General features: G+C 70.4%; 202 protein-coding genes, 3 pseudogenes and 1 riboswitch (2 of these 206 only partly in view). Of the genes and pseudogenes, 88 read left to right on the top strand and 117 right to left on the bottom strand.

Annotated features, from left to right (window positions below):
• Positions 1-741 carry the 3' portion of a serine hydrolase domain-containing protein gene (locus tag OHS57_RS33620; protein WP_328584357.1) on the top strand. 489 nt of this gene lie to the left of the window's left edge, so only the last 741 of its 1,230 coding nucleotides appear in the window; the start codon falls outside the window, past its left edge; the stop codon is at positions 739-741.
• A 66-nt stretch (positions 742-807) separates the two neighbouring features.
• On the opposite strand, the gene OHS57_RS33615 is transcribed toward OHS57_RS33620, so the two are convergent.
• Positions 808-1,719, bottom strand: a complete 912-nt coding sequence (locus OHS57_RS33615) for an AraC family transcriptional regulator (protein WP_328584356.1) — start codon at positions 1,717-1,719, stop codon at positions 808-810.
• Between the two features lie 208 nt (positions 1,720-1,927).
• Between OHS57_RS33615 and OHS57_RS33610 the strand changes: the two genes are divergently transcribed.
• Entirely contained in the window at positions 1,928-2,677 is a 750-nt protein-coding gene (locus OHS57_RS33610; protein WP_328584355.1) for an SDR family oxidoreductase, read from the top strand.
• Positions 2,678-2,881: 204 nt separating this feature from the next.
• Here the strand turns inward: OHS57_RS33610 and OHS57_RS33605 are convergent, their stop codons facing one another.
• Positions 2,882-3,856, bottom strand: a complete 975-nt coding sequence (locus OHS57_RS33605) for an aldo/keto reductase (RefSeq protein WP_328584354.1) — start codon at positions 3,854-3,856, stop codon at positions 2,882-2,884.
• A 28-nt stretch (positions 3,857-3,884) separates the two neighbouring features.
• Positions 3,885-4,358 carry a MarR family winged helix-turn-helix transcriptional regulator gene (locus tag OHS57_RS33600; RefSeq protein WP_041993949.1) on the bottom strand — a complete coding sequence of 158 codons (474 nt, stop codon included), beginning with the start codon at positions 4,356-4,358 and terminating at the stop codon, positions 3,885-3,887.
• Positions 4,359-4,443: 85 nt separating this feature from the next.
• On the opposite strand from OHS57_RS33600, the gene OHS57_RS33595 reads away from it, so the two are divergent.
• From OHS57_RS33595 to OHS57_RS33585, 3 genes are all read left to right on the top strand, one after another.
• The gene (locus tag OHS57_RS33595) at positions 4,444-5,343 is read left to right on the top strand and encodes an alpha/beta fold hydrolase (protein WP_328584353.1); all 900 of its coding nucleotides are present in this window, start codon (positions 4,444-4,446) and stop codon (positions 5,341-5,343) included.
• A gap of 283 nt (positions 5,344-5,626) precedes the next feature.
• Positions 5,627-5,944 (top strand): hypothetical protein, encoded by a 318-nt coding sequence (locus OHS57_RS33590; RefSeq protein ID WP_328584352.1) that lies wholly within the window; start codon positions 5,627-5,629, stop codon positions 5,942-5,944.
• Between the two features lie 248 nt (positions 5,945-6,192).
• On the top strand, positions 6,193-6,798 hold the full coding sequence (locus OHS57_RS33585; RefSeq protein WP_041993940.1) for a response regulator transcription factor: 606 nt from the start codon (positions 6,193-6,195) through the stop codon (positions 6,796-6,798).
• 40 nt (positions 6,799-6,838) lie between these two features.
• Here OHS57_RS33585 and OHS57_RS33580 read toward each other — a convergent pair whose 3' ends face one another.
• The 4 genes from OHS57_RS33580 to lanKC form a co-directional block, all read right to left on the bottom strand.
• The gene (locus OHS57_RS33580) at positions 6,839-8,725 is read right to left on the bottom strand and encodes an ATP-binding cassette domain-containing protein (RefSeq protein WP_328584351.1); all 1,887 of its coding nucleotides are present in this window, start codon (positions 8,723-8,725) and stop codon (positions 6,839-6,841) included.
• Entirely contained in the window at positions 8,722-10,521 is a 1,800-nt protein-coding gene (locus OHS57_RS33575) for an ABC transporter ATP-binding protein (protein ID WP_328584350.1), read from the bottom strand. Before OHS57_RS33575 ends, OHS57_RS33580 begins: the two co-directional genes overlap by 4 nt.
• 163 nt (positions 10,522-10,684) lie before the next feature.
• Positions 10,685-10,816, bottom strand: a complete 132-nt coding sequence (locus OHS57_RS33570; RefSeq protein ID WP_041993935.1) for a SapB/AmfS family lanthipeptide — start codon at positions 10,814-10,816, stop codon at positions 10,685-10,687.
• Between the two features lie 36 nt (positions 10,817-10,852).
• Entirely contained in the window at positions 10,853-13,543 is a 2,691-nt protein-coding gene (gene lanKC, locus OHS57_RS33565; RefSeq protein WP_328584349.1) for a class III lanthionine synthetase LanKC, read from the bottom strand.
• A gap of 778 nt (positions 13,544-14,321) precedes the next feature.
• Here lanKC and OHS57_RS33560 point away from each other — a divergent pair.
• Positions 14,322-14,864 (top strand): DUF4232 domain-containing protein, encoded by a 543-nt coding sequence (locus tag OHS57_RS33560; protein WP_328584348.1) that lies wholly within the window; start codon positions 14,322-14,324, stop codon positions 14,862-14,864.
• A gap of 146 nt (positions 14,865-15,010) precedes the next feature.
• Here the strand turns inward: OHS57_RS33560 and OHS57_RS33555 are convergent, their stop codons facing one another.
• The 5 genes from OHS57_RS33555 to OHS57_RS33535 all read right to left on the bottom strand — a co-directional run bounded on the left by OHS57_RS33555 (position 15,011) and on the right by OHS57_RS33535 (position 26,040).
• Complete coding sequence (locus OHS57_RS33555; protein ID WP_328584347.1) at positions 15,011-16,156, bottom strand: ricin-type beta-trefoil lectin domain protein; 1,146 nt, start codon at positions 16,154-16,156, stop codon at positions 15,011-15,013.
• Positions 16,157-16,222: 66 nt separating this feature from the next.
• The gene (locus tag OHS57_RS33550) at positions 16,223-17,695 is read right to left on the bottom strand and encodes a glycoside hydrolase family 76 protein (RefSeq protein WP_328584346.1); all 1,473 of its coding nucleotides are present in this window, start codon (positions 17,693-17,695) and stop codon (positions 16,223-16,225) included.
• Positions 17,692-21,600 (bottom strand): GH92 family glycosyl hydrolase, encoded by a 3,909-nt coding sequence (locus OHS57_RS33545; RefSeq protein ID WP_328584345.1) that lies wholly within the window; start codon positions 21,598-21,600, stop codon positions 17,692-17,694. The genes OHS57_RS33550 and OHS57_RS33545 overlap by 4 nt, the downstream gene beginning before the upstream one ends.
• 73 nt (positions 21,601-21,673) lie before the next feature.
• Entirely contained in the window at positions 21,674-23,656 is a 1,983-nt protein-coding gene (locus OHS57_RS33540; RefSeq protein ID WP_328584344.1) for a ricin-type beta-trefoil lectin domain protein, read from the bottom strand.
• A gap of 113 nt (positions 23,657-23,769) precedes the next feature.
• Positions 23,770-26,040: a ricin-type beta-trefoil lectin domain protein gene (locus OHS57_RS33535; RefSeq protein WP_328584343.1), complete on the bottom strand. Its 2,271-nt coding sequence runs from the start codon at positions 26,038-26,040 to the stop codon at positions 23,770-23,772.
• Positions 26,041-26,856: 816 nt separating this feature from the next.
• Between OHS57_RS33535 and OHS57_RS33530 the strand changes: the two genes are divergently transcribed.
• Positions 26,857-29,505 carry a lectin gene (locus OHS57_RS33530; protein ID WP_328584342.1) on the top strand — a complete coding sequence of 883 codons (2,649 nt, stop codon included), beginning with the start codon at positions 26,857-26,859 and terminating at the stop codon, positions 29,503-29,505.
• Between the two features lie 19 nt (positions 29,506-29,524).
• On the opposite strand, the gene OHS57_RS33525 is transcribed toward OHS57_RS33530, so the two are convergent.
• Both OHS57_RS33525 and OHS57_RS33520 read right to left on the bottom strand, forming a co-directional pair.
• Positions 29,525-30,667, bottom strand: coding sequence for a pentapeptide repeat-containing protein (locus OHS57_RS33525; RefSeq protein ID WP_328584341.1), 1,143 nt, complete (start codon positions 30,665-30,667; stop codon positions 29,525-29,527).
• 99 nt (positions 30,668-30,766) lie between these two features.
• On the bottom strand, positions 30,767-31,618 hold the full coding sequence (locus tag OHS57_RS33520; RefSeq protein WP_328584340.1) for a LysR family transcriptional regulator: 852 nt from the start codon (positions 31,616-31,618) through the stop codon (positions 30,767-30,769).
• A gap of 68 nt (positions 31,619-31,686) precedes the next feature.
• Here OHS57_RS33520 and OHS57_RS33515 point away from each other — a divergent pair, with 68 nt between their 5' ends.
• Both OHS57_RS33515 and OHS57_RS33510 read left to right on the top strand, forming a co-directional pair.
• Positions 31,687-32,580, top strand: coding sequence for an EamA family transporter (locus tag OHS57_RS33515; RefSeq protein ID WP_328584339.1), 894 nt, complete (start codon positions 31,687-31,689; stop codon positions 32,578-32,580).
• Between the two features lie 76 nt (positions 32,581-32,656).
• Positions 32,657-33,934 (top strand): alpha/beta fold hydrolase, encoded by a 1,278-nt coding sequence (locus OHS57_RS33510; RefSeq protein WP_328584338.1) that lies wholly within the window; start codon positions 32,657-32,659, stop codon positions 33,932-33,934.
• 115 nt (positions 33,935-34,049) lie between these two features.
• Here OHS57_RS33510 and OHS57_RS37820 read toward each other — a convergent pair whose 3' ends face one another.
• The 4 genes from OHS57_RS37820 to OHS57_RS33495 all read right to left on the bottom strand — a co-directional run bounded on the left by OHS57_RS37820 (position 34,050) and on the right by OHS57_RS33495 (position 36,358).
• Complete coding sequence (locus OHS57_RS37820) at positions 34,050-34,304, bottom strand: cation-transporting P-type ATPase (RefSeq protein WP_443043010.1); 255 nt, start codon at positions 34,302-34,304, stop codon at positions 34,050-34,052.
• Complete coding sequence (locus OHS57_RS33505) at positions 34,301-34,786, bottom strand: universal stress protein (protein ID WP_328584337.1); 486 nt, start codon at positions 34,784-34,786, stop codon at positions 34,301-34,303. The genes OHS57_RS37820 and OHS57_RS33505 overlap by 4 nt, the downstream gene beginning before the upstream one ends.
• Before the next feature lie 229 nt (positions 34,787-35,015).
• Entirely contained in the window at positions 35,016-35,867 is an 852-nt protein-coding gene (locus OHS57_RS33500) for a slipin family protein (protein ID WP_328584336.1), read from the bottom strand.
• An 11-nt stretch (positions 35,868-35,878) separates the two neighbouring features.
• Positions 35,879-36,358: a pyridoxamine 5'-phosphate oxidase family protein gene (locus OHS57_RS33495; RefSeq protein ID WP_328584335.1), complete on the bottom strand. Its 480-nt coding sequence runs from the start codon at positions 36,356-36,358 to the stop codon at positions 35,879-35,881.
• Between the two features lie 174 nt (positions 36,359-36,532).
• Here OHS57_RS33495 and OHS57_RS33490 point away from each other — a divergent pair, with 174 nt between their 5' ends.
• The gene (locus tag OHS57_RS33490; protein ID WP_328584334.1) at positions 36,533-37,066 is read left to right on the top strand and encodes a universal stress protein; all 534 of its coding nucleotides are present in this window, start codon (positions 36,533-36,535) and stop codon (positions 37,064-37,066) included.
• 59 nt (positions 37,067-37,125) lie between these two features.
• On the opposite strand, the gene OHS57_RS33485 is transcribed toward OHS57_RS33490, so the two are convergent.
• The 3 genes from OHS57_RS33485 to pflB form a co-directional block, all read right to left on the bottom strand.
• A complete protein-coding gene (locus tag OHS57_RS33485; protein WP_328584333.1) occupies positions 37,126-38,037 on the bottom strand; it encodes a universal stress protein in 912 nt (303 codons plus the stop codon).
• A gap of 115 nt (positions 38,038-38,152) precedes the next feature.
• Positions 38,153-38,917: a pyruvate formate-lyase-activating protein gene (gene pflA, locus OHS57_RS33480; RefSeq protein WP_328584332.1), complete on the bottom strand. Its 765-nt coding sequence runs from the start codon at positions 38,915-38,917 to the stop codon at positions 38,153-38,155.
• Entirely contained in the window at positions 38,914-41,166 is a 2,253-nt protein-coding gene (gene pflB, locus OHS57_RS33475) for a formate C-acetyltransferase (protein WP_328584331.1), read from the bottom strand. The genes pflA and pflB overlap by 4 nt, the downstream gene beginning before the upstream one ends.
• 244 nt (positions 41,167-41,410) lie before the next feature.
• Between pflB and OHS57_RS33470 the strand changes: the two genes are divergently transcribed.
• From OHS57_RS33470 to OHS57_RS33460, 3 genes are all read left to right on the top strand, one after another.
• Positions 41,411-42,106, top strand: coding sequence for a CBS domain-containing protein (locus OHS57_RS33470; protein WP_328585223.1), 696 nt, complete (start codon positions 41,411-41,413; stop codon positions 42,104-42,106).
• 66 nt (positions 42,107-42,172) lie between these two features.
• Positions 42,173-42,481, top strand: coding sequence for an STAS domain-containing protein (locus OHS57_RS33465; protein WP_328584330.1), 309 nt, complete (start codon positions 42,173-42,175; stop codon positions 42,479-42,481).
• 86 nt (positions 42,482-42,567) lie between these two features.
• Positions 42,568-44,301: a GAF domain-containing sensor histidine kinase gene (locus OHS57_RS33460; protein ID WP_328584329.1), complete on the top strand. Its 1,734-nt coding sequence runs from the start codon at positions 42,568-42,570 to the stop codon at positions 44,299-44,301.
• Positions 44,302-44,364: 63 nt separating this feature from the next.
• Here OHS57_RS33460 and OHS57_RS33455 read toward each other — a convergent pair.
• Positions 44,365-44,760: pseudogene (locus OHS57_RS33455) on the bottom strand (transposase family protein); the annotation flags it as partial.
• Entirely contained in the window at positions 44,718-45,287 is a 570-nt protein-coding gene (locus tag OHS57_RS33450; RefSeq protein WP_443043114.1) for an FAD-dependent oxidoreductase, read from the bottom strand. The gene OHS57_RS33450 and the pseudogene OHS57_RS33455, both read right to left, overlap by 43 nt.
• Positions 45,288-45,553: 266 nt before the next feature.
• Between OHS57_RS33450 and OHS57_RS33445 the strand changes: the two genes are divergently transcribed.
• Positions 45,554-46,402 carry a universal stress protein gene (locus OHS57_RS33445; protein WP_328584327.1) on the top strand — a complete coding sequence of 283 codons (849 nt, stop codon included), beginning with the start codon at positions 45,554-45,556 and terminating at the stop codon, positions 46,400-46,402.
• 162 nt (positions 46,403-46,564) lie between these two features.
• Here the strand turns inward: OHS57_RS33445 and OHS57_RS33440 are convergent, their stop codons facing one another.
• Entirely contained in the window at positions 46,565-47,530 is a 966-nt protein-coding gene (locus tag OHS57_RS33440; RefSeq protein ID WP_041993884.1) for a pirin family protein, read from the bottom strand.
• A gap of 116 nt (positions 47,531-47,646) precedes the next feature.
• On the opposite strand from OHS57_RS33440, the gene OHS57_RS33435 reads away from it, so the two are divergent.
• On the top strand, positions 47,647-47,997 hold the full coding sequence (locus OHS57_RS33435) for a tetratricopeptide repeat protein (protein WP_328584326.1): 351 nt from the start codon (positions 47,647-47,649) through the stop codon (positions 47,995-47,997).
• 72 nt (positions 47,998-48,069) lie between these two features.
• Here the strand turns inward: OHS57_RS33435 and ligD are convergent, their stop codons facing one another.
• From ligD to OHS57_RS33405, 6 genes are all read right to left on the bottom strand, one after another.
• The gene (gene ligD, locus OHS57_RS33430) at positions 48,070-48,975 is read right to left on the bottom strand and encodes a non-homologous end-joining DNA ligase (RefSeq protein WP_328584325.1); all 906 of its coding nucleotides are present in this window, start codon (positions 48,973-48,975) and stop codon (positions 48,070-48,072) included.
• A 16-nt stretch (positions 48,976-48,991) separates the two neighbouring features.
• Positions 48,992-51,379, bottom strand: a complete 2,388-nt coding sequence (locus OHS57_RS33425; protein WP_328584324.1) for a phosphoketolase family protein — start codon at positions 51,377-51,379, stop codon at positions 48,992-48,994.
• A 35-nt stretch (positions 51,380-51,414) separates the two neighbouring features.
• Entirely contained in the window at positions 51,415-52,821 is a 1,407-nt protein-coding gene (locus tag OHS57_RS33420) for an NADP-dependent succinic semialdehyde dehydrogenase (protein ID WP_328584323.1), read from the bottom strand.
• A 25-nt stretch (positions 52,822-52,846) separates the two neighbouring features.
• Positions 52,847-53,125, bottom strand: a complete 279-nt coding sequence (locus OHS57_RS33415; RefSeq protein WP_041997361.1) for a WhiB family transcriptional regulator — start codon at positions 53,123-53,125, stop codon at positions 52,847-52,849.
• Positions 53,126-53,395: 270 nt separating this feature from the next.
• Positions 53,396-55,273 carry a transketolase gene (locus OHS57_RS33410; protein ID WP_328584322.1) on the bottom strand — a complete coding sequence of 626 codons (1,878 nt, stop codon included), beginning with the start codon at positions 55,271-55,273 and terminating at the stop codon, positions 53,396-53,398.
• A gap of 3 nt (positions 55,274-55,276) precedes the next feature.
• Positions 55,277-56,599, bottom strand: a complete 1,323-nt coding sequence (locus tag OHS57_RS33405; protein WP_041993871.1) for an NAD(P)/FAD-dependent oxidoreductase — start codon at positions 56,597-56,599, stop codon at positions 55,277-55,279.
• A gap of 376 nt (positions 56,600-56,975) precedes the next feature.
• Here OHS57_RS33405 and OHS57_RS33400 point away from each other — a divergent pair, with 376 nt between their 5' ends.
• Complete coding sequence (locus OHS57_RS33400) at positions 56,976-57,431, top strand: DUF5709 domain-containing protein (protein WP_041997358.1); 456 nt, start codon at positions 56,976-56,978, stop codon at positions 57,429-57,431.
• A gap of 119 nt (positions 57,432-57,550) precedes the next feature.
• Here OHS57_RS33400 and OHS57_RS33395 read toward each other — a convergent pair whose 3' ends face one another.
• Positions 57,551-58,066, bottom strand: a complete 516-nt coding sequence (locus OHS57_RS33395; protein WP_328584321.1) for an ATP-binding protein — start codon at positions 58,064-58,066, stop codon at positions 57,551-57,553.
• Positions 58,067-58,237: 171 nt separating this feature from the next.
• Positions 58,238-58,609 carry a hypothetical protein gene (locus OHS57_RS33390; protein ID WP_328584320.1) on the bottom strand — a complete coding sequence of 124 codons (372 nt, stop codon included), beginning with the start codon at positions 58,607-58,609 and terminating at the stop codon, positions 58,238-58,240.
• Positions 58,610-58,822: 213 nt separating this feature from the next.
• Between OHS57_RS33390 and OHS57_RS33385 the strand changes: the two genes are divergently transcribed.
• Positions 58,823-59,203: a VOC family protein gene (locus tag OHS57_RS33385; RefSeq protein ID WP_041997356.1), complete on the top strand. Its 381-nt coding sequence runs from the start codon at positions 58,823-58,825 to the stop codon at positions 59,201-59,203.
• A gap of 76 nt (positions 59,204-59,279) precedes the next feature.
• On the opposite strand, the gene OHS57_RS33380 is transcribed toward OHS57_RS33385, so the two are convergent.
• The gene (locus OHS57_RS33380; protein ID WP_041993863.1) at positions 59,280-59,813 is read right to left on the bottom strand and encodes a type 1 glutamine amidotransferase domain-containing protein; all 534 of its coding nucleotides are present in this window, start codon (positions 59,811-59,813) and stop codon (positions 59,280-59,282) included.
• 251 nt (positions 59,814-60,064) lie between these two features.
• On the opposite strand from OHS57_RS33380, the gene OHS57_RS33375 reads away from it, so the two are divergent.
• From OHS57_RS33375 to OHS57_RS33360, 4 genes are all read left to right on the top strand, one after another.
• Positions 60,065-60,625: a hypothetical protein gene (locus OHS57_RS33375; protein ID WP_328584319.1), complete on the top strand. Its 561-nt coding sequence runs from the start codon at positions 60,065-60,067 to the stop codon at positions 60,623-60,625.
• Between the two features lie 112 nt (positions 60,626-60,737).
• A riboswitch (adenosylcobalamin (AdoCbl) riboswitch) is annotated at positions 60,738-60,833 on the top strand.
• A 44-nt stretch (positions 60,834-60,877) separates the two neighbouring features.
• Positions 60,878-61,093, top strand: a complete 216-nt coding sequence (locus OHS57_RS33370) for a CbtB domain-containing protein (RefSeq protein ID WP_041993857.1) — start codon at positions 60,878-60,880, stop codon at positions 61,091-61,093.
• A 20-nt stretch (positions 61,094-61,113) separates the two neighbouring features.
• Positions 61,114-61,881 (top strand): CbtA family protein, encoded by a 768-nt coding sequence (locus OHS57_RS33365; RefSeq protein ID WP_328584318.1) that lies wholly within the window; start codon positions 61,114-61,116, stop codon positions 61,879-61,881.
• Between the two features lie 64 nt (positions 61,882-61,945).
• Positions 61,946-62,926: an aldo/keto reductase gene (locus OHS57_RS33360; RefSeq protein WP_328584317.1), complete on the top strand. Its 981-nt coding sequence runs from the start codon at positions 61,946-61,948 to the stop codon at positions 62,924-62,926.
• Here OHS57_RS33360 and OHS57_RS33355 read toward each other — a convergent pair.
• Positions 62,896-63,384, bottom strand: a complete 489-nt coding sequence (locus OHS57_RS33355) for a hypothetical protein (RefSeq protein ID WP_328584316.1) — start codon at positions 63,382-63,384, stop codon at positions 62,896-62,898. The two genes, OHS57_RS33360 and OHS57_RS33355, sit on opposite strands and share 31 nt — an antisense overlap.
• Positions 63,385-63,488: 104 nt before the next feature.
• On the opposite strand from OHS57_RS33355, the gene OHS57_RS33350 reads away from it, so the two are divergent.
• Positions 63,489-63,839, top strand: a complete 351-nt coding sequence (locus OHS57_RS33350; protein WP_107070229.1) for a DUF6479 family protein — start codon at positions 63,489-63,491, stop codon at positions 63,837-63,839.
• Positions 63,840-63,879: 40 nt separating this feature from the next.
• Here the strand turns inward: OHS57_RS33350 and OHS57_RS33345 are convergent, their stop codons facing one another.
• Positions 63,880-64,710 carry a SigB/SigF/SigG family RNA polymerase sigma factor gene (locus OHS57_RS33345; protein ID WP_041993845.1) on the bottom strand — a complete coding sequence of 277 codons (831 nt, stop codon included), beginning with the start codon at positions 64,708-64,710 and terminating at the stop codon, positions 63,880-63,882.
• A gap of 114 nt (positions 64,711-64,824) precedes the next feature.
• Between OHS57_RS33345 and OHS57_RS33340 the strand changes: the two genes are divergently transcribed.
• The 5 genes from OHS57_RS33340 (at position 64,825) to OHS57_RS33320 (ending at position 68,687) form a co-directional block, all read left to right on the top strand.
• Positions 64,825-65,838, top strand: coding sequence for an iron-containing redox enzyme family protein (locus tag OHS57_RS33340; RefSeq protein ID WP_328584315.1), 1,014 nt, complete (start codon positions 64,825-64,827; stop codon positions 65,836-65,838).
• A 66-nt stretch (positions 65,839-65,904) separates the two neighbouring features.
• Entirely contained in the window at positions 65,905-66,099 is a 195-nt protein-coding gene (locus OHS57_RS33335) for a CDGSH iron-sulfur domain-containing protein (RefSeq protein ID WP_041993839.1), read from the top strand.
• A 76-nt stretch (positions 66,100-66,175) separates the two neighbouring features.
• Positions 66,176-66,961, top strand: a complete 786-nt coding sequence (locus OHS57_RS33330) for an SAM-dependent methyltransferase (protein WP_328584314.1) — start codon at positions 66,176-66,178, stop codon at positions 66,959-66,961.
• A gap of 54 nt (positions 66,962-67,015) precedes the next feature.
• Positions 67,016-67,795 (top strand): ABC transporter permease, encoded by a 780-nt coding sequence (locus OHS57_RS33325; RefSeq protein WP_328584313.1) that lies wholly within the window; start codon positions 67,016-67,018, stop codon positions 67,793-67,795.
• A gap of 64 nt (positions 67,796-67,859) precedes the next feature.
• On the top strand, positions 67,860-68,687 hold the full coding sequence (locus tag OHS57_RS33320) for an MOSC domain-containing protein (RefSeq protein WP_328584312.1): 828 nt from the start codon (positions 67,860-67,862) through the stop codon (positions 68,685-68,687).
• Positions 68,688-68,734: 47 nt separating this feature from the next.
• On the opposite strand, the gene OHS57_RS33315 is transcribed toward OHS57_RS33320, so the two are convergent.
• Complete coding sequence (locus OHS57_RS33315) at positions 68,735-69,388, bottom strand: TetR/AcrR family transcriptional regulator (protein WP_041993834.1); 654 nt, start codon at positions 69,386-69,388, stop codon at positions 68,735-68,737.
• Between the two features lie 85 nt (positions 69,389-69,473).
• Between OHS57_RS33315 and hpnH the strand changes: the two genes are divergently transcribed.
• Complete coding sequence (hpnH, locus tag OHS57_RS33310) at positions 69,474-70,478, top strand: adenosyl-hopene transferase HpnH (RefSeq protein WP_041993831.1); 1,005 nt, start codon at positions 69,474-69,476, stop codon at positions 70,476-70,478.
• A 10-nt stretch (positions 70,479-70,488) separates the two neighbouring features.
• Here hpnH and OHS57_RS33305 read toward each other — a convergent pair whose 3' ends face one another.
• The gene (locus OHS57_RS33305) at positions 70,489-71,370 is read right to left on the bottom strand and encodes an alpha/beta fold hydrolase (RefSeq protein ID WP_328584311.1); all 882 of its coding nucleotides are present in this window, start codon (positions 71,368-71,370) and stop codon (positions 70,489-70,491) included.
• A gap of 108 nt (positions 71,371-71,478) precedes the next feature.
• On the opposite strand from OHS57_RS33305, the gene OHS57_RS33300 reads away from it, so the two are divergent.
• A complete protein-coding gene (locus OHS57_RS33300; protein ID WP_328584310.1) occupies positions 71,479-72,402 on the top strand; it encodes a TolB family protein in 924 nt (307 codons plus the stop codon).
• Between the two features lie 5 nt (positions 72,403-72,407).
• Here the strand turns inward: OHS57_RS33300 and OHS57_RS33295 are convergent, their stop codons facing one another.
• Positions 72,408-73,073 (bottom strand): formylglycine-generating enzyme family protein, encoded by a 666-nt coding sequence (locus OHS57_RS33295; RefSeq protein WP_328584309.1) that lies wholly within the window; start codon positions 73,071-73,073, stop codon positions 72,408-72,410.
• Between the two features lie 184 nt (positions 73,074-73,257).
• On the bottom strand, positions 73,258-73,620 hold the full coding sequence (locus OHS57_RS33290) for a DoxX family protein (protein WP_041993822.1): 363 nt from the start codon (positions 73,618-73,620) through the stop codon (positions 73,258-73,260).
• 105 nt (positions 73,621-73,725) lie between these two features.
• Here OHS57_RS33290 and OHS57_RS33285 point away from each other — a divergent pair, with 105 nt between their 5' ends.
• Positions 73,726-74,103 (top strand): winged helix-turn-helix transcriptional regulator, encoded by a 378-nt coding sequence (locus OHS57_RS33285; RefSeq protein WP_041993819.1) that lies wholly within the window; start codon positions 73,726-73,728, stop codon positions 74,101-74,103.
• Positions 74,104-74,270: 167 nt separating this feature from the next.
• A complete protein-coding gene (locus OHS57_RS33280) occupies positions 74,271-74,744 on the top strand; it encodes a hypothetical protein (RefSeq protein WP_328584308.1) in 474 nt (157 codons plus the stop codon).
• Positions 74,745-74,759: 15 nt separating this feature from the next.
• Here the strand turns inward: OHS57_RS33280 and OHS57_RS33275 are convergent, their stop codons facing one another.
• The 8 genes from OHS57_RS33275 to OHS57_RS33240 all read right to left on the bottom strand — a co-directional run bounded on the left by OHS57_RS33275 (position 74,760) and on the right by OHS57_RS33240 (position 83,420).
• On the bottom strand, positions 74,760-75,602 hold the full coding sequence (locus OHS57_RS33275) for a class II fructose-bisphosphate aldolase (RefSeq protein ID WP_328584307.1): 843 nt from the start codon (positions 75,600-75,602) through the stop codon (positions 74,760-74,762).
• 151 nt (positions 75,603-75,753) lie between these two features.
• A complete protein-coding gene (locus OHS57_RS33270; RefSeq protein WP_328584306.1) occupies positions 75,754-76,638 on the bottom strand; it encodes an SIS domain-containing protein in 885 nt (294 codons plus the stop codon).
• A gap of 61 nt (positions 76,639-76,699) precedes the next feature.
• Entirely contained in the window at positions 76,700-77,902 is a 1,203-nt protein-coding gene (locus OHS57_RS33265) for a Gfo/Idh/MocA family protein (RefSeq protein WP_328584305.1), read from the bottom strand.
• A 36-nt stretch (positions 77,903-77,938) separates the two neighbouring features.
• Complete coding sequence (locus tag OHS57_RS33260; RefSeq protein WP_041993804.1) at positions 77,939-79,249, bottom strand: alpha-glucosidase/alpha-galactosidase; 1,311 nt, start codon at positions 79,247-79,249, stop codon at positions 77,939-77,941.
• Positions 79,249-80,202 (bottom strand): carbohydrate kinase family protein, encoded by a 954-nt coding sequence (locus OHS57_RS33255; RefSeq protein WP_328584304.1) that lies wholly within the window; start codon positions 80,200-80,202, stop codon positions 79,249-79,251. The genes OHS57_RS33260 and OHS57_RS33255 overlap by 1 nt, the downstream gene beginning before the upstream one ends.
• A 49-nt stretch (positions 80,203-80,251) precedes the next feature.
• Entirely contained in the window at positions 80,252-81,142 is an 891-nt protein-coding gene (locus tag OHS57_RS33250) for a carbohydrate ABC transporter permease (protein ID WP_328584303.1), read from the bottom strand.
• A complete protein-coding gene (locus OHS57_RS33245; protein WP_041993794.1) occupies positions 81,139-82,089 on the bottom strand; it encodes a carbohydrate ABC transporter permease in 951 nt (316 codons plus the stop codon). Before OHS57_RS33245 ends, OHS57_RS33250 begins: the two co-directional genes overlap by 4 nt.
• 11 nt (positions 82,090-82,100) lie before the next feature.
• Positions 82,101-83,420: an ABC transporter substrate-binding protein gene (locus OHS57_RS33240; RefSeq protein ID WP_041993791.1), complete on the bottom strand. Its 1,320-nt coding sequence runs from the start codon at positions 83,418-83,420 to the stop codon at positions 82,101-82,103.
• 430 nt (positions 83,421-83,850) lie between these two features.
• Here OHS57_RS33240 and OHS57_RS33235 point away from each other — a divergent pair, with 430 nt between their 5' ends.
• The gene (locus OHS57_RS33235) at positions 83,851-84,609 is read left to right on the top strand and encodes a DeoR/GlpR family DNA-binding transcription regulator (RefSeq protein WP_041993787.1); all 759 of its coding nucleotides are present in this window, start codon (positions 83,851-83,853) and stop codon (positions 84,607-84,609) included.
• Between the two features lie 51 nt (positions 84,610-84,660).
• The gene (locus OHS57_RS33230; protein ID WP_328584302.1) at positions 84,661-85,086 is read left to right on the top strand and encodes a DoxX family protein; all 426 of its coding nucleotides are present in this window, start codon (positions 84,661-84,663) and stop codon (positions 85,084-85,086) included.
• Here the strand turns inward: OHS57_RS33230 and OHS57_RS33225 are convergent.
• Positions 85,064-87,073: pseudogene (locus tag OHS57_RS33225) on the bottom strand (alpha-L-fucosidase). The gene OHS57_RS33230 and the pseudogene OHS57_RS33225 overlap by 23 nt on opposite strands.
• 510 nt (positions 87,074-87,583) lie before the next feature.
• On the opposite strand from OHS57_RS33225, the gene OHS57_RS33220 reads away from it, so the two are divergent.
• The 7 genes from OHS57_RS33220 (at position 87,584) to OHS57_RS33190 (ending at position 95,083) form a co-directional block, all read left to right on the top strand.
• Complete coding sequence (locus OHS57_RS33220; RefSeq protein ID WP_041993777.1) at positions 87,584-88,198, top strand: VOC family protein; 615 nt, start codon at positions 87,584-87,586, stop codon at positions 88,196-88,198.
• A 338-nt stretch (positions 88,199-88,536) separates the two neighbouring features.
• Positions 88,537-91,209, top strand: a complete 2,673-nt coding sequence (locus OHS57_RS33215; RefSeq protein WP_328584301.1) for a M14 family zinc carboxypeptidase — start codon at positions 88,537-88,539, stop codon at positions 91,207-91,209.
• An 81-nt stretch (positions 91,210-91,290) separates the two neighbouring features.
• Positions 91,291-92,016 (top strand): amino acid ABC transporter ATP-binding protein, encoded by a 726-nt coding sequence (locus OHS57_RS33210; protein ID WP_041997346.1) that lies wholly within the window; start codon positions 91,291-91,293, stop codon positions 92,014-92,016.
• Between the two features lie 61 nt (positions 92,017-92,077).
• Complete coding sequence (locus tag OHS57_RS33205) at positions 92,078-93,007, top strand: transporter substrate-binding domain-containing protein (protein ID WP_328584300.1); 930 nt, start codon at positions 92,078-92,080, stop codon at positions 93,005-93,007.
• A 2-nt stretch (positions 93,008-93,009) separates the two neighbouring features.
• Positions 93,010-93,690, top strand: coding sequence for an amino acid ABC transporter permease (locus OHS57_RS33200; RefSeq protein WP_328584299.1), 681 nt, complete (start codon positions 93,010-93,012; stop codon positions 93,688-93,690).
• Positions 93,690-94,346: an amino acid ABC transporter permease gene (locus OHS57_RS33195; RefSeq protein WP_328584298.1), complete on the top strand. Its 657-nt coding sequence runs from the start codon at positions 93,690-93,692 to the stop codon at positions 94,344-94,346. The genes OHS57_RS33200 and OHS57_RS33195 overlap by 1 nt, the downstream gene beginning before the upstream one ends.
• Before the next feature lie 65 nt (positions 94,347-94,411).
• Positions 94,412-95,083 (top strand): GntR family transcriptional regulator, encoded by a 672-nt coding sequence (locus OHS57_RS33190; protein ID WP_041997342.1) that lies wholly within the window; start codon positions 94,412-94,414, stop codon positions 95,081-95,083.
• A 12-nt stretch (positions 95,084-95,095) separates the two neighbouring features.
• Here the strand turns inward: OHS57_RS33190 and OHS57_RS33185 are convergent, their stop codons facing one another.
• The 6 genes from OHS57_RS33185 to OHS57_RS33160 form a co-directional block, all read right to left on the bottom strand.
• On the bottom strand, positions 95,096-97,768 hold the full coding sequence (locus OHS57_RS33185) for a hypothetical protein (RefSeq protein WP_328584297.1): 2,673 nt from the start codon (positions 97,766-97,768) through the stop codon (positions 95,096-95,098).
• Positions 97,769-97,980: 212 nt separating this feature from the next.
• Positions 97,981-100,593, bottom strand: coding sequence for a glycoside hydrolase family 2 protein (locus tag OHS57_RS33180; RefSeq protein WP_328584296.1), 2,613 nt, complete (start codon positions 100,591-100,593; stop codon positions 97,981-97,983).
• The gene (locus OHS57_RS33175; protein ID WP_328584295.1) at positions 100,590-101,462 is read right to left on the bottom strand and encodes a carbohydrate ABC transporter permease; all 873 of its coding nucleotides are present in this window, start codon (positions 101,460-101,462) and stop codon (positions 100,590-100,592) included. Before OHS57_RS33175 ends, OHS57_RS33180 begins: the two co-directional genes overlap by 4 nt.
• Positions 101,459-102,421 (bottom strand): carbohydrate ABC transporter permease, encoded by a 963-nt coding sequence (locus tag OHS57_RS33170; protein WP_328584294.1) that lies wholly within the window; start codon positions 102,419-102,421, stop codon positions 101,459-101,461. The genes OHS57_RS33175 and OHS57_RS33170 overlap by 4 nt, the downstream gene beginning before the upstream one ends.
• A 65-nt stretch (positions 102,422-102,486) precedes the next feature.
• Positions 102,487-103,809, bottom strand: a complete 1,323-nt coding sequence (locus tag OHS57_RS33165; RefSeq protein WP_328584293.1) for an ABC transporter substrate-binding protein — start codon at positions 103,807-103,809, stop codon at positions 102,487-102,489.
• Positions 103,810-103,961: 152 nt separating this feature from the next.
• Positions 103,962-104,822, bottom strand: a complete 861-nt coding sequence (locus OHS57_RS33160; protein WP_041993761.1) for a LacI family DNA-binding transcriptional regulator — start codon at positions 104,820-104,822, stop codon at positions 103,962-103,964.
• Positions 104,823-104,908: 86 nt separating this feature from the next.
• Here OHS57_RS33160 and OHS57_RS33155 point away from each other — a divergent pair, with 86 nt between their 5' ends.
• The 4 genes from OHS57_RS33155 (at position 104,909) to OHS57_RS33140 (ending at position 113,432) form a co-directional block, all read left to right on the top strand.
• Positions 104,909-106,162 (top strand): ROK family transcriptional regulator, encoded by a 1,254-nt coding sequence (locus tag OHS57_RS33155; RefSeq protein WP_328584292.1) that lies wholly within the window; start codon positions 104,909-104,911, stop codon positions 106,160-106,162.
• 237 nt (positions 106,163-106,399) lie between these two features.
• Positions 106,400-108,988 carry a galactose-binding domain-containing protein gene (locus tag OHS57_RS33150; RefSeq protein WP_328584291.1) on the top strand — a complete coding sequence of 863 codons (2,589 nt, stop codon included), beginning with the start codon at positions 106,400-106,402 and terminating at the stop codon, positions 108,986-108,988.
• Between the two features lie 28 nt (positions 108,989-109,016).
• Entirely contained in the window at positions 109,017-112,355 is a 3,339-nt protein-coding gene (locus tag OHS57_RS33145; protein ID WP_328584290.1) for a glycosyl hydrolase family 95 catalytic domain-containing protein, read from the top strand.
• A gap of 243 nt (positions 112,356-112,598) precedes the next feature.
• Positions 112,599-113,432 (top strand): PIG-L family deacetylase, encoded by an 834-nt coding sequence (locus OHS57_RS33140; RefSeq protein ID WP_328584289.1) that lies wholly within the window; start codon positions 112,599-112,601, stop codon positions 113,430-113,432.
• A gap of 93 nt (positions 113,433-113,525) precedes the next feature.
• On the opposite strand, the gene OHS57_RS33135 is transcribed toward OHS57_RS33140, so the two are convergent.
• Complete coding sequence (locus OHS57_RS33135; protein ID WP_328584288.1) at positions 113,526-114,896, bottom strand: hypothetical protein; 1,371 nt, start codon at positions 114,894-114,896, stop codon at positions 113,526-113,528.
• 461 nt (positions 114,897-115,357) lie between these two features.
• On the opposite strand from OHS57_RS33135, the gene OHS57_RS33130 reads away from it, so the two are divergent.
• On the top strand, positions 115,358-115,924 hold the full coding sequence (locus tag OHS57_RS33130; protein WP_328584287.1) for a YcxB family protein: 567 nt from the start codon (positions 115,358-115,360) through the stop codon (positions 115,922-115,924).
• A gap of 39 nt (positions 115,925-115,963) precedes the next feature.
• On the opposite strand, the gene OHS57_RS33125 is transcribed toward OHS57_RS33130, so the two are convergent.
• Positions 115,964-117,394 carry a dihydrolipoyl dehydrogenase family protein gene (locus OHS57_RS33125; protein ID WP_328584286.1) on the bottom strand — a complete coding sequence of 477 codons (1,431 nt, stop codon included), beginning with the start codon at positions 117,392-117,394 and terminating at the stop codon, positions 115,964-115,966.
• 141 nt (positions 117,395-117,535) lie between these two features.
• Here OHS57_RS33125 and trxA point away from each other — a divergent pair, with 141 nt between their 5' ends.
• Entirely contained in the window at positions 117,536-117,931 is a 396-nt protein-coding gene (gene trxA / locus OHS57_RS33120; RefSeq protein WP_041993750.1) for a thioredoxin, read from the top strand.
• 71 nt (positions 117,932-118,002) lie between these two features.
• Here the strand turns inward: trxA and OHS57_RS33115 are convergent, their stop codons facing one another.
• Positions 118,003-119,196 (bottom strand): thiolase family protein, encoded by a 1,194-nt coding sequence (locus OHS57_RS33115; RefSeq protein ID WP_328584285.1) that lies wholly within the window; start codon positions 119,194-119,196, stop codon positions 118,003-118,005.
• A 141-nt stretch (positions 119,197-119,337) separates the two neighbouring features.
• A complete protein-coding gene (locus OHS57_RS33110) occupies positions 119,338-119,616 on the bottom strand; it encodes a hypothetical protein (protein WP_041993747.1) in 279 nt (92 codons plus the stop codon).
• Positions 119,617-119,775: 159 nt separating this feature from the next.
• Here OHS57_RS33110 and OHS57_RS33105 point away from each other — a divergent pair, with 159 nt between their 5' ends.
• Complete coding sequence (locus tag OHS57_RS33105) at positions 119,776-120,240, top strand: type II toxin-antitoxin system PemK/MazF family toxin (RefSeq protein ID WP_041993744.1); 465 nt, start codon at positions 119,776-119,778, stop codon at positions 120,238-120,240.
• On the opposite strand, the gene OHS57_RS33100 is transcribed toward OHS57_RS33105, so the two are convergent.
• On the bottom strand, positions 120,225-121,097 hold the full coding sequence (locus tag OHS57_RS33100) for a TIGR02452 family protein (RefSeq protein WP_328584284.1): 873 nt from the start codon (positions 121,095-121,097) through the stop codon (positions 120,225-120,227). The genes OHS57_RS33105 and OHS57_RS33100 overlap by 16 nt on opposite strands.
• Positions 121,098-121,268: 171 nt before the next feature.
• Between OHS57_RS33100 and egtA the strand changes: the two genes are divergently transcribed.
• Genes egtA through egtD form a run of 4 tightly spaced genes read left to right on the top strand, consistent with a single transcriptional unit; the run spans position 121,269 to position 125,681 of the window.
• Positions 121,269-122,579 carry an ergothioneine biosynthesis glutamate--cysteine ligase EgtA gene (gene egtA, locus OHS57_RS33095; protein ID WP_328584283.1) on the top strand — a complete coding sequence of 437 codons (1,311 nt, stop codon included), beginning with the start codon at positions 121,269-121,271 and terminating at the stop codon, positions 122,577-122,579.
• A complete protein-coding gene (gene egtB / locus OHS57_RS33090; protein WP_328584282.1) occupies positions 122,576-123,967 on the top strand; it encodes an ergothioneine biosynthesis protein EgtB in 1,392 nt (463 codons plus the stop codon). Before egtA ends, egtB begins: the two co-directional genes overlap by 4 nt.
• Complete coding sequence (gene egtC, locus OHS57_RS33085) at positions 123,967-124,722, top strand: ergothioneine biosynthesis protein EgtC (RefSeq protein ID WP_328584281.1); 756 nt, start codon at positions 123,967-123,969, stop codon at positions 124,720-124,722. The genes egtB and egtC overlap by 1 nt, the downstream gene beginning before the upstream one ends.
• A complete protein-coding gene (egtD, locus tag OHS57_RS33080) occupies positions 124,719-125,681 on the top strand; it encodes an L-histidine N(alpha)-methyltransferase (protein WP_041993733.1) in 963 nt (320 codons plus the stop codon). The genes egtC and egtD overlap by 4 nt, the downstream gene beginning before the upstream one ends.
• Here the strand turns inward: egtD and OHS57_RS33075 are convergent.
• The 8 genes from OHS57_RS33075 to OHS57_RS33040 all read right to left on the bottom strand — a co-directional run bounded on the left by OHS57_RS33075 (position 125,576) and on the right by OHS57_RS33040 (position 134,876).
• Positions 125,576-126,463, bottom strand: a complete 888-nt coding sequence (locus OHS57_RS33075) for a lysophospholipid acyltransferase family protein (RefSeq protein ID WP_041993729.1) — start codon at positions 126,461-126,463, stop codon at positions 125,576-125,578. The genes egtD and OHS57_RS33075 overlap by 106 nt on opposite strands.
• Positions 126,460-127,296, bottom strand: coding sequence for a GNAT family N-acetyltransferase (locus OHS57_RS33070; RefSeq protein ID WP_328584280.1), 837 nt, complete (start codon positions 127,294-127,296; stop codon positions 126,460-126,462). Before OHS57_RS33070 ends, OHS57_RS33075 begins: the two co-directional genes overlap by 4 nt.
• Before the next feature lie 186 nt (positions 127,297-127,482).
• Positions 127,483-128,745 (bottom strand): extracellular solute-binding protein, encoded by a 1,263-nt coding sequence (locus OHS57_RS33065; protein WP_328584279.1) that lies wholly within the window; start codon positions 128,743-128,745, stop codon positions 127,483-127,485.
• Between the two features lie 199 nt (positions 128,746-128,944).
• The gene (locus OHS57_RS33060; protein WP_041993722.1) at positions 128,945-130,378 is read right to left on the bottom strand and encodes a cellulose binding domain-containing protein; all 1,434 of its coding nucleotides are present in this window, start codon (positions 130,376-130,378) and stop codon (positions 128,945-128,947) included.
• The gene (locus OHS57_RS33055; RefSeq protein ID WP_041993719.1) at positions 130,375-131,895 is read right to left on the bottom strand and encodes a beta-N-acetylhexosaminidase; all 1,521 of its coding nucleotides are present in this window, start codon (positions 131,893-131,895) and stop codon (positions 130,375-130,377) included. Before OHS57_RS33055 ends, OHS57_RS33060 begins: the two co-directional genes overlap by 4 nt.
• 13 nt (positions 131,896-131,908) lie before the next feature.
• Positions 131,909-132,742, bottom strand: a complete 834-nt coding sequence (locus OHS57_RS33050; RefSeq protein WP_041993716.1) for a carbohydrate ABC transporter permease — start codon at positions 132,740-132,742, stop codon at positions 131,909-131,911.
• A complete protein-coding gene (locus OHS57_RS33045; RefSeq protein ID WP_107070134.1) occupies positions 132,739-133,647 on the bottom strand; it encodes a carbohydrate ABC transporter permease in 909 nt (302 codons plus the stop codon). Before OHS57_RS33045 ends, OHS57_RS33050 begins: the two co-directional genes overlap by 4 nt.
• On the bottom strand, positions 133,644-134,876 hold the full coding sequence (locus OHS57_RS33040) for an extracellular solute-binding protein (protein ID WP_443043113.1): 1,233 nt from the start codon (positions 134,874-134,876) through the stop codon (positions 133,644-133,646). Before OHS57_RS33040 ends, OHS57_RS33045 begins: the two co-directional genes overlap by 4 nt.
• Between OHS57_RS33040 and OHS57_RS33035 the strand changes: the two genes are divergently transcribed.
• Together OHS57_RS33035 and OHS57_RS33030 are read left to right on the top strand one after the other, a co-directional pair.
• Positions 134,761-135,033: a hypothetical protein gene (locus tag OHS57_RS33035; protein ID WP_241778696.1), complete on the top strand. Its 273-nt coding sequence runs from the start codon at positions 134,761-134,763 to the stop codon at positions 135,031-135,033. The two genes, OHS57_RS33040 and OHS57_RS33035, sit on opposite strands and share 116 nt — an antisense overlap.
• 71 nt (positions 135,034-135,104) lie before the next feature.
• On the top strand, positions 135,105-135,935 hold the full coding sequence (locus OHS57_RS33030; RefSeq protein ID WP_328584278.1) for a GntR family transcriptional regulator: 831 nt from the start codon (positions 135,105-135,107) through the stop codon (positions 135,933-135,935).
• Positions 135,936-135,981: 46 nt separating this feature from the next.
• Here OHS57_RS33030 and OHS57_RS33025 read toward each other — a convergent pair whose 3' ends face one another.
• A complete protein-coding gene (locus OHS57_RS33025; RefSeq protein ID WP_041993707.1) occupies positions 135,982-137,820 on the bottom strand; it encodes an MFS transporter in 1,839 nt (612 codons plus the stop codon).
• Positions 137,821-138,102: 282 nt separating this feature from the next.
• On the opposite strand from OHS57_RS33025, the gene OHS57_RS33020 reads away from it, so the two are divergent.
• Positions 138,103-138,318, top strand: a complete 216-nt coding sequence (locus OHS57_RS33020) for a dodecin (RefSeq protein ID WP_041993704.1) — start codon at positions 138,103-138,105, stop codon at positions 138,316-138,318.
• 49 nt (positions 138,319-138,367) lie between these two features.
• Positions 138,368-139,378, top strand: a complete 1,011-nt coding sequence (locus OHS57_RS33015) for an LLM class flavin-dependent oxidoreductase (protein WP_443043112.1) — start codon at positions 138,368-138,370, stop codon at positions 139,376-139,378.
• Between the two features lie 27 nt (positions 139,379-139,405).
• Here the strand turns inward: OHS57_RS33015 and OHS57_RS33010 are convergent, their stop codons facing one another.
• The 3 genes from OHS57_RS33010 to OHS57_RS33000 are packed head-to-tail and all read right to left on the bottom strand — an operon-like array spanning position 139,406 to position 142,834.
• Positions 139,406-140,152: a succinate dehydrogenase/fumarate reductase iron-sulfur subunit gene (locus OHS57_RS33010; RefSeq protein WP_328584276.1), complete on the bottom strand. Its 747-nt coding sequence runs from the start codon at positions 140,150-140,152 to the stop codon at positions 139,406-139,408.
• Entirely contained in the window at positions 140,149-142,125 is a 1,977-nt protein-coding gene (locus OHS57_RS33005; protein ID WP_328584275.1) for a fumarate reductase/succinate dehydrogenase flavoprotein subunit, read from the bottom strand. Before OHS57_RS33005 ends, OHS57_RS33010 begins: the two co-directional genes overlap by 4 nt.
• Position 142,126: 1 nt before the next feature.
• The gene (locus OHS57_RS33000) at positions 142,127-142,834 is read right to left on the bottom strand and encodes a succinate dehydrogenase cytochrome b subunit (RefSeq protein WP_041997309.1); all 708 of its coding nucleotides are present in this window, start codon (positions 142,832-142,834) and stop codon (positions 142,127-142,129) included.
• Between the two features lie 82 nt (positions 142,835-142,916).
• Here OHS57_RS33000 and OHS57_RS32995 point away from each other — a divergent pair, with 82 nt between their 5' ends.
• The gene (locus tag OHS57_RS32995) at positions 142,917-143,825 is read left to right on the top strand and encodes a LysR family transcriptional regulator (protein WP_328584274.1); all 909 of its coding nucleotides are present in this window, start codon (positions 142,917-142,919) and stop codon (positions 143,823-143,825) included.
• A gap of 22 nt (positions 143,826-143,847) precedes the next feature.
• On the opposite strand, the gene OHS57_RS32990 is transcribed toward OHS57_RS32995, so the two are convergent.
• The 4 genes from OHS57_RS32990 to OHS57_RS32975 all read right to left on the bottom strand — a co-directional run bounded on the left by OHS57_RS32990 (position 143,848) and on the right by OHS57_RS32975 (position 148,610).
• Entirely contained in the window at positions 143,848-146,016 is a 2,169-nt protein-coding gene (locus tag OHS57_RS32990; RefSeq protein ID WP_198533353.1) for a putative bifunctional diguanylate cyclase/phosphodiesterase, read from the bottom strand.
• The gene (locus OHS57_RS32985) at positions 146,016-146,825 is read right to left on the bottom strand and encodes an SAM-dependent methyltransferase (RefSeq protein ID WP_328584273.1); all 810 of its coding nucleotides are present in this window, start codon (positions 146,823-146,825) and stop codon (positions 146,016-146,018) included. The genes OHS57_RS32990 and OHS57_RS32985 overlap by 1 nt, the downstream gene beginning before the upstream one ends.
• Positions 146,826-147,031: 206 nt before the next feature.
• Positions 147,032-147,955: an SCO0930 family lipoprotein gene (locus tag OHS57_RS32980; protein ID WP_328584272.1), complete on the bottom strand. Its 924-nt coding sequence runs from the start codon at positions 147,953-147,955 to the stop codon at positions 147,032-147,034.
• Between the two features lie 295 nt (positions 147,956-148,250).
• On the bottom strand, positions 148,251-148,610 hold the full coding sequence (locus OHS57_RS32975; protein WP_328584271.1) for a hypothetical protein: 360 nt from the start codon (positions 148,608-148,610) through the stop codon (positions 148,251-148,253).
• 16 nt (positions 148,611-148,626) lie between these two features.
• Between OHS57_RS32975 and OHS57_RS32970 the strand changes: the two genes are divergently transcribed.
• The 3 genes from OHS57_RS32970 to OHS57_RS32960 all read left to right on the top strand — a co-directional run bounded on the left by OHS57_RS32970 (position 148,627) and on the right by OHS57_RS32960 (position 150,266).
• A complete protein-coding gene (locus OHS57_RS32970) occupies positions 148,627-148,758 on the top strand; it encodes a hypothetical protein (RefSeq protein ID WP_041993681.1) in 132 nt (43 codons plus the stop codon).
• Positions 148,759-148,772: 14 nt separating this feature from the next.
• On the top strand, positions 148,773-149,537 hold the full coding sequence (locus OHS57_RS32965; RefSeq protein WP_328584270.1) for a bestrophin-like domain: 765 nt from the start codon (positions 148,773-148,775) through the stop codon (positions 149,535-149,537).
• 195 nt (positions 149,538-149,732) lie between these two features.
• Positions 149,733-150,266, top strand: a complete 534-nt coding sequence (locus tag OHS57_RS32960; protein ID WP_328584269.1) for a hypothetical protein — start codon at positions 149,733-149,735, stop codon at positions 150,264-150,266.
• A gap of 87 nt (positions 150,267-150,353) precedes the next feature.
• Here OHS57_RS32960 and OHS57_RS32955 read toward each other — a convergent pair whose 3' ends face one another.
• Positions 150,354-150,839, bottom strand: a complete 486-nt coding sequence (locus tag OHS57_RS32955) for a hypothetical protein (protein WP_041993672.1) — start codon at positions 150,837-150,839, stop codon at positions 150,354-150,356.
• A gap of 311 nt (positions 150,840-151,150) precedes the next feature.
• Between OHS57_RS32955 and OHS57_RS32950 the strand changes: the two genes are divergently transcribed.
• Positions 151,151-151,813, top strand: coding sequence for a class F sortase (locus OHS57_RS32950; RefSeq protein ID WP_041993669.1), 663 nt, complete (start codon positions 151,151-151,153; stop codon positions 151,811-151,813).
• Between the two features lie 25 nt (positions 151,814-151,838).
• Here OHS57_RS32950 and OHS57_RS32945 read toward each other — a convergent pair whose 3' ends face one another.
• Positions 151,839-152,675 carry a polysaccharide deacetylase family protein gene (locus tag OHS57_RS32945; RefSeq protein WP_041993665.1) on the bottom strand — a complete coding sequence of 279 codons (837 nt, stop codon included), beginning with the start codon at positions 152,673-152,675 and terminating at the stop codon, positions 151,839-151,841.
• Positions 152,676-152,818: 143 nt separating this feature from the next.
• Here OHS57_RS32945 and OHS57_RS32940 point away from each other — a divergent pair, with 143 nt between their 5' ends.
• Entirely contained in the window at positions 152,819-153,280 is a 462-nt protein-coding gene (locus OHS57_RS32940; protein ID WP_041993662.1) for a universal stress protein, read from the top strand.
• Between the two features lie 52 nt (positions 153,281-153,332).
• Here OHS57_RS32940 and OHS57_RS32935 read toward each other — a convergent pair whose 3' ends face one another.
• Positions 153,333-154,529 carry a CapA family protein gene (locus tag OHS57_RS32935; RefSeq protein ID WP_328584268.1) on the bottom strand — a complete coding sequence of 399 codons (1,197 nt, stop codon included), beginning with the start codon at positions 154,527-154,529 and terminating at the stop codon, positions 153,333-153,335.
• Positions 154,530-154,777: 248 nt separating this feature from the next.
• Between OHS57_RS32935 and OHS57_RS32930 the strand changes: the two genes are divergently transcribed.
• Entirely contained in the window at positions 154,778-155,362 is a 585-nt protein-coding gene (locus tag OHS57_RS32930; protein ID WP_041993652.1) for a sigma-70 family RNA polymerase sigma factor, read from the top strand.
• Here the strand turns inward: OHS57_RS32930 and OHS57_RS32925 are convergent.
• On the bottom strand, positions 155,299-155,463 hold the full coding sequence (locus OHS57_RS32925) for a zf-HC2 domain-containing protein (RefSeq protein ID WP_241778695.1): 165 nt from the start codon (positions 155,461-155,463) through the stop codon (positions 155,299-155,301). The genes OHS57_RS32930 and OHS57_RS32925 overlap by 64 nt on opposite strands.
• 142 nt (positions 155,464-155,605) lie before the next feature.
• Between OHS57_RS32925 and OHS57_RS32920 the strand changes: the two genes are divergently transcribed.
• Positions 155,606-156,124: a hypothetical protein gene (locus tag OHS57_RS32920; RefSeq protein WP_328584267.1), complete on the top strand. Its 519-nt coding sequence runs from the start codon at positions 155,606-155,608 to the stop codon at positions 156,122-156,124.
• Between the two features lie 43 nt (positions 156,125-156,167).
• Here OHS57_RS32920 and OHS57_RS32915 read toward each other — a convergent pair whose 3' ends face one another.
• From OHS57_RS32915 to OHS57_RS32900, 4 genes are all read right to left on the bottom strand, one after another.
• Positions 156,168-157,355 (bottom strand): sensor histidine kinase, encoded by a 1,188-nt coding sequence (locus tag OHS57_RS32915; RefSeq protein WP_328585222.1) that lies wholly within the window; start codon positions 157,353-157,355, stop codon positions 156,168-156,170.
• Positions 157,352-158,836: a sodium/solute symporter gene (locus OHS57_RS32910; RefSeq protein WP_041993637.1), complete on the bottom strand. Its 1,485-nt coding sequence runs from the start codon at positions 158,834-158,836 to the stop codon at positions 157,352-157,354. Before OHS57_RS32910 ends, OHS57_RS32915 begins: the two co-directional genes overlap by 4 nt.
• Positions 158,833-159,207 carry a hypothetical protein gene (locus OHS57_RS32905; RefSeq protein WP_078863808.1) on the bottom strand — a complete coding sequence of 125 codons (375 nt, stop codon included), beginning with the start codon at positions 159,205-159,207 and terminating at the stop codon, positions 158,833-158,835. Before OHS57_RS32905 ends, OHS57_RS32910 begins: the two co-directional genes overlap by 4 nt.
• Positions 159,208-159,301: 94 nt before the next feature.
• Entirely contained in the window at positions 159,302-160,051 is a 750-nt protein-coding gene (locus OHS57_RS32900) for a LytR/AlgR family response regulator transcription factor (protein WP_041997299.1), read from the bottom strand.
• A gap of 67 nt (positions 160,052-160,118) precedes the next feature.
• On the opposite strand from OHS57_RS32900, the gene OHS57_RS32895 reads away from it, so the two are divergent.
• Positions 160,119-160,805: an anti-sigma factor family protein gene (locus OHS57_RS32895; protein WP_328584266.1), complete on the top strand. Its 687-nt coding sequence runs from the start codon at positions 160,119-160,121 to the stop codon at positions 160,803-160,805.
• Positions 160,806-160,836: 31 nt separating this feature from the next.
• On the opposite strand, the gene OHS57_RS32890 is transcribed toward OHS57_RS32895, so the two are convergent.
• Positions 160,837-161,703, bottom strand: a complete 867-nt coding sequence (locus tag OHS57_RS32890; RefSeq protein ID WP_041993628.1) for an Fpg/Nei family DNA glycosylase — start codon at positions 161,701-161,703, stop codon at positions 160,837-160,839.
• A gap of 62 nt (positions 161,704-161,765) precedes the next feature.
• On the opposite strand from OHS57_RS32890, the gene OHS57_RS32885 reads away from it, so the two are divergent.
• The gene (locus OHS57_RS32885) at positions 161,766-162,473 is read left to right on the top strand and encodes an alpha/beta hydrolase (protein WP_328584265.1); all 708 of its coding nucleotides are present in this window, start codon (positions 161,766-161,768) and stop codon (positions 162,471-162,473) included.
• Positions 162,474-162,492: 19 nt separating this feature from the next.
• Here the strand turns inward: OHS57_RS32885 and OHS57_RS32880 are convergent, their stop codons facing one another.
• The 5 genes from OHS57_RS32880 to OHS57_RS32860 all read right to left on the bottom strand — a co-directional run bounded on the left by OHS57_RS32880 (position 162,493) and on the right by OHS57_RS32860 (position 169,123).
• Complete coding sequence (locus OHS57_RS32880) at positions 162,493-163,344, bottom strand: amidohydrolase family protein (RefSeq protein WP_328584264.1); 852 nt, start codon at positions 163,342-163,344, stop codon at positions 162,493-162,495.
• Positions 163,344-164,333: an aldo/keto reductase gene (locus OHS57_RS32875; protein WP_041993623.1), complete on the bottom strand. Its 990-nt coding sequence runs from the start codon at positions 164,331-164,333 to the stop codon at positions 163,344-163,346. The genes OHS57_RS32880 and OHS57_RS32875 overlap by 1 nt, the downstream gene beginning before the upstream one ends.
• A 173-nt stretch (positions 164,334-164,506) precedes the next feature.
• Positions 164,507-165,952 (bottom strand): wax ester/triacylglycerol synthase family O-acyltransferase, encoded by a 1,446-nt coding sequence (locus OHS57_RS32870; RefSeq protein WP_328584263.1) that lies wholly within the window; start codon positions 165,950-165,952, stop codon positions 164,507-164,509.
• Positions 165,937-168,024, bottom strand: coding sequence for a SpoIIE family protein phosphatase (locus tag OHS57_RS32865; RefSeq protein ID WP_041993621.1), 2,088 nt, complete (start codon positions 168,022-168,024; stop codon positions 165,937-165,939). The genes OHS57_RS32870 and OHS57_RS32865 overlap by 16 nt, the downstream gene beginning before the upstream one ends.
• Positions 168,025-168,079: 55 nt before the next feature.
• A complete protein-coding gene (locus tag OHS57_RS32860; protein ID WP_328584262.1) occupies positions 168,080-169,123 on the bottom strand; it encodes a DUF6777 domain-containing protein in 1,044 nt (347 codons plus the stop codon).
• A gap of 203 nt (positions 169,124-169,326) precedes the next feature.
• Between OHS57_RS32860 and OHS57_RS32855 the strand changes: the two genes are divergently transcribed.
• On the top strand, positions 169,327-170,172 hold the full coding sequence (locus tag OHS57_RS32855; RefSeq protein ID WP_328584261.1) for a YndJ family protein: 846 nt from the start codon (positions 169,327-169,329) through the stop codon (positions 170,170-170,172).
• Positions 170,169-170,699 (top strand): DUF1990 family protein, encoded by a 531-nt coding sequence (locus OHS57_RS32850; protein WP_041993614.1) that lies wholly within the window; start codon positions 170,169-170,171, stop codon positions 170,697-170,699. Before OHS57_RS32855 ends, OHS57_RS32850 begins: the two co-directional genes overlap by 4 nt.
• Positions 170,700-170,712: 13 nt before the next feature.
• Here the strand turns inward: OHS57_RS32850 and efeB are convergent, their stop codons facing one another.
• The 4 genes from efeB to OHS57_RS32830 all read right to left on the bottom strand — a co-directional run bounded on the left by efeB (position 170,713) and on the right by OHS57_RS32830 (position 175,298).
• On the bottom strand, positions 170,713-171,996 hold the full coding sequence (gene efeB / locus OHS57_RS32845) for an iron uptake transporter deferrochelatase/peroxidase subunit (protein WP_328584260.1): 1,284 nt from the start codon (positions 171,994-171,996) through the stop codon (positions 170,713-170,715).
• The gene (locus tag OHS57_RS32840; RefSeq protein WP_328584259.1) at positions 171,993-173,240 is read right to left on the bottom strand and encodes an EfeM/EfeO family lipoprotein; all 1,248 of its coding nucleotides are present in this window, start codon (positions 173,238-173,240) and stop codon (positions 171,993-171,995) included. Before OHS57_RS32840 ends, efeB begins: the two co-directional genes overlap by 4 nt.
• Positions 173,241-173,391: 151 nt before the next feature.
• The gene (locus OHS57_RS32835; RefSeq protein WP_198533350.1) at positions 173,392-173,562 is read right to left on the bottom strand and encodes a hypothetical protein; all 171 of its coding nucleotides are present in this window, start codon (positions 173,560-173,562) and stop codon (positions 173,392-173,394) included.
• 242 nt (positions 173,563-173,804) lie between these two features.
• On the bottom strand, positions 173,805-175,298 hold the full coding sequence (locus tag OHS57_RS32830) for an SDR family NAD(P)-dependent oxidoreductase (RefSeq protein ID WP_328584258.1): 1,494 nt from the start codon (positions 175,296-175,298) through the stop codon (positions 173,805-173,807).
• 247 nt (positions 175,299-175,545) lie between these two features.
• Between OHS57_RS32830 and OHS57_RS32825 the strand changes: the two genes are divergently transcribed.
• Complete coding sequence (locus tag OHS57_RS32825; RefSeq protein ID WP_328584257.1) at positions 175,546-176,571, top strand: LacI family DNA-binding transcriptional regulator; 1,026 nt, start codon at positions 175,546-175,548, stop codon at positions 176,569-176,571.
• Here the strand turns inward: OHS57_RS32825 and OHS57_RS32820 are convergent, their stop codons facing one another.
• From OHS57_RS32820 to OHS57_RS32805, 4 genes are all read right to left on the bottom strand, one after another.
• Positions 176,572-177,426 carry an alpha/beta fold hydrolase gene (locus OHS57_RS32820; RefSeq protein ID WP_328584256.1) on the bottom strand — a complete coding sequence of 285 codons (855 nt, stop codon included), beginning with the start codon at positions 177,424-177,426 and terminating at the stop codon, positions 176,572-176,574.
• Between the two features lie 340 nt (positions 177,427-177,766).
• Positions 177,767-178,984: a glucose-1-phosphate adenylyltransferase gene (gene glgC, locus OHS57_RS32815; protein ID WP_041993596.1), complete on the bottom strand. Its 1,218-nt coding sequence runs from the start codon at positions 178,982-178,984 to the stop codon at positions 177,767-177,769.
• 34 nt (positions 178,985-179,018) lie between these two features.
• A complete protein-coding gene (gene glgA, locus OHS57_RS32810; protein WP_328584255.1) occupies positions 179,019-180,200 on the bottom strand; it encodes a glycogen synthase in 1,182 nt (393 codons plus the stop codon).
• A 44-nt stretch (positions 180,201-180,244) separates the two neighbouring features.
• Positions 180,245-180,961, bottom strand: coding sequence for a (2Fe-2S)-binding protein (locus OHS57_RS32805; RefSeq protein ID WP_328585221.1), 717 nt, complete (start codon positions 180,959-180,961; stop codon positions 180,245-180,247).
• 157 nt (positions 180,962-181,118) lie between these two features.
• Between OHS57_RS32805 and OHS57_RS32800 the strand changes: the two genes are divergently transcribed.
• Positions 181,119-182,228 carry a DMT family transporter gene (locus tag OHS57_RS32800; RefSeq protein WP_328584254.1) on the top strand — a complete coding sequence of 370 codons (1,110 nt, stop codon included), beginning with the start codon at positions 181,119-181,121 and terminating at the stop codon, positions 182,226-182,228.
• Here the strand turns inward: OHS57_RS32800 and OHS57_RS32795 are convergent.
• A complete protein-coding gene (locus tag OHS57_RS32795) occupies positions 182,109-183,455 on the bottom strand; it encodes a transglycosylase family protein (protein ID WP_328584253.1) in 1,347 nt (448 codons plus the stop codon). The genes OHS57_RS32800 and OHS57_RS32795 overlap by 120 nt on opposite strands.
• Before the next feature lie 238 nt (positions 183,456-183,693).
• On the opposite strand from OHS57_RS32795, the gene OHS57_RS32790 reads away from it, so the two are divergent.
• Both OHS57_RS32790 and OHS57_RS32785 read left to right on the top strand, forming a co-directional pair.
• Positions 183,694-186,186: a glycoside hydrolase family 3 C-terminal domain-containing protein gene (locus OHS57_RS32790; protein WP_328584252.1), complete on the top strand. Its 2,493-nt coding sequence runs from the start codon at positions 183,694-183,696 to the stop codon at positions 186,184-186,186.
• Positions 186,187-186,202: 16 nt separating this feature from the next.
• Positions 186,203-187,333, top strand: a complete 1,131-nt coding sequence (locus OHS57_RS32785; RefSeq protein ID WP_041993584.1) for a LacI family DNA-binding transcriptional regulator — start codon at positions 186,203-186,205, stop codon at positions 187,331-187,333.
• Between the two features lie 25 nt (positions 187,334-187,358).
• On the opposite strand, the gene OHS57_RS32780 is transcribed toward OHS57_RS32785, so the two are convergent.
• The gene (locus OHS57_RS32780; RefSeq protein WP_328584251.1) at positions 187,359-188,711 is read right to left on the bottom strand and encodes an ROK family transcriptional regulator; all 1,353 of its coding nucleotides are present in this window, start codon (positions 188,709-188,711) and stop codon (positions 187,359-187,361) included.
• Between the two features lie 142 nt (positions 188,712-188,853).
• Between OHS57_RS32780 and OHS57_RS32775 the strand changes: the two genes are divergently transcribed.
• Genes OHS57_RS32775 through OHS57_RS32760 form a run of 4 tightly spaced genes read left to right on the top strand, consistent with a single transcriptional unit; the run spans position 188,854 to position 193,417 of the window.
• The gene (locus OHS57_RS32775; protein WP_041993579.1) at positions 188,854-190,170 is read left to right on the top strand and encodes an ABC transporter substrate-binding protein; all 1,317 of its coding nucleotides are present in this window, start codon (positions 188,854-188,856) and stop codon (positions 190,168-190,170) included.
• Between the two features lie 10 nt (positions 190,171-190,180).
• A complete protein-coding gene (locus OHS57_RS32770) occupies positions 190,181-191,185 on the top strand; it encodes a carbohydrate ABC transporter permease (RefSeq protein ID WP_041993576.1) in 1,005 nt (334 codons plus the stop codon).
• Complete coding sequence (locus OHS57_RS32765) at positions 191,178-192,041, top strand: carbohydrate ABC transporter permease (RefSeq protein WP_078863806.1); 864 nt, start codon at positions 191,178-191,180, stop codon at positions 192,039-192,041. The genes OHS57_RS32770 and OHS57_RS32765 overlap by 8 nt, the downstream gene beginning before the upstream one ends.
• A 20-nt stretch (positions 192,042-192,061) precedes the next feature.
• Positions 192,062-193,417 carry a GH1 family beta-glucosidase gene (locus OHS57_RS32760; RefSeq protein WP_041993572.1) on the top strand — a complete coding sequence of 452 codons (1,356 nt, stop codon included), beginning with the start codon at positions 192,062-192,064 and terminating at the stop codon, positions 193,415-193,417.
• Between the two features lie 102 nt (positions 193,418-193,519).
• Here OHS57_RS32760 and OHS57_RS32755 read toward each other — a convergent pair whose 3' ends face one another.
• From OHS57_RS32755 to OHS57_RS32730, 6 genes are all read right to left on the bottom strand, one after another.
• On the bottom strand, positions 193,520-194,443 hold the full coding sequence (locus OHS57_RS32755; RefSeq protein ID WP_328584250.1) for a PfkB family carbohydrate kinase: 924 nt from the start codon (positions 194,441-194,443) through the stop codon (positions 193,520-193,522).
• Complete coding sequence (locus OHS57_RS32750) at positions 194,440-195,429, bottom strand: zinc-dependent alcohol dehydrogenase family protein (protein WP_041993564.1); 990 nt, start codon at positions 195,427-195,429, stop codon at positions 194,440-194,442. The genes OHS57_RS32755 and OHS57_RS32750 overlap by 4 nt, the downstream gene beginning before the upstream one ends.
• Entirely contained in the window at positions 195,426-196,325 is a 900-nt protein-coding gene (locus OHS57_RS32745) for a carbohydrate ABC transporter permease (protein ID WP_041993562.1), read from the bottom strand. The genes OHS57_RS32750 and OHS57_RS32745 overlap by 4 nt, the downstream gene beginning before the upstream one ends.
• Positions 196,322-197,278: a carbohydrate ABC transporter permease gene (locus OHS57_RS32740; protein ID WP_443043111.1), complete on the bottom strand. Its 957-nt coding sequence runs from the start codon at positions 197,276-197,278 to the stop codon at positions 196,322-196,324. Before OHS57_RS32740 ends, OHS57_RS32745 begins: the two co-directional genes overlap by 4 nt.
• 23 nt (positions 197,279-197,301) lie before the next feature.
• Positions 197,302-198,666, bottom strand: a complete 1,365-nt coding sequence (locus OHS57_RS32735; RefSeq protein ID WP_041993557.1) for an ABC transporter substrate-binding protein — start codon at positions 198,664-198,666, stop codon at positions 197,302-197,304.
• 107 nt (positions 198,667-198,773) lie between these two features.
• Positions 198,774-199,535 (bottom strand): DeoR/GlpR family DNA-binding transcription regulator, encoded by a 762-nt coding sequence (locus OHS57_RS32730; protein WP_041993555.1) that lies wholly within the window; start codon positions 199,533-199,535, stop codon positions 198,774-198,776.
• Positions 199,536-199,920: 385 nt separating this feature from the next.
• Between OHS57_RS32730 and OHS57_RS32725 the strand changes: the two genes are divergently transcribed.
• Positions 199,921-201,927: a translation factor GTPase family protein gene (locus tag OHS57_RS32725; RefSeq protein ID WP_328584249.1), complete on the top strand. Its 2,007-nt coding sequence runs from the start codon at positions 199,921-199,923 to the stop codon at positions 201,925-201,927.
• A gap of 362 nt (positions 201,928-202,289) precedes the next feature.
• Positions 202,290-203,732 carry an NADP-dependent phosphogluconate dehydrogenase gene (gndA, locus tag OHS57_RS32720; protein WP_328584248.1) on the top strand — a complete coding sequence of 481 codons (1,443 nt, stop codon included), beginning with the start codon at positions 202,290-202,292 and terminating at the stop codon, positions 203,730-203,732.
• Positions 203,733-204,108: 376 nt separating this feature from the next.
• Here the strand turns inward: gndA and OHS57_RS32715 are convergent, their stop codons facing one another.
• Entirely contained in the window at positions 204,109-204,453 is a 345-nt protein-coding gene (locus tag OHS57_RS32715; protein WP_041993546.1) for a GNAT family N-acetyltransferase, read from the bottom strand.
• Positions 204,454-204,547: 94 nt separating this feature from the next.
• The gene (locus OHS57_RS32710) at positions 204,548-205,114 is read right to left on the bottom strand and encodes a DoxX family protein (protein ID WP_328584247.1); all 567 of its coding nucleotides are present in this window, start codon (positions 205,112-205,114) and stop codon (positions 204,548-204,550) included.
• Between the two features lie 142 nt (positions 205,115-205,256).
• Between OHS57_RS32710 and OHS57_RS32705 the strand changes: the two genes are divergently transcribed.
• Both OHS57_RS32705 and OHS57_RS32700 read left to right on the top strand, forming a co-directional pair.
• The gene (locus tag OHS57_RS32705; protein ID WP_041993533.1) at positions 205,257-205,553 is read left to right on the top strand and encodes a DUF4235 domain-containing protein; all 297 of its coding nucleotides are present in this window, start codon (positions 205,257-205,259) and stop codon (positions 205,551-205,553) included.
• Positions 205,554-205,648: 95 nt separating this feature from the next.
• Entirely contained in the window at positions 205,649-206,284 is a 636-nt protein-coding gene (locus OHS57_RS32700; protein WP_328584246.1) for an endonuclease, read from the top strand.
• 122 nt (positions 206,285-206,406) lie between these two features.
• Here OHS57_RS32700 and OHS57_RS32695 read toward each other — a convergent pair whose 3' ends face one another.
• Positions 206,407-206,601 carry an antitoxin gene (locus OHS57_RS32695; protein ID WP_041993530.1) on the bottom strand — a complete coding sequence of 65 codons (195 nt, stop codon included), beginning with the start codon at positions 206,599-206,601 and terminating at the stop codon, positions 206,407-206,409.
• Between the two features lie 122 nt (positions 206,602-206,723).
• Positions 206,724-207,104, bottom strand: a complete 381-nt coding sequence (locus OHS57_RS32690) for a luciferase domain-containing protein (RefSeq protein ID WP_328584245.1) — start codon at positions 207,102-207,104, stop codon at positions 206,724-206,726.
• 180 nt (positions 207,105-207,284) lie between these two features.
• Here OHS57_RS32690 and OHS57_RS32685 point away from each other — a divergent pair, with 180 nt between their 5' ends.
• The gene (locus OHS57_RS32685; protein ID WP_041993524.1) at positions 207,285-207,857 is read left to right on the top strand and encodes an HD domain-containing protein; all 573 of its coding nucleotides are present in this window, start codon (positions 207,285-207,287) and stop codon (positions 207,855-207,857) included.
• Between the two features lie 178 nt (positions 207,858-208,035).
• Complete coding sequence (locus tag OHS57_RS32680; protein WP_328584244.1) at positions 208,036-209,826, top strand: hypothetical protein; 1,791 nt, start codon at positions 208,036-208,038, stop codon at positions 209,824-209,826.
• A gap of 45 nt (positions 209,827-209,871) precedes the next feature.
• Here OHS57_RS32680 and eno read toward each other — a convergent pair whose 3' ends face one another.
• On the bottom strand, positions 209,872-211,170 hold the full coding sequence (gene eno / locus OHS57_RS32675) for a phosphopyruvate hydratase (RefSeq protein WP_328584243.1): 1,299 nt from the start codon (positions 211,168-211,170) through the stop codon (positions 209,872-209,874).
• A 90-nt stretch (positions 211,171-211,260) separates the two neighbouring features.
• Between eno and OHS57_RS32670 the strand changes: the two genes are divergently transcribed.
• Complete coding sequence (locus OHS57_RS32670) at positions 211,261-212,127, top strand: winged helix-turn-helix transcriptional regulator (protein WP_041993516.1); 867 nt, start codon at positions 211,261-211,263, stop codon at positions 212,125-212,127.
• Between the two features lie 23 nt (positions 212,128-212,150).
• On the opposite strand, the gene OHS57_RS32665 is transcribed toward OHS57_RS32670, so the two are convergent.
• The 3 genes from OHS57_RS32665 to OHS57_RS32655 all read right to left on the bottom strand — a co-directional run bounded on the left by OHS57_RS32665 (position 212,151) and on the right by OHS57_RS32655 (position 215,208).
• A complete protein-coding gene (locus OHS57_RS32665) occupies positions 212,151-212,825 on the bottom strand; it encodes a VOC family protein (protein ID WP_041993514.1) in 675 nt (224 codons plus the stop codon).
• Positions 212,826-212,876: 51 nt separating this feature from the next.
• Positions 212,877-213,896 (bottom strand): LLM class flavin-dependent oxidoreductase, encoded by a 1,020-nt coding sequence (locus OHS57_RS32660; RefSeq protein WP_041993511.1) that lies wholly within the window; start codon positions 213,894-213,896, stop codon positions 212,877-212,879.
• 157 nt (positions 213,897-214,053) lie between these two features.
• Positions 214,054-215,208 carry a S1 family peptidase gene (locus OHS57_RS32655; protein WP_328584242.1) on the bottom strand — a complete coding sequence of 385 codons (1,155 nt, stop codon included), beginning with the start codon at positions 215,206-215,208 and terminating at the stop codon, positions 214,054-214,056.
• A gap of 346 nt (positions 215,209-215,554) precedes the next feature.
• On the opposite strand from OHS57_RS32655, the gene OHS57_RS32650 reads away from it, so the two are divergent.
• Complete coding sequence (locus OHS57_RS32650) at positions 215,555-217,966, top strand: glycoside hydrolase family 95 protein (RefSeq protein ID WP_328584241.1); 2,412 nt, start codon at positions 215,555-215,557, stop codon at positions 217,964-217,966.
• A gap of 107 nt (positions 217,967-218,073) precedes the next feature.
• Here the strand turns inward: OHS57_RS32650 and OHS57_RS32645 are convergent, their stop codons facing one another.
• Together OHS57_RS32645 and OHS57_RS32640 are read right to left on the bottom strand one after the other, a co-directional pair.
• On the bottom strand, positions 218,074-218,265 hold the full coding sequence (locus tag OHS57_RS32645) for a ferredoxin (RefSeq protein WP_041993502.1): 192 nt from the start codon (positions 218,263-218,265) through the stop codon (positions 218,074-218,076).
• 20 nt (positions 218,266-218,285) lie between these two features.
• Positions 218,286-219,503, bottom strand: a complete 1,218-nt coding sequence (locus OHS57_RS32640) for a cytochrome P450 (RefSeq protein ID WP_328584240.1) — start codon at positions 219,501-219,503, stop codon at positions 218,286-218,288.
• Between the two features lie 107 nt (positions 219,504-219,610).
• Between OHS57_RS32640 and OHS57_RS32635 the strand changes: the two genes are divergently transcribed.
• A complete protein-coding gene (locus OHS57_RS32635) occupies positions 219,611-220,282 on the top strand; it encodes a TetR/AcrR family transcriptional regulator (protein WP_328584239.1) in 672 nt (223 codons plus the stop codon).
• 17 nt (positions 220,283-220,299) lie between these two features.
• On the opposite strand, the gene OHS57_RS32630 is transcribed toward OHS57_RS32635, so the two are convergent.
• Both OHS57_RS32630 and OHS57_RS32625 read right to left on the bottom strand, forming a co-directional pair.
• Positions 220,300-220,977, bottom strand: a complete 678-nt coding sequence (locus tag OHS57_RS32630; protein ID WP_328584238.1) for a response regulator transcription factor — start codon at positions 220,975-220,977, stop codon at positions 220,300-220,302.
• Positions 220,978-222,155, bottom strand: a pseudogene (locus tag OHS57_RS32625) (sensor histidine kinase).
• 223 nt (positions 222,156-222,378) lie between these two features.
• On the opposite strand from OHS57_RS32625, the gene OHS57_RS32620 reads away from it, so the two are divergent.
• The 4 genes from OHS57_RS32620 to OHS57_RS32605 all read left to right on the top strand — a co-directional run.
• Entirely contained in the window at positions 222,379-223,833 is a 1,455-nt protein-coding gene (locus OHS57_RS32620; RefSeq protein ID WP_328584237.1) for an alpha/beta hydrolase, read from the top strand.
• A 43-nt stretch (positions 223,834-223,876) separates the two neighbouring features.
• On the top strand, positions 223,877-224,530 hold the full coding sequence (locus tag OHS57_RS32615) for a hypothetical protein (protein WP_328584236.1): 654 nt from the start codon (positions 223,877-223,879) through the stop codon (positions 224,528-224,530).
• A 158-nt stretch (positions 224,531-224,688) separates the two neighbouring features.
• Entirely contained in the window at positions 224,689-226,020 is a 1,332-nt protein-coding gene (locus tag OHS57_RS32610; RefSeq protein WP_328584235.1) for an MFS transporter, read from the top strand.
• Between the two features lie 139 nt (positions 226,021-226,159).
• Positions 226,160-227,700, top strand: the 5' portion of a protein-coding gene (locus tag OHS57_RS32605; protein ID WP_328584234.1) for a glycoside hydrolase family 3 N-terminal domain-containing protein. Its footprint extends 748 nt past the window's final position; the window shows 1,541 of its 2,289 coding nt (coding positions 1-1,541); its start codon is at positions 226,160-226,162; the stop codon falls past the right edge of the window.

Below are 227,700 nucleotides of genomic sequence, written 5' to 3'. Positions count from 1 at the left end.
GCCGAGATGCGCAGCGGATTGTTCCCGTACACCTCCGACGAGGACTTCAACCAGGCCCTGTTGAGCGACCCGGAGCGCTACTTCACCCCTCATGAGGTGCTCGCGTACGGCTTCAAGCACCCGAACACCGCCGCGCCGGGGACGCAGTTCGAGTACTGCAACTCCAACCTGGTCCTGCTCGGTCTTGTGATCGAGAAGGTCACCGGTCACCCGCTCGCCGACGTCATCGACCATCGGGTGCTCCGCCCCGCGGGCCTGCACGACACACTGTTCCCGCACGGACCCGAGTTCCCCGAACCACATCCGCACGGCTACACCGACCAGACGCTGAGCGGAGCCGTCGGCGACGCCACCGACTGGAACCCCAGTTGGGCGTGGGCGGCGGGGGCGATGATCTCGAACCTGCACGACCTGCGCCGCTGGGCGGACGTCGTCGCCACCGGAAAGCTGCTCAGCCCGCAGACCCAGGCACAGCGCCTCACGACACTGCCGACCGGCTTCCCCGGCACCACGTACGGCCTCGGCATCTTCGAGACCAACGGATGGATCGGCCACAACGGCTCCATCCCGGGGTACGAGACGGTGACCGTCTATCTGCCCTCGCAGCGGGCCACCCTGGTGATCATGATCAACACGGACATCACCACCGGGGGCGCGGAGCCGTCCACCCTCCTCGCCCGCGCGATCACGGCGGTCGCGACCCCCGACAACGTCTACGACGGCTCGGTCGTCACACGCTAGGTCGTCACACGCGTGGTCGTTACACGCACGGTCGTCACACGCCAGGTCGCGCCGTTCGGGCCACGCTCAGGTCAGGACACCTGCGGGTGTCCGTACCGCCCGACGCAGCTGGGCGGCGTCCTGGCTCGGGGGCGCGCCGAACTGACGGCGGTACTCCCGGCTGAACTGGGAGGGGTTGTCGTACCCGACCCGATGGCCCACCCCGGTGACGTCGCCGGGGTGGGTGGCGAGCAGCAGCCGGGCCTCCTGCAGCCGGATCTGCTTCTGGAACTGGATGGGGCTCATCGCCGTCACCGACTGGAAGTTGCGGTAGAAGGCGGAGACGCCCATGCCGGCCTGGCGCGCCACGTCCTCGACCCGGAAGGGCTGCGCGTAGTGCTCCCGGATCCAGCGCACGGCCCGTGAGACATGGCTAAGGCTGCTGTCCGCAAGGCCGAGCTGGCGCACCGTCGCGCCGTGCTCGCCGTTGATCAGCCGCCACAGGATCTCGCGCTTGATCAGCGGGGCCAGGACGGCCCGGTCGCGTGGCTCGTCGAGCAGGCGCAGCATCCGCACCACCGCGTCCAGCAGCGCGTCCGGCGCGTCGCTGACGGCGATCCCCGACGGCGCGCCACCGCTGGTACGGGGGGTGTGCGCGGCCCCGGACCCGGTTCCGAGCAGCAGGTCGGCGATGGCGGACGGTTCCAGGACGAGGCCGAACCCCAGCGCGGGCTGCTCGGGGTCGGCCCGAGTGAACTGTCCCGTGACAGGCAGGTCGACGGAAGCGACCAGATACTGCCCGGGCCCGTACTCGAACACCCGCTCCCCCAGGGCGAGGCGCTTGGCGCCCTGGACGATGACGGCGAGGAGCGTACCGGACATCGAGGGCGCGGGCGGATCGGAGCGGTCGACCTTCGAGATGTGGACACCGTCGATGGCGGTGGTCCAGTCGGGCCGCGCGTGGCGGGCCAGCAGGGTGCGGTGCTCATCGAGGTTCATCCGTCCATTGCAACACCACCGCGCGCCATGACTCCCACGATCGGGAGGATTGTGCAAGGGTCGGCGAGCATCGGTCTAACATTTGCGCAGGTCACAGCGGTTCAATGGAATTACTGGTTCTCCGGTGGAGCAGGAAAATGTCTGCTCGTCCACACGGATCGCCTGGATTCCACCTCACACGCCGCTGCCACCTCGCAAGGAGCACAACGTGAAGACCGTTCTGATCACTGGCACCTCGTCCGGATACGGGCACGCGACCGCCCTCCACTTCCACGAGCAGGGGTGGAACGTCATCGCCACGATGCGGACGCCACGTCCGGGCATCCTGCCCGACGCGGACCGGCTCCGCGTCGTCGCCCTGGACGTGACGAGCCCGGAGAGCATCGCCGAGGTGTTCGCGACGGTGGGGCCCGTCGATGTCCTCGTCAACAACGCGGGCGTGCCCTCGATCAGTGTGTTCGAGGGCACGACCATGGCGAGGGTGCGGGAGGTCTTCGAGACCAACACCTTCGGTGTGATGGCGATGACGCAGGCGGTGCTGCCGCAGTTCCGTGAGCGTGGTTCCGGCGTGGTGGTGAACGTGACCTCCAGCGTGGTGCTGGGCCACATGCCGCTCTCGGCCGTCTACAAGGCCAGCAAGCTCGCCGTTGAGGGGTTCACCTCGTCCCTCTCCCTCGAACTCGCACCGTTCGGTGTGTACGCGAAGACGGTCGAGCCGGGCGCCTGCCTGACGACGAATTTCGCGGCCAGGGCAACCGGCGGCGGATCCCTGGACACACTCGTCCCAGAGCCCTACGCGCCGTTCGCGAAGAAGGCCATGGACGACTTCACGGGCCAGGACGTGTTCACCAAGGAGAGCGACGTCGCCGAGACGGTATGGCGGGCTGCCCACGACACGACCGGCCAGCTACGGTTCCCGGCAGGCCCCGACGCGATGGCACTCGCCCAGGCGAAGTAATCGCGGGCCGCCTTCCCGGCGAGAGGAGTGCGAACGTGACCGTGCCCGAGGACGAAGAGCAGATCCGGACCCTGATCGAGCAGTGGGCCGTGGCGGTGCACCGGGGCGATATGAACGGTGTCCTGGCGGACCACTCCGACGGGGCGAGTCCGTGACAGCCGGGTCCGGTCCCCGTCAAGGAGGACCGGACCCCGACGGGCCCTGTCAGCGTTCCATCATGCGCAGTCCGGCCTCGTCGTGAGTGGCGCCCGCGGCCGGCGGAAGGCCGGTGAGCGTGGCGAGTTGCGCCTCGCTGAGGTGCACCTCGTCGGCGGCGGTGTTCTCCTCGACCCGGGCCACGCGCTTGGTGCCGGGGATGGGTGCGATGTCCTCGCCCTGGGCCAGCAGCCAGGCCAGGGCAACCTGGGCCGGGGTGGCACCGATCTCGGCCGCGACGGCGGCGACTTCGTCGGCCAGACGCAGGTTGTGCCGGAAGTTCTCCTCGGTGAACCGGGGATTGCCGGCGCGGAAGTCGGTGGGGTCGAACTCGTCGGTGGAACGTACCTTGCCGGTCAGGAAGCCGCGTCCCAGTGGTGAGAACGGGACGAAGCCGATGTTCAACTCGCGCAGCACCGGCAGGACATGGGCCTCGGGGTCGCGGGTGAACAGCGAGTACTCGGACTGTACGGCGGTGACCGGGTGGACGGCATGGGCGCGGCGGATGGTGTCGGGTCCTGCCTCGGACAGACCGATGTGCCGGATCTTGCCCTCGTCGACCAGCTCGGCCAGGGCACCGACCGTGTCCTCGATCGGCGTGGTGGGGTCGACGCGGTGCTGGTAGTACAGGTCGATGTAGTCGGTGCCCAGGCGCGAGAGGGAGCCCTCCACCGCCGTACGGACGCCGGCCGGACTGCTGTCCGTGCCACCCTCGCGGCCGGTGTGGGAGATGAGACCGAACTTCGTCGCCAGGACGACCTGCTCGCGGCGGCCCTTCAGGGCGCGGCCGACCAACTCCTCGTTGGTGTAAGGGCCGTAGACCTCTGCGGTGTCGATGAACGTGACGCCCAGTTCGAGGGCCCGGTGGATGGTACGGACGGACTCGGCGTCGTCGCTTCCGGCGCCCGTGTAGCCGTGGGACATCCCCATCGCGCCCAGGCCGACGCGGGCAACGTCCAGGTCACGCAGTTTGATGTGTTTCATTGGCCTCGTCTCTCCTCGTTGGCTGTCGCTACGCCTCCGGGTCGCGCGCGATCCAGCCCGGTGAGTCGAGCCGGATCGCGGCGTCCCCGACGAGCGTGCGGAGTGTTTCTTCGAGCGCGGCGATCGAGGTGGCACCCACCTGCTCCTCCCACTGCTCACGCATCTCGTCGAAGATCGCTTCACCCTGTCGCACCATCGCGAGTCCGCGCTCGGTGACGCGCAGTCGCGTCCGGCGGCGGTCGGCCGAGTCGGCTTGGCGCACGACGTAGTCGCGTTCCTCCAGCGCGGCGATCGTCTTCGCGGCCGCCTGTCTCGTCACCGACATCCTGCGTGCGAGCTCGGTGGCGCTGTCGGCGCCGGACAGAATCGAGTGGAGGGCGAAGTCGTGCACCGGCCGTACGTCCTCGTACCCGCGCTCGGCGAGCTCGACGGTGGCCCGATCCGCCAGCGTGCGGAAGCCGGCGAGCAGCAGCAGCGCGAGATCGGCGCCTGATCTGGACATGCGGCCAGCATACGGCCCCCTTTGACAAGAGCAACCTGGTTGCCTATCGTGGTACGCAACCAGGTTGCCTATTTAGGAGCTTCCCATGACCCCGATCACGCCCCCGGGCGCCACCCTTCCCGGCGTCACCCACCACCTCGCCGACGTCAACGGAACACAACTGCACTACGTCTCCGCCGGTACCGGCGGCTCGCCGATCCTGCTGGTGCACGGCTGGCCGGAGACCTGGTGGGCCTTCCGCAAGCTGATCCCCCTGCTCGCGCCGACCCACCGGGTCTTCGCCCTCGACCTGCGCGGGTTCGGCGACTCCGGCAACGCCGACACCGAGTACGGCGAGGCGGTCTCGGCCGAGGACCTGCACCATCTCGTGGCACACATCGGCGCGGGCCCGGTTCACATCCTCTGCCAGGACATCAGCGGCGGCACAGGCTTCCGCTTCGCGGCCACACACCCCGAGGACGTCATCAGCCTCACCGGAATCGAGACGACCCTGGCCGGCTTCGGATTCGAGGCCCTTGCCGACGTCAACAACCACGGCTCGTGGCATGTCGGATTCCTCGGCGCCCCGGGCATCGCCGGCATGCTCCTCCCGGGTCATGAGCGGGAGCTGCTGGCCGACTGGGCCTTCCCACTGATGAACGGCACGCCGGGCTCCATCGACGCAGGCGACGTCGACGAGTTCGTACGAAGCTACGCGCGCCCGGACGCCTGGCGGGGCACGGAGGGTCTCTACCGGGGCATTTTCACCGACCACGGCGCGACGAAGGCGCTGGCCGAGTCACACCCGATCGCCGCGCCGGTGCTCACGGTTGAGGCAGCCGGGCATGGAGGCATCACCGAACGGACCTTCCGTCAGGTGACCGCCGGCGAGGTCACCGCTGTGCAGTTCGACAAAGTGGGCCACCTCATCGCGCAGGAAGCTCCCGAAGCACTGGCGGCCACACTGCTGGAGTTCACGGCAAGGGTCGACACCAAGCGGACCTGAGCACCAACCACCAGGACAGGCCAACCTTGATGCCCCATATGTCACAGAAATAGTTGCCACACGGCACGCTTCTCGGGGTGAACACTCTGGTGCACACCGTAGTCACATTGGCCGAAAAGAGCGCTCTTGGTCCCGCATTCGCTCGCCATACGGCAACCAAACAGTCAAGATCCGTCAAAGGACCACTCGTAGCGGTCCATATCCCCCCACCGCGTCACCGCCCGGTGCCACGCGTCCACAGCTGACGCGGCCCGCGTCGGCCAGCTCTCCAGGGGGAAGAGCGATGACCACCAGCGACCCACGCACCGCGCGCCAACCGTCCACCTCGGCCACCCGCCGCGCGGGTCAACTCCTCTGCTGGGCACACGCCTTCGCCATGACCCTCACCGCGGTCGAAGCCGTCACCCACCCCACCGCCGCCTGGTGGCCCCCTGTATGGCCCACAGCCTGGGCCCTCACCGCCGCGGCCTTGGCCTGCTGGCTCACCCTCCGCACGATCGAAAAACGCCGCGCCCATGCGGACGGGGTCACCGCCGCCGAGAGCAGCTCTGCCACGTCCGCGGCCCGGAGGGCATCATCGTCGGACCGGCCGAGCAACTGAGCTGAGACAGCAACGCGCCGGCCTGCCGGGCTCATGGCGCGCCGCACCGCAGGACGGGTGCGGCGCGCCATGAGGGCGCATTTCGTGCTTCAACGTTGGGGTCGCGCGCCCCCGTCGCCTCAACGCATCCCGGGAATAAGACAGTTTGCGTCGGGTAGGGCGTCTCACTGCGATGAACTGGTTACTGCCCGCACATGGCGGAGTACCTGTTTCGCATGTATTGACCCGACTGAGGAACGGACTGGCTCATGACAACGGTTCTGTTGGTACACGCAGTCCCTTTGTGGCGGGCCTCGTTGGCGAGCCTGCTCAGCAGCGATCACGTACTTCACGTACGGACGACGGACAAGGGCGGAGTCCAGGCCGCGTCCGAGGAGTCGCTCCCGGACATCTTCGTGGCCGACCTCGACTGTCCGTACTCGGTCGAGGTGCTGATGGAGGTGGAGTCGGTACGCAAGTCGATGGACAGCGAGGGGGCGTTGGTCGTCCTGGCCCGGCGCGACCGGCCCGGCGGGCTGCGAAGAGCCTTCGCCGCAGGCGCGCGCGGCTACATAGACAAGTACGGTCCGGTCAAGAGCCTGCCCGACGTGATGCGCAAGATCGCCGACGGCGGGCGGCACATCGACGAATCACTGGCCTTCGGGCTGCTGCAGGCCGCCGATCTGCCGCTGTCCGCGCGTGAGTTGAGCGTGCTCTCGCTGGCGGCCGAGGGCGAGTCCATCGGCGCTATAGCGGGCGCCCTCCATCTGAGCAGCGGAACGGTACGCAACTACATGGCCGCGGCCATCCGCAAGTGCGGCGCCCGCAACCGGCAGGACGCGATACGTCTGTCGAACCAGTTCGGCTGGCTGTGAAGCGATACGCCGGGTACGGCGCGCCGGGTACGGAGCCGTCCTACGGCGCCCGGCCCGGCTCCGGCGCCCACGTGCCGGTCAAGTCCCGGTAGAGGGCGGAGCTTTCGAGCAGTTCGGCCGAGGTGCCCTGCGCCGTCCGGGCTCCGTCCACCACCAGGATCCGGTCGGCGCGCGCCGCCGACGTCAGCCGGTGGGCGATGACCACGAGCGTCCCGGCGCGCGCGGCGAGCGCGGTCTCGGCCCGCGCCTCGGCCGCCGGGTCGAGGTGGCTGGTGGCCTCGTCGAGGATGAGCAGCGGGGCCGTGGCGAGATGGGCCCGGCCCAGGGCGATGAGCTGGCGTTCGCCCTGGGACAGCAGGGCGGGCTCGACCATGGCGTCCGGTCCGCCGAGCCGGTCCAGCAGACCGTGCAGGCCGAGAGCGTCCACCGTCTCGGCGATGTCCTGCTCGGACGCGTCGGTGCGGAGGTAGCGCAGGTTGTCCCGCAGGGACGCGGTGAACACGTAGGCCTGCTGCGGAAGGAGCGTACGCGCGCTCCTGGGGTCCAGGTCAGCCGTGGGACGCCCGTACCAGCGCACCTCTCCCCCGGTCGGCGGGACGACCCCGGCGAGCACCGCGGCGAGCGTCGACTTGCCGCTGCCGCTGGGCCCGACGACCGCGAGGTGTTCGCCGCGCCGGACGGTGAGGTCCAACCCGTCGAGCACGGGCCGGGCGGACGGGCCGTACGCGAAGGTGACCTTCCGCAGCTCGGCCACCACGGGACCGGAGGGCGCGGACCGGCCGCTGCCGGCAGTGGCGGCGGTGGCGTGCCGGATCTGCGCCGGGACCGGCGTCCCGGACGGGGCCGGTGCGGTGGCGGACGGCGGCTCGGCGGGCGGTGGTACGGGGTTGGTGAACCGGTCCAGTACGACCACCAGGCGCCCCCCGGCCGTGCCCAGCATGCTCATCAGGGCGTGTACGGCCGGGGCCAGCGCCTGGGTCAGATAGGTCAGCGCCCCCACCAACGCACCGCCGGTGAGGCCTCGGCGCATCAGCCAGGGCGCGGCGAAGAGCAGGAGCAGGGGCGGCACCCGGCCGCAGACCGCGAGCGCGACGACGCGCACGGCGGCCCACCGGGCGAGCGAACGCGCAGCGGCTGCCTGCCGGTCGGCCAGCTCCCTGCCCGCGCGCGCGACGGGTTCCGCGGCGCCGGCCGCCGCGATGTCGCGCAGCGCGGACGCGGTGTGTCCGGCGTGCGCGGCGAACGCCTCGTCTGCGCCGAGATAGGCGCGCTGTCCGGCCGCCATCGGGACCAGGGTGGCCAGGAACAGCGCCAGGCCGAGTACCAGCGGCGGCAGCACGACGAGCAGCAACTCGGGTGCCAGGGCGGCCATCCCGGCGAGGGCGCCCGCCGCGGTGAAGACGAAGGAGCGCAGGGTCAGCACGAGTCCTGCCCAGCTGTCGCGGGCGATCTCGCTCTGGTGGGTGACCTGCGAGACGGACCGGGTGGTGGCGGTGTCGGTCCGCCGGTCCAGTGCGGTCGTCAGGGCTCGGGCGACCGCGCGCCGTACGAGTCCGTCCCTGAACGGCTCGACCAGGTCGGCCAGCCGGGCGAAGATGCCGCGGGTGGCGAGCCAGGTCGGCAGGGTGGCGGCAGCGGCAACCGCCAGCCACAGCAGACCGGTTGACGAACTCCCGGCCAGAAAGCCCTGGTCGAGGGCGCGGGCCACCCCGTACCCGCTCAGGAAGGTCTGGACGAATTCGACCAACGACCAGGCCGCCAGGCGCAGAAGGACCGAGGTGCGGGCCCGCAGGAACGGCGCCGCTTCCCTCGCGACGCGGCGGAGCGCGCCGGCCGACGACGGTGCGTCGGAGCCGGATGCCCGCCCTGCCGGTGGGTCCTGCCGCCGTGCCCGGGGCTCCACCGTCACGGAGGATTCGCGCGTCATCGCGGGTCCTCCTCCGCGACGAGCGCCGGTTCGCCGGATCCGGCCCCTTCGGCGGACTTCTCCTTGTCCGCTGACTTCTCCTCGTCCTCGGCCGGCGGCACGACGAAGACGGCGCGGTAGGCGTGGTCCGCCCACAGGTCTTCGTGCCGGCCCACCGCGCGCACGGTGCCGTTGTCGAGCCACACCACCTGGTCCGCTTCGACGACCGAGGAGAGCCGGTGGGCGACGATCACTCTGGTGCTCGTACCGGCCCGGCGCGCGAGGTCTCGCTGGACCTGTCGTTCGGTGACGGTGTCGAGCCCGGAGGTGGCGTCGTCGAGGACCAGTAACCGCCCGGTGTGCGCGAACGCGCGTGCGAGGCCGAGGCGTTGGCGTTCGCCGCCGGACAGCGGTGCCTGCGCGAGCGGGGTCCGGTACCCGTACGGCAGCAGCTCGATGAAGCCGTCCGCCGAAGCGGCCCGTGCAGCGGAGCGCACCTCGGACGGCGACGGCTGGACGGCGCCGAAGGCGATGGTGTCCTCGACGGTCGTACCCAGCAGCGCCGGCCGGGCGAAGGCGTACGTCACGTCGTGGCGCAGCCGTACGGGTTCCACGGCGTCCAGGGGTACGCCGTCCAGTGTGACGGTTCCGGCGTCGGGGTCGGTGAGCCGGCCCGCCACGGCCGCCAGGACGGACTTGCCGGATCCTGACCGGCCGACGACGGCGGTCGATGTACCGCCGGGGACGGTGAAACTCACGTCCCGCAGCAGGTCGTTGCCGTCGCGCACCACCTTCACACCGCGCAGCTCCAGCGTTCCAGGGCCGCCGGGCGGCAGGGTGAGCGAGCGGTGGGGCATGGCGGGGAGGGCGAGCAGGGGGGCGAGGCGGCGGGCCGCGGCGTGGCTGCGTGACAGCGCGCCCAGGGTGCCGGTCAGCGAGCCGAGACCGACGGCGAGCATGGCGTAGCGGGAGACGGCGACGAGGTCGCCGACGCTGATCGCGCCGGCCGCGAGCCGCAGTCCGGCGACGGCGAGGACCAGAACGGTGAGCAGCGGCAGCAGGACGTCGCTGCGGCCGGTGGCGCGCCCGTACACCTCCCAGGTACGCCGTCCGTACCGGGCGAGTGCGGAGAGGGGTTCGAGGATACGGGCGTACTCCCGGGCCCCGGTGTGCGCCGCCCGGACGGTCGCCGCGCCGTCGAGGACTTCGGAGAGCCGGGTGGCGACGTCGGCCTGCGCGCGTTGGTAGTCGGCGGTGGTGTCGGCCGTGTGCCGGGCGAACGTCACCAGCAGGGCGACGAGGGCGGGGGCGCCGGTGAGCAGCGCGGCGGCCGTCCAGGGGTCGATCAGGAACAGTCCGACCAGTCCGCCCACGGGGAGGAGGACAGCGGCGACGGAGCCGGCCAGGGTGACGGGGGCGGACGCGGCGTCGGCAGCGTTGGCGGACAGCCGGGTGGCGAGGTCGCCGGGGGCGACGGTCTCGCCGTGGCGGGGCTCGGCGCGCACCACCCGGTCGAGGGTCTGCCCGCGCAGCCACGCGGTCAGCCATGCGGTGGCGCCGCCTCCCAGCAGGGCTGCGGCGGCGTCGAGCAGGACCTCGGCAGCGGTGAGTGCGGCGCACAGCAGAAGGGCCGGCCAGGGGACGGCCCTACCGGTCACGATGTGGTCAACGGTGGTGCCGAGCGCTGCGGGCAGTGCCACCGCGGCGAGCGCGGCGCCCGCGGAACACACCAGGACACCGGTGAGGGCTGCGGGCCGCCTGCGGGCGAGATCCAGTGCGGTACCGCCGGCGGACGGGACGTCGGGAGCGCTGGTCACGCCGGGATCCTTCCGTCGGTGTGTCGCGCGTGCACCGCGCGCTGAATCGGGTGATCGGGTGATCGGGTACAGCTGATCCCGGGCGGAGAAACCGCCCGGGATCAGACTGTGCCGCCGACAGCCGCCCGGTCGCCTCAGCCACCGGTCAGCGCGACGGCGCGCGTCACGGGGTGCAGAGGACGACGCTCAGCGAGCTGAACTCGCAGATGAGCAGGCTGACCTGGCTGCCCGTCGCGACGTCGCCGAACGCCTCTTCGGCCGGGGTCTCCATCGCCTGAAGGTCAAGAAGAGCCATGATGGTGTCCTTTCTGGGGACTGTTGTGTGCGGGATTTAGCAACGGCCCCGAATGGGACCGGTCTGTGGGCCGCCTTGTCCGGCGCGGTGCGCGCCGTTCGGCGGCAGGAACGGCAGCGACGCCGGGGTGTCCCCGAGCGCGCTGCCCAGAGCGAGCAGGCAGCCTGCGGTGCCGGTGCTCAGGTCCATCGACAGCCGCATCAACTGCTCTCCCGGGAAAGCCACTTCACCCTGGTACGGCATGACGTGGAGTCCCAGGAGCGCGGTGTGCCTGCGGATGACGCGCTGTCGGTCGGCCGGCTCTCCCGCCGAGGTGCGGGCCAGTTGGAGCACGAGTCCGGCCACCCCCCGGAAGAGGCCGGGCTGGACGTAGAAGGCGGACCGGGAGGCGGGGAGCAGCGCGTGCAGCGCGACTGCGAACGCCTCGTCGCCGGGCCGGTGCCGCAGGTAGTCGTCGATGACCGTCGCGAGGCCGGCGCTGCCGGCTCCGAGGTACGGCATCGTCCGTTTGCCCTCGACCACCAGGAGCGCCCCGTCGGCGCCTTCCTGGCAACGGGCCAGGTCGCGGCGGAGCGCGGTGCCGGCCAGGTCGAGCAGCGCGGGGTCCCCGGTCGCCTCGTACCGGCGTACGAAGAGCAGGGCGATGCCGGTGGCGCCGTGCAGCAGCCCGGTCCTGGAGGTGGGCGGGCCGTCCGTGAGCGACCGGGCGGCCAGCGCCGTACAGCGGTCGGCGGCGTCGGCGAGTACGGCGGCGTCCTGGGCGTCGGCCGCGCGGGCCAGATCGTGGAGGGCGAGGGCCACTCCGGCGTAGCCGCTGTGCAGGTCGGCGGTGAGCCCTTCGAGTGGCTGTTTCGCGACGAGGAGGGCGAGTTCGGTCGCCTGGTCCTGGTGTCCCAGCCGGTCGAGGGTCCAGGCGATGCCCGCCAGTCCGTCGTAGAAGCCGACGGGTGTGCCGGGCGCCGGGGACTTGACGCGGGCCAGCAGCCATTCCGCGGCCTCCGGACAGGAGGGTGCTCCGGTCTCCCGGAGGGCGTGGAGGACTCCTGCCGCGCCGTAGCCGAAGGACTGGCCGCCGGCGGGCGAGGCGAACTGGGCGATGTCGCCGGGGAAGCAGCGGTCGTCGCGCTCCGGTGTGCGGGAGTCGATGATCGCGCGGGCCATCGAGTCCCGGCTGCGCGGCCAGTCACCGAGCGCGGTAACCGATGGCCCCCATGCGTCGGGGTGGCCGTCCGCCACTACCGCGGCCGTGGTCCCGGTCCCGGTCCTGGTCTTGGTCTCGGCGATCGGCGCGGTGTCCGGTGCGGCGTCCCGCAGGATCTCCTCGACGGCCGGACGGAGGCGGGCTTCCGGTATCCCGTAGATGAGGGATATCTCTTCCGCGAGTCGGGCCGCCTTGCGCCGGTCGATCGCGAACAGCGTGGTGAGCGGCAGGAACAGCGCGAGCCGCAGACAGGCCAGTGCGTACCGGTCGATGTCCGCCCCCCGCCGGTCGGACGGCGCGACGAACGCCGGGTTGGCGACGATCTGGCGGCGCCGCTCGTCGGTTCTCGACGCGGCCTCGAAGTCCAGCAGTACGACCCGGGATTCGTCCTCGGAGACCATGATGTTGCTCATGTGCAGGTCGCTGATGACGACACCGCGTTCATGGACGTCGAGCACGGCACGCTCGACGAGTCCGTACAACCTCGTTGCCCACGCGGCGTGTTCGGCGATCAGCTCCGGTGTCGGCTCCGCCTGCGAGAGCGGGAACCTGCGGGCGAACACGGCGTTGAGGGTGGCGCCGGGCACGTGCTGCAGTACGAGGAAGCGGTGCTCACCGATGTCGAGGGTGTCCCGGACCTCGGGTACGCAGTCCAGCCCGGTCAGTTGCTCCAGCGCCACCCGCTCGCGCTCCAGCCGGGCCACCGCGTCGGCCCCGTCCGCGGCCAGTCCGGCGTACGGCCGTGCTTCCTTGAGCACCACACGCTCCCCGCTGCGGGTGTCCCGGCCGAGGTAGACGCCTCCCCCGTTGGAGAAGTGCAGGGCGCCCTCGACGGCGTAGGGCACATCGGCCAGCCCGACGGCCTTGCGCGCCTCAAGATGCGGCAGCAGGAACGGCGGGGGTGTCACCCACGCGGGGATGTTCAGCGAAGGACCGCGCGGATCGGGGACGAGCCGGCCCTGCGGATCGGCGACTGCGGGTACGAGGCGGCCGTCGGGCGCGGGACAGAACCGCGGTGCGAACGCCCCGTACCGCACATGCACGGGGCCACTGCCGCAGCGCAGATCGCTCAGGATGTAGGGACCGTGCTCACCTTCGAGAAGGGCCATCAGCCCCTCGCACACATCCTGGAACTGGTCCTCGGAGTGTGGATACACCGTGATGAATTTGCCACTGCCCGCCCGGTCCGCGTACTTCGCGTTACGCAGATGCAACAGGGCGGGCCCGGGTATGAACTTGACGGGCAGCCGGCGCGGGAGACAGTAGTCGAGCACCCGCCGCAGAACCGATTCCGCGTTGTCGAGTCCCGCCGAGACGTGGATCTTCCAGCCCTGCGACGGCACCCGCAGACCGAGCGGGCTGAGGGAGAGCCAGTCACCACGCCGCGACCGCTCCCACCCCTCGGGGGCGGCCTCACGGGCCGGACCGTAGAGCGCGCCTTCACCCTGACGACCGGCGGAGGAGCGGTGCGGCGCGTCGTAGAAGACACGGTCCGCCTCGCAGTATGCGGCGTACTCCGGATTCACACTCACTCCCCTGCAGTCGCGGTGTTGCCGACGTCGTGTCGTTGTCGGCGCGCTACAGAAGGTGCCACGCCGCGGGAGAGCCGCAACAGTCACCGCTGTCACGTCTCGCGTGTGCACCCGGACATGCACAATGCACCCTCCACCCGCACACCGACCACGGCCGAACGCACGGACTCACCGACTGCCCGGCATGCGCGGCGCAGACGTCATGGCGGGACGAGGTTGGTTCTGACCGAGATCCGGCTGGGCCAATATCCGCCCTGAACGTTGTCAACAACCCTCACTCGACAGTCAATGGCTGCCATGACATCTCTCGTCTGTAGAGACGATCGAGAAGGGTCAACAAACGGTAGGCGGTTTCAGCGGCTTGCGGTATGCGCGTTTTACTCATCTCTTGCCTGATGCTGCCGGTCCGCAGCCGGCCGGTGGGCGCCCTCCCTACGGCCGACGCCCTCCCGTTCCAGTCGGCCGTTCCAGGCAGTCGGCATCTGCCCTGGTCAGCGCACCTTTCAGCATTCCAGCTTCCCGGAATGACCGTTCCTTGTTGCGGATGGAACAGATCGCGGAACAAGCTGAGGTCGTCACAATAGATGTGCAGCCAGCCTTTCCGATAATCCGCCGGGCCCGCTCGCGGTGGGCTGGAAGCAGCGGACGCGACCTCCCGAGAAATCCCCGAAGAAACTTCTCCGCCGCACCGAACCCTTCCCGCACACTTCACGTCTTCAAGTCCGCAGAAGCGCTTACCAAACTCGCCAATTCCTATCCAGGAGCCGAATTCATGAAGAGCAAGCTGACCGTGATGACCGTTGCCGCCGTGGTCGCCGCCGGCACCGTCGCCGCCGCCGTCCCGGCCTCGGCCGCCACCGCCAAGGCCGCGCCGACCCGCTGCCACACCGCGGATCTGAAGGCCGGTTTCGCCCTGGGCGGTGACGCGGCGCCGGAGATGGGGCAGAGCGCGAAGCAGACGCAGGCCTTCATCTGGTTCACCAACACGAGCAAGCGCACCTGCACCCTGTCCGGCTTCGCGGGTGTCGACATGACCGGCGCTCAGACGACCGACGGCACCTGGTCGTTGGCGCGTTCCTCCGAGAAGCCCGTGAAGATCGCCCTGGCACCGGGGGACACGACGGACTTCAGCATCACCCTGCTCCCGGTGGCCACGTCCACGCCGAAGAAGGAGAAGTTCGTTCCGTCGAAGTTCCTGGTGACCCCGCCGAACGAGACGACCCACTTCACCCTGAAGTGGCCGTTCGGCGGCCAGATCCTCAAGCAGGACGGCGCCACACACCCGGCCACCTTCCTCAACCCGGTAGGAAAGTAGGCACCGGCCGGCTGCTGACCGGATCCGGCGGGGCGATGCGGCTCGCCCCGCCGGACTCCGAGACACCGGCTTCGGATATGGATCAGTTCAGCGCGAGGAACGACCGGTACAGCTTGCGCAGCCGCGGCACACGCCTCTTTCGGCCGTCAACTCGGCTGCAGAGACGTCCATTTCTGGTTGGCGGAGCCGTTGCAGTCCCACAGCACCAACTGTGTGCCGTCGGTGGTCGAGGCAGCCGGGTCGTCCAGGCAGCGGCCGGACACGGGGTTGCGGTAGCCTCCGTTGTAGACCTGCCACTGCTGGTTGGTACCGCCGTTGCAGTCCCAGATCTCGATCTTCGTGCCGTTGGCGGTGCCGGCGCCGGTGGCATCCAGGCACTTGCCCAGGGCGCGAAGCGTGCCGTCGGTGCGCGCCGACCAGATCTGGGCGTCGGTGCCGTTGCATCCCCAGATCTGCACGGCGGCGCCGTTCGCACTGCTGCCGGCGTTGACGTCCAGACACTTCCCCGCGACACCGGACTGCACCTGTTGGCCCACGCCCACCGGCGCCTTGAGCCAGCCCGCACTGTCGGCGGCCTGGATGCCGGCGTTGAAGGCATCAGCCATCTTGCTGAAGCCGTTGTCGTTGGGGTGCAGGGCGTCGGAGAGGTCCGCCGCCGTCAGGGCACTCATGTCGACGAAGCGCACGTGCTTGCCCGCCGCCTGCTTCGCCGACACCATCCCGGGGATCGTCGCGTTGAACGCCGGCCGGCTGGCCTCCTCGCCGGCACTGGTGGAAACGATCACCGATCCCACCAGCACGGTCGCGTCAGGAGCGGCGTTGGTGATCCGGTCGATCAGCGCGCTCAGCCGGGCGGGAGCGGTCGGTACCTCGTAGTTCCCGTTCAGATCGTTCGTGCCGATTTCCAACGTGACGACGTTGGGCCGGTACCGGGCCAGGACCGAATCGGCGATCGAGTCGATCTGGTCGATACGCCACCCGGAGTGGCCCTCGTTGTCGGGGTCCGACATCGGACCGTTGCGTCCCGAGCCCACGAAGTCCAGAGCGTGGCCCTCGGCCGCGAGCTCGTTCCACAGATAGCCTCGGTAGCTGTTGCCCGACGGACTTCCGACGCCCCAGGTGATGGAGTCGCCCAGGGGCAGGACCCGCAGACTGGCGGGCGCCGCGGCGGCGGCCCGCGTCCCCGGGCTCCCGGCCGTTACCGTTGCCGAGGAAGCCGGTCCGACACTCAGCGCCGTCATCAGCGCCGTTGTCAGTAATGCCGTGGTGACGCAGACGGTGGATCTCTTCATGGTCAGTCCTGTTCGGTGGGGAGGGATCGCGACGGGAGGCGCCCGCAGCGCGATTCGTACGGAGGTTCACGCGGCAGGCAGCGCCCAGCGCTGGTTGGCGCCGCCGTCGCAGGTCCAGATGTCCAGTTGGGTGCCGTTGGTGGTGTCGAAGCCGGGGTCGTCCAGGCACTTACCGGATGCGGGGTTCACCAGTGTGCCGTTGGACGGCTGCCACTGCTGGTTGGCGCCGCCGTTGCAGGTCCACAACTCCACCAGGGTGCCGTTGGCCGTTCCTGCGCCTGTGACGTCGAGGCACAGACCGCTCGCCCGCAGCGTCCCGCCGGTGACGGTCCAGGTCTGCGCGGAGGAGCCGTTGCAGTCCCAGAGATCGGCCTTGGCGCCGGCCGTGGTCGACGCACCGAAGTCGTCCAGGCACTTGCCGGCGTTCACGCCGGAGGTCACCGGGCCGGTCGGTGTCGGGGTGCCGCTGCCCGAGCCGGGCAGTGCGGCGACCAGCGCGTCCTCGCCGGCGGCCGTGGTGCTGTACGAGACGGATTGCACGGGGCCTGCCCAGACCAGGCCGAACTGGCCGGAGCCGTCGGTGTCGTGGGCGATGATCGAGTTGGCCTGGGCCGTCAGGAAGCCGTCGTAGGCGGTGCTGCGGGCGGCGGTGGCGAACGCCCGCAGGTCGCGTATGAAGATGCCCTTGAAGGCGGGACCGTCGGCTCCGCAGTTCGGCTCGCAGGGCTCCGTCAGGATGCCGTTCTTGCTCAGCCGGGACGTTGCCGCGTCCGCGATGGACGTGCCCGTGGCGAGCAGGCCGGAGTTGCCTGTCGCCTTGTACAGTTCGGCCAGTCCGGACAGGATGACACCCTGGTTGTAGGTCCAGGTGGTGTCGTTGTTGTTCTGGCAGGCGCTGGTGAGCCCGTCGTTGACCAGGTGCGAGCTGTTGATCATTCCGCTGCCGTTGAACCAGTTCCACTCGGCGTTGGCCCATCCCAGGTAGGTGGTGTCTCCCGGAACACGGTTGTGCAGCCCTGCGGTCACCTGGAGGAACAGCTCGTTGGGGATGGCGTTCTTGTAACTCTTCGCCGTGCTCCAGTAGATACCGCCGCCGCACGTGGAGTCCCAGTAGCCGTGCATGTATTCGGCGTCGGTCCTGGCCATCTGGAGGTAGGAGGCGTTGCCGGTGATGTCGTACGCCTGGATCCAGGCCAGCGCCCACCACCCCGTGTCGTCCAGGTAGTCGTTGGTGAAGTTGTGCGACTTGTTCTTGTTGAACGTCGTCTCGTACGTCGACTGGTACTGGGCGTCGCCGGTCCTCTGCTGATAGGTCATGACGGTGCTCATCGCCACCGCCGAGGTCCACCAGCCGTTGCCGATGAGCCCGGTCCCCGCGTCGTAGGACTTCATCAGGGCAGCGGCGCCGTTGGACGCCGGGGTGCCGGCAGCCGTGGAGGTGCCGGTCACCCCCATCAGCAGTCCCAGCCCGAGGGCTGTGGTCGCGACGGCGGCCACCAGCCGCCGTAGCAACGGTCTGTGTTCATCCGTGCGTTTCATGCGCTCGGTACCGTCCATTTCTGGTTGTTTGCTCCGTTGCAGTCCCAGATTTCGAGTTGGGTTCCGTCGGTGGTGGTGGCGTTGGGTACGTCGAGGCAGCGGCCGGACTGGGGGTTGCGCAGGGCGCCGGTGGAGGTGGTGTAGGTCCATTTCTGGTTGGTGCCGCCGTTGCAGTCCCAGAGTTCGACGAGGGTGCCGTTGGCGGATCCGCCGTTGCCGGTGACCTCGACGCATTTGCCCAGGATCCGCAGGGTTCCGTCGCCTGCCACGGTGACCTGCTGGGCGGGGGAGCTGTTGCAGCTCCAGATCTGGATCTTGCTGCCGTTCGCCGTCGAAGCGGCGTTGTCATCCAGGCACTTGCTGCCGTTGGCCGCGACCACGGGGCCGGTGTTGCCGGTCTGCCCCGGGGCTTGGGTACCGGTGGCGAGCAGTTCGACCTCGGCGAGCGCGGTCTTCGCGTCCCCGTAGTCTGCGGAGATCACCAGCCGGTAGGAGGAGTAGTCCCCCGGGTCGGCGATTTTGAACGGCCGGGTCTGGAGCCGGTTCGGGAACGACTCGTTCGTCCTGGTGTCGAGGGTCGTCCAGGTCGAGCCGCCGGTGGAGCCTTGGAGCGTCCAGCTCTTGGGGTCCTGTGCGGTGTTGGTGGCCGAGGTGAGGGTGTAGAAGGTGGGCTGCCGCTTCGAGCCGCCGCTGTAGTCGTAGGTGATCGTGGGCGTCGCGTCGGCGAAGGTCACCCGGCTGCCCGAGGAGTCGTCGAACAGTCCCCCGACGTTGGTGCCGTCGGACGCCGCAGCGCTTCCGCGTCCCGCCCCTGTCGTGTCACCGAGCGGCTGCGGCGCCTGGCCGGCCGGGGTCAGGGAGTCCGGCAGGGTGTTGTCACCGGTGCCCCAGGCGGAGGGCTGCGCACCCATCGCGAAGTCCAGGGTGGCGCCGGCCCTGAGCTGCGTACCGGTCAGGTAGAGCTTGTTCCAGTCCTGCCCGTCGACCTTGAGTGACTGGACGTACACGTTGCTGCGGTTGTTGGCGGGGGCGTTGACGACGATGTCCTTGCCGTTGTCCTGGTGGACGGTGGCCTTGGTGAACAGCGGCGAGCCGATGACGTAGTTGTCGCTGCCGACCTGGAGCGGGTAGAAACCCAGCGCGCTGAAGATCTGCCAGGTCGAGGTGGCTCCGTTGTCCTCGTCGCCCGGGTAGCCCTGACCGATCGCGCTGCCGGTGAACAGTCGCTGCTGGATCTGGCGGACGGCGGCCTGGGTCTTCGCCGGGGCCCCCGCGTAGTCGTACGCGTAGGGGATGCCGAACGAGGGCTGGTTGCTCATGCCCAGCTGGCCCATGCGGACGTCCCTGGCCTCGGTCATCTCGTGGATGGTGCCGCCGTAGCCGCCGGCGTCACCTATGGCGGTCTCGGGGGTGGCGAAGAAGGTGTCGAGCTTGGTTTCGAGGCCCTTCTTACCGCCGTACAGCGACGCCAGGCCGTTCGGGTCCTGCGGCACGGTGAAGGCGTAATTGTACGCGTTGGTCTCGGTGTATTCGTTGCCCCACTGCTTCGGATCGAAGCCGCTGTCGGGCACGCGCCAGGCGCCGCCGGGCTGGCGGCCCTCGAAGAAGCCGACGTTCTTGTTGAAGACGGTGGTGTAGTTCCGGGCCCGTCCCAGGAAGTACGCGGACTCGTCCTGGTACTTCTTACGGTCGGTGGCCGATGTGTTCGGGTCGGCCGCGAGCTTGGCGCCCATGGTGCCGATGCCGTAGTCGTTGATGTAGCCGTCCAGGGACCAGGAGATACTGCCCCCTTGGCCGGTGTTGGTGTATCCGGTGAACTCCGAGGTGTCCAGGCCCTTTCGGCCCACCCCTGCGGATGTCGGAACGACAGTGGCGTTCTTCACGGCCGCCTCGTAGGCCGCACGGGCGTCGAAGTTCGTGACGTTCTTGGCGTAGGCGTCGGCGAAGGCGACATCGGAGCTGGTGCCGGTCATCTGGTCGGCGTAGCCGGGCGAGGACCAACGGGACGTCCACCCGCCGTCCTTGTACTGCTGCACGAAGCCGTCGGCCAGTTGACCCGCGGTGTTCGCCTCCAGCAAGGAGTACGCGGGCCACTCGGTGCGATAGGTGTCCCAGAAGCCGTTGTTGACATAGGTCTTGCCGCTGACGATCTTCGCGCCGGTCTGGGTGGGGGTGGTGCTGCCCGTGGCCGGAGAGAAGGGGCTGGCGTACTTGTAGACCGGACTCGTGGCCGTACCGGTGTTCTCGAAGCCCGAGTTCGGGTACAGATTCATCCGGTACAGGTTCGAGTACAGGGTGGTGAGCTGGTCGTCGGTGGCCCCCTGGACCTCCACCTTGCCGAGCTTCGTGTTCCACTGCCGCTCGGCGGACTCCTTGACGGTGTCGAAGGACGTGCCGGACGGGATCTCCAGGGAGAGGTTCTTCTTCGCCTGGTCCAGGCTGATGAAGGAGGTGGCGATGCGCATCGTCACCGTCTTGTCGGACGAAGTGTCGAACTTGGCGTACCCGGTGACGTTGTCCCTGCCCTGACCGGACACCTTGGTCGCCGTGCCCGGGGTCCGGTCGAACTCGGCATGTACGTACATCCGGGTCGCGCCGGCACCGTTGCTGATCGCGGAATCGGAGTATCCGTCCACTGTGCCGTTGGAGTTGAGAGTGAGACCGCCGCTGTTGTTGAGGTTGTCGAAGAGCAGGTTGCCGCTGCTGCCGGTGAAGGTGAAGCGAAATGCGGCGGAGTGGTCGGCCGGGGCGATCTCGGCCTTGATGCCGTTCTTGAACGTGACGCCGTAGTAGTGCGGTTGGGCGATCTCGTCGGCGTGGGAGAAGGCCAGAGCACGGTTGCCGCGGTTCAGGTCGGGTGTGCCGGTGGCGGCCGACGGCATGACCTGGAACAGGTCGCGGTCCCCCATCCACGGGCTCGGTTCGTGGCTGACGCCGAGCGCCTGGAGGGTCGGCAGGTTGTCGCCGTTGTTGTGCGCCGCGTAGTCGTACTCCCAGCTCGACGAGCCCGCGTCGGTGACCGGGGTGTAGAAGTTGAAGCCGTTCGGGACCCCCGTCAGCGGGAGGTTGTTGCCTCGGGAGAACGATCCTGAGGAGTTGGTGCCGCGCCGGGTGTCCACGTGCTGGGCGTAGCTGGACGAGGTGTTGGGCGTCGCCGCGCCGAGGGTGATGTCGTCGACCCAGCCTTTGAACTGGGTGGAGTTGGCCGTGCCCTGGGTGTCGTCGTAGCCGAGCAGGACACGGTCGATGGTCTTGCCCGCGGCCACCGGGCCGATGGCCGACGCGACGCGGTTCCACTGGTCGGCGTAGAGGATCTTGCCGGTGCCCTGTGCCTTCGGACTCAGGTTGACGCCGTTCTGGTCCAGCGGCGCCCCGGACAGCTCACTGAGGTAGGTACCGTCCGTGAAGTGCAGGTCCACCGAGGCGTAGGTGCTCGGGTAGGCAAGGTCGCCGCGGCTCAGCTCGGGGAAGATCTCGTAGGACAGCTGGGTGTTCTGGCTGACCGGGATGTTCACGTTGTAGAGCTTGTTCCACGCCCACACGCCGCCGCTCTGGGTGTGGGTGCCGGAGTACTGCAGCGCCTTGGTCCCGGTGAAACCGACGTTGGGTTTGATGTCGGGACCCGCCGCGGGGCCGGAGCCGACCGTGGTGGTCATGCCGGCGGACATCCCGGAGGTGCGCGGACTGCCCGACGCGTTGGTCTCCACCGTGCTGTTCCAGGTGGGCTGCGGCTGGCCGGACTCGAAGGAGGTGGTGAAGGCGGGGGCCTCGGCGGCCGAAGCGGCGGGCGCGGCAGAGGCCGCGGGCGCGAGCGTGAGCGCGTACGTCGGCACGGTCAGGGCGCATGCGACCGCCACGGTCAGCAGCGAGCGGGCCACCGTGTTGTTCGGTCTGCCGATTCTCACAAGGAACGCCTTTCTTGACGCCGTCGTCGAGAGGAAACGTGTGAGGTGCGATGCGGGCTGGGCGGCTGCGGGGTCACGGTGTCGCCCAGCGCTGGTTGGCGCCGCCGTTGCACGTCCAGATCTCCAGCCGGGTGCCGTTGGCGGTGTTGCCGCCCGGAACGTCGAGGCACTTGCCGGACGCCGGGTTGACCAGGGCGCCGTTGGTGACCTTCCACTGCTGGTTGGAGCCGCCGTTGCATGCCCACTCCTGGACGAGCGCCCCGTCCGCGGTGCTCGCGCCGTTGATGTCGAGGCAGTTGCCGTTGGCGCGCACGGTGCCGTCCGTCTGGCGCGTCCAGCTCTGTGCCGTGGTGTTGTTGCAGTCCCACAGCTGGACGGGCGTGCCGTTCGCCGTGGCGTTGGCGTTGAGGTCGAGGCACTTGTCGCTGTTCGCGCCCGACAGGATGGTGCCGGTGCTGGGCAGGGGCTGCGCTCCGGAGAGGGTGATGTCCACGGTGTGCGCGCCGGTCAGCGTGGCGGAGACGGCATGCGTTGAGGAAGCCGTGCCGTCGATCTTGAAGGAACTGATGACGTTGCCGGACCCGTGGAGCGCGATGTTCAGCGTCGCGCCCCGGTACCGGACGCCGTTCAGCGTGGCGTCGCCCCACCCGGCGGGCAGCGTCGGCCGGAAGTCGATGCCGGTGGTGCTGAACTTCATGCCGAACAGATCGTTGTCGATCATCCGCAGGTACGCCGTCGCCGACCAGGTCTGGTCGGGAGCGGCGGTCCAGTGGCCGCCGGTCTGCCAGCCGCCGTCCACCGCTCCGGTCTGCGCGTTGTAGATCTCGGCGAACTGCCCGCTGGAGTTGGCGAGTCCGGCCAGGGCCTGGACCTCGTTCGCGAACCGCGCCTGGTTGCCGGTCTGCGCGGCGGCATCGGCCCAGTACCCTTGCACCATCGGCCAGACGACCATGTTGTGCCGGCCGGGCTTGGCGTCGCTGTAGCGGGCGTAGTTCGGGTAGGTGTCCACGATGCCGTACGGCTGCACGTGCGCGTTGCGCATGATCGACTGCGCCTGGCCGGAGTCGGCGATACCGAAGAGCACGGCGAAGGACAGGCCGGTGCCTTCCTCCGTCCGGTCCAGCTGGCCGGACATGCCGTCGTCGCCGTGGACGAAGTAGCCGTACAGCCCCTTGTCGGGGATCCAGAAGTTCTGGTTGATCTTCGTCTTCAGCGTGTCGGCCGACGCGCCGAGGGCGCTCACCTCACCGGCGGGCCTGCCCAGGGCCGCGGCCATCTGGGCGGTACTGCGGTAGGCCGCGTAGTACACCGCGTTCGTGCTGAGCGTCATCATCGTCGCGGTCGCCGCGTAGTCGCCGACGTAACCACCGTGGCTTTCCGCGCTGTCGGCCGGCGGCGCCGGATAGCCCGCGATGCCGTCATTGAAGAAGGACGGCCCCTGGAACAGCCCGCGACTGCTGTTGAAGTTCTGACTCCTGCGCAGATTCAGGGTGTTGGTGGCCACCTGATAGGCATGGGTGAGGAAGGTCCGGTCACCGGTGACCAGGTAGTGGTTCCAGGCACCCGTCATCCACACGACCTGGTCCCACTGCTCGTTGTCCTGCTGGACGATCAGCTGCCCGTCGGACTGCTTGACCACAGCCGACCAGAGGGTGTTCGCTGCCTGCTTCGGCTCCAGCAGGCTCGCCGCGTTCCAGCTGTTCACCGCCGCGTCCCGGGTCCACGGCTGGTCGTAGCCGCCGCCCGCCCGGATGAACGTCTGCGGATCATCGGTCATCAGTCCGGAGGAGTTGTACACCGCCGGGTCGTAGCTGACGGTGTTGGTGTCGAGCAAATTGGCCAGCGCCTTGGTGTAGGGGGCTCCGAGCTTTGCCTGCGTCGCGGAGTCGGCGAAGGTCAGCGTCGGTCGGGCTGGGGCGCTCGCGGCGGCCGCCGGGCCCGCCGCCAGCCCCGTACCGGTGACGGTGGACACGGCCAGGGCCAACGCGCCCGCCCCGAGCAGCATGTGGAACCGCCGGCGCGGATGCGGGCGTGGCCCACGGACAGGTCTCGACATCGGGCACCTCTCTCAGTGACTGTGCGGTGGTGGGGCTGACGGGCGCGGGCGTGCGGATGGCGGGCCGGGCGGGCGCCGCGGTGCGCGTCCGCCCGGGCCGGCTCAGCCGTGGATCAAGTGGGCAGGTTCCATTTCTGGTTGGCTCCGCCGTTGCAGTCCCAGATGTCGAGTTGGGTGCCGTTGGTGGTGGTGAAGCCGGGCACATCGAGGCAGCGTCCGCTTGCGGGGTTGACGAGCGTGCCGTTGCTGACGGTCCACTGCTGGTTGGCGGCGCCGTTGCAGGTCCACAGATTCACGAGACTGCCGTTGACCGTGCCGTTGGCGACCACGTCCAGGCAGAGGCCGCCGCTGCGTACCGCGCCGTTGGCCACCGTCCATTGCTGGGCCGACGAGCCGTTGCAGTCCCAGAGGTCCACGACAGCGCCGGGGGTGGTCGAAGCCTGGTAGTCGTCAAGGCACTTGGCGCCGTTGAGGCCGGAGCTGACCGCGCCGGTCCCGGTGCCGCCGCCGCCGGAGCCCGGGGTGATGGACAGGTTGTCGAACTGGTCGGTGCGGTAGCCCTGGATGCCGAGGCCGGCCTGGCCGGTTTGGAACGACGAGTCGTTCACCGAACCGAACTGCTTTCCGTCGAGTTTCGCGCTGATCTCCGAGCCCTGGAACGTGAACGACAGGTTGTGCCACTGGCCGGTGCCCAACGCTGTCGTCGTACCCGTGGCCAGCGTGTGGTTGCTGCCGTCGGTGTACATCTTCTCGATCCACCACTGGCCGGTGTCCCGAATGCGCAGATAGTAGGCGTTCATGTGCGACTGCGGTCGCTGCTGAGTGTTGGCCCGGCCCAGCAGCTCGGTCGTCCCCGCGCTCCGCAGGTAGACGTCGGAGCTGACCGTGTAGTTGGACCAGGTGGGGTCGCCGATCAGCGAGTACGAGTCGGAGTCGTCCTGCCACTCGATGGGTTTGACCGGAGCCATCTGCTGCACGCACTTGCCCGACCGGCCGGTGCAGGGCTGAACCTCGAAGGAGCCCTGCATGTCGGAGAGGTATGTCGCCTCACCTCCTGTGACAACGTTGTCGAAGTTGTCGGAGTAAGGCAGTGCGAGCGCGTGGGCGGCAGGCGACGTGGCGGTGCCCTTGCCCTGGCCGGCGATGGTGCTGACGGTGTAGACGTAGCCGGGCTGCATCGTCAGCGAATACGAGCCGTTGCTCGGCGTGATGTCCTGGGTGTGGATGAAGGACGAGCTGTTGCTCGGCGAGTTGACGTTGGTCGCCCACACGTGGACCGCGCCGGTGGACAGCCCGCCCTTGACCGAGAAGTTCACGGTCTGCGTCGAGGTCGACGTCGTGGTCTCCAGAACGGTGGAGTAGTCCGAGTTGTTGGCCGACTTCAGGGTGACGTACGTGCCGTTGGACTCCGATCCGCCGAGATAACCCGAAGCGGAGTCGATGAACTTCCAGCCGGGCTGGGTGAACTGGGTGACCTGGGCAGTGGCCCAGGTGCTGGCGCCGATCTGGTAATTGCCCGACCACGGCGAGGCGGCCGTCGCGAGACCGACGGTGTTGTACGGCAGGTTGGGGTAGATCGCGGCGATCAGCGGCCAGTTGAAGTAGCTGGTCATCCTGGCATCGATGTAGCCGCGGGTGATGGCCCGGATCAGCGCGGGGGCGCCGGTGTTCATGTCCTGCGAGCCGTTCTCGCTGTCCCACAGCGGCTTGCCGTTGTTCTTCGCCGCCGCGGTGCTGGAGCAGGTGTGGGCGTTACCCCCGTCCCCGCCCTCGCACGAGTAGTGCGCGCCGATGATGGACACGGCGTTGTTGAAGGCACTGTTGTTCGCCATGTCGTCGGCCACGTTCCAGCCGCTGTCGTCCGCGACCAGTTGGACGCCGCCGTAACCGTGCGAGTCGAGCGCGGAGCGGAGTTGGACGAACCAGTTGGCGTCGTGCCCGCGCTCGTTCCAGCCGCCGAGATACTTGATGTTCAGGTTGTGGGTCTTGGCGCAGTCCAGCCAGGAGATCAGGTAGTTGATGGTGTCGGTCGACCAGAAGCCGCCGTTGATCCAGCCGGGCGCCGCCCACGCCAGGCCGTACAGACCAATGTTGGGGTTGCGCGCCTTGGCCTGCTCAGCCAGCCAGAACTCGTATCCGGCGTTGCAGTTGATCGTGCCCCTGCTGTGCTCGATCGACGGCTCGGAGCCGTCGGTGGAGTTGGCGTCGCCGCCGATCTCCAGCTTGAGCAGCTGAAGGTTGGCGCCGTAGCCGGGCTTGAACATGTAGTCCAGGATCTGGGACTGCTGGTCGGCCGGATAGTCGGTCAGCAGTCGCGAGTTGCCGCCGCCACCACTGATCGCACCGATTCCGTCGAACGTCCGGCCGCTCTGGGCGCCGTCCACACTGATCGATGTCGTAGCCGCCTGAGCGGGAACCGCACTCACCGCCAAGGCGGCCGCGAGGAGCGTCAGCACCCATAGAGGTGCAAGTCTTAACAATCTCCGCATCACTGACATCCTTTCACCGAGGGAATCGCGCACAGTGTGGAGTCGTGTTCGTTTCCGAGTCAACGCCCCTGACAAGGAAACAGAAACGACCATGACGGTCGGCGCGGGACGGGGTCGCCGGTCGGCCGGTCCACCGGCCTTTGGCGGATCCGCCCGTACCCGTCGCCGACGCCGACCCGGAGATCATTCGCGGGAGCGGGGTGTGACAACGTTGTCGCGATGGCGCGGTCCAGAGACTTCCGTGCAGCATTCATGGGGCCTCCCGGGAGACCGGTCACATACGGCAAGACGCACCGATGACGGAGGAGAGCGCTCTCCGAAGCTAGCCATCAGTCATGACCGCGTCAATGGCCCGGACACGACGGGATGAATCGGTGTTTGCGCTCCCACTGAGCTTCTCTCGGCACCTACTCCGGTCCGCACGGTGTCTGGTGGAGACCCGGCAGCGCTCGCCGCCCACATTCCCCATGTCCCGGTTGACCAGCGGTCGCGAGCCGAGCGGCCGGGCTGCCGACGGGATCCGCCGGAACCTGCGGCGCCGACGGCCGCCCGTCCTCCGTTCGTCAACTGCAGCCGAATCAAACGCTGTTGATTCTTTTGCGATTTCGGTCGGTTCCGTTGACAACCGTCGTGGGCCTGCCCTTTGCTTCTGGAGATTTACCCCCACCGGTCCGGTGACAGCCGTGGCTGTCCGTTCCTGGAGCCGCAACGATGAAACGATGGCGCCTGCCACTTGCCCTCTCCGTGATGCTGCTGGGGCTCGCCGCCCCGACCGCCGCTCACGCCGACACGCCCGTCACCGCCCCCGCCTCGCGCAGCGCGACCGCCGCCGCGGCGGCGGCGGCGGATCCAGCATCTCTGGTCAATCCGCTGCTCGGCACGTCCAACGCCGGAAACACCTTCCCCGGCGCCGACACTCCGTTCGGCATGGTCTCGTGGAGCCCCGACACGTCCTCCCGTCCGCCCGGCGGTAACTACGCGTACTCTGACAACGTTGTCACCGGCTTCAGTCTCAACCATCTGTCCGGGCCGGGCTGTGGCGCCATGGGCGACATCCCCGTGCTGCCGACCACCGGCACCGTGGACGGCGCCGCCACCCAGACGTTCTCGCACAGCAGCGAGTCGGCCGACGCGGGAGCGTATGCGGTCACCCTGGGCAACGGCGTGAAGACGGAACTCACCACCACGGCCCGCTCCGGAATGGCGCGCTTCACGTTCCCTTCGACCACACAGGCCAATCTGCTGTTCAAACTGAACGCGGACAAGGCCACCAATCTGCACTTCACCAAGGTGAGCAGCACCGAGGTCAGCGGCTCGGTGGACGCCGGGCTGTTCTGCGCTTCCGCCCCGTCGTACACCGCGTACTTCGACATGGTCTTCGACCAGCCCATGACCGGCAACGGCAGCTTCAACGGCGGGAATTCGGTCACCTTCAACACCACCGGCAACAGGGTGGTGCAGGCCAAGGTCGGCCTGTCCTACGTCTCGATCGCCGGCGCCACCGCCAACCGAGCTGCGGAAAACGCCGGTTGGGACTTCAACGGAACCCGGACCGCCGCGCACAACGCGTGGAACAGCGTCCTGGGCAAGATCGCGATCAGCGGCGGCACGTCGGACCAGCAGAAGGTGTTCTACACCTCGCTGTACCACTCGCTGCTGCACCCCAACCTGCTCAGCGACAGCGACGGGAAGTACTGGGGCTTCGACCATCAGGTGCACACGGTGTCGGGCCGGCAGAAGGCTCAGTACGGCACCTACTCCGGTTGGGACATCTACCGCACCCAGGCGCAGTTGGAGGCACTGGTCGCGCCACAACAGGCAAGTGACAGCGCCCAGTCGCTGGTCAACGACTACGCGCAAGCCGGCTTCTTCCCCAAGTGGTCACTGAACTCGGCCGAGACCCAGGTCATGAACGGCGATCCGGGGCCGGCGATCGTGGCGGACTACTACGCCTTCGGGGCACGGGACTTCGACACCAGCGCCGCCAAGAACGCCATGGTGAAGCAGGGCACCACCAGCAATCCGATCCGGATGGGCCTGGACCTGCAGACGAAGTACGGATATCTGCCCTCGGACGGCAGCTATCCGAAGGACTTCTACGGCTCGGTGGCGACCCTGCTCGAATACAGCGCACAGGACTTCGCCACCTCCGCCTTCGCCGGCGCTCTCGGCGACACCACCACCCGGAGTCAGTTCGCCAACCGTGCCCAGGACTGGCGCAACGTCTTCAACACCTCCAGCGGATTCATGCAGCCCAAGCAGACGAACGGCTCCTGGACGTCGGGCTTCAATCCCACCAGCAGCGATCAGTTCGTCGAGGGCACGTCCTGGCAGTACACCGGGGCGGTGCCGCACAACATCCGCGGCCTGGCCGACGCCATGGGCGGCAACGCCAAGATGGCCACCTACCTCGACAGCGTGCTGTCCGACCTCGGCGGGTCGGGCGGCTCGCACGCCGACCTGGGCAATGAACCTTCGATCGAACTGCCTTGGGAATACGACTACATCGGGCAGCCGTGGAAGACCCAGCAGATCGTCCGCAAGGTCCAGGACCAACTGTGGCCGAACGACCCGGCCAACTGGAAGGTCGGCAACGACGACCTGGGCACCATGAGCGCCTGGTACGTCTGGTCCGCCATGGGTTTCTACCCCGAGACACCCGGTACGTCCGACCTGGCGCTGGGCAGTCCGCTGTTCACCAAGGTCAGCGTCACCCTGGGCAATGGCAAGACGATCACCGTCAACGCCCCCCAGGCCGCTGACAACGCGCCTTACGTCCAGAGCGCCACACTCAACGGCGCCAACTGGAACAACGCCTACCTGCCGGCGTCGTTCGCGACCGGTGGCGGCACCCTCGACCTCACTCTCGGCACCACCGCCAACACCAATTGGGCCACTGCGGCCTCCTCCGCACCCCCCTCGTACAACGGCGACGGCGGCGCCAAGCCCCCCGGGCCGCCGGCGGGCCGTACCGGTCCGGTGACGTCGGCGAACGGCGGCAAGTGCCTGGATGACAACGCCGCTTCGACGGCGAACGGCAGCAAGATCCAGATCTGGAGCTGCAACAGCTCCCCCGCCCAGCAGGTCACCGTGGCAGGCGACGGCACCCTGCGGATCCTGGGCAAATGCGTCGAGGTCACCGGCAACGGCGGATCCGCCAACGGCACCCTCGTCGAACTCTGGGACTGCAACGGCGGCACCAACCAGAAATGGACCTACACCACCTCCACCGGCGCGGTGCGCAACCCCCAGTCCGGCCGCTGCCTCGACGTACCCAACGCCACCACCACCGACGGAACCCAACTCGAAATCTGGGACTGCAACGGAGCAAACAACCAGAAATGGAGCCTACCCTCCTGAATCCGGGCGCCCGGAACAGCTACGGCGCGGAACTCAGGGGCGGGACTTGCCAGAACATCGTTGGAGGCTGAAGGAGAGGCGATGGCTCGGGGCCGGGGTCGTCGGTGGTGATGACTCCGGCGCCCGCGTGGTCGAAGCCGCTCGGCCAGCGGGTGTGCTCGCTGGCAAGAGCGTCGGTCAGCCGTACCCGGAGAAGATCAGCCGTAGTCAGGTCGGTGCCGCGCAGGTCGGCCATGCGGAGATCGGCGTTGCGGAAGACCGCGCCCCGGGCGTCTGCCTTACGAAGGTTGGCCTCGCGCAGGTTGGTCTCGGTGAAGTCGGTGTCGCGCAGGTCCGCACTGACCAGTTTCGCGCCGCGCAGGTCGGCCAGAACGCAGCGAGCCCGGCGGAGGATCGCCGTCGTGAAGTTGGCATGCCGCAGGTTGGCCGAGACCAGGGACGACTGCGTCAAATTGGCGTGGTAGAAGCCCGCTGCCTCCAGGCAGGAGCGGTCAAAGTTGATCTCGGGCAGCCACAGCCCGTCGCAGTCGGCCCGCCGAAGGTCGGTGGAGCTGAGGTTGAGCCAGGGATTGTCGCGGGGATGCTGGCACAGCACGCCGAGAGCGGTCAGCGCCACCTGGGCGTCCGCGGCACGGGTCTCCAACGGCGCGACATCGTTGATGGACACGTTCGCCGCTGATCCCGGTCCCGTGGACGTCCAGGGCAAGTGCGTGCGCAGGTACGCGGCCTGGATCGAGAGTACGGCGTCGCGGTCCCGGGCGGACTGCTCCCCGATCTGCCACAGCGCGTGCAGGCCGCCGATGCGCACATCCGGCTTGTCGCTGCCGAGTTGGTCGACCGCCCGGCTGAACCGGTCGGTGACGTAACCCAGTTGAGCGGCGCGCAGTCCCTCCTGACTGACCCGCAACTGCCGCCAGGTGGCGTACGCGCCGAAGAGTACGACAAGGCCACCGACCACCTGCAACAGCGTGGTACGCACGTCGCTGACCGCGCTCAGGCGATCCTGCGGGGCCACCGCCACCCCGGCGAGATCGTGGTCGACCACCACGCCCGGCACGACGACGAACAGCGCACCCAAAGCGACCAGTCCTGCGATCCCGATCAGCGAGGCCAGGGCTGCACGCCACCCCCGCCGACCCCCGTCGGAGCTTCCCGTCCCCATGGACAAACGAGCCTAGGGGCCGCTCCGCTTCCGAACAACACCTTTGATCGAACAGCCTCAGCTCTACCGCACGACCATGTTCGATACACACTCGACCGGTCATGTGCGGTAGAGCTCGGTAAGAAGCTCAAGTACGGCGCGGGTGGCCGGGTGGGGGTCGTCGCGCCACCAGACCAGTCGTACGGCGATCGGTTCGGCGTCGCGTACCGGCAGGTAGACGATGCCGGGCCTCGGATATTGGTCAACGACGGATTGCGCGGTAACCCCCACGCAGCGGCCGGTGGCGATGACCGTGAGCCAGTCGTCGATGTCGCGGCTCTCCTGTGTCGCGGGGCGCGCGTCCGCGGGCCACAATTCCGCGTTGGTCGACCCGGTGCGTTGGTCGACGAGCAGGACGCGGCTGCTGAGATCGGCCAGCCGCACCGAGCGGCGCCGCCCCAGGGGGTCGGAGGCGGCCATCGCGCACCAGCGTGTTTCCAGGCCCACGATGGCGCCCTCGAAGCGGCGGTCCTCCAGCGGCCTGCGCATCACCGCGAGGTCCGCGGTGCCCTCGGCCAGGCCGGCGCTCGGGGAGTTGATGCGCAGCAGGTGCAGTTGTGTTTCCGGGTGCGATTCCCGCCACCGGTGTTGAAAGGCGGGTGTGAGTCGGCCGAGTGCCGACCAGGGGTGGCCGACACGCAGTTCGACGTGGCCCGATGTCGCCACCTGCACCAGGTGGTCGACCTCGGTCAGCACGCGCCGGGCGTGTGCCACCACGCGGAGTCCGATCGCGGTCGGCGAGGTTTCACGGGACGTACGTCGCAGCAGCCGTACGCCGAGGCGCTTCTCGAGCGCCGCGAGTGTGCGGGAGACCGCAGCCTGTGAGACGCCCAGAGCGATCGCGGCGTCGGTGAACGTGCCCTCGTCCACGATCGCGATGAGGCAGCGCAACTGACGCAGCTCGACATCCATAACCGAATCGTATAGTCGGCGGGCTCCATGCATTTTGCGCATGGTCCGGCGCGGCACAGGATCGATGCATGCAAGCAGCCCCCACTCGCCCAGCAGGCCGCGCCGTCCTGCCCACGAAACGCGGCTCCGTGCCCATCGCCGGGGTCTGCACGATGCTCGCCAGCGGCCTTTCGACCCAGCTCGGCGCCGCGATCGGGTCGCTGGCCTTCCCGGTGCTCGGCCCTGTCGGCGTCGTCGCGGTCCGCCAGTACGTCGCGGCGGCGGTGCTGCTCGTCCTCGGTCGGCCCCGCCTTCGGTCCTTCACACGGCGCCAGTGGGGGCTGGTGCTGCTGCTCGCGGCCGACTTCGGTGTGACGAACCTGTCGCTCTACACCGCGATCGACCGGGTCGGTCTCGGCCTGGCGGTGACCCTGGAGTTCCTCGGCCCCCTCACGATCGCACTGGCCGGCTCGCGCAGACGCGTGGACCTGGGCTGCGCCGTACTCGCCGTGGCGGGAGTCGTCGCGCTGATGCGCCCGCGCCCGACCGCCGATTACCTCGGCATGGGGCTCGGTCTGCTCGCCGCTGCCGGCTGGGCCGGTTACATCCTTCTCAACCGTTCCGTCGGGCAGCGCATCCCCGGGGCACAGGGATCGGCCGCCGCAGCGGTGCTGTCCGCCTTGGTCTTCCTGCCCGTCGGAGCCGGCGTCGCGGTACACCACACGCCGTCCGCCGGGGCGCTCGGTGCGGCTGTCGCGGCCGGCGTCCTGTCCTCCGCTGTGCCGTTCCTCGCGGACCTGTTCACGCTGCGCCGCGTTCCCGCTGAGGCGTTCGGGTTGTTCATGAGCGTCAACCCGGTGCTCGCCGCGGCCGTTGGTGCGTTCGCTCTGGGACAGAAGCTCGACGTGGCGGCCTGGTTGAGTATCGCGGCGATCATCGCGGCCAACGCCATCAGTATCCTCGCGCAGCCGAGGCACGCTTGAGGCCGCGAGGGTGCTTGACGTACACCGAAAGCAGCGCCCGAATCAAGATCACTCCATTCCTGCGAAGGAGCCTTCCATGCCCGGTTTCACGCTGACCGATCACCTCTTCTCCGTCCCTCTCGACCATGACCGTCCGGACGGCGAGCACATCGAGATCTACGCTCGCGAGGTCGTGGCCACCGGCCGCGAGCGCGAGCGGCTTCCCTGGCTGCTGTTTCTGCAAGGCGGCCCCGGCATGCGGCCGCCGCGGCCGGTCGGCCGGGACTCCTGGCTGGACCGCGCGCTTGACGACTACCGCGTCCTCCTGCTCGACCAGCGCGGCACGGGCCGTTCCAGTCCGATCACCCGTCAAACGCTCCCGGCCCGTGGCGGGCCCGCCGCGCAGGCCGACTACCTCACCCATTTCCGCGCCGACGCGATTGTCCGCGACGCCGAACTGATCAGGCGCGAGCTGAGCGACGAACCGTGGTCGTTGCTCGGCCAGAGCTTCGGCGGCATGTGCACCGTCACCTACCTCTCGTTCGCTCCCGAGGGCCTGCGCGAGGCGATCATCACCGGCGGTCTGCCCGCTTTGCGCGTCACCGCGGACGAGGTCTACCGCGCCGCCTATCCGCGCGTGCACCGCAAGAACACCGCGTACTACCGCCGGTACCCGCAGGACGCCGCCCCGGTCCGCCGCATCGCCGCTCACCTGATCGAGCGCCCGGCCCCCATGCCGGACGGATCCTTGCTCACCGTCGAGGCCTTCCAGTCGCTCGGGCTGATGCTCGGCATGAGCGACGGCGCGGACGTGCTGCACTACCTTCTCGAAGACGCCTGGGCCGGAGCGGAGCTGTCCGACGGCTTCCTCGACCGCGCAGCGGCTTTCCTCAGCTACATCCAACTGCCGCTGAACCCGCTCATGCATGAACTCTCCTACGCCCAGCGCGGCACCGGCGCGACGAACTGGGCGGCTCAGCGGGTGCGCGGCGAGTTCCCCCAGTTCGACGCGCGCAGAGCGTTGGCCGGGGACGACCCGATGCTGTTCACCGGCGAGATGACCTACCCGTCCCACTTCGACCAGCCCTGTCTCGCACCCCTGCGCGAGGCGGCCGAAACGCTGTTCGCCCGCGCGGACTGGCCCGACCTCTACGATCCCCGGCGCCTGGCCGCGAACGACGTCCCCGTGGCCGCCGCCGTCTACCTCGACGACATGTACGTCGATGCCGCGTACTCGCTGCAGACCGCCGAGACCATCAGGGGCCTGCGGCTGTGGGCGACCAACGAGTACGAGCACGACGGGCTTCGCGCCAGCGGCGGACGCGTCCTCGACCACCTGCTGCGCATGCTGCACGGCCGGACCGGCCACCCTTGAGATCCAAAGCTCCGGTCCGAGCGTCTCAACGGGCCGGTCCCCCTCCAGGACAACCCGGCCAGCCGGACTCCAGGCCAGCCAGGGAGGCATGGCGTAGGGATGTTGAGTACCGCCATCAAGGCGTGCGGTTCAACTGCCCGGTCCGCACCTCCGGAGCCCAGGCCAGAACGGCTGCCAGAGCGAGCAGGATCGCCACTGGCTGCGTGAACTGGGTCAGCAGTTCACGGGGCCAGCGACGACCCCCACGGCGCGTCAACTCGTTCGGTCCGTAGATCAGTTGACGCCGAGCCGCTTCCTTGCTCGCCAGCCCCTGCCGCGAGGTCCGCAAGTCGCGGAAGAGCTCGGCCGGCCGTGTACTCGGCGAAGTCACCCGGCTACTGGGGCGTCGCCCGCGTCCGATCGCGGAACGACGACGACGGGACAGGGCGCGTGCTGGACGCAGTGCTGGCTGACGGAACCGAGCAAGACACCGGCGAAGGCGCCGTGTCCCCGGGTTCCGACCACCAGCACCCGGGCGTCGCGCGAAGCTTCCATGAGCACCTGAGCCGGGTGTCCCTCGATCACCCGGGTCGTCACCGCAGTCGTCGTGCTGACCTGGTCCTTCACGCGCGCAACGGCTTCTTCCAGCACTTTCTCGGCGGACGCTGAGAAGTCTCCACCGTCCGGCATGGACGGCAAGTACCCCCAGGAGTAGCCGTACATGTCGGGGTACTGCCAAGCGGCAACGGCCTCGACCGACGCGTTCATCTGCCGGGCATGCGCCAACGCCCAGCGCAGTGCGGCCTCGGAACCCGCGGAACCGTCCACTCCCACGACGATCCGGCCGGTCTCGTCTACGAGTTGATCCACCATCGGAACTCCTACTGATCGATTGTGATCGGGCCTCACGTACGAATCGTGCGGATCATGCGCGCATGGTCGGCTCGGCGGTGGCGGCCGGCCGGCGTTCCGGCTCGGATCCCTTTCGCCCTTCTGGCTACGGGTGGTTCGGGGACCCGCATCTTCCGGCGACCACGGAGACCGAGTGCGCCCACGGTCTGTGTGCTCTCTGCCGCTGGGGCACCAGGGCGCCGGCGGTCGATCACACCGACGCGCCGGCACCGTTCAGCACGGGTGCGGGGGCGGGCTTCGCGGCGCCGATCGGCGACGCGGGGATCGCAGCGGCGGCGGTCTCACGGGCGAGGAAGGAGCCGAGTTCGCCGATGGTGCTCATCAGCGGGGCAGGGAAGACGACGGTCGTGTTCTTGTCGACGCCTATCTCGACCAGGCTCTGCAGGTTGCGGAGCTGGAGCGCGAGCGGGTGCTCCATCATGATGTCCGAGGCATCGCCAAGTGCGGCGGCTGCCATCGATTCACCTTCGGCATTGATGATCTTCGCTCGCTTCTCCCGCTCAGCTTCCGCCTGACGGGCCATGGCCCGCTTCATGCTGTCCGGTAGTTGTATGTCCTTGAGCTCGACCAGGGTGACCTCAACGCCCCATTCGGTGGTCGTCACGTCGAGTATCTCGCGTATGCCCAGATTGATCCGGTCCGTCTCCGACAGCGTCTCGTCGAGCGTGTGCTGGCCGACGACCTTGCGCAGAGTCGTCTGCGCTATCTGGTCGATCGCCGTGCGCACGTTCTCGATCGCGATCACCGATTTCACGGCGTCGACCACCCGGAAGTAGGCGACGGCCGACACGTCGACGCTCACGTTGTCCCGCGTGATGATGCCCTGGGACTGAATGGGCATGGTGACGATCCGCAGCGACACCCGGCGAAGGACATCGACGAACGGAACGATGAGCCGCAGTCCTGGCGAACGCGTCCCCACCAGTCTGCCGAACCTGAACAGCACACCCTTCTCGTACTGCTTGACCACCTTGACCGCCATCGCGAGAGCCACGATGCCCACGATGACCGCGATGACCAGAAGGAAAATCAGAACTGCCATGGCCTTGCTCCTCAGCAGAGGTGGTCGCACACTCCGTGCGCAATATCCCGTGATCGTCTTGCCTGCGACGGCTCGGCATCCGGTGGACGTTCAAGCGACCGCCCCGCGACGAGTTCGCACGCGATCCTGATATATGTCTCCCCCGCGGGGTTCGCCCAGGATTGCGTGTCCAGCGCGCGCAGCCTCCTGCATTCACCCGGGTCCCTCACCAGCCCGGCCCGACCAGTGACGACCACACTCCATCCGCTTCGGGCGTCTTCATCAAAGCAATCCGCCTCAAAGGCGACTACTGCGTTGTCTACTTCGACGACCATGGGAGAAGCCTTGGAGGTACGGACGACAATCGCGGAATCGTGGTCCAGGACATACCTGACGGGCAGGACCGCGGGCAGGGCGTGGCGCGTGAAGACCATGCGCCCGATAGAGGCCGTCGCCATTAGTCTCAGGCACTCTTGATCACCCAGCTCGCGGAATCCGTCGTGGTAGTCCATACATCCATCCTCGCCACGTCAGGTCGTCTCCCGGTAGGGCCGCTTGGCCCCCCGTCGCAGGCCTGGCGGCCCCGCTCACGCGGGCCGCACTCCTCCTGCGGAGTGGTCGCTAATCCGTTTCAGCGAGTCGATCGGCTCTAGCCGTCGGATCGGTTGTCGCACCATCGTGGAGACATGAACATCCAAGAGACCAACGTGCCGGAGTTTGCCGGAGCACGGCCGATTGTCGTGGGGGTGAACGGATCCCGCGCGTCTCTCGCTGCCCTGCAATGGGCCGTGGTCGAGGCGGCGAAGCTCAATGTGCCTCTCGTGATGGTTCACGCCTGGGAGCCGTCGGGACGTCTCCGCGCGCCGTACGCGACTGTGACCGACCGTCGTACGCCGGCCGAGGATCGGGCCACCGGGCAGCGGCTGGTCCAGGCCGCCGTGTCGGCTGTCCTGACGGCCCATCCGGGCGCCGATGTGCGGGCGGCGCTGACCGAGGGGCCGCCGGTGCCGGTACTTCTGCGCTACACCGACGACGCCCTGCTGCTGGCACTCGGGCAGAGCCTCTACCAGGACGGATCGCCGACCGTGCTCGGTCCTGTGACCCGCGCGTGCGTCAGCGAGTCTCGTTGCCCCGTCGTGACTGTGCCGGACTCCCCAGTGACAGCGCACCACAGCGAACTCCCGGCCGTAACGCCCCTGGAGGCGGCCTTCGTCGGCTGACCGGTTGTCCTTGCGGGTCCGTCGCCGCCGCCGAGCCCGGTGGCTCGCTGAGGGCGGTCTCAGTCGTGCGGGACGACGGCGATGGGGGCCCTCGCGTGGTGGATCGCCGCGTGTGTCACGGAGCCGATGTGCGAGCCGATCGACGAACTGCGAATGCGGCGGCCGACGACCAGCAGCGAAGCGTCGGACGCCGCCTCGACCAGCACCGGGGCCGGGCTGCCCATCCGGACGTCGGCGATCACCTCGGTGTCGGGGAACTTCTCCCGCCACGGCAACAGCGTCTGCGTCAACGCGTCTGCCGCGTCCGCCGCCAGTTCGACACCTAGGTCCGCAGGCACACCCACCGGTGCGTAGCCGTATATCGCCGGCGGATACCAGCTGTGGACGACACGCAGGGTGGCCGTGCGACGGGACGCGGCGTCCAAGGCGAAGGCGATCACCGCGTCAGCGGGGCGCTCCAGGTCGAGCCCGAGCACGACGTCCCGGCTGTCGGAAGGCTTCGACGGTCGAGCGCCTTCGGCGTGCCGCTGCTCGTCTTCCGCCGGCTCGCCGCCGCGCAGGAGCACCACCGGCCGTGACGCGGCGGCAACGACCTCAAGCGCCACCGAGCCGATCAGGAAGTCGGCCAGCGCGCCCAAGCCGCGCGATCCGAGCACCAGAAGTTCGGCCTCCGCGCCGGCGGCCAACAGGGTGGGGACCGCCGGGCCGTCGACCTGGTCCGCGGTGATCGGCAGCTGCGGATAGCGGCGGCGTAGTGCGGCCGATGCCTCGCGAGGTATCCGCTCGGCCCAGTGGCGCGTCTCATCGGCGCCGGCCAGTGATCCTCTTGTGTCGTAGTTGTAGGGCTGCCATTCCCAAGCATGGATCAGGCGGAGTGGCAGCCCGCGGCTGATGGCCTCGCGAGCTGCCCAGTCGGCTGCGGACAGGCTTTCGGGTGAACCATCCAGACCTGTGACAACGCTACGCATCATGGCTTCGGCCTCCTTCAGGCGTTTGGCCGCCAGCCTCGCGGCTGCCGCCGCGCGGGAGCAGGGGCCGCGGGTCCTTCTTCGGGGGCCGACCGGCCCCGCGCCCCGTGCCGGGAGGTCAGATCGCCGGCAGACCGTGCTCGCGGAACTGGCCGCGTACTCGTTCGATGAGCGCGGGGTCGGGTACGGGGGTGTCGCGGAGGGGGAACGAGAGGCCGAGGGCCTCGTACTTGATGGTGCCGAGTTTGTGGAACGGCAGGACGTCAACGCGTTCGACGTTGCCGAGCCCGGCGGCGAAGGCGGCCAGACCGTCGATCGCGCGCCGGTCGTCTGTCCAGCCGGGGACGAGGACGTAGCGGATCCGGGCCGGGACACCGAGCTTGTTGAGGCGGGTGGCGAAGGTGAGTGTGGGGGCCAGGCAACCGCCGGTGAGTCTGCGGTAGGTCGGAATGTCGAAGGCCTTGATGTCGAGCAGGACCAGGTCGGTGTCGGCGAGCAGGTCGTCGGTCGCGCGGGCGCCGAGGGAACCGGAGGTGTCCAGCGCGGTGTGCAGGCCCAGTTCGCGGCAGCGGTGGAACACCTCGGCGGTGAAGGCGGACTGGAGCAGCGGCTCGCCGCCGCTGAGGGTGACTCCGCCACCGGCGGTCGTCAGGAAGTCCCGGTACTTCGTGATCTCTGCCATGACCTCGTCCACCGTGGCGCGCCGGCCTTCGCGCATGTGCCATGTGTCGGGGTTCTGGCAGTACAGGCAGCGCAGAGGGCAACCGCTGAGGAAGAGTACGAACCGGGTGCCGGGGCCGTCCACGCCGGTCGACACGTCCCATGAGTGGATCCGCCCGCCGATCCCGGTACGGACGGCCCGAGTTCCGGGGCCGGTGCTCATCGGGCGCCGTGGAAGGTGCGGCTGAGGACGTCGTATTGCTGCTCGCGGGTGAGGCGGACGAAGTTCACGGCGTATCCGGAGACCCGGATGGTCAGGTCCGGATACTTTTCGGGGTGCTCCATGGCGTCTTCGAGGGTGACCCGGTCCAGGACGTTGACATTGAGGTGGAAGCCGCCGGCAGCCGTGAATCCGTCGAGGATGCCCACCAGGTTCCCCGCGCGTTCGGCGGGGTCGTGGCCCAGTCCCTCCGGGGTGACGGTGGACGTCAGGGAGATCCCGTCACGAGCCTTGTCGTACGGGATCTTGGCGACCGACATCGCGGAGGCGATCACCCCGTGGAGGTCCCGCCCGTTCATCGGGTTGGCGCCCGGGGCGAAGGGTGCACCTGCGGGGCGCCCGTCGGGAGTGTTACCGGTGTGCGCGCCGTAGACGACGTTGGAGGTGATGGTGAGCACCGATTGGGTGTGCTCGGCGCCGCGGTACGTCGGGTGGCGGGAGATCTTGGCCATGAACGACTCGACCAGGCCCACTGCGAGGTCGTCCGCACGGTCGTCGTTGTTGCCGTACGCGGGCCAGTCGCCCGCGATCTCGTAGCGCACCGCCAGGCCGGTCGTGTCCCGGATCACCTTGACCCGGGCGTACTTGACGGCGGACAGGCTGTCGGCGGCGACGGACAGGCCGGCGATGCCGCAGGCCATGAAGCGGTGCACCGGGTAGTCGTGCAAAGCCATTTCCAGCCGCTCGTAGGCGTACTTGTCGTGCATGTAGTGGATGACGTTGAGCGCGTCGACGTAGGTGGCGGCCAGCCAGTCCAGTGTGCGGTCGTACGCGGCGGACAGCTCGTCGTAGTCGAGATACTCACCGGTGAGCGGCTGCGCCGGCGGGCTGATCTGCTCGCCGGTCCTCTCGTCGCGACCGCCGTTGATCGCGTAGAGCAGGGCCTTGGCGAGGTTGACCCGGGCCCCGAAGAACTGCATCTGCTTTCCCACCGCCATGGCGGATACGCAGCAGGCGATGGCGGTGTCGTCGCCGGTACGCGGGCGCATCAGGTCGTCGGACTCGTACTGGATGGCGCTGGTATCGATGGAGACCTGGGCGCAGAACCGCTTGAAGCCCTCCGGGAGCCATGGTGACCAGAGCACGGTCAGGTTGGGTTCAGGCGCGGGGCCGAGGTTGTAGAGGGTCTGCAGGATGCGGAAGGAGGTACGGGTGACCAGGGGGCGGCCGTCGGTCCCCATTCCACCGACGGCCTCGGTGACCCAGGTCGGGTCACCTGAGAAGAGCGCGTCGTACTCGGGTGTGCGCAGGAAGCGGACGATCCGCAGCTTGATGACGAAGTCGTCGATCAGCTCCTGCGCACCGGTCTCGTCGATGTTGCCGGCGTCGAGGTCCCGCTGGAGGTAGACGTCCAGGAAGGTGGAGGTCCGGCCCAGTGACATCGCCGCGCCGTTCTGCTCCTTCACCGCGGCGAGGTAGCCGAGGTACAGCCACTGGATGGCCTCGCGGCCGGTGGCTGCGGGGCGGGTCACGTCGCAGCCGTAAGCAGCGGCCATCTGGTCCAGCTCGCCCAGCGCCCGGATCTGCTCGGCCAGTTCCTCGCGGTCACGGATGACGTCGGCTGTGGACGGTCGCTCGTCCAGCAGGGCACGCTCGGCCCGCTTGACCTCGACCAGGCGGGCGGTGCCGTAGAGGGCGACGCGGCGGTAGTCGCCGATGATCCGGCCGCGGCCGTAGGCATCGGGCAGGCCGGTGATGAGGCCCGCTTTGCGGGCGCGGCGCATCTCGGGCGTATAGGCGTCGAAGACCCCGTCGTTGTGCGTCTTGCGATAAGTGCCGAACACCTTGGTGACGAACGGGTCGGGCTCGTAGCCGTACGCGCGCAGGCTGTTCTCGACCATGCGCAGACCGCCGTTCGGCATGATCGCGCGCTTGAGCGGGGCGTCGGTCTGTAGGCCGACGATCAGTTCACGGTCGCGGTCGATGTATCCGGGGGCGTGCGAGGTGATGGTCGAGGGGGTGGCCGCATCGACGTCGAGGATGCCCCGGGCACGCTCCTCCGGGTAGAGGGCCGAGACCCCTGCCCACACCGCGAGGGTACGGTCGGTCGGGCCGCTCAGGAACGCGGGGCCGCCCTCGTACGGCGTGTAGTTGGCCTGGATGAAGTCGCGGACGTCGACGCGGTCGCGCCAAAGCTGCCCTCGCCATGTCGCGGTCCACGGCTCGGTGCGGGATTCGGGTGTCACAGTCATCGCAGTCGTCCATTTCACGTTGCCCGTCACTGCTGTGCCGATCCTGGTCGCGATGGGCGGGCGACGGCAGGGCCACCGGGTGCCGAACCGGTGGGCCGGTCGGACCCCGTGTCCCGTCTGCCGGGCGTAGCCGTCCGCGTACCCCTTGGGGCCCGGGGTGCTGCCCCGATCGGCCCTTATGCCGGATGGGGGCGATGACGGACAGTGCGGGAAAGGTCCCGCACGCCGGCAGGAAGGCAGCATCATGAGGTACCGCACCGTGGGCGACTTGATGACCGTTTCAGTGGCACGGGCACGCGTCGACACGCCCTTCAAGGACATCGTCAAGCTGCTGGGTGAGTACGACATCAGCGCGGTGCCCGTCGTGGACGGCACCGATCACCCGGTGGGCGTGGTGTCCGAAGCGGACCTGTTGCGCGCCGAGGCCGGCCGACCGGATCCGGTCGGGTCGCTGTCCGTTCGCCCAACCTCCGGCGACCGTGCCGCGGCGACCACTGCGGGCCGCCTGATGACCAGCCCCGCAGTCGTGGCCGAGCGCCACTGGACGGTCGTCCGGACGGCGCGGGTCATGGACAGCCGCAAGGTCAAGCGCCTACCGGTCGTGGACGAGGCCGGCCGGCTGGTCGGCATAGTCAGCCGAGCTGATCTGCTGCGGGTTTTCCTGCGTCATGACCACGCGATCCGCGAGGAGATCAGCGGGGACGTCCTCGACCGCACCTTGGGGATCACCCCCACCGACGTGGCCGTCCGTGTCGTCGACGGGCGGGTGACCCTGGTCGGCGTCGTCCAGAGCCGCAGCCAGATCCCCTTCGTGATCCGGCTCTGCGAGAGCGTCGACGGTGTCGTCGAAGTGACAGGAGAACTCAGATTTCGCACCGACGACGTGCTCACATCGGCCACCGCTCACGGACCTGCCAGTCATGTCGAACAGTCACCGTGACACCGCGGCGGAAACCGTAGTGACCAGGCCCGCTTTGCTCATGAACCTGGAACGGAACGAACTGCCATGGAAGTGCTGACATTGCAGGGCGAGATCGACCTGTTCACCGCACCGGAAGTGTCCGCTCAACTCGACGCGGCAACCGCCCGTCCGCGCACCGAGCTGGTCGTGGACCTGCGCCCGGTGACATTCATGGACTGCAGCGGGCTGTCGGTGCTGTGCCGCGCGCGCAAGCGTCTCCTGCGCGGCGGTGTCGGTATCCGGCTCGTCGTGCACGACTCCGCCGTGCTGCGGCTGCTGCGCCTGACCGGACTGGCCGAGGTCTTCGACACGGTCGCGGACCTGCCGCACGAAGTCCCTGCCCTGATCGGATGACGCGGGAAACGTGCCGGCGATCAGGCGTACCGCACGCATAGGGGGACAGGTTCACACCGTGGTGCTTCGGCACCGGTGGAGGACCGTTGAGCGAGAACAGCACGGAGACCGGCGGACAACTGCCCGGATCACGGCCGGGCGAACTCCTCGAAGAGCCTCAGCTTCGGGTCGACACGGTGCGCGGGACGCGCGACCGGGTGCACAGCTTGCTGGAGGCAGTGCTGTCGGTCGGGCGGGAACTGGACCTGCCCCACGTGCTCAGACGGATTGTGGAGACCGCCGTCGTCCTGGTCGATGCGGAGTACGGTGCGCTGGGTGTGATCGGCGACGACGCCCAACTGTCCGAGTTCCTGACGGTCGGAGTCTCCGACGAACAGGCGCTGAGGATCGGGCCGCTTCCCTCGGGACACGGAATCCTGGGAGAGCTGATCCGCCACCCGGAAACCCTGCGCCTGCCAGAGCTTTCCGCGCACCCGGCGTCATACGGACTCCCGGAGAACCATCCGCCGATGCGTACGTTCCTCGGCGTCCCGATCCGGGTACGGGACATGGCTTTCGGCAACATCTACCTGACCGAAAAGCGGGGCGGCCGCGAATTCGACGCCGAGGACGAGAGTCTGCTGACCACTCTGGCTGTCGCGGCCGGAATCGCCATCGAGAACGCCCGACTGTACAAAAAGGCCCGTGAAAGCCGGCGGTGGATGGAGGCGAACGCCGAGGTCGTCAGCGAGCTGCTGTCAGGTGCCGACGAAACACCGGTACTGGAACTGATCGTCGACCACGGCCGCCGCATCCTCCACGCGGACCTGGGCGTCGTCGCGCTGCCTGTACCGGGCGGTACAGACCTGCAAGTGATGATCGCGATGGGCGTCGACGCCGAGAACCATCGGGGGCTGGTACTACCGGGCGAGGGCTCCTTCATGGGGACCGCGATGTCCGTCGGCCGACCGATCACCACGACACATATCACCACAGATCCCAGGGTCACCGTGGGCCCCCCGCGCTGGCAAGGGCTCGGGCCGGTGGTGGCCGTGCCCATGGTGGCCGGCGAAAAGGCACGCGGCGTGCTGATGCTCGCACGCAAGGAGGGCTCAGCCGAATTCACCGAAGGCGAGGCGTCGCCGCTGCTCAGCTTCGCCGGCCACGCTGCGCTGGCACTCGAACTTGCCGAACGACGCCGCGGAGCAGAACAGTTGGCGCTGCTGGAGGACCGCGACCGGATCGCCCGCGACCTTCACGATCTTGCCATCCAGAGGCTTTTCGCGACGGGGATGACGCTCCAGAGCGCCGCGCGGTTCGTCCAGCACCCCGAGGCGAGCGAGCGGCTGGTGCGGGCTGTGGACGATCTGGACGAGACCATCAAGATCATACGATCGACCATCTTCGGACTGCGGGTCCACGAATCCGGCCGAGCCTCCCAAAGCCTGCGGGTACGGGTGTCGGCGGCGGTGGCGCAGGCCGCCCGTACGCTCGGCTTCACCCCGGCGCTCAGCATGGAAGGGCTCATCGACACCGACGTGCCCTCGGCAGTCGCGGACGACGCCATCGCCGTCCTGGCCGAAACTCTTTCCAACGTCTCACGCCACGCGAGGGCCACGACTGCCGGTGTTTCGTTCGTCGTCAGATCCGGGACCCTGACCATCACCGTTGTCGACAACGGAGTCGGCGTGCCCGCCGGCAGCAGGCGAAGCGGCCTCGACAATCTCGCGGTACGGGCCGAGCGCCACGGCGGCACCATGGACATGCGAACCGGCACCCAGGGCGGTACGCGCCTGGTCTGGTGTGTTCCAGTGGCAGCAGACCACGCCGGACCCGCCTGAAGTGTGTTGCAGACGGTTGTGTCCGTGCACGTCGGGACGAGATTGTGGCCGGTCAGGTCCTATGGCCATCGCATCCGCGCTGTTGCCCGGCGCTGGGCGCGGCGGGCCGCGGAGACGACGAGTTTGGTGTCGGCGTCGATGATGACCTGCACCTTCGCCGGGAACCGGTAGCTGCGCGACGAGGCACCGACCTTCCGGTCCCGTACCGGGATCAGGGTGCCGTCCACGGTCCACAACCGGTCGACCGGGTCGGCCGGGCGGGCGGCCGGCTCGACCGCAAGCAGTGGCCGCAGCTGCTGGTTCACCCCGCACACGGTCGTCGGCGAGCAGCCGAAATTACGGCGCGAGCTGGCGCATCGTGAGGTTCGTGCCGACATACACGGCCACCAGCCACACCCGGTCCGCCAGGGGATCTCTCAGGCCTCGGAAGCCGCGCCCGTCGATACAGCCTCCTCGGTCAGCAGTCGGCGAATGTTCCGGGCCACGGTCTCGGCCTGAACAAAGGCTCGCGGACGGGCCGACGCAGCAGGGCCGACGGCGGGGCCGAGGGCGAAGACCTCGCGCATGGTCGTCGACCGGAACGTCTGCGGGTCGACAGAGAGAAAGCGGTGCCCGTCGGCGAGGCCGGACGGGAGCGGATGCAGGCCGGTCGCCACGACCAAGGCGTCGTAGCCGAGGGTGGTGCCGTCCGTGAGGCAGAGTTCCGCGCGATCGGTGTCCACGGAGGCGACCTCCACGTGACGGAAGCCGATGCCCTGCCGAAGCCGTAGATGCTCGGGCGGTTGCATAGCGTGCGGCCCGTAAAGGCCCAGCGCCACGAGGAGTTCGAGCTCCGGGTCGCGCGGGTCGATCCGATCGATCACGACGATGCGGAACTCACCGCCGTAGCAGAGTGCGCTCAGCCGGTTGGCCGCCAGAATACCCGCGGCGCCGCTACCGATGATCACAATGCGCTGGTGCGTTTTTTGTTCTGCGTACGGGTCCATGTGGTCTTCCACGAGGCTCACTCTCCGTATGTCGGCGTGGCGCCTTTCACGGCGTCGCGCGATGAGGTTCCCGCCTGTCGGTACCGCGCCTGCCAGGCCGACCAGGCCGCGCTTCTTCAGGCTGCCGTGTGCGGCGGCCGATGCCGAGAGCCGAACGGCCCTGCCGCGAGGGCGGACCGGGCCGTAAACCAGACTCGGCCGGCCCTGCCCGTTCACGGAGCCGGGCCCCAGGATCGAGTCGGGGACCCATTACCGAAGGAGCGGGCATGAGCGCACAACGTGTCGTCGTAGGGGTGGACGGATCAGCCCCGTCCTTCGGGGCACTGGACGCCGCCGCCATCGAGTCGCAGCGGCGTACGGCAGACCTCGAAGTGGTCTACTGCGTAGCCGACTTGGACGAGGGCGGCCCGATCCTTCGGGCCGCCGCCTCGCGGGTCGCCAAGCGCCACCCCGGCCTCACCGTCAACGCAACAGCCGTTGTCGGCGACCCGGCCGATGTGCTGGTCGAACGGGGCCGCGACGTAGTCCTCACAGTGGTCGGCAGCCGCGGGATCGGCGGCTTCGCCGGGCTGATGGTGCCCTCGGTGAGCCATCGGGTGGCGGCCCGTGCAGACGTACCGCTGCTCGTGGTGAAGGGAACGGACGCCCGACATACGTCTCCGCGCATCCGCAGGGAAGGGGTGTTGCTCGCGCTGGAGAATGACGACGACGCTGACGCCGCGCTGTTCGCCTTCGAAGAGGCCGAACTGCGCCACGCCCAGGTCGACGTACCGCACGTCTGGACATACCGGCAGGCGCTACTGGAAACCCTGGACCCGCACCCCACCGTGCCCGCACAAGAAAGGATCCCGCGCCGGACCGCAGCCTCGGCGGCACTCCCAGGTGAGTTCGTCACACCGTCGCGCCTGGCGTACCCGCGCCGTGAATTCGGGACGCGGCCGGTACGGTCCACGCCCTGCCGCGACCTCATCGCGGCCACCGCGGACGCGGAACTGGTGGTAATCGCCGCCCACCGGCGGCGCAACCGGCTGCGCATCCAACTGGAGCCGCTCACCAGGGCATTGCTGCACCACGCGCAGTGCCCGGTGGCAATCGTGCCGGCTCCGGAAGGCTAGGGCGGCGAAACAGGTACGTTCACGAACGCGGCTGCCGTACCGTGCGGTCTTCGCCGTATGCCCTTAATCGCGGTAAACCTCTAGCAACCGCAGCAAAGGGTACGTCATACTCCCCTGACCGTGAGCCTTGGCGAATCCCCACCCTACGGGCGAACGACGAGGTCAGCGCACCCGTCCCCGCGGCTTCAGTGGGGTCGGGGGGAGATCCGGGGCGGGGAGGCGGGGGCCGGCGTAGCCGTGGACCTCGCCGAAGCGGGTGCCGGACATCCAGTCTTCGCGGGCCTGGTTGATCTCGTCGTTCGACCTCGCCACGTAGTTCCACCACATGACGATCTCCTCCTCGAACGGCTCGCCGCCCAGGAGCATCAGGCCCGCGTCCGTCGCCGCGCGCAGGGGAAGTTCCGAGCGGCCGCAGCCCAGGTAGAGCATGGAGCCCGGGAGTACGGGGACGCCGTCGACCGCCGCTTCGCCGGACATGGCGAGGACCGCGTACTCGAAGTCCGGGTTGAGAGGCAGTCGCAGTCCGGCGCCCGCCGTGAGGGTCAGGTCGGCGGCGGTGAGGGGGGTGTAGGTGGTGCCCGGGGATGTGGCGCCGTCCAGGTCGCCGAGGATGACCGTCGCCGTCAGGCCGGGGGCGGTGACCGTGGGCAGGGCGCTGTGGTGCTCGAAGTGCGGTTCCGTGTCTCGGTGTTCGTCGGGGAGCGCCACCCAGAGCTGGGCGCCGTGCAGCAGGCGGGCGTGCGGGCGGGGGCTCTCCTCGGAGTGGGAGATCGCCCGGCCGGACGTCATCAGGCCCAGCTCGCGCGGCCGGACGGTCTGCAGGCTGCCGAGGCTGTCGCGGTGCAGGACCTCGCCGTCGTGCAGCCAGCTCACGGTCTGCAGGCCCATGTGCGGGTGGGGCGGCACCTGCATGCCGGGCTCGTCCGCGATGTCGTCGGGGCCGTAGTGGTCGACGAAGGCGAACGCTCCCACCATGCGGCGGCCCAGGTTCGGCAGCAGCCTGCGGACCTCGGTGGACTCCCCCAGCTGCACCCGGCGCGGGCTCAGCAGTTCGCGTACCGGCTCGGCGACCACAAATCCGCGTCCTCCGGAGACGGCGACGTCGGCCCGACGATCGAGATTGCTCATGGGGCCCAACCTAAGCCCGGCGGGCGCGGGCCGACAGTCTTCGGCGACGACTGGTAGTGGAATGTTCAACCAAAGGCCGGTGTTATGGCGGGCAGGACAGATCGTGAGGAGGACACGTGGAGACCACGTACTACGAGTACGGAACGGCCGCCGAGCGCTGGGACCGTGCGCAGCTGTTCTTCGACGCCAAGGAGTACGGCACCGCCGCGCGCATCCTCGGCGGGCTCGTCGAGGAGGCTCCGGACCAGGTCGCGACCCGGCTGCTGCTGGCTCGGGCGTACTACCACTCGGCGCGCCTGGTGAAGGCCGAGACCGAGCTGCGGGCCGTGCTGGAGCGCGATCCGGTGGAGCACTACGCCCGGCTGATGCTGGGCCGCACCCTGGAGCGCCAGGGCCGGGACACCGAGGCGGCGACCCAGCTCCGGCTGGGCGACGCGCTGGCGGGTACGTTCACCGCCACCGCGTGACGCGGTCCTCGGTCGTGTCCGCGAAGTCTCGTCCGGCTCGAAGGGCGGACGACGATACGTCGCGGACACTCCCTAGCGCAGTCGCGCCAGCCTCTCGCGCGCCGGGCCCAGCGCCCGGCCGCGGGCGGGCACGTCCGCCCACGGGTCGGTACGCGCCTGCTCCAGGACGTTCGTCACCGTCCAGCGGCGGGCGGTGACGGCGGGGTCCTTGAGCTGGTCCCAGCTGATCGGCGTGGCGACGGGCGCCTCCTGCCTCGCGCGTACGGAGAAGGGGGCGACCGCCGTCTGCGCGTAGCCGTTGCGCTGGATGTCGAGGTAGAGCCGGCCTTCCCGCGCCTCGGTGCGCACCTCCGTGGTCAGCCGGTCCGGGTCACGGGCCGCGAGGGTCGCCGCGACCTCGGCGGCGAAGTCCCGCACGTCGTCGAAGCCGGCGCGGCGGTCCAGCGGAACGACGACGTGCAGGCCCTTGGAGCCGGTGGTCATCAGCATGCTCGGCAGTTTCAACTCACCCAGCAGATCGCCCAGTTGGAACGCCGCCTTGCGCACCGCCTCGAAGTCGTCGCCGGCCGGGTCGAGATCGAAGACCAGCCGGTCGGGGGCGTCGGGGCGGTCGGCACGTGACTGCCAGCGGTGGAAGGTGAGACACGCCTGTCCCGCGAGATAGAGCAGTGTCGCCTCGTTGTCGCAGACCGGATGGGCCACCGTGCCGCCCTTCTTGGTGACTTCGGCCCTGCGGATCCAGTCCGGGTAGCTGTCCGGGGCGTTCTTCCGCATGAAGCGCGGGCCGCCCACCCCGTCCGGGTGGCACTCCAGCATCAGCGGTCTGCCCTTGAGCTGGGGCACCATCCAGCGGGCGACACTCCGGTAGTACTCCACCAGGTCGGCCTTGGTGAGGCCGAGTTCGGGGAACAGCACCTTGTCGGGACGGTTGACCTCGACGGTCCGCCGTCCCGACCGTACGCGCAGGGCATCACTCATCGCCGGTCCGCTCTTCTCAGCCTGTCCACTTCCAGTCGGCGACCTCCGGCAGATCCGTACCGTGCTCGCGGATCCACGCGTGGTGCCGGGTCCTGACGTCCGCCATCGCCTGACGGACCGCCACCGCCCGTACGCCCAGGCCCGGTACGCGGTCGATCACGTCCATCACCAGCCGGTAGCGGTCCAGGTCGTTGCGTACCACCATGTCGAACGGGGTGGTGGTCGTCCCCTCCTCCTTGTAGCCGCGCACGTGCAGATTGCTGTGGCCGGTGCGGCGGTAGGCCAGCCGGTGGATCAGCCACGGGTAGCCGTGGTACGCGAAGATCACCGGACGGTCGGTGGTGAAGATCGAGTCGTACTCGGAGTCCGTCATCCCGTGCGGGTGCTCGTCGTGCGGCAGCAGCCGCGCCATGTCGACCACGTTGACCAACCGGACGGCCAGCTCCGGCAGATGGATGCGCAGCAGGCTCGCCGCCGCCATCGCCTCCTGGGTGGGTACGTCCCCGGCGCAGGCCAGCACCACGTCCGGCTCGCGGGTGCCGTCCTCGGTGCCCGCCCAGTCCCAGACGCCGGCGCCGCGCGCGCAGTGGGCGCGTGCCTCGTCGAGGGTGAGCCAGTCGAAGCTGGGCTGCTTGCCCGCGACGACGACATTGACGTAGTCCCGGCTGCGCAGCGCGTGATCCGCCACGGACAGCAGGGTGTTGGTGTCCGGCGGCAGGTAGACCCGGACGACCTCGGGGCTCTTGTTCAGGATGTGGTCGACGAAACCGGGGTCCTGGTGGGAGAAGCCGTTGTGGTCCTGGCGCCAGACGTGCGACGTCAGCAGGTAGTTGAGCGAGGCGATGGGGCGCCGCCAGGGCAGTCGACGCGAGGTGCGCAGCCACTTGATGTGCTGGTTGACCATCGAGTCCACGATGTGGGCGAACGCCTCGTAACTGGAGAACAGGCCATGACGCCCCGTCAGCAGATAGCCCTCCAGCCAGCCTTGGCACAGGTGCTCGGAGAGCACCTCCATGACCCGGCCGTCGTGCGTCAGATGCTCGTCGGTGTCGAGCGTCTGCGCCTGCCAGGCCTTGCCGGTGGCCTTGTACAGCGCTTCGAGCCGGTTGGAAGCGGTCTCGTCGGGGCCGACGACACGGAAGTCCCTGCGGCCCGCGGTGGCTTCCATGATCGCTTCCAGCATGCCGCCCAGCACCCTGGTGGGTTCGTTGAGTACGGTGCCGGGCTTGTCGACGCGCACCGCGTACCGCTCGAGGTCGGGGATCGGCAGTTCGCGCAGCAGCAGACCGCCGTTGGCGTGCGGCGTCGCGCCCAGTCTGCGGGCACCGTCGGGCACGCACTCCAGTACCTCGGGGCGCGGCGCGCCCGTCGCGTCGAAGAGTTCGTCGGGACGGTACGAGCGCAGCCACTCCTCCAGCTGCGCCAGATGCTCCGGGTTGGTGCGCACCCCGCTGAGCGGCACCTGGTGCGCGCGCCAGGTGCCCTCGACCGGCAATCCGTCGACCTCGCGCGGCCCGGTCCAGCCCTTGGGCGTACGCAGCACGATCATCGGCCAGTTGGGCCGCTCGGTGGTGCGGCCCTCGCGCGCTTCGTGCTGGATCTGCGCGATGCGGTCGACGGCGCGGTCCATCGCCTCGGCCATGGCCCGGTGGACGGCGAGCGGCTCGTCGCCCGTGACATGCAGCGGCTCGTGGCCGTATCCCCGCAGCAGCGAGTCGAGTTCGGCCTCGGGCAGCCGTGCGAGCACGGCCGGATTGGCGATCTTGTACCCGTTGAGATGGAGGACGGGCAGGACGGCTCCGTCGTGCACCGGGTCGAGGAACTTGTTCGAGTGCCAGGACGTGGCGAGCGGCCCGGTCTCCGCCTCGCCGTCCCCGATCACGCAGGTGACCAGCAGGTCGGGGTTGTCCAGCGCGGCGCCGTAGGCGTGGGCGAGCGAGTAACCCAGCTCCCCGCCCTCGTGGATGGAGCCGGGTGTCTCGGGCGCGACATGGCTCGGCACACCGCCGGGGAAGGAGAACTGGTGGAACAGTCGCTCCATCCCTTCCCTGTCCCTGCTGACGTCCGGGTACGTCTCCGAATACGTGCCCTCCAGCCAGGAGTTGGCCAGCACGGCGGGGCCGCCGTGCCCCGGCCCCCAGACGCACAGGGCGTCGATGTCACGCGCCTTGATGATCCGGTTGAGGTGTGTGTGTACGAGGTTCAGGCCGGGCGACGTGCCCCAGTGGCCGAGCAGCCGGGGCTTGATGTGCTCGGCGGCGAGTGGTTCGAGCAGCAGCGGGTTGGCCATCAGGTAGATCTGGCCGACGGCCAGATAGTTGGCGGCGCGCCAATGGGCGTCGAGCGCCGTCAGTTCTCTCTCGTCGAGCCCCGCCCACGGCTCGTCGGTGTGCACCTCGTACATGGTCGTCTCCTCGCCCGCGCCTGTTGGGCCGCCGGTCAGCTCTGGTCGGGTTCGGCGCCGTGCCACACCGTGGTCACGTTGCAGAACTCGCGGATGCCGTGTCCCGACAGCTCACGCCCGTAGCCGGAGCGCTTGACGCCGCCGAAGGGGAAGGCGGGGTGGGATGCCGTCATACCGTTGAAGAACACACCGCCGGCCTGGAGGTCACTGACGAAGCGCTCCACTTCCGCGTCGTCACGTGTCCAGACGTTCGAACTAAGCCCGAACGGGGTGTCGTTGGCGATTTTCACGGCCGTGTCGAGATCGGCGGCGCGGTAGAGCGTGGCGACCGGGCCGAAGGTCTCCTCGTGGTGGATGCGCATGTCCTCGGTGATGTCGGCGAGTACGGTCGGCTCGAAGTACCAGCCCCGGTCGAGCCCGGCCGGCCGGCCGCCGCCGCACAGCACCGTCGCGCCCTTGGCGACCGCGTCGTCGACCAGCTCCGCCAGGTCCGTACGGCCCTGTTCGCTGGAGAGCGGACCGACGTCGGTGGACTCCTCCATCGGGTCGCCGACGGTCAGCGCCCGCACCCCCGCGGTGAACCGGGCGGCGAAGTCGTCGTAGACGTCGGCGTGCGCGATGAAGCGCTTGGCGGCGATACAGGACTGGCCGTTGTTCTGGACCCGCGCCGTCACCGCCGTCTTCGCCGCCCGCTCGATGTCGGCCGACGGCATGACCACGTACGGGTCGCTGCCACCGAGCTCCAGCACCGTCTTCTTGACCTCGTCGCCCGCGATGGCGGCGACGGACCGGCCGGCCGGCTCGCTGCCGGTGAGCGTGGCGGCGGCGACCCGGTCGTCGCGCAGGATCGACTCGATCGCGCCGGAGCCGACCAGCAGCGTCTGGAAGCAGCCGTCGGGGAAGCCGGCCCTGAGGAACAGCTCCTCCAGGTACAGGGCGGTCTGCGGCACGTTCGACGCGTGCTTGAGCAGTCCCACGTTGCCCGCCATCAAGGCGGGGGCCGCGAACCGGACGACCTGCCAGAGCGGGAAGTTCCACGGCATCACGGCGAGGACGACGCCCAGCGGACGGTAGTGGACGCGCGCGTACGAGCCGCCGGAATCCTTCACGTCGGCGTCCGACGGATGTTCGTCGGCGAGCAGCTTCTCGGCGTTGGCCGCGTACCAGCGCATCGACTTGGCGCACTTCAGCGCCTCGGCGCGGGCCTGCGCGAGGGGCTTGCCCATCTCGGTCGTCATGGTGCGGGCGATGTCGGGCGCGTCCTGCTCCAGCAGCTCGGCAGCGCGGTTCAGCAGCCGGGCCCGTTCGTCGAACGGGGTGCCGCGATAGATCCGCGCGGTGCTGTGGGCCGTCGCGATACGGCGCTCGATCTCCTCGGCCGTCAGCGGTTCGAACGTACGGAGCGTCTCTCCGCTGGCGGGATTCACCGTGGCGATGGGCATGGGGCGATTCCTCTCGATTCGACAGTCAGACCTTTCCGCGACCTGCGGGGCCTCGCAACACGGGGCGCCGGCTCGCCGGGCGGCGGTCGGTCCTGCGCCGCATCCTGCGCCGCTCGTCCTCGTCGGTGCCGCCCCAGACGCCGGTGGTACGGCCGGTGTTCAGCGCCCACTCGAGGCACTGCGCCTCCACCGGGCAGCCGTGGCACACCTCCTTGGCGCGCTTCGCCTGGGCGGCGGCGGGTCCGGACTCCCCCACCGGGAAGAACAGCTCGGGATCGGCGTCGGTGCAGGCGGCGTGCCGCAGCCACTCCCAGGTGTCGGGGTCAGGGACGAAGCCGGTGACACCGGCGTCGGTCTGGCTGTGGCCTGTCGTCAGACGGGTGGTCATGCGGTTCAGTCCTCTCTCGCGCTTCGTGGCTTCCTCGTCGCGTACCCGTTGGCGCGCGCCGAAACGATAAACGTCCCGCTGTCTGCATCCGCGTCCGTACGCGCGTCGCGCCGAGGACTCGTATCCGCACCGCGCCGCCCGGCCCGGTGGTCCGGGACGGGCGGCGCGGCAAGCCGTGGGGCGGCGTCAGTGGATGATCTTCTCCACCAGCAGCCGCACCCCTGCCGCGATCGACTCCGCGTCGATGCCGGCGGCCCGCAGCTGCTCCTCCGGGGTCGCCGAGCCGGGCATGTTGCCGACCGCGAGCCGTACGAACCGCTTGGGCGCCGGGCGGCCGTCGGAGAACGCCTCGGCGACGGCGTCCCCGATACCGCCCTCCGGGTGATGGTCCTCGACCGTGATCAGACAACCGGTGTCTTCGGCCGCCGCCTGGAGCGTCCGCTCGTCGACCGGCTTGACCGAGTACAGGTCGATGACCCGGACGGGGATGCCCTCCTCGCCGAGGAGATCGGCGGCCTTCAGGCACTCGTGGACGGTGGTACCGGCGCCCACGAGCGTCACCTGGTCGGCGTCCGAGCGGCGCAGCACCTTGCTGCCGCCGACGGGGAACTGCTCGTCGGGACCGTAGATGACGGGGGTCTCGCCGCGCAGCGTACGCAGATAGCGGATGCCCGCCAGTGCGTGCATCGTCGCGGCGAGCTGCGCCGTCTGGTTGGCGTCGCACGGGTGCAGGACCGTGCTGCCGTGGATGGCGCGGAACATCGCCAGGTCTTCGAGGCCCATCTGGGACGGGCCGTCCTGGCCGATCGAGACACCGGCGTGCGAGCCGACGACGTTGATCGAGGCGCGGCTGACGGCGGCCATCCGCAGGAAGTCCGCAGCGCGGGTGAGGAACGCGGCGAAGGTCGACGCGTACGGGACATGGCCGAGGGCCTGCATCCCGACGGCCGCCGCGATCAGCTGCTGCTCGGCGATGTAGCACTCGAAGAACCGTTCGGGGTGCTCGTCGGCGAAGAACTTGGCGCGGTCGGAGTCGCTGACCTCGCCGTCCAGGGCGACGATGTCGCCGTGCGCGTAGCCGAGCGCCGCGAGCGCCTTGCCGTAGGCGTCACGGGTGGCGACCTCCTCGCCGATGTCGAACGTGGGCAGCTCGCCGCTGCCCCGCTGACCGGTGTCAGAGGCGGACGCCTCGGTCCCTGCCTGCTCGCCGTGCCCGTCGGGCTTGGCGGGCTTGTTGGCGTGCACCCGGATCGAGCGGCGGCCGCCCAGCTCGGCGATGGCACTCTCCGCGTCGGGCAGCGGCTTGCCGTGCTTGCCCTCCTGGTCCTCGACGGCCGCGACGCCCTTGCCCTTGAGGGTGCGCGCGATGATCGCGGTGGGCCGGCCGGTGGTGGCCAGTGCCTCGGTGTACGCCTTCTCGACGGCCTCGACGTCATGGCCGTCGATCTCGACGGTGTGCCAGCCGAAGGCGCGCAGCCTGCGCCCGTACGCGTCGAGGTCGTGCTCGTGGCGGGTGGGGCCGCGCTGGCCGAGCCTGTTCACGTCGATGATCAGGGTCAGCTTGTCCAGGCCCTGGTCGGAGGCGTGCTCGACGGCCTCCCAGATGGAGCCTTCGGCCATCTCGCTGTCACCGGACAACACCCATACGTGGAACGGGTCGCGTCCCAGGCGCTTGCCTGCGAGCGCCATGCCGACACCGACGGGCAGGCCCTGGCCGAGCGATCCGGTGGCGACGTCGACCCACGGCAGCCGGGGCGTCGGGTGGCCTTCGAGCCGGCTGTCCAGGGTGCGGTAGGTGGCGAACTCGTCCTCGCCGATCGCACCCGCCGCCAGATACATCGAGTAGAGCAACGGGGACGCGTGCCCCTTGGAGAAGATCAGCCGGTCGTTGCCCGGGTGGTCCGGGTGGTCGAAATCGTAGTGCAGATGGTTAGCGAGCAGCACCGCCATCAGATCGGCCGCCGACATCGAGGAGGTCGGGTGCCCTGATCCTGCCGTATCGGCGACACGTACCGAGTCGACCCTCAACTGCTGGCCGAGCTCGGTCAGTTGTCCGCTCTTCATTGCTTATCGCTCCTTGCTGGGTGCGCCGGGCACCCTGGCGAGTTCGGGGGAGGACGACTCCAGGGGCACCGTCCAGGAACGGACGAGGCCGAGTTGCACGGCCTGCCGGGGCAGCATCGCGTCGAGGGCCCAATCGGCGGCCACCCGGATGCGGTTGCCCGGCATGGCCGCCAGGTGGTAGCCGCGGGTGACGGCGCCGGCCAGCGGTCCTGCCAGCGGCACACCGAGCGGGTTGGCGGCGGCCTTGACCCCGCCGAGGTCGACGACGAAGCCCAAGTCGTTGTGTTTGTAGGCGCGTCGCTGACCGATGCCGATCGAGGCCGCCACGTTGGCACCGGCGACCTTGCCCTGCCGTCCGGCGTGCTGGGCCGTCATCGGGGTGATCTCGCCCGGCTTGGTGAGATCGGGCACCGCCGCCGCGTCACCGCAGGCGAACACCTCAGGGTGGCCAGGGACGTTGAGGTACGGGTCGACGACGAGCCGGCCCTTCTCGACGGGCAGGCCGATGTCGGAGACCAGCGGGTCGGGACGTACGCCCACACACCAGATGAGCGTGTGCGTCTCGATGAACTCGCCGTCGTCCAGGGTGATCCCGGCCGGAGTCACCTCCTTGACGGAGGTACGGGTACGCACGTCGACGCCACGGCTGCGCAGCACCCGGTCTGCGGTGGCGGAGAGATGGCGGTCCAGCTCGGGCAGCACGCGCGGCGCGATGTCGAGGAGCAGCCAGCGCGGCGGCCGGCTCAGCCGCCAGGCGGGCTGCTGACGCACCAGCGCGTCGGTGAGCAGCTTGCCCTGGGCGGCGACCTCGGTGCCGGTGTAGCCGGCGCCGACCACCACGAAGGTGGCACGGGCCGCTGCCTCGGCGCTGCCCCGGACGGTGGCCAGCTCGATCTGCCGGGTCACGTGGTCCCGCAGGTACAGCGCCTCCGGCATGCCACGGAAGCCGTGGGCGTATTCGGCGACGCCGGGGATCGGCAGCAGTTTGTTGACGCTGCCGACGGCCAGGACGAGCCGGTCGTACGTCAGCTCGCCGCGCCCGCCCTCGGGGTCCGTGTAGGCGACCGTGCGGGAGTCCAGGTGGACGCTGTCGGCCTCGCCGAGGACGAGCCGTACCCGGGGCAGCGTCCCCGGCAGCGAGACCGTCACCCTCCGTGGTTCCAGGATTCCGGCGGCCACCTGCGGCAGCAGCGGGAGGTAGAGGAAGTAGTCGGTCGGGTTGAGCAGGATGATCTCGGCCCGGCCGCGTACCTGCCGGGACAGCACCCGGGCGGTCTGGTAGCCGGCGAATCCCGCTCCCACGATGACAATGCGTTCTCGGCTCACGTTCGACTCCGGACGGTGACTTTGGGGTCGTACGGATGGATCCACCAGGTGCCCAGTCGAGAGAGCCCCAAACACCGGAAATGTCCCTGCCGGGTACGCGCCGCCGCCCCCGCCGCCGTAGGCGCCGCACGCCCCCGCCCAACAGGGCGGCCGGTCCGTCGGTTGACAGGCCGATGATTGGTGGGAGGGTGGATTCAGCGGGTGCGACGCCCCGCGCCGGCTCGTCTCCCCCAGGTCGTGTCCCTGGATCCCGGGGATCGGTTGCTTGCCGACCGCCTCGGCGGGTAGCGGCACTGGCACGTCCGTACGGCGACTGCCGTGCGGCTGCGGAGACGAACGATGCGAGGAGAGCGACGTGAGCGGCGACAGCAGTGAGATGGCCGACGATGTCTACCAGCCCGACGGTTCCGAAGTGCTGGACGACGAGGGCATTCTCGACACCGAGGACACACTCGTCGACCGTGGCTCCGACCCCTTCGACGAGGGCTGGTCGCCTCCGGAGCGCCCGCTCGGCGTGGAACACACCGGTACCACGGCGGCGGAACAGCACGAGGGCGAGACGCTGGACCAGCGGCTCGCCGAGGAGATCCCGGACCGTACGGACGACGAGGACCCCGACTGGGACGGCATCGGCGATCTGACGCCGGGCGAGGGCGAGGCCCTGGACGACGAGGTCGGGGACGCCAGGGCGGGCCGCCTGGTGGCGCCCGACGAGGGCGCCCACGAGGACGCGGAGAAGGACATGATCGCCAGCGACGTCGGCATCGACGGCGCGGCCGCCTCGGCCGAGGAGGCCGCGATCCATCTCGTACCGGACGCCGACGACGACTGAGCACGGCCGACGGCCGAGCGGCGCCGCCGCTGTACGGCCGGCACGGTTTGGCGACGACCGGCCCGCTTCGTGCGGGCCGGTCGCGTGCTCCCGGGGCGGGTGTCGGCCCCGGGACGCGGTCAGACGAGCGCCGCGGCCGGTTCCCGCGCGGGGAACGGCGCGAGCACCGGAAGGAACTCCCGGTCGGGGCCGGGGTGCCGCTGGGCCGCGCCGACCAGGGTGAGCGGGATCGTGGGCACCCGCAGGACGCTCTGCGGAGCCTCCACACTGCGGGTGAACCAGATGACTTTGCCCTCGGCGGTGGCGCAGGTGCCCCAGCTGTCGCTGACAGCGGCGACGCGGGCGAGGCCCCCGCCGCCGGCCGTCAGCAGCCGGGGCATCCTCGGCCCGTTGTCCTCGACGGACGTCGTGAGATGACGTCCGGTCCAACGCAGTTCCACAATGCACCTGTTGTCGTCGCCAACGTGACGGTGGACATTGGTCAGCAGTTCGTCGATGCCCTGGGAGACGGGTGCGACGTGCAGGTCGAGTTTCCAATAACGAAGGTGAGCGGCGACGATGCGCCGGATCTGCGATACGCGCTCCGCGGAGGCGTGCAATTCCACCTCGTAGTGCCGGTCGAGTGGAACTGTCATGTTTGAGGCTCCTCACAGAGAGGCCCACATGCTTCACGGCGTTGTGCCTACGGCGTAGCAACGACCCCCGAACACGAAGCGTGAGCAACAGCCACTTCTGGGTCACCAACAGACTGACCCCGTTGCGCCGGATGCGCAACACAAGCGGCTGTCGCCCCGCCGTCGGCCCCGTCAGCGGTGGCTTTCCAGCCGCAGCGTGACTTCCTCCTCCTGGTCGCCCGCCGCCGTACCCACGACCCGTACGGAGAAGGCGGAGGTGAGCGCCGCGTGCAGGGCGTCCACCGCCTTGTGGCCGCCCTGGAGGGTGGCGGTGACGGGCGAGGACAGCTCGGCGGGCGCCGCCTCGCCGCGTACGTCCGCCACGTCGAAGGTGGCCGTCCAGACGGCCTGCCGGTCGGCCGGCACGTCCTGGGGTACGTCGTCGGCGGCGCGGTCGGAGGCGAAGGCCGTGCCGAGGACCGCGAACACCGTGTGGGCGTCCTCCTTGGCCTGTCCGCCGAGTTGCACCGCGACCTCGGTCGCCGACTGTTCAGCGTTGCTCATGGGGTTGTTCCTCTCTGCGCCGAAGCTGTACGTGGAAGCCTGGGAAGGGATCGCTCCCAGGCTCTCCCCCGGGCCGTCGGAGTGCGACCGGAACCGGTCGGCCGGATGAAGCGCCGGCGGCCCGGGTACCCGCTGGGCAGCGGGCCAACCACCGGGCGCCCCGACGGGCCACGGCAGCTGTGTGCCCGTCAGGGCCGGGGGTACACGGTCGGCATGACCGTCGCCAAGACCAGCGTCCTCGTCCTCGACTGTGCCGAACCCGCCGACCTCGCCGAGTTCTACGCCACCTTCTTCGAAGCGGAGATCAAGATCGGTACCGACCCGGACTTCGTGGAGATCGTCGGACAGTCCGGCGTCCATCTCGCGATCCGCAGGGACCACGGCTACGCGCCTGCCAGCTGGCCCCGGCCCGAAACCTCTCAACAGGCCCATCTGCGCATCATGGTGGCCCGCGAGGACATCGACGAGGCGGAGCGTGAGGCGATCAGCCTCGGCGCACGCCCGCTGGACACCAAGGACAACGGCGGCCCGCGCGACACGCGCGTCTACTCGGACCCGGCGGGGCACTCCTTCACGCTGGCCGTCCAGCCGTAACGACGATGTCCGGCGTCCCGCCGTGGCGGGGCGCCGGACAGAGCCGGTCCGGGGTACAGGCTGCCTCGCGGAGGACTCAACCGCCGAACTGCTGGATGAACGCCTCGCAGAACGCCTTCAGATCGTCCGGCTTGCGGCTGGTGATGAGCGGGCTGGGCGCGGCGGTGCAGACCTTGACCTGCTCGTCCACCCAGGTACCGCCGGCGTTGCGGATGTCGGTCCGCAGGCTCGGCCAGGACGTCAGCGTCCTGTTACGCACCACATCGGCCTCGATGAGCGTCCACGGGGCGTGGCAGATCGCCGCCACCGGCTTGCCCGCGTCGAAGAACGCCTTCACGAAGGCCACCGCCGCGGGATCCGTCCGCAGCGCGTCGGGGTTGGCGACACCGCCGGGCAGCACGAGACCGTCGTAGTCCTCGACGGAGCTCTGCGCCACCGTCCGGTCGACGGGGAAGGTGTCCGCCTTGTCGAGGTGGTTGAACGCCTGCACCTGGCCCGGCGCGGTCGAGATCAGCTCGCGCTCGCCGCGCGCCTCCCCCACCGCCTTCCAGGGTTCGGTCAGCTCGACCTGCTCCACGCCTTCGGGAGCAACGAGAAATGCCACTCGCATCCGGATCACGTCCTTTCTCGTCATGTACAGCTGTGTTCGTCTGCCCGACGACGGGCGCCCGACACGCAGGCGGCCCGTGGACCGAGCCGGCCGGCCCCGCACGATTCTTACCGGAATGTGCCGGGCGGGCATGTCGAGTGACGCCGGGGGCTGCCGGGCGGCGTCAGGCGGGCGTCAAAGCCGCACGCGGTCGCGTCAGCCGTCCGTCAAGGCGTGGAGCGCCGGTCCGTTCCGTGCCTAGAGTCACCGCCATGGGACGACGTCGGGCGGGAGGGGCGGCCACGGGGCCCGGCGCCGGCAGCCGGGGCGCGCCGGGCACGGTGTACGACGACCGCTGGGCCGGTGAGGCCCGGCAGGCGGCGGGGTGCGCAGGGGTGTTGCTGACCCTGCTGCTGGTGGTCGACGGCGCTTCGGGCGATCTGACCCTGCGGCACGCCGTGTTCTGGACCGGGCTCGCCGTGCTGCTGTTCGTCGTACTCGTACCGGCCCGGGTGTCGGCGGGGGCCGGCTGGCTGGCCTCGCGCGGGCTGCTCGGCGAGCATCGGGTGCGTACGGACCGGCTGTTGTCGGTCCGTATGTCCGACGGGGTGGCCCAGCGCCTCGTCCTGTGCGACACGGAGGGCGGCAGGGTCGAGGTCGATCCGCGGGTGCTCGTCGCGGCGCCGCAGCTCTGGTACCGGCTGGAGACGGACGCCCTCGGGTCGCTGAGAGACGGCCGGCCGCTGTACGGCGCCGATACGCTCCGCAGGCTCACCGGACGCCTGGACGGCGCGGCGGCCGAGGCGGTCTTCCGCTCGTCCGGCCTGCGCTGAGCGTCCCGGTCCCGGCCGCCGCGGACCGTGCGTACGGCGTGGGCCCGGACGCGGGCACGAGGGGTGCACTGTGGCGTCACGGGGCCGACGGGCGGTACGGTGCCGAGGACATGACGAGGGTGTGACGGAAGTCCGGTGAGAATCCGGCACGGTCGCGCCACTGTGGACCCGCGGTTCGCCGCGGGAAGTCAGACCCGGCACCTTCGTCTCAGGCACCACGATCGGGACGCGTGTTCCCCAGGAGGTTCGGCCATGGCACAGTCTGCCGCCCCCACCACCGGCTCCACAGCCGTCGCACCCATCTCGCTCAAGGCGATAGCGCCCTGGGCGGTCTTCTTCGGCGTTCTGATGCTGTTCCTGCTGTACTTCGTCGGCGCCGAGCAGGGCGCCACCTCTGTCTTCTCCGGCACCGACATCCACGAGTGGGTCCATGACGGACGCCATCTCCTCGGCTTCCCCTGCCACTGAGAGACCGAGGAAATCCGCTCATGAACTCCATATCCGTCAGGGCCCTGTTGGTGCGCGGCATGCTCGCGGGGCTCGCCGCAGGCGTGCTCGCCCTCGTCGTCGCCTATCTGCTCGGTGAGCCGAGGATCGACTCGGCCATCGCGTTCGAGGACTCGCACAGCCACGAGCACGAGATGGAAGTCGTCAGCCGCTCGCTCCAGTCCACCGCCGGACTCGCCACGGGCGTCCTGGTGTTCGGCGTCGCCGTCGGCGGTATCGCCGCGCTCGCGTTCTGTGTCGCGCTCGGCCGGATCGGCGCCTTCGGGCCCCGGGCCACGGCGATGCTGCTCGCGGGCGGTGCGCTGCTCACCGTCTACGTCGTGCCGTTCCTCAAGTACCCGGCCAATCCGCCGTCGGTGGGCGACCCGGGGACCATCGGCAAGCGCAGTACGCTGTATGTGCTGATGATCGTGCTGAGTGTGCTGCTGGCCGTGGCGGCCGTCATCTTCGGCAAGCGGCTGGCACCGCGGCTCGGCAACTGGAACGCGACGGTCGCCGCCGTCGTCGGCTTCGGTGTGCTGGTCGGCCTCGCGTACGCGTTCCTGCCCACCGTCAACGAAGTGCCCAAGGACTTCCCGGCGCCGCTGCTCTGGCAGTTCAGGGTGGCCTCGCTGGCCATCCAGATCACCATGTGGAGCGCCTTCGGGCTGATCTTCGGCCATCTCGCCCAGCGGCTCCTCGCTCCGGAGACCGTTCCGGCGGTGCGCCGCAGCAGTCCGGACGACCGGGTCGGCGCCCCGGTGAACTGAACCCCGACCACCGTCAGAAACCCGCCGGGGCCCTTCCCGGCGGGTTTCTTCGTGAGGAGAAGCAATGGAGTACGTACGTCTGGGCCGGACCGGTCTTGAGGTGTCCAGGATCGTCCTCGGCTGTATGAGTTTCGGCGACCCGCAGTCCGGGTCCCACCCCTGGTCCCTGCCGCTGGAGGAGTCACGGCCGCTGGTCCGGCAGGCCGTCGAGGCGGGCATCACCACCTTCGACACGGCCAACGTCTACTCGCTCGGGTCGAGCGAGGAGATCGTCGGGCGGCTGCTGGGCGAATTCGCCAAGCGCGAGGAGGTCGTGATCGCCACCAAGGTGAACGGCCGGATGCACGCGGGTCCCAAGGGCGCGGGTCTGTCGCGTGCGGCCATCTTCAGCCAGGCGGAGGCGAGTCTGCGGCGGCTGGGCACTGACTACATCGATCTGTACCAGATCCACCGCTACGACCCGAACACGCCGATCGAGGAGACGATGGAGGCGCTGCACGACCTCGTGCGCGCCGGGAAGGTGCGCTACATCGGGGCCTCCTCGATGTGGACGTGGCAGTTCGCCAACGCCCAGCACACCGCCGAACTGCACGGCTGGACGCCGTTCGTGTCGATGCAGGACCAGTACAGCCTGCTGATGCGCGAGGAGGAGCGGGAGATGCTGCCGTTCTGTCTCGACCAGGGGGTCGGGGTGCTGCCGTGGAGCCCGCTGGCCCGGGGCCGGCTGACCCGCGACTGGGAGGACGACACCACCTCGCGTGCGCGCAGCGACCAGTTCGGCTCCACCCTCTACCGGCAGGCGGAGGACTCCGACCGGGCGACGGTGCGGACGGTGGCCGAACTCGCCGCCGAGCGTGGCGTGTCACGCGCGCAGATCGCGCTGGCCTGGCTGCTGCACCAGCAGGCGGTCACCGCGCCGATCGTCGGCGTCACGAAGGAACAGCATCTCAGCGACGCGGTGGCAGCGGTCGAACTGCGGCTGGACGACGACGAGATCGGCCGGCTCGCCAAGCACTACGCGCCGCGCGCGCCCGAGGGCTTCTGACCGTTCCGTGCGGGGCGGCACACCGTCCAGGCCAGCGCGAGGGCGAGCAGGTCCTCGGCCACGGCACCGGGCCAGTCGGTACCCGCCCTGTCGTGCGCCGTCCGGCGCCACCACGCCCCGGCGAAGGACCCGCCCACGGCGCCCGCGGCGCCCATCGTCGCCGCGACCGCCGGGGGCGGGCCGCCGGGCCTGCGCCCGGCGAGCGCAGCGGCGGCCAGCCCGCCGAACAGCGTCCGGGGCACCAGCCCGGCCGGGGCGAGCCTGCTCGGGGTCCGCGGAAGCTTGTCGCCCACCAACTCGCCCACGGCGCCCACGGAGGCGAGCGCCGTGGCCGGCCGGGAGGCGAGGAGGGCCGCCGGGCGGGATGTCTCCGCCGCGTCCGTCGTCAGCGCGACCGCCGCGGTGCCCAGCTGGCTGCGCAGCCCGGACACCACTCCCACCAGTACTTCGCGGATCATGTGGCACGTCCAATCTCGTAGGTGTGCGGTACGGGTGCGCGATGCAGGTGCGTGATGTGGCGGTATGACCCGATTTTTCGGGGTACTCGATTACCATGAACACGATGAACTGGGATCTAGCGTCCTCCCCCGGCGTGACGGCCATTCTCGTGCCCATCGTGGGCCTGATCGTGGTCGGTGTGCTGATCGGCGCCTTCTTGTGGGGACGCAGGATCAGAGACCACGAGTCCGTACCGCCCCGGCCCGACGAGCAGACGAAACTCCCGGACGAGGGCCCCGTCCGGGAGATCCTGGAGAACCGCGAACCGGACGAAGTACCGGAGTCCGACGAGCGGCTGATGCCGGGCGAGCTGAAGGGCAACGGCACGATCGGTTCGCGGTCGGCGCCACTGAAGAAGACCCCGAAGTGGAACGAGGACTCCGGCGGGAGCTTCGGCAGCGGCGGGTTCCGCTGAGCGTGCCGCCGCACCGGCCCCGGGTCCCCGGGCCACGCGCTCACGCGCACTCGTCGTCGTCCGCGAGGATCCCGTCCAGGATCTCGTCCCTGATCCGCGTGCACGAGCCGCTGATCAGCCGGGACACATGCATCTGCGACATGCCCAGCTCCTTGGCGATCATGCTCTGGGTCATCCCGCAGAAGAACCGCAGGTACAGGATCCGCCGGTCCCTGTCCGGCAGCGAGCCGAGCCCGGGCCGCACGGCCTCGCGGTCGATGACCACGTCCAGCGCCGGGTCGAGGCCGCCCAGCGTGTCGGAGAGCGAATGCGCGGCGTCGTCCCCCTGGCCGCGGAACTCCGCGTCGAGCGAGAGAGCGGCGAAGCTGTCGATGGCGCGCGTGCCGTCGATGACCTCCTGCTCCGTCAGCCCGGTGTGCGCCGCGATCTCGGTGGCCGTCGGGATCCGTCCGCCGACGCTCTGCGCCAGCTCCTGCCGGGCGACGCGGACCCCGGCCCGCAGCTCCTGGACCCGCCGGGGCACATGCACGCTCCACATGTAGTCGCGGAAGTGGCGCTTGATCTCGCCGTCGATGGTGGGGATCGCGTAGCTCTCGAACGGCTTGCCGCGCGCCGGGTCGTACCGGCTCACCGCCTTGACGAGACCCAGCGAGGCGACCTGCGTCAGATCCTCCAGGGACTCGCCCCGGTTGCGGTAGCGGCACGCCATCCGGTGCGCCAGCGGCAGCCACGCGGTGGCGACCTCCTGCCGGACGCGGACCTTCTCGGCGCCCTCGGGCAGCCGCGCCAGCCTGCGGAAGGCATCCGCCGTATCGGGGGAATCGTCATGCGGATGATTCGATTTGACATTTCCACTCACACGAGAAGGCATTCACATACCCTCCTGTCGAAGGACGACGAAATGTTTGCCCGAAGTGCGCCGATCCAAAACGCGGCCCGGATCCGTCCCATGATTAATCCTGGCAGGTCGGGGCACTCGGCGCGTATGTCAGATACATTTCCCCGGGGAACAGCGGGCCGGACCGAGCCGGAATTGCCGACAGGCCGGGGAGAAATCTCGGCCGCCGTCATCGCGCTGCTCCGCAATTCGGGGGCCGCGCCCTCGGCGGAGACCGTGTCCGCCGCCGATCCCTACGGAGATGATCTCCAACTCGCGCTCTATCTCTGTTACGAGTTGCATTACCGGGGGTTCGCCGGCGTCGCCGCGGAGCGCGAGTGGGATCCCGGGCTGCTGGCCGTCCGCGCGGCGCTGGAGGCGCGGTTCCTGGCGGCCCTGCGCCGCGACGCGACGCGCCACGACGACCTCGGCGAGGCACTGGCGGAGATCCTGACGGAGCCCGTGGACGGCACGGGCGTCTCGCACTTCCTGCGCGACAAGGGCGAGCTGTGGCAGCTGCGCGAGTACGCGGCGCAGCGCTCGCTCTACCACCTGAAGGAGGCCGATCCGCACATCTGGGTGCTGCCGCGCCTCCGGGGCCGGGCCAAGGCGGGGATGGCGGCGATCGAGTTCGACGAGTACGGCGGTGGCCGGGCCGAGCGCATGCACCAGCGGCTCTACGCCGACCTGATGACGGACCTGGACCTCGATCCGGCGTACGGGCACTACCTGGAGGCCGGTACGGCCGAGATCCTGGCCACGGTCAATCTGATGTCGCTGCTCGGCCTGCACCGGCCCCTGCGCGGCGCGCTCGTCGGCCACTTCGCCACGATCGAGATCACCTCGTCCCCCGGCTCGCGGCGGATCGCCGAGGCGATGGAGCGCACCGGCGCCGGCCCCGCCGCTGTGTTCTTCCACAGTGAGCACGTGGAGGCCGACGCGGTGCACGAGCAGGTCGTACGCCACGAGGTCGTCGAAGGACTGCTGGCGGACGAGCCGCATCTCGCCCCCGACATCGCCTTCGGCATCGACGCCACCGGCTATCTGGAGGACCGGCTCGGCGAGCGGCTGCTGTCCGCCTGGCAGGCGGGCGGTACGTCGCTGCGTACCGCACTCGAGTGAGCGCGCCCGCGCGCCCGGCGTACCACGTTCGAGGTTCGACGTTCCAGGAGGAGTGGGTGGTCAGCCATGACGTACGACCCCGCCGGCGGGCGGCCCCGTCCCGTCAGCGTCCAGCGCAAGGGCCCCACCCTGGTGGAAGGCCCCGTCGAGGTGCTGCTGGAGGACGGTACGACGGTGTCGTCCGACCGGTTCTGCGTGGCGCTCTGCGCCTGTGGGCGCAGTAGGCGTTACCCCTGGTGCGACACCAGTCACCGCAGGTGACAGCCGTTGCTAGAGCATGATGCGAGTACGCTTCTCGGCGTCACCTCGTTGATCACACATGCTCCGGAGCCCTCGCATGACCACAGGCAGACCCAAGGACCAGGTCGACACCAGCAAGCCTCATCCGGCGCGTGTGTACGACTGGCTGCTCGGCGGCAAGGACAACTACCAGGTCGACCGGCAGGTCGGCGAGAAGCTGCCCCAGGCGGCGCGGGAGAACGCGGCCCGCAACCGGGCGTTCATGCACCGGGCGGCGGCCTGGCTCGCGGGTGAGGGCGTCGACCAGTTCCTCGACATCGGGACCGGCATTCCGACCGAGCCGAATCTGCACCAGATAGTGCAGAAGATCAATCCGGCCGCCCGGATCGTCTACGCGGACAACGACCCGATCGTCCTGCGGCACGCCGAAGCACTGCTGATCAGCACCCCCGAGGGCGGCACCGACTACATCCAGGCCGATGTGCGTGACGCGGGCTCCATCCTCGAACACGCCCGTACGTTCCTGGACTTCAGCCGTCCTGTCGCGCTGTCGATGATCGCGCTGATGCACTTCATCACCGACGAGGAAGACCCGTACACGATCACGCGCAGCCTCGTGGACGCGCTGCCCTCCGGCAGTTACCTGACGCTGTCGCACGGCACGACCGACGAGCACCCCGAGCTGGCCAGTTCGGTCAAGACGACCTACCGCGAGGGCGCGATCCCGCTGCGGATGCGCACCCGCGCCGAGGTCGAGCCGTTCTTCGCGGGACTCGACCTCGTGAAGCCCGGTCTGGTGACGGCGACGCAGTGGTACCAGGACACCCCGGCTCCCAAGGAGGAGCTGAGCGGCTTCTACGTCGGAGTGGCCCGCGTCCGCTGAGGAGGGCCGCCGAGGAGGCCCGCCGAGGAGGTCCGCTGAGGAGGGAAGTGGCCCGTGACCGTCACCGCGGCTTCCCTGCTGCCCGTCAACACCACGCTGGGCGTGCTGCTCGCCGTGCTGCTGATGGCGGCGGTCGTGGTGGCGGCGCGGTTCCACCTCGGACCGGGCTCCGGGGCCGGCCGCTCGCGTGAGATCGCGGTCGCCGGATTACGGGCGGCGGTCCAGCTCGCCGCCGTCTCCTTCCTCATCACGTGGGTGATGCGCTCCCTGGCGGGACTGATCGCGTTCCTGCTGGTCATGTTCGCGGCGGCCGTACGCACGGCGGGCCGCCGGATCACCGCCGACAGCTCCTGGTGGCGGACGTCGGCGCCGATCGCCGTCGGGGTGGCCCCGGTGGTGGCGGCGTTGCTGCTCACCGGGCTCGTGCCCGTCAAGGGCATCGCGCTCATCCCGATCACCGGCATCCTGCTGGGCGGCGCGCTGACCGCGACCGTACTGGCGGGCCGGCGCGCCCTGGACGAGCTGGCGCTGCGGCACGGCGAGGTGGAGGCCGCCATGGCGCTCGGTTTCCTCGACCGGGACGCGCGCCTGGAGATCGCCCGCCCCGCGGCCTCCGACGCACTGCTGCCGGGCCTCGACCAGACCCGTACGGTCGGTCTCGTGACCCTGCCCGGCGCGTTCGTCGGCATGCTGCTGGGCGGCGCGACACCCGTCATGGCGGGGGCGGTCCAGCTGTTCGTCCTCATCGCGCTGATGGCGGTCCAGTCCGTGGCCGTGACGGTGACGATCGAACTGGTCGCACGCGGTCGTCTGCACCGGCCCGCCAACAGCTGAGCCCCGTGGACGGTGTGCGGAAAAGCACGGCGGGAACGGCCGGAAATGGGCGAAGATGGCGCCTGTGGCCACCGTTGTCGAGCTGACCCATTACCCCGTGAAGGGCTGCGCGGGCGTCCCGTTGGACGATGCCCTCATGACGCCCGCCGGGCTCGCGCACGACCGCAGCTTCCTGGTCGTCGACGACGAGGGCGTGTTCCGGACCCAGCGGCGCGATCCCGGGATGGCGCTGATCCGTCCGTACGTGAGCGCCGACGGTGAGCGGCTCACGCTGCGCGCCGAGGGGGCGGGCGACGTGGTCGTCGACGTGGATCTCACGGCGCCGCGCAGGACGGTCGAGATGTTCGGCACCCCCTACCGGGGGATCGACCAGGGCGGAGCGGTCGCCGACTGGCTGTCCACGGTGCTCGGCGCGGCGTGCAGGCTGGTGCGCGTACCGCCCGAGCACGACCGGGTGACGGACGGGCAGACGCCGGGGACCTCCGGGTACGCCGACAGCTCGGCCGTCCATGTCGTCTCCCGCGCCTCGCTCGACCTGCTCAACGCACGGATGGCGGAGCGGGACGCGCCGCCGCTGCCGATGGACCGGTTCCGGCCGAATGTCGTCGTCGACGGCTGGGACGAACCGCATGTGGAGGACCTGGTGCGGCGGGTCGAGGTGGGCGACACGGAGCTGGGCTACACCAAGCTGGCCGTGCGCTGCGTCGTCACCACCGTCGGCCAGCGGGAGGGGACGAAGGCGGGTCCTGAGCCGCTGCGTACGCTGGCCGGCTACCGGCGGGCCACCGGGGGCGGGGTGGCCTTCGGCAGCAAGTTCGCGGTGGTACGGCCGGGCAAGCTGTCGGTCGGTGACGTGCTGACGGTCACCGACTGGGGCCCGACGGAGCTGTAGGACCGGACGTCCGGGGGTCTGTCTTTACGTAGCGCTCGGGGCTCGCCTTACGTAGCGGGCGACACGCCCGGGGCGACAATCGCGCCGCGGCCGAGACCGGCCAGCAGCCGCTCCAGGACCAGACCCGCCTCCTCGCGGGCTTTGACATGGTCCTCGGCGCCCGCGATGTAGAGGCTGGCCTCCGAGATCAGCGCGGCCAGCATCCTCGTGAGCGGGGCGACCGGCAGGTCGTCGACATTGCCCTCGCGGACGGCCTCGGTCAGTGCCTCGGCCAGCAGTATGTAGCCGTGCTCCTCGACCAGCGCGTCCCACGCGCTGTGCCCCAGCACCGCGGGGCCCTCGATCAGCACGATCCGCTGGAACTGGGCGTCGTTGCAGGCGTCGAGGAAGGACTGGAAGCCGCTGCGCAGCAGCTGCCAGGCGTCACCGGGATGCTGCTCGGCCCGCGCGGTCTCCTGCTCGACCAGCCGCTGCGCCATCTCCTGGGCGCACTCCGCCATGACGGCGCGGAACAGGTCGGCCTTGTCCTTGAAGTGGTGGTAGAGCGCGCCCCGGGTGACGTCGGCAGCGGTCACGATGTCCTCGGTGCCGGTCGCGGCGAATCCGCGCTCGGCGAAGAGTTCCCGCGCGGCGCGCAGCAGCGCGCGCCGGGTGTCCGCGACGTGCTCCGCGCGACGGCTCCGTCTCTTCCCCGCTGGCATACCTACATCCTGTCTCATACAGTCTGTATGTTAGTAGAGGACTTCTTCCAACCCCGGGGGCCCGGGGGAACTGGAGACAGCGATCATGGGACTTCCGCTCAATCTGGCCGTCAAGAATGGCACCTACCTCATCAAGCAGAAGATCCTCCGGCGGAAGAAGTTCCCGCTGGTCGTGGAGATCGAACCCCTTTTCGCGTGCAACCTCGGCTGCGCGGGCTGCGGCAAGATCCAGCACCCGGCCAGCGTGCTCAAGCAGCGCATGCCGGTCGAGCAGGTCATGAAGGCCGTCAAGGAGGCCGGTGCCCCGACGGTCTCGCTGGCCGGCGGTGAGCCGCTGATGCACCCGCAGATCGACGAGATGACGCGCCAGCTCCTGGCGAAGGGCAAGTTCGTGGTGCTCTGCACCAACGCCGTGCTGCTGCCGAAGCATCTGCACAAGTTCAAGCCGCACCGCAACTTCGCGTGGATGGTCCACATCGACGGGCTGCGCGAGCGGCACGACGAATCGGTCAGCAAGGTCGGGGTGTTCGACCAGGCGATCGAGGCGATCAAGCAGGCGAAGGCGGCCGGGTTCAAGGTCTACACGAACTCGACCTTCTTCAACAACGACAGCCCGCAGGACGTCATCGACGTGCTCCAGTACCTCAACGACGACCTCAAGGTCGACCGGATGCAGATCTCGCCCGGCTACGCCTACGAGAAGGCCCCGGACCAGGACCGCTTCCTCGGCGTCGAGCAGACCCGCGCCATGTTCAAGAAGGCGTTCGGCGACGGCAGGCGCAAGGGCTGGCGGCTCAACCACTCGGCGCTGTACCTGGACTTCCTCGAAGGCAAGCTCGACTTCGAGTGCACGCCGTGGGCGATCCCGTCGTACTCCCTGAAGGGGTGGCAGAAGCCCTGCTACCTGATGTCGGACGGGTACGTCGAGACGTACCAGGAGCTGCTGGACACCACCGAGTGGGACAACTACGGCCGGGGCAAGGACCCGCGCTGCGACAACTGCATGGCGCACTGCGGCTTCGAGCCCACCGCTGTGATGGCCACGATGAGCTCTCTCAAGGAGAGTCTGCGGGCTGTCACGACCACCTGACCGGGCCACCTCACCGGGTCGGGTCGGTCCGACCGGTGCTCGCTCGGCCCGACCGGTGCTCGCTCAGCCAGTCCAGCGCTTCGGCGCCGGCCGTGCCGAGGACCGAGATGTGTCCGTCGGCCGGGCTCAGCCGCAGTTCAGCCGTCGGGCAGTGGGCCGCCAGCCACTGCCCGTGGGTGCTGGGCGCGATCCGGTCCTCGCCGCCGTGCCGCAGCAGGACCGGTGCTTCGATCACCGCCGGGTCGAAGCCCCACGGCGTCACGTACGCCAAGTCGTCGTCGATCAGCGCGCTGGGTCCCGCCGCCACGGCGGGACCGACGACGTCCCCGAACCAGGACCACTCGCCGGCGAGCGCCGCGTGGTCGGCGGGCGTGAACATCTCCGGGTCGTACGTGGCGTCCGCCTCGTGGGCCTCCTTCGCCGCCCGCCCGGCGGCGGCAGCGCCCAGGGTCGCGCGGCCCGAGTCGGACATGCCGGCGAACCAGTCGAGCCCGTCCGCGTCGAACGGCGCCAGGCCCGCGACGCTGACGGCCGCGAACACCCGGTCCGGCAGCAGTGCGGCGCACGCCAGCGCGTGCGGTCCGCCGCCGGAGTGGCCCATGACGGCGAACCGTCCGATGCCGAGCGCGGCGGTGACGGCGGCGACATCGGCGGCCACCAACGCCACGCTCCGCCCCGGGAGCGGGGTGGACCGGCCGTAGCCGGGACGGTCGTACGACACCCAGCGCACCCCGAGCCGGTCGGCGGCGGGGAACAGCGGCGCGGGCGGCGCACCGATGTTCGGGGTGCCGTGGTGCCAGAAGACGACCAGCGGATCGGCCGCGCGGTCCGTACCGGAGTCGTAGATGTGCACCGTGCGACCGTCGGGCAGCTCCAGATCAGTCTCGTTCATACCGGCACCGTACGCGGCAGTGCGACCGGCCCCGCCGTGGTTGACAGCGCCGGGCAGCGCTGTCAATGATCACCGAGGCTCCTGACTCCGTCCGACGGGAAGAACACCATGGACCGCACCGAGGACACCGAGGACACCGGCATGCGGCCACGGACGGCGGAGGCCGGCCGGCGGACGGCGGTGTGGATCGCGTCCGTCGACTCCGACGAGCCGCAACTGCTCTTCGCGACGGCGGAATTGCTGCTTGAGGCCCCCAACTGGTCGCACGACGGCCGGAGTCTGCTGCTCAACGGCGCGGGGCGGCTGTGGCGGCTCGACGTCGGGACCCCCTCGGGGCTGGTGGAGATCCCGCTCGACGGGGTGCCGGACATCAACAACGACCATGTGCTCTCCCCCGACGGACGCACCGTGTACGTGTCGGGCATGGACGGACATCTGTACGCGGCGCCCGCCGCCGGGGGCAAGGGCGTCCGGCTGACCGCCGACGACGGGACGCTGCACTTCCTGCACGGCGTCAGCCCCGACGGTCGGACCCTCGCCTACGTCGAGATCGCGCGCGGGGTGGCCGGCTCGCCCGGCCGGCTGGCGCTGATGCCGGCGGCCGGCGGGCCCGGCAAGGCCGTCGACACCGGGGAGGGCCATCTCGACGGCCCGGAGTACTCCCCCGACGGCGAGTGGATCTACTGCAACACGGAGACCTTCACCGAGGCCCCGGGGCACGCCCAGATCGCGCGGCTGCCCGCCGCGGGGAGTGTGCTGCGGCGTGTGCACACCTCCGACACCGTCGACTGGTTCCCGCACCTGTCACCGGACGGAGTGCACGCCGCGTACGTGTCGTTCCCGCCGGGCACGCTGGGGCACCCGGCCAACCTCGACGTCACCGTACGACTGGTGCGGACCGACGCCTGGGCCGTGCCGGTGCGCACGTTCCCGCTGTTCGGCGGTCAGGGCACGATGAACGTCAACAGCTGGTCCCCGGACAGCCGGCGCTTCGCCTTCGTCTCGTACCCGCTCGACGGCCGGGCCGGGTGATCCGCTCACGACCGGGAGACGACCGTCCCCACGGTCCTGGCGGGCCGGAACCCGAGGTCGTCGATGGCGAAGGTGGGGTGGCTGCGACGGCGCACGGTCGCTCCGCAGCCCCGCTCCGATTCGGCCCAGCCGCCACCGCGGAAGATCCGGTACGCACCGTAGACCTCCTCGTCGTAGAGGTCCCAGCACCACTCCCAGACGTTGCCCAGCATGTCGTGCAGCCCCCACGCGTTGGGCGCCTTGCCGCCGACGTCGTGCACCCGGCCGCCGGAATTGCCGTCGTACCAGGCGATGTCGTCGATCTCCCCGTACCGGTAGCCGCCGGTGCCGCCCTTGCAGGCGTACTGCCACTCCGCCTCGGTCGGCAGCCGATACCCGTCGGACGTCCGGTCCCAGGCCACTTCGCCGCTCTCCTCGGCGCGGGAGTACGCCGGTCTCAGCCCTGACAGCTCGGAGAGGCGGTTGCACATCTCGATCGCGTCGAGCCAACTCACGTTCGTCACCGGCGAGTCGGCGGGCGTGGACGGGCTGACGTCCGCTCCGGTGACGGCCCTGTGGAGCGCCGCCGTGACCGGACACCGACCGAGCAGGAAGGGCGCCACGTCGGCCTGCCAACAGATGCCCCGCCGGTCGTCCCTGAGGTCGACCGTGCCGCCTGGCACGGGAATCATCGAGGGGACAGGGGGAGCTTCGGCCGGCGAACGCACGCGGCGCACCTCTCTGTTCGGGAAGGTCACGAGATCGTCGGCCTCACGATACGGGCCCGCATGGTCACTTGGCGTTCGGGACTCGGCGCCTCGGCAGGAACACCTCGGTGCGGCCCTGGAGCCGGCCACCGGCGGGACCGCCGGTGGCTCACCAGGTCGTGGCGAGCCAGGCGGCCACCCCGGCGAGTACGACCAGGGCGGCGTTGAGGCCGGTCTCCTTGACCTCGCCCCTGGACAGGTGGAGGCCGGCTGCCAGCACCTGGAGCACGAGCATGCCGATCGCGGCCGCCATCGCCAGGACGGGCGCTATCCCTGTCAGCGGCGGCAGCACGAGGCCGGCGACGCCGAGGATCTCGACGACACCGATGCCACGCACCACCCACATCGGGACCGTGTCGACCCAGCCCATCATGGGTGCCAGCCGCTCCTTGGACTGCGCGACCTTCTTGCCGCCCGCGAACAGGAAGAAGAGTCCCAGGACGCCGGTGACGATCCAGTAGGCGATTTCCATTGCCGTCCTCCGTCATGGTTACGAGTTGTGCGTAGGCACATGGTCGGTGACTATGGACCGGCTTACAAAAGGCACACCGGTGTGCGTGGCGAACCAGGAGCGCCCATGTCGAAGTACCGCAACACCTGCCTCATCCGCGGCGACGGCGGCCGGGCCATCCGCGGCATCCTGGACCGCATCGGCGACAAGTGGACGCTGCTGGTGGTGGCCACGCTCGACGGCGAGCGGATGCGCTTCACCGAGCTGCAGCAGCGGATCCCCGGGATCTCGCAGCGGATGCTCACACGTACGGTGCGGCATCTGGAGCGGGACGGTCTCGTGGCCCGTACGGTGTTCCCCGAGGTGCCGCCCCGGGTCGAGTACGAACTCACCGCGACGGGACGGACGTTGATCGAGCCGGCGGTGGCGCTGGCGGAGTGGGCCGTGGACAAGAACCCCCAGATCGAGCGGAGCCAGGCGGCCTACGACGCGCGGCAGCCCTGAGACCTCCGTCCCGCTCCGCCGCGCGGGGCGGGGGTCCGCCTCGGGGATCCCTGGGGGTTAACCCCCAGGCAAGTCCGGGGACCACCCGGTTCGTTCGGGGGACGCGGGGTCCGTAGGTTCTGGGGTGGAATCAAGGCATCGTTCGACACCCCCTCCGGAGGAACCCCGTGACCGCGCCGGCGCACCGCCCGACCAGCACCGCCCACCCGCTCGTCGCGGCCTTCGTGCGCTTCGTCGTCTGTGGCGGCGGAGTCGGACTCGCCTCCAGCGCGGCGCTCGTGCTGCTGAGCGGGCGGATGTCGATGGTCGTCGCGAACGCGCTGATCAGTGTGGTCTCCACCGTGCTCGCGACCGAGCTGCACAGCCGGATCTCCTTCCGCAGCGAGCGGCGGGGCTGGAGCGTCCATCTGCAGTCCGGTCTGACGGTCGCCGTGAGCTACGCGTTCACCACGGGGGCTCTGCTCCTCCTGCACTCCCTGCAGTCCGCGCCGTCGGCCGTGGTCGAGCAGAGCGTCTATCTGTCGGCCTCGGCGCTGGCGGGGGTCGGCAGGTTCGCCCTGCTGCGGGTCGTGGTCTTCGCCGAGCGGGCGGCCAAGAACGACGCCGTGCTCGGCAAGTCGTCCGTGGCCATGACCGCATGAAGTGCCACTCCCCCGTTACTGGTTGCCGCCACTCACGGTCCGCAGACAGTCGGCGGCGACCTCGGCGACCGCCGTGCGCGCCTGCGCCAGATAGGGGCGCGGGTCGTGCGCGTCGGGGGACGCGGCGAGCGCCGCGCGGACGGCCCCGGTGAACGCGACGTTGAGCATCGTGCCGAAGTTGATTTTGGTCATGCCCGCACGCACCGCCGCCGCCAACAGATCGGCGGGGACGCCGGACGAGCCGTGCAGGACCAGCGGCACCGGCACCGCCGCACTGATCCGCGCGACGAGGTCGAGGTCGACCTGTGCCGTCCGGTCCGTCATGGCGTGGGTGGATCCGACGGCGACGGCGAGCGCGTCGACCCCGGTGGCTTCGACGAACTCCCTTGCCTGCTGCGGGTCGGTGCGTACGCCCGGGGTGTGCGCCGAGCCCTTCTTGCCGCCGATCTCGCCCAGCTCCGCCTCGATGTACAGGCCGTGCTCATGGGCCCAGTCGGCCGCCTCACGCGTCGCCCGGACGTTGTCCTCGTCGCTGCGGCGTGACGCGTCGAACATCACGGAGCTGGCGCCGCATTCGGCCGTGCGGAACAGCAGGGCGGCGTCCTCGACATGGTCCAGGTGGAGGGAGAGTGCCGCGCTGCTCGCCCGCGCTATCGCGGCGGCGGCAGCGGCGAGCGGGGCGACGTCGCCGTGGTGGCGCGCCGCGTTCTCGCTGATCTGGAGGATGGCCGGCAGTCCGGTCGCCTCGGCGGCGACGGCGACCGCCTCGGCGTGCTCGATGGCGATCACGTTGAAGGCGGCGACGCCGGTGTGCGCGTCGTGCGCGGCGGTGACGAGGGCGGAAGTGGTGGTCAACACGGTGTGATGCTCCTGCGTACGGCAGCGCCGGGATGCGATGCGGTGGGGCGGTGGTTTTCTGGGGATCGTCGCTCCGGTCCCCGGTGCGGACGGTGGCCGGGCGCCCGGTGACGTCCAAGGGCCACCGGGCGCCCGGCCGTTGACCGGGGTGTTACGGGCGGGCGGCCAGGACGACGGACCTGGTCAGGTTGCGCGGGTGGTCCGGGTCGAGGCCCTTGGCGCGGGCGATGGCCTCGGCGAGGCGCTGCACCCGTACCAGGTCGACCTGCGCGTCCTGCGGGTGGTCGACGAAGGTGGCGCCGGTGGGGGCGACGTCCTTGGCCAGCTCACCGGTGTCCCGGCCGAAGTGCCAGACGAGCCGGTTCGGTGCGGCGATGCTGATCGGGCCGTGCCGGTACTCCATGCTCGGGTACGACTCCGTCCACGCCTGCGCGGCCTCCCGCATCTTCAGCCCGGCCTCCCGCGCGACACCGTGGGCCCAGCCGTCGCCGAGGAAGGTGATCTGCTCGGCGGTCAGCCACTCCTCGGCGAGTGGCTCGTCGAGCACGCTCTGCGCCGCCGCGGCCAGCGGTTCGATGTCCTCGCCGAGCGAGGCGCGCAGGGTGGCGAGGGCGGTCGTCGCGAACACCGTCTGGACGACGGAGCGTTCGTCGGCGAAGCCCAGGTCCACGATGTGGTCGGCGGCGTTCACCACCGGGGTGTCGAGGTCGGCGGTGAGGGCCACGGTGGGGCAGCTCTCACGCGCCCGCCGCAGGACGTCGAGGACTTCGGTCGTGGTGCCGGAGCGGGTGATCGCGACGAGCCGGTCGTAGTCGCGGTCCTCGGGGTAGGCGGAGGCCGTGAAGTAGTCGGTCTCCCCGTAGCCTCCCGTTTCCCGCAGGACGGCGTACGCCTCGGCCATGAACCATGACGTGCCGCAGCCGATGACCGCGACGCGCTCGCCACGCTTCGGCAGGCCGTCGGCGGCCTCGGCCACGTCGGCGGCCTTGCGCCAGGCGTCCGGCTGGCGGGCGATCTCGTCGCTGGTGAGAGACATGTGCGTAACTCCTCGGTGAAGACTCGGTGGTGGGGTGTGCGGGGGTGCGGGTCCGGCCGCCTTATTGCTTTCCCTGGTGGGCGGCGAAGTACCGGACGAGGTCGGGCGCGGGGGGCGGTACGGGGGTGTGCGCGCCGGAAGCGCGCAGCGAGGCGGTGGCGGCGGTGCCCGCGGCGACGGCTTCGCGTGCGGCGACGGGTGAGGTACGGGTCGGGCCGCCCTCGGCGGCGAACCGGAGGAATTCCGCGACCAGTTGGTCGTCGGCGCCGCCGTGTGTGGAGTTGCCGCCGGTGACGGTCTCGGTGTGGTCGGCGTCGGACCGGTAGCCGTGACGGCGGCTGTTCCACACCTTGACGGTCGGGTTGTCGTCGTCGAGGCCGTCGCCGAAGTTCTCCAGCCGCCCCTCGTCCCCGATGACGGTGTAGTTGCGCCAGTAGTCGGGGGTGAAGTGACACTGCTGATAGCTGGCGAGCACACCGTTGTCGAGGCGGGTGAGCATCATGGAGATGTCCTCCACGTCCACGACCGGGTTGAGACCGGTCAGCGCCGAGGGCGGCCAGATGCCGGGGTCGAACCAGTCCGGCATCCGCGCCGGGTCCTCGTCGGACGAGCCGGTCCGCTCCGCACGGCGGGGGTTCGTGCCGTACACGGCCAGGTCGCCCATGGCGACGACCTCGCGCGAGTAGCCGCCGGCCAGCCAGTGGATCACATCGAGGTCGTGGGCCCCCTTCTGCAGCAACAGCCCGGTGGTCCTGGCGCGTTCGGCGTGCCAGTCCTTGAAGTAGAAGTCGCCGCCATGGCCGACGAAGTGCCGGCACCACACCGAACGGACCTGGCCGACGAGTCCTTCGTCGATCATCTCCCGCATCCGGCGAAGCACGGGCAGATGGCGGAGGTTGTGGCCGACGTAGAGGCGGGTGCCCGAGTCGAAGGCACCGCGCAGCAGCCGGTCGCAGTCGTCCAGGGTGATGGCCAGCGGCTTCTCCACGAAGACCGGCACGCCCGCGGTGAGGAAGAACAGGCTGGGTTCGACGTGCCGGTCGTCGGGGGTGAGGACGAAGACCGCGTCGAGCCCGTCGTCCACCATGTCGTGGTAGTCGGTGTGCACGGTGACGCCGGCGCCGAACAGGTCGACGGCGTCGGCCCTGCCGCGCGGCGAGGGGTCGGCGCAGGACACCACCCGCGCGACGCCCGGCCGGTTTGCGCCGGCCGCCAGCGGAGCCCGCTGGCCGATGCCGACGACGCCCACGCGCAGTTCACTCATCGTTTCTCGCAGCCTTCCGGTCGGATCGGGGGGACTTCAGTGGCCGAGGGTGACGCGCAGCGACGGCTGGAGCAGGTGTTCGTGCGCGCGCACCATGTCGTCGCACAGGTCCCAGATCTGTTCGACGGTGAGCGTGGCGGCGGTGGCCGGGTCGGTCATGGCGGCGTGCCGGATGTGCCGCGGGTCGTCCTCGACGGCGGCCCGTACGACGAGGTCGTTCATGCTCAGATACGTGCGGTTGAGCGCGGCGCACTGCGCGGGCAGGGCTCCGACCCGGGTGGGCTGCACGCCGAGGCTGTCGACCAGGCAGGGCACTTCGACGGTGCCTTCGGCGGGCAGGTTGTCGATCAGCCCGTGGTTGGGGACGTTGCCGTAGACGGTGCGCGGGGTGCCGGTGGTGATGCTGTGGATGACCTGCGGCGCGTACTCCATCGTGGCCTCGACGGGCAGCGGTTCGCCCGCAGCGAGGGCGCGGCGGGTCTCCTCGTACGCCGCGACGTTCTCGTCCACGATGCCGAGGTAGGCGCCGACCGGCAGCCGCAGCCGGTCGATCTCGCTGTCGTGGTGCAGGTACCAGGGCACGTACTCGCTGGAGTGCTCGCTGGTCTCGGTCGGGTAGTGGCCGAGCCGGCGGTACATGTCGACCCGTACCCGGCGGCGCAGTTGCTCGTCCTCGGCGATCAGCGCGTCGAGCCGGGGGTAGAGGTCGATGCCCTGGTGCTCGAAACGCAGCACCCACGCCTGGTGGTTGACGCCGGCCGCGTGGTAACTGATCTCCTCGTAGGGCACCTTGACCAGGTCCGCCAGGTCGCGCATGGTCCAGTACACCGAGTGGCACAGGCCCACCACACGGGTGAGTCCGGTCGCCCGGGTCAGGTACTGAACGTTCATCGCCATCGGGTTGGTGTAGTTCAGCAGCCAGGCGTCCGGGCAGACGGCGGCGATGTCCTCGCCGAGCGCCTTGAGCACGGGGAAGGTGCGCAGGGCGCGGAAGATGCCGCCGATGCCGATGGTGTCGCCGATGGTCTGGCGCAGGCCGTAGCGCGCGGGCACCTCGAAGTCGGTCCTGGTCGACTCACCCATACCGACCTGGATGATGTTGATGACGAAGTCGGCGCCTTCGAGGGCTTCCCGCCGGTCGGCGTGGGCGGTGATGTGCGGGGCCGCGCTCCGATCGGCCGCGATGACGCGCGCGGCGCCGTGCGCGGTCGCCAGCCGCTCGGCGTCGATGTCGTGCAGGGCGATGTGCACGTCCTTCAGTTCGGGGAACGCGAAGATGTCGGCGAGGAGCCCCTGGGTGAAGACGACGCTGCCTGCGCCGATGAACACGATCTTCTTGGCGGTCATCACTGGCTCTTTCCGTTGTGGGCGGCGGCTGCGACAGCCTCGTCCCAGGTGGGCTGCGCGGCGGTGCCGCCGTGGGCGCGGGTGGACAGGGAGCCGCAGACGGCGGCGAGTTCGAGGGCCCGTGCGGGGGGCTCACCGGCGAGGACGGCGGCGATGTACCCGGCGTCGAAGCTGTCACCGGCGCCGACGGTGTCCCGCGGCACCGCGGGGACGCCGCGGGTGGTCCGTACGGTGGCGCCGTCGTGTGCGAGGGCGCCTTCGGCGCCGTTCTTCACGACGACGAGTGGTCCCCGGGAGGCGAGTTGGCGCGCGGCGGACTCCGGTGTGCCGTGCGGCTGTCCGGCGAGTGCGAGCGCCTCCTGTGCGTTGGGCAGCAGGAAGTCGAGGACGGGCAGGACGGACGCGATCCCGGCCGGGTCCCAGCGCCCCGAGGGGTCGTCGTTGGTGTCCAGCGACGTCGTGGCGCCGTGGGCGCGGGCGGTGCGCAGGATGCCGGGCAGGGCCGCCGCGAGTTTCGGCAGCAGGAAGTAGGACGCCGCGTGCACATGCCGGCTGGTGGTGAGCAACTCCTCCGGTATGTCGTCGGGTCCGGTGGCGGCGAGGGTCCCGGCGGCCGTGATGATGGCGCGGTCGTCGGCGCGTGCGATCACGGCGGTGAGCGGGGTCGGCAGGTCCGGGTCGGTACGCAGCGCGGTGGTGTCGACGCCGCGCGCTTCCAGGGCGGCGCGTACGAAGCGTCCCGCGTCGTCGTCGCCGATCCGGCCGGCGACGGCGACGCTCAGACCGAGCCTCGCCGCCCCGCAGGCCATGATCGCGGCGGAGCCGCCGAGGGTGAGTACGCCGGTGGGGACGAGTTGTTCGCGCTGCCCGAAGGCGAGCGGCTCGTCGAGGGGACCGAGCACGACATCGGGATTGATGTCTCCGATGACGAGAAGGTCGAAGGTGTGCGGCATCGGGCTTCCTGGGCGAGTGGTCATGGGCTGCCGCGGTCTCTGCGGCACATCAGCCCTTGAGACCGCTGGAGGTGATGGACTGGATGAACGACTTCTGCGCGCCGAGGAAGGCGAGCAGTACGGGAAGTACGGTGATCACGTTGCCCGCCATGACGGCGGCCCACTGGGTGTGGTGCAGCCCCTGGAAGGTGGTCAGTCCCAGCTGGAGTGTGTACTGGGTGTCGTGGTTGATGGCGATCAGCGGCCAGGTCAGATCGTTCCAGGTGGTGAGGAACGTGAGGACGGCGACGGTGCTGAGGGCCGGCCTGGACAGCGGCAGCACGATACGGAACAGCACGCGCAGCCGTGAACAGCCGTCGATCCAGGCGGCTTCCTCCAGCTCTCTGGGCAGGGAGAGGAAGAACTGCCGCAGCAGGAACACCGCGAACGGGGTCACCAGCGAGGGCACGATCAGGGCGCCCAGCGAGTCGATCAGGCCGAGCCGCTTCATGACCAGGAAGGTCGGGATCATGGTCAGTTGGAAGGGGACGGCCGTCGTGGCGAGCATCAGGACCAGCAGGGAGCGCGAGCCGGCGAACCGCATCCGGGCGAAGGCGTAGCCCCCGAGCGAGCCGAGGACGAGGTTGGAGACGACCGCTGTCGCCGAGACGATCAGCGAGTTGGCGAACCACCGGGGGAACATGGCGTTGCCGAGCACGTAGCGGTAGCCGCCGAGGTGGATACCGGAAGGCCACAGCGCCGGCGGGAACTTGTTGATCTCGGCGTTGGTCATCACGGAACTGAGCAGCAGCCAGAACAGCGGCAGCGCGAAGATGACGGCGAGCGGCGCGAGCAGCAGATGCCAGGGGCTGAAGGGAAGCAGCCGCCTGCGTGGGCGGTCCTCGGCCGGTGGTGCGGTGTGCGGCCGGACCGTCTCGGCGGCTGTGGTGGTCGCGGTCATCGGGCTGCTCCCTCAATGGTGTCGGACCTGCGGCGCCGGGCCAGCCGCATGACTCCCCCGACCAACAGCAGCGCCAGCGCGAGGACATACGCGGCGGACGCCCCGTAACCGGCGGTGAAGTTCTTGAACGCCTGCTCCCAGATGAAGTAGACGATGACGGTGGTCGAGCCGAGCGGACCGCCCTTGGTGGTGACATAGACGAGGTCGAACACCTGGAGCGCCATGAGGGTCTGCCACATCACCAGGAACACACTGACGGGGGTGAGTGTCGGCAGGACGACATGGCGCAGCAGGTGCCATCGTCCCGCGCCGTCCAGTTTGGCCGCCTCGATGAGGGTCGGCGGTACGTCCTGGAGCGCGGCGAGATAGATCACCACACAGAATCCGGTGCCGCTCCACAGCGAGATCAGCACCAGGACGGGCAGCGCCTGTCCCGGGTCGGTGAGAAAGCCTTGCGACGGCAGCCCCAGTGCGTGCAGGACGGAGTTGGCCGCACCGAACTGCGGGTCCAGGATGAAGGAGAACAGCACGCCCTGCGCGGTCTCCGAGATGATGAAGGGGACGAAGATCAGGGTGCGGTACAGGCCCACCAGCCGGATGCGCCGGTTCAGCGCGAGCGCGAGCAGCAGACCGAGGACGATGCTCAGCGGCACGTACAGCACGGTGTACAGCAGGGTGTTCTCGACGGCCTGGCTGAAGTGCGGATCCTCGGTCAGCGCACGGTAGTTGTCGAGCCCGACCCAGCGGCTCGGCGTCACCAGGTCGTCGGCCTGGAAGGACAGCAGCAGCGACCAGATGACGGGGACCACGCTGAGGCCGAGGATGACGATGATCGCGGGCAGGACGAAACCGTAGGCGGTGGCGGACTCGCGGCGGCGCCTGCTGCGCCTGGCACGCAGTTGCCGTTCCTGGTCCGGCAGGGTGAACGGGGCGGGCAGGGATGTCATGGGAAGGCTCCTCAGCGGGGTATGACGAGAGCGGCCCTGGCATCGCCGGCGCAGCGGCGCATCGCCTGGGCCGGGGTGCTCTTGCCGAGCAGCACGGACACGACGGCCTGGCCCAGCGCGATCGACACCTGCGGATAGGCGGGGTGTACGGGGCGCACACGCGCCGTTTCGAGCGCCTTGGTGAAGACGTCCAGCCCTTCGGTGTCCGCCGCCTGCGCCTGCCAGGCCGGCATGGCCTCGCTGCGCCTGCTGAGCGGCAGGCTGCCCGCCTGGACGTCCCACTGGACGTCCTGTTCCGGCTGGGCCAGCCAGGACACGAAGGTGCGCGCGGCCTGGGCCCGCGCCTCTCCGTTGTCGAAGACCGTCCAGGTGTCGGGACCCGAGATGGTGATGGGCTTGCCGCTGTAGCTGGGCAGCGGGACGACCGCGTAGTCGACCTTCGCCTCCCGGATGTCGGGGAGCTGCCACGGCCCGGTGACGACCATGCCCATCCTGCCGGACGCGAAGACCTGGTACATCTGCTCGGTGCCGGGCTTGGGGTCGATGTAGACGCTGCGGGACTTCGCCAGCGCCTCGACCGTGCCGAGGGCGCGTACCCCCGCCTCCTCGAAGCCGATGCTGCGGCCGTCGTCGGCGATGACGTCTCCGCCGAGGTCCCACACCATCGGCCAGATCCGCCACACGGTGTCCTCGTCCCCGACACCCGGCCAGCCCGTGCCGAACGTGCCCCGGGAGGAGTTGGTCAGCCGGTGGGCCGTCTCCTCGAAGTCCTGCCACGTCCAGCCCGCTTCGGGCAGCGGGACGCCGGCCTCACGGAAGAGCTTCTTGTTGCAGACCACGGCGAGGGTGTCGAGGAGCGCGGGCGAGGCCCTGACCTTCCCGTTGATCGTGACGGCTTCCCTGGCCGAGGCCCAGTAGTTGTTCCAGGGCGTACGGCCCGAGTGCACCATGTCGGTCAGGTCGACCACTTGGGGACTGCGTGCCACGCCGGCGAGGTCGGAGCCGAAGATGTACGCGATGTCGGGGTAGGCGCCGGAGGCCAGCGCGGCGCTGACCTTCTGCAGCATCGCGTCCGACAGCACTCCGCCGCCGAGGTCGACGCGGATGTGCGGGTGGGAGCGGGTGAACCGTTGCGTCAGGGCCTTGATGGCCTTGAGCCCGGTGTCGCTCTGGCCGTGCCACATCTCGATCGTGACGCGCCCGTCGGCGCCGACACCGTCGTCGGAGCCGCCGCCGCAGGCGGACAGGGCGGTCGCCGCAGCCGCGCCCGCGCCGGCGCGCAGCAGCGTCCGGCGTGAGTGACGGGTGAGGGCGTGCTGGCCAAGAGCCACTGGACCTCCAGGGAAGCATCGAAAGGCGTGCGTGGGTCGCGAAGTTGGCGGGCGGTGGGAATCAGTGGGTACCGCACAGCCGCCGCGGAGCGCGCGCCGTGTCGAGTCGATCGCCGGAGGAGGCGGACCTTCATCATCGGACTCCGACTGAACGAGGGCACGTCCCCGCCTCGGGTGTCCACACCCTGGCGACTTTGTCCGGGCTCACGGCTGCACACCGTCTACCGGCTGGGCGTACCTCTGACGCCGAACGCTGTTGCGACGTCGGCAGCAGTAAATCGAGCAGTATTCGTCATGTCAAGAGATCGAATCTGCGCAGAACTGCGCACTGCGCTGAGCGGTACGGCGGAGGTGGGCCTGCGGGAGACAGCCAACAGCAGACCAGGGCACCGGAAAGCGCTCACCGGGCGGATCTGGTTATGCTGCGAGCATGCTGAGAACTGAGCGCCATGCGCGCATCCTTGAGCATGTCTCCGCGGAAGGCAGCGTGAGCGTCGAGGATCTCTCCCGGGCGCTGCGCGTCTCGGGGGCCACGGTGCGCCGCGATCTCCAGCATCTGGACGGCCTGAATCTGCTGCGCAGGACCCATGGCGGCGCCGCCGTCGGGAACATCGGCCTCGAAGCGCCGCTGCAGTACCGCAGCGAGCGCCGCCGGCCGGAGAAGATAGCCATCGCCCAGGCCGCCGCGGCGCTGGTGCCCGCAGGCGCCGTCGTCGGGATGACCGGCGGCTCCACGGCGACGGAGATCGCTCGGATCCTCGCCGGCCGAGGCCCTGTCACCATCGTGACCAACGCGGTCAACATCGCGGCCGAGTTGATCCTGCACAAGGACGTCACGCTCGTCGTCGTCGGGGGCCTCGCCCGCAGCGAGAGCTACGAACTCGTCGGCCCGATCGCGGAGCGGACGCTGACCGAGTACCACACCGATGTGACGTTCCTGGGGGTGGACGGGATCACCGCGGCGCACGGCTGCACGACGCACGACCAGCTCGAAGCGGCGACCGACCGGGCCTTCACCGCCAGCAGCAGCCTCACCGTCGTGGTGACGGACAGCTCGAAGATCGGGAAGGTGACGCTGGCGAAGATCTGCCCGCTGTCGGCCGTCGGGCATCTGGTCACCGACGGCGACGCGTCGAAGGAGGAGCTGGCGAAGATCGCGGCGGCGGGTGTTCCTGTGACAACCGTCTGAACCGGCGGGTAACCTACGGGCTTCAGCGTCGCCTACATCCCTGGAGCTTCCGTGGCCGCCCCTTCGCTCTCCGCCCGGCTGCTGGCCGGGCTGCTCGCCGGAGCCGGCGTGCTGCACCTGACCCGGCCCGCCCTGTTCGAGGAGATGGTGCCCCGCTCGCTGCCCGGCACCCGGCGCACCTGGACCTACGCGAGCGGCGCCGTGGAGCTGGCCCTCGCGACGAGCGTCGCCCTGCCGCGTACCCGCCACGTCGGCGGACTGCTCAGCGCCGGGTTCTTCGCCGCGGTCTTCCCGGCGAACGTGAAGATGGCGTACGACTGGCGGCACAAGCCGGCGCCGCTCAAAGCCGCCGCCTACGCCCGACTGCCGCTCCAGGCCCCGCTGATCGGCTGGGCCCTGCGGGTGAGCGGCAGTCGGGACGGCGTCACGACCTCCGGCGTCAGGACCGCCCTGGTCAGGACCTCCAGTCGACCTTGAAGACCCAGACGTGCTCACCCGCGTCACGCGCCGCCTTCGGTACGTCGACGACCAGTGACCCGCCCGACGTACGCCAACTCAGCGGACGGTGGTGACCGAGCAGGGTGACGCGGTCGCCGGGCCTGACCGGCACCGGCGCCTCGACCGTGAGGGTCGGGCCCGGCCGGACCAGCGAGTGGATGTAGAACGCGTCGTCCGGCTTGACGGTGAAGCGCAGGTCGTCGCCGAGCTGCGGCATCCGCGCCCAGTACGTACTGCCGTAGACCGCCTCGCCGTTGACCTTGAGCCACGCCCCGGTCTCGCGGAGCCTGCGCTCCATGATCTCGGGGATCGTGCCGTCGGCGCGCGGGCCGATGTCGAGCAGGAAGTTGCCGTTCTTCGACACGATGTCGACGAGGGAGTGGATGACCTCCTCCGTCGTCATGTACTGGTCGTCGGGGGTCTCGGCGTTGTAGCCGTACGAGCGTGGGTCGAGACCCCTGCTCGCCTCCCACTTCGCCGTGACCACGGTGTCGTACGTGGTGTATTCGGGCGTGGTGAAGTCGTGCGGTCCGATGCCGGAGCGGTCGTTGACCGTCACGTCGACCGGCCTGGCCCGGTTCTTGGCGTGGTTGAAGTACTCAGCCAGCACATGGTGGCTGTCGTTGTCGCCGCCGATGTCGCACCAGATCACCTCGGGGTCGTAGTTCTCGACCAACTCCAGCATCTGCGGGGCCTGGAGGCCCCGGACATAGTCCTTGCCGGCCGTGTAGCCGGTGTAGGGCAGGGGTTCGAGGGTGTACGGGTTGCGCAGCGCGTGCCCCTACCAGGGGTTGTCCGGGTTGAACCACTCCGGCATCGAGAAGTAGAGGCCGCGGTGGAGTTCGGGCGCGTAGCGGCGTGACGCGTCGAAGAGTTCCCTGACGATGTCTCTCTTCGGGCCCATCTTCACCGAGTTGCGGTCGGAGACCTTGGTGTCCCAGAGCGCGAAACCCTCGTGGTGCTTGGACGTCAGCACGTGGTACTGGGCCCCCGCGTCGCGGAACAGCTCCACCCAGGAGCGCGGGTCGAACTTCTCCGCGCGGAACAGCGGGATGAAGTCGTCGTAGGCGAACGCCTCGCCATAGGTGTCGCGGTGGTGTGCGTAGGTGGGGTTGGCGGGATCCTGCATCTGCGCCCAGTACCACTCCGCGTACTGCACACCGACCGGCGCCCAGGCGGGCACCGAGTAGACACCCCAGTGGATGAAGATGCCGAATTTGGCGTCCTGGAACCAGTACGGCGCCTGGTGGGAGTTGAGGGAGTCGTCGGTCGGCAGGTAGTCGGCCACACCGAGTGTGAGATCGCGTGCGGTGCGGGCGGCGCTCCGGCCGTGGCTGGTGGCGACGACCTGGCCGCCGCGTACGGTGCCGGGGGCGGTGCCCGGTGCGGACCTGATGCCGATCCGGACCCGGGCCTGGTCGCCCGGTGCGAGCCTGGTGATCTTCGCGGGGGCGACGGTGCGGGCGCCGGGGACGTCCACCGAGAGGGTGAGCGCGTCGGAGGCGAGAATTCCGACGGTGCCCGCGTTGACGATCGTCGCCTCGACGCTCTGGGCGCCGTTGCCGAGCAGGGACGCCGTCGAGTGGGCGTCACGCAGTGACACCGCACGGCCGTCGGCGGCCGGTTGCAGGGACAGCGCGAAGATGTGCAGCGAGGCGTTGTTCTCGGTCGCCGCGTGGGTGACCGGCAGGGTGACGGCCACCGCCTCCCTGGCCGGGTCCAGGGCGAGTTCGGAGACACCGATGACCACCTGGTGCTGGTCCTTGGCACCGGTCGGGTCGTAGCGGTACGGAGAGGTCAGCGCACCGCTGCCGGAGTACCAGTCGGCGCCGCCGAGGCCGGCGCCGCCGGTCGTGCCGTCGGCGTAGTGGACGGTGGCCTGGCCCGAGGTGGCGCCGTAGCTGCACGAGGTGAGGAAGAGCGCGGACAGGTAGCGGCCCGGGGGCAGGTCGATCCGCTGGCCCATCGCGACGATGTTGTCCTTGACGCCGTCGCCCGAGCCGGGGAACACGTAGGTGACACCGTCGATCTCCCGCTCCCCCGGCGGGAGTTCCTCGCCGGGGAAGGTGTACCCGGAGCCGTCGAAGTCTCCGCCGGGCGCGCTCGCCGTGTCGATGCCGTCGTTGTCGTACCAGCGCTCCAGCGGTACGGGGACGGCGGCGGGCACCGTGCCCCAGCGACCGTCGTCCACCGGGTGTCTCCCCTCTGCCGCCGGTCCTGCGGCGAGCGGCCTTGCTTCAGCTGTGGCCGGAACGGTCATCGCGGCGCCGAGTGCCGCTCCCGCAGTCATTCCGATGACGTGTCGCCTGCGAAGTTCGGTCATGACATCCGATGATTGGAGCGTGACGAGAACCTGTCAATGCTTTACGCACGATGTAAGCGAACCGCCCCCTTGGACCCATCCGATGAATGGCGGGAGCCAGGACCGGGCAGGTTTCGAGAAGCGCGAGCCGGGGCGCCGCCCTAGATTCGTGTCATGACCTCCATCGATTCCATCATTCTCGACGCGGCCGACCCCGCCGCCGCCGGCCACTTCTACAAGGCCGCCTTCGGCCTGGACACCCAGGTGCGCGTGCGGGCGGCGGAGCCGCCGACGACCGGCTTCCGGGGTTTCACCGTGTCCCTCACCGTGGCCCAGCCGGCCGATGTCAACGCGCTGATCGACTCGGCCGTCGAGGCAGGTGCCACGGCCGTGAAACCGGCCGCCAAGTCGTTCTGGGGCTACGGCGGCGTCGTACAGGCCCCCGACGGGGCGCTCTGGAAGATCGCGACGGCGACGAAGAAGGACAAGGGCCCGGCGAGCCGCGAGATCGACCGGTTCGTGCTCCTGCTGGGGTGCGCGGACGTGGCGGCGACGAAGCAGTTCTACCTCGCCCAGGGGCTCACCGTGGGCAAGAGCTTCGGCAAGAAGTACGTCGAGTTCGCGCTGCCGTCGAGCCCCGTCCTGCTCGCCCTCTACGGCCGCAAGGCCCTGGCCAAGGACGCGGGCGTCCCCGCCGAAGGGACCGGGTCGCACCGGCTGGCCATCGGCGGTGACAGCGGCCCCTTCACCGACCCGGACGGCTTCGCGTGGGAGCCGGTGACGCACTGATTTCCTGACACGATCCCACGGGCCGGCATCCCCGCGATGCCGGCCTTTCGGCGTCCCGCGGGGAACTGTCGACCCGTCAGCCAGGCACGATGCAACATGCTTTTAATATTAAATCCAAGTTCGAACCGTTGCCCTGACTCGGCGACGGCTGGCACATTGCGTTCGCGGACAACGTTTTCCGCAGGCTTTTCTCGCACGGTTCTCAGGCCCGTGGCGCAGCGTCGCGCCGCGTGCGGCATTGCACGACACCCCGCAGACCAGCGGAGCCGGCCCTCCCCGGCCCCGCGACGGACAACGGCCCGGCACACAAGCCGGACCGTGAAAGGCGATGTCGGTAGATGACCAGCAGCGAAAGCTCAAGACTCTCCCGCCGAACGCTTCTTCGCACCACCGCGGCGGCCGGCGCAGGAGCGGCGGCGACGGTGATGCACCCTGGCTCCGCCGCCGCGGCGCCCGCGATCCCCGCAGGACACGAGCAGCCGTCCACCGCCAAGCAGGACAAGGGGCCCATCCCGAGCCCGGCCACGTACTTCGGCACACCGATCGGGACCGAGGGCTATCTGGCCCAATGGAGCAAGATGGTCCCGTACTTCGAGCTGATCGGGGCCCGCAGCGACCGGGTGAGGTACGAGGAGATCGGCAAGACGACCCGGGGCTACCCGTACGTCCTGCTGACCATCAGCTCGCCCAAGAACCTCGCCAATCTCGACAAGTTGGTCGCCAACAACGCCAGACTCGCCGATCCGCGCGGCCTCTCGGAGGCCGAGGCGAAGCAACTGGCCACCAAGAGCGTGCCGTTCTACTACGTGCAGGCGGGCATCCACTCGACCGAGGTCGGCAACTCGCAGGCGGCCGTCGAATGGGCGTACCGGCTGGCCACGGAGAAGTCCGACTACATCGAGAAGATCCTGGACAACCTCGTCATCCTGCTCCAGCCGTGTCAGAACCCGGACGGACTCGTCCTCGTCAACGACTACTTCGCCGCCACGGCCGGCACGAGCTACGCACGGACCTATCCCGACCTGTACAACAAGTACACCGGCCACGACGACAACCGTGACTGGATCATGCTGACCCAGGTCGAGAGCAAGTACAACGTCTCGATCCTGAACAAGTACCGGCCGCATGTCTTCCAGGACTCGCACGGCGCGGGCAGCAGCGCTCCCCGCCTGTTCACACCGCCGTACCTGTCGCCGTACGACCCCAACATCGACACCATCCTGGTCCAGCAGACGGACACGGTGGGTCTGGCGATGCAGCGGGGCATGACCGTCGCCGGTATGAAGGGCAACGGCTGGGGCTCGGAGTACGACTACTGGTCCCCGTCCCGGCAGTACTGCGTCTACCACGGCGCCGCACGCATCCTCACCGAGGCGGCCTCCGCGTCCAACCTCGCCTATCCGCAGGTGGGTACGAAGCCGCTCGGCCAGCAGACCACCGACATCAACTTCATCGAGCCGTACGACTCCAACACCTGGACGCTGCGCGACATCATCGACTGGGTGTCCCAGGCCTTCTACTCGGGTCTGGAGAACGTCGCGTACGACACCTACAACTGGCTGTACAACTCATACCGCGTCGGGCTCAAGGCCGTCACCCGGACCAGTCCGTACGCCTATGTCATCCCGGCGGGGCAGCGTGACCCGCAGGCGGTCCAGGACGCGCTGGAGATCTTCCACCTCGGTGCGGTGGAGATCAGCCAGGCGCAGACCGCGTTCACCGCCGACGGCAAGCAGTACCCCGCGGGCTCCTACATCATCTATCTGCAACAGCCGTACGCCGGGTTCGCCAAGACGCTGCTGGAGGTGCAGGAGTACCCGCAGCTGCTGCAGTACCCCGGCGGCCCGCCGCAACGGCCGTACGACACCACGGCGCAGACCCTGCCGATGCTGCTCGGCTTCGAGGCCGACCTCGTCACCACGTCCTTCACGACGAGGACGAAGCGGCTCAGCTCCGTCAAGCCGCCGGCGGTCACCACACCGTCCGCGCCGCCGCGCACCGGGGCGTACGCGATCGGCCCCGAGTCCTACGGGGTGTTCCGGATCGTCGCCGCGCTGCAGAAGAAGAAGATCCCCACCTTCCGCGCGGCGGCTCAATTCACCGACGGCGGGCGCACGTTCCCGGCCGGCACGTTCCTGGTCCCGCCGTCCTCGGCGGCGCGGGAGCTTCTGCAGGCGCAGTCGAGGGCCACCGGCATTCCGGTCTTCACCCTGCGCACGGTGCCTGCCGTGGCGGGCGCCCAGCTCAAGCAGGGCACGCGGATCGGTCTGCTCAAGCCGCCGGACAACATGCCGTCCGGCTGGCTGATGTGGACGTTCGAGCAGTACGGGGTGGACTACTCCGTCGTGTCGGCGAGCGACTACGCCAACCTCGCCGACACGTACGACGTCATCATCATGCCGGAGGGCGTCAGTAAGAACTCCATCGTCAACGGGCTGAACCCGAAGAACTACCCGGCCGACTGGGCCTGGGCGTTCGGCGTCGGCACGACCGGCTGGAACCAGCTGCACGACTTCGTGACCGGCGGCGGCACCCTCGTCAGCTACGGCAGCGGGACCTCGACGGCCACGTCGCTGCTCGGCCTGCCGCTCACCTCCGCGCTGCCCGGCGGCTCGTCCTCGGACTTCTACTGCCCGGGATCGCTGCTGAGCCAGGAGTTCGACACCGACAACCCCGTGGCCTGGGGCCTGCCGGCGAAGAACCCGGTGTGGTTCGTGTCGGACGACGCGTACAAGCTCTCCGACACGACCACGTACCCGGTGGAAGTGGTGGCCAAGTACCCGGACAGCGGCGAGCAGTTGCAGAGCGGCTGGCTGATCGGCGGCGAAAGCCTCAACGGCGCCGTCAACGGGCTGTCCTGGACGGTCGGCAAGGGGTATGTCGTCACCTTCGGCAGCGAGATCGGCTTCCGCACCTGGAACCGGTCCGAGCAGCGGGTGCTCTTCAACGCCGCTTACCACGGGCCGTCGACCAAGCTCACCGCCGGCCAGTTCCAGCGCCTCGGCAAGTAACTCGTCCGGTGGGGGCGGGTGTTCCCGCCCCCACCGCAGAGAGGGAGGCACCGGTTGAACGCCGGCGGCACGAACGATCCGATGGTGGAACTGCGCGGGGTGCGCAAGTCGTACGGCGATGTCGAGGTGCTCAAAGGCGTCGACCTCGCCGTGGCCCGCGGTGAGGTGGTCGCGGTCATCGGCCCGTCCGGCGGCGGCAAGAGCACCCTGCTGCGCTGCGTCAATCTGCTGGAGCCGGTGACCTCCGGTCAGGTCCTGCTGGAGCACGAGGACCTGACCGGGCCGGGCATCGACCTGAACAAGGTGCGCCGACGCATCGGCATGGTGTTCCAGCAGTTCAACCTCTTCCCGCACCTGACCGCACTCGACAACCTCACCCTGGCGCCGCGCAAGCTGCTCCAGACCCCCAAGGAACAGGCGCGCGAACGGGCGGCCTCGCTGCTGGCCCGGGTAGGTCTTGCCGACAAGGCCGGCGCGTACCCGCGGCAGTTGTCGGGCGGCCAGCAGCAACGAGTCGCCATCGCGCGCGCGTTGATGATGGACCCGCACGTGATGCTGTTCGACGAGGTGACGTCGGCACTGGACCCGGAGCTGGTCAGCGAGGTCCTCGACGTGATGCGTGACCTCGCCGGGTCCGGGATGACGATGCTGTGCGTCACCCACGAGATGGGCTTCGCCCGGGAACTCGGCGACCGTCTGGTGTTCGTCGACGGCGGTGTGATCGCGGAGCAGGGCCGCCCGGCCGATGTGCTGGACCGGCCGCAGCACGCCCGGACGAGCCAGTTCCTGCGCAAGGTCCTCAGATAGCGCGCACCCGCGCACCCGCACCTCACACACTCCTTTACACCCAGCAGAAGGAAGCTAAGCCGTGAGATCGAAATTCGGCATGGTCGTCGGTGCCGCGATGGCTCTGGTCCTCGCCGCCGGCTGTTCCTCTTCGTCCGACGACTCCTCGAAGTCCGCCAAGGACGGAGGCGGTTCGAGCGCCACCTCCGGGAGCCCCGTCGATGTGGGGGCGCCGCTGCCCGCCGAGGTGAAGAGCAAAGGCAAGCTGACCGTCGGCGTGAAGTGCGACTACCCGCCGTTCGGTTACATCGACGAGTCGTCGAAGAACGCGGGCTTCGAGATCGACATCGCCCACCAGATGGCCGCCTACGCGTTCGGCGACCCCGACGCGCTGACCCTGACCTGTGTGACGGGCTCCAACCGGGTGTCGTTCCTGGCGTCGAAGCGCATCGATCTGATCGAGGCGACGATGAACTACACGGCGGAGCGCGCCAAGACCATCGACTTCTCCACCCCCTACTTCGACAGCGGTGTGAAACTGCTGGTGCCCAAGGACTCCCCGATCAGCTCCTTCGAGGGGCTGGCCGGCAAGACGGTCATCAGTATCTCCGGCGCCACCGCCAGCCTCTGGCTGACCCAGTGCATGAAGGACGTCAAGCAGACGCTGTTCACCGAGACCAGCCAGGCGCTGACCGCCCTGAACCAGAAGCGTGGCGTCGCCTTCGCCCAGGACGACACACTGCTGCTCGACCTGGCGGCGAAGAACTCCGGCCTCAAGGTCGTCGGCGACGCCAAGGCCGACAGCCCGTGGGGCATGGGCGTCCGTAAGGGCGACGCGGAGATGCTCGCCTGGGTCAACGGCGCGCTGGCCCATATGCAGCAGGCCGACTTCTTCTGGACCGATTTCCGGAAGACCGTCACCGACCCGTCCGTACAGCAGCAGTTCGCGAAGTACCTGCCACGGCCGGGCAAGAAGCTGACCTATCCGACCGGCTCCACCCTGCAGTGCTGACCATGCCCGAGACTTCCGGCTACCACTTCGACGCGGGCTTCATCGTCGACCATCTGGGCGAGCTGGGCACCGGCCTGCTGCGGACGCTGGCCATCAGCGCCATCGGCATGGCCGGCGCCCTGCTCGTCGGTGTACTGCTCGGTGCGATCGGCGCGCTCCGGATACCGGTCGCCCGGCAACTCGTCACGGTCTACGTCGAGGTGTTCCGCAACACCCCGCTCCTGGTGCAGATCTTCTTCCTGTTCTTCGCGCTGCCCGACATCGGGCTGCGGCTCGACGGTTTCACCGTCGGCTGGCTGTCACTGGTCCTGTGGGGCGGCGCGTACAACGTGGAGAACTTCCGGGCCGGCTTCGAGGCGGTCGAAGGCGGCTACGCCGACGCGGGGCGGGCCCTCGGCTTCCCGCGGCTGGCCGCCTTCCGGCACGTCACACTGCCCCTCGGCGCCCGGATCGCGGTGCCGTCGGTCACCAACACCCTCATCTCCGTCTTCAAGAACTCGTCGTTCATGGTGGCGATCAGCTATCCCGAACTCACCGAGACGGCGGTCAACATCGTCGCCGTCACCTTCCGGACCTTCGAGATGTTCCTCGCCATCGGTGTCGTCTACCTGGGTCTTGTCTGGCTCATGTCGCTGGGCGCCGGGGCCGTCGAACGCCGCTTCGCGATACCGGGAGAACACTGATGCCCCCCTGGGTCGGACCTGTCGCCAGTTACCTCGCCACCGGTCTGCGCGAAACCGCGCTGCTGGCGCTCGTCAGCATCGCCGCCAGTCTGGTGATCGGCACCCTGCTGGGCACCGTACTGACCCTGCCCAGCAGACCGGTCAGGGCGGTGGTCCGGGCCTACGTCGAACTCTGGCGCGGCCTGCCGATCATCATCATCCTGTACTTCATCTTCTTCGTGCTGCCCGTCATCGGACTGCTGGTGAACACCTTCGTCGCCGCCGCCGTGGGGCTGTCCCTGTGGGGCAGCGCCAACATGGCCGAAGTCGTGCGTGGCGCCGTCCAGTCGGTGCCACGCGGACAGTCCGAGGCAGCGGCGGCGCTGGGGTTCTCCTGGACGGGACGCATGCGCCACGTCCTGCTGCCCCAGGCCGCCCGGCGGGCCCTGCCCCCGCTGATCGGACTCGTCGTCAACCTCACCCAACAGACCTCGCTGGCGGCGGTGATCGGGGTGCTGGACATCCTCGAAGCGTCACAACGCTCCATCGAACGGCTCACCCTGTCCGGCGGCTCGTCCCACGCCGTACCCATCCTCGGCGCCGTACTCGCCGTCTTCTTCGTCATCTGCCTACCATTGACGCTGCTGTCCCGCTGGTACGAACGCAGACTCCGGTAACGCGCCCGGGAAGCAGCGTCCTCGGTACCGACACCGTCACGGATAAAAGGGGGGTGCCGGCGACGATGACCGTCCCGCGCCATACATTGCTGAAGGCTGCCTACGACCATCTGCGGGCCGCCATCCTCGACGGCACCCTCCCCCCGGGCTCCCGCGTCACCGTCCGCCCTCTGGCCGAACAACTCGGCCTGAGCCCGACCCCCATCAAGGCGGCTCTGGCCGCGCTCGAACGCGAGGGCTTCCTCCTGGCCGTCCCGCACCGCGGCTACTTCGTCCCCGAAGTCAGCACCGACGACCTGCTGGAGCTGTACGAGCTGCGCGAGGCCCTGGACGGCATAGCGGCCCGCCGCACGGCCGGCGCACCCGACCACGACCGGATCGCGGCCCAGTTGCGCCGGCTGCTGGCCAGGCAACGCAAGGCGATCGAGGCGAACAACCTGCACGCGTACGGGGAGTTGGACCTGGCCTTCCACCGACTGATCTGGGAGAGCTCGGGCAGCCGCCGGCTGATCCCCATCGCGGAGAACCTGATAGCCCAGGTCCGTCTGGGCAACCGCCTGTCGGCCCAGGCCCCGGGACGCCTCCCGGTCGCGGTGGAGGAACACGAGGCCATCCTGGAAGCGATCCTCCAAGGCGATCCCCGAGCAGCGGAACAGCACATCCGCCACCACGTCCACGAGGCGGGCCAGGCGCTGCGCCGCTACCTGGAGATCCAGTCGTCCCAGGAACGCCGCTGACCACGGCCGGGGTTACACGGTGAATCCGTCGAGGGTGGCGTACTGGCCGGACAGCTTCGTCACCACGACGGTGTGGGTGCCCGACGAGAGCGAACCGGCCGTGTACAGCGCCGCGTTGGCGTGTCGTGTGCCGTCGCCCGGGAGTGTGGTGACGACCTGCTGCGGGCCGCCGTCGACGCTGACGCCGATGTTTCCCTGGTCGGTGTACTGCTCGCCGTACACCGTGACGGTGGTACCGGTGAAGGTGAGCGACGCGGTCGCGCCGTCGGCCGTCGCGTAGTGGATGTCGCCGCGGTAGTCACCGTACGAGCGGCCGCCCGCGTACGTGAAGCCGGTGTAGGTGATTCGGCTGTCGTCGTCGTTGAGCCGGATCGAGCCCGGCACCTGGGGAGTGACGGAGATCTGCCCGGCCGTGGTGCCGGCCGGGATCGGGACGATCATGAAGCCGCTGGACAGGTGGGTCACGTCGCTGACCGGGGTGGTGCCGATGTACACCGGTGTGGTCGGGCCGAAGCCCTCGCCCGCGACGATGACCTGCGTCGCGTTGGCCGTCGGTGACACGTAGAAGATGCTCGCGGGCACGGAGAGGACCGGTGTGAAGGAGCCGGAGCCCGCGCCCGCCGCGCGCAGCAGGGCGTTGGGGATGTCGGCCGGCTTGGGGGTGGCCGGGATGGTGGTGTTCCCGCTCGCGTGCGTGTCGACCGGCTGGGCGCACGGGTAGGACTGGACGCCGGCCGAGAAGTAATTGCCGGTGATCCAGAAGTGGCCCGTCGGGCTGCAGCCGCCCTGGGAGCTGGCGCCCGCGCCGAAGGCCACGTTCCCTTGCCAGTTGACCCATTCGGACCCCGCGTCGTCGTAGTACGTGAAGTTGGTCGACGGGCCGTCGTACGCGATGTTGCCGGTGACCTGAAGGCCCTTGGCCAGGGTCTGCGCCGGGTCGATCGTCTTTCCGTCCGCCTGGTACACGTACTGCGCCTGATGCCCCTCGACATAGATGGCGCCGCCGTCGCTGCGGACGGACAGGTAGTCGTGGAAGATGTTGTCGCTGATGGTGTTCGAGCTGTTGATGTTCGTACTGTTCTGCGGGGTGCTCGCCTGGTCGACATGGCCCTGGACGACTCCGGCCGTGATGCCGGTGTACGGCAGGTCGTACAGGTTGTTCCGGGTGATGGTGGTGTGCTGGGAGAACAGCAGGGTGATGCCGCTCGCCGAGGAGTAGTCGGTGCCGATGTGATGGATGACGTTGTCCGCCACGGTGGTCCCGGTCAGGATCTCGTTGGTGCCGATCGCGGTGTTGTCGTTCGCCCCGTCGGGGGTGCAGTTCTGCTTGATCCCCACTGCCTCGGACGGGTCGGTCGGCAGTGGGTCGTAGGTGCAGCCGAGGAGGATCGCGGTGGAGGCGATGTCGGTGAACTCGTTGCCCTGAATGAGGGTGTTGGCCGCTCCGTACATCACGTTCAGTCCCGCGCCGCCGAGTTCGGCGAACCGGTTGCCGGTGAACGTGATGTTCTTGGACGCGGTGAACGAGACGTTCGCCAGGGGCTGGGTCAGCGACCCCCAGGGGCAGCTTCCCGCAGGAGTGGAGAACCCGCACATGCCCTGGTTGTTCGCGCCGGTCATCCGCAGATTGCTCTGCACGTCGGAGAACCCGGCGCTGGTGGACGGGGCGTTCCAGGTCGCGAACGAGAACTGCAGGCCGCTGAAGGTGATGTCGTGGACGGGCGTCGCGAGCGTACCCGCGCCACGCACCAGGGACTCAAGACGCGGCAGTTCCACGTCGAGGGCCGACATCTGCCGGCCCGCGGCGGGCTTGTAGGAGAGCGTGCCGCCCGCGCCGTCCAGGAACCACTGCCCGGAACCGAGCAGCGTCTGCGCGTTCTCGACGAGCGCGGGCATCGTGCTGGTCGGCATGGACGGCAGGCCACCACTGCCGTGAGCGAAGGACGCCCGCGCGGTCACATTGGTCCAGCACGGCTGGCTCATCTTCAGCGTTCCGGTCGAGGCGGAGAAGCTCGCGACCCGGCATCTCGACTCGGTCCAGGGCCCGTTGCCGCCGGGATAGTCGAACTCGACTCCCGCCACCTGGCTCGCGGTCAGCGAGCCGAACCACGCCATCGCCGCCGCGTCGCCGGAGATCGTGTAGCCCGTGGACGATCCGGTCCACGAACCCCGGAATCCCAGGCTCGCCGGGGTCGCCTGCGCGATCGGGGCGGCATGGCCGCCGACGTACAACTGGCGGCTGTCGCTGCCGCTGGGTACGGGAGCGGACCACACCCCGCTCGATCCGCGCTGCGTCCATCCGGTGACCTGCGTAGCTCCCGAGATCACCGGATGCGCGCCGGGCGCCGACCGCCACACCACGGGGTGGCCCGGCGTGCCCGAGTCCGCGGGGCCGAGGGACCACGTGCTCGACAAGCGGTACACACCGTCGGCCAGCAGGACGGTTACATCCGCCGACGGCTCAGCGGCAAGACGGGTGCGTACCACCTGCTGGGCACCGGGCAGCGCACACGGGGACGCGGAGGAACAGGTCGAACCCGTTCCGGACGGCGACGCGTACAGCGTCACGGCGGGTGCGGCGGTGGCGGACTGGACCACGGGCGCCGCCAGAACCAGACCGAGGGCTGCCGCGATCGGGCCGACGCGGCGCAGCAGTCTCCGCGTGATCGAACCTTGTGGGGACACGGGCGGGTCCTTCCGAAGCGTTGCGGCCGCCGGAGGACCAGCCGTCGGCGAAAGACCGGTCTGCGTCCGGGAGGGTGCCTCCGGCGAGCGAGGTGGGGGGCGAGCGAGGAGCGCCTGACCGTCACTTACATCCGATGTCTGATGCATACTCGATCTGGCCGTATCCCCTGTCAAGGGCCCGCGCATAGGCGATTCGCACGAGGGACGGCGATTCATCGGGTCTCTGAGGTATCTGGGCCGGTCAGCTCCTCCGCCGAGCGGACCGCCGTTCTCAGCACCGGCTCCGGAATCCTCGCCTCACGCAGCGCGCTGCCGTCCCGGGTGGTGAGGCGGAAGGTATGGGTCTCCCCCGGCAGGAGGGTGACCAGGGACGTGTCGGACGTCAGGGCGTGCGGGGGCAGGCCGAGCACGACGGCCAGCCGGTCCGGGAAGACGCAGACGTCGCGCAGCACCGACTCCGCTGTCACCGTCACGGCCAGCACGCCGTCGGCACAGGACGTGGTCACCGTACGGGCCGGCGGGGGCGAGGCGAGGGTGCGGCCCGGGCGGTAGGCCCAGGTCGTACGGACCCCGTCCGCGTCCACGACCAGCAACTCGGCGTGGGGGTTTGCCGGTTCCGCCACCGCCGGATCCAGCGGCAGGGTGAGCAGACCGCCCGCCGGGCAGCTTCCCGCGAGCCGGGTACGGGCCAACTCCCTTCCGTCCAGGGCGACTCGGAACGCCGACACGTCCGGCGTCCAGTCCGCCGCCGAGTCGTTGACCAGTGTCAGCGCCAGGCCCGCCGTGCCCGTCGGATCATGGACCGGGCCCGGGCTCACGGGCTGTACGGTCGCCAGCCGCGGCGCGAACGAGTGCCGGAGCGCGTACCACAGCGGCTTCTCGATGCCCGCCACGTCGACCGCCGACCAACTGATCGCCGGCCAGCAGTCGTTGAGCTGCCACACCACAGCGCCCGCGCACCGCTCCCGCGACCGCAGCCACTCCACGCCCGCCGCGACCGCCCGGGCCTGTACCAGCTGGGTCGCGAAGTGCCAGTCCGCGCCCTCCGCGGGAGTGGGCACGTGCGGCTGGAGGCCACGGGTCAACTTGTGCATACCGTCGATGGCCCGCAAATGATGCCGCGTCAGCGATGAGGCCGGGCCAGGGATTTCCCCGTCGAGCACCCGCTCCAGGGTTGTCCAGGCGGCGGGCCCGCACCACCCCATCTCGGCGACGAAGGACGGGTCGTGGTCCCGGTAGTGTGCGTAGTCCGCCTCGTTCCAGGCGTCCCACAGATGGCTCAGACCGTGGGTGTCGGTCGCCGGGTCCGCGTCGAGAGCCCCGGACCAGGGCGAGTTGGGCACGTACGGGCGGGTCGGATCGAGCCGGGCCAGCACGCCGGGCAGGACGTCCAGGTAGTAGTGCGCGCCCCAGCCGCGCTCGCCGATCTGGTCGGTCCACCCCCAGTGGTGCCGGCCGAGCACCGTCTCGTTGCCGCCGCACCACACCACCAGGCTCGGGTGCGGGGACATCCTGGCCACCGCCTGCTCGGCCTCCGTCGTGACGAGCGCCGCTGTCTCCTCGTCCTCGCAGTAGGCGGCGCAGGCGAAGAGGAAGTCGTGCCAGACCAGCAGCCCCCGCTCGTCGCAGGCGTCCAGGAAGTGCTCGTCGGCGAAGTGGCCGCCGCCCCACACCCGGAGCAGGTTGGCGTTGCCGGCCACGGCCTGGTCGATACGGGCGACGACGCGCTGCGGTGTCTCCCGGCTGGGGAGGGTGTCGTCGGGGATCCAGTTGTAGCCGCGGACCCGTACGGTGCGGTCGTTGACGACCAGGGCCCAGCGGGTGCCGAGTGCGTCCGGGCTCTCGTCGACGGAGACCGAGCGCAGCCCGACGCGTACCGCCGCCTCGTCCAGCACCGCGCCGTCCGAGGCGTCGAGGCGGGCGGTCAGCCGGTAGAGCGGCTGGGCGCCCAGACCCACCGGCCACCACAGGTCCGGGTCGGCGACGGTGAGCGTCACCGCCGTCTCCTCCCCCACGACCTGGCCGGTGGCGGTCGCCGCCGGACGGCCGTCCGGGGCGGTCAACTCGACCTGGACACGGGCGCCTTCGGGGGCGTCGACCCGTATGTGCGTGACGACCTCGGCGGCGCTGTGCCCGGCCGCGAGCCGGACCAGCGGGCGTATGTGGTCGATGCGGCCCGCGTACGTCTCCAGCCTGATGCCCCGCCAGATGCCGGCGGTGACGTAGTGCGGTCCCCAGTCCCAGCCGAAGTTGGCGGCCGACTTGCGGATGTGCGCGTACGGCTCGTCGTACGGCGAGGGCAGCGGGCCGTGCGCGCGTTCATGGGCGAGAGCGGCGTCCCAGGCGGAGGCGAAGCGCACCTCGACGGTGTTGTCGCCCGGCTCCAGCACACCGTCCACCGGCCAGCGGTAGGCGATGTGCTGGTCGCGGGCGCCGCCGACGTGTCGGCCGTTGACGTATACCTCGGCGATCGTGTCCAGGCCGTCGGCGACCAGGTCGGTACGGGCGCCCGGCGCGGGCGTGAAGGTGAAGGAGCGGCGGTAGGACCACCGGGAGCGGCCCACCCAGTCCTGCGCCAGCTCGCCGAGCCCCACGTCCGGGTCCGTCAGGTGGCCCGCCGCGAGCAGTGCGGTGTGCACCTCGCCGGGCACCTGGGCGGCCCGCGCGACGTCCCGGACTTCGGCGGGCGTGCCGTCAGGGCCGGCCAGCCAGGTCAACTGCCAGTCGCCGCCCAGGTCGTGGCGGGTCGCCCTCGGCGCCGAGGCGCGGGCGGCCGTGCCGGTCCCCGTGCTGTGTTCAGTGCTGCGTTCAGTGCTGAGTGTCATCCCTTGACTGCTCCTGCGGTGAGTGCTTCCTGCATACGGCGGCTGGCGAGCGAGTAGGCGACGTACACCGGCAGAAGTGTCAGCACGGTGCCGGCGGTGAGCACGCCGAAGTCGGTCGAGTCGGAGATCAGGGTGGGCAGCGCCACCTGGGCGGTGCGGACCCCGGGAGCGGTGCCGGTGATGGTCAGTGAGAAGAGGTACTCGTTCCAGAAGGTGAGCAGTTGCAGGATCGTCACGCTGACCACGCCGGGCATCGCGATCGGGATGAACACGTTGACCAGCAGCCGCCAGTTGCCCGCGCCGTCCAGCGCCGCGGACTCCACCAGGGCGGGCGGCACGGTCCTCATGAACTGCGTGAGCAGCAGCACCGACAGCGGCAGTGCGCCGGCCGGCAGGAAGAGCATCTGGAACTCGCGCGTGTAGAACATGTGCAGCTTGATCGCGAGGATCACGGTGGGGATCAGCGCCGCGAACGGCGGGATCAGGAAGCCCACCGAGAAGGTGCCGGTGACCAGCCGCGAGAGCCGGTTGTCCAGCCGGGCGAGTGCGAAGGACGCGGGCAGCGCGAGGCCCAGTGTCAGCACGATCGCGACGGCGGAGATCAGCAGGGAGTTCAGCAGGGCCTGCCCGAGGTCCGCGGTGCGCCAGGCGGTGCGGAAGTTGTGCCACAGCCAGTGCTCGGGCAGCGCGAAGGGACGGTTGAAGATCTCGATGTTGGTCTTGAGCGCGCTCACCGCGAGGTAGAAGAGCGGCACGGCGAGCAACAGCGCGTACAGCCAGGACAGCGGGACGGCGAGCGGTCCCGCGCCGCCGCGCCGGGAGCGCCGTACGGGACGCGAGCGCCGTACGAGACGGACGGGGGCGGTCATCGGATCTTCTCCTGGGGATTGCGCAGCAGCACCCGGATCAGCAGCATCCCCGCGACGCCGACCAGCAGCAGGACGACACCGACGACCTGGCTGTAGCCGAGGTCGCTCTGCGAGAAGGCCTTCGCGTACACCAGGTACGACAAGGTGGTGGACGAGGTGCCGGGGCCGCCCTTGGTGAGCAGCAGGATCAGCGCGGCGGAGGTGAACAGCGTCCAGAGGAACTGGAGCATCGTGAGCGTACGGACGTAGTCCTTCACCATCGGGAAGGTGATCTGCCACATGATGCGGAAGCGTCCGGCGCCGTCGATCCTGGCGGCCTCGATCACATCGCCGGGGACACCGGCCAGCCGGGAGGCGAACAGCACGGCGGTCCAGCCGATGCCGCGCCACAGGTCGATGACGATCAGGCTGGGCAGGGCGGTGCTCGGGTCGGCGAGCCAGGAGTGCGCCAGCGACTCCAGACCGACTGCTCTCAGCAGGCCGTTGGCGCCGCCGTTCGGTGACAGCACCCCGTAGAAGATCATCCCCGTGATGGAGATGGAGATCAGCCCGGGCGAGAAGTACAGCACGGACAGCAGACGGTAGCCGCGCGGTCGGGTGCTGAGGTGGTAGCCGAGCATGAAGGCCAGCGGGATCATCACCGGTATGACGACGGCGACCTGTACGGCGCTGTTGCGCAGCGCTTCGAGGAAGACCGGGTCGCCGAAGACGTGCCGGATGTTGTCGGTGCCGACGTAACCGGGGTCGTAGATGAGGCCCTTCCAGCGCAGGGTGGCGATGACGAACATCGCCACCAGCGGTCCCACCGAGAAGACCGCGAACCACACCAGGGAGGGGACCGTCAGCCACAGCAGACGGGGGGTGTTGAGCCCGCCGCCGCGCCGCCCGCGACGGCGGGCGGCCGGCGGCGCGGGCCGGGGCGCGGCGCGAGGGCCGGCCAGTGTGCTGGTCGATGACATCGAACTGTCTCTTTCGGCCGGGGAGGGACTGGCGCAACGGGCAGGAGCCGCAGGGTCGTTCGAGGTCAGCTCTTGGCGTTCTTGGTGGCGTCGTCGAGGTCCGCGCAGATCTTGTCGGCGGAGGACGTGCCGTACGCCCCGGTCAGGACCTGGACGATCGGGTCGGACGCCGAGCCGATCCACACGTCGGGCACCACGGCGTAGTCGACGGCCTTGTCGAGCTTGAGCGACTGCGACAGCAGCGGGTCGCCGGCGTACTTGGTGAAGTCACCTGTGGTGGGCGGCAGGATGGCGGCGTCCTTCACGAAGTCGCCGACGGTCGGGGCGTCGTAGAAGGAGGTGATGAACTTGCGCACGTTGTCGATGCGGTCCTTCGAGGCGCCGCGCTTGGTGATCATGAAACCGACGCCGGTGAAGCCCTGGAGGGCGGTGGGCTTCTGGAACACCGACCCTGCGGCCAACGGCAGGCCGGCGAGCGTGGTGTGCGTCTCCACTCCGGTGCCCGACTTCTTGGCGTCGGTGTACGCCCAGGAGCCGGCGGACATCATGGCGGCCTTGCCGGAGTAGTAGGCCGCGTACATCGTGTCGGCGTTCAGGCCGGCCGCGTTGTCGGCGAAGACGCCGCTGTCACGCAACTGGATGAAGAGCTTGATGCCTCGCATCACCGACGGGGTGGCGCAGTAGCCGCCGCTCCCCATGACCTTCTCCATCGTCGCGGCGTCGGTGTAGGACTGGGCGATCTGGTAGAAGAGCTTCTGCCCGGTCCAGTCGTTGCCGCCGACCGTGAGCGGCTGGATGTGGGCGGCACGCAGCTTCTTGGCGGCGTCGATCAGCTCGTCGGTGGTGGCCGGGACCGTGTCGACGCCGGCCTTCTCAAGCAGGTCGGTGTTGTACCAGACCGGCCAGCTGAAGCCGGAGAACGGCAGGCCCTGGAGCGTGCCTCCGGGCTTGCCGCCGACGCGCCACTCGTCCAGCGCGCCGGGCTTCATCTTGTCGGCGAGGCCCCACTCCTTGAGGTAGGTGTCGACCGGTACGGTGACGCCGGCGTCCTGCCAGCCGAGTGTCTTGTCGTAGAGATTGACGATCACCACGTCGGGTGACTTGCCGGCCGCGACGGCGTTCTCGACCTGGTCGTCGATGGTCTCCAGGCCGTCGGTGGCGTTGACCTTGACGCCGGTCTTCTTGGTGAAGGCCTTGAAGACGTGGTCCTGCGCCGCCGCCGCGGTGTTGCCGGCCGACCAGCGGGTGACGACGTCGATCGAACCGCTGCCGCCGGTGCCGCTCGCCGCGTCGCCGCTCGTGCCACAGCCGGCCAGACAGAGGGCGAGGGCACTGATGACTGACCCGGCCATGACGCGCACGGCCCAAGGCCTGGTGCGGTGGTCCATAGGGCTTCCTTCGCTTGAGACGTGCTCGAACGCGACACAGCGTCTACGAGCGCCCCACGGAAGTCAATAAGAAAGATTAATTATCTATCAAAGTGCCTGACGGGCCGGACCGCACCGGTCGGGCGGGCAAACGGGCGTGGACCGGGGCGACTTCAGACGCTGCCGCGTACCACCAGGCGGGCCGGCGGGGCCTTGACCATGACGGCGGGGGCGGCGACCAGAGCGTCCGCCAAGGTGTGGCCGGTCAGCTCGCCCAGTTCCTGGACGTCATGGCTGACCGCGCCGAGCGGCGGGTCGGCGAGCTGGCACAGGGCGGAGTCGTCCCAGGCCACCAGCGACACGTCGGCCGGCACACCGAGCCCGACCCGGCCCGCCTCGTGCAGTGCGCCGAGCGCCATCAGGTCGTTGTCGAAGACCAGCGCTGTCGGCCGGTTCTCCAGCGCGCGCAGCGCGGTCAGCGCCCGTACGCCCGCGGCTTCCGAGTAGTCCCCCTCGAACGTCGTGGTGCGCACGCCGTGTCCGGCGGCCGCCGTCTGAAACGTACTCCGGCGGATGATCGTGTGCGCCATCTGCGCCGGGCCCGCGACGTGTCCGAGGTGGCGGTGGCCCGCGGCGACCAGCTCGTCCACCACGTCCCGCATCGCCACGTCGTCCTGCGTCCACACGGCGGGCAGTCCGCCCGCGGTCACCGGATCGCCGATCACCACCGTCGGCATGCCGAGTTCCTTGACCAGCGCCACCCGTTCGTCACCCGGCAGCAGGTCGATGAGGATCACGCCCTGCACCTGGTCCTGGTGCGCCCAGGCCCGCATCCGCTCGCAGGCCTGGGCCACCGTGGCCACGACCTGGAGCAGCACCGGCACTCCGAGCGGTACCAGGACGCGCTCCATGCCGGCGATGAAGTCGTGGAAGAACGGCTCGGCGCCCAGCACCTCGGCGTCCCGTACCAGGGCGAGCCCGACCGGAGTGCCGCGCCGCGGGCGGACCCCGTCGCTGGTCGCGGGCGCTGGCATGGTGGCCTCCCGGTCGTGGGTCTCGTCTAACCTCATGCTTGACGTAGTCGTACGACAGCGTACGGCGAAGCGGAAGGCGGACGAGGATGGCCCGACGGGAGTCTGCGGGAGCGGGACCAGGCAGCCGCGCACTCATCGTCGACCTCATCAGGTCGTCCGGGCCGATCAGCCGGGTCGAGCTGGTCAAGGCAACAGGGCTGACACAGCCGACGATCTCCACCATCGTGCGGCGGCTGATCGACGGCGGGGTGGTGCGCGAGACCGGCGACACGGTCGCCACCGGGGGCAAGCCGCGCACCATGCTGATCATCAACTCGCGGGCGGCTTACGGCGTCGGGATCCATGTCGGCGCCGACGCGCTGACCTGCGTGGTCACCGACACCCGCGGCGGCACGGTGGGCCGCGCCCTCGTCGCGGGCCCGGGCGCTGACGCCGTTCTCGGCGGTGCGGAGCCGGGCGGCACCAAGGGTGCGGTCGAGCAACTGGCCTCCCTCCACCAGGATGTGACGGAGGGTCTCGGCCTGGAGAGGCAGAGCGTCGCCGGCCTCGCGGTGGTCGGCCCCGGGCCCGTGGACGTGGTGCGCGGCGGCTTCCTCGCCCCGCCGGGCCTGCCGCAGTGGGCGGGACTGGACCTCGCGGACGCGCTGGCGGCCCGACTCGACATCCCGGTGCTGGTGGACAGCGACGCGGCGGCGGCGACGGTCGGCGAGTTCTGGAGCCGGCAGGTCTCCCGGAACCGCACCTTCGGCTGTCTGTACATGAACAGCGGCATCGGTTCGGGCGTCGTCCTGGACGGCGCGCTGCACCGCGGCGCCAGCTCCAACGCGGGAAAGATCGGACATGTGGCGGTGATCCGGGACGGCGAGCTCTGTCTGTGCGGCAACCGCGGCTGCCTGGAGATGTACGCGGCGCCGCGCGCGGTGGTGCGCCGGGCCCGTGCGGTGCAGGGGCTCGCCGACCGGCTGCGGATCAGCGCCGACGACCCCGACGCCTGGGCCTTCGACGTGCTGGCACGGGCCGCGCTCTACGGTGACGAGCAGGCGCGCGCGCTGGTCGACGAGTCCGCGGCGCTGCTCGCCGAGGGTGCGGTGGCACTGGTGAACCTGTGGGACCTCGACACATTGGTGCTGGCCGGGCCGGGTTTCGTGGTGGCCGGGTCGATCTACGTGAGCGAGATCAGACGGCGGCTCTCCGAGCACGCGTACACCCGCGACGTGCACGGTGTGCGGGTGGAGCTGTCGAGCAACCCGCGGGACGCGGCGGCGATCGGGGGCGCGGCTCTGGTGCTCCAGGGCTCGGTGGCCCCGGGCCACGGCCCCGAACTGATCGCCCGCGCCTAGGGTCTGTCCGGCCCTGATCCGCCGGACAGGCTCTGGCACTTGCTGCTTGCCGACGGCCACTTTGGTCCGATGTATTGATGCCGCGCCGACGCACGGGTACGGTGCTCGACCGCTGGCATGTGCGGGGCCATGTCGCCAAAAGTTCCATAGATTAATTAAGAAACTAAGCCCCGAGCCTGTGGGGCCTTCACGCCTGACCGGCCTCCGCGGCGCCCCTCACCCCTCCGAAGGAGCCCGATGAGACACCCCATCAGCCCGCCACGGCAGGCGGCGTCCGGCCGCGTGCCACGCCAGGCGGCGTCCGGCCGTGCACACCGAGTTCCGCGTCCGGCCGCCATCCTCCGCGCGCTGTGCGCCACGGTCGCCGCCGCGCTCGCCCTGCTGACGCTGCCGACAGCCGCCCCGGCGCACGCCGCCGCCGCGGCGCGCGCCATCCATGTGGCCAAGAACGGCAACGACGGCAACGCGGGCACGCAGGCCTCCCCGTATCTGACGATCAACCACGCCGCCCAGGTCGCACAGCCCGGCGACACCGTGGTGGTGCACGCCGGGCTGTACCGCGAGACGGTCAAGCCCGCGCGCGGCGGCACGGACGAGCAGCACCGGATCACGTACACCAACGCCGGCGACGGTGAGGTCACCGTCAAGGGCTCCGAGGAGATCAACTCCTGGACCCGCGGCAGCGGCGACGTCTGGAGCGTCACGCTGCCCAACAGCTACTTCGGCGACTGGAACCCGTACGCCCAGGGGCAGCCGAACGGCGGCGGCGGGGGCACCTTCGCCGGCTACACCGCCGGTGACGTCTATCTGGACGAGAGCGCGTACCGCGAGAAGCCGTCGCTCAGTACGGTGCAGGGCGCGGCCAACACCTGGTATTCCGAGGTCGGTTCGACCAGCACCACCGTCTGGGCCAACTTCAACGGCGCCGACCCCAACGCCCGGCTCGCCGAGCTCAACGTCCGCCGGCAGGTCTTCGCGCCCGACGTGTGGGGCCTCGGCTACATCACCCTCAACGGCTTCACGATCAAGCAGGCGGCCAACACCTACTCGGACTTCCCCGACAGCCCCGACCGCAGGCAGGCCGGCGCGATCAGCGTCTACGGCGGGCTGAAGTGGATCATCGAGAACAACATCGTCATCAACGCCAGGACGATCGGCATCGACATCGGTCTGAGCAACGACACCTGGGCGGGCAACCGCCCCGGCACAGCGCGCACGGACTTCCACAACACCGCCGCTTACGGCTCGCACATCGTGCGCAACAACTACATCGCGAAATGCGGCCAGTCGGGCATCGCGGGCGTCTTCTCCTGGCACTCCCAGATCCTCTACAACAGGATCGAGGACACCAACTACCGCGACGAGTTCAGCGGGGCGGAGACCGCCCCGATCAAGGTCCACTACATGAACGAGGGCCTGATCAAGGGCAATTACGTCAAGAACTCCAAGGGCGGCAACTCGGCCGGCATCTGGACCGACTGGGGCAGCCAGAACGTCCGCGTCACCGGCAACATCGTGATGAACAGCCCCTGGGGCTACTACGCCGAGGCCGTCTTCGGCCCCGTCCTGGTGGACAACAACGTCTTCATCGGCAACAGCGACATCCGCACCCTGGACGCGACCGGCATCGTCTTCGCCAACAACCTCTTCGTCGACAACGGCGCCATCCACCACGACGGCAGCGGCCGTGAGGCGTACTACTTCCAGCCGGGCACGATGAACGAGACCAGCGCGCTCACCTCGCCCGAGAAGTTCTTCTGGTACAACAACCTGGTCCAGGGCTCGACGCTGCCGGAGAACGCCACGGACAAGACCCAGGTGAAGGAGGGCAATTCCACCGGCACGGTCTCCAACGTCCGGTACGCGGCGACGAACACCCAGCTGTCGCTCACCTTCGACCTGGACGCGTCCGGCATCCACGGCAACACCCCGGTCACGCGGGCCAGGGTCGGCAACATCCCGCTGGCCAACCAGTCCATCCAGGCCGATGTGACCACGGACTTCTTCGGCCAACAGGTCAGCGCCACCGACACGATGGCCGGTCCGTTCGCCACCGCACACAACGGCGGCAACTCCCTCACCCTGTGGCCGCCGGCCGGCCAGACCGTACCCACCCCGCCGGCCCCACCGGCCGGCACTCCGGTGAACCTGTCGCTCGGCGCCGACGCCAAGGCCGTCGCCTCCTATCAGGACGGCAGCTACCTGGCGTCCAACGCTATCGACGGTAACGGCTCGTCGCGCTGGTCGAGTGACCACAACAACGACCCGAACGCCTGGATCTACGTCGACCTCGGCGCGCGGTACGCGCTGTCCACCGCCGTACTCAACTGGGAGGCCGCATACGGGAAGGCGTACAAGATCCAGGTCTCGGACAACGCGTCCGACTGGACCGACGCCTACTCGACGACCAACGGCCAGGGCGGCACCGAGACGGTCGGCGTGGGCAAGAGCGCCCGCTACGTACGGATGCAGGGCGTCACGCCCGCCACCGCATACGGCTACTCGCTCTACGAGTTCGAGATCTACGGGACACCCGTCGGCGGCACGGGCACCAGCAACGCCACCGTCTACGGCGACGCCAACTACACCGGTACCTCGGCCGCCTTCGGGCCCGGCGACTACGACCTGCCGGCGCTCCAGGCCAAGGGCATCGCCAACGACTCCATCTCGTCGCTCCGGGTCCCGGCCGGCTCCACCGTGACCGGCTACGCCGACGCCGGATTCTCCGGCGCCGCCTGGAAGTTCACCGGCGACACCCCGAACCTGACCGCCACCGGCAACAACGACGCCATCTCGTCCCTGCGCGTCACCGCCAACGGAAGCTGAGGGGCGAATCCCCATGACCGAATCCCCCATGCCCCGATCACCCATGACCGAATCCCCCACGATCGTCGTCAAATCCCGCACACCGCGCACGGGGAGAAAGCTGCTCGGCGTCGCCGTGACCTTCTTCCTCCTGCTCACCATGGCGTTGCAGGCGTCCCCGTCGAGCGCCGCCGACACCCCCGTCAACCTCGCCCGCAATCCCGGCGCCCACGCCGTCGCCTCGTACCAGGACGGCGACCACGTGGCGTCCGGCGCCATCGACGGCAACACCGGCACCCGCTGGTCGAGCGACCACAGCAACGATCCCGGCGCCTGGATCTATGTCGACCTCGGCGGCGCGTACACGGTCTCGTCCGTCGCGCTGACCTGGGAGGCCGCGTACGCGAAGGCGTACAAGCTCCAGACGTCCGGCGACTCGGTGCACTGGACCGACGCCTACTCCACGACGAGCGGCACCGGCGGCACCGAGACCGTCGCCGTCAACAAGTCGGCGCACTACGTGCGGATGCAGGGTGTCACGGCCGCCACCCAGTACGGCTACTCGCTGTGGGAGTTCGCGGTCTACGGCACCGGGAGCGGCGGCAGCGGCGGCGCGGCCGTCGGCTCGCCGACCGTGGCGCCGTCCACCACCTACCCGACGACGTACGGGGACTGGCAGAACGGGCTGCTGGCCGGCAACGGCAAGCAGGGTGTCATCGTCTTCGGCAACCCGCGCGACGACACGGTCGTCTTCGACGACAAGGACTTCTTCATGGCGCGGTCCGAGGCGCGCCCGCACCGCACCTTCAACACCGTCAGCCAGGACAACATCAACACGATCCGCGACGAGCTGATCTCCGGCCAGTACCAGCAGGCCAACCAGCTCGCCGCCGACGTGCAGGGCTACCAGGGCGGCGGCGAGGGCAGCAAGCACCCCGGCTACAAGATGACCGTCGCGATGCCGGACGCGGGACCGATCAGCGACTACGTCCGCTCCACCGACTACGCGAACGGCGTGGTGAAGGTCAACTGGGCCGACAACAAGGGTGCGTGGGAACGGGACTCGTTCGTGTCCCGCACCGACGGCGCCACCGTCCAGTACCAGGCGGCGCCCGCAGGCCAGAAGGAGACCCTGACCCTGGGCCTGTCCATCGACCCGGCGATGAACCTCCTCAACAAGGGCGTCACCTCCACCGACAACTCCACCACCGACTATCTGAACCTGCGGGTCAAGTACCCGAGCGGCAGCTACAACGCCGGGTACGAGGGCGTCACCCGTATCGTCACCGACGGCACCAAGACCATCAGCAACGGCAAGGTGACCGTCGCGAACGCCAGTTACGTACTCCTGCTGTCGCTGACCCAGCGCTACAACGGCACGTACAACGGTGGTGTCCCGGCCGAGCAGGAGTGGAGCAAGAACCTGCTCCGGCAGAAGCTCGCCGGGCTCAGCAGCGACTACTCCACCCTGCTCAACCGGCACACGAGCGCGCACAGTTCGATCTTCGGCCGGGTCTCGGTCGACTTCGGCGCCACTCCCGCCGACCGCGCGAAGTCCACCGAGCAGCTGCTCGCCGAGCAGAAGTCCTCGTCCACGCCGGTCCCGGCGCTGTACGAGCGGATGTTCTACGCCGGCCGCTACCATCTGCTCGGCTCCAGTGGGCCCACACAAGCCCCCGACCTGCTCGGCAACTGGACGGGTGACAGCAACGTCGGCTGGGACGGCTACTACCATCTGGACGCCAACCTCAACCTGCAGATCTCCGGCGGCAACATCGGCAACATGCCGGAGGCCATGGCGGGTTACTTCTGGCTCAACCAGCAATGGCAGAAGGACTTCGAGACCAACGCCAAGAAGCTCCTGGGCACCCGGGGCATGCTCACCGGCGGCAACACCCCGAACGGCGAGGGACTGATCTCCAACATCAACTTCGACTACCCGTACCAGTACGTGACCGGCGGGGAGTCCTGGCTGCTCGAACCGTTCTGGGAGCACTACCAGGTCACCGGGGACACCACGTTCCTGGCCGACAAGTACTACCCGCTGATCCGCGACATGGGCGACTTCTACGAGGACTTCCTCACCAAGAAGGACGCCAACGGCAACTACATATTCGCCGGTTCCGTCTCGCCGGAGAACACCCCGCCGGGCGGGGTGCCGCTGGCCGTCAACTCCGTCTACGACATCTCCGGCGCCAAGTTCGCGCTGACGACGCTGATCCAGACCGCGAAGACCCTCGGCCGCGACGCCGACAAGATCCCGGTCTGGCAGGAGAAACTGGACCACCTGCCGCCGTACCTGATCAACAACGACGGTGCGCTGGCCGAGTGGGCGTGGCCCGACCTGGCGAACAAGAACAACTACCAGCACCGCCACTCCAGCGGCCTGCTGCCGGTGTGGCCGTATCGCGAGATCACTCCGGAGACCAACTCCGCCCAGTTCAAGGCCGCGCAGGTCTTCCTGCAGAAGAAGGACCAGGGCGCGTACGAGAACGCGGGACACGGGCTGCTGCACGGGGCCCTGATCGCGGCCGACCTCGACATGCCCGACTCGGTGGGCGCGAAGCTGCTGCGCTTCGCCAAGGACGACTACTACTACAGCAGCATGGCGACGTCCCACTACAACAACCACAACACCTTCGCCACGGACGTCGTCAACTCCGTGCCCACGGTGATGATGGAGATGCTGGCCGCCACCAAGCCCGGCACGCTGGAGCTGCTGCCGGGGCTGCCGAAGGGCCTGGACAAGGGGTCCGTCTCCGGGATGCTCGGCAAGAGCCAGTTCACCATCGACAACCTGGCCTGGGACACCAAGGCCCACACGGCGAAGGTGACGCTGACCTCGAAGATCAACCAGAACCTGACGCTGATCCAGCGCTCGGGCATTTCCTCGATCACCGCCGACGGCGTGACCGTGCAGAGTTCCCCGCTGGGCAACATCGCACGTGTGCTGCCGCTCCAGGCCGGCAAGACCGTGACCGTCAACCTCACCATGAGCGCCCCGAGGACCAACCTGGCCCAGGGCAAGCCGGCCACGGCCTCGTCCCAGTCCAGTGCCGACCAGTCGGCCGCCAAGGCCGTCGACGGGGACCTGAACACCCGGTGGAGCGCCGGCCAGGACCCGAACAGCTGGATCCAGGTGGACCTCGGCGCCACGTACAGCCTCTCCGAGGTGGACCTGCTGTGGGAGGCGTCGTACGCGAAGGCCTACGCGCTGCAGGGGTCGACGGACGGCACCACCTGGCACGACCTCGCCACCCGCACCAACGCCTCGGGAGGTACGGAGAAGATCCCGGTCAGCGGGCAGGCGAGATACGTCCGCATGAAGGGCAGCCAGCTGTCGGGGCAGTGGGGCTACTCGCTCTACGAGATGCGGGTGTACGGCTGACGCGCGGCGGCTGACGGCGCGCGGCCGTAGGCGAACCGGGGGTGCCGGGGCTACCGAGCGTGGTGGCCCCGGTACCGTCATGTCGGGCGTCGGCCCAGGCCACGACGTGCCTGGCGCTTCGACGTGCTGGTCGCGCCGGGAACAGGGGGTGCGGCCGGCACGGTTGTACCGGCCGAAGGACCAGCGCCGGTATGCCCGCCGCGCACTCGCATCACGACGCATTTTCCGCAGGAGGACTTTTTCATGACTGACCGGCCCTTGACGCTGATGGCGGTACACGCCCACCCCGACGACGAGGCCACCGGAACCGGAGGGGTCCTGGCACGCTATGCGGCGGAAGGCATCCGCACGGTCCTGGTGACCTGTACCGACGGCGGCTGCGGTGACGGACCAGGAGGTGTCAAGCCGGGCGATCCCGGCCACGATCCGGCGGCCGTCGTCGCGATGCGCCGTCGGGAACTCGAAGCGAGCTGCGAAGTCCTGAAGATCAGCGATCTTGAGACGCTCGACTACGCCGACTCCGGAATGATGGGCTGGCCGACCAACGACGCCCCCGGCTCGTTCTGGCAGACCCCCGTGGAAGAAGGCGCCGCCCGGCTCGCGGACCTCATGCGCCACTACCGACCGGATGTGGTCGTCACCTACGACGAGAACGGTTTCTACGGCCACCCCGACCACATCCAGGCCCACCGCATCACGATGGCGGCGCTGGAGATGATCGAACAGACGCCCAAGGTGTACTGGACGACGATGCCCCGCTCGGCGATGCAGCGGTTCGGCGAGACCCTGCGCGAGTTCCAGGAGGACATGCCGGAGCCGGATCCCGCCGAGGCCGAGGCGATGGCCGAGATCGGCCTCCCGGACGACGAGATCACCACCTGGGTGGACACCACCGCGTTCAGCGGTCAGAAGTTCGACGCACTGGCCGCGCATGCCAGCCAGGGCGACAACATCTTCTTCCTCAAGATGGGCAAGGAGAGGTTCGGCGAGCTGATGGGTACGGAGACGTTCCTACGCGTCAAGGACGCCACCGACGCGCCCGTACCCGAGACGGACCTCTTCGCCGGCATGCGCTGACCTGCCCGTATCGCCTGAGGAACGGCGGGTCCGGAGCAGCCGCAACCCGCACGGCTGCTCCGCCCCCCTGCGGGACGATCAGTTGACGGCCGGTCAGTTGACCGTCAGGACCGCCGTGTTGTTCGTGAGGTCCGGGTCGAAGTCGTAGGGGTACGTGCCGAACTCGCCGTACCCCGGGTGGAGACTCACGGCGCCGGTCGCGCCGGGCACCACGGTGTCGACGCGCATGGTGAACGCGAACGTGCGCTCTGCGTCTTCCCGCACCCAGTACGACAGGTCACAGTCGTAGCGCGGGGCGCCCGTCTCCTTCGGGTAGTAGCCGCCGTCGAGGGTGTGCGGGTAGCAGTCGTCGGGCACGCCGGTGACCTTCGTGCCCTGGGGCACGATGAGCCGGACGCCGGCGACCGGGTCGCCGGAGCCGAGGTTGCCGAACCAGGCCGGGCCGTTGTTCTTGAACGTGAGCTCGGCCGTGACCGTCGCGCCGGCGGCGCCGGAGACGGCGTCGCCGGTCACGGAGAAGTCCGCGGTGTTCTCCGCGTTGATCGCGAGGACCGTGTAGTCGTTCTCGGGGTCGATGTCCTGGGCGCCGTCGCCCGGCTCGACGTCGATGTCGAGCCGCTCCCTCAGCGCGTGCGGGGCGAGCCGCACCGTCAGCGGCTCGGGCAGCTCGAAGGAGTCACCAGGCGCCAGGACCTGGTCGAACGCGCAGATCACGTTGTTCGTCGCCGCGTCGCCGTTGCTGTCGGCCGCGGGGTAGGTGCAGGCGTCGTACCGGGTCAGATCCGTCAGACCGTACGAGGCGTACAGCTTGACGGTGAACCCGTTCGCGCTCTCGTTGCCGTTGTTGGTGATCCTGAGCGGGATCGTCCGCTCGTCGCCGGGCTGTCCGTCCTCGACGGCCCCGATGGGGTCGATGGCGAGGTCGGGCCCCGCGCCGACGGTGAGCGTGGTGTCGAAGCTGTCGTGCGGCGCGGTGAGGGTGCCGTCGGGGCCGCCGGTGGCCGTCGCCGCGTAGGTGATCCTCCCCCGCGCGCCGGCCTCGGCGCCGTCGGCCGCGCGTACGGTGAGGAAGACCTGGTTCTCGTAGTCGCCCCCGATCGCGGGGACCACGGGAACGTCGCAGACCGCGCTGGTACCGCTCGGCGTGCAGTTGTCGGGCCAGGTCACATCGGCGACCCCGGCGAGGTCGGAGATGTCGACGGTGAGCCTCCCGTCGGTCACCGTGAAGTTCTCGTTGTCGTGGTAGATCCCGACGCCGAGGGTGCGGGCCTCCGGCTCACCCCCGTCGGTGCCGAGCGGCAGCGTCTGCTCGTACGGCTCGTTGATCCACAGCTGGTCGGACTGCGGCGGATCATCGGCGGCGAACGCCGGCCCGGCAAGGCCGGCGGCGAACAGACCGGCCGCCATCGCCACGACGGCGCCGGATCTGAGACGTACCGGGCGTCCAGCGGAGAACGATCTCATTGCTACCCCCCAGGGTGTGATGACGCGACTGACGCACCGACAGCCCCGGCGCGCCGAAAGGATCATCACATGGGAGGGGATCCCGCCGCGCCCCGGTTTTCCGCCCCTGATGGGTCAACCGCTCACCATGGAAACGTCAGGCGCCGGTTGAGCTTCAGCAAAATAGTCAAACTTCCTTCACGAATATTCACGAATGGTTCACCTGCCTTCGGATGCGCTTTGTCCCTAAAGGCCCCATCACGACGTGCGGTTGAGGTCGAGGGCGACCGGGGGGCCAACTGCCCCTGCCTCAAGGGTTTTGGGGCCCTGAGCAGGGCCCGGGACGGCCACGGGTCGGGGAGCGTCCGGCACGGGCCGGCACCCGCAGGTGCCTGGCTGGGGCAGGCGGGTGGTGAGCGTAATATCCGGCTGATCTTTCGCCCGGCGGCGCACACTGCCCGCCTTGAGCTCAAGGGGACAGCGTGACCGTCGAACAGCAACCGGACATCACGAACACCGAGGACACCGCGCGTCTTGTCTGCCGGCCGACCCGGGAGGACATAGCCGAAGTCATGCGCGTCAGACGGCGGGTGACTCCGAGTGGGCGACGGAGCCGGATCATAGGGGCTGTCGGCCTGGTCCTTTGGGCTGTCGCGCTCGTGCTGTTCGCGGTGAACGGCCAGTTGCTCGACAGTGCGGTGCCCCTGTTGATCGTCGTGGTGGCGCTGTGCGCTCTGACGCTCGGCTTGAGGCGCCTCGCCGCGCGCCAGGTGCACAAACTCAGGACGAGCCGCGGCGAGCACACGATCACGGTGGGTTCCGACGGTGTTCGCGTCGCAACCGACCTGAACACCATGCGAGTTCCGTGGTCGCAGCTCTCCGGCTACGTGGAGACGGAGAACCTCTTCGTCCTTCTGCACACGGGAATGAACGACATCAACACCACGCCACTGCCGAAGGCGGCCCTCGCGCAGCCGGCCGATGTCGACCGGCTGCGTGACCTGCTCGACCGCCATACGTCCCGCGTCGGAAGCGCATCGCGCGCCTGAGAAGGAACCGCCAAGGCACGTCGCCGGGCTGACGAGGTGTCAGCCTCGGTACGTCTCCAGTAGGCGGAGCCAGATCTCGCTGATGGTCGGGTAGGCCGGGACCGCGTGCCAGAGGCGGTTGACGGGGACCTCGCCGGCTACCGCGATCGTGGCCGAGTGGAGCATTTCGCCTACCGCCGGGCCGGCGAAGGTGACGCCGCGCAGGATTTCTTCGTCGAGGTCGACGATCATGCGCGCGTGGCCCGTGTAGCCGTCCGCGTAGAGGCCCGCGCCTGCTACGCCGCTCATGTCGTAGTCGACCGCGCGCACGCGGTGGCCCGCTGCTTCGGCTTCGGCGAGGGTGAGGCCCACCGAGGCGATCTCCGGGTCGGTGAAGACGACTTGGGTGACGGCCGCGTGGTCGGCTGTGGCCGAGTGGGCGCCCCAGCGGTCGGTTTCCAGGAGGGGGACGTGCTGGGCCCTGGCGGCGATGGCGGCGCCGGCGATACGGGCCTGGTACTTGCCCTGGTGGGTCAGCAGGGCGCGGTGGTTGACGTCGCCGACCGCGTAGAGCCAGTCGCTGCCCTTGGCGCGGCAGCTGTCGTCGACCTCGATCCAGTCGCCGGGCTTGCGGCCGACCGTCTCCATGCCGAGGTCGTCGGTGCGCGGGGCGCGGCCGGTGGCGAAGAGGATCTCGTCCGCCTCGATCCGTTCGCCGTTGTCCAGGACGGCGGTGACGGGTCCGGTGCCGCCGTCGCGTTCCACCTGGGTGACGGAGGTGTTCGTACGGACCGACACACCCGCCTCGGTCAGGGACTCGGCCAGCAGCTTGCCGGCGAAGGGTTCCATGTTCGGCAGCAGCCCGTCGCCGCGTACCAGGAGGGTGACCTCGGAGCCGAGCGCCCGCCATGCCGTGGTCATCTCCACGCCGACCACTCCCCCGCCCACGACCACGAGCCGGTCGGGTACGTGCTGGGAGCTGGTCGCCTCGCGGCTGGTCCAGGGCTTCGCGCCGGCCAGGCCCGGCAGGTCGGGCAGGACCGCGCGGCTGCCGACGCACACGGCGACGGCGTGCCGTGCGGTGAGCACCTGTTCCTCGCCCTCCGGGGTCGTCACCACGACCTTCTTGGTGCCGGCGAGCCGTCCGTGACCCCGGTAGAGGTCGGTGCCGGTGCTCTCGACCCAGGCGACCTGGCCGTCGTCCTTCCAGTCGGACGTGTATTCGTTCCGGTGGGCGAGCACAGCGGCGGCGTCGAGCGGGCCCTGCACCGACTGCTTGAGGCCCGGCACCCTGCGCGCCTCCGCGCGCGCGATGGCCGGGCGGAGCAGTGCCTTGCTCGGCATGCAGGCCCAGTACGAGCATTCGCCGCCGACCAGCTCGCTCTCGACGATCGCGGCGCTCAGCCCGTTGGCCCTGGCGCGGTCGGCCACGTTCTCCCCGACCGGTCCCGCACCCAGCACCACAACGTCGTAATCCATGGCATCCGTCATGGGGTCAGTCTGGTCCGGGCGGGGCCGCATGGCCACACGATCTTCGGGAACGGTCCAGGAATACGGCTCAGGAATACGACGGTGGCGGCAGCCGTTGTGCGAGGCGGCTCCCACCGGTGAATCAGGAAGAGGTAGCAGGCAATGGCCACAGTGGAACTCACGAAGGAAAACTTCGACCAGACGGTGTCGGAGAACGACTTCATTCTGATCGACTTCTGGGCTTCCTGGTGCGGACCGTGCCGCCAGTTCGCCCCCGTCTACGAGTCGGCGTCGGAGCGCCACGGAGACCTCGTCTTCGCGAAGGTCGACACGGAGGCCCAGCAGGAGCTGGCCGCCGCGTTCGAGATCCGCTCCATCCCGACACTGATGATCGTCCGTGACAACGTCGCGGTGTTCGCCCAGCCGGGTGCGCTCCCCGAGACGGCCCTTGAGGACGTGATCGGTCAGGCCCGCGCGCTGGACATGGACGAGGTCCGTAAGTCCGTCGCGAAGGCCGAGGCCGAGGGCGACAACAAGCACGTGGAGAACCAGGGCTGAGACAAGCCCCGGTCCCGGCGTTCGGCGGTCCCGCCGGTCAGTGGTCTCGGGTCGTCAGTGGTCTCGGGCCGTCAGCGCTCCAGCACCAGCGCCAGGCCCTGGCCCACGCCGATACAGAGCGCGGCGAGGCCGGTGCCTGAACCGGCTGCCGCCAGCTGATGCGCCACCGATCCCGCCAGCCGGGCGCCTGACGCGCCGAGCGGGTGGCCGATGGCGATCGCGCCGCCGCGCGGGTTGACCAGTCGCGGGTCGAGTTCGGGCCATTCGGCGAGGCAGCCGAGCGACTGCGCGGCGAACGCCTCGTTGAGCTCGAAGGTGGTCAGGTCGGCGAACGACCGGCCGGCCTTCGTGAGCGCCCGCCGGACGGCCTCGACCGGCCCGAGGCCGAACAGCTGCGGCTCGATGCCGGTGACGGCGGACGTGCGGATCCGGGCCAGTGGTTCACGGCCCGTCTCGCGCAGCCCGTCCTCGTCCACGATGAGCAGGGCCGCCGCGCCGTCGTTGAGCGGCGACGCGTTGCCGGCCGTCACCGTACCGCCGCCTTCCGTGCGGAAGGCGGGCTTGAGCTTGGCCAGGGCCTCCATCGACGTGCTGTCGCGGATGCACTCGTCGCGGGCGAGTTCCACGCCCGGGTACGGGACGACCTCGCCCTCGTAGAGTCCCGCGGCCCACGCGTCGGCGGCCTTGCGGTGGCTGGCGAGCGCGAAGGCGTCCTGCTCCTCGCGGGTGATGCCGTGCTTGTCCGCGATCTGCTCGGCGCCCTCGCCGAGCGGTACGGTCCACTCGACCGGCATGGCCGGGTTGGTCATCCGCCAGCCGAGCGTCGTGGAGTGCAGCTGCTGGTGCCCGGCGGGGAACGCGCGCTCCGGTTTCTGCAGCACCCACGGCGCGCGGGACATCGACTCGACGCCGCCCGCCACTACGACGGAGGCGTCGCCGAGCGCGACGGCGCGGGCCGCCTGGATGACCGCTTCGAGCCCGGACCCGCAGAGCCGGTTGACCGTCACGCCCGGCACGGAGACCGGCAGGCCGGCCAGCAGGACGGCCATTCGCGCGACGTCCCTGTTGTCCTCGCCCGCGCCGTTCGCGTCCCCGAAGACGACGTCGTCGATCCTGGCCGGATCCAGCCGCGGGGTGCGCTCGACCAGTGACCGCACCACATGCGCGGCGAGATCGTCGGGACGTACGGAGGCGAGCGCCCCGCCGAACCTGCCGATCGGGGTGCGGACGGCGTCCACGACGTAGACATCCCGGATGGTGGTCATCGGATCTGCGGATCCCTTCGACACGGCGGCTCTGCCGGACAACTCGGCTGTGTTGCCGTGCGAACGGTCGTTCACATCGGCCAGCGCGAGTCTCCGCCCGCCGACGGGCCACTGTCAACGCGCCTCAAGGACGGTGCGCGATCAGCTGGGGCTCGCGTCCACCACCCGCGCCGACAGGCCGTAGTCCACTTCCTGGCCGTCGATCAGCAGCGCCTCCACCGTGTGGGTCTGCGGGTCGATGTCGGCCTCCATGCCGTTGCCCGCGTAACGGGGGTAGCCGGAAGCGCCGATGTCCCCGGTCGCCTCCACCACGGCCGAGCGCAACGCCTGCGCGTCGTCGGGCGGTCCGTCCGAGCCGTCGGCGTGTTCGGCGTGTTCTGCGACCAACAGGATCTCGAAGCGCTGCGGAACGATAGTCATGCGGGTGACGCTAGCCCCTCCCCCGCCCCGTTCGGCGGGTACGGCGCGCGGACCGGCGCGACGTGGCGTGGGACACGCCCCGGATCGTCCGGCATCGTCCCGGATCGTCGGGGTGACCCGCCCGGCGGCGGGCCGCACACAGGTCCTAACGTCTTGCGGATGACGCCCTTTCCCAGCGCCCAGGACCATGCCGACAGCGACTTCCCGGGCCGCAGCGGCCCCACCGCCACGACAGAGGCCGAGCCCCGCGAGGTGGGTCCGGTACGCACCGAGTACGCGCCCGTCCACGACGGCGATCCCGACCCCGGCGAGATCGTCTGGACCTGGGTGCCTTACGAGGAGAACGACGGACGCGGCAAGGACCGGCCGGTCCTGGTGGTCGCCCGTGAGCCCGGCGGCACGCTGCTCGCCGTCCAGCTCTCCAGCAAGACCCACAACCAGGACCGCGACTGGGTGCCGATCGGGGTCGGCCCCTGGGACCGCGCGGGCCGTGACTCGTGGGTGGCGATCGACCGGGTCATGCGGCTCCACGAGGGAGGCATGCGGCGCGAGGCGTGCGCCCTGGACCGGGGCCGCTTCAACCTCGTCGTGAACCGGCTCAAGGAGCGCTACGGCTGGGCCTGAGCAGCCCCTGAGCTGTGCGGTCCGCGCCGGGTCAGCACGTCCGCCAGCACGTCGCGGAACGCCGACAGCGTCGTACGCGCCGCCGTACGGTCCAGCACCGCGAAGACCGTCTCGTCGAAGTGCCCGGCGAACCGCCCGTCCCCGGTGAGCAGGGCCCGAAAGGTCCCGGCCACCTGGGCGGGGTCGTTCTGGAAGACCCCGCAGCCCCACGCGCCCAGCACGAGCCGCCGGTATCCGCTCTCCGCCGCCGTCTCCAGGACCCGCTCGGCCCTGGAGGCGAGCGCGGCGGGGACGCGGTGGCTCTCGTCGGGGACGCGCCGCGCGATCACCCCCGCGTTCGGCGCGGGCGACGTGAGGAAGCCGGCCCGGAACGGGACGGCGAGCAGCCGGCCCCGGTCGTCGCGGAAGACCGGCACCCCGGGTGAGTGGATCACCCGGTCGGTGTAGAAGGGGCTGCGGTCTTCGCGGTGGTGCGCGTAGAACTCGGGCGCGCGCAGCAGCGTCGCGTACAGCGCCGAGGCGCGGCAGAGCGCTTCCTCCTGGGCCTGCGCGCCGTTCAGATAGCCGCCGCCGGGGTTACGCGCCGAGGCGAAGTTCAGCACGGCCACCGGGCCGGGCGCCGCCGCCGTGAGCCGCGCCGCGGCCTCCAGGCTGCTCTCGTCCGTGACCTCGACGGTCCCCTTTCGGCCACGGTCCAGGACGACCGGGACGGGCTCGGGCCCGTACATCCGGGTGCCGGCGAGCGCGGCGTCGAGCGCCGGGCGTATCAGCACGTCGGAGCCGTCGGGGCCGCGGTAACGGCCGGCCCCGACGATCTCCTCGGTCTCCTTTGCGATCCCCCGCAGTCGCGCACTCATGTGCGGAATCGTGCGTGAGGGATCACCTCCGGGGCAACCGGATTTCTGACGATTCGGTGACTCAAGGGCACTCTTGTGCGAACTGGCGGGAGTGGCCTTAGGTTGGACCGGAGCGCTTCGTCCCGACCCCGGGACGAGGTCGGTCACGGTCTTCGACAGGAGGATCCGGCCATGCCATCCGACCGTTTGATCGACGCGGAACAACCGCTCGGCGAGGACGACGCCGAGGCGCTGTTGCGCGGCATATGTTTCAAGACCGGGCCACCGCGCACCGTCGGTGTGGAACTGGAATGGCTCGTTCACGATCTGCACGACCCGCGCGACCCCGTCCCTGTCCACCGCCTCGAAGCCGCCTTCGACGGCCTGCGGACCCTGCCGCTGACCTCGGCACTGACCTTCGAACCCGGCGGCCAGCTGGAGCTCAGCTCCCAGCCCGCCGCCTCCCTGATGGAGTGCGTCGCCTCCACAGCGGCCGATCTGGATCTCGTCCGTCCGGCGCTGCGTACGGCGGGCCTCGCGCTCACCGGTTACGGACAGGACCCCTGGCACCTCCCGCAGCGCATGCTGCACGCGCCCCGCTACGACGCCATGGAGGCGTATCTCGACCGGATCGGCGCCGCCGGCCGGGCAATGATGCGTACCACCGCGTCCGTCCAGGTGTGCCTGGACGCGGGACATGAGGAGCCGGGACCGCTCGGCTACGCGCGACGCTGGCAGCTGGCCCATCTGCTCGGGGCCGTGCTGGTCGCCGCCTTCGCCAATTCGCCGATGCGTGAGGGCAGACGGACCGGCTGGCGGTCCACCCGGCAGGCGATGTGGACCCAGCTCGACCCGGCCCGCACGGCGGCGCCCTCGCTGCGGCTCGAACCACGGGCCGCCTGGGCGGCGCACGCCCTGGACGCACCGGTGATGTGTGTCCAGACGCCGGAAGGCCCCTGGCACGTGCCGGACGGGGTCTCGTTCCGTGACTGGATCAGATCGGGGCTGCCGCGCCCGCCGCTGCGCGCCGATCTCGACTACCACGTCACCACGCTCTTCCCGCCGGCCAGACCGCGCGGCCATCTGGAGCTGCGGATGATCGACGCGCAGCCGGGTGAGGACGGGTGGCTGGTGCCGCTCGCCGTCACGACCGCGCTGTTCGACGATCCGGAAGCGGCCGAGAGCGTGTACCGCGCCGTCAAGCCGCTGGCCGACACGGCGGGAGCCGGGCCCGCGCCCGGCAACCCGCTGTGGATCAGAGCGGCCCGCGACGGACTCGCGGACCCGGAACTGCACGCGACAGCGGTCACCTGTTTCGCCCTCGCCCAGGAGGCGCTTCCGCGCATCGGGGCCAGTACCGCGATCCAGGAGGCTGTCGCCGCCTTCACCGAACGCTTCGTGCTGCGGGGCCGATGTCCCGCCGACGAGCTGCGCGTCCCCGAACGCGTCACCGACCGCGTCCCGGAACGCGTCTTCGAACCTGAGAAGGATCTCCGCCCATGACCGACCGAACCGCCGGGAGCCCGCAGGCCCCGCGCGCCCCGCAAGCGACCGTCACCGAGATATCCGCCGACTCGGCCGAGGCGCTGCGCCGCCGCGCCGTCGAGTCGCTGACCACCGCACGCGCCCGTACGGCGCTGCTGACCTCCTGCGTCGACGACCACGATCTGACCGCGCAGCACTCGCCGCTGATGTCCCCGCTGGTCTGGGACCTGGCGCACATCGGCAACCAGGAGGAGCAGTGGCTGCTGCGTAACGTCGGCGGCGGGGACGCGCTGCGTCCCGAGATCGACTCCGTCTACGACGCCTTCGAGCACCCGCGCTCCGAGCGGCCCACCCTGCCGCTGCTGGCGCCCGCCGAGGCGCGCGCGTACGCGTCCGACGTACGGGGGCGGGTGCTCGACATCATCGAGCACGCGCCGCTGACCGGGGGCGGCGGCCGGCTGCTGGACGCCGGCTTCGCCTTCGGGATGATCGCGCAGCACGAGCAGCAGCACGACGAGACCATGCTCATCACCCACCAGCTGCGCAAGGGTCCGGCGGCGCTGACCGCGCCCGAGCCGCCCGCCGGTGACGTGACGGGGCTGCCCGCCGAGGTGCTGGTGCCGGCGGGGCGCTTCACGATGGGCACCACGGCGGAGCCGTGGGCGCTGGACAACGAACGCCCGGCGCACCAGCGGCTGGTGCCGGCCTTCTTCATCGACAGCGTGCCGGTCACCAACGGCGACTATCTGCGCTTCGTCGAGGACGGCGGCTACACCGACGAGCGGTGGTGGGCCCCGGAGGGCTGGGCCCAGATCCGCGAGCACGGCATCGGCGCGCCGCAGTTCTGGCGGCGCGAGGCCGACCAGTGGCTGCGCCGCCGCTTCGGCACGGTCGAGCCGGTGCCGATGGACGAGCCGGTGCTGCACGTGAGCTGGTACGAGGCCGACGCGTACGCCCGCTGGGCGGGGCGCAGGTTGCCCAGCGAGGAGGAATGGGAGAAGGCGGCGCGCTGGGACCCGGCCACCGGGCGCTCGCTGCGTTTCCCGTGGGGTGACGAGGAGCCGTCGCAGGAGCACGCCAACCTGGGCCAGCGCCATCTGCGCCCCGCGCCGGTCGGCAGCTATCCGCGCGGCGCCTCACCGCTCGGGGTGCGCCAGCTGATCGGGGACGTCTGGGAGTGGACGTCGAGCGACTTCCTGCCGTACCCGGGCTTCGTGGCGTTCCCGTACCGGGAGTACTCGGAAGTGTTCTTCGGCAGCGCGCACAAGGTGCTGCGCGGCGGCTCGTTCGCGGTGGACTCCGTGGCCTGCCGCGGCACGTTCCGCAACTGGGACCTGCCCGTCAGGCGGCAGATCTTCGCCGGGTTCCGCACCGCGCGGGACGCGGCACCCGGGGAGGGCGCCTGATGTGCCGCCATCTCGCCCGGCTCGGGCCGCCGGCGGCGCTGGGCGAGGTGCTGGTCGCACCCGCCCACGCGCTGTACCGGCAGTCGTGGGAGCCGCGCATGCAGCGGCACGGCACGGTGAACGCCGACGGTTTCGGGGTCGGCTGGTACGCGGAGGGCGATCCGGCGCCGGCCCGCTACCGGCGCGCCGGGCCCATCTGGGCCGACCTCGGCTTCACCGATCTGGCCCGGGTGGTCCGTACGACCGCGCTGCTCGCCGCCGTGCGGGACGCGACGGAGCCGGGCGCCGACGGGGAGGCCGCGGCCGCGCCCTTCGCGTCCGGGCCCTGGCTGTTCAGTCACAACGGGGCGGTCAAGGGCTGGCCGGGGAGTCTGGCGGCGCTAGCCGCCGGGCTGCCCGGCGAAGAGCTGCTGTCCCTGGCCGCCCGTACCGATTCCGCACTCGTGTGGGCGCTGATCCTGCACCGGCTGCGGCGCGGCGACTCGATCGGCGAGGCGCTGGCCGACACCGTGACCGAGGTGGCCGCCGCCGCGCCGGCGTCCCGGCTCAATCTGCTGCTCACCGACGGCGGCACGATCGCGGCGACCGCCTGGGGGGACACCCTCTGGACGCTCACCGGGCCGGACGACGGTGTGGTGGTCGCCTCCGAGCCGTACGACGACGATCCGCGCTGGCGCGGGATCCCCGACCGGACGCTGGTCGTCGCCACCCGTACCGACCTGTCGCTGACCCCCCTCAAGGAGCCCCCCGCGTGAGCCCCTTCCAGCTGACCCGCACCCTGCCCGAGGACGCCACCGACGCCGCGCTGCGCGCCGACGTGCGTGAGGGCCTGACCCGTACGCCCAAGACGCTGCCGCCCAAGTGGTTCTACGACGCGCGCGGCAGCGAACTGTTCGAGGAGATCACCCGGCTGCCCGAGTACTACCCGACCCGCGCGGAGCGGGAGATCCTGCTCGCGAGGGCCGGGGAGATCGCGGCGGCGAGCGGCGCGAGCACCCTGGTCGAGCTGGGTTCGGGCTCGTCGGAGAAGACCCGCCATCTGCTCGACGCGCTGAAGGGACTGCACAGTTATGTCCCGGTCGACGTGAGCGAGAGCGCCCTGACCGGGGCGGCCGAAGCACTCGTCGCCGACCGTCCCGACCTGCGGGTGCACGCGCTGATCGCCGACTTCACCGCCGGTCTCGAACTGCCCGCCACACCGGGGCCACGGCTGGTCGCCTTCCTCGGCGGCACCGTCGGCAATCTGCTGCCCGCCGAACGCGCCCGGTTCCTGGCGTCGGTGCGCGCGCTGCTGGACCCCGGCGACACGCTGCTGCTCGGTACGGACCTGGTGAAGGACGAGTCCACGCTGGTCAGCGCCTACGACGACGCGGCCGGTGTGACGGCGGCCTTCAACAAGAACGTGCTGTCGGTCATGGACCGTGAGCTGGGCGCCGACTTCGACCCCGCCGACTTCGAGCATGTGGCGCGCTGGGACCGGGAGCAGGAGTGGATCGAGATGCGGCTGCGGGCCCGGCGCGCCCTCACCGTGAAGATCCCCGAGCTGGATCTGCTGGTCAGCTTCGAGGCCGGTGAGGAGGTCCGTACGGAGGTGTCGGCGAAGTTCCGTCAGGACGGTGTGCGCGCCGAGCTGGCCGCCGCGGGGATGGAGCTGACGCACTGGTGGACCGATGAGGCGGGACGGTTCGCGCTGTCGCTCGCGACGGTGAGCTGACCGGCGAGGGCGAGCGCGCGGCGGTCGGTGTGCAGACCGGCGGGGATCAGCGGCAGGACCGTGATCTCCGCCGTGAGGCCGCCGGCCGTCGCGATCCGCCACAGCGATGCGGTCAGGGTGTCGTCGCCGACGAAGGCCGGCGCACCGGAGCGGTGTCCTTCGGGCCCCCGGTAGGTGATCCGGACGGGCCGTACGGGCACACCCGCGTCCAGCGCGGCCTGGAACACCGCCGGGGTGAAGCGGCCCCGGCCGCCGCCGCACCAGGTGCACGCCTCGGGGAAGACGATCACCCGTGAGCCGTCGGTGAGCGCCGAAGCGAGGGTGCGTACGGTCGCGGGCAGTGCCCGCAGCCGCTCGCGCTCGACGAAGAGGGTGCCGCCGCGCGCCGCCACCCCGCCCAGGACGGGCCAGTGCCGGATCTCGCTCTTGGCCAGCATCCGGCCCGGCAGGACAGCGGCGATCAGCGGTATGTCGAGCCACGAGATGTGGTTGGCGACCACCAGCACCCCGCTCCCCCGCCCCGGTGTGTCCGGCCGCCCGGCGCCGACGATCCGTACCCGCAGGCCGAATCCCCTGAGCAGGGCGCGCGCCCAGTGCCGGGTGAGCCGGTCACGGGGCGCGGCGCCGAGCGTGGCGACCAGGGGCGCGGCGAGGACCCCCGCGAGCAGGACGGTCAGCCCCGCCAGCACCCGGCCCGCGGCCACCGCCGTACGGGCCACGGGACCGTGGTGCGTGCCGCAGCCCCGCGGGGTGCAGGGCGCGGTGGGCAGCCAGCCGCTCATGCCGCCGGTACGAGCGACAGGAAGTGCCGCAGGTAGCGCGGGTCGGTACGGCGCATCGACAGCAGGACGTAGAGGTCGGCGACGCCGAACTCGGGGTCGTGCGCGGGCGCGCCGCACACCCAGGCGCCGAGCCGCAGATAGCCGCGCAGCAGGGGCGGCAGCTCGGTCCTGGGGGCCGGCCTGCCGGTGTCCTGCGGCGTCCAGGGGCGGAGCGGGGTGACCCGGTACCCCTCGGGGGCGAGGTGCTTGTCGCGTACGGTGCGCCAGGTCGACGCGGCCAGTGTGCCGCCGTCGGCGAGCGGGACCGAACAGCAGCCGGCGAGCCAGGTGTGTCCGCTGCCGGTCATGTAGCGGGCGAGTCCGGCCCAGATGAGGCTGATGACGGCGCCGGTGCGGTGCAGCGGGTGCACGCAGGAGCGGCCGACCTCGACCAGGTCGTCGCGGATCGGGCCGAGCCGGGAGAGGTCGAACTCGCTGTCGGAGTAGAGCCGTCCGGCGTCGCGCGCCCGGTCGGGGGGCAGCAGCCGGTACGTGCCGACGACTTCGCCGCTGCGCTCCTCGCGTACCAGCAGGTGGTCGCAGTACGCGTCGAACGCGTCGCTGTCGTAACCGGGTTCGGAGCTGTCGAGCTTGGCGCCCAGCTCGCCGGCGAAGACCTGGTGGCGCAGCCGCTGGGCGGCGCGTACGTCGGGCAGGTCGCGGGCGAGGGAGACCACGTAGCGCGGTTCGGCGGTGTGCGGGGCGGCGACGAAGGGGGCGGGTGTCGTGGGGACGACGGGGGCGGGTGCGGCGGGTGCGGTGGGGAGGAGCGGGGCGGGGACGGCGGCGGGCATGGGTGTCTCCTGTGCCGGTGGGAAAGGCGGCGACCGGGCCCGCCGCGTGCTGCGGCGGTCCGGCACCTCGTTTCTTCCGTCACCGGCTGGATTTGACATGACCACACGGCGGAAAGCGGATGTGGGACGGCTGAATGCCGGGGGTGGTGCACCGGCGCCTGCGTCCGACCCGGGCGCCCCCGCGGCTCAGCCGGAGGTGAGCGCCGTCGTGATCAGCTCCGACGCCGCCTTGGCGGCCTTCTTCGGGTCCTGTCCCTCCAGCACCTCGGTCATGTACGGCTTGATCGGGTTCTTGGCCTCGACGCTGGCCCACTGCGGCGAGTTGGGGGTCGCCCGGCCGCGCGCCGCGCCCACGGCCATCGCCGCCGTGCTCTCGTCGCCGCTGATGACCCCGGCGAGGGTCGTCTTGTTGGGGACGTAGCTCATGGTCCTCGCGAGGTCCGTCTGCCACTTCTCGCCCGCGAGCGCCTCGACCACATCGGTGGCCGCCGTGCCGTGGTGGGTGTTCTTGGGGACGATCAGGTCGGATCCGCCGGTGAACACGGCGCCCGGCGTGTCGGCGGTCTTGCCGGGGATCGGGAAGAAGCCCAGCTTGCCCTTGAGATGGGGGTTCTTCTCCTCGATGATCCGGGCCGAGCTGGGGGTCGAGATGATCTGGGCGACATCGCCCTTGGCGAAGACGTCGGCCTGCGGCGGTGTGGCCTCGTCGGAGTTCTTCGGCCCGTTGCCCAGGCCCTGCAACTGCTTGTAGAAGGCCATGCCGCGCAGGGCTGCGGGCGTGTCGAGGGTGCCGTGCCAGTTGCTGCTGCCGTCCTCGACGGCCAGCTCGCCGCCCTCGTCCCAGATGAAGCCGGCCAGGCTGTACCAGTCCTGTCCCGCGAGATAGATGCCCTGGGTGTCGGCGGTGTTGAGCGCGGTGGTGTCGGCGATCCATTCGTCGCGGGTCCTGGGCAGCTTGTCGATGCCGGCCGCCTCGAACAGTTCCTTGTTGTAGATCACGATGCGGTTGGCGGCGTACCAGGGGATGCCGTACTGGTCGCCCTCGATACGGCCAGGCTGGGCGAGGCCGGGCAGCCAGTCCTCGCTGCCGAGGTCGCGTACCGACTCCAGGGTGAGCCCCCGCAGGTGCGAGGTCTCGGCGTACTGGGCGACCTGGGTGTTGCCCACCTCGACGACATCCGGCGGGTTCTCGCTGTCCAGCGCTGCCAGGACCTTGTCACCGATCCCGGTCCACTCCTGGATCTTGACGTCGAGGGTGATCTTGGGGTGCGACTTCTCGTACGAGGTCACGAAGCGCTTGAGGAACGCGTCGGACACGCTGTCCTTCATCAGCCAGACCGTGACCGTCGGCGAGTCGTCCTTGCCGCCTCCCCCTGGCAGCGAGCCGCAGCCGCTGAGAGCGACGGCGGACAACAACGCCGCGGAACAGACAAGACAGCGGTTCTTCACGTAGGTCACCTTCTGCGTGATGGCACGGGAGCGTGGCGCAACGAGGAAACCCGACATGGGGGGAGCGAACATTGTTCGCACGGGTGTGCCGATTTTGGTATGGACCAATGGGTCGGTCAAGTCCCGAAACCGGACACCGGGGTGCGGGCGCCCTCCGGCACCCGCACCCCGGCCCTTCGTGAACGTTTCTGACGGTTCGTCAGCCGCCGTTCGGCACCGTGTCCTCGAACGCGGTCCCCGCGCCGCGGTACGCGTTGACCTTGGCGCTGACCTGCGCCGGAGTCAGTACCTGGTCCTTGACGTGCAGGACGTAGTCGACCTTCTGGTCGTAGGCGCGCGGGGTCGTACTGGACTGGCCGCCGAAGTCGATCAGCCACTGGTTGAAGTTGATCGACATGGGCCGCTCGGGGAGGTACTGGGCGTCGTGCGTGCCGAAGAGCTGGCCGTCGATGTAGTACGTGATCGCGTTGTTGTCGATGGTGAGCACCAGGTCGTGCCAGCCGTTGTAGCTCGACCGGCCTTCGGTGTGCTGGTTGACCGCGACCCAGGGGTCGGGGTTGTAGGTCTCCCAGGAGGTGGTGTAGAGGATGTTGGACGACTCGCCCCAGCCGCCGTTGGGGAGGTACTCGAAGTCGTACTCCGCGTAGTCGTCCGCCATCGGTGCCTTGAGGTCGTTGATGGTGAAGAAGGTCTGTACGAGATGGTCGCCGTCAGGACCCGACTTCGGTGTGTCGGCGAACTTGACCCGGGCCGCGTAGGTCCCGTTCTTGAACTTCGTCGCCTGGGTGAGGACTTCGGTCTGCTCGGTGGTGCCGCCCGTGCCGGCGGTCGAGGTCTCCAGATTCATGATCGAGTTCGTCCCCTCCTTGGCGAAGGTGACGTTGTCGGGGGCCCAGGTGGCACCCGGGATGCCGGGTCCGCCGGAGTTGGCGCGCACACTCCAGCCGTGGCCGGCGATCGACGGGTCGGTGTACGAGGTGTAGTTGAAGTCGTCGAAGAGCGTCGCCCCGCCGGTGGGCGGATCGGTCGGCGGGTCGGTGGGCGGGTCCGTGGGGCCCCCGGGGTCGTTGCCCGCGGGGGCGGTGCCCCAGACGAGTGTCCCGCCCACGGTGGCCGTGGCCTTGGTCCAGTCGCCGTACGAGGTCTGTGCGGGACCGTAGGAGTAGTCGTCGCTCTGGTTGAGCGACGCCCAGTTGGAGCGGTAGAAGCGCAGCTGCATGTCGCTGGTGTCGGCGCCGGGCGCGAGGGTGCCCGCGCCCGCCGTGAAGCCGATCTCCAGATAGCGGTCGGCGGTCGCCGTCGGGTGGGCGAGGGTCCCGAAGGTGCCGGTGATGTTGGCGCAGCCCTTGACCGCCCAGGAGCAGGCGAAGGTGTACGAGGCGCCGGCGTCGGCCTTGAAGTAGTAGCGGACCTTGACCGTGCTGAGCGAGAGCGCCGAGCCCGAGGTGTTGACCACCTTGAACCACGGCTCCGCCTGGTCGGACCCGGTGGAGCTCTGGCGGTACTGCACCTTGACCGTGGGCGCCGCCGCCGAGGCGGGCAGGGCGGTGAGGGCGGCGCAGCCGAGGCCGGCCGCCGCGCCGAGCGCGACAGCGGTCCTGAAGCGTGCGGTGGCGGTCTTCCGTCTGTTCATCGACCGGTTTCCTCTCCTGACAGGGATGGTGCGGGGAGGTGGTGCGGGGGGCGGCCGGGCACATGGAGTGCGTCGAGCCGGGTTCGGTGGTGTGCGAGGCGGTCCTGGAACCCCGGCCAGTCGCGGTGTGCGGACCAGGCCGTCTCGGCGAGCGCGCACAGCCGGGGGAAGGCGAGATATTCGGCGTGCGCCTCGGTGGGGACGTACTCGGCCCACAACTGCGCCTGGGTGCCGAGGACATGGGCGGCGGCCTCGGGCTCCCAGCTGGGCGGCGCGGGTTCGAGGGCGTAGACGTCCCGCAGGGTGACGACACCGCCGGGCTGGCCCGGCGGTTCGCCGGGGCGCTCGCTCTGCGGGTAGTCGAGGAAGGTGGACCGGTGCGGGGCCATGATGATGTCCTGGCCGCGCCGTGCGGCGGTGAGTCCGTGCGACTCCTCCAGCCACGGTGCCGCGGTGAAGCCGTCGGGCAGGTCGCTGCCGGTGTCGGTCCAGCCGAGCGGGCGCCGGCCGTTCGCGGCGAGGTGGGCGCCGACGCGGCCGAGCAGCCAGCCGCGCAGGGCTTCCGGGCCCGCGAGCCCTTCGTCCACGACCCTGCGGTGGGCGGCGGGCGACTGCCGCCACTCGACGACGGGGCACTCGTCGCCGCCGAGGTGCACATGGCGCGAGGGGAAGGTGTCCATCACCTCGTCGAGCACGGTGCGGAAGAAGTCGACGACCTCGTCGTGGACGCCGAAGATGTTCTCGCTCACGCCCCAGCGGTCCCAGACGCCGAGCCGGCGTCCGGGTACGTTGCCCAGCTCCGGATAGGCGGCGAGCGCGGCCCGTGCGTGGCCCGGCAGCTCTATCTCCGGTACGACGGTGATGCCGCGCTCCGCCGCGTAGCCGACGAGACCGGTCAGCTCCTGGCGGGTGTAGGCGCCGCCGTGCGGCAGACCGCCGATCTCGGTGAGCTTCGGGTAGCCGGCGACCGGCATCCGCCAGCCCTGGTCGTCCGTCAGATGCAGGTGCAGCACGTTGAGTTTGTGCAGCGCGAGCAGATCGGTGAACCGGTACAGGAAGGAGACGGGCCGGAAGCGTCTGGCGACGTCCAGCATCACACCGCGCCAGGCGAACCGCGGCACGTCGGTGATCTGGACGCAGGGCAGCGTCCACGCGGTGCCGCGTACGGGAGTGTCCGACAGCGCCTGGGGCGGCAGGAGTTGACGGATCGTCTGGATTCCCCGCAGCAGCCCGGCGGGGCGCGCCGCGCGCAGCAGTACGGCGTCGGTGCCGACGGTGAGGCCGTACCCCTCGTCGCCGAGGCCGCCGAGCGCCGGGTCGACGACGAGCACGACACGGCCGTCGTCGGACGCGGGCAGTGGCAGTCCGGTGGCGGGGGCGAGCAGGGTGCGCAGCAGGGTGGCGGCCGCGGTGGCACCGCCGGGCGCCGCGCGTACGGCGGTGTGTGCGTCGAGGGTGAACCGTCCGGGCAGTGTGCCCAGATGGGTGGGGCGTGGGACCAGTGGGGGTGCGGTCATCTCGGTGTTTCCCCTATCCCTTGACGGCGCCGCTGGTCATCCCGGTGGCGACCCGGCCCTGGAGCACCAGGAAGAGGGCCAGCACGGGCAGGGCGAAGAGGGTGGAGGCGGCCATGGTGGCGCCCCAGTCGGTGCCGAACACGTTGGAGAAGGACGACAGCCACACCGGCAGGGTGCGATCGTCCTGGTTCTTGATGATCAGCATGTTGGCGAAGGCGAACTCGTTCCAGGCGGTGATGAAGCCGAAGAGCGAGGTGGCCAGCAGCCCGGGTGCGAGCAGTGGGAGGGTGATCCGGCGGAAGGCGTCGGCGCGGGTGCAGCCGTCGACCTGGGCGGCCTCCTCCAGCTCCACCGGGATGGCGGTGAGGAAGCCGCGCAGTGTGACGATGGTGAAGGGCAGCGTGATCATGAAGTAGATCAGGGTGAGCATGGACAGCTTGTCGAGCATGTCCGTGTCCCTGGCGATGATGTACATCGGGATCAGCAGCGCTTCCCAGGGCGCGACTTGCGCGATGAAGACCATCAGGATGAAGCCCCTGCGGCCCCGCCAGCGCAGCCGGGCGACGGCGAAGGCGGCGCCGAGGGCGACGATCAGCGCGAGGATCACACAACAGCCGGTCACCAGCAGGCTGTTGCGCCAGAACAGCCAGAACCCGTCGGCGTGCACGGCCTTGTCGAAGTGGTCGAGGGTGAGCGAGGTGGGCAGGAAGACGGGGGTCTCGGACTGGATGTCGACGGTCGGCTTGAACGCGGTCAGCACCATCCAGTAGACGGGGAAGACCGAGCAGACGAAGACCAGCAGCGCCACCGCGTTGAGCGGCAGCCGGCGGGTGCGGCGGCGGATCATGCTTCTGCCTCCTGCCGGAACATCTGCCGGAAGTAGACGACGAGGACGGCGACGAGCAGCACCACGGTGATGGTGGAGGCGGCGGCCGACAGGTCGTAGCGGTGCAGGGACTGGGCGACGCGGTAGGCGTAGACGGGCAGGGTGGTCGTGGCGTCGCCGGGGCCGCCCTTGCTGATGGCCCAGATCTGGGCGAAGCAGCGGAAGACCCAGATGACTTCGAGGCACAGCACGAGCCCGAAGAGGGGCCGCAGCATGGGCAGGGTGACGGAGCGGAAGATCCGGGCGGCGCCCGCGCCGTCGATGCGGGCCGACTCGTACAGCTCGGCGGGTACGGTCAGCAGCGCGGCGTGCAGGGTGATGGCGGCGAACGGCACGGACTGCCAGACGACGAGGGTGACCAGGATGGTGAAGGTCGCACTGCCGTCGGCGAACCAGGAGTAGTTCTCGTACGAGTCGAAGCCGAGCTGGACGAGCAGCCAGTTGACCACTCCGAGCCGGGACGCGAACAGCCACTGGAAGACGGTCGTGGTGGCGATGACGGGGCTGGCCCAGGCGAGGACCAGACCGCACATCACCAGCAGCCGCATCCTGCGCCCGAGGTGCTGGAGCAGCAGCGCGACTCCGGTGGCCAGCACCATGATCAGGACGACATTGATCCCGGTCCACCAGAAGGTCCGCCGCACCACCTCCCAGAACTCGTCGTCGTCCAGGATCTCCCGGTAGTTGGCGAGCCCGGCGAACGAGGCGCCGCCCCTGATGAGTTCGCCGAGGCCGTAGTGCTGGAAGGAGATGACCAGGTTGCGGACGAGCGGATACGCGAGGAGGTAGGCGGCGCCGAGCACGGTGGGGGCGATCAGCAGATACGGCCAGAGCGCCCCGCGTACGGCCCTGGGGGCCGCCGTCATGAGCCGAGCGTCTTGGTGATGCTGGTCGAGGCGGTCTTCGCCGCCTCGGCGGGGTCGCTGCCCGTGAGCACCGCCGTCATGTACTGCTTGATCGGGTTGGTGGCCTCGACGGCCGCCCACTGGGGCGAGTTGGGGGTGGCCCGGCCGCGTGCGGCGCCCGCCGCCATCGCGGCCGTACCCGGGTCGCCCTGGACGGCCTTGGCGAGCGAGGTCCTGTTGGGGACGTAACTCATGGTCCTGGCCATGTCCGTCTGCCACTTGTCGCCGGTGAGCGCCTTGACCACCTGGTAGGCGGCGTCGTGGTGGGCCGAGGCCTCGGGGACGACGAGGTCGGAGCCGCCGGTGAAGACGGAGCCGGGGGTGCCGGCCTCCTTGCCCGGTATCGGGAAGAAGCCGATCTTCCCCTTGAGCGCGGGGTTGGTCTCCTCGATGAGCTTGGCCCCGCCGGGGACGGAGATGATCTGGGCGACGTCGCCCTTGGCGAACACCTCGGCCTGCGGCGGTTTGGCCTCGTCGGAGTCCTTGGGCCCCTTGCCGAGCGCCTGGAGGCGCCGGTAGAAGTCCATGCCGGCCAGCGCCTGGGGGGTGTCGAGGGTGCCCTTCCAGCTGCCGCCGGTACGGGTGGCGAGGTCGCCGCCCTCGTCCCAGATGAAGCCGGCCAGGGTGTACCAGTTCTGCCCGGGTAGGTAAATGCCCTGCGTGGCGCCCTTGTTGAGCTTCGCGGTGTCGGCGAGCCAGGCGGCGTGGGTGGTGGGCGGCGCGGTGATGCCGGCCTGGGCGAAGAGGTCCTTGTTGTAGACGACGACCCGGTTCGCCGCGTACCAGGGGATGCCGTACTGCTTGCCGTCGATCTTCCCCGGCCCCGCGAGCCCCGGCAGCCAGTCGGCGCCGGACAGGTCCTCGGTGCGGTCCGTGAGGTCCTCGACGCCGCCGCTGGCCGCGTACTGGGCCACCTGGGTGTTGCCCACCTCCATGACGTCGGGGGCGTCCTTGCTGGCCAGGGCGGCGGTGACCTTCTCGCCTATGCCGTCCCACTCCTGGATCTGGATGTCCAGGTCGATGTCCTTGTGGGTCTTGGCGAAGTCCTGTTCGAAACGGTGGAGGAAGGCGTCGGTGACGCTGTCCTTCATGATCCAGACGGTGAGTTTCTGCGGTCCCGCCGACGTGCCGGAGGACGAACTGCAGGCGCTGAGTGCCAGGGTCGCCGCGAGTGCTGCGGAACCGGCGATGAAGCGGATCTTCACGGACCACCCCAATGGGATACTGACCAATTGGTCAAGTGGTAAAGCGCGTGACCAGAAGGTGGCATGGACCAATGTTGCCGTCAAGACCCTTGAAAACATTGACCTTCGTCGTCACATGGGCGGTACGTGCCGGTTACCATGACACTTACCAGTTGACCAGTTAGGATCGCCGTAGCGCGGCACAGCCCGCCAGAAGCAGGAGAGGTCAAATCCATGGGGAGTGGCTCGTCGGGTGGTGGCGTGCTCAAGCGGGAGCGGGTACGGGAGCATCTGCTCGGCCTGATCGAGGCCGGCAGCCCGGGGGACGCGATCCCGTCCGAACGCACGCTCTGCGCCGAACTCGGTGTGTCGCGGCCCACGTTGCGGATGGCCGTGGACGAACTCGTCGCCACGGGGCAGCTCGTACGGGAACACGGCCGCGGCATGTTCGTCGCGCCCGCCAAGATCACCCAGGAACTCACCTCGGACGACACGGCGTTCGTCGTCCCGCGCGCCTCGGGCGCCTGGTCGAGCCGGATCCTGGAGCGGGCCACGATCCAGGCCGGCGCCAGGATCGGCCGCAAGCTACGCGTGTCGCCGGCCGCCGAGCTGATCTACATCGCCCGGCTGCGGCTGGTCGACGGCGCGCCCATCGCGATCGAGCATCTGCACATCCCCGCCGAGCTGGCCCCCGCGCTCACCCCGCAGGAGCTGGAGGCCGGTGATCTCTACGACCATCTGCGCGAGCACCACCAGCTCTCCGTGCACGAGGCCACCCAGTCGATCGAGCCGACCGTGGTCAACGAGGCGGAGGCGGCCGTGCTGGACGTACCGGTGCTCTCCCCCGCGCTGCTCATCGAGCGGCTGACCCTGGACACCTCGGGCCGGCCCGTGGAGTACGTGCACTCGCTCTACCGCGGCGACCGCTACCGCATCGTCTCGCGGCTGGCGCTCGGCAGCTCCGCCCCGCGCCCCCGTACCGGCGGCCACCACCCGGGCATCCCGCCGGGCGACTTCGCGCACGACGGGATCATCACGTCGTCCACCACGGGAGACGCCTACTGACCCCGGTTGTGCGGGTCAGCAGGCGTCGTCGGGGAAGCCGGTCCGGTCAGTCCTGCGGCTGCCTGGCGGGGGCCGGTCCGTCGCCGCTCACCGGGCCGCCCTCGTCGGGCACGACCAGTTCGGACAGCGTGAGTCCCGACTCGCCGGAGACCGCGGCCAGTTCCGAGCCCAGGGACTCGGGGGCGATCACGGTGTGCTTGCGGCCCAGCGGGCCCGTCAGCAGCGAGGACACGGCGGCGACCACACAGGCGGCCACCGCGAACCAGAAGGCGATGACCAGGCCCTGGTGGAAGGGGCCCGAGATCAGATGCGGGAAGAACTCCTTGCCGGTGACCTTCGCGCCGCCGTCGGGCAGCTTGGACAGCTGGTCCCCCAGCAGCTCCTTGAACGGGTTGTAGCCGAGGAACGCGGCGAACAGCACGGCGATCGGCGGCAGATGGGAGACGTTCTGCGCGACACTCTCCGGCACCCCCTGGGCGAGCAGCCCGTCGTGCATCGCGCTCGGCAGGTTGCTGGACAGGCCGACGATCATCAGGCTGAAGAAGATGCCGATGGACAGCACGGACGACGAGTTCTGGAAGGTCGCCGTCATCCCGGCGCCGACCCCGCGCGACCTGGCGGGCAGCGCGTTCATGATCTCGGCGCGGTTCGGCGAGGAGAACAGCCCCGAGCCGAGGCCGTTGACGAACAGCAGGACCGCGAAGATCCAGTAGTTGAAGTCGGTCGGCAGCTCCATCAGCGCCACGAACCCGGCGCCGGTGATCAGCGCGCCGACGACGGTGAACATCCGGGCCCCGAACCGGTCGGAGAGCCATCCGGAGAGCGGCGCCGACAGCAGGAAGCCGACGGTCAGCGGGATCATGTAGATGCCGGCCCACAGCGGGGTCTTCTCGAAGCTGTAGCCGTGCAGCGGCAGCCAGATCCCCTGGAGCCACATGATCAGCATGAACTGCAGACCACCACGGCCGAGCGCCATCAGCAGGCTGGCGATGTTCCCCGCGGTGAAGGCGCGCAGCTTGAACAGCGAGAGCCGGAAGAGCGGCTCCGCCACCTTCATCTCGATCCAGACGAAGATGCCGAGCACCACGACGCCGCCGATCAGGGCGGCGAGCACCATCGGGTTCAGCCAGCCCATCGTGGACGAGCCGTAGGGCTGGATGCCGTACGTGATGCCGACGAGGACGGCGATCAGGCCGACGGCGAAGGTGATGTTCCCCCACCAGTCCATCTTGGCCTTGAAGCGCGCGCCCGTGTCGTGCAGCTTCATGTACGCCCAGATGGTGCCGAAGATGCCGAACGGCACCGAGACCAGGAAGATCAGCTTCCAGCTGACCGGGGCCAGCACACCGCCGAGGATCAGCCCGATGAACGATCCCGCGATGGCGGCGATGGAGTTGATGCCGAGCGCCGTACCCCGCTGGTGCGTGGGGAAGGCGTCGGTCAGGATCGCCGTGGAGTTGGCGAAGAGCAGCGCGCCGCCGATGCCCTGGGCGATGCGCCAGCCGATCAGCCACAGGGCGCCGGCGCTGCCGTCGAAGTAGGTCAGCGAGAGGGCGATGGAACAGAGGGTGAAGACGGCGAAGCCCATGTTGTACATGCGGACCCGGCCGAACATGTCGCCGAGCCTGCCGAACGTCACGACGAGCACGGCCGTGACGACCATGAAGCCCATCAGCATCCACAGCAGATAGCTGGTGTTCGCCGAGTCCAGCGGATCCAGATGGATACCGCGGAAGATGTCAGGCAGTGCGATCAGGACGATCGACTGGTTGATCATCACCATCAGGACACCGAGAGTGGTGTTCGACAGCGCGATCCATTTGTAGTGCTCTCCTGGGCCGTCGGTCCGCGGTGACTTCGCGGCGCTCTGGTGAGTTATGCCCACAATTGCCCTTGCTCCTTCGCGTACGCCCTGCTCCCGGCCGACCACAGTCGAAGACTGATGGTCTATGCATGCAATCTATCCCTTGCGTGTGACTTACATATGTCCGGGAGATAGGAACATCCGATCGGATGAGGTACGACCGGCAGGGAAGGCCGAATCCGCAGGCCGAATCCATGACGCAGATCACACGACGGTGTCCGCATCGCGGACCGCCGGGGTGTGCGGCACGGTGGAGTGGACACCCGTCACACCCGTACGTCGCGACGAAGTGGAGTACAGCCCATGTCTGAGCACACCTACCGGGTCACCGAGATCGTCGGCACCTCCCCCGAAGGCGTCGACAAGGCCATTCGCAACGGCATCAGCCGCGCGTCGCAGACGCTGCGCGGCCTCGACTGGTTCGAGGTGACGGAGGTACGCGGTCACATCGTCGACGGCGAGGTCGACCACTACCAGGTGGGTCTCAAGGTCGGCTTCCGCCTCGACGACGGCGAGTGACGCCGGGTCCTGGCCCGGCCGGGAATCCCGCCGGGCCGGGAGCGTTGAACTGAGGGTGAGTATCACGGCCGGCATCCCGTTCTCCGTACTGGACCGCTCCCGGACCCGGCAGGGCCGGGACGGTCCTCGGGTGCTGCGCGACACCGTGCGGTTCGCCGGGCGGATCGAGGAGCTGGGCTACCACCGCTTCTGGGTCTCCGAGCACCACAGCGTGCCGGGCGTCGCCGGGTCGGCGCCCACCGTGCTCGCCGCGGCCGTTGCGGCGGCGACCGGCACCATCCGGGTCGGCACCGGCGGGGTGATGCTGCCCAACCACCAGCCACTCGTCGTCGCCGAGCAGTTCGGGGTGCTGGAGTCGCTGTTCCCCGGCCGGATCGACATGGGCCTGGGCCGGTCCGTCGGGTTCACCGACGGGATACGCAAGGCGCTGGGCCGGGACAAGCAGGACGCGGACGACTTCCCCCGGCAGCTCGCCGAGCTGCTGGGCTATTTCACCGGTGAGCAGGGCGCCCATCCGCAGGTGCACGCCCATCCGGCCGAGGGCCTGCGGGTGCCCGCGTTCGTGCTGGCCACGGGGAAGGGCGCCCAGGTGGCCGCCGAGGCCGGGCTGCCGCTGGTCATCGCCGCCGTACGGGGCGAGGACGCCATGGTCCGGGCGATCGAGGGGTACCGCGAGCGGTTCCGGCCCTCGGCCTGGGGCGAGCGGCCCTACGTGGTCGTCTCGGGCACCGTGGCGGTCGGCGCCACCACGGAGGAGGCCCGCAGGCTGCTGCTGCCCGAGGCGTGGTCCACGGCCTACTCCCGCACCCATGGCGCGTTCCCGCCGCTCGTCCCCGTCGACACGGTCCTGGACACCCCGATGACCGCGCGGGAGCGCACGCTGTTCGAGGAGGCGCGGGACGGCCAGCTGTACGGCACGGCCGACGAGGTGTCCGCCGCACTCGACAAGCTGCTGGCGCGCACCCGGGCCGACGAGTTCCTGGTCACGACCAGCACGTACGACGGGGACGCGCTCCTCGACTCGTACCGCCGGCTGGCGGAGCTGCGCGGACTGCGTTAGCGGGCGGCCCGCGTCGGCACGCGGGCGTCAGCGGGCGACCTTGCGGTTGGCGCGCAGCCACTCCTTGTTCATCGACGTGATCGACATCAGCGGGATGCCCTTGGGGCAGGCCGTGGCGCATTCGCCGGCCAGGGTGCAGCCGCCGAAGCCCTCGTCGTCCATGGTCGCGACCATGTCGAGCACCCGGGTCTCGCGCTCGGGCGCGCCCTGCGGCAGCACGTTGAGGTGGTTGATCTTCGCCGAGGTGAAGAGCATCGCCGAGCCGTTGGGGCAGGCGGCCACACACGCGCCGCAGCCGATGCACTCGGCGTGCTCGAAGGCGAAGTCCGCGTCCGGCTTGGGCACTTGCGTGGCGTGTGCCTCGGGGGCCGCGCCGGTGGGCGCGGTGATGTAACCGCCGGAGCCGATGATCCGGTCGAAGGCCGAGCGGTCCACCACGAGGTCCTTGACGACGGGGAAGGCCCCGGCCCGCCACGGTTCGACGTCGATGGTGTCGCCGTCCTTGAAGTGGCGCATGTGCAGCTGGCAGGTGGTGGTGCGCTCGGGGCCGTGGGTGTCGCCGTTGATGACGACACCGCAGGCGCCGCAGATGCCCTCGCGGCAGTCGTGGTCGAAGGCGACCGGCTGGTCGCCCTTGAGGATGAGTTCCTCGTTGAGGGTGTCGAGCATCTCCAGGAACGACATGTCCTCGGAGATGCCGTCGATGGCGTAGGTGACCATCGCGCCGGGCGCCGCCGCGTCGCGCTGACGCCAGACGCGCAGGGTGAGCTTCATGCGTAGCTCCGCTGAGTGGGGTGGACGTACTCGAAGACGAGGTCTTCCTTGTGCAGGACGGGTGCGACGCCGGTGCCGTGGTACTCCCAGGCGGCCGCGTACGAGAACTCCTCGTCGCGGCGGGCCGCTTCACCGCCCTCGGTCTGTGACTCCTCGCGGAAGTGGCCGCCGCAGGACTCGGCGCGGTGCAGCGCGTCGAGGCAGATCAGCTCGGCCAGTTCCAGGTAGTCGACGATGCGGTTGGCCTTCTCCAGCGACTGGTTCAGCTCCTCGCCGGTGCCCGGCACCTTGATCCGGCGCCAGAACTCCTCGCGGATCTGCGGGATCCGGTCGAGCGCCTTGCGCAGCCCGTCCTCCGTGCGGGCCATCCCGCAGTACTCCCAGAGGAGTTCGCCGATCTCCTTGTGGAAGGAGTCGGGGGTGCGGTCGCCGTCGACGGCGAGCAGCAGCCGCAGCCGGTCCTCGGTGTCGGCGACGGCCTCCTCGACGGCCGGGTGCGTGTGGTCGACGGGGTCGAGGTGCGGGTTGCGCGCCAGGTAGTCGTTGAGCGTCGCGGGCAGGACGAAGTAGCCGTCGGCGAGGCCCTGCATCAGCGCGGAGGCGCCGAGCCGGTTGGCGCCGTGGTCGGAGAAGTTGGCCTCGCCGATCGCGAACAGCCCCGGCAGGGTGGTCTGCAGGTCGTAGTCGACCCACAGGCCGCCCATCGTGTAGTGGATCGCCGGGTAGATGCGCATGGGCACCTCGTACGGGTCCTCTGCGGTGATCCGCTCGTACATCTCGAAGAGGTTGCCGTACTTCTCCTCGACGGCCTTGCGGCCGAGCCGGCCGATGGCGTCGGCGAAGTCGAGGTACACGCCCTGGGCACCGGGACCGACGCCGCGGCCCTCGTCGCAGACGTTCTTCGCGGCACGTGAGGCGATGTCGCGCGGGACGAGGTTGCCGAAGGACGGGTAGATCCGCTCCAGGTAGTAGTCGCGCTCGTCCTCGGGGATCTCGGCGGGCGGCCGGGCGTCGCCGCGCGCCTTCGGCACCCAGATCCGGCCGTCGTTGCGCAGCGACTCGCTCATCAGGGTCAGCTTGGACTGGTGCTCGCCTGAGCGCGGGATGCAGGTGGGGTGGATCTGGGTGAAGCAGGGGTTGGCGAAGTAGGCGCCGCGCCGGTGGGCCCGCCAGACCGCGGTCGCGTTGCTGTTCTTGGCGTTGGTCGAGAGGTAGAAGACATTGCCGTAGCCGCCGGAGGCGAGCACCACGGCGTCGGCGAAGTACGTGGAGACCTTGCCGGTGATCAGGTCGCGGGCGACGATGCCCCTGGCCCGGCCGTCCACGACGATCAGGTCGAGCATCTCGGTGCGCGGATGCATCTCGACCCCGCCGGCGGCGATCTGCCGGGACAGTGCCTGGTAGGCGCCGAGGAGCAGTTGCTGGCCTGTCTGACCGCGCGCGTAGAACGTACGCGAGACCTGGACGCCGCCGAACGAGCGGGTGTCGAGGAGGCCGCCGTACTCACGCGCGAAGGGCACGCCCTGGGCGACGCACTGGTCGATGATCTCGACGGATACCTCGGCGAGCCGGTGCACGTTGGACTCACGGGAGCGGAAGTCGCCGCCCTTGACGGTGTCGTAGAACAGCCGCTGGATGGAGTCCCCGTCGTTGCGGTAGTTCTTGGCGGCGTTGATGCCGCCCTGCGCGGCGATGGAGTGGGCCCGGCGCGGGGAGTCCTGGTAGCAGAACTGGACGACGTGGTAGCCCTGTTCGGCGAGAGTGGCGCCGGCGGCGCCACCGGCCAGCCCGGTGCCGACGACGATCACGGTGTGCTTGCGGCGGTTGGCGGGGTTGACCAGCTTGGCCTCGAAGCGGCGCCGGTTCCAGCGCTCGGCGACCGGGCCTTCGGGGGCCTTGGTGTCCGCGACGGGCTCTCCGGTGGTGTACTCGGTGAAGTCGTTGGGTTCGTTCGGTTCGCTCGGTGCGTTCATTTCAGTTCACCAGTCCGGTCATGACGGAGACGGGCACGACGATGAAGCCCGCGGTCAGCACCAGCGCCAGCAGGTTGGCCGTGGCCTTGAGTACGCGCTCCCTGGTGGGACTGCCGACGCCGAGCGTCTGCGCCGCGCTCCAGAAGCCGTGCTGGATGTGCAGCCCGAGGGCGAGCATCGCGACGATGTAGATGACGTCGTTCCACCAGCGGGAGAAGGTGTCCACGACGTTCTCGTACGGGTGGCCCTCCTGGAAGCCGCCCGAGTGCACGGTCCCGGTCGTCAGGTCGAGGATGTGCCAGACGATGAACAGGGCCAGGATGATCCCGCCCCAGCGCATGGTGCGGGTCGCGTAGCTCGTGCGCTGCCGCTTGTGCGCGTACTTCACCGGCCGCGCCGCGAGGTCGCGGCGGCTGAGCTGGTAGGCGCAGACGCCGTGCAGGACGACGGCGGCGACGAGTCCCACGCGGACGATCCACAGGGCCCAGGAGTAGTGCAGCAGCGGCTCGCCCATGGTCCGCAGCCAGTGCGCGTAGCTGTTGAAGCTGTCGAGGCCGAAGAAGATCTTGAGGTTGCCGTACATGTGGACGACCAGGTAGCCGAGCATGACAAGCCCGCTCACCGCCATGATCGTCTTCTTGCCGACCGTCGATCCCCACAGGGTGCGGGGCAGGGACGGCCGTTTGTCCGTCCGCGTTGCCAGAGCCATGTGCATGACGCTAGAGGCCACGGCTCAAGAGGTCCAAGACATGGTGCGGCTCATGTCGATAGGCGGGGCCTATCATGTCATCGTGCAGTTCCATCAGCTTCACTACTTCGTGGCCGTCGCGGAGACCCGGCACTTCACGCGCGCGGCCGAGCGGGTCCATGTGGCACAGCCCTCGCTGTCCCAGCAGATCAAGTCGCTGGAGAACGAGCTGGGGGCCGAGCTGTTCAGCCGCGCGCGCGGCAACGTCTCCCTCACCGAGGCGGGCGAGGCGCTCCTCCCGCTGGCCCGGCGGATCCTCGCCGACGCGGAGACCGCGCGGCACGAGGTGCAGGAGCTGGTCCAGCTGCGGCGCGGCCGGGTCAGGCTCGGCGCGCCGCCCAGCCTGTGCACAGGCCTGCTGCCCGAGGTGCTGCGCACCTTCCACGACCTGCACCCCGGTATCGAGCTGCTGATCGAGGAGAGCGGCTCGCACGACCTGGTACGTGACCTGGCGCGCGGCGCGCTCGATCTGGCGCTGGTGGTGCTGCCGCTGCCGACGCCCTCACCGGCGCTGAGCACCGTCGAACTGCTCCAGGAGGACCTGGTCGTGGTCTCGTCGGCGGCGAGCCCGGCGCCGCGGCGGCCGGTCAGGATCGCCGATCTGCAGGGCCAGCCGCTGGTGATGTTCCGGCACGGCTACGACCTGCGCGAGCTGACCGTCGCCGCCTGCCGGGCGGCGGGGTTCGAGCCGGCGTTCACCGTCGAGGGCGGCGAGATGGACGCCGTCCTGGGCTTCGTACGGGCGGGCCTCGGGGTCGCCGTCGTACCGAGCATGGTCGCGGCCCGCGCGGGCCGCGACCTGCGCGTCACCGCGCTGGCGAGGCCGGGCCTGCGCCGTACGATCGCGCTGGCGCGCCGTACGGACGTGGCACCGCCACGCGCCGCCAGGGAACTGCAGCGCGTGCTCCTGTCCACCCAGGCCGCCCGGCCCGCCGGGAACCCGGAGTCCTAGGGCCTGTCGTTCGGATCAGGTCCTAGACCGCGTCCACCAGCAGCAGCCGGTGCAGTTGGCTGGGCGGGCCCGGGCGGGCGTAGTACCAGCCCTGTGCGGTGTCGCAGCCGAGCCGGCGCAGATGGTCCGCCTGTGCGCCCGTCTCGACGCCCTCCACCGTCACGGCCAGATCCAGGCTGTGCGCGAGCGAGACGATGCCCTCCACGATCTTGAGGTCGACCTCGTCGGCCGGATGCTGCTGCATGCCCTGTGTGAAGGAACGATCCAGCTTGAGGACGCTCACCGGCAGCCGGCGCAGATTCGCCAGGTTCGAGTAGCCGGTGCCGAAGTCGTCCAGCGCTATCTCCACGCCCATCTCGGCGAGCTGGCGCAGCGGTTTGAGCAGATCCTCGTCGGCGCCGATCAGCGCCGACTCGGTGACCTCCAGGCAGAGCGCGCCCGGCGGCAGCCCGACGCGTTCGAGGATGTCCACCGTGTCGGCGACGAGCCCGGGGTGGTGCAGCTGGGTGGGCGAGAGGTTGACGTTGACGGTCAGCAGCCCCGGCGCCGCGCCCTCGGGCCGGTCGTCCTGCCACAGCATCGCCTGGCGCACGGACTGTTCCAGCACCCAGCGGCCGAGCGGCACGATCAGCCCGGTGCGCTCGGCGAGCGCGATGAAGCGGTCGGGGGCGAGCACGCCGTGCTGCGGATGGTGCCAGCGCACCAGCGCCTCGGCGCCGTGCACGGTGGCGTCGTCGAGCCGTACCAGCGGCTGGTACTCGATGAAGAACTCGTCGCGCTCCAGCGCGGCCGGCAGCGCGGTGGTCAGTCCGTGCCGGGTGATGGCGCGGGCGTCGGCCTCCGGGTCGGCCAGCTCGAAGCGGTTGCCGCCCGCCGCCTTGGCCCGGTACATGGTGATGTCGGCGCTGCGCAGCACCGCGGCCGCCGTGTGCTCCGCGGCGAGGCCCTCCACCACTCCGATGCTGCCCCGGACGGTGAACTCCCTGCCGTCGAGCCGGATCGGGGTGGCGAGCGCGCCGAGGATCCGCGATGCCAGGTCGGCGACCTCGGTCTGGGTGTCGGGCCCGGTGGTCAGGGCGACGAACTCGTCGCCGCCGAGCCGCGCGACCATCTCGCCCGGCGCCGTCGCGCAGCTCTGCAGCCGGTCGGCGACCTCGACCAGCAGCCGGTCGCCCGACGAGTGGCCGAGGCTGTCGTTGATGGCCTTGAAGCCGTCGAGATCGAGGTAGCAGAGCCCGAAGCGCGCGTTGTCCGGGGCCGCGAGGGTCTTGTCGAGCCGTTCGAAGAACAGCGTCCGGTTAGGCAGTCCGGTCAGCGCGTCGTGCGTCGCCTCGTAGCGCAGCCGCAGATTGAGCAGCCTGCGCTCGGTGGTGTCCTCCAGGAGCGCCAGCTGGTACTGCGGCTGTCCTTCCGCGTCCCGCAGCAGCGAGAACGTCAGATTGGTCCACAGGACCGTGCCGTCGTTGCGGTAGAAGGGCTTCTCCGCCCGGAAGTGTTCGCGCTCACCGCGCACCAGTTCGCCGTGCAGCCGCCAGACCTGGGGGCGGTCCTCGGGGTGCACCCACTGGTTGACGTTCCGGCTGCGCACATGGTGTTCGAGCCCGCCGAACATCTTGGTGAGGGTGTCGTTGACCTCCAGCACGTTGCCTTCGAGGTCGGCGATGACGATGCCGATGGCCGCGCCCTCGAACACGGCGAGGAACCGGGCCTGGGTGGCGTGCAGCGCCTCCTCGGCGCTGCTGCGCGCCGAGAGGGCCGAGCGTGCGATGGCCTCCTGCTCGGCGAGGGTGCGCTCGCGCAGCGCCTGGGCGAATCCGCCGGCCAGCGCGTGCTGCAGCCGGGCGCAGCGTGCCCTGCCCTCCTCGGCGCCGAGTTCCTCCGTGCCGCAGTAGAGCACCAGGTACGAGTCGACGACGCCGAGCGTACGGGCGAGCGCCTCGGGGTCGGTGCAGTGCAGCGTCACCAGGGCGGTGCCCACCCGCTGCGCCGGCGCGTTGTCGAAGTGGCGCGCGTGCAGCGCCAGGTTCAACTCGCGGGCCAGCGGCAGCAGAAGCTTCTCGAACTCGGGGCGGGTCAGCGACGTGGCCGCGGACGGGAAGACCGCCCGGCTCCAGATCGTCGCGAACCGGCGGAGTCTGTCTTCCAGGCCGTCCGGGTCCTCTGCGGAGCCCGACGCCTGCGACGGCACCATCACGCCTTGCGCCCAACCCCGGCGAAGCCCGAGAAGGCGAACGGATCCGCCTGGGCCACGGGGGTGTCGGGCCGCCACTCGGGCATCGCGACCAGACCGGGTTCGACCAGGTCGAAGCCGTCGAAGAAGCGCGCGGTCTCCGCCCGGCCGCGCATCACCAGCGGATTGCGGATGGTGCGGTAGACGCCGACGGCGCCGCCCGCCTGCTCCTCGGTGGCGGGGATGCCCTCGTACGAGGCGTGCGTGAGGATCAGCAGGCTGCCGGGCGCGAGCGCGTCGCGCAGCTCGGCGACGGCCTCGTACGGCTTGTCGGCGTCCTCCAGGAAGTGCAGGACGGCGACGAGGAGCAGCGCGACCGGCCGGTCGAGGTCCAGCAGCCGGGCCTCGGGGCCGGTCAGGATCTGCTGCGGCTTGCGGAGGTCTGCGGCCATCACGACAGCGTTGTCGTTCTCGGCGAGCACCGCCTCACTGTGTGCGACGGCGACCGGGTCGTGGTCGACGTACAGCACGCGCGCCGCTGGCTCCGCGGCCTGCGCGACCTCGTGCACATTTCCGAAGGTGGGAATGCCGGAGCCGATGTCGAGGAACTGGGTGATGCCGTCGTCCAGGGCGAAATTCACGGCGCGGCGCATGAATGCGCGGTTCGCCTTCATGATCGCCGGAAGACCCGGCAGGAAGCCGATTGCCTTCCGCGCGGCTTCCCTGTCCACCTCGAAATTGTGCGAACCGCCCAAATAGTAGTCGTAAATGCGGGAAACGCTCGGCATCGATATGTCGATGCCTCGCGGGGCCCAGGCGGGACGCTCCATCGATGTCTCCAACAAGTCGCCACGGGTTGCGGCCGGGACGCGGCCGGTTGTTCGAAGCGAGGCTACTGATCGACCGCCAAGAGAGCGAGCCCAAACGGAAATTAGAGATCCGTTCTTGGTCACACACCGCTGGCACATGCGGCCGGTCCGCCCTCGTGCCGGGGGGCAGGAGGGCGGACCAGTGGGCCGGAGGCGCGACGTGGGGACTACTTGGGCGCTCCGACCGGCTTGGCGTCGGGGGAGGCGGCGAACCATGTGCCGCCCACGCCCTGACCATTGACATCACCGGGCTTCTTGTCACCGGCAAAGGTATAGACGGGCCAGCAGTCGACGCTCTGCTGCTTGAGTCCGTCGGGACGGTTGAAGGTCACGAATCCCTTCTTGATGATCCCCTTCGTGTCCTTTATGTCGAGGGGGGCGACAACCGGCCACTTGTCGAGGCAGGCGCCGGTGCAGGCCGACTTCATCGGCCAGGCCGAGTCCTTGGTGAACCGATAGACCGTCATTCCCCGCGCGTCCACCATGATGTCGCCGAGTTTCGGGTCCTTGCGGACGGAGAGTCCCGGCAGGTCGGCGGTGGCGGCGGCCGGTGCGGCCTTCTTGCCGTCCGGGGCCGCGGCGAACCAGGTACCGCCCACCCCCTGTCCGGTGGCGTCGCCGGGGTTGGTGTCCTTGGCGTAGCGGTACATCGGCCAGCCGGCGATGGTCAGTTGCTTGGTGCCGTCGGCCCTGGTGACCTCGCCGATCAGCGAGGGGTCGACGCCGGGAGCGGCCTCGGCGCCGTCGGCCGCGACGATCGGCCAGGCCGTCGCACAGGCGCCCTCGCAGTTCGACTTGGGCGGGCTCGCCGTGTCCTTGTCGAACCGGTAGAGCGTGAATCCAGCGCTGTCCGTGACGACCTTGCCCAGCTTCTCGCTTTCCCAGACGGCGAGTTGACCGGCGGGCTTGGCCGCTTCCGCCTTGGTGTCGGCGCCGTATCCGCTGTCGGTCCCGTAACCGCCGGCCGCGGGCTGAGCCGCCCCGACGGACTGGCCGTTGGTCTGCGTGCCCTTTTCCTGACCGCACGCCGTCGTCAGCGCCAATACGGCCACCGCGGCCACCACGAGCGAGGCGTTCCGCCTGCTGTTCATGTCAACTCCCGTTGTCTGCAAGCTAGTTGAAGCGCCCGGGTGCGCCGTTCATGGCCCTAGGTACGGGCGGCGAGGTGCTCAGCGTTCAAAGCGGCCGAAAAAAACTTGTGAATCGAGAATTCGTGCCCACCAAATCCCCCTATCTGGGGGAATCCAGCGGACTATCGGCGCGCCGCGAGAAAACGGGGTCCAATATCTCGCCCGTGTACGGATCCCACGTCGGACGGCTGCTGGCTGCCTCCGCGCTCCTCTGGCTGCTCGCAGCTCCGGTGCCCGCCACCGCCGACAGCTGCGCCTACGCGTCGCTCGGCCCCGGCGGGTGGACGGCGGTCGCCCACGCCGGCGACAACGACTGCTGGCCGACGCCCACACCCACCCCGCCGCCCGAACCGCCACCGCCGCCGCCTCCCCCGCCACCACCGCCGCCCCCTCCGCCGCCGCCTCCGCCGAAGCCGCCGAAGCCGAAGCCGCCGGCTCCGCCGCCGAAGCCCACCCCGCCGCCCCCACGGGTGACGCACCAGCCACCGCCGCCTCCGGCGCCCCGGCTGCCGAAACCGACGCCGCCTCCCCCGACTCCGCCACCGACGCCGGTACCGGCTGCCGCGCCGCCGAAGGCGAAGCCGAAGCCGAGCCCGTCACCGACCCCGTCCGTCACTCCCTCGCCGTCCCCGGTGGCGCTGCCCGCCTACCACAAGGCAGCACGCAAGCAGCCGAGGAAGGGCACGTCGCCCGTCCTGATGATGCTGATGATCACGGCTCCGGCCGTACTCGCCGTGGCCGTACTGCGGCCACGTGCCCGCTGAACCATGGAGACCCCATGCAGGAATGGCTCGTTCTGAGCATCGCGATGGCCGCCGCGTGCGTCGTCGTCCTCACCATCGTCATCATCAACAACCGCCGTATCGGAGAGGACGACGATCCCACCGAGACCCCTGACGTCATGGACTACATGACGATGATGATCGGCGTGATCTACGCGATCGTGCTGGGTCTGGCGATCGCCGGCGTCTGGGAGGCGCGTGGCAGCGCCCAGGAGAACGTGCGCCAGGAGGCCCAGTCCCTGCACGAGGTGCAGCAGCGCGTCCAGGTCTACCCGCCGGAGGTGCGCGACCGGATCCGCGGCGACATCGACACGTACGTCCAGTACGTCGTGAAGACCGAGTGGCCGCACATGTCCGAGCACGAGGCGCTCAGCAAGCGGGGCACCACGCTCTTCGGCCAGATCCGCCGTGATGTCACGCAGTACGCGCCCAAGACCGACCTGGGGGGACAGGCGTACCAGCCGCTCGTCGACGCGGTGGCGGCGGCGGACGACGCCAGGGGGGCGCGCGGGGAGAACGCGGGCGCGACCATGCCGGGGGTGGTCTGGTTCGGGCTGATCATCGGGGCCGTGGTCACGGTGGGGCTGATCTTCCTGCTGCAGATCCGGCGCACGTTCCGGGAGTTGCTGCTGGCAGGGCTGTTCAGCGTGCTGATCGCCTTCCTGCTCTTCCTCATCTGGGACTTCGACGCCCCGTACGGCCGCGGCATCGCGGCGACGGCGGGTCCGTTCCTCGACCTGTTCCCCGGCATCAAGTCCTGACCCGTCCTCATCACGCCCGTACACGTCAGGTCCGGCACGGATGTCCGCCGCCCGGGGGACATCCGTGCCCCATTCGCCCGACAGCGTTCGCGGGTGTGATAGTGCGCTCCTAGCGTTTCGGGCATCGAGGTGCATTCCACGCCATGTGCGGAAATCGGTTCCGCGACTGCTCCTCGGGGACCCGGAGGACTCACCATGCGCGTGATACGTGCCGCATCCGCCGCTCTGCTGGGAGCGGCGGCGCTCGCCCTCACCGCCCCCGTCGCCACCGCGGCGCCCGAAGGCAACATCACGCCGTTCGGATTCTCCGTCACCCCGTCGACGATCGCGGCGGGCGGCAAGGTGACCCTCTCGGTCACCGACTGCGACGAGAGCGCGACGGCGTCCTCCGCCGTCTTCGACAACGTGACCATCCCCAAGGGCCGGACAGCGACGGCCACCGTCGACTTCGACGCCAAGCGCGGCGCCGTCTACAAGGTGACCTTCACCTGCGACGGCAGCTCGGGCACGACCAACCTCACCATCGCGGGCGCCAGCCCCTCGCCGCGGCCCACGCCGACGGTCAGCCCGGCCACGATCGCGCCGACCGCCGGGGTCAGGGGCGGTCTCGGCGGCAGCGTCGGCGGGGTGTCCACGGCGCAGATCGTCGCGGGTACGGCGCTGGTGATGGCCGCTGCGACCGGCACCATCTACGTGGCCCGCCGGCGCGCCGAAGGGCGTGGTCACTGACCGCGCCGCACGGCCGCACGACAGCCCGTCGCCCCGGGTCCTAGCACAGGACCCGGGGCGACGGGCGTTCGGGGTGGGGGAACCCGGTCAGACGGCCGAGCCGCTCATCCGGCGCCGGCGTGCGATGAACAGCGAACCGCCGACGGCCGCCGTGGCGACGAGGCTCGCGCCGATCGCCATCTCCGTCGAGCTCGGTCCGACGCTGCCGCCGAGACCGCCCAGCGCGCCCCGCCCGGAGAGCACCGTGAACTGCTGCGACACCGTGTTGGGGTTGTCGTTGCACTTGACGGTCAGGCTGTAACGCCCGGGGGTGGCGTTGTTGAAGATCCGCGCCGTGGTGCTGACGTGCCCGGACTCGACCGACGGCAGCTTGGCCTTCGGGAAGGCGTTGGACGAGACCCAGCCGCCGTGGCCGCAGCCGTCGGCGGAGATCTGGATCGTGCCGCCCGGGTGGACCGCCGACGGGTTGACCATGACGTTGGACGGACCGTTGTTGGCGGCGGCCAGTGGGGCGGAGAGCGCCACGGCCGCGCAGGCGGTCGCTGTCACCGCGAGAGCGCGTGAAGCACGCATCGTTGAACCTCCAGCGGAAGACGCCCCAAAGCGGTGCTCCGGGAAATTCGACGAGTACGCCTTCCATGACGAACCATCACCGGACGGCACATCCGTCGCATGTCGGCACTGGTCCACCCCGGTGAGCCGACACGCCGTCAGACGGCCCCGCGCCACGGCCCAGCCGCAGGTCACGGCCCATCAGAAGTTTTATGTGCCGAATACTCTGATGGGTCACCGCACCGGCCCGGGCCACCCGTTCGCCTGCCAGTGATCGCCGCGGCGGCACCGCGCGCTTAGCGTGCCGTACAGGTGCCGACGAAGGGAGAACCATGGGCCAGGACCACAGCGGCCCGGAGTCCAGGAAACGCGCACCCTGGGGCGTGCTGGCTCTCGTGATGCTCACCGGGATCGCGCTGATGCGCAACGGCGTCGACGTACCGCTGGGACCCCCGCAGCCCGCTTCGGCCGCCTCGCTGGACGGTCTGCACCGGGACCCGGCCGCCGCGGCCGTGCCCGCGACCCGGGTGAAGCCGCTGCCGTACGCCCCGATGTCCCGGGTGCGGATCCCCGAGATCAAGGTGGACGCGCCCGTGATGGAGGTGGGTACGGACGCCGACGGCTGGATCGAGGCGCCGCCGCCGCAGGACCCGAACATGGCCGGCTGGTACCAGAACGGGATCGCGCCGGGCCAGCGCGGCACATCGGTGGTCGTGGGCCATGTCGACAACGAGTCGGGGCCCGCCGTCTTCTACGGCCTCGGGGCGCTCAAGAAGGGCGAGCACGTCGAGGTGAAGCGGTTCGACGACAAAGTCGCCGTGTTCAAGATCTACGGGGTCGAGGTCTTCGCCAAGAAGGACTTCCCCGGCGCCCGGGTGTACGGCGACACCGGCTACCCCGAGCTGCGGGTGATCACCTGCGGCGGTGGCTACTCGAAGGCCGGCGGTTACGACGGCAACGTCGTGGTCTTCGCCCGGCTGGTCAGCACCCGCTGACCAGCCGGGTCGGCGGCCCCGCGGATCAGGGGTGCGGCAGTACCGCGCTGTAGCCCGCGTCGACGAGTTCCGGCAGGTAGCGGCGGAGCGCGGCCACACTCTGGTCGCGCTTGCCGCCGCCGTCGTGCGAGAGCACCACCACGCCCGGCTTGGCGCCGCCGAGCACGGTGCGCACGATCTTGTCGGTGCCCGGCCGGGTCCAGTCGAGGGTGTCGACGGTCCAGGCGAGCGGCTCCATGCCCAGGGCGGCGCCGAGTTCGAAGGTCTGCTTGTTCCAGGCTCCGTAGGGCGCGCGGAACCAGGACGGCGCGGTGCCGGTGGTCTTCTCGATCAGCTCGCTGGTCCGCTCCATCTCGCTCTTGATCTTCGCGGGGGTGAGGGTGGGCAGCTCGGGGTGGGTCCAGGTGTGGTTGCCGATGATGTGGCCTTCGTCCGCCGCCCGGCGCAGCACGTCGGGGAAGTACGAGGCCATCTCGCCGCAGACGAAGAACATGGCGTGCACGTCGTGCTCGCGCAGCACGGTCAGGATCTCCGGGGTCCAGGTGGGGTCGGGGCCGTCGTCGAAGGTGAGCACGACCGAGCGGCCGAGGCCGGTCAGTTCCAGGAAGGGCTCCTTGCGCACGGGCGGCGCCGGCGCGAGGTAGCCGGGCGGGTTCTCCGCGGTCATGGGCCGCAGCCGGTAGGCGGACGGTTTGAGTTTCGGGGCGGCCTGCGGCCCCGCCGCAGGCGGGGGCGCGGCCGGGTGGCCGGGGGTCTCGGCCTGTCCCGCGCTGATGACCCTGGCGGTGACGGCGGCGGCTCCGAAACAGGCGGCGATCCGCAGGACGCGTCGGCGGCCCGGGATCATCTGGTCCTTTTTCATGACCAATGGCTCGCACGGTGCCCGCCCACGGGGGCTGACCAACACGGGTGTCGGGGTGAAAGTACCCGATGGAACCAGCCTGACCGGCGCTTAAGTGGAGACCGGAGGTGGACACTCCGGCGGGAACGGATAGCCTGCGTGCCGTGACTGACCAGCAGCCCACCCAGTTCGAACGCGGTACCGACGGTCCGAAAGTGATCGTCGTGGGCGTTGACGGATCCCAGTCGTCGTTCCGTGCCGCCTCCTACGCCGGGGGCCTCGCCCGTCGGCAGAAGGCGCTGCTCGCCATCGTCTACGTACAGCCAGTGCTGCCGGCCGGAGCGTCGCTCGGCGCGCCGGTCGCCGACACGACCGGGCAGATCGCCGAGGAACTGATCGAGGAGCTGCGGCAGTCGACCGAGCGGGTCAAGGACATATGGGACGTGCGCTGGGAGTTCCACACCTTCCGCGGCGATCCGTTCAACGGCCTGGTCACGGCGGCCGACGAACTGAAGGCGGACGCGGTGGTCGTGGGCGCGTCGGAGTCGGCGGGGCACCGGATCGTCGGGTCGGTCGCGGTGCGGCTGGTGAAGGCGGGCCGGTGGCCGGTCACGGTCGTACCGTAACCGGCCGGCCGGCCCGAACAGCGGCCCGTACGGCGGCCGCCGGCGGGGCGGGTCAGTGGCCCATCGTGAGCCCGTCGGCCGCGGCCCCGCGGCTGAGCACCGCCTCGCTGATCGCGGACTGCGCCTCGCGGTAGTCACCGCGCTCGGGTGACCGGTCGAGCGCCGCGGGCAGGTTGACCACGCGGCCCGCGCCGGTGTCCATCCACTCGGGGATGAACTCGGCCTTCTTGACCGTCCAGCGGCCGCCCTTGGCCGCCGGGGGCGCGAAGGTGAACCGGCCGATGGAGCCCTGGTCGCCGCGCGGGTCCTGCTGGTCCGCGTAGTTGATCATCGAGCCGGCGATCTGGTCGCCCATGCCGTAGATCACCCAGGTGCCGTTGACCTTCTCGTACGCCTGCGGGACGTGCGCGTGCGTGCCGAGGATCAGGTCGATGTCGGGCCTGCCGTTCGTCGTGGCCGCGGTGAGCGCCTTGGCGAGGCTCAACTGCCGCGCGTCGGGAGCCGGTTCCCACTCGGTGCCCCAGTGCATGCTGACCACCACGACATCGGCCCCTGCCTTCCTGGCGGCGCGCGCGTCGTCGATGATCTTCTCCTGGTCGATCAGTCCGACCGCCCAGGGCTGGCCGTCCGGGAACGGGATGTCGTTGGTCCCGTACGTGTACGCGAGCTGCGCGACCTTGGCGCCGCCCGCCGTCAGCACGGCCGGGCGCCTGGCCTCGGCCGCCGACCGGGCGGAGCCCGCGTGCCGCACGCCCGCCTTGTCGAGCGCGTCGAGGGTGCGGCGCACGCCCCGCGAGCCGTCGTCGAGGGTGTGGTTCGACGCGGTCGAGCAGGAGTCGTAGCCGGTGTCCCGCAGGGCGCGGGCGATCTCGGGCGGGGACTTGAAGGACGGGTAGCCGGTGTACGGGCCACCGTCGGCGCCGTACACGGTCTCCATGTGACAGATCGCCACGTCGGCGCCCGAGACGACGGGCCGTACCGCGGAGAGCATCGGCCGGAAGTCGTAGCCCGCGCCGTTCGCGTCGGCGTTCGCCTGCCGGATGACCGAGTCGTGCGGCAGGACGTCACCGGAGGCGACGAGGGTGAAGCCGCGCTGGGGGACGGCGCCGCCCGCCGCTGACGGCGGCTGTGAGCCCGGGTGGGGCCGGGCGGGCGGAGGGGCCTTGGCGGGGGCTCCGCAGGCCGCCACGGCGGAACCGAGGAGGAGCGCGGCGACCGCCACCGCTCCCTGTTGCGTGCGCTTCGTCATGGGGCGCTCCACTGCATTAGGGATATGAACGTAATAAATCCCTATAGGCATATAAACGGACTTCAAGGAGCCGGGCCGGACGAGTCGCCGGAATGGTCGAACGCCGTGCCTACGAGCCCCCGCCGGACCGTTCACCGCACCATTCGTCGCAGTGAGCGACCGCTCGTCGCACGTCCTTGTGAGCTGTCTGTCACTCGCCGCCCGGATGCGTTCATATACGCGCCAGACGGGAGACAGGAGCGTGCACGATGACCACCGCCACCGCGACAGCGGCCAGCAGGACCGACGAGCGGGCGCTGACGCAGTTGCAGCGCGAACACGGCCCCGCACTGCTGCACTTCCTGCTGGGTCTGACCTACGGGGACCGGCAGCGCGCCGAGGATCTGCTCCAGGAGACGCTGGTGCGCGCCTGGCTCCACCCCGAGGCGTTCGACGCGCCGTTCGACTCGATGCGGCCGTGGCTGTTCACGGTCGGCCGCCGGCTGGCGATCGACGCCCGCAGGTCCCGGCTCGTACGGCCGCCCGAGGTCAGTGACGGGCTGCTGGCGGCGACGCCCGACCCGCAGGACCGTACGGAGAGCGCGGCGGCGGTCCTCGACGTACGGCAGGCGGTGAAGGCGCTCAGCCCGGAGCACCGGGCCGTGCTGGTGCAGATCTACTTCCGCGGGCTGAGTGTGGGCGAGGCGGCGGCGGTCCTGGATATACCCGCCGGCACCGTCAAGTCCCGCTCGTACTACGCGCTGCGGGCCCTCGGCAGGGCGCTGCCCGGCTACAGCAGGTCGTCCTCGTCGAACAGCGCGAGCAGTGACGGCGTGTCGGCCACCTCCAGGTAGGCGGCGGCGCAGGCGTCACAGCCGTCGAGATGTTCCGCGACGCGCCGGTCCTCGTCCGGCGCGAGCGCCCCGAGGACATAGGCGCCGAGGAGTTTGCGCACATGTGCGCCACCATCGGCCCCACCCGTCACAATCCGCTCCTGTCCGCCGCCCGATCCCGCACTTCTGGCCACGCGGAGCAGCCGCCGCCGGTTCAATGCTCCGTGAAGCGATACGCGTGGAGGGGAAGGAAGGCGAAGAGCGATGCGTCCGGAATGTACCGAAGGGGCCGGTGGGGGTGGCCTGCTGGTGCCGATGGCGTGGATGTACGCGGAGTACATCGCCGACGAGTTGCTGCGCACCGGCCGGCTGATGCCGCCGACGACGCTCGAATACCGGGCGGGACGGGACGCGCTGGCCCTGACCATCTTCCTCTCGGACAGCCCGTCCGACGGCCCGCGGGTGGCGGCCAGGATGGAGGAGTGGCGCTCGCTGACCGCGCACGGCACGTCCTGGCGGGAGTGGGTGTGCGGGCGGCTCGACGGGCTGACGGCGGCCGCCTTCGAGGCGGGCACCGGCAGCCCCGACCCCGATCTGGAACTGGCGGGCGCGGCCTGGCGGTGGCTGGAGGAGACGGAGCTGCTGGCGCCCGACCTCGACGGGGTGGCGCCGGCCGGCGGCCGGGAGGCCTTCAGGGCGGCCGAGCAGGAGGGGCCGCAGGTGTGGACCCCGGCCTGGCAGCTGGGGCTGCCGCTGGGCCATCTCGCGATCCATCTCTTCTGACGCCCCCGGGAGGGGCCGGCCGGCGTCCGATTTTGACGGCCGGTCAGCCGTGCACGCCCGCGCGGTACTTGGGGATCCGTACGGTGATCTTCATGCCGGCCCCCACGCCGGTCTCGATGACGAGCCCGTACTCGTCGCCGTACACCTGACGCAGCCGCTCGTCCACGTTGAGCAGCCCTATCCCGGTCGAGGCCCCGCCCTCGCCGCGCAGGATCTGCCGCAGCCGGTCGGGCTCCATGCCGATGCCGTCGTCCTCGATCACCACCTCGGCCTCGGATCCGGCGTCGAGTGCGCTGATGGTGATCCGGCTGCTGGTGACGGCCCCTTCGAGGCCGTGCTTCACCGCGTTCTCCACCAGCGGCTGCAGACACAGGAACGGCATCGCCACCGGCAGCACCTCCGGCGCGACCTGGAGCCGCACCGACAGCCGCTCGCCGAACCTGGCCCTGACGAGCGCCAGGTACTGGTCGATGGAGTGCAACTCCTCGGCGAGCGTGGTGAAGTCGCCGTGCCTGCGGAAGGAGTAGCGGGTGAAGTCGGCGAATTCGAGCAGCAGCTCCCTGGCGCGCGCCGGGTCGGTGCGGACGAACGAGGCGATGGCTGCGAGCGAGTTGAAGATGAAGTGCGGGGAGATCTGGGCGCGCAGTGCCTTGATCTCGGCCTCGATGAGCTGGGTGCGCGAGCGGTCGAGTTCGGCCAGCTCCAGCTGGACGGAGACCCAGCGCGCCACCTCGCCCGCCGCCCTGGCGAGCACGGCCGACTCGCGGGGCGCGTAGGCGACGAGCGTGCCGAGCACCCGGTGGTCGACGGTCAGCGGCGCGGCGACGGCCCAGCGCATCGTGCAGTCGAGGTCGGCGCACTCGTCGGTGAACGCCGTGCCGCGCCCGCTGTCGAGCAGCCCCTTGACCCGGTCCATCACCTCGGCGCCGTGGTGCTCCCCCGCCCCGTCCCAGACCAGCACCCGGTCCCGGTCGGTGAGGCACAGCGCGTCGGTGCCCAGCAGCGAGCGCAGTCTGCGGGCCGCCTTGCGCGCGCTCTCCTCGGTGAGCCCGGCGCGCAGCGGCGGCGCGGCGAGCGACGCGGTGTGCAGCGTCTCGAAGGTCGCGTGCTCGACCGGGTTGCCGACGTCGCTGGTGCGCTGGGGGCGGGCGGTGCGGCGGCCCAGGACGAAGCCGCCCGCCAGCAGCAGCGGGCCGAGCACGATCAGCGCGGCGAGCGCGGTCCCGCTCAGCGGGCGCCTCCCTCGGGTCGGGTCAGGGTCTCCGGGAGGTGGAAGCGGGCCATGGCCGCGCTGGTGCCCGGCGGGATCCGGTGCCGGGTGGCCAGCGAGACCAGGATCATGGCGAGGAAGCCGACCGGCACCGACCAGACGGCGGGCCAGGCGAGCAGGGCGTGCGCCCAGCCGTCGGGTACGGTCCCGCTGACCGTGACCACGGTCGCGACGAAGGCGAGTCCGCCGCCGAGCAGCAGCCCGGCGACGGCGCCGGGCGGGGTCAGCCCGCGCCACCAGATGCCGAGCACGAGCAGCGGGCAGAAGGACGAGGCGGAGACGGCGAAGGCCATGCCGACGGAGTCGGCGACCGGGATGCCGGTGACCATCAGCGAGCCGCCGAGCGGAACGGCCATCGCGAGCGGTGTGGCCAGCCGGAAGTGGCGGACGCCGCGCGAGGGCAGGACGTCCTGGGTGAGTACCCCGGCCACCGCCATGGTCAGTCCGGAGGCGGTGGAGAGGAACGCGGCGAAGGCGCCGCCGGCGACGAGCGCGCCGAGCAGTTCGCCGCCGAGCCCGCCGACCGCCCGGCCCGGCATCAGCAGCACGGCGGCGTCGGAGTCGGTGCCGAGGGGCAGTTCGGGCACGTACAGCCGGCCCAGCGCGCCGTAGACGGGCGGCAGCAGATAGAACGCGCCGATCAGCGCGAGCACGACGACCGTGGTGCGGCGGGCGGCGCGGCCGTTGGGGCTGGTGTAGAAGCGGACGACGACATGGGGCAGCCCCATCGTGCCGAGGAAGGTGGCGACGATCAGCCCGTACGTGGCGTACAGCGGGTGGTCGGCGCGGCCGTCGATCCCCGCCGCGGCCAGATCGACGTGCGGCCGTCCGTCGCCCTGCCAGGCGAGCAGCAGAAAGGCGGCGGGCACCAGCAGCGCGGTCAGCTTCAGCCAGTACTGGAACGCCTGGACGAAGGTGATGCTGCGCATCCCGCCCGCCGCGACGGCGATCACCACCACCAGCGCGACCAGCAGACCGCCGCACCAGTCGGGGGCGCCGGTGAGGATCTTCAGCGTCAGCCCGGCCCCCTGGAGCTGCGGCACGAGGTAGAGCCAGCCGGCGCCGACCACGAACACGCTGACGAGGCGCCGTACTTGGCTCGACTCCAGTCTGCCCTCGGCGAAGTCGGGGAGGGTGTAGGCGCCCGAGCGGCGCAGCGGGGCAGCGACGAAGACGAGCAGCACGAGATAGCCGGCGGTGTAGCCGACCGGGTACCAGAGCATGTCGGGGCCGTGCAGCAGGACGAGTCCCGCGATCCCGAGGAAGGAGGCGGCGGAGAGGTATTCGCCGCTGATCGCCGCCGCGTTGAGCGCGGGCCGCACGGTGCGGGAGGCGACGTAGAAGTCCGAGGTGGTGCGGGAGATACGCAGCCCGAAGCCGCCGACGAGGACCGTGGCGACCACGACGGCGGTCACCGCTGCGACCGTGTAGCCCTGACTCACGGCGGCGGCCGGCCCTTCACGAGCCGGGCGAAGTCGCGTTCGTTGCGCTCGGCGCGCCGTACGTACCACCAGCCGAGCAGGGTGAGCAGCGGATACGCGGCGAAGCCGAGCACCACCCACACGACGGCCCGCTGACTCAGCGCAGCGAAGGCCAGCGGCAGGGTTCCTGCGACCAGCGCGAGAACGGCGAACGCGGACATTCCAGCCCGGAGTTGACTGCGCATCAGGGAGCGTACGTACGCGTCGCCGAGCGCGGTCTGTTCGTCGATCTCCGCCTGCGCGCGGTAGCGGGGCAGCGGCCGTACCCTGCGGGGCTCGCCGGTGACGACCTCGCGCCGGGGCGCGGCCTGCCGGGGCACCTCCCCCGTCATGGCGTCCCCTCCCCCGTCGTCACCACCGCACTGTAGTGTCCGGGCCCGGAGTGTACGGGCGCCGCCGACGCCCGGGGAAGATCGTGCGCGCCGGTCAGCGGCCGGTCCTGCGCATCAGCAGGTCCCGCAGGGCGCGCGCGTGCCGTCTGCTGACGGCGAGTTCGGCCGCGCCGACCCGTACGCTCATCGCCCCCGCGTCCAGCCGCAGTTCGTCGATCCTGGCGAGGGCGACCAGATGGCGGCGGTGGATCCGGACGAAGCCTCGGCTACGCCAGCGCTCCTCCAGGGTGGTGAGCGGGACCCGGACCAGATGGCTGCCGGTCTCGGTGTGCAGCCGGGCGTAGTCGCCCTGCGCCTCGGCGTACGCGATGTCCTCGACGGACACGAACCGGATGACGCCGCCGAGTTCGACGGGGATCTGGTCGCTGTGGGCGGCGGCCAGCGGGGTCCGCTCCCCCACCAGTTCGGCGACGCGCCGCACGGCTTCGGCGAGCCGTTCCCTGCGGACCGGTTTGAGCACGTAGTCGACGGCCTTCAGGTCGAACGCCTGGACGGCGAAGCCCTCGTGGGCGGTGACGAAGACGATCAGCGGCGGCTCCGCGAAGCCGGCCAGCAGCCGGGCCACGTCGAGGCCGGTGAGTCCCGCCATGTGGATGTCGAGGAAGACCACGTCGACTGCCGCGTCCTCGCCGGGACCCGCCTCCAGCGCGGCCCCGATCAGACGCAGCGCCTCGGTCGCGCTGGTGGCGCCCTCGGCCGCGGTGATCCGAGGATCGGCACGGAGCAGGTACAGCAGCTCTTCGAGGGCCGGTTCTTCGTCGTCCACAGCCAGTACGCGCAACATGACGCCGGAGTGTAGGCGGCCGGGCACCGGCTTGAGTGATTTGCGGCCGCGTTCCGTACCAGACGGCATGCGGACCCTGGATCTCCATCGCGATGTCGGCGCCTACGCACTCGGTGTGCTCGATGCCGCCGACGCCTTCCGCTTCGAGGATCACCTCATGGAGTGTCCGAGTTGCGCCCTGCGGCTTGACGGGTTCGGTGCGGTGCGGACGCAACTCGACGCGTACGCGCGGCAGACGCCCGCAGGCGTCGCGCCGGTCGCCGTCGCCGGGCAGGAGCTGCTGTACCGGCTGCTGGAGCGGGCGGACGCGGTGCGCGGCAGACGCAAGACACGGCGGCTGCTGCTGGTGGCGGCCGCCGCCGTGCTGGCGGTGGGCGGGCCGCTGGGCGCGCTGGCTGCGGCGCCCGGCGGCGGCCCCGGCGAAAGCGTGCGCTGGACGGCGTCCGACGGAGGTACGGGGACGGCGGCCGTGGTGACCGCCGCAGCGAAGGCGTGGGGAACGGATGTCGCATTCGAGCTGAGCCGTCCCGTCGCCCCGGGCAGCTGCGCGCTGGTCGCGGTGGGCCGGGACGGGTCGCGGGAGACGGTGACGACCTGGGCGGCGCCGGCGGGGCAGCCGAAGCCGCTGGTCACCCGGGGCGGCGCCGCGCTGCAGCCGGACCAGATCGACCACTTCGAGGTACAAGCCTCCGACGGCAGACGGCTGGTGACGCTCACGGAACGCGGCACGGGACACGGCGCCGCACCGCCGTGAGAAGGGCGCGGCTGGCCCAGCAGGCGCCGTCCTACTTGAGCAGCCGGGACAGCCGCCGGTCGGCGAGCGGTTTGCCGCCCGTCTGACAGGTGGGGCAGTACTGCAACGACGAGTCGCTGAAGGACACTTCCCTGATGGTGTCGCCGCAGACCGGGCAGGCCTCGCCCGCGCGGCCGTGCACCCGCAGCCCGCTCTTCTTCTCCGCCTTGAGCCGTCCCGCCGCCACGCCGCGCGACCGTTCGACCGCCTCGGTCAGGGTGGTGCGCATCGCCTCGTAGAGGGTGGTGACCTCGTCCTCGGTGAGGTTGTGCACGGGCTTGAAGGGCGACATCTTCGCCGCGTGCAGGATCTCGTCGCTGTACGCGTTGCCGATCCCGGCGATCAGCCGCTGGTCGCGCAGCGCCCCCTTGAGCTGCCGCCGCTCCCCCGCGAGCAGCCGGGCGAAGGCGTCACGGTCGAAGGAGTCGTCGAGCGGCTCGGGACCGAGCGTCCTGATGGCGGGCACATCCGCCAGGTCGCGTACGAGATGCACGGCGAGGCGTTTGGTCGTCCCCGCCTCCGTCAGGTCGAAGCCGTCCCCCTCGGCCAGCACGGTCCGCAGCGCGAGCGGGCCCTTGCCAGGCCGGGGCGGCGCGGGCGGGAAGGAGTCCTTCCAGCGCAGCCATCCGGCGCGGGCCAGATGAATCGCGAGATGCAGCCCCGCTTCGCCCGCGACGATGTCAAGATATTTACCCCGCCGCCCGACGGCGGTGACACTCTCGCCCTCCAGGGCGGTGAGCGGCGGATCATAGGTCTTGAGGACATTGACCGTCAGAGGCAGGACGCGCACGATCCGCTTGCCCACCAGATGGCCGTCGAGGAATTCTCGCAGCGCTTCGACTTCGGGTACTTCCGGCATGCTTCAAGCGTGCCGCACGCCCCGAGCGGTTGCCCGGCGAGCCGGTGAAAGGAAGACCACAGGTGCTTGTACGCGATCGTCACGCCACCGTGCAGCCCGCGCTGCTCCTCGACAGAACGGTCGCCCGCCCGCGAGCGGCCGTCCTCCTGCTGCACGGAGGCCGCGCCGACGGCGAGGAACCGCCGACCCGGCTGAATCTGCCGGGGGCCCGGCTGCGGCCCTTCACCCGGGCCGTGCTGCGGGCGACCGAGGGACAGGACGTGCTGGTGGGCCGGGTGCGCTACCGCTACCGGGGCTGGAACGGCAGCCGCGCCGACGCGGCGCGTGACGCGCGCCGGGCGCTGGACGAGCTGGCGCTGCTCGCGGGCAGCGTGCCCGTGGTGCTGCTCGGGCACTCGATGGGCGCGCGTGCGGCGCTGTCGGCGGCCGGCCACGACCTGGTCAGCGGCGTGGTGGGGCTCGCGCCGTGGTGCCCGCCCGACGAACCGGTAGATGCGCTGACCGGCCGCCGGGTGGTGCTGCTGCACGGCGAGAGCGACCGGGTGACCGATCCGCGCGGCAGCGTCGCGCTGGTGGCGCGCGCCCGCGCGGTGGGCGCCGAGGCCGGCGCCGTACTGCTCGCGCACGGCGATCACGCGATGCTGCGCAGGGCCGGGGTCTGGCACACGCTGGCCACGAGCTGTGTCACGGCGCTGCTCGGCCTCGGCCCCTTCCCCGACGTGGTGCGGCGCGCCCTGCTGGGCGGTGAGGGCCCCGTCCAGACCGTGTAGCGGCCCTACGGCGGGACCGTCAGAGCGCGTAGACGCGCCGCGCAGTACCGCCGAAGACGGCGGCGCGCTCGTCGTCGCTGAGCGCGTCCGTCACGGTGCCCGCCGCCTCCAGCACCTCGGTGTACGAGGCGGCGAGCCGGCAGACCGGCCAGTCGGAGCCGAACATCAGCCGGTCGGGGCCGAACGCCTCGATCACGGTGTCGGCGTACGGCCGCAGCCCGTTCGCCGTCCAGGTGCCCCAGTCCGCCTCGGTGACGAGTCCGGAGAGCTTGCACACGGTGTTGGGCCGGGCGGCGAGGGTTCTGACGTGGTGCGCCCAGGGTTCGATGGATCCCGCCGCGATCGGCGGCTTGCCCGCGTGGTCGAGTACGAACGTGAGCCCGGGCAGCAGGTCGGCGACGCGGGCGGCGGCGGGCATCTGGTGCGGCAGGACGACCAGGTCGTAGACGAGCCCCGCCGCGGCGACGGCCGCGAGGCCGCGCTTGACCTCGGGGCGCAGCACCCACTCGGGGTCGGGCTCGCCCTGGATCTGGTGCCGGATCCCGGTCAGCTTCGCGCCGCCGGGCCGGGCGCGCAGCGCGGCGAGCGTGTCGGCGATGTCCGGGGCGGTCAGGTCGGTCCAGCCGACGACGCCGGCCACCAGGTCGCTGGTGGCGGCCACCGCCAGGAACTCGGGGGTCTCGGCTGCGACGGTGACGGTCTGGACGAGTACGGTCGCGCTCACCCCCGCCGCGCGCGCCTCGGGTTCGAGGTCGCCGAGGGAGAAGTCCCGCCGGATGGGGGCCATCTCGGGCCCGTCGAGCCATTCCTGGTCGCGTACGGACAGATCCCAGATGTGGTGGTGCGCGTCCACGATGTCCGGCGGGTTCATCACGCGGCTCCGTCCTCGGTGAGCAGCCCTTCGGCGCGCAGTTCGGCCCACAGGTCGTCGGGGACGGTACGGCCGAACTGCTCGGCGGCGTCCCGCGCCTCGTCGGCCGACCGGGCGCCGACGAGCACGCTCGCGACGGCCGGGTGGCGCAGCGGGTAGTGCAGGGCAGCGGCGCGCAGCGGCACTCCGTGGCGGCGGGTCACGGTGTCGATCCGCTGGGCCCGCTCGACCAGTTCCTGGGGGGCGGTGGCGTAGTCGTACGTCGCGCCGGGGCGCGGGTCGGCGAGCAGGCCCGAGTTGAAGACCCCGCCGGCGACGACGCTCTTGCCGCGCGCCGCGGCCTCGGGGAGCAGCGCGGTGAGCGCGCTGTTGTCGAGCAGGGTGAAGCGTCCCGCGCACAGGACCACGTCGACGTCCGTCTCCCGCAGGAAGCGGGTGAGCATCGCGGTCTGGTTCATGCCGGCGCCTATCGCCCCGACGACCCCTTCGGCGCGCAGCTTCTCCAGCGCCGGGTACGCCTCTTCGAAGGCCGCTTCCTCGTGGTCGTCCGGGTCGTGCAGGTAGACGATGTCGATGCGGTCGAGGCCGAGCCGCTCCAGGCTGTCCTCGATGCTCCGGCGTATCCCGTCGGCGCTGAAGTCCCAGACGCGGCGGTGCGTGGCGGGGACGGCGAAGCCGTTGGCGAGGTCGTCGGCGGCAGGCGCCGTTGTCCCGGCGGGGACGGGCTCCAGCAGCCTGCCCGCCTTGGTGGAGACGGTGTACTCGTCCCTGGGCCTGGCGCGCAGCGCCTCGCCCGTACGGCGCTCCGAGAGCCCGGTGCCGTAGTGCGGCGCGGTGTCGAAGTAGCGGATGCCCGCGTCCCAGGCCGCGTCGATCGCGGCCCGGGCGTGCTCGGGCGCCACCGGGGTGTACAGATTGCCGATCCCGGCGGCTCCGAAGGACAGTTCGGTCACCTGGACCGGACCGCTTCCGAGCGTGGTGTGCCGCATACCGCTGCCGCCTCCTGAGGGTTCCGTCGCCGACCGCTCTGTCGTCGATCACCGCGCCGTCAATCAGGACGAATATTCATCGGATGACTGGACGGCGTCAACACCTGTGAGGCAGCTGTTTATGGGGCTCTTGCGGTTGAGCAGTCCGATCTATCGGCTCTGCCGGCCCGACTCTACCGGGTGACCTGGACCAGCTCGGCCAGTTCGGCGTGCAGCGATCCGGCCAGCGCGCCCAGGTCGGGGACGGCTTTGCCGTCGGCGACCAGACCCACGTGCACCCGGCCGCCGTACGAGGACAGGCCGACGGCCAGGGACTGGCCGCGCGCGAGCGGCGCGAGGGGGTAGATCTCGCTCAGCGGGCACCCGCCGAGCGAGAGCGCGGAGCGCGGCAGCGGCACGCTCGTGACGAGGATGTCGAAGAGGAATCTGGCGGCGCTGCCGGCCAGTGGCGCGCCGAGCCGGTGGGCCAGCGGCGGCAGCTGCCCGGCGAGTACGGCGACGGCGCCCGCGCCGCGCGAGGGGCCCTCGGCCTTGTTGCGCTCCATCTCCCTGCGCACGGCGCGCAGCCGGGCCAGCGGGTCGGCCTCGGTGACGGGCAGTCCCAGCAGATAGGCGGAGAGGCTGTTGGCCGAGCCCGCCGGGCTGCCGGGGCGGCGCCGGGAGACCGGCACCAGGGCGCGCGGCGGCGCCGTGGGCAGCAGTTCGCCCCGGCCGAGCATCCAGCGCCGCAGCGCCCCCGCCACGGTCGCCAGCAGGACGTCGTTGGCGCTGCCTCCCGCCGCTCTGCGCACGCGCCGCACATCGTCCAGGTCCAGCACGGCGGTGCCGAGCTGCCGGGTGCCGCTGGACCCGGCGGTGAGCGCGGAGACGCCGTACGGGTCGAACCTGCCCGCCCGTACGACGGAGGCGCCGATCCCGACAGCCCTGCCCAGGTCGGTGAAGCGCTCCCTGGCCAGCGCAGCGACCCGGCCGGGCCCCGGCAGCCAGGACCGGGGCGGCACGGGCCGCGCGCGCCGTACTCCGGCCGTCCGCACGTCGGCGATCTGGTCGAAGATCCCGGCGCCGATGGCGACGGCCCGCATCCCGTCGGCGAGCGCGTGGTGCAGCTTGACCAGCACGGCGAAGGGCCGCTCGGTCTCGCGGTCGCCCGGCGGCGTCAGCACGTACATCTCCCAGGGCGGCACCCCGCGCTCCAGCGGCCGTTCCATCAGCTCGCCGGCGAGCCGGGTCACCTCGGTGGCGAAGTCGCCCTCCGGCAGGGTCAGCGGCCGTACGTGCCGGGTGACGTCGAAGTCCCGGTCCACGGCCCAGGCGGCGGCGCCCACCGGGAGCAGCACGTCGCGTACCCGCATCCGCAGCCGGGGGACGGCCGCGGCGCGCGCGGCGAGCAGGTCGCGCACGGTGGCCGCGCCCGGTCCCGGCTCGAACAGCGCGAGTGCGCCGAGGTGCATGGGGTGCTCGGCGGATTCGAGGTGCCAGAAGGCCAGGTCGAGCGGGGTCAGCCGCTCGGCGATCGGATCGCCGGCCGGGTCGGCGCCGCGCGCCGGGTCAGGCCCCGCCGTCGGTGCCGCGGTCGTGATCGGTTCGGTGGTCAGGTCGGCGGTCAAGAAGTTCCCCATGTCCTGGAAGGTCGGTGCGGAACGGCGAATTCGCACCACACGCATTTGCCGCTGCCGCGGGACTCCACACCCCATGCGTCGGCCAGCCCGTCCACGAGCATGAGCCCGCGGCCCGAGACTCCCGAGTCGGTGGCCTCGCGCCGGCGCGGCAGCACGCTCGACCGGTCCTCGACCTCGACCCGCAGCCGCCGCTCGGAGTTGGTGAGCACGCGTACGGTGACGACGGCGCCGCCGTCGGTGTGCATCAGCGCGTTGGTGATCAGCTCGTCCGCGGTCAGTTCGATCTCGTCCGAGCGTTCCCTGGCCGCCCAGGCGCCCACCGCCGCCCTGATCATCTGCCGGGCCGACCTGAGCGCCTCCGGGTCGTTCTGGGCGACGTGCTGCTGGAGCCTGCCTCCGGTCTCCGGCGTGTAGGCGCCCCTGCGGCGCAGCAGCAGTACGGCGACGTCGTCCTCGCCGCCGCGCTCCTCCACCAGGTCGCAGAGCTGGTCGGCCAGTACCTGGAGGTCGTGCGGCCCGTCGCGGACGAGCGCGGCGAGCAGCTGCATGCCGTCGTCGAGGTCGGCGCCCGGCTGCTCCACGAGTCCGTCGGTGTACAGCAGCATGGTCTGGCCCGGGTCGAGTTCGAGGGTCTTGACCGGGTAGTCAAGTTGGCCGAAGAGGGCCGAGAGGCCCAGCGGCATCCCGCCGGGCACCGGGAGGCGGCGGCAGCTGCCGTCGGTGTCGCGCAGCAGCGGGTCGACGTGTCCCGCCCTGACGAGCTGGACCACGCCGGTCGTCAGGTCGGCCTCCGCGTAGGTGCAGGTGGCGAAGCGGTCGGTGTCGAGTTCGTGCAGGAAGACCGAGGCGCGCGCCATCACGGTGGCGGGCGGGTGCCCCTCCGCCGCGTACGCGCGCAGCACGATACGCAGCTGGCCCATGACGGCGGCGGCGTGGGTGTCGTGGCCCTGGACGTCGCCGATGACGGCGCCGATCCGGCCGCCGGGCAGCGGGATCACGTCGTACCAGTCACCGCCGATGTCCCTGCCGAGCCGGGCCGAGCGGTAGCGGACCGCGATCTGGGCGCCGGGCACCGCGGGGATCCGGCGCGGCAGCATGGCCTGCTGGAGCCCCTCGGCGAGGTCGTGCTCCTGCTCGAAGAGCATGGCGCGTTGGAGGCTCTGGGCGATGCTGCTGCCGAGGGCCACGAGCAGGTTGCGGTCCTCGGCGTTGAAGCCGTTCTTGTCGCCGTAGAGCAGCCCGAGCGCCCCGATGGGGCGGCCCTGGGCGATCAGCGGGAGGTAGGCGGCGGCCGTGATACCCAGATCGCTGATGTGCGGCCACAGCACCGGGTAGTAGGCGGCGAATTCCTCGGCCGACTCGATGAAGCGCGGGCTGAGCGTGCGCACGGCCTCGCTCATCGGGTACTGGTCGTCGATCCGGGTGATCCGGGTGCCGGGCACGAACGAGCCCTCCGGGCCCTCGGCGACGAGATGGATGCGGCCCGACTCCAGCAGCCCCATGACCAGGCTGGTGGCGCCGAGGTGTTCCAGGCCGTGCGACTCGGTCAGTACGTCGATGACGTCCCGCACGGTCCGCGCGTGGGCCAGCGCGGCGGTGGTGCTCTCGACGACGCTGGTCTGCACCCGCCGGACCGCGTCGAGTTCGAGCCGCGCCGTGGAGTCGGCCAGCTCCTGGGCGGCGTCCCTGACGATGCCGATGACGCGGTGCGGCCGGTTGTCGGCGTCGCGCCTGATGCAGCCCTGGGTGTGGGCCCAGTGCAGCGAACCGTCCCGGTGCCTGATCCGCATGTAGGAGCCGTACGCCTCGCTGCCGTCCTTCAGCGCCTGCTTCACGACACCGGCGAGCCGGCCGGCCTCCTCGGCCGACACCCGCACGGCGAGTCCGCCGGGCGTGCCGTCGAATTCGTCGGGACGCAGGTCGAAGACCTCGAGGGCCGGCCCGTCCAGATGCATCAGTTCTCTGTCGAGATCCCAGTCGAAGGTGCCCATGCGGTTGAGCGACAGGCTCAGGTCCGGGTGGGCGGGCCAGTCGTCGGGGAGCGACAGGGGACCTGCTGCCCGATCAACCATGGGGACACTCTGTCATCATTTGTCGGAATCTTCGAGTGGTCGCGGCGGCGGTCGGTCAGCCCTGGAACGTGACGGAGGTGGCCGAGTCCCCGTCCGGCTGCGGCGCGTCCGGCATCGGCGGCAGATCGCCGTCGGGGCCCGGCGGGGTGTCCTGGTCGGAGGGGCCGGGCGGGATGTCGGGCGTGACGACGTCGCCGGACGGGTCGGAGGGGGCTTCCGTGGACGGCTCCACCGGGGACGGCACCGGGGGCTCGGCGGGCGAGGGGGTGGCGGGCGCTTCGCCCGACGGCTCGGGCTCGGGCGGCTTCACGGCGCCCGGGTCGGTGATGTCGGCGCCGGGCGCGTACGGCGGCCGTTCGACGGGCGGGCCGTCCTGGTCGCCGTCGCTGCCGACCGGCCGCTGGAGCCAGGTGTCGTTCAGCGCGTTGACGACGACGAGGCTGGTGAGGGTCCGCGGGGCGCGGGTGATGACGACGACCCGCTCGGGCCGGTAGCCGGACCAGGGCTTGCCCCGGTGTGTCACGCCGCCCTGCATGGCGACGGCGGGCCGCAGCGGGTTTCCGCAGGCGCAGCGCACCCTGGGCAGCCCGTGGTCGTCCACCAGGACGGCGGTGCCCGCCTGGAGCACGGACTGGAAGGAGGTGGCGGAGCCGCTGTGGTAGCCGTGGCTGGTCACCCGGGTGTCGGCGCGCAGGGTCACCGGGGTGAGTCCGCGCAGGAACGAGGGGACCGAGGCGTCGCCGATGGCGGCGCCCTGGGCGAAGGCGCGGGCCTTGCGGTGGTCCTCGGTGAGGAAGCGGACCTGGCGCTCCACGTCGCAGCTGGATTTGGCTTCGGTGCCGCCGTAGAGCCCCGGCGTGGAGCCGGGGAGCGAGCGGGCGGCGCGGGAGGCCGCGTCGGGGTCGGTGCGGGCGCCCGTCGAGGGCCTGGCGGTCGGCGCGGCGCCCTTGGGCAGCCGCACGGCGGTGGATCCGGTGAACGGGTCGGGTCCGCGCGGGGCGACCGGCTGCAGGAAGAGTTCCTTGGCGTCCGACGCGTCCTGGCCGCTGACGTCACCGCCGCAGCCTGCGGTGATCACGATGCCCACGGACAGTGCCACGAGCGTGGCATACCGACGACGGATGGGTGAACGCACCAGATTCTCCCGTTTCTTCCTCCGGATATGTCTTCTCATATCTGCCGGATCGTCAGCGCGCCCGCAAGCCGGGCCGGATCGGCCGCCGGGCGGTCTTGAACGTGTTCAAGTTGAGGCATAAGCTCGTCCGAGGAATTGAACACGTTCAAGACCAGGGGTGGTGGGGGATGTCCGTGCTGGTCAGCCTGGTGGTGATGGTCGGCATGCTGGTGATAGTGCCGCTGGGGCTACGGCTCGTCGAACCGCCCGGCAGGCCCGGCGGCGGCCGGCCATCCGGTCTCCCGGCGCTACGCCGCCTGTGGCCGGTGCCCGCCGCGCTGGGCGCCGTGGCGCTGTGGCTGCCGCGCGGTCCCGCGGCCGGACTGCTCGCCAGCTGCTACGGGCTCGCCACCGTCGCCCTGGCGCTCCAGGCGCCCCTACGGCTCGCCAGGACCCGCTCCCTGGCACCGGCCGAGATCGCCGTACTGACCGCGCTGGTGACCCCGGCCGTCGCCGGGACCGCCCTGGTCGCCGTGTGCTGGGGGCGTCCGCTGTTCGGCTTCGGGCCTTCGGTGCTCGCCCTGACGGTCGCGCACTTCCACTTCGCCGGATTCGCCGCCGCACTGGTCGCGAGCCTGGCCGGCCGGGTCGCTCCCGGACGGGCGGGCCGGTTCGCCGCGCTCAGCGTGCCGTCCGGCACCCTGCTGGTGCTCGTCGGCTTCTTCACCGGCGACTGGACGGAACTGGCCGGCGCCGTCGTCCTGACGGCGGGGATGTGGACCGTGGCGCTGCTGACCTGGCGGGAGCTGCGGTCCCGCGCGCCCGACCGGCTCACGGGCACGCTGCTCGCGGTCTCCGCCTGCGTCCTGGTGGCGACCATGCTGCTCGCACTGAGCTGGGCCCTGGGCGAGGCCACCGGCATCGCCCACCCGGACCTGAGCTGGATGGCGGCGACCCACGGCGTCGGCAACGCACTCGGTTTCGCGCTCTGTTCGATCCTGGCCCTGCGACGACTCAAGGAGAACACCGTATGAACACCCCCGTGACCGGCGGCCCGAGCCCCTTCAGCTACCCCGAGGTCGGCGCCACCCGGCTCGGGCCGCTCCCCGACGGCTACCACCATCTGCACCGCACCGTCAGGATCGGCCGGGGCCGCGCGGTCTTCGAGGCGGCGGGAGCCGCCGTGACGACCTGGCGGATGCACCGGGGCTCCGGCGCCCGGATTCGGGCCGACCGCGCCTGGGCCGAGCAGGGCACGGCGGTCGAAGTCTCCGTCGGGGTGGGGCCGCTGCGGCTGCGTGCCCCCTGCGAGGTCGTCTGGGCCCTCTACGAGAAGGACCGCACGGGCTTCGGCTACGGCACGCTCGCCGGGCATCCGGAGCGCGGCGAGGAGTCGTTCGTCGTCGACCTGCGCGACGACGGCTCGGTGTGGTTCACCGTCATGGCCTTCAGCCGGGCGAGCCGCTGGTACACCCGGGCGGGCGGACCCGTGGTGCCGGTGCTGCAGCGGTGGTACGCGGGGCACCTCGGGCGGACCCTGCGCCGGCTCGCGGCGGCCTGAGCCGACCGGCCGGTCAGGCCAGCAGGGTGCGGCCCAGCCAGTCGGACTCACCGCGCACACCTGGCAGCGCGTAGAAGTACCCGCCGCCGTACGGCTTGATGTAATCCACCAGGGGCTCCCCCGCGAGCTTCTTCTGGACGGCGGCGAACTGCCGGTCGAGGTCCTGCTGGAAGCAGCAGAAGACCAGGCCGGTGTCGAGGTCGCCGTTGTCCCGTACTCCCCGGTCGTAGTTGTAGCCGCGGCGCAGCAGCCGGGTGCCGGCCGTGCCGGGGGTACGGGGGTTGGCCAGCCGGATGTGCGAGTCCAGCGGGATGCTGTTGCCCTGCGGGTCCTTGGCGTACTGCGGGGTGTCCTTCTCGTGCCGGCCGTCCAGCGGGGCGCCGGTGTCCCGGGCCCGGCCCATCATCCGCTCCTGCTCGTGGAGGGAGACCCGGTCCCAGAACTCGACCAGCATCCGGATCAGCCGGACCACCTGGTAGCTGCCGCCGACCGCCCAGTCCGGTTCGCCGGCGCCCGCGCCGACCCAGATGAGCTGGTCCATCAGCCGGGGGTCGTGCGGGTCGGGGTTGGCGGTGCCGTCCTTGAACCCCAGCAGGTTGCGCGGGGTGCCCGAGGGGCGCGGCGGTGAGACGAAGCCCGCCATCCGCCAGCGGATCTGCATACCGCCCCGGGTGTGCCGGGCGATGTCGCGCAGCGCGTGCGTCACCGTGTCGGGGCTGTCGGCGCACAGTTGCAGCATCAGGTCGCCGTGGCACCAGGCGTCTTCGAGGTCGTCGTCGGGGAAGACGTCCATCGCGCGCAGCCTGCGCGGCTTGCGGGGGCCGAGCCCGTACCTGCCGTCGAAGAGCGAGGCGCCGACCGCGAGGGTGCCGGTCAGTCCGTCGGCGGGCACGACAGGGCCGAGGACGCCCGAGTCGGGCAGCGGGGCCGAGATGCCCACGGGCTCGGGGACCCCGCCGGCCGTCAGGAAGTGCAGCCGTTCGCTGACCGTGCGCAGCAGCTCAGCGAGGTCGGCGCGGCTGCGGGCGGTGACGTCGAAGGACGTGAAGACGGCGTGCCGCTGGAGCGGGGTCAGGATGCCCGCCTGGTGGATGCCGTGGAAGGGCACCACCCGGTCGGCGGGGGCGGCGTCCGGGCCCGGCGAGCCCTGACCGTCGTCGGTCGCGCGGGCGACGGCTCCCATGCCGCCCGCTCCCACGGCCGCGCCTGCGGCGCCCGCCACCGCGGCGCGGCGCAGGAAGGACCGCCGCCCCACGCCGGCGCCGTGTCCCTGGGCGGGGATGCCGTCGCCGGTCATGAGGTCCTCCGAATGTCGAAGATGACGGCCACCGGGGCCAGTTGCTCGGCCAGGTCGCCGAAGTCGGCGTTGATCCGCTCGCGTTCGGCGCGGGTGAGACTGTCCGGCGCGCGCCAGCCGCCGTGCTTCTCCAGGGCGTCCAGATCCTGCCGTGCGACGGCCAACTTGCGGTCGAGCAGCGGGAGCTGGGGGTCACGGGAGGCCAGCAGCGGGCGCAGCACCTTCAGCAGCTCGACCGTGCCGTCGAGGCCCGCGCGCGCCGTGGCCAGTGAGGTGCCGCTGCCGAAGTCGGACCGTCCGGTGAGGTCGGCCTGGATGCTGTCCTCGGTGATCTCGTGGGCGCGCAGACCGGTGTCGAGCGGGTCCATCCGGGTGTCGGCCCACTCGGTGCGCAGCGCCCTGATGTCCTTGGCGAGCTGATCGGCGGGGCCGCGCAGGCTCTTCGCCGGCTCGCCGTGCCACAGCCCGTACTCCACCCGGTGGAAGCCGGTGAAGTCCTTGTCGTGGACGCCGCCCGGCAGTCCCGCGTCCGTGCCGTCCACGGCGGCGCCCAGGTCCCCGAAGGCTCCGTAGGCGCCGCCGAGCCGGGTGAAGGCCAGATGGGCGGGGAGCCAGGCGGTACGGGCGGCGGCCAGGTCGCCGTCGTCGACGGCCGCCCGCAGGGTGTCGATCTCGCGCACCACGGCACCGAAGCCGCCGGAGACCCACTTCTGGTAGGCCAGCGTCGGCGGGATGACATCGTGCTGGTTGACGGGCTGCACGGCGGGACCGCCCTTGGCGGCGCCCTGGCTGATCCGTACGGTGCGCCCGGTGACGGCGTCGGTGTCCTCCACCAGGCAGCGGAAGGCGTAACTGCCCCGGCCGAGCGACACCTCGATGGGCCGGGTGGTGCCGGGGGCGAGCCCGTCGACCTCGCCGAGCAGCGCGCCCGAACCGTCCGTCAGATAGACCTCGGCCGCTTCGGTCGCGCCGTTGTGCACGTCGAAGACCTGGAGGCCGGTGACGGGCTTGCGCCAGCCCTCTCCGCAGCGGTCGGCCGACGAGGATGCCTCGACGGCGGTGTGCGGCAGACCGTCGGCCAGGTTCACCGTGGACGCCGCCGGCCGCGAATCGCCTCCGCCGAGCGTGAGGGCCACGGCGCCCGCCACAACGGCGACCACCGCGAGGGCGACGAGGAGGACCAGGCCCCGCCCGCGCCGCGACGGCTCAGCGGGCCGGCTGGAAGAGATGCGGGGAATGTACACGGATTTGGATGCTAGTTCCGGGGATCGGGATCGCGGCGGACGTTCGGTGAAGTTCGCCGGAAATTCAGGTGTCCTGACGGCGGAACGCCCCGTACCGCTTTCGCCGGTACGGGGCGCCGTCACATCGGCCGGACGGGGCCGGCCCGGTGAATCAGTCGATGCCGGGGAGGATGTGCGGCTCGGCGAGGTCGTCCTCGTAACCGGCCAGCCTGATCGGGGCCGACCTGGCCCACACCTCAAGATTGCCGATCTTCTCGGGCCTGCGGGCCCGTTCGGCGGATTCCGGCGGTCGCTGCTCGTGCTTCGTCAGATCTGGTGTCACCGCGCACTCCTCTGCGTCGCGCAACTTATCGGGACAGGACAGTTCCGTCGCGGTGGCGCCGTTACTCGGACGGGACCGTGGCCTTGGTAGTGGGCCTGTCCCGCGAGCGTCCGCGGGGATGGTGGATCCCCTGTTGGCCGTCTCTTCGCCCCAGATTAACCAGATGAGCGCCCGCCCGCTCTATAGGGATCGCATTCGAGTGATGATTCAGGCCACTCGGCGGTCACCTTTTGACGGGTCGGTCACCATTTGGCGGGTGCGTAGTCCTTGAGGAAGAGGCCGTAGAGGTCCTCGCCGCTCTCGCCGCGCACGATCGGGTCGTACACCCGCGCCGCGCCGTCGATCAGGTCGAGCGGGGCGTGGAAGCCCTCGTCGGCGAGGCGCATCTTGTCCGGGTGCGGGCGCTCGTCGGTGATCCAGCCGGTGTCGACGGCGGTCATCAGGATGTTGTCCGTCTCGAACATCTCCTGCGCGCTGGTGCGGGTGAGCATGTTCAGCGCGGCCTTGGCCATGTTGGTGTGCGGGTGCCCCGCGCCCTTGTAGCCGCGGCTGAACACACCCTCCATCGCGGACACGTTGACCACGTAGGCACGCCCGGCGGCGGCCGCCGCCATGGCCGGGCGCAGCCGGCTGATCAGGATGAAGGGCGCCGTGGAGTTGCAGAGCTGCACTTCGAGCAGTTCGACGGCGTCGACGTCGGAGACCGTCTGGACCCAGCTGTTGGTGTGGTGCAGGTCGGGTACGAGCCCGCCGGCGTCGATGGCGGTGCCCGCCTCGATCCTGGCGAGGGTGGCGGAGCCGCCGACCAGGGCGAGCCCCGTGACGTCGGCGGCGCCGAGCGCTTCGGCGCCCGCCGCCGGCAGCACGGCCTGGGCGCCGCTGCCGAAGGCCCCGATGACCTCGGCGGCGGGGAGTTCACCCGCGGGCAGCGGCGCCGACTCGGCCGCGAGGAGTTCGCTGTACGCGCCGGGCGAGCGGCGGACGGTCTGGGCCGCGTTGTTGATCAGGATGTCCAGCGGGCCCTCGGCGGCGACGGAGTCGGACAGGGCGACGACCTGTGCGGGGTCCCTGAGGTCGATCCCGACGATCTTCAGCCGGTGGATCCAGTCGGCGCTGTCGTCCATCGCCTTGAAGCGGCGGATCGCGTCGGCCGGGAAGCGGGTCGTGATGGTGGTGTGCGCGCCGTCGCGCAGCAGCCGCAGCGCGATGTACATCCCGATCTTGGCCCGGCCGCCGGTGAGCAGCGCGCGCTTGCCCGTGAGGTCGGTGCGGGCGTCGCGGCGGGCCCGGTTCTCGGCGGCGCAGGACTGGCAGAGCTGGTGGTAGAACGCGTCGACCTCGACGTAGCGCGTCTTGCAGATGTAGCAGGAGCGGGCCCGCTGGAGGAGTCCCGCGATCTCGCCCGCGGCGCGCGAGGACGGCAGCAGCCCCTGCGTCTCGTCGTCGATGCGCTCGGCCGAGCCGGTGGCGGTCGACTCGGTGACGGCCTTGTCGTGGGCGGTCTTGGCGGCCCTGCGCTCTTGGCGGCGGCGCTGCTTCACCGTCCGGTAGACACCGGCGGTGGCGCGCCGGACGGCGACGGCGTCGGGGTGGTCGACCTCCAGCTTGTCCAGCTCTTCGAGCACACCGAGGCAGACGGCGAGCCGTTCGGGGTCGATGCCGGGACCGTACGCCTGGCTCTCGTCGGACGCCGGGCTCCCGCCGTCGTACGCCGGGCTGTCCTGTGTGACCGTCATCGCCGCTGCCGTTTCTCGATCGCTCGTGCGCCGGAGTCCCCGATGGGCCCCTTTGTGGGATTTTGCGACTATCCCCGCAGGTGAGGAGCATACCGACGCGGGGAAGGCCGACAAAATCCCGTCATTCTATCCGAGCGCCCCGACCGCCCGCGTGGGTCCGCCGCGCGACCGGCGACGCCCCGTGGATAACGTTGTACACATTGGGCAGGGGGCGGGCCGCGGGGGCCGGCCTCGGAGGGGAATAGCGGTGAGCGTCAGCCTCAAGGACGTCGCGGAACACGCGGGCGTCTCCATCAAGACCGTCTCGAACGTGGTCAACAACTACCGGCACGTCACGCCGGCGATGCGGACCAAGGTCCAGCACGCCATCGACGAGTTGGGCTACCGGCCGAACCTGACGGCCCGCCATCTGCGCAAGGGCCGCACCGGCATCATCGCGCTGGCCGTCCCCGAGCTGGGCAACCCGTACTTCGCCGAGCTGGCGGGCGCGGTCATCGACGCGGCGGCCGAGCACGACTACACCGTGCTGCTCGACCACACGAGCGGCAGACGCGAACAGGAGATCCTGGTCAGCCAGGGGTTCCGGGCCCGGGTCATCGACGGGCTGATCCTCAGCCCCATCGAGCTGGAGCCCGAGGACCTGCTCGGCCGCGACCACGACGCGCCGCTGGTGCTGCTCGGCGAGCGGGAGTACGGCCTGCCCTACGACCACATCGCGATCGACAACGTCGCGGCGGCCCGCGCGGCCGTGCGCCATCTGCTGGATCTCGGCCGGTCCAGGATCGCCTTCCTCGGCGCCCGTACCGACCGGGTCAACGAGCCCTCCCACCTGCGGGTGGACGGCTGGCGCGCCGAGCTGACGGCGGCCGGGCTGCCCGCCCCCGACGCGCTGGTGGCCGCGACGGGCGGCTGGGACCACGCGGACGGCGCGGCGGCGATGGCCCGGCTGCTGGACTCGGGCGAACTGCCCGACGCCGTCTTCGCGTACAACGACCTGATCGCCATCGGCGCGATGCGGGTGCTCTCCGAGCGCGGGCTGCGGATCCCCGAGGACGTCGCCGTGGTGGGCTTCGACGACATCACCGAGGGCCGCTACGGTCTGGTCACGCTGACCACAATCTCCCCGGACAAGCAGACGATCGCGCGGCTCGCCGTGCGCTCGGTCGTGGAGGGGCTGCTCGGCACGGACGAGGGGACGGGGCCCGGCGGCGGGCGGGAGCTGCGCGCCGAGTTCCGGCTGGTGGAGCGGGAGAGCACGCTCGGCAGACGCTGATCAGTCCGCGGTGTGGTCCAGCAGCGCGGGCACTACCACGTCCCAGGTGCGCTCCGGCGGCATCTCGTGGCCGACACCGGGCAGCGGGAGCAGCCGGGCCCCGGGGATCTCGCGGGCCAGGGCCTCGGCGTGCCCGTAGCCGAACAGCGGGTCGACGGTGCCGTGCAGCACCAGGGTGGGCGCGGTGATCCCCGGCAGCCGGTCCCGTACCGGGTCGCCGCCGTCGATCAGCCGGTGGTTGAGCGTGCTCGCCGCGATGTCGGCCGTCCGGTCGAGCACCCGGTCGAGGAGCGCGCGCACCCGCGGCTCGTCGAAGGACGCGGGTCCTGCCAGCGCCCGCTGGCTCTCGACCAGGAAGTCGGCGACCGCCGCCCGGTCCGACCAGTCCGCCGGGGGTGCCAGCCGGGAAAGGGCGGCCGCCAGTTCGTCGGAGACCGGCGGCAGACCCTCGCCGCCGGGCCCGGCCGGACTGGTGGAGATCAGGGTGAGCGAGGCGACCCGTTCCGCGTGCTCGACGGCGACGACCTGGGCCAGGCCGCCGCCCATCGAGACGCCCACGAGGTGGGCCCGCCGAACTCCCAGCTCGTCCAGGAGACCCACGGCGTCGGCGACCAGGTCGCGCCAGGTGTAGCCGGGGGCACCCGGCGGGTAGCTCACCGAGCGCCCGGTGTCACGGAAGTCGTAGCGGACCACGAACCGCCGCCCCGCCGCGAGCCGGGCGCAGAACGCGTCCTCCCACCAGTCCATGGCGGACCCGGCGCCCGCGACGAGCAGGAGCGCCGGATCCGCGGCGTCGCCGAAGGTCTGTAGGCACAGGTCGACGCCGCCCACCTGGACGATCCGCTCGTCGTTCACGGGTAGGGCCTTTCGTGTGGATCAGGCCGGATCAGGGAGCCTGGGCCGGTGTCGTGGATCGCGAGGCGGAGGAGGGAGGCGAAGCGGAGCGTCGTCGACCGACGACAACGCCGCGAGGCGCGGTGCCGGCCCACGCGAGCCCGGCAAGATCCACCCGAGAGACCCTGGGGAGTGTCCGCGAAGTATCGTCGTCCGCCCTTCGGGCGGGGCTCGCGGGGGCTGGTGCGTGCGATCGCAAGGCGCCGATGTGCCCTTGTAGCGGAGCTACTCGGGCAGGTCGGCAACGCCGCGAGCGTGCGTGCCAGGCATCGCGAGCCAGACGAGACTTCGCGGACACGATCTAGGCCACCACTTGGCCCTTGCCGAGCGCGACGATGCCGTTCTTCGACACGGTGTAGAGCGCGGAGTCCCGCTCGGGGTTGACGCCGATGGCGGCGCCGGGCGGTACGTCCACGTTCTTGTCGAGGATCGCGCCGCGCACCACGGCGCCGCGGCCCACCCGTACGTTGTCGTGCAGCACCGACCCCTGCACCACGGCGCCCTCCTCGATCACCACACCGGGTGACAGGACCGAGCGGGTCACCTGGCCCCTGATGACACAGCCGGGGCCGACGATCGAGTCGCTGGCGATGCCGCCCGCGACGAACCGGGCAGGCGGCAGCAGGTCGTTGTGGGTGTAGATGGGCCAGCGTCTGTTGTCGAGGTTGAACATCGGCTGCGGCGAGATGAGGTCCATGTGCGCGTCGTAGTACGTGTCGAGCGTGCCGACGTCGCGCCAGTAGCCGTGCTCCCTCGGGGTCTCCCCCGGCACGTGGTTGTCGCTGAAGTCGTAGACCTGGGCCTGGCCGCGCTCGGTGAGCATCGGCAGGATGGAGCCGCCCATGTCGTGGACCGAGTTCTCGTCCTCGGCGTCCCGGTACAGGGCGTCGACGAGCACCTTGGTCGTGAACAGGTAGTTGCCCATCGAGGCGAAGACATGGCCGGGGTCGCCGGGCAGTCCCGGCGGGTCGGCGGGCTTCTCCAGGAACTGCTCGACCTGGAGGCCGTCGGAGGCCGGGGTGATGATCCCGAACGACGGGGCCTCGGCGCGCGGCACCCGGATCCCGGCGACGGTGACCCCCGCGCCGTTCTCGATGTGCTGGCTGAGCATCTGGCGCGGGTCCATCCGGTACACGTGGTCGGCGCCGAACACCGCGATGTAGTCCGGCCGCTCGTCGTGGACGAGGTTCAGGGACTGCAGGATCGCGTCGGCGCTGCCGAGGTACCAGTGCGGTCCGAGCCGCTGCTGGGCCGGTACGGGGGTGACGTAGTTGCCCAGCAGGCTCGACATCCGCCAGGTCGTGGAGACGTGCCGGTCCAGCGAATGCGACTTGTACTGCGTGAGCACGCAGATACGCATGATGTCGCCGTTCACCAGACTGGACAGCACGAAGTCCACCAGGCGGTACGTGCCGCCGAACGTCACCGCAGGTTTGGCCCGGTCGGCGGTGAGCGGCATCAGGCGTTTGCCCTCGCCGCCCGCCAGTACGATCCCGAGCACGGAAGGTCCACCACGCATCGCCGCTCCCACTGTTCGCGATCCCGTTATGAGGCTATGAGGACTTGAGCAGGTCCTGGTAAACGCCGTACGTACGGCGAGCCACCTGGTCCCAGCCGAATTCCCGCACGGCCCGTTCCCTGCCTGCTGCCCCCATCCGGCCCGCCGACTCCGGATCGTCGAGCACCCGGTTGAGAGCTTCGGTGAGCGCCGACTCGAAAGCCTCGGGCGACTGCTCGTCGTACGGCACCAGCAGTCCCGTACGTCCGTCGTCGACGACCTCGGGAATCCCGCCCACCGCTGAGGCGACCACGGCGGTGCCGCAGGCCATCGCCTCCAGGTTGACGATGCCCAGCGGCTCGTAGACCGAGGGGCAGGCGAAGACGGCCGCGTGGGTCAGGAGCTGGACCACCTCGGGCCGCGGCAGCATCTCCGGGATCCAGAACACCCCGTCGCGCTTGCTGCCCAGCTCACCGACCAGCTCGCGGAACTCCCGCTCGATCTCGGGCGTGTCCGGGGCTCCCGCGCACAGCACCAGCTGGGCGCCGGGGTCCAGCGCGCGGGCGGCGCGCAGCAGATGGGGCACCCCCTTCTGGCGGGTGATACGGCCGACGAACAGCACGTAGGGCCGGTCCTTGTCGATGCCGAACCTGTCCAGGACCGTGGTGCCGTGGTCGGGGCGGTAGAGCGAGGTGTCGATGCCGTTGTGGATGACATGCACCCGGTCGGGATCGAGGGCGGGGTAGCAGCCGAGGATGTCGGCGCGCATCCCGCTGGAGACGGCCACGACCGCGTCGGCCGCCTCGATCGCCGTACGCTCGGCCCAGCCGGAGAGCGCGTAGCCGCCGCCGAGCTGCTCGGCCTTCCAGGGCCGCAGCGGCTCCAGCGAGTGCGCGGTCACCACGTGCGGGATGCCGTAGAGCAGTTTGGCGACATGGCCGGCGAGGTTGGCGTACCAGGTGTGCGAATGGACCAGCTCGCGCCCTTCGACGGCCGCCGCCATCGCGAGGTCCACCGAGAAGGTGCGCAGCGCGTCGTTGGCCCCGTCGAGGGACGCGGCCGCGCGGTGCCGCGTCACGCCGGGCGCCTCGGCGGCCGGCACCGTGTCGCCCGAGCCCCAGCAGTGCACCTGGAGATCGGTGAGCGCGCGCAGTTCGCGGGCCAGGAACTCCACATGGACGCCGGCCCCGCCGTACACGTCCGGCGGGTACTCCCGTGTGAGCAGCCCGACCTTCACGCCATGCCCCCGTCGTCGTCCAGTGATCGTCAGCCCTGCCATGGTCACCCGGAAACGTCCTGTACGGAAGAGTGTGCGGGTGGCTGGTTGAAGACACAGTCGCCGCAGAGGCCGCCGCCGGGGCAGCGGTAGTAGAGACAGCAGCTCCGCCGCCGGAACCCGCCGTCCTCGCTCCAGGTGCCCGTCGTACGCAGATCGGGGTGGTCGAAGAGGGCGGCTCCGTAGGTGGCCGCCAGCGCGGCGGCGTCGGGCCGGCCGGCCTTGGCCGCCCAGCCCGTGAGTTCCCGTACGGCCCCGGCGAGGGCGGATCCGGCGTTGCCCCACAGCAGCCGCGCGGCGACCGGCCCGTCGCGGCGTACCGCTGCGGCGAGTGGTTCGAGATGGCCGGACTGGACGGTTTCACGCACGGTTTCCGGGCCGGCGGGCAGCGCGGGCCCCGCGTCGAGCCACAGGTCGTCCGGCGAGGTCAGCCGGGGGTCCCAGTACAGCGAGCGGGCGTCGAGGTCGGGCACGGCGCCGGTCAGCACGGCGCTGCCGAGGGCGACCGACCAGAGCCGGGCGGCGAGGCCGAGCTGGGCCACCGAGGCGGCGACCCTGCGCTCGGGTGCCCGCAGCCGCGCCGCCACCCGGTCGATCCGCAGGGCGAGCGGCGCTGTGTCGCCTCCGTACACCCGGGCCAGTGGAATGTGCGCGCCTTCGCGGGGTGGCTCGGTGCGCAGCGCGAAGAAGCCGCCCACCGTGGCGACCAGCGCCAGGTCCACCGGATCGGTCCTGTCCACGCCACTCCACTCCGCCTCGCGCGCCGGACGACCATCTCTGGGGGGACGCCCGGTCCCATCCTGTACTACGACGGCAGTACGACCGATTGACCTCTTCAGGACGACGCAGAATCCGTATCGACAAGAGATCGTGGAAGACATGAGTGCCTTTGCGCTGAGCGTGCTTCTCTCGCTGGTCTCCGCGGTCGCCTATGCGGCCGGGGCGATCCTCCAGGAGCGCGTCGCCGCCGACACCCCGGCCCGCCCTTACGCACCCCTGCATCACGGCGTGTGGTGGGCCGCCGTGGGCCTGAACGGGGTCGGCGCGCTGCTGCACGTGGTGGCGCTCGCCTACGGGCCGCTCAGTCTGGTCCAGCCGCTCGGCGCGCTGACCATCGTGTTCGCGCTGCCGATGGCCGCGCTGTTCGTGGGCCGCAAGGCCGGCCACACCGCCTGGCGCGGCGCGCTCATGGCGACGGTCGGCCTGGCGGGGCTGCTCGCCCTGACGGAGGGCAGCGACTCGCACTCCCTGGACGGCGGACAGCGGCTGATGCTGGCGCTCGTGACCTTCGGCGCCGTGGCCGTGGTCTTCGTCGCCGCGCAGGTCGTCAACCGCCCGGCGGTACGGAGCGTGCTGCTGGCGGCGGCCGCCGGTGTGGCGTTCGGGATCGCTTCCGTCTTCACCAAGACCGTCGCCGAGGACTGGCGTTCGACGGCGGCCGGCGTGCAGGTGCCGAGCCTGGCGGCCATCGCCGTGCTCGCGGCTGCCGGGCTGCTGCTCTCGCAGGCCTCCTACCGGGGGGCGGGGCTCGCCGCGCCGCTGGCCGTGGTGACCGTGATCAACCCCGTGGTGGCGGCAGCAGTCGGGATCACCCTGTTCGGCGAGGGGTTCCGGTACGGAGTGACGGGCACGGTGCTGGCGCTGGGCTCCGGGGTCGTCGCCGCGGGCGGGCTGATCCTGCTCACCACGGACCGGATCGGCGCTTCGCGGGGTTCGGCGTCCCGGTCGTCGTCAGAGGACCGGCCGCCCCGTGCGGTCGGCCCGCCTCCCGACGGGGCCACCAGTCCCGCCGTACGCACCGAGACGCGCCAGGACCGTGCCGGCTCGGAGCGGGATGCTTCAGACCTTGACGGTTCAGAGCTTGACGGTTCAGAGCTTGACGCCGTGGGAGCGCAGGAACGACAGGGGGTCGATGTCGCTTCCGTAGCCGGGCCCCGTACGCATCTCGAAGTGGAGATGCGGTCCCGTCACGTTGCCAGTGGCTCCTGACCTGGCGATCCGCTGGCCCTCACTCACCCGCTGTCCGTCGCGCACGTTGAGCGCCGACAGATGCGCGTACTGGCTGTACTTCCCGTCGGGATGCCGGATCACGACCTGGTAGCCGTACGACTCGGCCCAGCCGGCCGAGACGACCTCGCCCGCGCCGACCGCCTTCACGGAGGTGCCGGTGGGGACCAGGAAGTCCACGCCCGTGTGATAGCCGCTGGACCAGGACCCGCCCGATTTGTGGTACGGCGTGCCGATCGAGGCGTGCACCGGGGCGGTGAACCCGCTCGACTTCGCCTTCGGCTTCTCCGTGTGCGCCGCGGGCTTGGGCTTGGCCTTCTGCGCCGGCTTCTCCGCCGCCTTCGACTTCTGAACGCTCTTGGGCTGCTCGGCCGCCTTGTGCTGCTCCGACGCCTTGGGCTTCGCCGTCGGGACCGGCTCGGCCCTGTCCTTCGACTTGGCCTTCGGGGCGGCGGGCTTCCCGTCCGCCGGGACGCGCAGCACGAGCCGCTGCCCGGGGAAGATCAGGTCGGGGTCGCTGCCGACGACGCCGCGGTTCTCCTCGTAGAGCCGCTGCCAGCCGCCGAGCACCTGCTCGTCGACGGCGATCTCGGAGAGCGAGTCGCCGCGGGCCACGGTGTAGCCCTCGCGATGGGTCGGCACATGCGTGGGCGACGCGGTCTTCTTCGGCTCGGCCTTGGGCTCGGCCTCGCTCTTCGGTTCGGCCGCCGCCTTCGGCCTGGTCTCGCTCTTCGGCCTGGACCGGGGCTTGGCCGCGCTCTTGTTCCCGATCTGGCCCTTCTCGCCGCCCTGGGCCTTCTGGCCGCCGGTCGAGATGTCCGGCGCGTCTCCCCCACGGGTCAGCCCCGCGCGGACCGAGCAGGCGGGCCACGCCCCGGGGCCCTGCCCCTTGAGTACCTTCTCCGCGACGGCGATCTGCTGGTCCTTCGTGGCGAGATCGGCGCGCGCCGCGTAGGCACGGCCGCCGTACGCCTCCCAGGTGGACTGGGTGAACTGGAGGCCGCCGTAGTAGCCGTTACCGGTGTTGATGTGCCAGTTGTTGGTCGACTCGCATGCGGCGACCTTCTCCCACACGTCGACCGGCGCGGCGTGCGCGGCGACCGCGCCGATGAGGGGAAGCGCCATTCCGGCGCCGCCCGCCGTGACGGTCAGCGACGCGCGGTTGATACGGCTCGGCTGATATCTGCGGTGCCGACCGGTTACGGCCATGAGTTCACTCCCCCAACTGACAGGTAGGACATGTCGCAATCGGCCAACTTAGGCGCGGCGCACGGACCGTGACAAGGGCTCACTCTCCGTCTGGCTCTTTCTCGCCACTCGGCCCGTCATGTCCGGCATCCGGCCGCCCGCCCGTCCCTGCCGCCATTGACAGCGCCCGCCCGGTCCGGGGAGTCTGGGCCAAGCGAGCCGGAGAGCGCTCTCCGAGGGGTGGGAGAAGGGGTTGGGTATGACTGACGAAGAGATCGACCATCTGCTGGAGAAACTGGACCTCGCGCAGAAGGTGCGCCTGCTGACCGGCGCGAGCAACTGGCGGACCCACGCCGAGCCGGCCGTCGGACTGCGCCCGCTCGCCTTCTCCGACGGCCCCGCGGGGGTGCGGGGCGACGCCTGGGACGAGCGGGACACCTCCCTCGTCCTGCCCTCACCGACGGCGGTCGGCGCGGCCTGGGACGACGAACTGGCCACCGCGCTCGGTGCGCTGCTGGCCGCCGAAGCGCGGCGCAAAAGCATCGACGTGCTGCTGGCGCCGACGCTCAATCTGCACCGCTCGCCGCTCGGCGGGCGGCACTTCGAATGCTTCTCCGAGGACCCGCTGCTGACCGGGCGCATCGGCGCCGCGCTCATCAGGGGCATCCAGTCCGGCGGCGTGGCGGCCACCCCGAAGCACTTCGTGGCCAACGACTCGGAGACCGACCGACTCACGGTCGACGTCCAGGTCGACGAACGGACCCTGCGCGAGGTGTACTTGGCGCCCTTCGAGGCGGCCGTCGAAGCCGGCACCTGGGCCGTGATGTCCTCGTACAACCAGGTCAACGGCGTGACGATGGCGGCAGGGCCGCTTCTGCGGCGGCCGCTCAAGAGCGAGTGGGGCTTCGCGGGGCCCGTGGTCTCCGACTGGGGCGCCGTGCGCTCCCTGCTCGACACGGCGCGCTCCGCACAGGACTTGGCGATGGGCGGCCCCGACAGTCCCTGGTCCGCCGGACTGCTCGACGCGGCAGCCAAGGGACTCGTCCCGCCCGAGGCCGTGGACGACAAGGTGCGCAGACTGCTGCGGCTCGCCGACCGGGTGGGCGCCCTGGCCCCTGGCCGGAACGAGCCCCCGCTGGTGTGGCATCCGGTCAGCGCGCCGTCCGACCAGCGCGCGCTGCTGCGCCGCGCGGTGGCCGCCGGGTCCGTACTGCTGCGCAACGAAGGCGAGTTGCTGCCGCTCGACCCGGCGGCGCTGCGCTCGGTCGCCGTCATCGGGCCGCATGCCACGGCCGTCCGTATCCAGGGCGGCGGCAGCGCCGAGGTGTTCCCCGAGTCGGTCGTCTCTCCGCTGGAGGGCATCGTGCACGCGCTGCGCGACACGGCCGAGGTGATCCATACGCCGGGACTGCCGGCCGGCCGGCTGCCCAGGCCGCTGGAGCGGTCGGTCGTACGGGACCCGCGCGACGGTGAACCGGGCGTCCTCGTACGGCTGCTGGACGAGGCGGGCGGCGAACTCCACGCAGAGCACCGGCTGTCGGGACGGATCGTGGAACCCGCCCTGGTGCCGCCCGGTTCCCGCACCGTCGAGATCCGGGCGCTCCTGCGGCCCGACGAGAGCGGCAGCTGGACCTTCGCCGTCGGCGGCTGGGGGCTGATCTCGCTGTCGGTGGCGGGCGAGACGCTGCTCACCGGGACCTTCCCGCTGGACACCGACGATCCGACCCGGGTCCATGTGGCGCCGCCCTACCGCTGCGCGAGCGCCGAACTGACCGCGGGGGACGAGGTGGAGGTGGTCGCCCGGCGGCGGCTGGACCCCGGCTCGGGGGTGGCCACGATCCTGGCGGCTGCCCGGCCCGCCGGTGACGCGGCGCAGGCACTGGCCGCCGCCACGGCAGCCGCCAGGGCGGCCGATGTCGCCGTGGTCGTCGTCGGTACGACGGAGGAGAGCGAGTCCGAGGGGCGCGACCGCGAGACGCTCGCCCTGCCGGACGGCCAGGACGAGCTGATCCGGGCCGTGGTCGAGGCCAACGAGCGCACGGTGGTGATCGTCAACTCCGGCGGGCCCGTGCTGCTCCCCGAGGCCGTCCCGGCACCGGCCCTGCTGCTCGCCTGGTTCCCCGGTCAGGAGGCGGGGCACGGTCTCGCCGACGTGCTGTTCGGACGGGCCGAGCCGGGCGGGAGGCTGCCCACCACCTGGCCGGCCGCCCAGCGCGACGTGCCGGTGCTCCGCACGGAGCCCGAGCAGGGCCGGCTCAGCTACCGGGAAGGCCCGCACATCGGGTACGCGGCCTGGCTGCGCGCCGGCACCCCGCCCGCCCACTGGTTCGGCCACGGGCTCGGGTACACGAGTTGGTCGTACGAGTCGATGGAGACGCCGGCGGCGGTGGCCGAGGGGAACGGGTTCGAGGTGCGGGTGACGCTGCGCAACACCGGGCGGCGGCGCGGACGCGAGGTCGTACAGCTCTATCTGGCCAGACCCGACTCGGCGGTCGAGCGGCCGATGCGGTGGCTCGTGGGCTACGCGGCGGTGCGCGCCGAGCCCGGCGAGGAGGCCGTCGCCGTCGTACACGTGCCGGCCAGGGCGCTGGCCCACTGGTCGGCGGAGCGGCATCGCTGGGAGAGCGAGCCGGGCGAGTTCCTTCTGCTCGGGGGCCGTTCGGCCGGGGACCTGCCGCTCACCGGCGTGGTGACCGCTTCGGCGCCGTTGCCGCTGTCACCAGGGGCGACCACGGAGAGCGCTCTCCTCTAATGCTATAAATGCGGTCATGACGGAAGACGTGCGCTCGACCGGCGCACCCACCCTGGAGGATGTGGCGCGGACGGCAGGTGTCTCCCGCGCCACGGTCTCGCGTGTCATCAACGGTGTCCGGAATGTCGACCCGACGATAGCGGACGCGGTGCGCAAGGCCGTGGCCAGCACCGGGTACACACCCAACCGGGCGGCCCGCTCCCTGGTGACCCGGCGGGCCGACACGATCGCGCTGGTCGTCTCTGGTGCGGGGGCCGATCCCGATCCGGACGACCCCACGGGTGGCAGCAGCATCTACCGGGACAGCGAGGGGAGCGACGCGGATCTGGGCGCGCCGGACGGCGGCAGCGACTCGTTCACCGCCGAGGTCTTCTCCGACCCGTTCTTCGGCCGGGTGGTGACCGGCGTCGTCAACTACCTGCGGCCGCGCGGGATGTTCCCCGTGCTGATGTTCGCCGAGACGGCGCGCGCCCGGGAGGAGATCGTCTCGTACATGCGCCAGGGCAGCGCCGACGGCGCTCTCGTCGTGTCGACGCACGCCGAGGACCCGCTGCCCGCCATGATCACCGAGGCGGGGCTGCCCGCCGTGCTGTACGCGCGTCCCGCCAGGCCGGTGCGGATCAGTTACGTCGACCTCGCGCACCAGGACGGTTCGCGGATCGCCGCCGAGCACCTGGTCAAGCGCGGCTGCCGCAGGATCGCCACCATCACGGGCCCGCTCGACGTGCCCGCGGGTCAGGACAGGCTCGCCGGGTTCCGCTCCACGATGACGCGCCAGGGCCATCCGTACATCCCGATCGCCGAGGGCCGGTTCACCCAGGAGAGCGGCGAGGCCGCCATGGAGCGGCTGCTGGCCGAACACCCCGACCTGGACGGCGTGTTCGCCGCCAACGATCTGATGGCCGTGGGCGCCTGCCATGTGCTGCGCGAGCACGGCAAGCGGGTGCCGGAGGATGTCGCGGTGATCGGCTTCGACGACAGCAGCGCCGCTGCCGCCTGCCGGCCGCCGCTGACGACGGTGCGCCAGCCCGTGGAGGACATGGCGGCGGAGATGGGACGGCTGCTGCTCGACCGGCTTGCCCGCCCCGACCGACCTGTCACGTCGGTGATATTCGAACCCACCCTGGTGGTACGGCAGTCGGCCTGAGCACTGCCGGGCAGACGTGGGCCGGTCAGCCGGGGATCGGTTCGCCCGACGCCTCCCCCGCGGGCGCGGGAGCGCGCCGCCAGCGCCTCGGTACGCCCACGGCGCCGCTCTGCGGGACGCTCTCGTCCGGCGTACGGGGGCGGCTGCCGCCACGCGCCAGGAACGCGGCCAGCGGCAGCGTCGCGGCGCCCACCGTCACCGCGTCGGGGCCGAGTTCGCCGATGTCGATGGTGGTGCGCCCGGCCGCGTGGCTGAGCGCGTACTGGGCGGCGTGCCGGCGGATGGCGGGCAGGATGTGCGGGCCGACGAGCAGCCCGGCCCAGCCGCCGAGCAGGATCCGGTCGGGCAGGAAGAGGTTGATCAGGTCGGCCAGCGCCGCCCCCAGGCACTCGGCGGTGTCGTCGAGGAGGGAGACGGCGAGCGGATCGGGCACCGCCCCTTCGGTGTCGGGGAACGCGGCGTCCAGCAGGGCCGCCAGGGCGCTCTCGTCGTCGGTGTCGTCGGGGAGCGGACCTCCCAGCTCGTGCCAGCGCTCGCGCATCGCCTCGGCGCCCGCGTACGCCTCCAGACAGCCGATGGAGCCGCAGCGGCAGCGGCGGCCCCTCATGTGCACGGTGGTGTGGCCCCATTCGAGGGCCGTGCCACGTCTGCTCTCCTCGACCAGCGCGCCGCCGTGTATGACGCTCGCGCCGACGCCCGAGCCGATCAGCGCGATGGCGGCGATGCCGGCGCCCCTGCCGCCGCCGAACCACATCTCGGCCTGGCCGAGCGTCTTGGCGCCGTTGTCGATGAACAGCGGTACCTCGGGCGGGACTTCGACGGCCTCTCGGAGCAGTTTCTCGAACGGTACGGCGCTCCAGCCGATGGTCTGGCCGTGCACGACGGCGCCCTCGGGGCCGCCGCGCTCGATGATGCCGGGGACCCCGATGCCGATGCCGAGGAGCTGGTGCGGATCGGCGCCGGCGTCCCTGATGACATCGGCGACGCCGGTGCGCACATGCGCGACGATGCGGTCGACGTCGTAGCCGTGCTGGGCCAACAGCCGGTCGGTCCTGGCGAGTTCGGTGAGCGACAGGTCGAACAGCTCGACCCGCACCCGGGTCTCGCCGATGTCGATGCCGATGAGCAGTCCTCCCGCGGGGGCGACACGCAGGAGGGTACGGGGGCGGCCGCCGTCGGAATCGACCACTCCGGCCTCCTCCAGGAGGCCCTCCGCGGCGAGTTCGGCGACGACGTTGCTGATGGATCCTGAACTCAAGCCGGTCGCGGATCCGAGCTCCTGGCGGCTCAGCGGGCCATCGAAATACAACCGTTGCACAACCCGGGCGCGGTTGCCGCGTCGCAGGTCACGCACTGTTCTTCTGTTGCGTTCCGCCATGTTGCTCCTTCCCTGGACGCAACATACCCCCGTCACAGCCCTTGACGCGACCTTCTCTCACCTCTTAAATCACGGCATAAATTAAGTCATGGAGACCGTTCGACTCTCGAACGATGCCACCCCCGGAAAGGGGCCACCTCACATGCGCAAGATCAGAGCCGCAGCAGCCGTCACCGTCGTCACCGCCCTCGCGGCAGCAGCCACGGGCTGCGGCGGAGGCTCGTCGGACAGCGGCGACAACTCCGCTCCCAAGACGCTCACCTACTGGGCGTCCAACCAGGGCCCCAACATCGACGCCGACAAGAAGATCCTGACCCCCGAGCTGGCGAAGTTCCAGAAGCAGACGGGTATCAAGGTCAAGCTCGAAGTCGTCCCGTGGTCCGACCTGCTCAACCGCATCCTCGCGGCCACCACGTCGGGTGACGGCCCCGACGTGCTCAACATCGGCAACACCTGGTCGGCCTCTCTCCAGGCGAGCGGCGCCCTGCTGCCGTGGAACGCGAAGAACTTCGACGCGATCGGCGGCAAGGACCGCTTCGTCACGTCGGCGGTCGGCTCGTCCGGCGCCGAGGGCAAGGACCCGTCGGCCGTGCCGCTGTACTCGCTGGCGTACGCGCTGTACTACAACAAGCAGATGTTCGCCGACGCGGGCATCACCAAGCCGCCGACGACCTGGGACGAACTGGTCGCCGACGGAAAGAAGATCCACGCCAAGGACGCCAACAAGTGGGGCCTCGGCGCTGAGGGTGGCAACCTCTCCAACAACATCCACCAGGCGTTCGCCCTCGGGCAGCAGCACGGTGCCGACTTCTTCGACAAGTCCGGCCAGCCGACGTTCACCTCCGACGGCGCGGTGGCCGCCGTGAAGCAGTACGTCGACTTCATGGCCAAGGACAAGATCATCGCTCCGGGCAACGCGGAGTACGCGCAGAACCAGTCGCTCACGGACTTCGCCAAGGGCAAGACCGCGATGGTGCTGTGGCAGGCCGCCGCCACGAGCTTCGCCTCCCAGGGCATGAAGCCCACCGACTGGGGCGCGGCCCCGGTGCCCGTCCAGTCCGGTACTCCCGGCACGGGCACGAGCGTCAACTCCATGGTCGCCGGTATCAACATCGCGGTGTTCAACAACACCAAGAACGTCGACGGCGCCAAGAAGTTCGTGAAGTTCATGACGAGCGACGCCGAGCAGGTGTACCTCAACAAGAGCTACGGCTCGATCCCGCCCGTGAAGGCCGCCCAGGCCGACCCGGCGTTCTCGGCGCCCGACCTCCAGGTCCTGCGTGACACGCTCGCCAAGAGCGCGGCCCCGCTCCCCCAGGTCGCTGCCGAGTCCCAGTTCGAGACCACCGTCGGCACGGCCATCAAGGGCCTGTGGGCGGACGCCGCGGGCGGAAAGCCGGTGACCACCGAGTCCGTCAAGGCAGCCCTGACCAAGGCCCAGCAGCAGATGACGCAGTGAGGCTCTCTCCATGACCGCCACCGTGACACCCCCCAGTGCGCAGGCGGGCAGCAAGGAGACTTCGGGCAGTGGGGGTGCGCGCAGACGACTGCCGCGCATCCCCGACCGGATCCGCCGCGGCGGTCTGCCCTATCTGCTCCTGCTGCCGGCGATCCTGCTCGAACTGCTCATCCATCTGATCCCGATGGCCGTCGGGATCGTGGTCAGCTTCCGCAAGCTGACCCTCTTCTTCATCCGTAACTGGGGCCAGGCTCCCTGGTCCGGTTTCGACAACTACAAGGTCGCCGTCGACTTCGACGCGCCGATCGGCCAGGCGCTGCTCCACTCGTTCTGGGTGACCTGCGCCTTCACGATCCTGTCCGTAGGACTGTGCTGGCTGTTCGGCACGGTCGCGGCGATCATGCTCCAGGAGACCTTCCGGGGCCGCGGACTGCTGCGGGCGATCTTCCTGATCCCCTACGCACTGCCCGCGTACGCCGCGATCATCACCTGGGCCTTCATGTTCCAGCACGACAACGGCCTGGTGAACCACGTCCTGCACGACCAGCTCGGGCTCACCGACAAGCCGTCGTTCTGGCTGATCGGCAACAACAGCTTCATCGCGCTGGTCGTCGTGTCGGTCTGGAAGGGCTGGCCCTTCGCCTTCCTGATCATCATGGCGGGGCTGCAGAACATCCCGCGCGACCTGTACGAGGCGGCGTCCATCGACGGCGCCGGCATGTGGCAGCAGATCCGCAAGATCACCCTGCCGTCGCTGCGTCCGGTCAACCAGGTGCTGGTGCTGGTGCTGTTCCTGTGGACGTTCAACGACTTCAACACGCCGTTCGTGCTGTTCGGGAAATCGGCGCCGGAAGCGGCGGACCTGATCTCGATCCACATCTACCAGTCGTCGTTCGTGACCTGGAACTTCGGCTCGGGCTCCGCCATGTCGGTGCTGCTCCTGCTGTTCCTGCTGGTCGTCACCGCGATCTATCTGCTGCTCACGTCACGAGGGAGGAAGAGCGCCGATGTCTAGTCACACCAAGTCTCCGATGGCTTCGCCGCAGTCCTTCCTCTGGACGCGCCGTATCGTCCTGACCCTGCTGGCCGCCTTCGTGCTGCTGCCCGTCTTCGTGATGGTCAGCAGCTCGCTCAAGCCGCTCCAGGACGTCAACGGCAAGTTCCAGTGGATCCCGAGCGGGCTCACCATTCGGCCGTACTTCGACATCTGGAAGACCGTCCCGCTCGCCAAGTACTTCGCCAACTCGCTGATCGTGGCGGGTACGGCGACGGTGGCCTCCGTGATCATCGCGGTGTTCGCCGCGTACGCCGTGAGCCGCTACCGGTTCGCCGGCAAGCGGGTCTTCACCGTCACGGTGCTGTCGACCCAGATGTTCCCCGGCATCCTCTTCCTGCTGCCGCTGTACCTGATCTTCGTCAACATCGGCAACAGCACCGGCATCACGCTGAACGGCTCGCGCGGCGGTCTGATCCTCACGTATCTGACCTTCTCGTTGCCGTTCTCCATCTGGATGCTGATCGGGTACTTCGACTCCATCCCGAAGGACCTGGACGAGGCGGCGCTGGTGGACGGCAACGGCCCGCTCGGCGCGCTCTTCCGCGTCGTCGTGCCCGCCGCCATCCCCGGCATCGTGGCCGTCGCCGTGTACGCGTTCATGACGGCCTGGGGCGAAGTCCTCTTCGCCTCCGTCATGACCAACGACAACACCAGAACGCTCGCCATCGGGCTGCAGGGGTACTCCACGCAGAACGATGTGTACTGGAACCAGATCATGGCCGCCTCGCTCGTCGTCAGCGTGCCGGTCGTCATCGGGTTCCTTCTCCTCCAGCGCTATCTCGTCGCCGGCCTGACCGCGGGTGCAGTGAAGTGACCGATTCAGAAAGGAAGTCAGTGAACGAGCTCAGCGCCCTTCCGGCCGACTTCACGTGGGGCGTCGCCACCGCCGCGTACCAGATCGAGGGAGCGGTGGCCGAGGACGGCCGTGCCCCCTCCATCTGGGACACGTTCTCCCACACGCCGGGCACCATCGACGGCGGGGACACCGGCGATGTGGCCTGCGACCACTACCACCGCGTCCCCGAGGACATCGGGCTGATGAAGCAGCTCGGTGTCGACGCGTACCGCTTCTCGCTCGCCTGGCCGCGGATCGTGCCGGACGGCAACGGCGCGGTGAACAAGGCCGGTCTGGACTTCTACGACCGGCTGGTCGACGGTCTGCTGGAAGCGGGCATCAGCCCGTTCGCGACGCTCTACCACTGGGACCTGCCGCAGGCGTCCCAGGACAGGGGCGGCTGGCCGGCCCGTGAGACCGCCGAGCACTTCGCGCGGTACGCGGGCATCGTCGCCGAGCGCCTCGGCGACCGGGTGAAGGACTGGGCGACCCTCAACGAGCCGCTGTGCTCGTCGTGGATCGGCCACCTCGAAGGCACCATGGCCCCCGGTGTACGGGACCTGACGGCCGCGGTGCACACCTCGTACCACCTGCACCTCGGGCACGGACTCGCGGTGCAGGCGATACGCGCCGTCTCGTCCGACGCGCGGATCGGCATCGTCAACAACCTCAGCCCGATCGAGCCGGCCACCGACAGCGAGGCGGACCGCGCTGCGGCCGTCCGCGCCGACGGCCACACCAACCGCTGGTGGCTGGACCCGATCCACGGCCGCGGCTACCCGCAGGACATGGTCGACCTGTACGGCGTCGACCTGCCGGTACGCGACGGCGACCTGGAAACCATCGCGGCTCCGCTGGACTGGCTGGGAGTGAACTACTACTTCCGCCAGATCGTCCGCGACGACCCGACCGGCATCGCCCCGTTCGCCAAGCAGGTCGAGGTACCGGGCGCGCGGCTGACCGCCATGCCGTGGGAGGTGCACGCCGACGGTCTTGAGCAGCTGCTGCTGCGGGTGACCGAGGAGTACGGCGCGCAGCGCATCTTCGTCACCGAGAACGGCTCCGCCTACCCGGACGTCGTCCAGGCCGACGGCACGGTCGACGACCCGGAGCGCGTGCGCTACCTGGAGGAGCACCTGGCGGCCTGTGCGCGGGCCGTCGAGAAGGGCGCCCCGCTCGCCGGGTACTTCGCCTGGTCGCTGCTGGACAACTTCGAGTGGGCGTACGGCTACGACAAGCGCTTCGGCCTTGTCCACGTCGACTACGACACCCAGGTCCGCACGGTCAAGAGCAGCGGCTACCGCTACGCGGACATCGTGCGGCAGACGTCGGGCCGGGGCAGCCGGGCGGCGTAGTGCCGTCCTGGCAGTAGTCCGCGACGCGACAGTCAGGACCGGAGCCACCGCCCTTTCGGGGAGGGCGGTGGCTCCTGTGTGTCCGGGGGCGGCCCGGGTGCGTCAGACGCGGGCGGCCAGGGTGATCTCCGTGCCCGACGCCGAGACGACGGACGCGGCGGCCTCGGCGGCGAACTCCAGCATCGGGCGGGCCGCTTCGCCCGTCGGTACCGCGCCGCCGGCGGCGAGCCGGCTCAGCAGCGCCGCCATGAAGGCGTCGCCGGCGCCGATCGTGTTCACCACGTCGACGGGGACGGCGGGCACCGAGACCGGCTCCCCCGAGCCGGTGTACGCGGTGCTGCCGTCGGCGCCACGGGTGAGGACGACCAGCCGTCCCTCCGCCGCGAGTTCGCGGCAGGTCTCGTCGGGGTCGGCCGCAGGCCAGAGCGCCGCGACGTCCTCGTCGCTCGCCTTCACGACCTGGGCCAGCGCGCACAGTTCGCGCAGCATGCCCAGGCTGCTCGCCCGGTCGAGGCCGCGGTCCTCCCGTACGTTGGGGTCGACCACCAGGACCGAGTGCTCGGCCGCCGCGGCTGCCGTGGCGGCCACCGCTGTCGCGGCGGGTTCGACGACGGCGGCGAGGCCGCCCACGTACACCGCGCCGAACAGGCCGACGTCGGTGGCGTGCGCGGGGATCCGGAACGTGGCGGTGTCCCGCAGATGGAAGTGGTATCCGGTGCCGTCGGGGCCCGGGTCGGCGACAGCGAGCGCCGTCGGCAGCGGGGAGCGCGCGCACAGGTCGAGCCGTACGCCCGCGGAGACGAGCCGCTGTTCGAGCGTACGGGCGAAGGCGTCGGCCCCCAGCGCACCGGCGAACCAGCTGGGCGTGCCCAGCCGGGCCAGACCGTCGGCGACGTTGGCCGGGGCGCCGCCCGGCTGGGCCCGGTAGGTGCCCGGTTCACCCGGCGCCGGCACCAGGTCGATCAGGGCCTCCCCGAGGACCAGGACGGCCCCGGGACCCGGTGCGGGCCCCGCGTCCTGGGTCATGGCTCCACCACGATCTTCCGGCCCTGGCCCGCCTTGAACTTATCGAGTGCCTGCGGGTACTGCTCCAGCGGCAGCCGGTCGCTGATGAAGACGGCCGGGTCGAGCACACCGGAGGCGAACAGCGCCGCCGCCCGCTCGTAGCTGTGCAGCACCGCCATCGAGCCGGTGATGGTGATCTCGTGGTTGTAGATCTTGTACGGCTCGATGAGCGCGGTCGTCGCGTAGTCGGAGACCCCGAACTGCAGGAACGTTCCGCCCTTGGCGACCCTGCCGAGTCCGTCCTGGATGGCGCCGGCGTTGCCGGTCGCGTCGATGACGAAGTCCCAGCCGCGCACCGTCTCCAGCTCGTCCGCCGAGGCGGCCGACCGGGAGACACCGAGCTTGGTCGCCGTGGTCAGCCGCTCCGGGTTGACGTCGAGGATGTCGACGCTGGCGGCGCCGGTGCGCTTGGCCAGCTCCAGCATCATCAGCCCCATCGTGCCCGAGCCGTAGATCAGCACCTCGGCGCCGAGCGTGCTGCTCAGCACGTCGTAGCCGCGCACGGCGCACGACAGCGGTTCGATGAGCGCCGCGTCCTTCACATTGATGTGGTCGGGCAGTTTGACGCAGTTCGCCACGGGCGCGAGCGCGTACTCCGCGGCCCCGCCGGGTTTACTGACGCCGATCGCGTTCCAGCGTTCGCAGAGATTGCCCCGGCCGATCCGGCAGTAGTGGCACTCGTGGCAGTACAGCGAAGGGTCGACGGCGACGAGGTCGCCGATGGCCAGTTCCGTGACGTCGGAGCCGAGTTCCACGATCTCCCCGGCGAACTCGTGCCCCGGGACGATCGGCAGGGTCGGCGCGAACTCGCCCTGCAGGATGTGCAGATCGGTGCCGCACAGGCCGCATGCCGCGACCTTGACGACGACGTCCCTGGGTCCCGGGGTCGGATCGGGAACCGTCGTCACGGATACCTTGCCGACGGACTCGACGATCGCAGCCCTCATTTGACAGCTCCAAGAGAAAGGCCCTGGACGAGTTTGTCCTGGGCGGCGAAGCCGGCGGCGAGCACCGGCAGGGACACGACCACCGAAGCGGCACACAGCTGGGCGAGGAACAGCCCCTGGCTGGTGACGAATCCGGTCAGGAAGACGGGCGCGGTCTCCGCCTTCACACTGGTCAGCACCCGGGCGAACAGCAGCTCGTTCCAGCTGAAGATGAAACAGATCAGCGAGGTGGCCGCGATACCCGGCGCGGCGACCGGCGCCACCACCCGGGTCAGGATGGTGACCAGCCGGGCCCCGTCGACCTGTGCGGCCTCGATGATGGAGACCGGCACGTCCGCGAGGAAGGACTGCATCATCCAGACCGCGATCGGCAGATTCATCGACGTGTAGAGGATGACGAGCAGCCAGATGTTGTCGAGCATCCCCGCGTTCTTCGCGAAGAGGTACACGGGCAGCAGCCCGGCGACCATCGGCAGCATCTTGGTGGAGAGGAAGAAGAACATGACGTCCGTCCACTTCTCCACCCGCTTGATGGAGAGCGCGTACGCCGCCGGCAGCGCGAGTACGAGCACGAACAGCGTCGAGAACAGCGACGCCATCAGCGAGTTGATCAGCGGCGGCCAGGGGCTGGGGCCCCCGCCGGAGCCGAAGAAGATCCGGTAGCTGTCGAGGGTGAGCGGGGCTCCGATCGACGGCGGGTTGGTGGCGGCGTCGGGTTCCGAGTGGAACGACGTCACCAGCATCCAGATGGCCGGCAGACAGAAGACGACGCCGACGACCCACGCCAGCAGGCCGAGCGAGGCGGAGCGCCGCCTGGCCTTGCGTTCGACGGGGGCCTTGGTGCGCCGGCGCTCCGGGGCGGCCGGCTGGACGTCCGTTGCGGTCAGGGTACTCATGCGCGGTTCGCCTCCTCACTGAAGAGGGACGAGACCACGCGCAGGGCGAAGGTCGCGACGATGATGGTGCCGATCACCACGACGACTCCTGCGGCGGACGCCAGTCCGTATTCGTGAGCCTGGTAGAAGGTCTGGTAGATCGTGTAGGGGAGGTTGGCGGTACCGAGCCCGCCCGCCGTGATGGTGAACACCGCGTCGAAGTTCTGCACGATGTTGATCGAGCCGAGCAGGATGCCCAGTTCGAGGTAGCGGCGCAGGTGCGGCAGGGTCAGGAAGCGGAACATCTGCCAGTTGCTGGCGCCGTCGAGCCGCGCCGCCTCCATGATGTCGAGCGGCCGGCTCTGCAGCCCGGCGAGCAGGATGAGCATCATGAACGGCGTCCACTGCCAGACGAGCGCGACCTCGACCGCCGTCAGCGGCATCTCCGAGATCCAGTCGGGCTGACCGGGGCTGTCGACGCCGAACAGGCCGGTGAACCAGGCCCAGCCGCCGTTGAGCAGACCGTACTCGGGGTTGTAGAGCACGTGCTTCCACAGCAGCGCCGCCGAGACGGGCACCAGCAGGAACGGGGTGATCAGCAGGGTGCGGACGAAGCCGCGCCCCATGAACTTCCGGTCGAGCAGCAGCGCGAGGAGCAGCCCGAGGATGACGCTGGCCAGCACGACGGTGACGGTCAGCTCGATCGTGGTGAACACCGAGTCCCGCAGGTCGGCGTCGGAGAACACCGAGCCGTAGTTGGAGAACCCGGTGAAGCTCCGCGAGTCGGGGGCGAGCGAGTTCCAGTCGAAGAGGGAGATCAGCAGCGTTGCCACGAAGGGCAGTTGGGTGACCGCGATGAGGAAGATCAGCGCGGGCAGCAGCGGGGCGCGGGTCGCCCAGGCTCGCGCCCGGGTACCCGGCCCCCGGCCGGCCGTGCGGGGCGCAGGGGAGTGCGCCTGGCCGGCCGGGGACAGCGACGGTGTTCCGACAGAGGTACTCACTGCTGCTCCTTGCCGACCTTCTCGGCGAGCGACTGCGAGTTGTCCAGTGCCTGGTCGACCGATTGCTTACCGGCGATGGCGGAGCTGATCTCCTGCGAGACCTTGGTGCCCAGGTCGATGAATTCCGGGATGTCGACGAACTGGATGCCGACGGTGGGCCGGGGCTGGGTACCGGGGTTGTTCGGGTCGACGCCGGCGATGGACTTCTGGGTGATGTCGGCGAACGCTCCCGCGTCCTTCAGGTAGTCCTTGTTGGCGTACGTCGAAGCGCGCTTGCCGGCGGGCACGTTGGGCCAGCCGATCTTCTGGCCGACGAGCTGCTCGTACTTCTTGCTGGACGCCCAGGAGATGAACTTCCAGGCGTTGTCCGGGTTCTTGGAGGCCTTCTGCACACCCCAGGCCCAGGTGTAGAGCCAGCCGGAGCTCTTGGTCTTGTCCACCGGCGCGGGCACATAGCCGATCTTGCCCTTGACCGGGGAGTTGGCCGCTTCGAGCGAACCGGCGCCGGACGTCGCGTCGTACCACATCGCCGACTTGCCCTGCGTCATGTTGTTGAGGCACTCGGCGAAGCCGGACTGCGGTGCGCCCGCCTCACCGTGCTTGCGGACCAGGTCCACGTAGAACTGGGTGGCCTTCTTGAACTCCGGGGAGTTCACCTTGGCGTTCCAGTCCTTGTCGAACCAGGTGCCGCCCATGGTGTTGACGACGGTCGTCAGCGGGGCGATCACCTCGCCCCAGCCGGGCAGACCACGCAGACAGATGCCCTTGAGGCCGGGCTTGGCGCCGTCGGCCTTGGCCGCGAGATCGGCCACCTGGTCCCAGGTGGGGTTGGGCGGCATCGTGAGCTTCTTCTGGTCGAAGATGTCCTTGCGGTACATGAGCATCGACGACTCGCCGTAGAAGGGCTCGGCGTAGAGCTTGCCGTCCTTCGCGGTGAGCGACTCCTGGAGGGGCTTGAGTATGTCGCCCTGGTCGAACGCCTTGTCCTTGGCGACGTAGCCGTCCAGCGGCTGCAGCCAGCCGTTCTTCGCGTAGAACGGCACCTCGAAGTTGCTGATGGTGGCGACGTCGTACTGGCCGGCCTGGTTGGAGAAGTCCTGGGTGAACTTGTCCCGCGCGTCGTTCTCCGGCAGCACGGTGAAGTTGACCTTGATACCGGTCTCCTTCGTGAAGTTGCTCGCCGTCAGCTTCTGCAACTCCACCATCTGCGGGTTGTTGACCATGAGGACATTGATCGTGTCGCCGCCGCCGGACGAGCTGCCGCCGCCGCCCGCGCCGCTGCACCCCGCGAGGAGCGCGGCCAGGGCGGCGCCTGCGCCCACCCGCACATAGAGTCCACGTCGTCGTTCCTGGAGGGGCATGGAATTCTCCTGATCATTCGATGGGGCAGGAATAAGGGCGTACTGGGCCGACCCCCCGGCCGCACGCGGCCGGGGAACGGGAGTCACATCGGACGGGGCGCCGCGGTTCAGACTCGGATGACCTGCGGGCCGAGCAGCGAGTAGCGCTGCGCCTCGGCCGACGGCAGCCCCGCGTCGGTCACGATCGTCTCGAAGTCACCGACCTCGGCGAAGCGGCAGAAGCTCACCGCGCCGAACTTGGTGTGGATACCGGCGAAGACGCGGCGGCGCGCGCTGCGCATCACCTGTGCCTTCACCTCGCTGACGGCCGGGTCCGGTGTGGTCAGGCCGTATTCACGGGAAATTCCGTTGGCACCGACGAAGGCGAGGTCGATGACGAATTCGGAGAGCATACGGGTCGCCCAATGATCGACGGTGGCCATGGTGGAACCGCGTACCCGGCCACCGAGGAGCAACACGGCGATCTTCTCGGCGTCGGCCAGCGTCGTCGCCACGGCGAGGGAGGCGGTGACGACCGTCAACTGCCGGTCCTTCGGGAGCGCTTCGGCCACGAGCTGGGGGGTGAACCCCTCGTCCACGAAGACCGTCTCCGCGTCGCCGATCAGATCGGCCGCGGCGGCCGCGATGCGGGACTTCTGCGGTACGAGCCGGGTGGTGCGCACCGCGAGCGTGGTCTCGAAGCCGGCGCTCTCCACCGGGTAGGCGCCGCCGTGCGTACGCCGTACGAGACCGTGCTCCTCCAGCACATGGAGATCGCGCCGGACCGTCTCCTTGGCCACCTGAAGCTTCGCGGCCAGTGCGGTGACTTCCACTGACCCGTCGCGTCTGGCGATCTCAAGAATTTCTCGTCGGCGTTCGTCGGTGTCCACGACACACTTCCCTGGCTCTGGCTCCGCTGTCCTTCAGCACCCGTTCGGGCTCATGCGTCGTTTGTACAAGCAATAACCCCACTGCGACCAGGTTCTTCGCCGGACCTACTGTGCCCGTTCATGCCCGTTCCGCAGGATGGACCCGTGCTGGTCACACCGCTGACAGGGGGGTGTGTAGCGCAGATCACTGCCCGCTTGGCGCCCGATGCCTGCCCGATCGGAGCCCGAAGCGGAATCTGTCGCTCGACCGGCAAATCGGTTGCGGGCCCGTCCGGGCGTCTGTTGTACTCCCGGCAACAGCCGTCGACCCAGGAGTTGATCATGCGCGGAACGTCATCGCCCATCCAGAAGGTTCTTTTCGCCTATCTAGAGGACATGACGTTCGTTGAGTACGTTGAATCTGGGTATTCTGGCGCATGTCGACGCCGGTAAGACGAGTCTGACCGAGCGGCTGCTGCACGCGGCCGGGGTCATCGACGAGGTCGGCAGCGTCGACGGAGGCAGTACGCAGACCGATTCGCTGGCGCTGGAGCGGCAGCGGGGCATCACGATCAAGTCGGCGGTGGTCTCGTTCGTCGTGGACGGGGTCACGGTCAACCTGATCGACACCCCCGGGCATCCGGACTTCATCGCCGAGGTGGAGCGGGTGCTGAGCGTCCTGGACGGCGCGGTACTGGTCGTCTCTGCGGTGGAGGGTGTGCAGGCGCAGACCCGGGTGCTGATGCGTGCCCTGAAGCGCCTGCGGATCCCGACCCTGGTCTTCGTCAACAAGATCGACCGGGCCGGCGCGGACGGGGCGCGGGTACTGCGCCAGATCGCCGGGAAACTGACCCCCGCCGTACTGGCGACGGGCTCGGTGCACGGCGCGGGCACCCGCGCCGCCGGGGTACGCCCCTACGGCGCCGCTGACGCGGGGTTCACGGCGCGGCTGGCTGAGGTGCTGGCCGAGCGGGACGACGCGCTGCTGGCGGCCTATGTGACCGACGAACGGGCGCTGTCGTACGGGCGGCTGCGCGAGGCGCTGGCCGTGCAGAGCGGGCGCGGTGAGGTGCACCCGGTGTTCTTCGGCTCCGCCATCACCGGCGCGGGCCTGCCCGCCCTGATGGCCGGCCTCACCCGCCTCCTCCCCAGCACCCCGGCGGACCCCCAGGGGCCGCTGTCCGGGACGGTGTTCAAGGTCGAGCGCGGCCCGGCCGGGGAGAAGATCGCCTACGTACGGATGTTCTCCGGCACCCTGCGCACCCGCGACCGGATCCCGCTCGGCGGCGGCACCGAGGGCAAGGTGACCGCCCTGACCGTCTTCGACCAGGGCACCGACCGGCGCACCGACACCCTCACCGCGGGCCGCATCGGCCGCGTCCGGGGCCTGACCACCGTCCGCATCGACGACGCCGTAGGACAGCCACCCGCCGGCCCCCGCACCGCCCACTTCGCCCCGCCCACCCTGGAAACCGTCATCAGCGCCCGCCGTCCGGCCGACAAGGGGACCCTGCATGGCGCACTGACCCAACTGGCCGAACAGGACCCGCTGATCAACCTCCGCCAGGACGACCTCCGCCAGGAGACCGCTGTCTCCCTCTACGGCGAGGTCCAGAAGGAAGTCATCGAGGCCACCCTGGCGAACGACTTCGGCGTGGAGGTGGCCTTCCGTGAGACGACGACCATCTGCGTCGAACGGCCCGACACCAGCGGGTCGGCGGTCGAGTTCAACGGGAAGGATCCCAATCCCTTCCTCGCCACGGTCGGGCTGCGTATCGACCCGGCCCCGGCGGGCAGCGGCGTCGAGTTCCGGCTGGAGGTCGAACTCGGCTCCATGCCGTACGCGTTCATCAAGGCGGTGGAGGAGACCGTACGGGAGACGCTGCGCCAGGGCCCGCACGGCTGGGAGGTCCCCGACTGCACGGTGACCATGACCCACTCCGGGTACTCGGCGCGGCAGAGCCACGCCCACGCGGTCTTCGACAAGAGCATGTCGAGCACGTCAGGGGACTTCCGCAATCTGACCCCGCTGGTGCTGATGGACGCGCTGAAACAGGCGGGCACGACGGTGCACGAGCCGATGCACCACTTCCAACTCGACGTGCCCGCCGACACCTTCGGGGTGGTCCTGCCGCTCCTGGCGCGGCTGCGGGCGGCGCCGGGCTCCCCCGTACCGCACGGCTCCTCGTATCTGCTGGAGGGCGAGATCCCGGCCGCGCACGTGCACGAGCTGGAACAGCGGCTGCCCGGGCTGACCAGTGGCGAAGGCGTACTGGAATCGGCGTTCGGCAGCTATCGGCCGGTCGCCGGCACCGTGCCCGAGCGGGCCAGGACCGACCACGACCCGCTGCACCGCAAGGAGTATCTGCTCAGCGTGGTGCGCCGGGCGGGCGCGAGCCGGCAGAGCGGCTGACCCTCGCCGCGCGCCGCCCCCCGACGGCACGGGACGAGTCCACGGCGGGCCACGGATGGCCGTGACCCGCCGTGGGCGCCGCGCCGCGCCGACAGCGGGGAGGGGACGGCGCGGAACGGGTCCTGGAAGTTCAGAAAGTGTCCGGGAGAGCGCTCTCCGAGATCGGGTCAGTCTTGCGCCGATGCTGAGAGGGTGTCAATAGTTCGTGAACGATCCCCGCGGCGGGCCCGGTTGCCGTGCGCCGCTCGCGCCCGGCCCGGGAAACCGGCACGATGCGACAGGCCCGGAATGCGGAACCTCCCGGGCGGCTTGACCATTGACGTACAGCCATGGCACGACCGACAGACACCAGGAGCACAGGCATGAGTGGTACTGCCCAGATCGGCGTCACCGGGCTCGCGGTGATGGGCCGCAACCTCGCCAGGAACTTCGCCCGTAACGGCCTCACCGTCGCCCTGCACAACCGTACGGCGGCGAAGACCCGCGCGCTGGTCGAGGAGTTCGGCGACGAGGGCACCTTCGTCCCCGCCGAATCGGCGGCGGACTTCGTCGCCGCGCTCGAACGCCCCCGGCGTCTCGTGATCATGGTGAAGGCCGGCGAGCCGACGGACGCCGTGATCCAGGAGTTCGCCCCGCTGCTGGAGGAGGGCGACGTCATCATCGACGGCGGCAACGCCCACTTCGCCGACACCAGGCGCCGCGAGAAGGAGCTGCGGGAGCAGGGCATCCACTTCGTCGGCGTCGGCATCTCCGGCGGCGAGGAGGGCGCGCTGCACGGCCCGAGCATCATGCCCGGCGGTTCCGCCGAGTCGTACAAGTCGCTCGGCCCGCTGCTGGAGAAGATCGCGGCCAAGGCGCCCGACGGCGCGCGTACGGTCGCGCACATCGGCCCGGACGGCGCGGGGCACTTCGTGAAGATGGTGCACAACGGCATCGAGTACGCCGACATGCAGCTCATCGCCGAGGCGTACCACCTGCTGCGCGCGGTCGCCGGCTACTCCCCCGCGAAGATCGCCGAGACGTTCAGGACCTGGAACACCGGCCGGCTCGACTCGTACCTGATCGAGATCACCGCCGAGGTGCTGGCGCACACGGACGCGGAGACGGGCAAGCCGTTCGTCGACATCGTCACCGACCAGGCGGAGCAGAAGGGCACGGGCCGCTGGACCGTGCAGATCGCGCTCGACCTCGGGGTGCCGGTGTCCGGTATCGCCGAGGCCGTCTTCGCCCGTTCCCTGTCGGGCCACGCGGCGCTGCGCGATGCGTCGCGCTCGCTGCCGGGCCCGAAGGCCACGCCGCTGAGCGAGGAGGACGCGGCGCGCTTCGCCGACCAGGTCGAGCAGGCGCTCTACGCGTCCAAGATCGTGTCGTACACGCAGGGCTTCCACCAGATCCGGGCGGGCAGCGACGAGTACGACTGGGACATCGACCTCGGTTCGGTCGCGGCCATCTGGCGGGCGGGCTGCATCATCAGGGCGGCGTTCCTCGACCGGATCCGCGAGGCGTTCGACACGCAGCGCGACCTGCCGAGCCTGCTGTCGGACAAGCAGTTCGCCGAGGAGATCGGCGCGGCGCAGGACGACTGGCGCGCGGTCATCACGGCCGCGGTGCACCAGGGCGTCCCGACGCCGGGCTTCGCCGCCGCGCTGTCGTACTACGACGCGCTGCGCGCCGAGCGGCTGCCCGCCGCGCTGACCCAGGGTCAGCGTGACTTCTTCGGCGCACACACGTACACGCGCACCGACCGGAAGGGCTCGTTCCACACGCTGTGGGGCAGCGACCGTTCCGAGGTCTCGACGGACTGACCGCCCTGGTCAGGCGGACCGGGCCGATCGGCCCGGTCCGCCCGCAGGCGTCAGCCGAGCGGTCCGGGCGCGGGTTCCGGCTCCGGTACGGGGTCGGGACCCGGCGGGCTCGGCACGGGGCTCGGCGGCGGCGCCGGTACCGGCGTGGGCCCTGGGCCCGGCAGCGGCCCCGGCTCGGGTCCGGGCGGACCCGGGGTCGGCGTGGGCGACGGCGGTACGGGATCCGGGTACGGGCTGGTCATGCCTGACCTCCAAGAAGTGCGGAGACGTGCGTTCCCAATGTCTCCCGGTGCACGTGCCCGCGCGCGCCGGAAGCAGTCATGATCCGCGGCGCGGAACACGAAAGCGCCCGGCGCCCGGCCGCGGCATCCGGCCCTCACCAGAGCTGGGGGTTGGCCTTCAGCTGCGCCTTGGCCTCGGCCACGACGGCGGGGTCGGCGGCGGGTGCCTCGTCGGGATGGCGCTCGGCCCATTTGGCGGCGTACGGGCACAGCGGCACGACGGGGACGCCCTCGCGTGCCGCCATCGCGTAGAACTCCCTGACCAGCGCGCCCGCGATGCCCTTGCCCTCGTGCCCCTCGTCGACCACGGTGTGGACGGCGACCAGGGCGCGCGGTGTGCCGTCCAGGGTGAAGTAGGCGATGACACCGGCGGCCTTGCCGTCCTCGTACGCCTCCAGGCGGCCCTGCTGCCGGTTGTCGCGAATGTCGAGGTCTGTCATGACGGGTCAGGCTCCTTGGATCGGGCGGATGCCCGCCAGGGTACTTCCGGCCGCCGACGCGCCGGGGCCGGTCCGTTCGAGCCTCGTCCCCCGTCTACTCGGGGCCGATGTCGCCGCCCGCCGCGTCCTCGCCGGGCTCCGCCTCGGCCCGCTCGGCCGCCTGCGCCGCGAGGCGCTTGCGGATGACCGTCGTGGCGGCGGCGGCTCCGACGGCGAACGCGACGGGGACCATCCAGGGCCGGTCGAACCGGTGCCCCGTGGCGTGGTCGAGCGAGTAGCGGCCGGCTCCCACGAGCCCCAGACAGGCCGCGGTCCAGCCGAGGAAGCCGGGGTGCTCCAGGCCGCCGTCCTGGTTGAAGAAGCCGTTCGGGGCGTGCACGGAGACGGCAGCGGCCATGCCGCCGGCCGCGGCGGCACCGGCCGCCGGGGTGGCCAGGCCCAGGGCCAGCAGCACCCCGCCGCCCGTCTCGCCGAGCCCCGCCGCGACGGCGCTCTCCTTGCCCGGTTTGAAGCCCAGGGACTCCATGCCCTGCGCGGTGCCCTCGATGCCGGGGCCGCCGAACCAGCCGAACAGTTTCTGGGTGCCGTGCGCCGCGAGCACGGCGCCCGCTCCGATCCGCAGGGCGAGCAGTCCGACGTCTCGTCGGTTCACACAGGTCATCTCAGGACTCCGGGGGTGCGGGGTGGTCGGGCATGTTTCCTTCCACCGTGCGGTGCGCGGTGTCACCGGGGAGAGCGTTGTTGGTCCGTACGGGTCCGGTACGGCGTTGTGTGCCTGCGTCCGTACCGGGCACCCGAGCGGCGTGACCAAAAAACAGAAACTCACCCTCGCCTACCGGCCGGCCGGTTTCGTGCTCGGCTGGGTCGGCGGCGCGCTGGCGCGACCGCTGTTCCGCTCCGCCTGGAAGGCGCTGCGCCACGAGGACGACGCGCCCGACGCCCTCGACCGCGACCGTGGCTGGGGCGAGGTGCTGCTCGCCGCCGCCGTGGAGGGCATGATCTTCGCCGTCGTACGGACGGCCGTCGACCGCTCAGGGGCCAAGGCCATCGAGCGTGCGACGGGCACCTGGCCGAGCAACAATGAAGGACGCAAGGAGTAGTCGGCGCGGTGCCGGTGGCCGCGATACCGGTGGCCGCGATGCCGGTCGGCACGGTGCGGAACGGCGCGGGACGGCTCCGGCAAGGGAGGCATGCCATGGCACGGGCCAAGGACCGGGAAGCCGTGCGGGATCTGCTGAAGACCCACGGCCGTACCTACGCCGATGAGGCGGACATCCGCCTCAAGGACACCCCCCAGCCGCTGTACCGGCTGCTGGTGCTCGCGAATCTGCTGAGCGCCCGCATCCGCAGCGACATCGCGCTCGCCACCGCACGCGCGCTGGCCGAAGCGGGGCTGCGCGGCCCACGGCAGATGGCGAAGGCGACCTGGCAGCAGCGGGTGGACGCATTGGGCCGTGGCGGCTACCGGCGCTACGACGAACGCACCTCGACCCAGCTCGGCGAGGGCGCCGAACGGCTGATCGAGGATTACGGCGGCGATCTGCGCCGGCTGCGTAAGGCCGCGGACGGAGACATCGACGAGCTGCGCGGCGGGCTGCTGCGGACGCCCGGGCTCGGTCCTGTCGGCGCCGACATCTTTCTGCGCGAGGTGCAGGGGGTGTGGCCCGAGGTCGCCCCGTACCTGGACTCCAAGGCCCAGGAAGGCGCGCGGCGCGCCGGTCTCCCGGAGGACCCGAAGGCGCTGGCGCGGCTGGCCGACGACACGGGCGCCGATCCGGCGACGTTCGCCGCGGCGCTGGTACGGGCCGGGCTCGAACCGTCGAAGGGGTGACGGTCAGGGTGACGGTCGAGGAGTAAGGGCAGCGAAGACAGCTGATGGCCCCGCACCCACGGCTCTGTGGGTGCGGGGCCATCAGCTGTCCTGGGGGTTACGGGCCCACGGGCCCGCGACCGTCAGTTCTGGGGCGGGCGGCCGCCGGAGTCTCCGGAGCCGAGCTGGTCGTCGATCTTCTGCTGGGCGGAGTCGACCTGGCCGCTGTACTTGTTGCCGGTCTTCTTGTCGACCGCGTCGCCGGCCTTATCCACGCCCTTGCGGGCCGTGTCCTCATGCCCCTTGACGAGGCCCTTCAGCTTGTCGAGCATCGACATGGCTAGCTCCTCACTCGGAACGTACTTCCCACCACGATCCACGCTGCCGGGCGATCCCGCATCCGCAGCGAACGGGCGCGGCCACCGGCACCGGCCGGGGGCCGGGGGCCGGCGTGAGCGGGTCAGCGTGAGTAGGCGACGCCGTGCCGGGTGCAGGGGTCGGTCACCCGGCTGCCGGCCACTTCGACGGGCAGCGCGGCGACGGCCTGCAGCGCGGCGCTGACGAGCGTCGTGAGCAGATCGATGTCGGCGCCCGTGTCGAGCCGTACGGTGACCCAGCCCGAGCCGCTCCTCATCCGCAGCGCGCTGGAATTCTTCAGCGCGGGGCGCAGCTTGGCGATCATAGGATTGGTGAGATGCACATCGGCTTCGTTCTCGCCGTGGAAGTGCACGATCTCCTGGGTGCCCGTGCGTACGCACGGGTCCGTGCCGCAGTAAGCCCGGCCGACGCTGAGACCCGGCCAGGTCATCAGTCGTTCGCCGGCGTGTCTGGCAGCGTTCATACCCATCAGCGTGCCGTACCGACGCCCGTTGGCACAGGGAAAGCGGATAACAGATCGGACGGCCCGTCCGACGGCATTTGTTCGCCACGCGTTCAGTCCGCCGTTCGGCGACGCGTTCACCCCTTCGTGATCTGCTCGGAAGGGCGAAGGCAGACATTCCCTGGACGAGAGAGGCCGCCCATGGCTGCGAACTCGGTCGACGAGCTGATGGATCTCCTGCACGCGTGTCAGGGCGCCTGGGACACACCGGACCGCAGCGGGGATCCGGTGGATCTGCACGATCACGCCCTCCAGACGGCGGCGCTGCTGCGCCGCCTGCGCCCGGCCGACAAGGAGCTCCAGGTGGCCGGGCTCGTCCATGACCTGGGGCATCTGCTGCTGCCCGGTGACGACGCGGGGCACGCGGACCGGGCGGCCGACGCCGTGCGGCCGCTGCTCGGCGAGCGGGTGGCCCGGCTCGTACAGCTGCATGTGCCGGCCAAGCGTTATCTGGCGGCGGTGGAGCCGGGCCGGCCGCTGTCGGCGCAGAGCGCCCAGACCCTGGCGGTGCAGGGCGGCCCGATGAGCCACGACGAGGCGGCCCGCTTCGCACTCGACCCGCTGGCCGAGGACGCCGTACGGCTGCGCCAGGCCGACGACGAGGGCAAGACGGTGGGGCTCGACGCGGGGGTGCTGGAGGACTGGCGGCCGGTGCTCGAGTCGGTGGCGGCGGCGCACGGCCGGCAGCTCCAGTACGGGACGGGCCCGCGCTGAGAGCGCCGGACCGGTAGCTTTCGGCGGCCTGTCGGCGCGACAGACCGCCGGGCAGACCGCCGAACGGCCCAAGCGCGGTGTGATGCTCCGTCAGGTCCCGGATGCGACGGCGGTTTTTCTCCCTTTTGATGGTTCATGACCCCGGTCGGGGATCGCCGAGCCACGAAGGAACACCGTCATGGACGACACCCTGCCCGCTCGCACCGGCAGCCCGGGAGCCGGTCTGACCGTGCCCGTGGTGGTCCGGGACGCACCGTCGCGGCGCCCGGCGGACGCGGCTCCGCCGCAGTGGCACCGGGGCGTCACCCTGCTGGCGGTCATCAGTCTGTTCATCGGTACGCGGGGCGCCTGGACCCGGGCGATGACGGTCCATCCGCCGGTGGCCGCCGTCATCTCGGTCTGCTACCTGGGCATCCTGGTCTGTGGCGTGCTCACGCTGGCCGTACGCGGCCGCCGCGCGCTGACCCGGGTGGACGCCGGTGTGCTGGGACTGGCCATGACGCTCGCGATCTGCGGCTATCTGCTGCGCAGCGACGGTACGGACGAGGGTGTGCTGACCGCGCAGGCGGCGCTGGAGATCCTGCGCGGCCACACGATCTACGACCGCCCCTGGCCGTGGCTGTTCGGCGGCCCGCACGTCGGCCTCACGAAGACCATGTCCGGCGGCGCGGATCTCACGTACGCCTATCCCCCGCTGGCCGCGCTGCTCACCGCGCCCGTGCGCGCCTTCGTGCCCTTCGCCTCCGCGGCCACCGGGGTGACCATGGCCGCCCTGCTCGCCGGTACGGTCACGCTGTGGCGGCTGCTTCCCGCGCCGTGGCGGTCGGCGGCGACCGCCGTCTGTCTGGGCTTCGGGCTGCTGCCCGGCTACGCCCGTTCCGGCTATCCGGCGATTCTCGCCCTCGCGCTGCTCGTCCCGGTGGTGGTCCGCTGGCAGACGACGGGCGCGGGCGGCCGGCTCGGGCGGTACGGGGTGCTGCGCGCGTGCTGTCTCGGCGCCGCGTGCGCCAGCCAGCAACTGGCCTGGTTCCTGCTGCCGTTCCTGCTGATCGGCCTGCACGCGGTGTGGCGCGGTGAGCTGGGCGGCCGGGCGGCGCTCGCCCTGCTGGCCCGCTACTGCGGCCTCGCCGCGCTGACCTGGCTGCTGATCAACGCGTACTTCATGGTGCTCGATCTCCCCGCCTGGTTCGACGGCACGCTGCTGCCGCTCACCCAGGGGGCGATCCTGCACGGCCAGGGCGTCATGGGCATCTCGTACTACATCACCGGCGGCAGCTCCCGGCTGGACTTCTACTCCTACGCGGCGTTCCTGCTGCTCCTCGGCCTGCTCGCCGCGGCTCTGCTGTTCGTACGCAGGCTGGGGCCCGCGCTGACCGTGCTGCCGTGGCTGGCGTTCTACGCCGCCACCCGTTCCCAGGACGGCTACTTCCTGCTGATGACACCGCTGTGGCTGGCTGCCGCCGCGACCGTTCCCGCTGCCGCGTTCGCGACGGCGTGGCAGCCCGCGCTGCCACGGATCAGCGGCATCAGGGGTGGCAGGGGTTTCAGGGGTGGCAGGGGCTTCAAGGCGCGGGTCGTGGTGACGGTGGCGCTGCTGCTCCCTTCGGTGCTGTGTGCGGGTGTCGCGGCGCTGAGCCCGGCGCCGCTGCGGATGAGCGCCGTACCCCGGTTCGCCGAGCGTCCTGGTCTGTCGCGTCCGGTCGTCACCCGTGTTGTGGTGCGGGCGGTGAACAGGTCGGGCAGCGCGCTGGAGCCGCACTTCGCCAGCCGGGCCGGCCAGGGCGCCTCGGACTGGTGGACGGTCCGGTCGGGTCCCGCGCGGCTCGCTCCGGGCGCCGCCGGGTCGTACGTCCTGACACCACCCGGCGGCTTCAGGGAACTGCCGGGCGGCAGACATCCCCGTATCCATCTGATCGCGGTCACCGGAACGCCGATGACGATCAGCTCACTGCGGCTCAAGACCCCGTGACGATCCGGGCCTTCTTGCGGTTGCCCCAGGTCCTGTCGGTGGGATCTAGCCGACCAGTGTGTTCGACCGCAGGCCGAGGGCTTCGCGGCCCGCGTAGCGCGCCTGGCCGCCCAGTTCCTCCTCGATGCGAATGAGCTGGTTGTACTTGGCGGTGCGGTCGGAGCGGGAGAGCGAGCCGGTCTTGATCTGGCCGCAGCCGGTGGCCACGGCGAGGTCGGCGATCGTGGTGTCCTCGGTCTCGCCCGAGCGGTGCGACATGACGACGGTGTAGCCGGCGCGGTGGGCGGTGGCGACGGTGGCCAGCGTCTCGGTGAGGGTGCCGATCTGATTGACCTTCACCAGGATCGAGTTGGCGACGCCGTCCCTGATCCCCTCGCGCAGCAGCGTCTCGTTGGTGCAGAAGACGTCGTCGCCGGTGAGCTGGCAGCGGTCGCCGAGCCGCGACGAGAGGAGCCGCCAGCCGTCATGGTCGTTCTCGGCCATCGGGTCCTCGATCGAGGCGACGGGGTAGCGGTCGACGAGCGAGACCAGGTAGTCGGCGTGCTCCTCGGTGGTGCGGCGTACGCCCTCGCCCGCGTAGTCGTAGACCCCGTCACGGAAGAACTCGGACGTGGCGGGGTCCATCACCACGGTGATGTCGGTGCCGGGCTTGTAGCCGGTGCGCTCGACGGCCCGTACGACGAAGTCCAGCGCCTCCTCCGCGGTCCGCAGGTTCGGTGCGAAGCCGCCCTCGTCGCCGACGCCGGTGCTGTGGCCCGCGGCGATGAGGTCGCGACGCAGGGTATGGAAGACCTCCGAGCCCATGCGGACCGCTTCGGCGAAGTCGGCTGCGCCGATGGGCGCGATCATGAACTCCTGGAAGTCGAGCGGATTGTCCGCGTGCGCACCGCCGTTGACGATGTTCATCATCGGAACGGGCAGCAGGCGCGCGTCGACCCCGCCGACGTAGCGGTAGAGCGGCAGCCGATGGGCCTGCGCCGCGGCCTTGGCGGTGGCGAGGGAGACGCCCAGGATCGCGTTGGCGCCGAGTCTGGCCTTGTCGGGGGTGCCGTCCAGGTCGATCAGCGTGGCGTCCACCGTTGCCTGGTCCTCGGCTTCGAGGCTGACGACGGCGTCGGCGATGACCTCGTTGACGGCGTCGACGGCGCGGCGGACGCCCTTCCCGTGGAAGCGGGTCGGGTCGTCGTCGCGCAGTTCTGCGGCTTCCCTGGCGCCGGTCGACGCTCCGGACGGCACGGCGGCGCGGCCGGTCGAACCGTCGACGAGTTCGACGTCGACCTCGACGGTCGGGTTGCCCCGGCTGTCGATGATCTCGCGGGCCACGATGCGGGTGATGGCGGTCATGGTGCTGCTCCTCACGATCGGCGGATACGACGGAGTGTAAGTTCCCACCCGAAACAAAGTGAGTTCCGGAAAGGAACGTACTATGGGTGGATGAGGATGCACAACGCTGACGAGAACTGCGGCATCGCGCAGGCCGCCGTCGTGACGGGTGACTGGTGGAATGTGCTGGTGCTGCGTGAGATCGCGCGCGGGCACGTACGGTTCGACGCGCTCGCCACCGAACTCGGCCTCTCCCGGAAGGTCCTCACGGAACGGCTCGGCAGGCTCGTCGCGCGCGGGGTGCTGCGCCGCACGCTCTACCAACGGCGGCCGGTCCGCTACGAGTACCTGCTCACGGACTCCGGACTCGCGCTGCTGCCCCTGCTCGTGGCCATGCAGGACTGGGGCGACCGCTGGGTGCTCGGCGACGGGAGCACCACGGCCACGGCGGCGGAGGACAGCGCCGAACACGCGCGGGTGCACGGCCTGGTCGGCAGCCGGCTGCCCGCAGACCTCGAACTGACCGGCGCCGACGGCAAGGAGCACGCCGTCGTCGCGGCGGAGGCCGCGTCGACCGTCCTCTTCAGCTATCCCGGCACGGGTGTGGACTGGGGCGACGAGCCGATCCCCGGCGCGCCCGGCTGCACCCTGGAGAACCGGCTGTTCCGCGACGCGTGGCCGCGATTTCGCGCCGCAAACGCGGCCGTGCACGGCGTCAGCACCCAACTCCCGCACGAACAGGCCGCGTTCGCGCGCGCGGAGTCGGTGCCCTACCCGCTTCTCTCCGACGCCCAGCAGCGGCTGGCGGCGGCCCTGCGCCTGCCGACCTTCCGGGGCGCCGGCCGGCTGCGCCTCAAGCGACTTGTCCTCGTCGTGGACGCCGAACGGACCGTACGGCACGCGCTGTTCCCGGTGGACGACATACCGGGGGCGGTCGACCAGGCACTGAGCTGGGCGGTCGCGGCGCGGGTACGGTGACGCCGCCGCGTACCGTCACACCGTCAGTCGCGCTCCAGCGCGGTGCAGACGCAGACCTTGTTGCCTTCCGGATCGGCGAGCACGGTGAACGCAGGGGCCCCCGCGTCGTCGACCACACTCCCCCCGGCCGCGACGGCGGCGGCGATCCGCTCGTCGGCCACCTCGGGCGCCAGCCACAGGTCGAAGTGCCAGCGCTGGCGCGGGACCGGATGCGGACCGGTCCGCTGGAACCACACGCTGGGCACCCGGCTCGTCGGGTCGAAGACCGTGCCGTACACCGTGTTTCCCGGCTCACCGGTGAGCAACGCGGACCAGAACGGCCCCACCGCCCCTTCGTCGGCGGCGTCGAGCGCCAACTCGACCTGCGCCACCTGGCCGGGGACGGCGGTCAGCCCGCGCTCCCGCGCGAGCCCGCTGACGGTACGCGCGAACTCGAGGTCGGCCGCCGTGACCCACCGCGCGCCGTTGGTGTCGTCGACGGTGAACACCACCACGTCGACGAACCCGTCCCCCAACCGAACCTCCGGCACACACCGCCCGACCGCCACGGCCGCCTGAACGACTGCGCCGACGAAAGCCGCCCCACCGACGGCGTCGGCGGGGCGGTAGCGTGCGGCAATGGGTTGAGCGAGCTTGCGCCAGTCGCCGAGGTCACCGGCGACGGCCGCGAGGATTTCCGGAGTGCTGAGCCTGTCCATGGGATGCCATGGTTCCAGCCGCTGCCGGATGGTGCGAGTGGGCGGGACCGTTCAGGCGGTCGGGTGCCATCCCAGGGCCGGGCCGAGGTGGGTGGCGATGTCGGTGAGGATCTGGACGTAGTCGTCGTGGTCGAAGGTGAAGGGCAGCGCGAACGCCACCTCGTCGATCTCCCGGAAGGCGGCGTGTGCGTAGAGCTGTTCGGCGATCTCGGCGGAGGTGCCGACGAGGTCGCGGGCGAACAGCATGCGGGCGGGGCCCTGCGGTGCGGCCGTGCGTGGCGTTCGCTTGCGCGCGAACTCCTCGTACTTCGCGCGCTGTTCGGGCGAGGCGGAGTCGGTGGGGATGACGACGAGCCCCTGCGAGACGCGGGCGTTGTCGCCGTCGGGGTGGTGGGCGCGGAAGGTGCGGATGTGTCCGCGCTGGATGTCGGCGAAGTCCTCGGACTCCTCCGCCTTGACCACACTGCTGGTGAGGAAGTTCATGCCGTGCTCACCGGCCCACTGCGCCGAGCGCGTGCTGGCTCCGCCGTACCACATGCGCCGGCCGAGACCGGCGGACTGGGGCTGCACCCGGTCGGAGAAGACCTCGAAGCCCTCGGTCCCGGCCGAGTCGGTGGCGGGCGCGCCCCGTACGAAGTCCAGCAGCCGGCGCACGCGGTCGTAGCTGAAGTCCTCGGTGTCGGCGGTGTCCGGGTAGAGGGCCGGCTTGACCCGGTCGTAGTGCATGGGCGGCCCGACGCTGACGCCCGGGTTGAGCCGGCCGCCGGACAGCAGGTCGACCGTCGCGAGGTCTTCGGCCAGCCGCAGCGGATTCTCCCAGCCCAGCGGGATGACGGCGGTGCCCAGCTCGATACGGCGGGTGCGCTGCGAGGCGGCCGCCAGGACGGCGACGGGCGAGGAGATGCCGTACTGCAGATGGCGGTGGCGCACCCACGCGCTGTCGAAGCCGAGCCGCTCGCCGAGTTGGATGATCTCCAGCGTCGACTCGTGGCCGCGCCGGGGATCGGCCTCGTCGAACAGTCCGATGGTCAAGAACCCCAGTTTCCGCAACGGCTCCGACGGCAGCGGCACGGGCTCCTCCAACGTCCAGGTCAGGGCAGGTTCGACACCATCCTGCCAGGCCCCGTCGTGGACCGGCGCCGTACCCCTGACGCCCGTGCGGGTGGTACAGGCCCATGAGGCCCGTACCACCCGCACCGCCGTATCGGGTTGTGCCACCCGCGTCAGCTCACGCTGTCGCCAGCGTCAGGCCGAAGGTGTTGAGGATCTCGTTGATCGGCTGGTGCCAGGTCTGGCCGCCGCTCGTGCAGTTGCCGAAGCCGCCGGAGGTCACGCCCTGGGCCTGGTCACCGCTGATGAACGAGCCGCCCGAGTCGCCCGGTTCGGCGCAGACGCTGGTGCCGGTCATCTGGGTGACGGCGCCCTGCGCGTAGTTCACGGTCTCGTTCGTGCCGAGGACGTTGCCGCAGTGCCAGTGCGACGTGGAGCCGGACCGGCATATCGAGGCACCGATCGGGGCCTCGGCCGAGCCGCGCACCAGCTGGTCGGGGACCGTGCCCCAGCCGAGGACCACGGGGACGGTCCACCAGCCGTTGCCGACGCTCACCCAGGCGTAGTCGTTGCCGGGGAACGAGGAGCCCTGGAAGGAGCCGATGGCCGAGCCGTCCCAGCCGCTGACGCCGGCGCCGGCCTGGCCGCAGTGTCCGGCCGTCACGAAGCCGCCGTTGACGGAGAAGCCGATCGAGCAGCGGACGTTGCCCGTGTAGTACGGGTCACCGCCCACGGTGCCCGCGGAGAAGGTCTTGGGCGCCTGCGGCGTCTCCTTGACCGTGACGGGCCCGGTCTTCCTGGCCTTCGCGAGGAACGCCTGGACGTCGCTGTCGGACTTGCGCGCGGTGACGACGTCGACGACGACCCCGTTGGCCTTGGGGTCGACATGCCAGCCGGCCACGCCGGACGGTGCGGAGAGGGCGTCGATCTTCGCCTTGGCCGCGTCGAGTTGACGAGCGCTGCGGGTCACGAGCCGCACCGTGGCACCGGTGGCCCGTACCGCGTCGGCCCGCTCTTCGCCGGTGACGGCGACGGTCAGCCGGTTGGTCTTCGCGTCGAACCACGAGCCGCCGTAAGACGAACCTGCGGCGGTCCTGGCCTTGCCCTGGGTGGCTGTCGCCGTCTTCTCCGCGGCGAGCCGCGCTTCGGCCTGGGGCGCCGTGAGGCCCAAGTCCCGTTGCATGGCGGCGAGCAGGCCGTTGGACACCTGCGTTTCGGAGGTGACGGCGGAAGAGGAGGAGGGGGAATCCGCGGCGGCGGCCGGGACGAGCCCGGCGGTCGCCCAGGTACCTAGGAGGAGGAGTGCGGACAGTCCTGTGCGGACAACTGTCATGCGTCTCAAGGGTTCGACCCTTCTGGTGTTCCAGATGTGTGGGGGTGGAACAGCAGGCATCTCTGAGCGCTCCGTGGAGGATGCCGTTCCGGACGATAGCCCAGAGACTTGATCAGGTCCATGCCAATTCCAACGTTGTTAAAAGTCTGCGCAAATCCCCGTCCCGGCAGGCAGCAAGCCAGCCCGTCGTCCTGGAGCATGGATTCATCGGACTAATCCGTGCGCGAAGCCTTGTAATCGTTAATTAGTAGATTTAGCTTGACCGATGGCTCAGCCGCCCCCAGCCACGCATCCCAGCGCGCGCCCCAGCCGCGTACCGCGTAGACATGAGCAGGAGACATCGCCCGTGACCTCTTCCCAGCCACTCCCCTCGCCCCCCAGTCGTCGGACCTTTCTCGCCGCAGCGGGGGCCGGATCGCTGGCCGCCTTCGCCGGGCTGCCGACGTTCAGCGCCGCGGCGGCGGAACCCGACCGGCCCTCCGGCGACCCGCTGGTCCCGGCCGGCCGGGCAGTCACCCTGTGGTACCCGGCGCCCGCCGACCCGGCCCGCATGATCCAGGAGGGGCTGCCGATCGGCAACGGACGGCTGGGAGCGCTGGTCGGCGGCGACCCCGCCGAGGAGACGCTGTACGTCACCGACGGCACCCTGTGGACCGGCGGCCTCAACGACGTCCTCGACGCCGACGGCCAGTTCCCCTACGAGCGCGTCCAGTTCGGCTCGTTCACCCAGCTCGCCCACCTGACGGTCGCCGTGCCCGGCCATACGCCCGACTCGGTCACCGACTACCGCCGTACGCTCGACCTGAGCAACGGGCTCGTCACGGCCTCATACCGGCAGGGCGGCGTCACGTACCGCCGCGAGGTGTACGCCAGCCACCCCGACGACGTCGTGGTGGTCCGCATGACACAGAGCGGCAAGGGCCGTTACACCGGCAGTGTCCTGCTCGCGGGCACCCACGGCGAGAGCGTCACGACCGACAGGTCCACCACCACGGCGAGCCTGTCGGCGGCGCTCGACAACGGGCTGCGGTACGCCGGGGTCGTCACGGCGACGAGCAGCACCGGCCGGGTGACGGTCTCCGGCGGCCGGCTGACCTTCACCGACTGCGCCGACCTCACCGTGGTCTTCAGCGGCGGCACGAACTACTCCCCCGACGCGGCCCACGACTACCGCGATCCCTCCCTGCGGCCCGACAGCCTGGCGCTGCGGAAGGTGCGCGCGGCCCTGCGGCACACGCCCGCGCTGCTGCGCGCCACCCATGTCGCCGACTACCAGCGGCTGTTCGACACGATGTCCCTCTCCCTCGGCGTCTCCGACGCGGACCAGCGGGGCCTCGACACCTGGCGGCGCCTCACGGCACGCGCGGCGCAGGACGCGGCGCCCGACCCGGAACTGGAAGCGTCGTACCTCCAGTTCGGCCGGTACCTGATGATCTGCGGATCGCGCGACAGCGTGCCGCTCAACCTCCAGGGCCTGTGGCTGGACGGCAACGACCCGGACTGGATGGGCGATTACCACACCGACATCAACGTCGAGATGAACTACTGGATGGCGGACCGGGCCGGGCTGTCTTCGTGCTTCGACACGTTCACCGACTACTGCGTCTCCCAGCTCCCCTCGTGGTCCGACGTGACGGCCAGAACGTTCAACGACCCGCGCAACCGGTTCCGTAACTCCTCGGGCAAGCTCGCGGGCTGGGCCATCGCGTTCTCCACCAACATCTACGGCGGGTCGGGCTGGTGGTGGCATCCTGCTGCCAACGCCTGGCTGTGCAACACCCTCTTCGAGCACTACGAGTACACCCAGGACACCCGGACGCTGGCCCGGATCTACCCGCTGCTCAAGGGCGCCTGCGCGTTCTGGGAGGCCCGGCTGATCACCACCACGGTCGACGACCCCGACGCGCCGTCCGGCACACGTGAGGTCCTCGTCGACGACAAGGACTGGTCGCCCGAGCAGGGGCCGCAGGACTCCATCGGCAACACCTACTCGCAGGAGCTGGTGCACGCCCTGTTCGGCAACTACCGCACGGCGGCCGGGATTCTGGGCAAGGACCGGCAGTACAGCGAGGTGATCGGCGGGCTGCGCGACCGGCTCTATCTGCCGCGCGTCAGCCCCACCACGGGCTGGCTGGAGGAGTGGATGTCGCCGGACAACCTCGGCGAGACCGAGCACCGCCATCTCTCGCCCCTGATAGGCCTGTTCCCCGGTGACCGGATCCGCCCCGACGCCTCCCCCGACACGATCCTGGCGGGCGCGCGCAAGCTGCTCACCGCGCGCGGCATGGACAGTTACGGCTGGGCCAACGCGTGGCGTGCGCTGTGCTGGGCGCGGTTGAAGGACGCGGAGACCGCGTACCGTCTCATCGCCACCAACCTGCGTCCCTCGACCGACAACTCGAACGGCACCGCGGCCAACTTCTTCGACATCTACCAGGTCGAGGAGACCCGGAGTATCTTCCAGATCGACGCCAACTTCGGTACGCCCTCGGCCATGCTGGAGATGCTGGTGTATTCGAGGCCGGGCCGTGTCGAGCTGCTTCCCGCGCTGCCCAAGGCCTGGGCGGCGTCCGGGCATGTGACGGGCGTGGGCGTACGCGGCGGCTTCGTCGTGGACCTGCGGTGGCGCGAGGGGCGGGTGGAGGAGGCCGTGCTCCGCAGCGTCGGCGGCCGGACCACCACCGTGACGGCCGGCGGCGCGTCCCGTACGGTGCGGCTCGCCGAGGGAGGATCCGTCACACTGCGGAACTTCGGCTGACCGACCGAGGACTGACGGCTGACCGCTACGGGGCCTCGGCCGAGGGGCGGTTCCGGGATGCCCCGGGACCGCCCCCGACGCTCACGAGGGCCTACTCGGCTACGCGGCTACTCGGCGACGCGCACCGCGCCCGACGGACAGAGCATGCCCGCCTGGCGTGCCGCGGCGAGGTCGTCGCCGCCGGGGTCGGCGGCGAGTACCGTCACCACACCGTCGTCGTCCTGGTCGAAGACCTCCGGCGCCGTCATGGCGCACAGGCCCGCTCCCACGCAGACCCCTCGGTCGGCTGTCACACGCATGGCTGGTCCTTTCGCCGTGGTCACCAGGTGACCGGGAGTTCGTTCACGCCCTGGATCGTCGTACCGGGCCGCAGCGTCAGCCGGTCGACCGGCACCGCCAGCCGCAGGTTCGGCAGCCGCTCGAACAACGCGCCCAGGATGACTTCGAGTTCGAGCCTGGCCAGGTTCTGGCCGAGGCACTGGTGCACCCCGTAGCCGAACGACAGGTGGTGGCGCGCGTCGCGCCGTACGTCGAAGGTGTCCGGCTCGGCGAAGACAGAACCGTCCCTGTTGGCGATGGAGTTGGTGACGATGACGCCCTCGCCCGCCTTGATGTGCGCCCCGTCGATCTCGATGTCGGCCGTCGCGACACGTCCCCCGGCGATGTCGGCGATCGCCAAGTAGCGCAGCAGCTCCTCGACGGCGCCCGGCACCAGCGCCGGATCGGCGCGCAACGCGTCGTACTGCTCCGGGTGTTCGAGCAGCGTGACGACGCTGAGCGAGGTCATCGACGCGGTCGTCTCGTGCCCCGCAACCAGCAGCAGGATCGCGGTCGCCACCAGCTCGTCGCGGTCGATCGTGCCCTTCTCCAGCTGCTCGGTGATCAGGGTGCTCAGCAGACCCGGTCCCGGCTTGCCGCGCAGGGTTTCCACCAGACCGCTGAGGTAGCTCTCCAGGTCGTCCCTGGCGCCGCTCGCCCCTGCCGCGTCCGTGGACTGGATCAGCCGCCTGCTCGCGTCCTGGAAGAAGTCGTGGTCGGCGTAGGGCACGCCGAGCAGCCGACAGATCACCAGGGACGGCACGGGCAGCGCGAACTTGCTGACGAGGTCGGCGGGCGGTCCCGCGGCGATCATCTCGTCCAGGAAGCCGTGCACGATCTGCTCGACGTCGGCCCGCATGCCCTTGATCCGCCGGACCGTGAAGTCGCTGATGGTCATGCGCCGCTTCGGCCCGTGCTCGGGCGGGTCCAGGCTGATGAAGGCCTGGGTGCGGTCCCGGATGCTCACCACCCGCTCGGAGGTCGCGGGGAAGTCCAGATGCGTGCGGTCGGACGACAGCCGTGGGTCGGACAGGAGCTTGCGCGCCGCGTCGTACCCGGTCACCAGCCAGGCCTGCCGGCCGTCGTAGAGGGTGACCCGCTGTAGCGAACCCTCCTGGCTCCGGAGGTCGTTGTACTGGTCGGGCAGGTGGTACGGGCAGGTGCGGTCGCTGGGGAAGGCGGGGGCGCCTGATGGGGGCGTCGCAACGGTCTCGGTCATCGTTCCCTCGCTGTTCTCGACGCTTAAAGAACGGTCAGTTCTCTAATCGGAGGCTAGGCTGAGTGACCTGATGTTCACAACGGGTGATCGATAAATGGCTGGGAGTCATGCCCTCAATCAACGGGGACGCGCTGGACCTGCCGGTCGGCGACCATCGAAGAAACCCTCGCCGCAGGGGCGAGGCGCTGGAGAACGCCATCCTGACGGCGGTCCTCGAAGAACTCGCCGAGGTCGGTTACGCCAGACTGACGATGGAGCGCGTGGCCGCGCGGGCCCGTACCGGCAAGGCCACTCTGTACCGCCGCTGGCCCGGCCGCGCCGAGCTCGTGGTGGACGCCTGCGCGGCCAACCGGCTCTCCGAGGCCGATGTTCCCGATACCGGTGTACTACGCACCGATGTCCTCGCGGCGCTACGGCAACTCTCCGCCAAGTTGGCCACCTCGCACGGCGACCTACTCCGCGGGCTGCTCACCGAGATCATGCACGACCCCGAATTCGCCCGGCTGGTGCGCGAACGGGTGCACACCGCGGGGCCGGGGCCGATCCAGGGCGTCCTGTGGCGCGCCGTCAGACGCGGCGAACTCGCTTCGTGGGTGCCCGCGTCCCGGCGGGCCGGGGTGGCGGTCGACCTGCTCCGTAACCATTACCTGCTGTACGGGGCCCCGATCCCGGAGAGTGTCATCACTGAAATTGTCGACGACGTCTATCTGCCTCTCCTGCTCGCCCCGCCGACCGCCCCGCCGACCGCCCCGCCGACCGCCCCGGGGGACGAGGCGTAGGAGCGGCAGGACACCGGTCACTCCTCAGCGTCGCGGACCAGCAGCGCGATCTGCACCCGGTTGTCGACCGACAGCTTGGTGAACAGGCTGCTGGTGTGCGCCTTGACGGTGGCGACGCTGATACGCAGCCGCACGGCGATCGCCGCGTTGCCCAGCCCGTCGGCGATGGCCCCCGCCGTGTCGCGTTCCCGTTCGGTCAGGGTGGACAGCCGTGTCCGCGCGGCCTCGCGCGACGACCGGCGCGCCTCGGACGACTGCGGCCCGGTGGCCGCGGCGATCACGCGCGCCGTGGCCGCCGGGGAGAGCACGGGGTTCCCCCTCGCGACCGTCCGGACCGCCTCGATGATCTGCGCCGGCGGGGTGTCCTTCAGTACGAACCCGAGCGCTCCGGCGCGCAGCGCGCCGAGCACGAGGTCGTCGGAGTCGAACGTGGTGAGCATGAGCACTCGGGGCGGCGCCGGCCGGGCGAGGAGTTCCTGGGTCGCGCTGAGCCCGTCGCGGCGCGGCATCCGTACGTCCATCAGCACGACGTCCGGCCGCTGCTCCGCCACCACGCTGATCGCGGCGTCCCCGTCGGCCGCCTCGGCGACGACGGTCAGGTCCGGTTCACCGCCGATGACGAGCCGCAGCGCCATCCGCACCAACTGGTCGTCGTCGACGATGACGACTCGCACCAGCTTCCGCTCGCTGTCCACTCATGCTCTCTTTTCGTGCGTGGGGTTCGGCCAGGGTAGTCGCGCGGCGAGCACGTACCCCTTGTCCGGTGTGCGGTGGTGGCTGAGTTCTCCGCCGGCGAGCGTGACGCGTTCGGTCAGACCGAGCAGCCCGAATCCTGAGGCGGGCGCCTGGGCGACGGTCGTGGTGGCGGCCGAGTTGTGCACGCTGACGTGCAGTTCGTCGCCGGCGGTCCCGTCGACGACGATCTGTACGGCTGCCCCCGGGGCGTGTTTGGCGGCGTTGGTCAGTCCTTCCTGGACGATCCGGTAGCAGGTCCGTCCCACGGCGTCGGGCGGTTTCCCCGTCACGGTGGTGGTGAGCGTGACGTCCAGCCCGGACGCGCGGGCCTCGGCGACCAGTTCCGGGATCCGGTCGAGGGAGGGCTGCGGTGGTTCCGGGTGGCCGGGGTCGGCCCTGAGCACGCCGAGGACGTCCCGTAGCTCTTCCAGCGCCTGGTGGGAGCCGTCGGCGATGCCACGGATCAGCACGCGGTTCTCCTCGGCCGTCAGGTCGCCGCGGTGGTCCAGCACGCCGGCCTGCATGGCGACCAGGGAGATCCGGTGCGCCAGCACGTCGTGCATCTCGCGGGCGATCCGGTTGCGTTCCAGGGCCCGCGCCTGCGCCGCCCGCGCGGTCTGCTCCCGCTCCGCGCTCTCCGCCCGGTCCCGCAGGAAGCCCACTTCGACGCGGCGAGCGCCGACGGCGACGCCCATGGCCACCGCGACGCCCGCGCTCAGCGTCGTGAGGGCGAGCTGGAGCCAGATCGACCAGGGCGGGGTCTCGATGGCATAGAGCCGGGCGGTGAACTGCGACGCGCCCACATAGCCCGCCACGACGACCGCGATCTCCACGGGCCGGCGGCGCGTGCCGATCGAGCACATCGCCAGCAGCCCGGCACCGGTGGCGAGCGCCGAGGCCGTCGAGGCGACGGCGACCGTGAAGGCGACGGTGAGCGGGAACCGCCGCCGCCACAACAGCGCCGTCAGACACGCGGCGGCGAGCAGCGGATCGCCGGTGATGAACCAGGACCCCGCGTCGGTCGCGTGCCCGCGGGGCAGCAGCACTCCGGTGTAGAGCCACAGGGGTACGCCGATCGCCGCCGCGGCCGCCAGGTCTGCTGCCACACCCCGAGCCGTGGTGCGACGTCCGTTTCCATCCGTCCATTATCGCGGCGGACGGTACGAGCGATGCGCTACCGGAGGCTGCTGCGACCCCGCCGAAAGTCGGACCGTCTCCTCGACTTTCGGCGGGGGTGCTTCGAGCCGCCGGGCCGATGTGACCGCGGCGCCGGACGGACAGACTTTTTCACCAGGCCGTCCCCCACCGACGCCGTCGGCGCCCGCGTCCGACCACGGCAACCGCGCCCGGAGGAAACCCAGATGCAGAGAGCCTTGTCCCTCGCCCTCGTCGCCACCGCTGTGGCGGCGGCGACCGCGGTGCCGGGGGTGTCGGCGGCGGCGACCCCCGGCGCCGTCCGGTGGGGCGCGTGCCCGGAAGGGGCCGCCGCACCCCGACTGGAGTGTTCGACGCTCGACGTCCCGCTGGACTACCGCCGTCCGGACGGCCGGCAGATCACGATCGCGATCTCCCGGCTGCCGAGCGAGCACCCCTCGAAGCGCCGCGGTGTACTGCTGACCAACCCGGGCGGCCCCGGCGCCGGCGGGCTCAGCTACCCGGCCGTTCTCGCCGCCTCCGGGCTGCCGCAGCAGGTGCGGGACTCGTACGACATGATCGGCTTCGACCCGCGCGGCGTGGACCACAGCACGCGGGTGACCTGTGATCTGACCCCGGAGCAGCAGGCGCGCCGCAACTTCCCGCCGTACGCGCACACCGCGGCCGACGTCACGCGGGAGGCGGGGAACGCGCGGGCCGTCGCCGAGCAGTGCGCCAGCTCGCGGACGGGGTGGATGCTGCCGTACATCACCACGGCGAACACCGCGCGCGACATGGACCGGATCCGGGCGGCGCTGGGCGAGCCCAAGATCTCGTACCTGGGCGCCTCCTACGGCACGTACCTGGGCGCGGTGTACACGACGGCGTTCCCCCGGCGCGGCGACCGGATCGTGCTCGACAGCAACCTGGGCCCCGGCGGTTACGACGTCACGGCCATGCGGAGGTTCGCCCGGGGCATGGAGGAAGTGTTCCCGCAATTCGCGGCGTTCGCCGCCGCGCACCCCGAATACGGTCTGGGCAACACACCGGCACAGGTGACGGCGAAGTTCTTCGATCTCGCGAAGCGGCTGGAGGCGAAGCCCGTCCGGGGCATCGACGGGACGCTGTTCCGCGGCATCACGTTCGACAGTCTCTACAGCGACGTGCTCATGCCCACGCTGGCCAGGACCTGGCAGGCACTCGACACGGACCGGCCGCTGCCGCCCGACCCGGCGCCGCCGAACATGGAAAACTTCATGTCCGCACGCCTGGCGGTCATTTGCGGCGATTCACGCTGGCCGGGGACGGTCCGGGAGTATCAGCGCGATGTCGCGGTCGACCGGGTGAAGTACCCGATGCTGGGCGGGTCTTCGGCCAACATCGGTCCGTGCGCGTTCTGGCCGGACAAGCGGGTCGAACGGCCGGTGCGCATCGGTGACCGGGGCCCGTCGAACGTGCTCATGGTGCAGAACGAACGCGACCCGGGCACACCGCTGGTCGGCGCCCAGGAGCTGCGGCGGGCATTCGGGAAGCGGGCCACGATGGTGACGGCCGACCAAGGCGGACACGGCGTCTATCCGTTCGGCCACAGCACGTGTGCCAACGACGCGGTGACCACATTCCTGACGACGGGACAGCGCCCGACGCGGGATCTCGCCTGCCCGGCGGCGCCGGGCACGTAGCGGCAACGAAGGCAATGTCCGACAAGTAGCGGAAGTGAAGGCGATGTTGAAGGAATGGCGGCGTGAGCGGACCGCGAAACGGGTCAAGCCCGGGGACGGGCGGGCGCTGAAGCGCTTCCGCTGGTGGCAGTCGCTCAGCCGCGTACTGTTCTATCTGGAGCTGCCGCACAACGACGGCCGACGGACGGTCTACGCCGTGGACGCCAAGCGGTGGGGCGACCAGGGCACGGGCGAGTACAAGGCAGACCTGTACCTGCACGGCAGGCATCACGCCCACTCCAAGGTCCCCGCCGCTTTCCCCGTCCAGGGCGGCGTCATCGAGGTGAGGATGAGCACCTTCGGACTGAAGCGCTGCCACTACGTCACCGCCGATGGAGTCGAACACCAACTCGTCCCGGATCCTCACTCCGCCGAAGGACGCCGCGCGCACCTCGACCGCGCGTATCCCGCACTGAGCCGCTGTATCGGCTTCCTCTCGGCGGCGGTCCTCCTCGTCGCTCTGCTCCTGCTCGTCCCGCAGGTCGCCGAACCACTCACCGAGGTGCCCGCCGTCGCCCGGCGCATCGGCACGTTCACCTCGCCCGTCCGTCTGCCGGCCTGGCTCAACGGCGCTGTCGTGGTCGCCAGTGTGCTGGCGAGCACGGAACGGGCGCTGCGGCTGCGCTACAGCCGGCTGCTGGACGGCGCGGCAGGCTGACCCCGCAGGAAGACCGAGACCCGTCGCAAGACCGAGAGTCGTGCACTCAAATTGAACACAGATACTGATCAAAAGGCAAGGTAACGAACACCGTTGATGTTCTGTTTGTTCGAAGATACGGTGTGATGCCTCTGAGCTTGATCTCCCGGGGGCCTGCCTTGTCACGAATACTCGCCGCTGCCGACGGCGTCGCGGTCGCGCCCTCCGCGATGCGGTCGGTGTGGCGTTCGCCGCTCTACCGGGGCGCGACCGTCGCGTTGTTCCTGTCCGGTCTCGGCGCCTCGGCCGCAGCGCCGCAGATCACCCTGTTCCTCGTCGACGATCTGCATGTCTCGCTGACCACGGCCGGCCTGTACTACCTCACGAGCATCACGGCCCCGGTCGCCGGATATCTCATCGGGGCCCGCTCGGACCGTACGGGCAAACGGCTCGGCCTGTTCCGGCTGTGCGCCCTGGCGGGATTCATCGGCTGGTCCGCCATGGCCCTGTCGAACCAGGTGTGGATGCCGTTCGTGATCAGTGCCGTGGTGCTGGCCTTCGCCGGCGCCGCCGGGTCGCAGCTGTTCGCCGCGGTCCACGACGATCTGCGGGCCACCGCCAGTCCGGTCGGCGACGGGATCGTCTCGATCGTGCGGATGGCGCTGACCGCCGGATGGATCGTCGGACCCGTCGCGGGCTCGCTGCTGGCCACCGCCGCCGGTCCGCGCGCGATGCTGGTGGCGACCGGGGTGTGCACCCTCGCGCAGATCGTCCCCATGGGCTTCGCACGCACCCGCCCGGCACCATCCGGCGCACCGGCAGGATCACCCGCCGGCTCACCGACGGCAGCCGCCCCCGAGCCGACCGGGGCCACCCCCGAGCCGACCGCGGCCACCTCCGAGGTGCCGACGGAGACACCCGTCGTACGCCCGGGACAGCGCGTCGCGACGCGGGCCATGCTGCCGCTGCTCGCGTTCACCGGGCTCTACGTGCTCGTCTACGCGGGCGAGCCGATCAAGTACGGCTATCTGACGATCTATATGCACAACGACCTGCGTCTGCCGACGGCCGTCAGCGGCGCGGTGATCGGCATCCAGCCGCTGATCGAGCTGATCCTGATGCCGGTGGCCGTGATCGTCGCCCGCAGGATCGGCATGATGCGCCTGATGATCTTCGGCGCGGCCTTCGGCGTGGGCGCCAACCTCTGCTTCGCCCTGACCGGCGGCGCGGCCGGCATGTTCGCCGGGCAGGTCCTCATGGGCGGAGTGTGGGGGGTCTTCGCCGGCCTCGGGATCATCGTCGCCCAACGCCTGCTGCCCGAGGCCGTCGCGACCGCCTCGGCCGTCTTCATGAGCTCGACCGCCGTCGCCAGCGCCCTCGGCGGGCTGACCGGCAGCCTCGGCGTCGCGGCGCTCGGTCTGCCCCACGTGTTCCTCGCGCCCGCGCTGTACGGCATCGTGGCGACCGTCGGTATCGCCGCGCTCAGCCGCTCGCGGCACGCCGTCGGCTAGCTCCTGTCCGAACGACAGGCCCCAGGACTCGTACCGCGCAACGACGCGCGGGTGCAGGGCTCGTGCGACACCGCTCGGCCCGCGAGTCCGTGGTCCGTCCCCCACTCCTCACATCAAGACGCCGTGAAGGGAAATTCCTGTGCCCTCCTCTCCGCTCTACCTCGACCCCGCTCTGCCCGTCGCCGAGCGGGTCGACGACCTTGTCGGCCGTATGACGCTGCCCGAGAAGATCGGCCAGATGCTGCAGTTGAACGCCAAGGAGGGCGTGCACGTCGTCTCGGACATGCATGTGGGCTCCCTCGTCCATGCCTCCCCCGAGCGCGTCGTCGAGGCGGCCGGACTCACCGAGCAGTCCCGGCTGCGCATCCCGCTGCTGGTGGCCGAGGACTGCATCCACGGCCACTCCTTCTGGGAGGGCGCCACGATCTACCCCACCCAGCTCGGGCTGGCCGCGACCTGGGACGCGGCCCTGGTCGAGCAGGTCGGCAGAGCGACCGCGGTGGAGGCCGCAGCGACGGGTGTGCACTGGACGTTCTCGCCCGTGCTGTGCATCGCACGGGACCTGCGCTGGGGCCGGATCAGCGAGACCTTCGGCGAAGACCCGCACCTCATCGGCGAGTTGGCCTCCGCCATGGTCCGCGGCTACCAGGGCGAAGGGCTCTCCGACCCGACGGCGATCCTCGCCTGCGCCAAGCACTTCGCCGGATACTCCGAGACCCAGGGCGGCCGGGACGCCAGCGAGGCCGACATCTCGCGGCGCAAGCTGCGCTCCTGGTTCCTGCCGCCCTTCGAGCGGGTGGCCCGCGAAGGGTGCCGTACGTTCATGCTCGGCTACCAGTCCATGGACGGCGTGCCGATCACGGTCAACAACTGGCTGCTCAACGACGTGCTGCGCGGCGAGTGGGGTTACACGGGCACGCTCATCACCGACTGGGACAACGTGGGCCGCATGGTGTGGGAGCAGCGCATCCACGCCGACTACGCGCAGGCCGCAGCGGCGACGGTCCGCGCGGGCAACGACATGGTGATGACGACGCCGAAGTTCTTCGACGGGGCGCGGGAGGCCGTCGAGCAGGGCAAGCTCGACGAGGCGGAGATCGACCAGGCGGTACGCCGCATACTCACGCTCAAGTTCGAACTCGGGCTGTTCGAGGACCCGCGCAGGCCCGACCGGGCCCGGCAGGCCGAGGTGATCGGCAGCGCGGCCCATGCCGCGCTGAACCTGGAGACGGCGCGTCGCTCGCTCGTCCTGCTCACCAACGACGGCACCCTGCCGCTGGCGGGCGGATTCACGGCGGGCGCCGACGGCCGGGCCGTCGCGGGGACGGATGCCGCGCCGCGCACCGTCGCCGTCGTCGGCCCCAACGCCGACGACGCCCAGACCCAGCTCGGCGACTGGGCCGGCTCGTCCGGCCAGGCCGACTGGCTCCCCGACGGCCAGCCGCGCGCGATGATCACGACCGTGCTCGAAGGGTTCCGGGCGCATGTTCCCGAGGGCTGGAGCGTGACGCACGCGCGCGGCGCCGACATCCTCACCGTCGACGCCGACCCGGAGGGCGCGTTCTTCCCCGACGGGCAGCCCCGCCCCAAGGTCGTCGTCCCCGCGGATCCGTCCGGGACGCTGATCGCCGAAGCCGTGGCACAGGCTGAGGCCGCCGACTATGTCGTCGCCGTCGTGGG

The sequence above is a fragment of the Streptomyces sp. NBC_00370 genome (assembly GCF_036084755.1).
Taxonomy (GTDB): domain Bacteria; phylum Actinomycetota; class Actinomycetes; order Streptomycetales; family Streptomycetaceae; genus Streptomyces.
This window is presented reverse-complemented; position numbering and strand designations above follow the sequence as displayed.

Bases quoted from the DNA above. Each gene is read 5' to 3' on its own strand.
- OHS57_RS33570 (WP_041993935.1), bottom strand. From the start codon at position 10,816: ATGGCTCTTCTTGACCTTCAGGCGATGGAGACCCCGGCCGAAGAGGCG.
- OHS57_RS33200 (WP_328584299.1), top strand. From the start codon at position 93,010: ATGCCCGAGACTTCCGGCTACCACTTCGACGCGGGCTTCATCGTCGAC.
- OHS57_RS32785 (WP_041993584.1), top strand. From the start codon at position 186,203: ATGACGGAAGACGTGCGCTCGACCGGCGCACCCACCCTGGAGGATGTG.
- eno (WP_328584243.1), bottom strand. From the start codon at position 211,170: ATGACCGCCATCACCCGCATCGTGGCCCGCGAGATCATCGACAGCCGG.
- OHS57_RS33190 (WP_041997342.1), top strand. From the start codon at position 94,412: ATGACCGTCCCGCGCCATACATTGCTGAAGGCTGCCTACGACCATCTG.
- OHS57_RS33605 (WP_328584354.1), bottom strand. From the start codon at position 3,856: ATGAAACACATCAAACTGCGTGACCTGGACGTTGCCCGCGTCGGCCTG.
- OHS57_RS32755 (WP_328584250.1), bottom strand. From the start codon at position 194,443: ATGACCCAGGACGCGGGGCCCGCACCGGGTCCCGGGGCCGTCCTGGTC.
- OHS57_RS32890 (WP_041993628.1), bottom strand. From the start codon at position 161,703: ATGCCGGAAGTACCCGAAGTCGAAGCGCTGCGAGAATTCCTCGACGGC.
- OHS57_RS33295 (WP_328584309.1), bottom strand. From the start codon at position 73,073: ATGATTCCCGTGCCAGGCGGCACGGTCGACCTCAGGGACGACCGGCGG.
- OHS57_RS32855 (WP_328584261.1), top strand. From the start codon at position 169,327: ATGTCCGTGCTGGTCAGCCTGGTGGTGATGGTCGGCATGCTGGTGATA.
- OHS57_RS33335 (WP_041993839.1), top strand. From the start codon at position 65,905: ATGACGTACGACCCCGCCGGCGGGCGGCCCCGTCCCGTCAGCGTCCAG.
- OHS57_RS32875 (WP_041993623.1), bottom strand. From the start codon at position 164,333: ATGCGGCACACCACGCTCGGAAGCGGTCCGGTCCAGGTGACCGAACTG.
- OHS57_RS33060 (WP_041993722.1), bottom strand. From the start codon at position 130,378: ATGAACAGACGGAAGACCGCCACCGCACGCTTCAGGACCGCTGTCGCG.
- OHS57_RS33355 (WP_328584316.1), bottom strand. From the start codon at position 63,384: ATGATCCGCGAAGTACTGGTGGGAGTGGTGTCCGGGCTGCGCAGCCAG.
- OHS57_RS32950 (WP_041993669.1), top strand. From the start codon at position 151,151: ATGGGCCAGGACCACAGCGGCCCGGAGTCCAGGAAACGCGCACCCTGG.
- OHS57_RS33255 (WP_328584304.1), bottom strand. From the start codon at position 80,202: ATGCCGCACACCTTCGACCTTCTCGTCATCGGAGACATCAATCCCGAT.
- OHS57_RS32735 (WP_041993557.1), bottom strand. From the start codon at position 198,666: ATGCCCCTCCAGGAACGACGACGTGGACTCTATGTGCGGGTGGGCGCA.
- OHS57_RS32700 (WP_328584246.1), top strand. From the start codon at position 205,649: ATGGCACGGGCCAAGGACCGGGAAGCCGTGCGGGATCTGCTGAAGACC.
- OHS57_RS33020 (WP_041993704.1), top strand. From the start codon at position 138,103: ATGTCTGAGCACACCTACCGGGTCACCGAGATCGTCGGCACCTCCCCC.
- OHS57_RS32905 (WP_078863808.1), bottom strand. From the start codon at position 159,207: ATGACGGGGGAGGTGCCCCGGCAGGCCGCGCCCCGGCGCGAGGTCGTC.
- OHS57_RS33510 (WP_328584338.1), top strand. From the start codon at position 32,657: ATGCCCGGTTTCACGCTGACCGATCACCTCTTCTCCGTCCCTCTCGAC.
- OHS57_RS33075 (WP_041993729.1), bottom strand. From the start codon at position 126,463: ATGAGCGGCTGGCTGCCCACCGCGCCCTGCACCCCGCGGGGCTGCGGC.
- OHS57_RS32935 (WP_328584268.1), bottom strand. From the start codon at position 154,529: ATGACGAAGCGCACGCAACAGGGAGCGGTGGCGGTCGCCGCGCTCCTC.
- OHS57_RS33220 (WP_041993777.1), top strand. From the start codon at position 87,584: ATGACCTCCATCGATTCCATCATTCTCGACGCGGCCGACCCCGCCGCC.
- OHS57_RS33520 (WP_328584340.1), bottom strand. From the start codon at position 31,618: ATGGATGTCGAGCTGCGTCAGTTGCGCTGCCTCATCGCGATCGTGGAC.
- OHS57_RS33105 (WP_041993744.1), top strand. From the start codon at position 119,776: ATGACGCCCTTTCCCAGCGCCCAGGACCATGCCGACAGCGACTTCCCG.
- OHS57_RS32775 (WP_041993579.1), top strand. From the start codon at position 188,854: ATGCGCAAGATCAGAGCCGCAGCAGCCGTCACCGTCGTCACCGCCCTC.
- OHS57_RS33400 (WP_041997358.1), top strand. From the start codon at position 56,976: ATGGCCGACGATGTCTACCAGCCCGACGGTTCCGAAGTGCTGGACGAC.
- OHS57_RS32900 (WP_041997299.1), bottom strand. From the start codon at position 160,051: ATGTTGCGCGTACTGGCTGTGGACGACGAAGAACCGGCCCTCGAAGAG.
- OHS57_RS33070 (WP_328584280.1), bottom strand. From the start codon at position 127,296: ATGCCCGCCGCCGTCCCCGCCCCGCTCCTCCCCACCGCACCCGCCGCA.
- OHS57_RS33390 (WP_328584320.1), bottom strand. From the start codon at position 58,609: ATGAGCAACGCTGAACAGTCGGCGACCGAGGTCGCGGTGCAACTCGGC.
- OHS57_RS33585 (WP_041993940.1), top strand. From the start codon at position 6,193: ATGACAACGGTTCTGTTGGTACACGCAGTCCCTTTGTGGCGGGCCTCG.
- OHS57_RS32850 (WP_041993614.1), top strand. From the start codon at position 170,169: ATGAACACCCCCGTGACCGGCGGCCCGAGCCCCTTCAGCTACCCCGAG.
- OHS57_RS33110 (WP_041993747.1), bottom strand. From the start codon at position 119,616: ATGACTATCGTTCCGCAGCGCTTCGAGATCCTGTTGGTCGCAGAACAC.
- OHS57_RS33265 (WP_328584305.1), bottom strand. From the start codon at position 77,902: ATGAGTGAACTGCGCGTGGGCGTCGTCGGCATCGGCCAGCGGGCTCCG.
- egtC (WP_328584281.1), top strand. From the start codon at position 123,967: ATGTGCCGCCATCTCGCCCGGCTCGGGCCGCCGGCGGCGCTGGGCGAG.
- OHS57_RS33270 (WP_328584306.1), bottom strand. From the start codon at position 76,638: ATGTCTCTCACCAGCGACGAGATCGCCCGCCAGCCGGACGCCTGGCGC.
- OHS57_RS33560 (WP_328584348.1), top strand. From the start codon at position 14,322: ATGAAGAGCAAGCTGACCGTGATGACCGTTGCCGCCGTGGTCGCCGCC.
- OHS57_RS33385 (WP_041997356.1), top strand. From the start codon at position 58,823: ATGACCGTCGCCAAGACCAGCGTCCTCGTCCTCGACTGTGCCGAACCC.
- OHS57_RS33445 (WP_328584327.1), top strand. From the start codon at position 45,554: ATGAGCGCACAACGTGTCGTCGTAGGGGTGGACGGATCAGCCCCGTCC.
- OHS57_RS33365 (WP_328584318.1), top strand. From the start codon at position 61,114: ATGAACTCCATATCCGTCAGGGCCCTGTTGGTGCGCGGCATGCTCGCG.
- OHS57_RS32670 (WP_041993516.1), top strand. From the start codon at position 211,261: ATGAGGATGCACAACGCTGACGAGAACTGCGGCATCGCGCAGGCCGCC.
- OHS57_RS32750 (WP_041993564.1), bottom strand. From the start codon at position 195,429: ATGAGGGCTGCGATCGTCGAGTCCGTCGGCAAGGTATCCGTGACGACG.
- OHS57_RS33490 (WP_328584334.1), top strand. From the start codon at position 36,533: ATGAACATCCAAGAGACCAACGTGCCGGAGTTTGCCGGAGCACGGCCG.
- OHS57_RS33055 (WP_041993719.1), bottom strand. From the start codon at position 131,895: ATGACCGCACCCCCACTGGTCCCACGCCCCACCCATCTGGGCACACTG.
- OHS57_RS33115 (WP_328584285.1), bottom strand. From the start codon at position 119,196: ATGACCACCATCCGGGATGTCTACGTCGTGGACGCCGTCCGCACCCCG.
- OHS57_RS33210 (WP_041997346.1), top strand. From the start codon at position 91,291: ATGGTGGAACTGCGCGGGGTGCGCAAGTCGTACGGCGATGTCGAGGTG.
- OHS57_RS33420 (WP_328584323.1), bottom strand. From the start codon at position 52,821: ATGCCCATCGCCACGGTGAATCCCGCCAGCGGAGAGACGCTCCGTACG.
- OHS57_RS33450 (WP_443043114.1), bottom strand. From the start codon at position 45,287: ATGGACCCGTACGCAGAACAAAAAACGCACCAGCGCATTGTGATCATC.
- OHS57_RS32790 (WP_328584252.1), top strand. From the start codon at position 183,694: ATGACTGACGAAGAGATCGACCATCTGCTGGAGAAACTGGACCTCGCG.
- OHS57_RS33465 (WP_328584330.1), top strand. From the start codon at position 42,173: ATGGAAGTGCTGACATTGCAGGGCGAGATCGACCTGTTCACCGCACCG.
- OHS57_RS33100 (WP_328584284.1), bottom strand. From the start codon at position 121,097: ATGAGTGCGCGACTGCGGGGGATCGCAAAGGAGACCGAGGAGATCGTC.
- OHS57_RS32895 (WP_328584266.1), top strand. From the start codon at position 160,119: ATGCGGACCCTGGATCTCCATCGCGATGTCGGCGCCTACGCACTCGGT.
- OHS57_RS33350 (WP_107070229.1), top strand. From the start codon at position 63,489: ATGAACTGGGATCTAGCGTCCTCCCCCGGCGTGACGGCCATTCTCGTG.
- OHS57_RS32715 (WP_041993546.1), bottom strand. From the start codon at position 204,453: ATGACAGACCTCGACATTCGCGACAACCGGCAGCAGGGCCGCCTGGAG.
- OHS57_RS33160 (WP_041993761.1), bottom strand. From the start codon at position 104,822: ATGCCAGCGCCCGCGACCAGCGACGGGGTCCGCCCGCGGCGCGGCACT.
- OHS57_RS32830 (WP_328584258.1), bottom strand. From the start codon at position 175,298: ATGACGGTCACACAGGACAGCCCGGCGTACGACGGCGGGAGCCCGGCG.
- OHS57_RS33370 (WP_041993857.1), top strand. From the start codon at position 60,878: ATGGCACAGTCTGCCGCCCCCACCACCGGCTCCACAGCCGTCGCACCC.
- OHS57_RS33395 (WP_328584321.1), bottom strand. From the start codon at position 58,066: ATGACAGTTCCACTCGACCGGCACTACGAGGTGGAATTGCACGCCTCC.
- OHS57_RS33125 (WP_328584286.1), bottom strand. From the start codon at position 117,394: ATGACGGATGCCATGGATTACGACGTTGTGGTGCTGGGTGCGGGACCG.
- OHS57_RS33515 (WP_328584339.1), top strand. From the start codon at position 31,687: ATGCAAGCAGCCCCCACTCGCCCAGCAGGCCGCGCCGTCCTGCCCACG.
- OHS57_RS33495 (WP_328584335.1), bottom strand. From the start codon at position 36,358: ATGGACTACCACGACGGATTCCGCGAGCTGGGTGATCAAGAGTGCCTG.
- OHS57_RS33245 (WP_041993794.1), bottom strand. From the start codon at position 82,089: ATGACATCCCTGCCCGCCCCGTTCACCCTGCCGGACCAGGAACGGCAA.
- OHS57_RS32780 (WP_328584251.1), bottom strand. From the start codon at position 188,711: ATGGCGGAACGCAACAGAAGAACAGTGCGTGACCTGCGACGCGGCAAC.
- OHS57_RS32870 (WP_328584263.1), bottom strand. From the start codon at position 165,952: ATGGGGAACTTCTTGACCGCCGACCTGACCACCGAACCGATCACGACC.
- OHS57_RS32955 (WP_041993672.1), bottom strand. From the start codon at position 150,839: ATGCGTGCTTCACGCGCTCTCGCGGTGACAGCGACCGCCTGCGCGGCC.
- OHS57_RS32965 (WP_328584270.1), top strand. From the start codon at position 148,773: ATGCAGGAATGGCTCGTTCTGAGCATCGCGATGGCCGCCGCGTGCGTC.
- OHS57_RS32640 (WP_328584240.1), bottom strand. From the start codon at position 219,503: ATGACCGAGACCGTTGCGACGCCCCCATCAGGCGCCCCCGCCTTCCCC.
- OHS57_RS33440 (WP_041993884.1), bottom strand. From the start codon at position 47,530: ATGAGCAATCTCGATCGTCGGGCCGACGTCGCCGTCTCCGGAGGACGC.
- OHS57_RS33595 (WP_328584353.1), top strand. From the start codon at position 4,444: ATGACCCCGATCACGCCCCCGGGCGCCACCCTTCCCGGCGTCACCCAC.
- OHS57_RS33045 (WP_107070134.1), bottom strand. From the start codon at position 133,647: ATGACGGCGGCCCCCAGGGCCGTACGCGGGGCGCTCTGGCCGTATCTG.
- OHS57_RS32655 (WP_328584242.1), bottom strand. From the start codon at position 215,208: ATGACAGTTGTCCGCACAGGACTGTCCGCACTCCTCCTCCTAGGTACC.
- OHS57_RS33505 (WP_328584337.1), bottom strand. From the start codon at position 34,786: ATGGTGGATCAACTCGTAGACGAGACCGGCCGGATCGTCGTGGGAGTG.
- OHS57_RS33010 (WP_328584276.1), bottom strand. From the start codon at position 140,152: ATGAAGCTCACCCTGCGCGTCTGGCGTCAGCGCGACGCGGCGGCGCCC.
- OHS57_RS33050 (WP_041993716.1), bottom strand. From the start codon at position 132,742: ATGATCCGCCGCCGCACCCGCCGGCTGCCGCTCAACGCGGTGGCGCTG.
- OHS57_RS33285 (WP_041993819.1), top strand. From the start codon at position 73,726: ATGTCGAAGTACCGCAACACCTGCCTCATCCGCGGCGACGGCGGCCGG.
- OHS57_RS33195 (WP_328584298.1), top strand. From the start codon at position 93,690: ATGCCCCCCTGGGTCGGACCTGTCGCCAGTTACCTCGCCACCGGTCTG.
- OHS57_RS33360 (WP_328584317.1), top strand. From the start codon at position 61,946: ATGGAGTACGTACGTCTGGGCCGGACCGGTCTTGAGGTGTCCAGGATC.
- hpnH (WP_041993831.1), top strand. From the start codon at position 69,474: ATGGGACTTCCGCTCAATCTGGCCGTCAAGAATGGCACCTACCTCATC.
- OHS57_RS33615 (WP_328584356.1), bottom strand. From the start codon at position 1,719: ATGAACCTCGATGAGCACCGCACCCTGCTGGCCCGCCACGCGCGGCCC.
- OHS57_RS32920 (WP_328584267.1), top strand. From the start codon at position 155,606: ATGCGTCCGGAATGTACCGAAGGGGCCGGTGGGGGTGGCCTGCTGGTG.
- OHS57_RS33380 (WP_041993863.1), bottom strand. From the start codon at position 59,813: ATGCGAGTGGCATTTCTCGTTGCTCCCGAAGGCGTGGAGCAGGTCGAG.
- OHS57_RS33485 (WP_328584333.1), bottom strand. From the start codon at position 38,037: ATGATGCGTAGCGTTGTCACAGGTCTGGATGGTTCACCCGAAAGCCTG.
- OHS57_RS33580 (WP_328584351.1), bottom strand. From the start codon at position 8,725: ATGACGCGCGAATCCTCCGTGACGGTGGAGCCCCGGGCACGGCGGCAG.
- OHS57_RS33140 (WP_328584289.1), top strand. From the start codon at position 112,599: ATGACTGACCGGCCCTTGACGCTGATGGCGGTACACGCCCACCCCGAC.
- OHS57_RS32615 (WP_328584236.1), top strand. From the start codon at position 223,877: ATGTTGAAGGAATGGCGGCGTGAGCGGACCGCGAAACGGGTCAAGCCC.
- pflB (WP_328584331.1), bottom strand. From the start codon at position 41,166: ATGACTGTGACACCCGAATCCCGCACCGAGCCGTGGACCGCGACATGG.
- OHS57_RS33175 (WP_328584295.1), bottom strand. From the start codon at position 101,462: ATGACCGCCCCCGTCCGTCTCGTACGGCGCTCGCGTCCCGTACGGCGC.
- OHS57_RS33540 (WP_328584344.1), bottom strand. From the start codon at position 23,656: ATGTCGAGACCTGTCCGTGGGCCACGCCCGCATCCGCGCCGGCGGTTC.
- OHS57_RS33410 (WP_328584322.1), bottom strand. From the start codon at position 55,273: ATGAAGAGCGGACAACTGACCGAGCTCGGCCAGCAGTTGAGGGTCGAC.
- OHS57_RS32680 (WP_328584244.1), top strand. From the start codon at position 208,036: ATGGACGACACCCTGCCCGCTCGCACCGGCAGCCCGGGAGCCGGTCTG.
- OHS57_RS33235 (WP_041993787.1), top strand. From the start codon at position 83,851: ATGCTGAGAACTGAGCGCCATGCGCGCATCCTTGAGCATGTCTCCGCG.
- OHS57_RS33155 (WP_328584292.1), top strand. From the start codon at position 104,909: ATGGCCCGACGGGAGTCTGCGGGAGCGGGACCAGGCAGCCGCGCACTC.
- OHS57_RS33000 (WP_041997309.1), bottom strand. From the start codon at position 142,834: ATGGCTCTGGCAACGCGGACGGACAAACGGCCGTCCCTGCCCCGCACC.
- OHS57_RS32635 (WP_328584239.1), top strand. From the start codon at position 219,611: ATGCCCTCAATCAACGGGGACGCGCTGGACCTGCCGGTCGGCGACCAT.
- OHS57_RS32930 (WP_041993652.1), top strand. From the start codon at position 154,778: ATGACCACCGCCACCGCGACAGCGGCCAGCAGGACCGACGAGCGGGCG.
- OHS57_RS33530 (WP_328584342.1), top strand. From the start codon at position 26,857: ATGAAACGATGGCGCCTGCCACTTGCCCTCTCCGTGATGCTGCTGGGG.
- pflA (WP_328584332.1), bottom strand. From the start codon at position 38,917: ATGAGCACCGGCCCCGGAACTCGGGCCGTCCGTACCGGGATCGGCGGG.
- OHS57_RS33305 (WP_328584311.1), bottom strand. From the start codon at position 71,370: ATGAACGAGACTGATCTGGAGCTGCCCGACGGTCGCACGGTGCACATC.
- egtA (WP_328584283.1), top strand. From the start codon at position 121,269: ATGCCATCCGACCGTTTGATCGACGCGGAACAACCGCTCGGCGAGGAC.
- OHS57_RS32990 (WP_198533353.1), bottom strand. From the start codon at position 146,016: ATGGTGCCGTCGCAGGCGTCGGGCTCCGCAGAGGACCCGGACGGCCTG.
- OHS57_RS33425 (WP_328584324.1), bottom strand. From the start codon at position 51,379: ATGTACGAGGTGCACACCGACGAGCCGTGGGCGGGGCTCGACGAGAGA.
- OHS57_RS32770 (WP_041993576.1), top strand. From the start codon at position 190,181: ATGACCGCCACCGTGACACCCCCCAGTGCGCAGGCGGGCAGCAAGGAG.
- OHS57_RS32945 (WP_041993665.1), bottom strand. From the start codon at position 152,675: ATGAAAAAGGACCAGATGATCCCGGGCCGCCGACGCGTCCTGCGGATC.
- OHS57_RS33290 (WP_041993822.1), bottom strand. From the start codon at position 73,620: ATGGAAATCGCCTACTGGATCGTCACCGGCGTCCTGGGACTCTTCTTC.
- OHS57_RS32865 (WP_041993621.1), bottom strand. From the start codon at position 168,024: ATGGTTGATCGGGCAGCAGGTCCCCTGTCGCTCCCCGACGACTGGCCC.
- OHS57_RS32795 (WP_328584253.1), bottom strand. From the start codon at position 183,455: ATGGCCGTAACCGGTCGGCACCGCAGATATCAGCCGAGCCGTATCAAC.
- OHS57_RS33330 (WP_328584314.1), top strand. From the start codon at position 66,176: ATGACCACAGGCAGACCCAAGGACCAGGTCGACACCAGCAAGCCTCAT.
- OHS57_RS33030 (WP_328584278.1), top strand. From the start codon at position 135,105: ATGGGGAGTGGCTCGTCGGGTGGTGGCGTGCTCAAGCGGGAGCGGGTA.
- OHS57_RS33525 (WP_328584341.1), bottom strand. From the start codon at position 30,667: ATGGGGACGGGAAGCTCCGACGGGGGTCGGCGGGGGTGGCGTGCAGCC.
- OHS57_RS32690 (WP_328584245.1), bottom strand. From the start codon at position 207,104: ATGAACGCTGCCAGACACGCCGGCGAACGACTGATGACCTGGCCGGGT.
- OHS57_RS33375 (WP_328584319.1), top strand. From the start codon at position 60,065: ATGGGACGACGTCGGGCGGGAGGGGCGGCCACGGGGCCCGGCGCCGGC.
- OHS57_RS33170 (WP_328584294.1), bottom strand. From the start codon at position 102,421: ATGTCATCGACCAGCACACTGGCCGGCCCTCGCGCCGCGCCCCGGCCC.
- OHS57_RS33260 (WP_041993804.1), bottom strand. From the start codon at position 79,249: ATGACCGCCAAGAAGATCGTGTTCATCGGCGCAGGCAGCGTCGTCTTC.
- glgC (WP_041993596.1), bottom strand. From the start codon at position 178,984: ATGCGTGGTGGACCTTCCGTGCTCGGGATCGTACTGGCGGGCGGCGAG.
- OHS57_RS33550 (WP_328584346.1), bottom strand. From the start codon at position 17,695: ATGAAACGCACGGATGAACACAGACCGTTGCTACGGCGGCTGGTGGCC.
- OHS57_RS33500 (WP_328584336.1), bottom strand. From the start codon at position 35,867: ATGGCAGTTCTGATTTTCCTTCTGGTCATCGCGGTCATCGTGGGCATC.
- OHS57_RS33600 (WP_041993949.1), bottom strand. From the start codon at position 4,358: ATGTCCAGATCAGGCGCCGATCTCGCGCTGCTGCTGCTCGCCGGCTTC.
- OHS57_RS33340 (WP_328584315.1), top strand. From the start codon at position 64,825: ATGTCAGATACATTTCCCCGGGGAACAGCGGGCCGGACCGAGCCGGAA.
- OHS57_RS32710 (WP_328584247.1), bottom strand. From the start codon at position 205,114: ATGACCTGTGTGAACCGACGAGACGTCGGACTGCTCGCCCTGCGGATC.
- OHS57_RS33250 (WP_328584303.1), bottom strand. From the start codon at position 81,142: ATGACCGCGACCACCACAGCCGCCGAGACGGTCCGGCCGCACACCGCA.
- OHS57_RS33215 (WP_328584301.1), top strand. From the start codon at position 88,537: ATGACCAGCAGCGAAAGCTCAAGACTCTCCCGCCGAACGCTTCTTCGC.
- OHS57_RS33315 (WP_041993834.1), bottom strand. From the start codon at position 69,388: ATGCCAGCGGGGAAGAGACGGAGCCGTCGCGCGGAGCACGTCGCGGAC.
- OHS57_RS33180 (WP_328584296.1), bottom strand. From the start codon at position 100,593: ATGACACTCAGCACTGAACGCAGCACTGAACACAGCACGGGGACCGGC.
- OHS57_RS33300 (WP_328584310.1), top strand. From the start codon at position 71,479: ATGGACCGCACCGAGGACACCGAGGACACCGGCATGCGGCCACGGACG.
- OHS57_RS32620 (WP_328584237.1), top strand. From the start codon at position 222,379: ATGCAGAGAGCCTTGTCCCTCGCCCTCGTCGCCACCGCTGTGGCGGCG.
- OHS57_RS32800 (WP_328584254.1), top strand. From the start codon at position 181,119: ATGAGTGCCTTTGCGCTGAGCGTGCTTCTCTCGCTGGTCTCCGCGGTC.
- ligD (WP_328584325.1), bottom strand. From the start codon at position 48,975: ATGAGTGATGCCCTGCGCGTACGGTCGGGACGGCGGACCGTCGAGGTC.
- OHS57_RS32960 (WP_328584269.1), top strand. From the start codon at position 149,733: ATGCGCGTGATACGTGCCGCATCCGCCGCTCTGCTGGGAGCGGCGGCG.
- OHS57_RS32880 (WP_328584264.1), bottom strand. From the start codon at position 163,344: ATGAACCCGCCGGACATCGTGGACGCGCACCACCACATCTGGGATCTG.
- trxA (WP_041993750.1), top strand. From the start codon at position 117,536: ATGGCCACAGTGGAACTCACGAAGGAAAACTTCGACCAGACGGTGTCG.
- gndA (WP_328584248.1), top strand. From the start codon at position 202,290: ATGAGTGGTACTGCCCAGATCGGCGTCACCGGGCTCGCGGTGATGGGC.
- OHS57_RS32645 (WP_041993502.1), bottom strand. From the start codon at position 218,265: ATGCGTGTGACAGCCGACCGAGGGGTCTGCGTGGGAGCGGGCCTGTGC.
- OHS57_RS32695 (WP_041993530.1), bottom strand. From the start codon at position 206,601: ATGTCGATGCTCGACAAGCTGAAGGGCCTCGTCAAGGGGCATGAGGAC.
- OHS57_RS33590 (WP_328584352.1), top strand. From the start codon at position 5,627: ATGACCACCAGCGACCCACGCACCGCGCGCCAACCGTCCACCTCGGCC.
- OHS57_RS33005 (WP_328584275.1), bottom strand. From the start codon at position 142,125: ATGAACGCACCGAGCGAACCGAACGAACCCAACGACTTCACCGAGTAC.
- OHS57_RS33470 (WP_328585223.1), top strand. From the start codon at position 41,411: ATGAGGTACCGCACCGTGGGCGACTTGATGACCGTTTCAGTGGCACGG.
- OHS57_RS32980 (WP_328584272.1), bottom strand. From the start codon at position 147,955: ATGAACAGCAGGCGGAACGCCTCGCTCGTGGTGGCCGCGGTGGCCGTA.
- OHS57_RS33555 (WP_328584347.1), bottom strand. From the start codon at position 16,156: ATGAAGAGATCCACCGTCTGCGTCACCACGGCATTACTGACAACGGCG.
- OHS57_RS32685 (WP_041993524.1), top strand. From the start codon at position 207,285: ATGGCTGCGAACTCGGTCGACGAGCTGATGGATCTCCTGCACGCGTGT.
- OHS57_RS32745 (WP_041993562.1), bottom strand. From the start codon at position 196,325: ATGAGTACCCTGACCGCAACGGACGTCCAGCCGGCCGCCCCGGAGCGC.
- OHS57_RS33165 (WP_328584293.1), bottom strand. From the start codon at position 103,809: ATGGACCACCGCACCAGGCCTTGGGCCGTGCGCGTCATGGCCGGGTCA.
- OHS57_RS33135 (WP_328584288.1), bottom strand. From the start codon at position 114,896: ATGAGATCGTTCTCCGCTGGACGCCCGGTACGTCTCAGATCCGGCGCC.
- OHS57_RS32765 (WP_078863806.1), top strand. From the start codon at position 191,178: ATGTCTAGTCACACCAAGTCTCCGATGGCTTCGCCGCAGTCCTTCCTC.
- OHS57_RS32985 (WP_328584273.1), bottom strand. From the start codon at position 146,825: ATGGAGCGTCCCGCCTGGGCCCCGCGAGGCATCGACATATCGATGCCG.
- OHS57_RS32665 (WP_041993514.1), bottom strand. From the start codon at position 212,825: ATGGACAGGCTCAGCACTCCGGAAATCCTCGCGGCCGTCGCCGGTGAC.
- OHS57_RS33145 (WP_328584290.1), top strand. From the start codon at position 109,017: ATGCCCCGATCACCCATGACCGAATCCCCCACGATCGTCGTCAAATCC.
- efeB (WP_328584260.1), bottom strand. From the start codon at position 171,996: ATGACCGGCGACGGCATCCCCGCCCAGGGACACGGCGCCGGCGTGGGG.
- egtB (WP_328584282.1), top strand. From the start codon at position 122,576: ATGACCGACCGAACCGCCGGGAGCCCGCAGGCCCCGCGCGCCCCGCAA.
- OHS57_RS33150 (WP_328584291.1), top strand. From the start codon at position 106,400: ATGAGACACCCCATCAGCCCGCCACGGCAGGCGGCGTCCGGCCGCGTG.
- OHS57_RS33345 (WP_041993845.1), bottom strand. From the start codon at position 64,710: ATGCCTTCTCGTGTGAGTGGAAATGTCAAATCGAATCATCCGCATGAC.